The organism is Pedobacter sp. KBW01 (genome assembly GCF_003852395.1).
Classification (GTDB): domain Bacteria; phylum Bacteroidota; class Bacteroidia; order Sphingobacteriales; family Sphingobacteriaceae; genus Pedobacter.
Genome location: NZ_QAJQ01000014.1, coordinates 143,850 through 326,274, shown reverse-complemented (window position 1 = coordinate 326,274; position 182,425 = coordinate 143,850). Strand labels below are relative to the sequence as shown.

The window sequence follows — 182,425 nt, the reverse complement described above, 5'->3', positions numbered from 1 at the left end:
ACTTTTAGCGAAATCCCCAATAATGGTCAAATCTATAAGATTCAAGGGCATTTAAAGCAAGGTAGGCTCAAAGTCGAGCAGCAGCCTTCGGGAATTATATTCACCCTATCAAAAAGCGATCAGCTTTATCACTCATTAAGCGAAATCAAAAGCTCACTATTGCAGACAGCTAAAAAACAGGATTCCTCCCAACAGATAACTTCTGAAAATCACAACATTAAAAGATAACCTATGAAAACTCTATTTCAACAAAGTCAACTGCCTTTAGAGCAGTTAAGTAAGCTTGGCATCTATCATCAGGACCAGCTTTTGCTTAATCCAGAAGAAATCAGTGCGCTTTTATCCGGACGACGTACTCAGCTTATTAGTCTTCATCACCTAAAAGGGGAAAAATTTGATATTGAAAGATTGGATGCACGCCTTTCCCTTCACCGGGATGAGCATAACAGTGTGGAACTGTTAATCCATCCTATATATCATGCTCCAAGAAAACATCCCTTGTTAACCGAGCTTGAAATGCACGGGCTTATCCAGGGCCAGAAAGACTTTATCGCCAAGAGTATTCAAATCGAAGAAGGCATCTCGGCTATGTACAATATCGAATATGATCCAGTTACTAACGATTTCATTGGCTACAGTGTTCCTGAGGTGCATTCACCAGATCTGGTAAACGGGATAATGCTCGATGCAGAGCAAAAGGAAGCATTTAAAAAAGGTATGCTGATTGAACTTCGTGATGGAACTAGATTTCAGCACCGTGTTACCCAGCCTAAGGGACTACTTGCAGATCGCAAGGAATTAATACTCTCTGTGCTTGTGGATGGTGGAATTTCCTATTTGTTAATTAAAGATATTCAGCCGTTAAATAGTACTTCTCAACAGCTGGATCATCATACTCCGGCTTTTACTAAGGCGTTTGCTGATATGCAGGGGACATCGTTAAGTGCTATTGAGGAACGCAAGTTACCACAAAGAGCTTTCATAGAGCCTCCCGCTTATAGCGGCATAGCTAGATAATGTTAAATAATTAATCATCAATCTTAAAACTTACCACAATGAATGACAATAATTTGCAATACCTACAAAAAATGCTTGATCACCTTGGCTTTGGAACCCGCCTTAACTCAGTATTAGAAAGCGCCATATATAAAAAGCCAGAGGCCTTCACTATCGGCCTTAATCAGAAATATATACCTGCTGAATTCCGGTCTGACCCTTCTAAAGGGATTGATATGATGCATTTCGATCTTCAGTTTAATAAATCAAGGGAAACTGACGCCTACTTTTTAAACGGGTTTGAAGCGAGCCTTAAACGCTACAATACTGATCAATCTGTGTCCAAGATCTTTGATATAGAAAAACATCACCGGATGACGGCGCTCCAATCGTATAAACTCTTATGCGGATTGTCTTTACAAAAGGATATTTTTTTGCGTGATCTTACCCATAGTACTGGAGATACCTTGGAGCGTATCCCTGTTTGGTTTTCGCTGGATTTACAGGTGACTAATGAACGTGGCAACCATCCTTTGAATAGGTTTTATCCTGGCTACGGCTTTGACCTTGAAGCAACAGTAGACCGCTATAATTTTAAGGGACTAGAAGACAAGCAGAAACGGGAGTCGGTTATCAGGGCATTAAAATATGGTAATTTAATTGAGCTGCCATTAGAACTTGAAGGGAAAACGCAGCCTGTATATCTCTGTGCAAATCCTGAAATGAAAACCTTAAATATATATTCTAAAGAAATGCAGCCCATAAAGGCTGAACAGATATTTTCCCCCACTACTGCTAGTGTTGTACAAATTGCTGCACCGGATGTGAGCGCTAGAGTTCAAAAAGCCGAGTCTATCAATGAGGAAACTAAATCGCCAAAAATTGGCCGCTAATAAGCAATAAAGACTTTGTATTTAGTTTAGCTCAGCTGTGCGGGATATACTCCCTGGCGCAGTATATTTTCGTCTTTCACTCATCCACTCCTTTATTTTTGGGAAAATGAAAAGAATTGCAAAGGCAAGTACCGACATCACCAATTGGAGCACAAGGTTTATTTTGGTTACCGGACTTGCGTCTACTTCACCCATTACAACCCATAATCGATAAATACTCCTTAAAATAATGAGCACCAAAAGGTATTTGCTCCATTCAAACCGGCGTTTGATGAGGATAAAAAGCACATACCTCATTATAAAAATAGCGATGAGCACCACAAATTCTTGCGTGCTCTCATAATCGTAGAAAAATAGATTGATTATCCCGATTAAAAAAGTAATTAAAATAAGATTGGAAGACAGTGAGTATTTGTTCTTCCAGAGTTTAAGATTAACCAACTTATAAATATTTATGCTATAGACTAAGCAAATGTCTTGATAATTTTTAACAAGCACCAATTTTTTATTTAATAGAATGGTAAATATTTTGACAATTATCAATGTAAATGAAAAACGAGATCTGATTATGATCTCGTTCTTTAAAATTTTGCTAAAAAAGTGCTTTGCTAGCTTACTTTTTAATATCGCGTTCTTTAATTTTTATTGCCGGATTACCCTGATAAATGGCATAAGCGGATAAATCCTTTGTAGCTACGCTACCCATTGTTAAAACAGCATGGCTGTGCAGCGTTACCCCCGGACAAACTTTAGCTGCGGCTCCAACCCAGGTGCCTTCCGCTAAAATGATAGGCGCTACCATCAAGTCAAAATTTGTACTGCTATAGTTATGGTTACCGGTAATAAGCACAGCCCGCTGTGATATACAGCAGTTTTTGCCTATAATAACCCGGTCTAAATTTTCAATATAACAATCGGCAAGCCAGCTATAATCGCCAATTTCAAGTTTCCAAGGATATTTAATATGAATACCCGGTTTAATGCGTACTTCTTCGCCTATTTTAGCACCGAACAGCCGTAACAAGACCACAAGTATTGAACTAACAGGTATAACACGGCTTTTAAAAAACAGAATATCCGTAAAATACCACAACAATTGCTTTAAGGTATTTGCACCTACCTTAAAATCACCGGTATCGAAATTTTTGTGAAGCTGAGTTTTTAGCAAAATATAGGTTTTAACGGTATAAATTAATGCCCGGCTACAACTGGTTTATTGTTCTTTTTAATCCAGAAATATAACATGGTAAATACGCAGATATATACAATGATATTAAAAACTTCGTGGTGATAAGTAAAGTTATGCCGCTGCGATTTAAAGAAACCTAGTAGCACTCCAAGGCCGGCTATCCTCAACACGTTTAGTATATAGATGGCAATAAGACCAATCACTAGCATCTTAAGGGTTGATTTCCACGAAGCTGGAAAGGCCAGTACAAATGCCGACAAGAAACTCATTACGCCCAAACCCAAACAAGAATAATTTACCCTTAAGTATGGCCCTGCAACTACCATTACATCCATTTCGTTATGGATAGCATAAAAACCGAAGAGTTTAATAATCCAAACTGCTGGTATAATCAATGCCGATTTTAAACCTTGAATGTAGTTAAAATGTGCTGAAATATAAGCATTGTAATACTTCGATCCCGGGGTCATCACGCTGTTCATAAACAGGTTGCCCTGGCTAAACACGATATAGAGCACAAACAATGCAATTACAAATTTAATAGCCTTTTTATTAGCCTGTTTTTTAGCTTCTTCCTGAGTCATAATTATCGGCAGTTTATATTTTTATTTGTTTTTTGTAAAGCTTTAATCTTTTTATCTACCAGTTGTCTAAACCAGAAACTCTGCAGATAATGAAATTTAATTCCTGTGGCACCTTCAAATATACCCAGTTTAAAAAACATTCGGTAGCCAAAATAAAGATAAGGCCGAAAGCCAAGTGGGAGTTTCCACCATAAGCGTTTTAGCCAGGCCCTCTTTTCATCCGGGCTCCCCATTAAGTTTGGCTTAATGCTCTGAATCCTTAATTTTTGTATCCTTTCTATTTCTTCCTGAGCAATCAAATCGCTATAGCGTTCGTGTTTGGTTTTCCAGAAAGAAATATCATTTTCTTTCAGATTTTCTTCCAATATCCAACCTTTTTTCCATACTTCGGTTTTGCCGGGTACTATAAAGCGGTGGTCCATATTTTCGTTAAGGTCAGAAAAACCAACCCCTGTTCTAAACATTTTTAACAGATAAAAAGGGTAGAAGGTCCCAAACCTGATCCAACGTCCCTGAAAAAAGTTTTTCCGGTTAAAATAAATGCCATTAATACCCGTATGCTGGTCATCATTAAAATTGGCGAGCATTTCAAAAAGTTCAGAGGTAACAATCTGGTCTGCATCCAGGCCAATGGTCCAGGGTGTGGTAATTTGGAAGTTTTTTAAGGCAAAATCCCACTGTTTGGGATGGTTTTCAAATGGGTTTTGTAATATCTCTGCACCATAAGCTGCAGCAATTTCAAGCGTTTTATCAGCACTGTAGCTATCTAAAATATAGGTTTTGGCATTTAGGTTTTTAATAGATTCCAGCAATCTGGGTAAATGAATTTCTTCATTAAAAGTGAGTATGATGAAACTGAAATTTTTGTTCATGTATTGGGTTATTTCAACCAGGGATTGAAATATAGTTTATATGGTTTTATAAAATTCGAGATACCGCTTGGCTAACACATCCTCATTAAAATCCTCTCTAATGATTAATGGAGCAGTGTGGCCGATGTGTTGCCTTTTATCAGGATTTTGGTAAGCAGAAATAATGTTGTTTTTTATCGCTATAGTTTCCAGGCTGGTCACCCAGCCAAGCGCCTTATCTTTAACGTAATCAGCAAGGCCAACATGTTCGCTAATAAGCACTGGCGTACCAACACTCAGGCTTTCTATTACCACATTGGCAAAGTTCTCGTTGTAAGAAGTAAGCAAAAGCAAATCATGCGCTGCCATCATCGTGTACTTGTCCTCGTTGCTTACCTGGCCAACCCAATCAATACTATTGCTTAGTTTTAGCTTATTGGCCAAAAGCTTTAAGCTTTCTAAGTATCGTTCTTCACCAGAGCCGGCAATAGTTAATTTCCAGGAGATATCAACGGTTGCTAAGGCATTAAACAAAAGTTCAAGTCCTTTCTTTTCCTCAATACGCGAAAGAAAAATAAGCTTAAAAGAGTCCCCTTCTTGATACTTTCTACCTAATACTTTCGAGGGTAAACTCACCAAATTCGGAATCACCCTGATACTCTTCGGCCTTACAATTTTTAAAATATCTGCTTTTTCCAGTTCGCTGGTAGCATGGATATGGCAGTATTTTAGCAGGTTTTTGCCTAGTAATTTATGAATCAGTTTTTTTGATATTGAATTGCGGTTACCAAGCGTGTAAGAGGTAAGCATTCCGCGGGGAGATAGCACCACAGGAATATTATACAACCTTGCAATAAGGCAACTCAGAACCGAAACTAAATTCCACCAGGCATGTATGTGTACAACATGCCTCTCCTCTGGTAGGATGCCTTCAAGTCGGGGTGGTCCTTTAAGTATTTGATTGGCTGTATTTAATTTGTTACCCTCAATGCTAGGTTTGTCGTCCTCAGTGTAACGAAGGATCTCTTTCCTCAATCTCCACAACAATCCCGGAGAAAAATGACTGTGGTCTTTAGTCCATCGGTTAAAGTATGTAACCGGAACTCCTTCAACCAAAACCGGAACTCCAGTTTTTACATCTAGTTCCTTTTTACCATTGGCCGTAGTGGTAATCACCTCTACTTCGATGCACTTGTCATCCCGAGTACCTGGTTTGTCACCATGAACACTTGATTTGTCATACTGAGTGCAACGAAGGATCCCTTTCTTTAAAACCGCTAAATGCTTATCGCCCGACAGGACCTCACACAACTTCCCAACACTTTGTATAGGCCCACCGTAAATATAGGCAGGTTTATAAGAAGCTGTAATGTGGATGATTTTCAATGATGAAGCGATATTAATCAAATGTTGGTTTTAATACCTTTATAGTCCTGAGCAGATGGAATAGAAACCACATAATCACATATCCCCAAAAAATATTATTAAACATAAATTCGAAGTTATTACCTCGCCATAGTCCTTGAAAAATACTATTAAACATAATTACGCAGCCCAGCTCATAACTACCAAATATCTCTTCTGCTTTGTCAGATAGGTGCTGCACCAATATGCCATAGAGCAACATAAAAAAGAAAATCCCTGCAATGCCAAAACTTAAATAAGCATCTACTACAGGGCGTGTTTTTGCTGAAACACTCGACATTTTGTGTGCTACCCCGGCATCATAAACGCGCTGCATAGAAACCATTTCCATATTGGGCTTTCCAGACCAGAAAACCCGTGGTATTAACCCTTCCAAAGAATTTTCTACAATTTCCCAATCGTAATAAGAATGGTGAACAGGTACATAATCTACAAACTGTGTAAACATTTCTATTTCACTCAGCCTTCTAGTAAGGAAGCCCCAATTGGTATCCTCAATTTGTTCTTCGTTTTCTGAACTAAGGTTTTGAAAAGCCTGATTTTGCGCTTCCTCTGCACTTACTTCTCCACTCCAGCTTTGCCGAACAGTATTATTATAGGTTGGTAGGAAGTAAAGTAATACGTAAGCAATAGGAAGGGCAAGGTAAAGTATAGGCTTTTTATAGTAAGGAAAGAATACACAAGCAATAACAATGATATTGATAATAATAGGCTCTTTGTAACCTGATAAGGAGGCATGAATAAAATTCAGGATGAAAATAGTGGCTCCTATTCCGAGATATTTAATGTTTTTTGTGTTGAATCCTTTAACAAACAATACTGCTGCACACGATATACCGATTATGGTAAGGGGGATGGCAATTTGGCTAAGGCCAGGGAAACGTTGTGCTAGCGATCCAATTCCAAATACAATGATGCTAAGCCAGATCAGAAAATCATCATCATCAAAGGTTTTAATGCTCTTAATGCTAATATTATTCTTTTGAACTAGTAGTATGCCTGTTACCAATGCGGTATGGGCCAATAAGCTCATCCGCTGGCAACTGGCAATCAATGCTGTTTGCTCACTTTCTTTAAATTCTGCCCCATAATTAACTTCGGTTAAATACCGGTAACCCAAATGATCCATAAAGTAAAATACAGAAGTAACACACATAAAACCTGCAAAAATAAGTTGTAGGAGAAATATTGGACGCATTATCTGCTTATGGATAGGTAAATCGGTTTTAATAATTGCAGCTGGAGATAATATGGTGGTATAAAAAATAAAGAGTGAACCAAACCAGGCGACAAAATAAGATATAATAGGGCTATTAATCAATAAGTATGCGATCAGAACCGGAAGATATAATGTGAGAATGAGTTTAGTAGGATTGTTATTTTGCATGCTTATTTTTGATAGTGTCAACAATCACTGCCACCTGTTTTTCGAACGACCAATCTTTAATGATTTGTTGTGATAGATTTCCAATTTTTGCTATTTTATCCTTATTTTCAGTTAGTGTACTAAGTTTTTGTTTAAGATCAGCTAAATCCCCCGATTTAAAAACCGCTCCATTTACTCCAGTTTTAACCAAATCTATAGAACAACCAACTTTATCCGATACCAATACCGCTTTGCCAGCTGCCATGGCTTCATTAACCGCTAATCCCCAGGTTTCACCCGGTCCTTGCGAAGGTAGACAGAATAAATCACAGGCCTGATATACAACTGGCATTGCTGTTTGATTCTGAAAATCCATAAAATGAATTCGCCTTTTGAGGCCGTCTCCGGTACTCTTTCCTAGTTTGTCATCTTGAGTTCCCACTGGTTTGTCATTCTGAGCGGAGTCGAAGAACCCAACACCCAACTCCAAACTACCTCTATTGTCATCCAGCTTTCCCTCTGGTTTGTCCTCATGAGCGTAGTCGAAGGATACTTTCTCCACCAACCCTTCAACTTTCTCTTTTAACCCTTCCTCCAAAACACCATTTCCAACAAAAAGCAAATGTGTGTTTTTCAGATCAAGATTGATAAAAGCGTCCAACAAAAGTTCAGGATTTTTTTTTGGTTCTAATTTTCCTGCAAAGAGTATTAAAATTTCATTATGAGTTATGCCAAGCTTATCTCTTAATAATCTAGATTCTATACTTCTATCTTCTGCAAATCTTTCATTATCGATCGCGTGCGGTGCTAAAATTAACTGTTGGTCTTTTAATCCAACTTTTTTAAAGTAAGCTTTATTCGCTTCACCCACATAAAATGCAAAATCGATATGGCGATACACCCATTTTAAAAATATATTTCTCACCCACCTTTTGATGCTATTCTGTTGATCCAAAAGTGTAGAATCGCCCCTGAAATAAATCGGTACGCGGGTATAGTAATATCTGATCAATTTTAGATTACTTTGATACGCCCAACCAAAAATTAGTATTTTGGTAGGTGCATAATCGTTGATTTCTTTCTCCATATTTGGATTGATAATCCCCGTGAAGTGGTGTGTCCCTTTATCCTTTGCCGTATTCTCTAAAAATTGGTAATCATATCCCGTTAGAAGCGGAATGTCCCATTGAATTTCTCTTTTAAAACCAGTATCAAATGTTTTAGATGCACGATTACCAGCAGTGTAAAATACCTTGAGCTTAATTTTTTTAGCTAAAAGTTGAAATACAGGTGAGTAATACTGTATTGGGTGACTAACTATAATAGCTAACTTTTCTATTTTGTGCATTCTATTGCTATAGCCTCGTTAAAACGATCGGCTTCTTCGACAAATTTAAAATGTTCATCTTTGCAATCGTTAAAAAGGCAGACTTTACAGTTTTTAAATCCGCTTTTTTCCAGTTCATACATTAGCGATTTTTCATCCCACATCCATAAATGTTTAGAGTTACCAGCATAGTCTTTAATTACACCAGTAAAGCCTTTGCTTCTTCTTTCTTTACCCAATAGTGTTCTGCGCATAAATTCAGATGCTGGATTTTCTACGGAATTGTAGTCCTTTAAATACTTTTCTATCGCAAATTTCAAATCTGGCAACACGCACCTAAAAATCCCTCCTGGTTTTAAAATACGATATGTGTTTTTTAGTGCCGCCTGAAAATCTTGGTAAGGCAAATGTTCGAGAACATGCGAGCAATAAACCCCATCACAGGTATTTTCTTGCTCGGGCAAACCCTTCACAATATCTCCATAGAGCACATTTTTAGGAAATGGTTGACTGTTTTTTTTGTAAATTTTGCCTATTAGCCAAGTTCTCTCAAATCTCAGAGTAGGTGAAGCATCGTAATTTTTCCAGTTTTTAGGAGAGCTAAAGCCACATCCATATTGTACATATAACGACATATTTAAATTTACTTCTTAAGTGGTTTTGCTAAAATATTTCCCGATAATAATTGATTGAGATTGTTAATCGCAATTTGCTTGGTTCTTTTGATTAAATAAAATTGGTAACCTAATGGTTTCAACAAATTGAATATGTAATTGGGCTCAAGCCCCGTTTTTAAATGATAATCCTGATCGTATTCAAAAACAAGATAAGGTAAGTTTTTGGTAATCGACTGCATTAATCCTGCAATTACTAGTGCTTCATAACCTTCTACGTCAATTTTGATAAAGTTGATTTTTTCATCAATTAAAAATTCATCGCCAATTTTACAATCGACAGTCACATCTCCATTTTTTTCGAATAGATTAAATGATCCAGGGTTATTACTGGTAGCATCCGCTGTAATTTGAAATGTTTCGTTTTTATTGCTCAGCGCAATGTTTTGTGGGTTAATTTGAGGAAAATTATTTAATCTGATATTACGAATTAATGCGCTGTAATTAAATGATATAGGCTCAAATGCAGTTACCTTGCCTGATTGTCCAACCAGTTCTGCAAAATACAAAGTATGAAATCCGATGTTTGCGCCAATATCAAGCACGTGATCGTTTTTAGCAATGTACTTATCGAAAACTTGTTTCAGCGAGGCTTCATAATCACCAATGTATACAATTTTGGCACCAATCCATGTTGTTGGATCACATTCAATTTTGAAATTCCCAATCATTGGTTTTACGATAACTTTTGCTTTGGAAAATCTGTTGTTTTTAAACAAAAAATGAAAAATGCGATCTTGCCCTTTAAAAAATGGCCTTTTGAGAATGGTTTTATATAATGATTGAAGTATCATTTCGTTAGTTGTTTTTCAAATCCAATACTTCATCAAATACATCTACCTGTTTTTTGGTCAAGGATTTTGGAGTATACTTTTCAAATTCTTTCCAATTTGTATCTGGAGATTTTTTCTCGATTACCTGTTCCAAATATTGTTCAAAAATATATTTTGCTTTCGGAGAAGATTGGTCAAGTGTAATTAAATTTCCTGCATTACAATCTTTAATAGCAATTGCGGCCTCACTTTGTGGGTGAAAAAGCGCAAGTAAAGGTTTTTTTGCCATGATATATGGGTAAAGCTTGGAGGCCGTATACGATGCATCATTTGAACCGATAATGAGCAAGCCATCCGCTTCCTGCAAATTTCTAATGCTTTGGTAAAAACCTATCCGATCAGTATATTCCGTTACTTTTTCGCCCAGACCCATTTCTTTTGCGGTAGGTGCAATGGTTGGAATACCAGTTCCATTTGCAGCATAACTCGTGCCGATAAAATGTAAATGGATAAGAGAAAAAATTATCGGATTGGTTTCTTTAAAAGCTAAAAATTCTTCAAACAATAATTTAATAGCCGAATGGATATCGTACCCGCCCCGACCAATATAAATGAGGTTAATTTGATTGGTATCTGTTGGATAAACCAATTGAAGTTTCGACTTTTTTTTCTCGGCAATCTCAAAATCCAGCTCAAAAGCACCAAATGTAATTACCTTGGAAGGTTTATTTTTTAACCAAGGATATCTGTTTTTTAGTGTTTCAATATAGGCGCCAGATACGCTGATGATGCCATCTACACCTTTCATGGCAATGGGTTCCAAATATTTGTTTAACCGATAAGAAAACCAATATTTTGGCGGTTGTTGCGATTTTGGTTTATTTAAATAATAAGTAGAATGCCAGGGATCTTGCATGTCAATTACGTAAGGAATACCAAATTTTCTTTTCCAATAACTACCCAAAATACATATTGGGAACTGCGTGGTAGAAAAATAGATCAGATCATATTTTTCAGCAGCGAGCAATTGGTTTACCTTTTTTCGGTAAAAGAAAAGAGAACGTAAAGCGAGGCTTCCAAGACCAAACTTAGCCGTCCATTTTTTTGTAAGGGCTTTTACCTTATGTATCTTAATATTCGAAGGAATGGAACTGAGTAAGAGGGGATCATTTACAATATCAACATATTTTTCATGAACCGTTACAATTTCTGCTTTCCAACCAAACTCATGGTAGTAGCACAAACTGGTTCTTATGCGTTGCATGTCTGCTGCATTAACAGGAGGGAAGTGTGGCGAAATAATAAGTAGCTTTCTCAATTTGATTTAAATAGCCTATTAAAGTATGGCTGTAACTTAAACTCGAATAAATAGATGGCAATGCCCGTACTTATCAATATCAGTGGCAACTTAATGGCAAAGGAAATAGTCGGAATGCCAACAAACAGAACAATTATAGGGTAATGTACGAGGTAAAGGCTATAGGAAAACTTACCAATATGGGCCAAGGGCTTGATTATTTTTGAATAAATATACTTAAATAGCTTACCAAAGAAATTAAACATGATCAACATAAAGATGGGAAGAAAGATGTAGCAGGCCTTGATGAATGGGCTGTACTGCTTATCATAGCTTAAAGTAATTGCCGATCCCAAAAATATGATAGCATAAACCCATAAAAGCAGATTGTTTTTGGTCTCAACCGGTTGCTCTTTTTTTCTGATCAAGTATAAAAAAAATGGCCAGCTCACAATTGCAAACAAGGTGTATTTTACCGGATCAAGATGATCGAAGAACAGGTGTAATCTTGAAAGCAATGGCAAAGAGAAGAGAGACAATATGGCGAGATGGGAACTGCTATATAGCTGCCGAAACTTAACGATATAGAAACCAATTAGCCATATAAATGATAGCGCAAAAAGAATAAAAAAATGAGTCAAAACTTTTGGGTAGACATAGGGCTGAACATTTAAATAAATACAGATCAAACCTAATATAGCCCATAAATACAGCATATTGTTATTTAGCTTCTTGTTCCTGATACAAAATAGTCCAAAATAGAGGTAAAAGAAAACTTCGAAAGATAGGCTCCAAATTACAGGATTGCTTTGGTAAAGAGTTATGGAGGTGTCTAATGTTGCAATTGGCAAAGCGTTGGCTATGAAATGCATTAGCGAAAAAGGAGTTTTAAAAATTATTTTTTCAATTAAAGCTGTCAATATCACACAGCATATTAATATAGGGTACAGGCGTAAAACCCTATTTTTGATAAATTCTATTTTCGTTTTTGGTCGATTTTCAAACGATAGGTGGATTACAATCCCCGATAGAATAAAAAAAACGATTACCGATTCGGTGCCCCAATTAGTGAATAGATTCGTGAAATGGTTTTTGTATCTAGCCATTTCGGGCACAAGAGAAAAAAGATGGCAAATAAAGACTGCAATCGCCGCTAGTGCGCGCATTGCTTCTAAATTATTATTCTTGGTATTGATAGCTCAAGTTTGTTTAATGGTAAAGTGTATAGAACAGTTAGAGTGAATGCCAGCTATTGTAATGTTTGTTCAACAATAGCCAGAAACTTTTTCTGCTCTATGTTCCAGTTTAGGTTGAACTTTGCACTGTTGCTGGCTTCGAGTTGCTGGTTTTTAAGCAGGGTATCGTCATCAATATAGCTTTTAAGAACCTGAGCTAGGTGCTGCGGGTCACCTTTTTTATAAGAGAAGCCTGTTTTTGGGTGCTCGCGAATAAAACTTTCTTGTGCACTGGTATCAGAAACAACTAGGGCCAAACCTGCTTGCAGATACGAGAACAGTTTATTGCTCAGTGCCAAATCGTTATTTATAGAAAAACTGGGCTCTGTAGCCAAACCAATGTGAAACTGGCTGGCAAAACTAAACAAGTCATCCGGAGCAATTGGCTCGTAAAAGAAGATTTGGGGTGCTTTGCTGAAATTAACGGCTGATATGATTTGATCCAGTTCTGTTTTAACCTGTATGCTTAACGAACCCAATAAATGAAGCTCAACCTTTTCGTTCTCTAATAGTTTTAAGACATAAATTACATCTTGCAATCCTCTTGATAGGCCAATATGCTGCGAGAACCAGAATAGCTTTAAAGTATTGTAGTCTTTGTTTTGTCTAGCAATATCGATTTCTTGTACGGGAAAAACATTAAGTATCGTACTAAAAGATAGTTTTGGGAAAATAGACTGGTAGCGTTCATTAATCAGTGGACTGCTTGTTGTAAGGTAATCTGCTTTGGGAAAGTACGCTTCTTCGACATATTTAATGAGGCGAAAATTAAAATCCGCATTGTTTGTTTTTGCCTCATAGCGATGCAAATCTTCTGCATCGAAACCACATTTGGCCTTGTATTTTGAAGCTGCTTTTACAGCCGCGGGCAAGGCGGCCAGGTTGTGGGCAATATAGAGATCTGCCTGTATGCTTTTGGCTTTTTTAATTAGTCTGTAAGTACCCCTTGATAAGGCAAAGATCGATGTAATTGCATTGATGCCAATCAACTTCGCTATTTTTTTTGCTGCCTTATGAATGACTTTTGATAACCAATAGCTAAACTTCTGCTCAACTGGATCGCCATTTACACGGATGGCCTGCCATTTTTTTGAAGCCAGGAGCTCTCGGTCTAGTGCGGTGCCCCAAGCGTTCCAATACTGATAGATAACCGTTACGGTATAGCCTGCTTCGGCTAGTGCATCGGCTTCTTTTACCAGTCTGGGGTTTAAAGAAGGTTGGCCAGAAGTAATGAGCAATATTTTTTTCAACCTAGTTGTGGTCAAATAAAGTTAGGTATTCGTTGGCAATAACGGTTACATCGAACCTGCTTTCTGCATTTTCTCTGCAATGGCTTCTGTCAATAAGTTTTACTTGGTCTAACGTCTGTATCATTTCGTCCTTATTGTTTACCACGTAGCCATTAACCGAATCAATAATTACCTCTGGAGTTGCGCCGGCATTAAATGCAATAACCGGGGTGCCGCAAGCCATAGCTTCGGCCATTACCATACCAAAGGCTTCTCTTACATTAATGGGGAACAACATGGCCTTGGCACTGCCGAGGTATTCGTTTTTTTGTTCGTCGTTTACCGCACCCACATAGCTGATTTGCTCGTTGTCTATAAACGGTTTAATCTCCTTGTCGAAATATTCTTTTTCGCTTTCCAAGGCCGAAATATTGCCGGCAATGATTAGTTTTTGATTGGTTGCTTTGGCTACCTGGATGGCAATATGGCAACCTTTTACGCGGTCGAGCCTGCTTAAAAAGATGAGCGGTGCATCTGGGCCAACATTTTTTGCAAGCTTGTATTTTGAAAAATCAATGGCATTGTAAACCCTTGTCCAATGCCCAATGCTTTTTACACTAGCCACACAATCATAACTTGGCGCAGTAAACCTTAGGTTTTGATTGGCAAATTTGTTGATCCAATAGATGTTTTTGGCATCAACGGTTCGGCCATAAGTCATGATTTTTTTTACCGACGCATTTAGTATAGGTATAAGGTAAGCCAGGCGACCGAAATTATGGATCAGATCGAAGTCTTTTCTCTTTTTGTACAGAAATTTCCAAGCAAAAAGGAGCTCCTTGATTTTTTGAAACTTAGACCTTTTAAGATCGTTAATACCAAAAGATTGAGCAGTTCCAGAAATTTTTGAACCAGGCCCTGCCAATAAATAAACAGTATGCCCCATTTTTTGGTATTCTTCGGCAAACATGTAGACCAAACGTTCGTGCCCTCCATAAAGAGGGGGAGGCACTGCAATTCCGGGGTCCATAATCAACAAAATCTTCATGCTATATTTTTATTTTGCCCTTTTAAAAAAATCGTTGCCTTCCTTTTGTAGTTCATCATCAATTTGGCAACTTTCCAACCAAAAAGCTCATTGACCAACTTTAACGAGCCTGGCAAGGGAATTTTGATGTTGGGTTTAAGCAATCCCTTTATTTTATGTTTGGCTCTTTTGATCAGGTCGCTATTAAATGGGTAGTTATCATAAATAAACAGCTGTAAAAAATTTGCACAGCACTGTAGGGCATCTTCTCTTCTGGTTTTTGCCAAGAGGTAATCGGTACTGAGGTCTATAGCCATAAATGCAGATTGCTGTGCCATCCTGTCTTTTCGGGCAGAAAGTGTATGGCCGTGTCCGGATCTGTAGTACAAGATCGATTCGGAACTAAAAATGATACGCTCTGCAGCGAGCACTATTCTTGTAAAGAATTCGAGATCGTTGATTAACGAGAGCTTTTCGTTCCAGCCACCTGTTTTTTCTATAATAGATTTAGGGATGAGCCAGAGTGCACATTGCATCATCGCCGCTCCGTTTATCCAGCTTGTGCAGATCCAATCGATAGGATTCATATCCTGCCAGCAGGCTTCTGGATTTAATTTAAAGATCGAAATGTCGTTGTTGTAAAAGCGACCCCATTTGGCAGAAGCAATGCAGCCAGGGTTTTGGAGAAGCAATTCGACCTGCGCTGCAATCATATTTAGCGAAAGCATATCGTCGGCGTCAAAAAACTTAATGTACAATCCTTTGGATTTTGAAAACCCATGGTTATTGGCTGCACATTGACCTTTGTTTTCTTGTTGCAACACGATTATTTTTTCGCTTTCATATTTTTTTGCAATAGCCAAGCTATTGTCAGTACTTCCATCGTCTACTATAATCAGCTCCCAATTTTGATAGGTTTGGTTTACAATACATAAAATGGCTTTTTCTATGTATTGCGCAGCGTTGTAAAGAGGAATAATTATCGAAACTAAAGGCTTATCCATTACTTTTTCTGAGTGCTGGTTTAAAAAGCCTGATCAGTTTCTCCCTCAGCCAAAAGGCAGCATAGGTATCGAGCATACCCAACAGCCTAAAGAGTCTGCCTCTGTTTAATTTTAAGTTTTTGTTAAGCTGCTTTGCCAATTTCACGGCTTTGCTAACATAAGGCCAATCATTAACCGCTGCAAGTGTTGTGGCGGCCTGAAGCAACATATTGCTTAATTCTATGGGATAAATATCTCCAAATTGATCTACAGTTTTTTTGAGCACATAATAACTCGCCTCTGCACATTTCAATTGATTAGATACTGACATGCTTTGCTGGTATTGATAATTGATGCAAGTAATGGTATTGAGGTAATCGAATTTTAAACCATTTGCAGCCAACCTGATGTGAAAAGCCTTGTCTTCGTTGTAAAGTACGTTCTTATCAGTGTCAAATCCACCAGCCTCTAGAAAAGACAGACGTTCGTAGAGCCCGAAGTTTACAATTTTGTGTTCTATTGCATATTTTAGGCTGTTTTGGCGCATCTCTTCTCTGTTGTGATTAGCCGAGTCTAGCTGTTGCTTAGAATCGAAATTGATGTAATTGAAATTTAAGATCAATACCTTAAAATCATTCTGGTTATTAGTGAGCCAATGCTGCATTTCAGCAGTAAAATTGGGCAACAGCTCATCATCGGCATCGTGAAAATGGATCCAATCGGCAGTAGTTATTTCGGCAAGCCTGTTTTTGCCAGAAGAACAGCCCCTATTCACATCACCGTTAATTACAGTTGCACCTAAAGCTCTAGCTATTTCTTCGGTATTATCTGTACTGCAATCATTGTACACTAAAATTTCGTGAAACGGAATAGTTTGGTCGTGAGCTGATTTTAGCAGACAGGGCAGATAATTGGCCGCGTTATAAGCCGGAATGCATAAAGCTATAGTTGGTTTATCCTTCATTTTTTACAAGCTTCTTCTTTGCCCAGTTAACGGCTGGAAATTCAATAAAACGATAAGAAAGCTTAGCCAAAGCCGATGCTGCTGGAATGCCAATAAAAACAAGGACAAGTAACTGTGTCCAATTGCTCATTTGTGGATTTAGCTTTAACAAAGCCCATAGTATTATCCAAATAACAAGTTCGTGCAGGAGGTAAAGCGAATAGCTGATCTCACCCAATTGCTTAAACAGCCTTGTTCTAAATAGGGCAAGCATAATACTGGGCAATGTAAGTTTTGGGTTTATAATTGAAGATAAGAGCCCAAAAAAGAACAAAAACCAAATGAAAGCTCCAACACCTCCCTTATAAGAAAATAGGGTTGAATACATGAATAATGCAACAGGTACCAGCCATACTGCCAAACCAAATAATTTTTCTTTGGTCCTTATTACATAATCAAAAACATAATAGCAAAAAATGCCAACCCAAAACAATGAGAATTTGCTCAATAAAAACGATCCGTCCCATTCGCCATATCTCGAAGCTAACCTGATAAGTATTATTGATAAAATTAAAACAAACAAAGGGCCTACTAGTTTTATCTTGTTTGTAATGCCAAAAAGAAATGGCGCGATAAGATAAAACTGCCACTCTAATGAAATAGACCATGCCGGATTTAATATAGCACCAGAAGAATTCTTTAACAATGTAGGAGGAATTATGCCATGCAGCATAGTAATATGTAATCCAATATGCTTGTATAAGTCATTCTCATCATAATTTTTGGGCATAATTCCCAATAGACCAAGTAGGAGTGCCACAATCAAACAAATAATGTACATTGGATAAATGCGCATGAATCTTCTGAATAAGTAGGTGCTGAATTTTTCATGCTTACTCTCAATGAGCATGCAGATGGTGAAACCAGAAACAATGATAAAAACATCGACAGCAGTTTCGCCGTTGAATATATTTTTTATAGCTTGTTGCTGAAAAAAAGTATCGAAAAATCCGGTAATGGCTATGATATGAAAAACGAAAACCCACAACGATAAAAAACCTCTTAGGCCTTCTATTTCTATTATCTTGTGTTTCACTTGGCGTATTTTTTCTTGATCCTGTTCATCAGGTAGGCGCTTAGTTTTTTCAGGCTGATCTGGTCTAAAAGCTGGTCCATATAACCTCTTTTTGTTGTAGGGAGATAAGCCGAAGCCAAATAATTGTTGAGTTTGGAAACCGAAAATTTCTCGATCACTTCTTGGTAAACTTGCAGATTTAAAGGAATGATTTTGCTCCCAGCTAAATTTTTTATGGTTTGATGAGCCTCATTTACCAATTCATCATATTCATTTGCATCGATGTTGCTCATTTTTTCAATGAGCTGGGCTAATGCTTTGCTGTCGTTGATGCCAAAGGTGAAGCCGTTTTTACTGTGAACAATCAATTCTGATGCACCAGCACCAACAGAGCATAATACTGGCGTTCCGTTAGCCATGTATTCGAGCACCGTAAAATTGAACATATCCCAAGTAGAGGGAACTATTGCATATTTGGCTTTCTCCTGTAGTGTGCTTAGTTCTTCGGTTGGTAAAGGTGCATTTAGCCTGATTTGTTTCCCCCAAATCATTGGATAATCTTGAGACAGCTGATTTGCTTTCGATCGGCCTGCGCGGTATACGGTATCTCTTCCTATCCAACGAAACTCCAGTTCTGGACACTGTAATTCTTGAAGAGATTTGCAAAGTACATCTGGCCCTTTCCATTGTTGTACCCGGCCACAGATCATGGCAAAATCTTCTTTTTGGCTAACTGGTCGCTGAGTGAGTTTCATTTCAAATACAGGAGGAATGTATTCGATTTTTGTAGCTGGAAGTATAGGTCGCCAAAATTCTGCATTTTGCTTGCTGTGCGAAATTAGGCAACTTGCCTTGGCAAGCAATAAGGTCTCGGTGCTTCTGCAAAAATCACCAAAAATTGCCTGCTCCAATTCAGGTTCATTGATCTCTATTTGACCCGAACTGCCATGTAGCCTAACAACCAAGGGAGTGGCATGATGTATTGCCCAGGGAATATAGCCCATGGCAAAATCTGTGCATTCTACAATATCATAGCCTTTTCCTTCTGCTGCCTGTTCCCACATTGCCCATGCTGCGGCAATATTAGACTTGTATTCTGGTATAAAACTGAATTTGTCGAACTTTTGGAGGTAGCTGTTGTATAAGTCAGGCGATAGGTATTCTACTTTAACATTGTCAGCCAAATCGAATTTGTCTGTTTTTTGTAGATAGCCGCTTCCTACAATTACTTTCATGGCCGAACAATGAGGAGCAAGCGCCTTAATGTACTGTATATAGTAAGTAGAGATACCCCCACCGCTATGTGGATAGTATTCGGGAAGAACAAATAAGACTTTTGGTTGCTCTTTGGCCATTACAATTGATTAAAGAAAGACTGGTTGATTTGCTGTACCGATCTGGTGCTTTGTAAAAAATCTCGATAAGCAGTTATTTTTTGCAGGTGTTCGGCTTTATCCCACCCATAAAACAATTGAAGGCTAGATTTGAACAGCGAATCGGGTTTGAGTTCTGTAAACAAGCTTTTGATCTCTTCTGGAAAACAGGAAGGCAACTGGCCAACAGGTAGGCAGCCGGCATAGGCGCATTCGTGAAACTTGTAAAATTCTATCCTGCACCTCGAAGCACATAAAAGCATATATTTAAAATTGGCCAAATAGCTGATAAAGTTATCGCCTACAAATTGATGGCTGTAAGGCCGATCGGTAACATCAGGGTAGCCAGGATGTTTTAAAAAATCAAAGAAAGGCCTTAGAACCGATCTTCTGGTTTTTTTCAATATAGCCGAACGATAGGGGTATACCTCGTAGTTGATGGCCCCAGAGATAATTAGTTTGCTTTTTCTTTTGGCTAGATCTTCTAAGCCTATTTCTCTGCTCGAGTCGTATACATAAGGAGTATAGATAACGGGCTTTTCGCTTAATTTCGAAATAAAATAACCAAGCTCCTTTGGCTCGTAAACAGAAAATAGTCTTAGGTTTTTAAGCTGTACAATTTTGGCCAGCCATTGGTAATAAAAATGGGTATGATGTTCAAAATACGGATCAACGATTTTGGCAACGAACAAAACCTGTGGATTTGCTACAACAAGCTTGTGGACCACTTCACATTCTGCAGCCGAAATGCGGTTGTCTATTACATAGACACGGCTCTGTTCAAGCTCATTTAGGCCCGCTACCGTTAGGCATGGCCATTGCATCGAGGTGGCATAGGCGGGCCCTGCATCATTGCAGATCAGCTTTTCGTATGGCAACTCATCAGAAATGATATAACTAATCTGCATTTACTAATTTTAAGAATAGTTTTTTGATAAAATGTAGGTTTATTCGTTGAAATGGCGTTTTGCGGATGGCAAGCCAGGCATATTTTAATGAAATGCCAAAAGGAGAATTTAATTTGAGCAATGAACGCATCAAATCATTGAGGTCTGCCCGTTCTCTTTCGCTAAGCATTTTTTTAGATACCGCACCCTTGCAGATAGGCAAGTGGCTTCTCCATTTTTTTACTATTTTGATTTGGTTATCTATCCAGGTTTTGTTGTTTCCTCCAAAACTCGAATGTGCAATCAGGATATCGTAAACCACAACTACTTTGCCTAGTTGGCCCATTGCCAAACTAAAGTCCACATCATATCCATGAAAGCCTTCCAATAGCGCCTCATCAAAATTGGCTTTTTCCCAATATTTTTTTGTAGTGCCCAACAACATGCCATCAAGTGTGGCAACTTCGCTTCTTTTTTCTTCGAGCGGATTGATGTAGTAATGCTGATCAGATCCGTCACTTAGTTTTTGTACCTGGTTAATGCGGTTGCTTTCTAGCACCGGCGAATAAACGCCTGATGGATAGATGGTTTTAACCGTATTTCCCAATATGCCAAGCAAGGCAATGTCGGGTTCTTTTAAATGGCCCAATAAGTACTGATCCCAATTGGGTGTTAAAAATTCAATGTCTTCATGTACAAAACAAAGAACATCGAATTTGCTTTTTCTTGCACCTAAATTATAGGCTTGGCAAATGCTGTAGTTATTGCTGCTGTTGTCAATTACGATTAACTCATATTCACAGCTTGTTGTAGCCAGTAAGCTGTTTTGAAGAAGCGCCAATTTGGCCTTGCTAATCGAACATGTAATAACCGAAATCAAAATGGTTTAGCGCTAAATCGTATGGTTTCGATCTGGAAGTACAATCTTGTTTAAGTGAGGCGCAGTATTTGTAAAATTGAGATACCTGAAAAGCTTTTGAACGTACCTTGCCTCTAGCACATAAAATTTAGATTGTACATATTTGAAGTAGGAAACAGTATGCTCAAAATCGTGAAGTTTGGCGATGAGCAGGTTGTCTTGTTTCCATTTCTCTATAAATTTTTCATTATGCGTTTTGGTTTCGGGCTGGATCCGTACAACACCGAGTGGAAATTTAACGTGTTTAAGCTTTTTATTTGGAATGAGCCTAAACCAAAGTTCTGAGTCAACTGCGCAATAGAGCTGTTCTAGAATGGGAAGATGGACTCTGGATCGCCAAAAACAGGAATGCTGCATAATAATGCCTCCTACAAACAAATACCTTTTGTTTACCCAATTGGCTTTTTGATAAACGAGGGTATTATGTTCTTCATTTAAAATGAGGCCGTCGCCATAAACCACTTCTGTTTGTTTTGAAAACGACTTTGCAAGTGCATGAAAAGCACCTTCGGTATAAAGATCATCACTGTTGATCCAGCCAAATATTTCGCCAGAAGCTAAGCTGAAGCCTTTATTAATGGCATGGCCCTGACCTCTGTCTTTTTTTGATTCGTAATAGCTGAGCCAAGGTGCATATTTTTCCAAAATTTCGAGGGTATTATCTGTACTTCCGCCATCCATCACAATGTATTCTAAGTTTGGATAGTTCTGTAAAAGTACGGCCCTGATGGTTTCTTCGATGTATTGGCCATGATTGTAGGAAGGGGTTACGATGGTGATTTTTGGCCAATCTTTTTTATTGCCGTATACCGCCGTATCAGTCTGCATATTCCAAGGCCAACCCTTTTTGTCGCTTGCAGGAAGCTTGTCTAATAATCCAGATTCAAGAAAATCGACCTTGTTTAAAGGATAAACTATACCTTCTTTTACAAAGTCGTTTCTGTATTCGAGTAAATCAGGAGCTTTAATGTCTTTTGCCAAGATAGGGAAGATTAAAATTGAAAAATCATAACCAGTTTTTGCGAATAGAAGCGGTTTTTAACAGAACCTGCTCTAATTTCTGAATGGCGTTTTTAATCGTAAATGCATTAGGATTAGAAAAGGATGCCTGATCTGTGGTAGGTTCCAATGCCGAAATCATCAGCTTGCTTAACGATTTATGATCTAAAGGATCAAAATAAGTGGCGTAACTACCTAACAATTCTCTATGCCCAGGCAAATCACTAACCAAAACCTGGCAGTTCAAATTTGCAGCTTCCAAAGGAGGCATGTTAGAAGGCCCCAAAAAGGTTGGCATTACCAATGCCACGGCATTTTTATAAAGTGTATAAAGTTCTGTATTTGAGATAAATCCAAGGTTTTTAACGCGCTCTTCTAAATGCCTAGATTGAATATAGTTTTTGATGTACTTCAAATTACCCTTATCCGAACCGGTAAATGCCAAAAGGGTATCAGGGTGGACGGTCAGCAAAGTTTCGAAAGCATCTATTAAAAGCGTATGGTTTTTATGTGCCCAAAATTGGGCCGGATAGATAAAGAATTTTTTATTGTTGAGGCCGAAATTTTGCAGAATGGTTTCCTGTGCCTGCTGTTCAACCTGTTCTGTTATTACTTTGCCAGGAAAGATAGGCATAACTTCTATCCTCGCTGGATTGATAGTTGTATAATTGGCAAGTTCTTGCTTTCCGGCTTCGGTTTCTGTAAGAATAAACAAAGCTTTGGGCAAAATATCCTGATAATAGCCACACCTGTTTTTAAAATCGGCAACAAACTCTGGGAACATGTAAGTAGACAGGTGGCCAATGTCCCAATGGATGGTGATGAAGGGGAAATTAAATGCATGTCGCTCAGGGCTGGTATAAAGCAAGACCTTGATTTCATTAGCTTCTAAGGTCTTTACAATGTTTGCATTTCTTGCTTCGGCATGTTGCAGTTCCAATTTATTGAGCCAGGTTTTAAAAATGCCACTTTTTTTAAGCAACAGAATTTTTGCTTTTCTAAAAATGTCGGCCGAACTACGCTTTTGGAAAGGATGGAAGGACAGCATCTGGTGTTTTGTAGCCAACTGTTTACCTTCGTAATTGATAAAAACAATTGCTATTTCATCGTTAAAATGATGGTTGTCTATAGCTTCAATCAATTGTGTAATATACGAATAGCCTCCACCTGCATTTGGATTGTAGTCGGCATTAATCGGTATTCCTATTTTTAATTTATGCATTATAAATCAGGTCGTTAGCAGAACTTCTGTTGATTTGAGTTTCTATTGCCTTTATTTCTTCAAAGATATCTTTGTCGCTTTCATGAAATGCAGCTATGTCTAAAAAAGGAATAGTTACATTGTAATTTGCAATGTAGTTGTGCAAATGCGCTATAATATGCTTGTCTTGTATTTTGCTTGAAAGGATAAACCGTCCTGTATGATCGTAAAAAATGAGATGGTTATAATTAAGCCCTTCAAGCATCTCAAAAATATGGAGTGTATCATCACCAACATTTTTTAAGTGTTGTTCAGAATACTCAAAAAATAAAACGGGGTTTTGATTTGCTATAAATTCCATCGAGCCCATTAAAACCTTTACATCAAACCCGTCAGTATCAATCTTTAAAAGCTTGCTGGTTAGAAACCAATTCGGATTTTTGTTTACAAGCTCATCCAACGTTTCTATTTGTATATTGCTCTGTTTTACTGTGGTATCAATTTTTAATGAACCATGTGTTTGGATCGTTTTGGCTTGAATATCAGTTGTTTTTTCGCCCAGAAATTTATTTATGCTTTTTACGCCCTCAAACTGCTCAATGTTTTTGGCTAACATATCATAATAGGTGTTGTCGCCCTCAATACAAATTATTGGAACATCAATTACACTTTTGATCATAGCTACAGTATCTCCAATATTTGCACCGATGTCGATAATACTTAGATCAGGATATTTCGATTGGATTGTTTGCGCTAAGCGAGGCAAATTCTTGTCATAGTTTCTGTTCAGAAATTTCGAATTATAAATATGCCCATAGTTCATTAACAAGAAGAAATTGCCAACTTTACGTTTAATAATTTTGTTGGGATCTGTTTTGTCAATTGGGGTAATATGAAGTCCCACCCAATTCAATAACTTTTTGGCTAACGATTTTAAAGTGCTCATTTTTTGCTTTGAAAAAAAGGAGAGTATTTTCTTTATTATTCGCTTAGTAAGTCTCCAAAGGACTGAATTTGATTGAAGCGGTTTTCCATAATAGTCTCCATGTCCACTATAGCCTAATTCCATGGCTTTCATTACATGGTTTATTGTCTCGAGCTTAATTTTTTCGCTTGAAGGATAGGCTTCCAATAGGGGAGGAACAATATTAGAAGTATTGTGCGTGGCGTTGCCTAAAAAAATATGTTGCGAGGCAGATGGATTTGGATAAAGCACAAGCCAATTGTTTAAAGTGCTTACCGCAAGCCATTGGATATCCCATGTATTAATTTCCTTGTTGATCTGTGCCAACAGCATGTCTTCCATTTTGGCATTGCCATGCAGATTGAATTGATCTAACAGGTTGTTTTTTTTCAGTTGCTCGTATAAGGTAGTTGCATCATACTCGTATTTGGCCCACCTGTCTGCCCATGTTGCCCAGCCCCAACAATCGGTCAAAGGAACAAAAAAAGCACTGGGATATTTGTTGCCACAGGCAAAAAAGTTACAAGCCCCAATTTGCCCTACTTGTTTGTCATCCTTGTATTTTTCTAGCGAATCGTTCATGTAGCTCAGAAAATAAGGAGAGAGCTTGAGGTCGTCTTCTAATACAATGACTCTGCCATGCTCGTTAACAAGTTGGGTAACCCCATTGATGATAGACTTGGCCAAACCAATGTTGATTTCCGATTCTACTATGATGTTTTGTCCGCACCAGTTGCTGCTCTTAATCAGTTCTCTAGTCTCTTTTACTTTTTCGAGTTGTGCCGGCGTAGCATCTTCCTTCGGACCATCGGCATAGATATAAAGCTTAGTGTCTTTTGCTAAAATATTTTTAGCCAGCGATTCTAATAAGATTGCTGTATTTTCTGGTCTATTATATACAAAAAGGATGATAGGTGCTAAAGTCATTTGATTTCTATTAATTGCCAGTTGCTCATCGTAATGCCAACAGGTTCTTCTTTTTTCTCTCTAAAGCCAGTCCAGTATTTGGGTGCCAATACGGTTGGATTGTTTGTATTAAGATAGGCGCCCCACCAGCTAAAACTGCTATTAGACAAGATGCAGCAGTTTGCATGGATAAGAAACTGGAAATCTATGATTTCTGAATGATTGGATATATATTTCGGTTCAATGTCGGCGAAATTTACTTGCACAAACTCGGGATCGTCAGAAATAAATACGAAATAGGCATTTGTTAAGGCAACCTTCGAAATCGCTTCTTTGTAATAATCAAGAGGCAGTGCCATATCAAGCTCTATGTAATCTGTTCTGCGGATGTGAATGGTTACAATAGCCGAATCTGGAGGGAGTTGCTTAAAGATTTCAGTAAAAGACTGCCTAAAAGAGGGTTTAATGGCAAGTAAGGATTTGATTTCCTCGCTGGCACTAATAAAAAAAGATTCCGATTGGAAAAAACCACGGATTAAGGTTTTGTTGTCAATATTGAACTCTGTTTCGCGACCAGTAGTTGAGATCTTTTTGAGATTCAGAAACCAGCTAAGGTTGTTATAGAAGATTTTTCTTAAATAAAAACTGAAAAAGTTCTTAAAACCTTTGATGCGAAATATATTCCTATCCAACCAAATAAAGCGGTCGTTTTTGATTTCGAAATAGCGATCTATTAAAATAGGCTCTATGCTTTTGTCAAGATAGAAAGAAACCCCGAGCTTTTTGGCCCAAGCATAAATAAACGCATACTGAAAAAGTTGATTTCCTAACCTGCCCTCTAGTTTTACCGCAATCAAATTATTGGAATATTATCGTCTAAACTGTATGTAGCCTTTGCTTTACGGATGCTATGTTGATCTTTTTTATGGCAATCAGGTTTTCGTAAGGATAGTAGGCTTTTAGTTCGGCAGGTTCTAGCTGCAGTATTTTTTCATTAAGGTCAAACCATTCATATCCCTTGCTTACCATAAAGTTATACAAGTCTCTACAAGAATACCCAGCCCTAAAGGCATTCTCTTCTGTAAATTCTATTAAAAAGCTGGCGTTAAAGCTATCGTCGTTAAAAAATGATTCCATCCCCTTTAGCACATTGAGCTCCCAGCCTTCAACATCGATTTTAATGAGCGCTATATTTTTTGGTTCCAGGTTGTGCTGCTGCACAAAATCTGGAATTGTAACCACATCTACTTCAATTTTTTGTTCTAAGGTAATTTCTTTAATTGGGGCAAAAGAGTTCCAGGCATCATAGCCACTTTCCGAAACATTGAGGTACAGTTTTTCGTTGCTGTCTGATACGCCCAAGTTAAATGAACTGATGATAGCTTCAAAGTTGTTTAGCCTGATGTTCTCGTTTAAACGGTCGAAAGTAATAGGCGTGGGTTCAAATGCATAGGCCTTGCCACCATTTCCGATTGCTTTTGCGGCAATGAGCGAGTGCAATCCAATATTGGCCCCAATATCGAAAAAGACATCACCAGGCTTTAGAAATTGCTGGATGAATAGTTCCTCTTTCTTTTCAAACCCATCATAGATAAATTTCGACAGGTGACTGTCTTTATAAAGATTGATTTTTATCCCATCGGCAAGCGTATGTGTAAAAAAGGCGAGCTGTTTGGGAAAGTGCTTCAGCCATTCCTTTTCTGCCGGCCCCCTCCTCAATAAAATATACTTGTGGAAAAGATTAATGACCTTTTGTACAATGAAAATATCAAATTTTGCCATGATTTATGTTCCAGTTTATCTTTGGTGCAAGTACTCCAGGTCTTTCGTCTGAATATAGGTTGTTTACGCCTCCGATATTAATGATGTTTAAGTGAAGCTGATGTGTTTTGAACGACAGCCATTTGATGTTGTGTATACCTATTGTTGGGTAAATAAAATACTCTCCGATGTTTAAAAGGTCTTTTGGTATTTGTGCAGAGAGTATGTATTCTCCTGGTTCAAAAGCCAGCATCTCTTCGCAATCATCATCATGAAAAGTCCTGAAAACACAGAGATCGGTAGAAGGGCTTACTATTTCGAAGCCAATCCTTAAACCCAGTACTTTTTCAAATATCTTAAAGCCAAATTGTACGTTTACGTCTTTGCTAGAAAGGAAATCGCTCGAGTTTTCGAAATGAGCTTCCATCTTAAACACGTTTAGCTGTACATTTTCGTCGCTTTCATTTTCATTGAAAACAATTTCTAGATTTTTATGTGCAGTTGCCGTACTCTCGGCCAAGTAGCTGTCTATAGCTTTCTTGGTACTTGAGTAAAGCTCGAGCATGCCGTTTTTCAGGTAGATAGAACTGCTGCAAAGCTGGTTGATCATGCTCATGTTGTGGCTAACAAAAAGTACGGTTCTGCCTTCGCCCTTGCTTACTTCGCCCATTTTGCCCAGACATTTTTTCTGAAACTCTGCATCGCCAACTGCCAAAACCTCGTCAACAATCAGTATTTCGCTTTCTAGGTGGGCTGCTACGGCAAAGGCCAATCTTACATACATGCCCGAACTGTATCTTTTAACCGGAGTATCTAAATACCTTTCTATGCCGGCAAAATCTACTATTTCATCAAGTTTGCGGGTGATTTCCTTTTTGCGCATGCCCAAAATAGCACCATTTAAAAAGATATTCTCTCTGCCGCTCAGTTCGGGGTGGAAGCCAGTACCCACCTCTAAAAGGCTTGCAATACGGCCTTGTCCAGATATTTTTCCTGTAGTTGGTGCGGTTATTTTGCTCAGTATCTTTAATAAAGTACTTTTGCCTGCTCCATTTCTGCCAATTACCCCAACAGCTTTGCCTTGTTCGATCTCAAAATTAATGTCTCTTAAGCTCCAAACTATATCGCTCGTGCTTTTCGAGTTTTGCGCATTGGTTTCTCCGATCTTTAAGAAAGGGTCTTCCTTGCCACGTATGCGTGCAAACCAGCGTTCTAAATCGCGGCTAACAGTTCCGGTACCAATTTGGCCTAATTGATAAGCCTTACTTAGGTTTTCTACTTTTATTGCGTTAAACATGTTAATGTTTTAAACTGTATCTACAAAGTTTTTTTCTACTTTATTAAACACAACAATGCCAAATAGGAGGATAACTACAGTTAGCAAGGCCGTATAGCCCAACGATTCGAGACTAAAGGACCCTTTGCCAAGAAAACCGTAACGAAAGGTTTCGATGAGGGTTGTCATGGGGTTGAGTTTGATGATCCAGCTGTATTTCGGGTAACGTTTTACCGCTGCAGAAAGCGGATAGATAACAGTAGTGCCATACATTAACAGTTGTACCCCAAATGTAACCAAGAAGGACAGGTCTCTGTATTTAGTGGTCATGGCGCTGATAATCATGCCCAGACCCAAACCCAATAATGCCATTAAAATAATCAGCACAGGGAACAAAAGAACAGCCCAGGTGAGCTGAAAATGGGTCCCTCTGATAAAATAGAAGTAGGCCATAAACAAAAGGAACAGCAATAGCTGTACGCCAAAGCGCACCAAATTGCTAACCACTATACTTAAGGGCATAATTAGCCTTGGAAAATAAACTTTGCCAAAAATGGGCGCATTATCCTTAAATACCGTTGATGTTTTTGTAAGGCAATCTGCAAAGTAATTCCAAGCGGTAATACCTGCCATGTAAAACAAAGGGCCAGGCAAGTTGTCTGTTGAAATACCAGCCAAATTTTCGAAAACAAAAGTGAAAACAATGGTAGTAAACAACGGCTGGATAAAAAACCATAATGGTCCGAGTATGGTCTGCTTATAAAACGAAACAAAATCTCGTCGTACCAAGAGGATCAATAGGTCGCGATATGCCCATAATTCGCCTAACTTGAGATCTAATAAACTATGACTGGGGTTTATTTCCCATTTAAGTTCTTGTTTGTTCATGTTAAATGAATTGGATTTGCCGAATGATATTGCCGAAGGCTATTGATTACTTCTTCTTGTTGCTGGTTGGTAGTACCTAAGCCACTTGGCAGGTAAAATCCATTTCTGGCTAATTTTTCTGCAACGGGATAGCTTTCATTTTTAAATAGGCCCATGTTTTTAAATACGGGCTGTTCGTGCATGCACCAAAAGAAAGGACGGGTTCCTATCTTGTTTTCGGTTAAGTAAGCCACCATTTGTTCCTTTTCGGCTAAACTTGATGCTACTAACCCAAATACCCAATAAATGTTTTCACTGTTGTCGTCTTTTTCTTTGGGCAACTGATAGCCTCTGGTTTTCAAGAAAGAAAGCCCATCTTGATAAAACGAAGCCATTTTTCTTTTCTTTTCTATAAAGCCGTCTATTTGCTCGAGCTGCGCAAGGCCAAGCGCGGCCTGAAGATTAGTCATGCGGTAATTCCAGCCAATTTCATGATGAACAAAACGAGGCCCGTCAGGTTCAAAACAAAGGTTGCGTAGTTTTTTGCATCGGTTGGCCAATTCTTCGTCATCGGTCAGCAACATGCCTCCCTCGCCGGTTGTGATGTGCTTGTTTGGATAGAAACTGAAAATACTAATGTCGCCAAAACTGCCGCACATTTTGTTTTTGTAGGTTTGGCCATGCATTTCGGCCGCATCTTCAATTACCTTTAGGTTGTATTTTTTTGCCAAATCAAGTATAGGATCTACATCCACCGGCAGGCCATAAATATGAACTATCAGAATGGCTTTAGTGCGAGGGGTGATCTTGGCTTCAATTTGTGCTACATCCATATTCCAGGTTAAAGGGTCGCTATCTACCAACACCGGCAAGGCACCTGCAGTAACTACAGACTGTGCAGGAGAAATGATGGTAAAACTGGGCATGATTACTTCGTCGCCCGGGCCAATGTTTAGCGCTTTAACAGCAATGTCTAGGGCGGCAGAGCCGTTGCTAACAGCTACGCCATGTGCACAACCGATGTATTGGCTAAACTGCTGTTCAAATTGGGTTATAAATGGCCCTTCGCTACTGATCCATCCTGTTTCAATGCAAGCAGTTAAATACTTAAGCTCATTGCCTTTAAGAAGCGGCGTGTTAACTGGAATTGGGTTCATTTTATTTTTTTCTCAATATGTAGCAAACACCCCAGGTATTTTGAGAAGGAGAGGCCTTGCTTAAGAATTCTTCGGTGTGTATAATTTCAAAACCTGTAGCATAAGCCAACAGTTCTAGTTCTGGCTGGCTAAAGTGGCGCATTGGGTGTTGTTCACTTATGCTTGTTTGTTGTCCGTTACCAAGGTCCTCTACAACAATGTCGTAATTTACTTCAACAATGTTCAGTTCGGGATAAATTACCGGATCGGCATGTCTTGTTGCCAAAATGTTTTCATCTCGAAGCGTTTTAGTGCGTTTTTCGGGTACTTGAAAGTGTACGGCAGCGCTATGCCAAACGTCGAAAATAAACAAGCCTCCGGTATTTAAATGACGATGCACGTTATTAAAGGTATTGATCAAACTCTGATTGTTGGTGAGGTAGCTGATAACATGAAAAAGCGATAGTGCAACATCAAATGATTGGCCTATTTCAAAATCGGCAATGTTAGCTACTTTAAAATCTACATGAGCCGCTTTTGAGCGATTGGCAATTTCAACCATTTCGGCGCTGCGCTCTAAGCCAACAATTTGATAGCCTTTTGCTGATAACAGATTTGCATGTTTGCCCGTTCCGGAGCCCAGCTCAATAATGGATTTGCTTTGGGGCCTATACTGTTCTATCAGGCTAACAAGGTAATTTGTTTCAGCCAGATAATCTTTGTCTCGATACAAAAGATCGTAGTATTTGCTATAGAGTTTAAAGTTTGCGTCCAAATTTTGTGAGGTTAGAGTTTTCGTTTATCCTCGAACATGTATTCAATAGATTTAAGCCGATTGTTTGAGCGTTAAAACCTGATTTTGTCTTTGTCGCCATCATAAGGACCCTGCTTTATTTCGATGATTTCGCTGTCCTCGATCATTTCGAAGCCGTGGCCTCCGGCAGCCAAAAGCACAACATCACCAGTTTCGAGAATGCTGCTTTCGAGAAATACCTTTTCCTGGTCATAAAAATCGACCCTTAATTTGCCCGATTTAATGTATAATACCTCTTGGGTTAGGGTAACTTTTCTTTCGTTGATGTTGTGGATATGAGGCTCTATTACATAGCCTTTAGGGCGGTTCATGTAGCCTAATTGCTGAGAAAAATCATTAGGGGTAAAAAAGGAAATACCTTCTTTCTTATAACTGGCTTTTATTATTATTGCCAATAGCAAATTTTGGCTCTCAATTTTTTCAATCATGGATTAAATACTTTATGAACAATAAAAATGATCAACTTTTCAAACTGGTGATTCGAAAACCTTATTTAATAATATTAAATATTTGTATTCCAAATGAATTGATATACAATAAATTTTGTATATCATTCTGTTCGCAATTACATTTAATTAATCGTAGTGTTTATAATGGTATTCTTGAATGATTGGAGATAGTTAGCATATCCAAATGCATGGATACATTTTTCCTGAAGATTTTTTTTCTCTTGTTGCGTCTGAGCATGCCCGAGAAGTGGAGATATACTGGCTAATATCTCCTGTTGATCATCGGGATCAACAAGTACACCCAATGCTCCCCCGCGAAGTGCATCTACACTGCCATCTTTATTGCCTGCAATTACCCTCAGGCCGCTTGCAAGGGCTTCGATAAATACAATACCAAAACCTTCTTTTTTACTGGGGAGTATAAAAAGATCAGATAATAAAAAGTGTTCAGTAAGTTCGGCTTCGTCAATAAAGCCGATCATTTTGATGTGATTTTGAAGATTATTTTTGCTAATTAAATCATCCAATCGTTTCTTTTCTACTGCATCCCATTTGCCCGCTAATAGATAAACCAGATTTGGATAGCTTTCCAGTAATTTCGGTAATAATTCAATGGTATGGTCGTATCCTTTATATTTTTCCGAAGAAGATAAGCGGGAGAGAGAGAACAAAATTAAATGTTTATTGCTTAAATGATATCGGTCTAACAAATTTTGTGGTTTTTCAAACTCGGTCGACAGGTGATAGAAAGGATCGAGGCAATTGTTTAATACTTCAATTCGCTCGGTTGGAATATGATGCATATCCATTACTTTCTGTGCAGTAAATTCACTTACACAAATAATTTTGTCAAGTTGGTTCAGCATTTTTAGCTTGGCATCCGATAATTTCTTCCAGATTTCGATGCCATGGGCCAACAGGTAAATTTTTTTATGAGGGTGTATTTTTTTAATGAAGTAAACATTATTAATGAGATGGATGTGGCTCAGTATAATCACATCAGTTTTTAATCCAGCTAAAAAAGATTGAATTACAAAACGTTCCTTCTTTCCTTCAAACCCTCTGAACTGGTTTTTGCTCAAGTACCTCGAATCGCGGTCTGTATTTTTATCATACATCGAATACACTGTCGACTGTACTATTCCTTCTTCACTTAAATCGTATAAAACTCGACTCAAACTGCGGCATACCTTCTCAATTCCACCAGTTAAACTAAATGTTTTTAGCGTTAAAAATAAAACTTTAACTGGCATGGTAGGTTCTGTATAAGGCCAATGCTGAGCTCCAGTGTAATTTATTATCGCCAAAGTTTTGCATTAGCGATTTTGCTCTTTTATTGCTGTAACGGGATGAATCGGCAATATCACTATTTTTTCTCATCCACTCCTGAAAAGGGAAAGTAAAGCCCATTTTTGACCTTTTCCAGGTTTCAATCGGTAAATCTTCCTTGTAAGCCTCAACCAGTAATTTCTTTTTCTGTTCGTAACTAAACTTGATTTCGTTAGAGATAGAAAGCACCAGCTTAACAAAGTTGATGTCGAGAAATGGCACACGGACTTCAACACCATGGCTCATGCTCATAAAATCGGTATCCTTTAACAACTGGTTTTGCATATACATGTTAAACTCAAACCAGCTTGCCCGTGTTTCGTTACTTGTTTTTTTAATTCCGGGTTGAATTGGGATTTCCTCCAGGCAATCGATAACAGTTTTCATATCAATGTCTAACAAATCGGCAATCACATCGGGCGAATAAACGCCCCTCAAACAAAGGTATTCACCAATAGGGGAGTTAAGGCTAAGGTAATACAAACGTTTAAACTTGGTATTGTTAGAGAAACGCATACTCCTTAAAACACTTTTGCTTAACCAGTTTAAATTCTGTATTTTATGGATACGATCAAAAGAGGGGTAGCCACCAAAAAGCTCGTCGGCACCTAAACCCGATAATACTACTTTTATACCATTTTCTTTGGCCGCCTTGCACACAAACCAGGTATTAATCCCATCATTGGTGGGCTGGTCCATACTGCTTAAAACAGTTTCGAAATTTTGCACAAAATCGCGGTAGGTAATTAAACGTTCAATTTTATGTGCATCTATTTTTTGTAATAAACCGCTGCGTTGCTTCTGCTCAGAAAAATCTATTTCGTTAAAATTGGCCGAAATGCAGGATAGCTTTTTGCTATCGAACTGGTTGGCCAAAATGGTAATGATACTGGAATCTAGCCCGCCGCTAAATAACACGGCAATATCCACATCCGAAATCATTTGTTGTCTGATCGAGTTACTGAGTTGCTCGCGGATTTGCTCAACAGCATAATCTTCATTGCGGATATGAGCAGTATGCTCAAACTCGTGATAAGATTGAACGAAATGCTTGGCATTTCTGATGTTGTACTTCAGGAATGAGCCTTTACCCAAACTGCAAACGTCTTTTATGGTGGTATAAGGCTCTGGTATATGTCCGAATGCCAGATAATAAATTCTCCAGTTGCTGTTTTCCTGGTAAATACCGGCATGTTTAAAGGCCTTAACCTCCGAAGCAAAGGTTAGCGTTTCTTTATCAAAGTGGTAATATAAAGGTTTAATACCGTTTTGATCCCTAACCAGGTAGATACATTGCTGCCGTTTATCAAAAATGCAAAAGGCGAAAATGCCATCCAGCTTACCAAATGCAGCTTCCCGCCAGTGTTGATAAGCATATAATATTACCTCTGTATCGGTTTGTGTTTTAAATATATAGCCTAGGTTAATAAGCTCGGTACGGATTTGCTTGTAATTATAAATCTCGCCGTTATAAGTAATTACAATATCCTCTTTGTGGCTTACCATGGGCTGATGTCCACTGCTGCTAAGGTCTAAAATGGCTAAGCGGCGGTTGCCTAAGCATATCGATTCCCTTTCAGCTTGATAAATGCCATGATCATCCGGGCCACCATGTTGCATACTATCACACATGGCCTTTACTTGCTCACTAACTTTTTCTAAAGAATTTTTGCTATTAATAATGCCCGCTATGCGACACATAACTTTTTACTTGATCAATTTGGGGCTATCTAATCCAGTCCAGATACAGCTTCGCCCCCTCAGTCACATTTTATATTTTAAAATGACTGATTATTTTGTTTTTATGAATGAAGCTGAGCATCAAAGCTTCAGCGGTTTTTTGCTAAATGTTATTTATTCCCCCATCATCCCTCTCACATCATCCATCCTTAAATCGGTTCTACAAATGCTACCGAGGTATTAATGTTGATAGCATACCCCATATTTTGTAAACGCAATACAATACGTTGTTTATTTTGTATCGATACCAGTTCTGCAATTATCCCTTTAAATGGGCCAGCTTTAATCAATACCCTTTCACCAGGTTTAATATCATAGTCAATTACCTCCAGATCGGCATCGGTGGCCAGTAAAAGCTTCAGATCGTTAATTTGTTGATCAGGGATGGGTGCGATTTGGCCGGAGAAATAAATAAATCTCGCAATGCCATTGGTCATCAATACTTCAGCATATTCTTTAGCCGAAATATACACAAACAGATAAGATTTGATTAAAGGCTCTTCTACTATTTTTTTACGGTCGCTCCATTGTTTAACCGTCTTTTTAAGCGGTAGATAAGCTAAAATGGCCTTCCGGTTCAATTCATCGTAAGCCTTTTTTTCTGCCCTCGAACGCGTATAAACCGGATACCATCTATAATTTTGATCTATCATTTACCCTTATCCATTATTACCGAAACTGCAATTAAGCCCCATCATCCATTTTCCCTCTTCCATCCTCCCAACAGTTAACCGATTTGAACAATTAACCAGTTAACCATCTAACCGTTCTTCTTCCAAAACTCCCACCAGCTGCGTTCATCATCATAATATCCGCTCTTACCATAACCGGTATAATTAGAGTAATAATAAGTGCCGGTATTGCTGTGCGCGTAATTGGTAGTATAAATGTTGGCGTGTAATTTTTCATCGCCGAAAGAGTTTAAAATAATGGCAATGTTATTCAGTCCATATTCCTTTGATAAACGGTCAGGAATGGTTGCTGCCCTGAATTTAGATACGCCAGAGCGAATAATAAACAGGTTAATATCAGCCTTTCTAATCAATGGAACTGAATCCGAAACCAATCCAACTGGTGCCGTATCAATAATAATGTATTCGTATGTCTCCCTTAATTTTTCGATTAGCGTGGCCATCGCTTTATGGTGCAAAAGTTCTGAAGGGTTGGGCGGTACAGGACCTGAAGTAATGTAATCAATGTTGTGCCTTTCGTCTGTAAATATAATATCGCTTAAACCAGCCTGATTAGACAAATAACTACTCAACCCAATTTTATTGTTAGAACCAAAGGCGTGGTGCAACTTCGATTTGCGTAAATCTGCCGCAATTAAAATCACCTTTTTGTCTATGATAGATAAGGTTCCGGCCAGGTTCAAACTCACAAACGATTTTCCTTCTCCCGAAACTTCTGAAGTGATACAGATTACTTTCGTATCCTGATCACTAGCCATAAAGCTCAGGTTGGTCCTAACAGACCTGACTGATTCTGCAAATATAGATTTTGGCCTTTCGATGGAGAGTACACTCTCGCCAAGCTCAACTTTTTTAGGGTATTTTAAAATTACCCCAATAATGGGGGTAGCAGTCAGGCCTTCAATCGTCTCGATATCGTATAGGTAAGGATTAAGTATCCTAACCAACAAAATTAAACCAAGGCCCGAAAATAGCCCCATAAACAGATAAGAAGAGTAAATTTTCTTCGGAACAGGAGAGATGGGAAAAAATGAAGGTTGCGCCGCACTAATAATCGTTGCTCCCGAAATTACCGCTGCCGAGCTAATCTGGGCAGAAAGTTTGCGCTCAAATAACATCGAAAACATACGCTGGTTAATATCAAAATTGCTTTGCAACTTGGCAAAATCGTTTTGCTTGGCAGGTATGCCACCCAAAGCCTGGTTGGCCTGGCCAATTTGTCCGTTAATAAAATTAATGGTCTTTTGGTTACGCTCATGCAATAGCCTGATATTGGTTACAATAGCTTGCTTAACTTCGTTAATTTGGCGGTTAATGTCCTGGATGGGTTGCGCATCAGCATTAAAATTTTGTAGTTTACTCTCCCTGTTTATAATCAAACCGTTAAGCTGGCTAATTAAGCCGGTTAAAAGGGTACTGTTGGTACCCTCCAGGTTCAGGTTAAGCTGTATGCGGTCTTTATTGTTTTTAACCTGGCTTTCTAACTGCTGTATGCCCAGTTCCTGCAATTGTAATTCTGCAATCTGGTTTTGCAGGTTAGAAAGTTTAGAATTACTGAGTTGCTTGTCTGTATTGGGATCGATAAGCTTATTGTTACTTTGAAAACTCGACAGTTTATTGCCCGATTTGTTAACTTGTTCATCCAAAAAGGCAATCTGGCTATCTAAATAATCGATCGTTTGTTTGGCCGATCTCTTCTTTAGTGTGGCATCGTTCTTTACATACTGTTTAATAATTTCATTCAACACATCGGCCGAAAATACAGGGTTACTATCGGTATGCGTAACCCCCATAATATTGGTATTTTTTTCCTGTTCAAAAACATTTAATCCTCCGGCTGCTCTGCCATAAAGATCGCGTATGCCGTTAAATTTAAAACTGTAGTTACCCGTTGCCGGGATTTCAGTTTTAACCGTAAATACCATGTTGCCGGCATTTATAGCCTGCCCATACTGGTACTTTTGGGTACTTTTGTGGTTGTCTTCGCTGCTCGAAAGTTCAAACCTTCGGCTATCAATGGGCTTTACGGCATAAGTAGCCCTGCTGAAATTAACCGAATCCTGCGTCAAAATATCAACCTGAAAAGGTTGCTTAGGGTAAAGTTCGGTTACACGTACCCTGCCTTCCAGGTAATAGCTGATTTTATAGTCTAGATTCTTTAATGCATTTAAAATCACATCTTCCGAGCGCATGATAATGCCTTCAGTTTGGATCTGGTTCTGGTTAAAAGGCCGGTAATTTATCGGTGCATTTGGAAGCGACATCTGTTGCTGCTGGTCTCCATCCAGCTTTAACGATGCCGAAGTAATATAAATAGGGGTAATGCTCCTTACGTAAAGCCAGGCCAATACAAAGCTAATCAGCACTGTTCCGGCAACCCAGTACCACCTGCTTAAAAAAATCAAGACAATTTTCCAGTAGTTAATCGTCTGACTGGCTAATTTTCTATTTTCGATGGGTGTAGAATTATCCATTAGCGCGTAAGGGTAAAGATTAACACAGCCAGATTCACAACTACAAGCAAGGGCTGTACAACATTGTTAATGCTGGTTAGTTTTTCGCTAAGCGCCGAACTCTTGGTTTGCTGTAGCACAATAATATCATTGTTTTGAAGAATCAGCTTTTTGCTGGCCAGACTATTAATGTCGTTCAGGTTAACATAGATAATTTCCGGGTGACTCCTGTCGCCACGGATAATTTTAAGCGTTTTCGGGTCTGCTGTTTTATTAATGCCACCAGCCTCGCCAATAATATCAATTAAGGTGGTGTTTTCGCGTTCCAGTAAAAAATTACCTTGCCGGCCAAATTCACCCAATAAAGTTACTTTAAGGTTGATTACGCTTAACTCAATAATCGGATCGCGTAACAGTTGTTTGGCGTATAAATCCTGTATTTTAATGGCTGCCTCTCTGCGGCTCAACCCCAACACTTCTACTTTACCGATAGCTGGAAGATTAACTTTACCATCAATATCCACAGGATAGGAAAGTACATTATTTATATTACCGGATGCTATATTCTGATTATTGCTGGTGGTACTACCAGCCTGCGACGAAGAAGCACCAAACTCCTTATTCTGTACATTTCTAACAGCCAATTGATCGTTAACCTTTATTTTATAATAGGCATCGCTAATACCCTGATCATTTACCACATATACCTGTTTAATGGTATCGGTAACAATATCACTTGGGGCATTAAATAGACTACGCTCCTTTCTGGCTGCACAACTGGCAAAAATGGCACAAACAGATAAAATACAAAGGAATTTTAAAATTGCTTTTGTCAGAATCATAATCTTGAAACGGGATGAGTAGTGATTGCCATAAGCAATACACTTAAAATATGGGTTAAAGATGCTTAAAAAAAAATTAAATAGGAAAGCATGTGCCGCTAAATCTGTTCAGCGTTTAACTAAAAAGCTTTTGCTCTTTTTAATGTCAATATCGCTGTGTGTAATTAACCTGTCTCATTAACAGGTGTTTTACTGGAATAATAGTTTCAAAATACCAGGTAAAAATAGAGTTGACATAGTCAAATCCTCTTTTTTACATTGATAATAATCAACCTGAAAGCGTGTTGTTGTATGTTTATAGCTACGTTTTTGAGTTAGGTTTGCTCATATCTTATAGCCATGATAAAGCGCTCAACCTTATTATTATGTTTTTTAACATTTGGAATCTTTCAGGCTTTAGCCGATACGGGTTGTGCTTACAACGGGAATGTGTATACCAGGTCACCATATTTCAATAATATTTTCGATTTTAATATATATTGGTCGGTTCCGTTGCAGGATAATTGTCCCCTTGGTTCACTTCAAACAACCCAATATGCAAATATTTCTATTATCTCTGGAACTACTTGCAACGTTGGCTTTTTTCAGGCAGGAGTCGAAGTTACTTATCAGGTCGATTTTTGTCCTCTGGATGATTTGATTTGGATAATGATATTCCCAGCATGCTTTTGGAGTTATAGAATTGCCAGAGATAGAAAAACAACTTCTTTACTTAATTAACCTAATTACTATTTTTATTCAGATTAGTGGCCTAGGATCATGTTTTATTAAAGGTTACGGGTGGCTCAGGCGATGGCTACTGAATATGCGTTACTTTTCAACAAGCCCTACAGATTGCCCAATAGACGGCTATGTTCCTTTATTGCTTATTTGCTTTTCTTTCTTATCTGTTTTTTGGATAAGGAATAGAGTAGATGTTGCGATAATATAATTGGCATCCAGAATTAATTGTTACAATTTATTGGATTTAAATAGCTTCTCTGTATATAGGATATATAGTGTTGATTTTAAGTATTTTTTAATTAGTTGTTTGTGCTTGGTACTACTTATATTTAGTTTGTAAAATATCATTTTTGTAGTGTTTTGTTTGCATTTAAGTATTCTTTAATTTATTATAATGATCTTTGTGCTGTATGGTGGCAAAGGTGTTTAAGGTTCTAATCTCGCTTTCTTTTTTAATTTCTATTTCTAATGCATGTTTAGCACAAACGGGTTGCTTAGTGCTTAATTTCGATACCTATAGTAAGGTATTTAATAACCACGAAACTACAACGCAGTTTTATACGGGAAACGGAAATAACTTTGTTTGGTGGGAAGGTGTATGTGGGCCACATACTTATATCGCCACTTCGGGACCTTCCTTAGGTACCTGCACACTAAATGGATCAACCAGAACAGGAGAAATCTATGCCATTTCTGATACTTTTGCTGCTCCATGTGGTGTGCCACTGGATGATTATACTATTTTGATATTATTCTGTGCAGCACTTTTAGGATATTATCTCATAACAAAACAATGGCTAGTCAAGTTATAACTTGAAATAAGCCAGAGCGCACTATATCATGAAATTTATTTAAGACTGGCTGTTTAATCTGCAATTCGTCTTTAATATGATATTCTCCAATATCCATTTTGAAAACATTTTCTGAGCTAATGGGATACTAAAGGATAATTCAAATTATTTTGTTATTGACTTTAATCAAACGTTTGCGTTGAGCCTAACCTAGGCTTCAGTTAGCTATTTGTGCACTTAAATGGTATAGGCATAGTTTTATTCGTTTTCTTTAAAATCTCTATTGTCATATTAATCTGGATTTACACTTTGTTCATTTTGTTCGTTGTTCAAAATATTTAATTTTGTAGTTGTAATTAGACTGCTTTTTTGATTTTTTGTTAAACTTCATTTTTTCAACTAGGCTTATTTATTTAATGTTATAGTTTGTTATTTTTTGAAAAAGGTTGTTTTTGCATTTGTTTTTTTTGTCTGTTCCCTCAATTCATTTGCTGGAGATCCCGGACCCAATTATGCATGTTGGGAATATGGGAATAATAATTTCTACACGCATTATTGGAAAGATGATACTTACTCAAATTGGGGCTCAACCCAATATCACTATTATGATAACGCTTCGGGGGTAATTATAGGTACTTATAACAATTCTCCTAATTGTGGTGAAATTAATCCAAATAATCCTGGTGGAGTTATTGTATGGTCTCAGGGTGGAGGGAGTTGCTTTATTAATATAAACGGTAGTATATATCAGGGTAATTTGGGTACTATAGATTATAGTAATTATAATCAATGTAATGTACCTCTTGATGATTCAATTATTTACTTATTAACAGTCGCTACCATATTTGGGTTCGGAGCGATACGGTTAAATTATTTCCGTTTTAGCTAATTTTTCTAAAACTAGCCTCTACTTTTTTCCGTATATGGCTCCATTAAACCAAGCATTTAATGGTAAAGTATCTCCTGGCTATTTTCATAGCCTGTTTTATAATTTGTTCTTGTAAAGCCCAAACAGGTTGCCGTACCGGTGATTATATTTATATCACTGCAAATGGTACCTATAATGATGGTGGTTCTACAATAATTAAGTACAATTCTACAGATAGGATCGCGAAAAGAAATTATGCAGAAGATCCCGTGTGCGGTATAGATAGAAACACTGCTGATGGCTATCCCATTGTACCAGGCACACCTACAAACCCCGATTCAAAGTGTGTATCAGATATTAATCTCACTGATGAAGGGAAATTGGTTTATTATAATAATGCCGACAACACCTGTGTTTCTGTACCAATTGATAGATATATTCATGTGCTTTTAGTTTTGGCAGGTATTATAGGTGGTTATTATATTTCGAAGTTTAGCATAATTTTATGTTAAATATTTATTCCTTCTAGTTGTGGGGCTGTTCGTGTCATATAGTGGCTTTTAATGAACAAAACGAACGATAAATTTTATTGCTTCGATGGCTAGGTTTGTGATGTACTCTCACACAACCAGGCATGAAGTTTTTATTAATAATAGTAGTCATTATATCTATATGTACTTCGAGAAGAGTATTTGCTGCAGAGGGGTGTCTTGTTGGTAGCACAGTTTATCCTGATTTTGCTGGATATAATTCTGTGAGTCTTATCCCACTCGCATTAGGAACAAAAACTTTTTATGTAACATCTCCATACTCAACAATAGAGCAGACCTGTCCGGGGTGGGTTAACATAAACAGTAGTGGAGGGACTTGTTTATACGGAAGTCCAACCTTAGGGCTTGTACTGGGTGGATATCAGGTAACTGTATGCGTAGCATGTCCAACAGGTACTTTAGTGGATTATACCTATATAAACTGCAACCTAGACGATCATTCCTGGCTTTTCGGTGCTGCCGCTGGGCTCTTCGGCATATTCATCATTCGAAAAAGGACCAAGCCTTAAACCATATGCTTGCAGGCATAAATCAGTGCTGCGTATAACAGCTTAATTTTTATCTTTACCCAGTCTTCAGCTTATGATTAAAATAGGCCGAAAACTTACTGGTAAAACATGAAAATATCCCTCATTACGGTAGTTTACAATGGCGAAACATTTTTACAGGAGTGTTTTAACTCCGTTTGGGGCCAAACTTACCCCGATGTAGAGTATTTAGTAATAGATGGCGGATCCAAAGACAAAACGCTTGGCATAATAGCCAAAAACCAGGCGCGTATCAATTATTTCGTTTCAGAAAAAGATCATGGACTATACGATGCCATTAACAAAGGGATAGAAAAATCTACCGGCGATATTATTGGTATTTTAAACGCTGATGATATGTTCTCTAGCCCTGATGTACTAACTGCTGTGGCTAAAACCTTTCAAAGCCAGCCTGAAATAGATGGCCTGTATGGCGATTTAAATTATATACACCCGGCTAGCGGCAAAATTGTGCGGAAATGGAAATCACGAAATACCACTTTTAAAGATTTGCAGCAGGGATGGATGCCTGCCCACCCAACACTTTACATAAAGAAAGCATTATTCGAAAAACATGGGGGCTATGCTTTAGATCTGGGCACTACTGCAGATTACGATTTAATGTTGAGGTTGCTTTACACGCATCAAATTAAGACTGCATATTTGCCTATGTTAATGGTTAATATGCGCGTTGGAGGGTTGAGTAACAAGTCAGTATATAGCCGCTGGTTGGCCATGGTCAACGATTATAAATCGCTCAGAAGAAATAAATTACCATATCCGTTTTGGGTATTGTTAAAGAAAAAGTTAAGTAAGCTAAAACAGTTTTAAAAAATAAAATGCCGATTTAAGAGATTAAATTAAGTTGAAATAGACGATTCATATACGTTTTCATTGAAAAGGGTTGATTAATGTCATATTAATATTGAATCAGTTAGTGTGATTAATCCTACAATTTTTATATATTTGTTAACAATCCATCCCGCTTTGTTTAACGATATACTGCATTCGAACCCAACCTATTTTTATGGCGCCATATTTATTCTGGCCTTTTCTGCTGTAATTTTAAGTGTACCCAGTGTAATATACACCTCGTTAAAATATGGCTTATTCGATAAGAATGACCTATACCGCAAAAACCACAAACGAAATATTTCTCGACTCGGAGGCCTTGCCATAGTAGGTAGTTTCACCGTTAGCATTTTGCTTTTTTCATCCATTATTAATTTTAAAGAAGCTAATTTTGTAATTGCATCCTGTATTATTCTTGCGGCGTTGGGTTTAAAAGATGATGTGTACGGTACCAATACCAGTACCAAGTTTATTTTACAGATTGTAGTAGCTTTTATTCTGGTGTTTTTCGGTGCATTCAGGTTAACAAGTTTGTATGGTGTGCTTAATATTGGCGATATGCCACCCCTATGGGGAAGCCTGTTCTCTATTGCCCTGATTATTTTTTTAAATAATGCTTTTAATTTAATAGATGGTATTGACGGGTTGGCCGGTGGCATAGGGATATTAGCCAGTTTGGTTTTTGGTATTTTGTTCGCCAGCATGGGGCAAATTCCTTATGCTTTTATAGCCTTTGCGCTGGCAGGAGCTATTGGAGGTTTTCTAAAATATAACTGGTTTCCTGCCAAAATTTTTATGGGCGATACCGGCGCTCTGATTATCGGACTAATTTCTGCAGCGCTGGCAATCAAATTCATTGAGCTTAATAAGTTCACTGGTAAAAACCATCCGGCCTTTTATTCTGCACCAGCCATTGCGGTAGCCATATTAATTGTGCCTATATTCGATTCGTTAAGGGTATTTTGTATTCGTATTTTAAAGGGAACTTCGCCCTTTAAAGGAGATCGCAACCACATTCACCACCGTTTAGAAAGGCTTGGCTTAAAACCAAACTGGATAGTGCTTGCTTCATTAGCGCTCAATGTGGTTATTCTGGTGGCTACCATCTCGCTGCAGCGATTGGGTAATTTCGTGTTAATTTTTCTTATTATAGGCATCTGCGCGATCTTTAACGGAGTACTTTCGCTTAGTTTACATAGAAAGTCAAAAGGCTAATAGTTCCGTAGCTATCGTCTAAAACGCCCTTTCATCATTCCATTTCCATCTTATCATATCACGCTATTCAATTCATAAATTAATACTAATTTTGCGCTCTAATTTTTTAATAACATGAGGCTGGCAATAAATGGTTTTGGTAGAATAGGAAGAACATTTTTACGTTTGGCGTTAGCCGAAGGCTTTGAGGTAGTAGCAATTAACGATCTGGCAGATGCCAAAACAATGGCGCACCTGTTTAAATATGATACCGTTCATGGCGTTTTTGCAGGTAACGTTTCAGCTAAACCCGATGCCTTGGTAATCGACACGCTTTCTATTCCTGTTTTTGCAATGAAGGATGCCGATGAGTTGCCATGGTCGGCATTAAGGGTCGATTTGGTTGTTGATTGTACCGGTAGGAATTTAACCCGTACACTCGCCCAAAAACACATTGCTTCAGGTGCTAAACAAGTATTGATTTCTGCTCCGGCAGCCGACGATATCCCAATGGTGGTGTTAGGTGTTAATGATGATCAGATTGATTTGAGTAGCAAAATACTTTCTAACGCAAGTTGTACGACCAATAACATTGCGCCCATGATCAAAATCCTGAACGATAACTGGGGAGTAGAAGAGGGTTACATTACTACAATCCACTCTATGACCGGAGATCAAAACCTGCACGACGCCAACCACAAGGATTTAAGAAGGGCGAGAGCCGCCTCATCTTCTATCATTCCTACTACAACAGGTGCAGCTAAAGCCATTACCCATATTTTTCCCGAACTGGATGGCCGTTTGGGAGGTGCAGGAATCAGGGTTCCGGTTTTAAACGGGTCGCTTACCGATTTTACTTGTCTTTTAAAGAAGAAAACTAGCATTACGGAAATTAATACAGCATTTAAAAATGCTGCCGATAACGAGCTTAAGGGTTTAGTCCAATATACCGAAGATCCGATTGTTTCGATTGATATTATCGACAATCCCCATTCCTGCGTATTTGATTCGCTGCTTACCTCTATCGTTGGTGATATGGTTAAAGTGGTGGGCTGGTACGATAACGAATATGGCTACAGTAGCCGCTTAATTGATGTGGTTAAGAAAATAGATTTATTGCCGAAAGCCTGATTTAATGCACTTTTTGCTATTGTTACCTTCGGGTATTGCTGAACCGTTGATAAAGCATAGATAGAGCGTAGTTAGAGTATTGTTCCATCACTAAGCTTATCTGGCTGTCGATTTTAATGCCCAGTATACCAATACAGGCTGGAAAAACAGACGTACGAATCTTTTTGAATCCGTATTGAGCCCAAAAGCACTTCGCTGGTTTGTAAACTGGGAAATATTTCCCGGAAATACGGCTATAAACAGTCCGGCTGCAATTTTGCCTATAGCGCTTTGGTATCTTTTTGGGGCCAGCACCAATGCTGCACCCAGGCCAATTTCTACCAAACCAGAGTAAACCACGGTATCATCTTTTTTTAATGGTACCCAATCGGGCACCTGTGCCTGGAAAGGCTTCTGTGCAAAGGTTAAATGGCCAATTCCAGCCGTAATTAAACCTGAACCCAATAGTATTTTTGCTGCTTTTTTGATGTGTTTCTCTTTCACAACGCCATAAATTAGTTAACGGATAATATATACTCAACAACAGGCCTTGTAATCTGTTTTGATTTATGCGTATTATCATCAAATAGGTCGTAATTTCAATATATCCAATTAATTACATTGCTGTAAATGTTAAATCTATAATTTGGTAGTTTAGTTCCTACTATTAAATTTTGCTGCAGATAATTCTTTTTGACCAATGATGCCAACCCTGAACAGACGCTTTACCGATGTTGCAATTTTAACACTTGTATTTCTGGTCACGGCTTTTAATGTCAATGCACAACGAAAAAAAGAGAAAGAACGGCCGAACATCATCGTAATCTTAACCGACGATATGGGCTTTAGCGATGTAGGGGCCTTTGGGGGTAAATTTGTACCAACACCCAATATAGACCGTATCGCTACCAACGGTTTAAAGCTTAGCCAATATTACAGTGCAGCGCCAATATGTTCGCCATCGCGCGCAGGGATGCTCACTGGCATGTATCCGGGCAGGTGGAATTTTTGTACTTATCTTGATAATAAAAAGCACAATAAGGCTGCAGAACAAGCCGATTTTCTTGATCCAAAAGCGCCCAGCATAGCAAGGATTTTTAAAGAGGCAGGTTATGCGACCGGGCATTTTGGCAAATGGCACTTGGGTGGTGGTCGTGATGTTAAAAACGCACCAGGTTTTGAACAGTATGGCTACGATGCACATGCCAGCACCTACGAAAGCCCCGATCCCGACCCGGCAATTACAGCAACCAATTGGATCTGGTCTGATAAGGATAGCATTAAACGTTACGACCGGACTAAATATTTTGTAGATAAAACCCTTGCTTTTTTTAAAGCGCATCCAAACCAGCCTTGTTTTGTGAACCTTTGGCCCGATGATATGCATACACCCTGGGTGCCCAGAAAAGAAACCGAATATACCGGCCAATACCCAATGAACCCAGAAGAAGAAGCCGCTTTTAAGCTGGTGTTAAAAGAATACGATAAACAAATCGGCCGCCTTCTGGATGGTTTGAAAGCACTCGGTGCAGATCAAAATACCATTATAATTTTCACCAGTGATAATGGACCCTTGCCCAGTTTCAGGGGGAGCCGGGTAGAAGGCCTAAGAGGATCTAAACTCTCATTGTATGAAGGAGGTATCAGGATGCCTTTCCTCATCAGCTGGCCCGGGCACATTAATAAAGGTAAAACAGACGACCTTTCTTTAGTCACCGCTACAGATCTTTTACCCTCACTGGCCAAAATGGCTGGTATTAGCTTGCCTCTAAGTTATAAAGGAGATGGTATCGATCGGAGCCACGTTTTCATGGGGCAACCTTCATTAAGAAATAAAGAGATGTTTTGGGAATACGGTCGGAATGATATTGCCTATAAATATCCCCGCCCGGTTGATAAAAGCCCAAACCTGGCGATCAGGGAAGGAGAGTGGAAATTGCTGATGAACAGTAATGGTACCGACATGCAGTTGTACAATATCACTAAAGATAAAAAAGAGGCTCTTAACCTCGCCATAAGCGAACCTAAAATAGCCAGCCAGTTAAAAAATAAATTACTAAACTGGTGGAAAACTCTTCCAGTATTACGGGCCGATTAATGTCTGGAAGTTGAAAAAAATAACCTGGCTTCTGCCAATGTTAGCCTCATATTATTTTAATCACAAAAGGAATTGGCTACGAAAATGTTAAAACTTTATGGACGATATTATAACCGCGTTTCAATTGCTTTATTAACTTTGCAAACCTGTGCGGCGCAGCCTGTGGCAATATATGGGTAGTTCGCGCTAAATTGTTGCTAATAAATATGGTCAAATTTATTCTTCCCGAAGAAGTTCTGCCTTTAAGAAGCCTCGTTTTACGCAATGGCAAGCCATTACAAGAGTGTGTTTTTGAAGGCGATGATGCCTACGATACCTTTCATCTTGGTTTTTGGCTGGATGGGGAAATTAAGTCTGTAGCCACTTTTATGCACAACGATTTTTTCCCCGAAGAAGGCGAAGGATATCAGTTACGGGGTATGGCTACGCATCCCGATGAGGGAGGCAGGGGATATGGGGCTGCGCTGGTTAACTTTGCCATCAAGTATTTAAGAGAATATAATACCAGTTATCTGTGGTGTAACGCACGCTCTACGGCAGCAGCCTTTTACAAAAAAATTGGCTTCACCACCGAATCGCCAGAATTTGATATCCCGGGTATCGGTTTCCATTACGAAATGAAATTAAACTTAAATCAAAATAATTAAACATGAACACCATTGACCAGTTTGACTTTAAAGATAAAAAAGCATTAATCAGGGTAGATTTTAACGTGCCTTTGGATGATGAATTTAAAATTACCGACGACAAAAGGATCAGGGCTGCTTTACCAACCATTAGCAAAATATTAAAAGATGGTGGTGCAGTTATTTTAATGTCGCATTTAGGCCGTCCGAAAGACGGGCCTACTGATAAATTTTCTTTAAAACATATCCTTGCTGATCTTTCTGCTTTAACAGGTGTTGAGGTTAAGTTTGCTGATGATTGCATTGGCGAGAGTGCTGCTACTCAGGCTGCTGCTTTAAAATCAGGTGAGATTTTATTGTTAGAAAACTTGCGTTTCTATAAAGAAGAAGAAAAAGGTGATGTGGCCTTTGCCGAAAAATTATCAAAACTTGGCGATGTTTATGTAAATGATGCTTTTGGAACTGCACACCGTGCACACGCTTCAACATCGATTATTGCGCAGTTTTTCCCTGATGCAAAGTACTTCGGTTATTTAATGGCTTCTGAAGTAGAAAATGCTGAAAAAATCCTGAACCACGCCGAAAGACCTTTTACTGCCATTATGGGCGGAGCCAAAGTATCTGATAAAATTCTTTTAATCGAGAAATTGTTGGAGAAAGTAGATAACCTGATTATTGGTGGTGGTATGGCTTATACTTTCGCTAAAGCACAAGGTGGTGAAATTGGTACCTCTTTATTGGAGGCTGATAAACAAGAGCTTTCTTTAGAGCTAATTGAAAAAGCAAAAGCTAAAGGTGTAAACCTGATTTTGCCTGTCGATACCGTAATCGCAGATAAATTTGCAAACGATGCAGCTAAGAAAGATGTGGCTGCCGGAGAAATTCCTGCAGATTGGATGGGATTGGATATTGGACCAAAATCTGCTGAATTATTCCAGGAGGTGATTAAAAACTCTAAAACTTTATTGTGGAATGGCCCAATGGGTGTTTTCGAAATGGAAAGTTTCCAGGTAGGTACCAAAGCCGTTGCTGATGCGGTTGTGGCAGCAACTAAAGATAATGGCGCATTTTCATTAATCGGAGGTGGCGATTCGGCTGCGGCAATTGCTAAATTCGGTATGGAAGATGAAGTTAGCTATGTTTCTACAGGTGGCGGTGCTTTATTAGAGTATATGGAAGGGAAAGAATTGCCAGGTGTGAAAGCCATTAATGGATAATCCATACACAACAGTATAAATCAGGCCCTTGCAGATCAGTTTGCAAGGGCCTTGTTTTTTAACATATTGTTTGCTGAGGAATGATTAAGTCTGGCAATTTATTGGCACAGCCGAATAGGAAACACTTAAAAAAACTTAGATTTTAGACTACGCTTTATATACGTTAATTGTCGGGAATGAAGCATTTCTGCTTATTTCCAAAGAATTAGGAGCTGATTTTAGAAAGCGATATGGAGATATGACTGATAGCCTAATTTTGATGAACCCTTTTAAGAGATTGAAAGAAAATATTAACAGGCTATAATTTGTTTTTATGAAATTGTATCTAATTTGTACCTTGAATTTTGTAGCTATCTACTGATCAATGTCATTTTCTGTTTCGGGAAATGGCCGGATTCAGTAGGTAATAACAATCCTGATATTGCTGGTGGCAATATTATATTATCTTTTATTTTGTAACGAGAAAAAATGACACGAATCTCAGTCTTCCTTTTCACTATTCTTATGGGAATAGGGTTTGAAGGTTTTGCGCAAACCGGCAAAAACACATTATGGTATAAACAACCAGCAGCTAACTGGTATGAAGCGCTGCCATTAGGAAACGGTAGGTTGGGGGCTATGGTTTTCGGGAATCCAGAGCACGAAGTTTTGCAATTGAATGAAGAGAGCGTTTGGGCCGGTGCAAAAGTGAATGCCAATAATCCAAAAGCTCTGCAATACCTCCCGGAAATTCAAAAAGCCATTTTCGATAATAGGTTCAAGCAGGCAGATAGTTTATCCGGGTTGTATATGCTGGGAACACCAGCCCGCATTCGTTCCTATCAACCTTTGGGGAATTTAGAGATGGATTTTAAATGGGAGGCCAAACCAGAAAACTATACCCGTTCTTTAAATATCCAAACGGGAATGTCTACTACCGAGTATAGCATCAATGGAAATAAAATCCTTCAACAGGTTTTGGTATCGGCCCCGGATAATTGTATTTATTATCGAATTGCCGGTAATAAAAACGCTCTTATCAATACGGCCATTTCTTTGAGCAGGGAGAAAGATGTGGTCGTAAAAGCCTTTCCGGATGGCCATATAGAAATGCAAGGCCAGATTATCGATGAGGTGAATGCTAAAGGCGGAGGAAACGGACCCGCAGGGGCGCATATGAAATTTGCTGCTGAGGCCAGAGTGAAATTGAATAAGGGAACCTTTGAGGTGCAAGGGAATAAGTTGGTAGTCCATAATGCAGAGTCAATAGAAATTGTGTTGACAGGGGCAACCGATTATTTGTTGGCCAAGCTGGATTTCGATCGATCCATCAGTCCCATTGTATCCTGCAAAACTATTCTCAATAAGTTAAAGCAGACTAGTGGCGCTGAACTTATAAAGAGGCATATCTCCGAACACCGCGCAATGTTCGACCGGGTGAGTTTGGATTTTGGTACAGATTCGTTGGCAAACTATCCAACGGACCTACGTTTAAAGCGGATGAAAGAGGGAAAGACCGATAATGGATTGATCGCTTTGTATTTTCAATATGGGCGCTATTTATTGATGGGGTCCTCACGAAAACCAGGTGTATTGCCAGCCAATTTACAAGGTATCTGGAACAAAGACCTCGATGCACCCTGGAATTCCGATTTTCACACCAATATCAATTTACAAATGAACTATTGGCCGGCAGAAATTTGCAACCTTCCTGAAACAAGTGAAATACTGGCTAATTTCATCAGGCAAGTTTCTATTCCCGGATCGGTCACTGCAAAAGAAACTTATGGTACCAAGGGATGGACAATGCATCACCTTACCGATGTGTTTGGCCGGACGAGTGTTTGTGATGGTACATGGGGAATGACACCCACCAATGGAGCCTGGATTAGTTTTCCTGTTTATGAGCATTATCTGTTCACAGGCGATAAAGAGTACCTGCGAACTACCGCTTACCCGATGCTAAAAGGCGTGTGTGAATTTCTAATGGGCTTTCTCATTCCATCACCGGAAGGTTACCTGGTAACCAATCCTTCCACTTCACCTGAAAATAAGTTCAAAGTCCCCAATAGCAAGGAAACATCTACCCTTACTTATGCTGCCACAATTGATATTCAGACAGTGAATGCGGCTTTTGATTATTGTGCGGAGGCAGCGGCTGTACTGGGTGTAGATGCCGATTTTATTGCAACACTCAGGGCAGCACAGAAGAAGCTTCCTCCGGTAAAAATTGCCTCTGGTGGAAACATTCAGGAATGGATTAAGGATTATGAAGAAACTGAAATTGGTCATCGCCATATATCTCACCTGTTGGGTTTGTATCCATTGACTCAAATCAATCCCGAAACGCCGGAACTTTTTGAAGCGGCTAAAAAAACCATTGCCCGTCGTTTGTCTCAAAGGGGGGGCGGAACAGGTTGGAGCCGTGCGTGGATCATTAATTTTTATGCCCGTTTGCTTGATGGTGATAAAGCCTATGAAAGCCTTAATATATTATTGAGTAAATCTACACTCAACAATTTGTTTGATACGCATCCACCTTTTCAGATAGATGGAAATTTTGGAGGAACAGCAGGTATTGCGGAAATGCTTTTGCAAAGTACCAACGGTATCATCCGTTTATTGCCTGCCTTGCCCACTGCCATGCCTGATGGTCAAGTAAAAGGTCTTGTGGCCCGTGGAGGTTTTGAAGTTGGAATGGACTGGAAAAATGGAGGGTTGGTAAATGTAACCATCTTATCGAGACTGGGTAATTCTTTAAAGGTGAATTATAAAGGCAAAACTGTCGAATTGAAAACCGTTAAAGGCGGGAAGTACACCTTATCAAAAGAGTTGAATCTTATAAAAACTCCAGACAAGGGAAATTAATATGATGGTTAAAAAATAAAGCATAATTATTTCTAATTATAAACAAGGCCCTTGCAGATGAATATCATTTTGCAAGGGCCTTGTTTTTTACCCTATTGTTTGATAGGGCATGACCAAGTTTGGTGATTTATTGGTGCCTCGGAATACGAAACACTCAAAGCACTAGATTTTCGACTACGCTTTATGTACGTTAATTGTAGAGAACGAAGCATTTTTACTCATTTCGAAAGAATTAGTAACTGATTTTAGAAAACGATATGGAGATAGGGTTGCTTTATATTATGACTGATAGCCTAATTTTGATGAACTCGTTTAGGAGACTGAAAGAAAATATTAACATGTAATTTAAATTACAGTATTGAATAGAATACCGATTCTGCGGTACAGTATTTAAACGAGGCGAGTTGGGGGGGTATATGTTAGCTTTAGATTTATAAATGTGAAAGAAACTATTTCTGAACTAGATTCTCCAAAAGGATGAATGGGTTTCGATGTTGTGCTAACTGGTGTTCACGACAGCCAGTTTGGTGCTACTTATGGTTTTGGTAGGGTTGAGCATGCCTATCAATTAACGATGCCCTGAGTGAGACTTGCAAATAAAAATGGCCGCCTTTTTCCGGCAGCCATTTTGAATTAGCATCGAAAAGGGATTAAAAATTACTTGCAGTAGTGGTATCCCACCACAGGCGCGAAGCAATATCGTCTTTACCCGAGCTTAAAAAAGTAGCAGCTTCTGCAACAGCCGAAGCATTTCCGGTTCTTTCTGCAGGCACAAATACCAGTCGCTTAATCCACTGGTCGGCGGTTATTACACCCCAATCCGGACTACTGTCATTTTTAGCAACGTGTGGGATTTTTGGATAGCCTGTTCTTCTAAAATCTACCCAGGCCTCCAAGGTATTGGTAAATGTAGCCAGGTATTTTTGGGTAATAATTTTTTCCAGTTTCAATTCATTCGAATCACCTGCATTCCAGGCCACTGTAATGGTAGAAAGTGGTGTGAAATTATTCCGGCTATCTTTCGGATCGGTATAGCTGATGGGTTTGCTGGTTGCATCAGCCAGATAGGTATCAACACCTGCTGCACCCCAATCTGCAAATGAAAGGCGTACTCCATTTTCGTAATTTGTTTTAGCATCACCTGCATTTGCCCATCCCCTTAACGCAGCTTCGGCTTTTAAAAAGGCTACTTCCGCTGCGGTAAATCCTCTTCTGTTTTGCGCCGATTTGAAATCGGTGCTCACGGTAGAATAAGAAACCCGGTCATCTTTAGCATTGATGTAAGCGCCACCGCGAATACCTTTGTATTTGTAGGCTGGATGATCAGTTACTAAACTGGCATCACTTACTTCACTAAAATATTTGGCTATACGGCCATCTTTTAAACCTACCATAAACGATTCCATGTTTGCGCCCATCCGGGTATCGTTCCAGTCAAAGCAAATCATTGAAACAGGCATTACCTCACCATTTAACGAAATCAGGAAATTTTCCGCATTGGTGGTAATTAATCCAACAGGATCGGCCAGGGCTTTTTCTCCCTGTGTTTTAGCAATGGTAGGGCTAACTTTTACCAAACGCATAGCTAAACGCAGGCGTACTGAGTTAAGCAATTTTAACCACGAAGCGATGTTGCCTTTATAACTTGGGTCGAATTTGGTAAAGCCGGTGTAGGATGTGTTGGCTTTGAGATTGGTTTCAATCTGATCTAACTGCGTAAACAGGTTGTTGTATAAATCCGATTCTTTGTCGTATTTAATCGAACCTAAGCCCGCCGAACCGTAGTTTGAATAGATTACCGGACCATAAATAGCAGTTAATTTTGAGATGGCCAATACCCTAACCAATTTTGCCCAGTCGCCAAATAAGGGTAGTTTTTTCTCTTCAGCTAATTGTATTACCTGTTTTGAAGGCGACATTACACTGCCATATATACGATTCCAATAGGCATCAATCCAGCGCAGGTAATAAGTAGTGTTGTTTACATTGGCTACAAAAGGTGTTGGTGTACCCATATATCCCATCCAGTTATCATAACACAGATCCTCTTCAATCTGGTGTCCCATCAGGTTAAACATCATCCCTGAGAAAGAAGAACCAACCAGGTTGAAATCCTGCTCTAACATTTTATCTGATATCTGATTCGGATTGGTATTTATCTCTTCGAAATTCTTGGTGCAGGAGTTGAGTAGGATCAAAGCAAGCACCATTAAACATAATTTTTTCATTATTTAAGATATTAGAAGTTTAACTTAAGATTTAGCCCGTAAGAACGTGTGCCAGGTATGGCGAATACATCATTAGCCTGCATACTGTTATTGGTACTCATTGCCTGCTCCGGATCGAATGGAGATTTTTTGTAGAAGAAAAACAGGTTACGTCCGATTAACGATACGGAAGCCGATTTAATGGCTGAGCCTTTAACCGGTAAATTGTACGATAGCGCCACTTGTGCTAAACGAACATTGGTACGCGAGAATACATAAGGCTCCATAATGCCATTTCTATCACCTATTGTAGAGTAATAAAGTGCCGGGTCAATTGTGGTTTGGGCAGTATTGCCTTGTATAGCGTTGATTGGAATAGTTCCTGCATCACGTGCTTCACCGGTTCTTTTGCTTACACCATACGAATCGAGAAAAGCTTCGGTTTTAGAGAAAGCCACACCGCCAAATTTAGCAGTTACCAAAGCGCTTAAGCTTAGTTTTTTGTAAGTGAAGGTATTGTTCCAGCCGGCAATAAAGTTAGGATTTAAATTACCAACATACTCTTGAGTTGCAGCTTTGGTTGGTTTTCCTGCAGCATCTAATATAATCTGACCTGCAGCATTACGTGCAAATTTGAAAATATATAAGTCGTTGAAAGAGCCGCCTGCTTTAATGATTGAGTTAAAGCCCTCGCTGTCGCTACCTACCTGGTAACCTGGGTTGTCGGCAATCAACTCAACAATTTTATTTCTGTTCCGCGATAAATTTACAGTTGTATTCCATTTAAAATCTCCATTTCTTACAGGATCCCCACCTAGTGTCAACTCAAAACCCTGGTTGGTAACCTTACCCGCATTTACATAGTAAAAGGTATAACCAGAACCTGAAGGGGCTGGTAATGATAAAAATTGATTGGTACTGGTGTTTTTGTAATACGTAAAATCCAGGGTTAATCTATCATTTAAAAAGCGGCTTTCTAAACCAATCTCATTACTGGTTATTTTTTCAGGTACCAATGTCGCAAAAGGTGTTTGCGTATTTCTGGTAATACCACCAATGCCGTTTGGTCCACCAGCACCACCTATGGTGTTGCCTGGGTTTACAATATTAAATGGTACTTCGTTTCCAACCCTCGAGGTTGATGCCCGGAGTTTTAAATAATTAATTCCGTTTGGCATGGTTACCATTTGGCTTATTATGGCAGATAATCCTCCCGAATAATAAAAATAAGAGTCGTTTCCGGTAGTCGCCAGTGTAGAGGCCCAGTCGTTACGGCCCGACAGATCTAGATAAAGCATATCCTTGAAGCCTAATGAAGCATTGGCAAATAGACCTTGTTTCTGAATCCTGCTGTAGGTTTGGTTAATAACTAAATTGTAGGGAAGGTTGGCGAAACTAAAAAAATTCGGGTACTGAAGTGGTACAGTTCCATTTGCAAACATCATCCCGTCGTTAAAAGTATAATCCTGGATACTCCCTCCAAATACGCTATTCAAACTGAATTTACCAAAGGTATTATCATAGCTTAAAATAGCATCTCCATATAAGGCTTTATCATTATACTTGGCATAATTCCAGGTACCGTTAGAGCTTACGCTTACCGAGTTACCCCCTGCAGCATAACGGTAATCCAATAGCCTATCGTTGTAATCAATGTTACCACGTACATCAAATTTAAAATGCGGTAAAAATGCATACGATGCTTTTGCCGTTGCAATTACCCTGTTGCTGGTAGAAAGTTTAGGGTCGTTGTTTAATTCCCAGTAAGGATTGTTTTGTTTTTCTTCTGTAGAATACCAGTTTTGAATATACAGATTTCGGGTAGCACTGAAAGTTTGATAGTTGTTTTTAAAATCATCAAAATTTCTTTCCCTTGCAAATAAATATAAACCGGTTAAGGGGTTATTGTAATAACCTGCCCCAGGACGGTTTTTTGATTTCTCGTAAGAGAATCTCACATTTCCACTTAAGGTAAGTTTATCATCAAATAACTTGGTTTCCTGACTTAAAGTTACATTATGCTTGTTGTAAGTGCTGGTTGGTACAATACCCGATGCATTATTGTTTCCATATGAAAAGTAAGTAGTTGTTCTTTCGTTTCCGCCAGATACTGATATTGAATTAATGGTATTTACACCAGTCTGGAAAAAATCATCAATATAATTACTTTGGTAATTACCTTTTGTTTTAGACCAGCTGTAATCGCTGCCGGCTATCGCACCGTAATCAAACTGAAACTCAGGTAATGTTGCTGCATTGCTGAAATTTAAGGTTGAATTTAAAGCAATAGCAATTTTACCGTTCTGGCCTTTTTTGGTGTTGATTAGCACTACGCCGTTAGCGCCCTGGCTACCATATAAAATAGCACCATTGGCTCCCCTTAAAATAGTAACCGACTCAAAATCGTCCTGGTTTAATGCCGAAAGACCATCGCCTCCATCTGTACCGCCGTATGATCCCGGCTGCCCACCTTTATTATTTACCACTGGAACCCCGTCAATTACAAAAAGTGCTTCGCTATTTCCGGTAATTGATTTTGAACCCCTTAATACTGTCTTTGTAGAACCGCCCACACCAGAGTTACTGATTCCGATATCAATACCGGCAGCTTTACCGCTTAAAGCCTCCATAAAGTTCGGAGCACCAGCCTTGGTAAGTTCTGTGCCCGCTAGTTGTTGTGCCGCAAAGGTTAAAGCTCTTTTTTCGCGTTTTACGCCTAAGGCGGTAACCACTACTTCGGTTAAGTTTGCATTGCTCGAAGGTTTTAGTTTTATGGTTACGTTAGTCAGGTTGCTGATATTTACTTCCTGGGTTTCCATGCTGATATAGGAAACAACCAATGTTGTAACATTATCAGGAACGTTTAAAGTAAATTTTCCATCAGGACCAGTAACGGTTTTAGCACTGGCACCTTTAGCAGCAACTGTTGCTCCCGGAAGTGGCAAGCCCGATTCATCAACCACTAACCCGGTAATCGTCTTAGCCATTTTCTCACTTACATTAATGGAGTGTTTTACTACCTCTAAGGGTTTGGGGAATAGGTTTTTGTTTGTTGTGCCACTTTCAGCTTTAGCCGCATGCTGTAAGCCAACTGCTGTAACGGCAAGGATTGCCAGTTTCCGGAGGCCCCGGCTTGTGCTAGAAAAAGTTAATTCCAGGGCACAGCTTGTGAAATGAATGTTCCTCATTTTCATACATTTTTCTGTTTAGTTTAGGTTAATGCCAAATAAATTTTCGATTACCTTCCAGCATTTCCGCAACAAGCTGCCATTTTACACTCCTAAGCAAGACGTAGCACTTTACTTGCTTTTATTACACAACATATCGTGGTTCATGTTATATAATATTTGGTTAGTTCTTTTGTTTAGGGTGTTGTAATGATTTTGATCTAATACTTGTTCGTTGTTTGTTTGGTTTTGCGATATTTAATTTGGTTAGTGTAAATTAGTAAAAAACCTGATACATTGTAACAAGTGTAAAGAAAAATATTTTTTAACCCCGATCTCTACCGATTTATCAAACACAGTTTACATAGAATCGCCTTGTGCTGAATGTCCATACCTCACAGATTTGTGCGTAAAAGAAATAAGTTCTACCTTACTTAAATTATCTTAATATAGAACCAATAGCAGTGCACTAAAACAAGCATTGCTTTATAAATGAATTACACTTATGAGAAAAAAAATCTGTTTGTTTGGTTTAGGCTGCCTCTTGATTGCAGGTTTACCAGAAAAAACATTTGCTTCAAGGTCAACTAATGCCAATTACAATCATTTCGCTGCTGAGCCTGCTGCACTGATTGGCCGCTGGGATATAACCGTTGATCAGAATGGCAAGCCCGCACCAGCCTGGCTGGAAGTGAAATTATCAGGCTATAAAACACTGGTTGGCTATTTTGTTTCTACAGCAGGAAGTGCGCGTCCGGTATCAGAAGTTAAGTTTGATGGAAAAACTTTCAGGTTCGAAATTCCACCACAATGGGAGAGTGGTACAGCGAATTTAGTGATGGAAGGAGAATTAACCGATGCTGGAATTCAGGGAACAATGACTGAATGCAACGGTACAAAATATAGCTGGAAAGGTGTTAAAGCCCCTTACCTGAAAAGAGCAGCAGCGCCCGCATGGGGCAAGGCTGTAAATCTGTTTAACGGTAAAGATTTAACTGGATGGAAAGCAAGTGGGCAAAACCAGTGGGTAGTGAAAGATGGCATTTTAACCAGTCCGAAAGCAGGTTCTAACCTGATTACAGAACAGAAGTATAACGATTTTAAGCTTCATGTCGAATTCAGATATCCTAAAGGCGGAAATAGCGGTGTATATTTAAGAGGTCGCTATGAAGTGCAAATTGAAGACAGCAAAAAAGACGCGCATCCAAACAGCGTATTGTTCGGTGGTGTTTATGGGTTTTTAACGGCCAACGAAATGGCTACTTTGGGCCCTGATGAATGGCAAAGTTACGATATTACCTTGGTAGGCCGTCTGGTTACCGTAGTAGCCAATGGTAAAACCATCATCAGTAATCAGGAAATTCCTGGTATTACCGGTGGTGCATTGGATAGTAATGAGGGAGAGCCCGGACCAATTTACCTGCAGGGTGACCACATGCCGATTGAATATCGGAAAATTGTAATTACACAGGCAAAATAATTATCTAAATTTCATAATGTCAGATGGTGGCACCTGACATTATGAACCTTCAATTACAGCATAATAAATTACTTGATCACCTTTTGCTGTTAAATCCCAAAAAGAAAGCATCAAATTATAAATCGTACTCCTTTAAATTGCTGATTATTTATAGCAATTTTTATTATTTTTGCTATAAATAATTAGCAAAATGGAGAATCTTCAAATTAAATCCAACGTAGTCATCACTGAGCAATCTATGAATATCATACGTCCTTTGGCAAAATCAATTGACTGGAATGATAGATTAATTGCCGTCTTAGGAGCTAGGGGAACGGGAAAGACGACTTTGTTATTGCAAAGACTTAAGGCCGAATATGGAACTAGTAAAGAAGCCTTATATATAACAATGGATGATATCTATTTTACTGGACACCTTCTTTCTGACCTTGCTATGGAATTCAGGCAACAAGGCGGGAAAATATTATTTATCGATGAAGTACATAAATACCCCAACTGGGCCAGAGAAATTAAAAACATTTATGACTTTTATAAAGATATTAAAATTGTATTCACGGGGTCTTCCATCATTGATATTAATCGCCAAAATGCAGACTTAAGCAGACGCGCGGTGCAGTATGAAATGACTGGCTTATCATACAGGGAATATTTACAATTCATTGGGGTTGGAGAATTTGACGCATTCCGGTTAGAGGATATTTTGGAACACCATGTGGAAATTGCTAATTCCTTGAGCTTAAAATTCAAACCGCTGCAGTATTTTAACGAATATTTGCGACATGGATATTATCCATTTTTCATAGAAAACATCAATACCTATGCCATACGTGTAGAACGTGTCGTACGTTTAATCATCGAAGAGGATCTTCAGTTTGTCGCAGGATTTAATCCGCATCATTCCAGAAAAATCTATCAGTTGATGTCTATTTTGGCTACTAATGTCCCATTCAAACCCAATATCACTAAATTGAGTGAGAAAACTGGAATACATAGAAACATGATCGTAGAATACTTGTACTATCTTAATAATGCCAGATTAATTAATTCTCTTGCTGCAAATGGAAAAAGTATTAGTATCCTGCAAAAACCTGATAAGATATTTTTGGAAAATACCAATTTGCTTTTCGCACTTGCTCCTGAAAATGTTGATACAGGATCACTGAGAGAGTCATTCTTTATGAACCAGTTTAGTAATACTGAACATAATATTAGTTTGCCATTAAAAGGAGATTTTTTAATAGACGACATTTATACTTTTGAGGTGGGGGGAACAGGTAAAACCAATAAACAGATTGAAGGCATTAATAAGGCGTATCTGGCATTGGATAACCTTGAGAGTGGGATTAATAATAAAATTCCGCTTTGGCTGTTTGGCTTTTTATACTAAACCTGGTTGAAAGATAAAGACAGAAGGCTAGCCAATGTGATAGCAGTTTTATTAGAGTTTCAAACCACCGATCGGTTATTTAAGGGGGCTAGAAAACATCGGCTCAAGGTTTAATGTCAAAATTGGATTAACTATTGAGAGAATGGTGAACCGGTAGATATCGAGTACCTGTTTGCGGCGTGTTTTGATTAATAATTGACCTCAGGAAATGTTTGTTTCTCCAAAACCATTGTGGCCAATTACAGCGTGCGGTTTGAGTAGGTACAGCTGTACTCATGCTTCTACTTAAAACCGATAAAGTCGTGATGCTTATACACATGAGCTAATCGTAGGTGATTAAATAATACCTTGCCGAATGGCAAGGGTAACCAAAGAAGTCGCATTAGGCATTCCCGATTTGTCCATCATGTTCTTGCGGTGGTTAATGACCGTAAACTCACTTATGTTCAATTTGGAAGCAATCAATTTGCTACTCATTCCTTCAGACATGCATAACAGGATTTCAGTTTCCCGTCGTGAAAACAGATGCGGAGGGATTTTCTCTTTAACAGTGCTTGTGTTTTTAGGCTTTGAAAACTGGTTCATGCATTGAATCTTCTGATGTGCATCGATTCTAAATAAGATACCAAAGCTAAAACAAGTACTCCTCCCTCCAGTAGCCAAAAAGCCTCTACGGTGTAAAAAGGTTTCGCATAGGCCTTGCTGTGTTTTTAGTATTCTTTTTTCAGTAGACAATGGGCTGAATATGTGTTGTGAATCCATTTTATTATGATCCTGAATGCTGGAAACTAATGATTCTAACTCAATTAAACGAAGTTGTTGCCATTGCATGGGGTCCAGCAGATAGAAGTTTCCCAGTGTTGCTCTTTTCAGGACAAATGCCTTTTTCTTTTGATCGAAGAGATAAATGATTGGTAACATTGATCTAATATTTTGATTTCCTCTTGAAATCTCTTCAATATGGTAGTTGTCTAGAGGTAGCAGTACCTCTATATCAGCTATGTCCCCGGATTCATAAAACCAGGTTGGTAAATCATTTCCCCTTGGTTGGTCTTTATTCATTTTGTTACCCTTAATGAATTTGGCGAGAACTAAAATCTGTTTGTTACAGGACTGATTAACAATGTATCTAATATACAGTTCGCTAGCTGGTTCGTCAATACCAATTTTTGGGTACATTATGCACAAATAGTTTACACATTTTCTTGATTTCTTTTCAAAATTTTGAAAGCAGGATTTAATCCTTGGGCTAGGTAGAAACGCGATGTTTTAATGTAGGACTTAGAATTGGTCACCAGAATCGAGTCGCGAGATGACAACGCTTTTTTTATTTGGAAGATAATGATTCTATCCAAGGAATGCGGTTGAGGTCTGATTTCTTTCTGCCAGACTTTTCCATGCCTTTTAGGATCTCATTAGGTTGAAGTTGTTCTTGTTTTTCCAAAATGGCCTGCGACGATTAATCACCTAAAATGGCTATAAATAGCTATTTTATAAAATATGAACTCGGGTTATCTTGTATTATTCGTTTTCCAATATCTAATACTAGATTTTAACAACCTAAACCGTGCAATCATGGCATTGAAACTTTTACAGAGAGGAAATAGTGGCCAAGGCGTAAAGGATTGGCAGTTTTTTTTATCAGGTCAAAATTTGTTTTCTGATGTTGCTGATGGAATATTTGGTGAAAGTACGTTGAAGGCAACGTTAGCATTTCAGAAGCTAAATGGGATTAAACAAGATGGAATAGTAGGGAATAATACTTTTGGTGCAGCTATGCTCAAAGGCTTCAATAAGGTTCAGGATGACCGGAATACAAAAGAAAGCAACAATTGGCCACCTAAACCAGATTTTTCTTCCATTAATAGCAATTCAATCAGGCAACAAATGTTTGGAAGAATGGAGTTTGTCTCACAACCGCAGGTGGAGAATCCTGAGCATATCAAAATTACAAATAACTGGATAGAGAATATAGTCACAGTAAGTATCCCGCAATTAAAGGGAATACTTAAAAAGCCGGAAATCCAATTTCATAAAGCGGCAAAAGACCAACTTATTGGTCTCTGGGCGAGATGGGAGCATGACGGGATGTTAGGTCTTGTGAAATCATGGCAGGGATCATTCGAACCACGGTTCGAGAGAAACAGTAGGACCGTTCTGAGTAATCATGCCTTCGGCACCGCTTTCGATATTAACGAAGAATGGAATCAGTTTCATACTCTACCTTCACTCGTTGGAAACGAAGGAAGTGTACGAGAGCTTGTTCCCGCTGCTAATGAATTTGGTTTTTTCTGGGGAGGACATTTTAAAAGGCCTGACGGAATGCACTTTGAGGTTTCAAAAATATTTTAACAATTTATCTTATTTCAAACTACGCCAATATGAAAAGATATAATCAACCTATTGAGTTAATCATAGATTACCAGTCTGATCCTTTGATGAAAGAAGTGCCGGATATAGTGGCCAGTCTAAAAGGCGCTGGTATTCCAGTTGCTAAATGTGAAACTTTATTTAATCAAGTCATTGATTCAAAGTCGATTCCGGCAATTACTTCTCAGTTGACAAAAGTTACCGTTAAAACCGAGGTAAGTGATCTAGAAGTACATCCATGGGATCTGGCGCATGCCGCTTTAAATTCAGGTAACAATGTTAAGTATATAGAACCAGATTTATGGCAGGAGTATACTGTAGATGATAAGATGCAAGATGGTTTCAATTCCGTTTCAGCCAAATCATTCGGTACCGAGGCAAAAGGAGATAATGTTGATCCAGACTGGCCACCTAAACAAAATTTGGTCTGGCATCTTGATAATGAGCATTCACAACTAGGTGCTGCCAGAAGCGAGGTGGCCGATCTTGATGACTATGTTATTCGGATAGGACATCTTGATACCGGTTATACTAATCATTTTGCGATTCCACAGAAAATAAGAGATAACCCACATCAGCGGAATTTTATAGCAGGTGAGCAATCTGATAAGGCATTGGATCCAGGAAGTGAAGGTATTCTGAAGCAGCCCTTTCATGGTACAGGAACAGGGGGCATATTAGCAGGCGATAAAATAAAATTAACAACTGCCAGCGGAGAGTTTAATGATTATCTTGGAGCAGCTTATTTTGCCGAAGTAATCAGCTGCAGAATTTCCAAATCGGTGGTGCTATTTAAAACAAGTGCTTTTGCACTGGCACTTAATTACCTCACAGATCTTGTTAATAGTGGTACTCAGGTTCATGTAGTTTCTATGAGTATGGGAGGTGCGCCATCCCGGGCATGGGCCGATGCGGTAAATGCGGCTTATAATGCGGGGATAACGATTGTCACCGCTTCAGGGAATAACTTTGCAGGCTTGCCTACCCGACATTTGGTTTATCCGGCACGTTTTCAGCGTGTAATAGCTGCATGTGGAGTAACCTATGACCAGGCACCTTACTACACAAGTCTTATTAATGAAATGCAAGGCAATTATGGTCCTTCCAAGGACATGCAAAAAGCACTGGCGGCTTACACGCCTAATATGCCCTGGGCTAATTTTATTTCAGGTACTGTGCAGTTTAATGGAGCAGGGACATCTTCCGCAACACCCCAAATTGCGGCTGCAGCTGCGATTTATTATAAGAAGAACCACAAGGAATTAGATGCAGCAGCACCCTGGCAACGTGTTGAGGCCATTAGAAACGCATTGTTCAGCACTGCAAAAAAGATCATTAAACCTGGGTTTGGAGATTATTCGCAATATTTCGGAAATGGAATCGTACAAGCCCTTGATGCACTGAAAATACCTGTAAAGTTGGATATTGCACAAACTCCGGAAGATAAAACTCCATGGTTTCCAATTTTAGACACTCTAATGAAGAAATTACCCGATGAAAAGGAGCAGTCGAGAATAGACATGTTTAATACTGAGTTATGGCAATTGTTGTATGGTTATCCCGAACTTGCTATTAAAATCGGCGGCAACCAGGTAGACTTTGACCAGATCAGTGCGCTAAATTGGGATTCATTTGCAAATGCAGTAATTGAACATCCTGCTGCATCAAAAACTTTAAAAGCTTTTTTAAAGAACAGATTTAAATAACCCCATAAAGACTTAGAGATGGTAAAAAAGATAATAGTTACCTTAAAAGGTACTCTTAATAAGAAATATGGCGCCAATGTAACCCAGCTTAACACAATATTCAGCAACCTTATTGGCGCAGATGCCCTTAGGGGCATATCAACTGTAATTCTTTACATTGATGATCTGGTAACTGCAAAAAAATATGGGTATCCTCTACCCACAGTATTTGATGAAGTTGCCTGCAAAAATATTGTAGATCAGATTTATTGGAAAGAAAGTCCGGAATATCTGGCTATTTTTGGAGCTCAGGATATATTTCCTTTTCAGCAACTGGTTAACCAGCTTCACCAATCAGGAGCTTCAGGAAGTGATCCTGATGAATTTATCTCATCAGATCTTCCTTATGCCTGCGATTCCCCATTCAGTACCAACTGTAATACTTTCACCAATCCCACACGTGTAATTGGAAGAATTCCTGACTTGCCTTCAAATGACTTGGAAGAAGGTAACGGAGATATTGAATACGTTAGGACGATCATTGACCAGATCATAGCTGCAGTCCCCGCTAACCGGAGTGCAATAACAGATTATTTCTCTAGTTCTGCCAACGTTTGGACAGGATCAACACAGATAAGTCTTAGAAATATTTTTGGGAACTCCTTTCATATGAAAAACAGTCCTCCTGATATAACTGGAGGATACAGCACAACAGAATTAGGCCCCCTTCCTCACTTCTTTAACCTTCATGGAGCGCTCAGCAGAACGAGTTTCTATGGGCAAATCGGGAGTAGCTATCCTGAGGCGCTGCGTCCCTCTGACCTATCGGGAAAGGTAAGCCAGGGAGCCTTTGTAGCTGCAGAATGTTGCTATGGAGCCCAATTGTTAGCATCTGGAGCAGGCATGAGCATTGCCAGTACTTATTTGCTGAATAGAGCAGCAGTGTTTATGGGGAGTTCCACTATTGCCTATGGTCCCGCAGTAGGCCAAGGGCTTGCAGATTTGATTTGCCAGTATTTCAGTATCAATATTCTGAATGGTTCTTCTAGTGGTAGTGCTCTCCTGTCTGCGCGCCAGAGGTTTCTCAGTGTGAGTGGACCGATACTAGACTTTCATGAATTGAAGACGCTAGCACAGTTCCATATTTTGGGAGATCCTTCTGTACATCCGGTACAATCCGCTGAGCCTAAGGAAATGATGAGTACAATTAAAGATAGGCGATTTACATTGCAGGCAAAAGGTATAAATCTTGGTCTAACTATTCCCAATACCGAAAAGATCAGCGATTCGGGATCTGTAAATCCAATGGTGGACTTTCCAGCACTTAAAAATTTGGTTCAATTTGGAGTGGCTGAATCTAAAACAGTTTTTGAAGTTGATGAAGCATTTGGCGACAATTTTGCGGCTACTCACATCTTCAAATTGAGCAAGCAGGGTAACCAAAAAATCCGTTATCACGTGTTCCAAAAAGGTCGTATCTTTGATAGTGGTATTTGCGATCTGAAGGTGCTGGTCGTAAAGGAACGTGATAATCAATTCATGGGCTACCGGGAATATTTAAGTAGATAATTGATGAAACTTACTGGAAAGATCGTTGTAAAGCCGTTTGCCTTGGGCTCAAAAAGTGCTCATGATGCAGTGTATCTGGAAACTACGACAGGAGATTACCTAATTCAGCGAGAGCAGGATAATCCATTTGAAAGCTCAGATTTGAAAGCACTTTCCGGTAAAAATGTAGCTGCGGAAGGAGAACTTGACAATTATCTTTTCATCGCAAAAAATATAACGGAAATGGACTAAAGTCAAGATTCAAGGCCTTTATCAACTTTTGTTTTATTTCGTAAAACGCATACAAGAGATTGAAAATGGCTATAAATAGCTATTTTCAATGGCGACAACTATCATGATATTGTAGATGAGATGGTAAAAGAAATAGTCTCATTAAAACACAATATTATGGCAAATCCACAAAAAAATTACTTGTCACACATGAGTCGTCAGATTGGTTACCGAGCAACCTGGGATCCTGGAAGACCATTGAAAATTGGCTTTATTGGTAAATTGGATTCTTCTGGAGTTCTGGCTATCTATAGCTCACTTGAAAATGAAGGAATTCCAATGGATATTTTTGTAGATGATAGTACAGCGGATATGGATTTCACATCAAGTGATTCCGTTACTATTTCAATGAAAGTTTCGGGTTCTGCACCGGTTTTAGGAAGTGCACTTACCCTATCAGAGGCAGGGGTTAATTTTGAATTTAAAAATGATGAAGGTATTGTATTTCAGACAACTGGTAACAAGACTTCTCAGTTAATTAATCTTGGCAAAATAACAAAACTGATTCTTGAAAAGTATGAGGATGGGAGTTGGGATGAAGACTGGGTAGTGGTTACTGAATTAGTAAGTGCAGATTCTGCTACGATTATTATTTCCAATAGTAGCGGCGCAAATCTAGATTTAAAAGCAAATGCTGGTATTGGTGCATCAGGTATAAAGATAACGGATGCTGCTTTGGACTTTTCAGTAGCGAGACAACATGGAAGTACTTTAAAATATATTGCACAAAATGGACTTACGCCTCTATATAAAATAATGGGAATAAGAGATCCATTTATCGGTTCGGTGAGTGTAGAGCCAAAAGATATTGGCGAAAAAATTGTGCTGACTCGGGAAAGCTTTAGAGAATTAAATTTTAATCCAGACAAACCCTCTGAAATCGAATCAGAACGAAACTAAATCTGAGAAGAATCTGTTAAATATACTATAATAGCTACCTGTTGTGCATTTAGGATAAACTAAAAAATAATTTATCCTAAATGCACAACAAGTAATAGCTATATCTAGCTATTGTAGGTCTAGAAGCTGAGAATTAATTTTATGGAAGGGAAGAAACAAATCATGTTTAAAAACCGGAGTATTTCAGAACGAAGAATAAATGATAAGAATTGAACTGAATTTATTCTGACTATCGCTTTCGTGGTGCGTTACGCGCTAGTGGACAGAATATTATGACTGATATCCGAGTATAAATAATTGTATCATAAAACCAAAACTCTATGGTCGGTAAAATTAACCTTCGTTATTTCTGGACAAGCTGCTGGCTTTTATTAGGCACACTTTTAGGGGGAGGCTTTGTATTATGGCTTTCATTAACAAGTGGCTTGAATATTGGACTGATGTTGCTATGGTCGATTGCTTATTTGGCAATAGGAGGTCTTTTAGGCTTTATTTTTAGCGTCCCTAAATTAATATCCGATGTACCGTCAGTGACGGGGATAACAGCATTAAGTCCAGAGCAATCGGTCAGGGTGAAATATCAGGAGAATACCAACCTCACTCAAATTTCGGACTGGCTGACCAAAGTATTGATTGGTGCCAGCCTTGTTCAACTTAAAGAAATTCCTAAATTTGTTTATAAAGTAGCCCAGATCATGGGTAGCGGGGCCCAATCAATAGTTAGTAAAGTTGATCTCTCTCAACACAACACGGTATGCTGCGCGGCAATAATTATTTACTTTATTACCTGGGGCTTCATCAGTGGCTATCTAGCTATGAAACTAGTGTTAACTGAACAATTTATGGATGCCGGCAGCGGGCAAACAAAGTAAATATTTCGTTTCAGCATATGGGTATTTCGATCTTAACTGGATTGTGGACGGGGACGATAGTGTTGCAATAAAATCGATTGACACTTCTCTTTCAACCAGTACTGATCGCGATGGTCTAGGTGTCCTCAGATGGTACCACCTGATATCCAGATACAAAAGGACTCATCACTTTAGAAAATCTCTAAACCAGTATTGAGCAGGATCATGTATGCTGTTAAGTAACAAACCAAAAATGCAGCCGATAAGGCAAAATAACGTGTTACCCTATGGCTCCCTTTCTTAAAAGGTAATAAAAATAGGAGATTGAAAAGCTCTGCCAGTAGCGCACATATAAAATTAAGGCATACCATTACCGCACTAAAGGCTACCACAAAGATAGCTGGCTGGATAATGATGCCCGATGGTAAGCCGTACAGTGCACCCATGATAAAACTTACCAAAAGAATAACAGCTGCATATTTAGTGCCCGATTTAAACTGTAGCAGAAAATACCGCCCTAATTTGAGGCGCGGGGTTTTCTCTATCGCTGATTTTTCCTCTTGTTCACTAACGGGTACACTGATCTGTTCATCTTGCAGTGCTTCTTTAAGCTTTCGCTTTTTACCTCTTTTTTGTTTTTTAAAACGGGGCCACCAGATGATAAAGCCAGTGATAAAAAGTGCCAGAGGCATTAATCCGGCAATAATAGCAATAACCTGCGTTGGCCGGCCACCGAAACTGCCGTAATGGATCGGTGTTAACCAGCTGAGGTAAGCATTGCCAACATTGGGGAAATCGCTGGGGCTATTCAGTAAAGTTTTGGCAGTGTACTGATCAACAACCAGCATTTCTCTCTTCCCAACTTTGGGCAGGTTTCCGCTTAGCATATCCAAACGATAAGTACCGGTTTTATCAGCAGGAAAAGCAATGCCTCCAATATGGGCATTGGGCATTTTTTGTTTAGCTGCTGCCGTAATAGCACTAAGTGGTAGCGGCACAGCTTGCGCATGCCAGGCCGATTTAGCTCCCAATAACTGGGCAACGCCTTGAGGCGATTTTCCGCTCAATAAAAAAAGGAATGGGATAACCAGGGTAGAAAAGGTAATGCAAAAACCGGTTAAACTTAGTATGGCGACAATAGGTGAGGAATAAAAACCCAGCGAATTGTGCCAGTCGTAATTTTGGCGTTTAAACGAACCGCTAAACTTAACAGTGAGTACTGTCTTAAGTTGTTTCCATTTCTTTGGGATCCATAAACGTAAACCCGAAATGGTTAAGATTAAAAGACAAAGCGAAGCTAACCCGCAGATATAGCGGCCCGCAACAGGAATGAGCAATGTCCGGTGCAGCTCTGTAACTACGTGGATAAAGGAACTGGTGTGTATTCTTTTGCCACTTATTTTTCCGGTATATGGATTAATAAAGGTTTCTTCTTCGCTTTTTAAATTCAAAACACTGTAAGCTTCATTGGGGTTTTTGAAGTTATTCAGCATTAGGTAGTCGATCTTTAGCCTGGGGTAGTTTTTTTTAATGAGCGGCACAATCTCTTCAACCGGCATTTTTTGCTTTTGTGCAGCTACCTCAAAAAGGCTAGGGTTTAATGCCCGGTCAATCTCATCCTGAAAAACAAGAATGCTTCCTGTAACACCTACAAATGCCACAATTGCCCCAGCAATAATACCCAAATACAGGTGCCATTTACCGAACCATCTTTTTTGGTGTTTTGCCCAACTGATTTTTTTAGAATTGCCTGCTGATTTCATTTAACGGAGATATACCCTTGAAAGGGAACGTATTTCAGAATTTGTTTGTGCTACAAAGAAATAGTTTTAATCCCGTTTATGCAAATTATTTTTAATGAGTCTAAATAAGTAGAGTTCGAATTTGGCTATCAGACTATATAATCGGATATGATTTTAAAATCTAATATGTGCACGGATTCGCGCACACATTAGATTTAAGATATATTATTTAGTTTCGGCTACATTTAACCGGTCAAAAGGACTTAGGTTGTAAGTAAAATTGCCATTGCTGTCGGTGCCGCCAATGCCCTTAACTTCTGCTTTTAGTTCATACTTTGCATTTGGTTTGTAATGGTCGAGCTGCAGGTGGTACAAAAAGCTTTTAACCTTATGCGTGCCCCTGAATTTATCCGCAATTCCTGTATGTTCATCACGGGCAATTACTTTTCCGTTTTCGAGTAGTTCTACCTTTTTGATTTCCATAAAATTAATGCCCTTGGTGTAAAAGAATCCTGCTGTAATGCGGCCATTGGCATAAGTTTTTTTGGTTACATCCCAGCTAAGTGTCCGAAATTCGTTACCAATCGCTTTGGCTTCCCAGGTTCCCGAAATGTAGCCACCAGGTTTGTAATAATCGATTTTGAGTAAATCCAGACGTTTTAAATTATCTGATAAACGCTTTTTAAAACCAGCCAGATCTCTGTTTCCTTTAGGTATCCAGCCTGTTTCGGCCAGTGCAAGTAAACGTGGAAAATTCTGCACGTTCATGTCTTTCAGGTCCTGGGTTATGGCCGTCCATTGGTTGGCCTGCACGCCTAAAATAAATTTCCCTTCATCCTGGCTTAAACCGGTTTCCGGTTCATAGTTGTATATCTTTTCCAGTGAATTGATGTTTCCATAAGCCAGATCGCTCATGGTGCCATCATTACGGTCGGCCTGGGTAATATCGAAATAAAAAGGATCAGTAGGAGTGGCAACCACATAAAATCCGTTTTTTGCAGCATCGGCTATGGCCTCATCGCCAAGCCAAGACATAATTGCTGTTTCTTTAGTCAGGTTTTTAGCATCACTTAAAATATCGTTCCAACCAATTGGTTTTTTGCCCTTACTTTTAATAATGGTCGAAATGCGCTTCACAAAATAGCTCTGCAGTTCATTGGTGTTTTTTAGCGATCCAGTTTTCATGAATTCCTGTACGTGCGGTTCTTTTTCCCAAAGCACATGTCTTACTTCGTCGCCACCGAAATGGATATAATCTGCAGGGAAAAGATCAGCCAGTTCGGTAAATACATTGTCTAAAAATTCGTAAACCTTTTCTTTGGTTGGATCGAGGGTGTTTGGGGTAAACTGGTTACCCCAGTGCGACCATGAATCCAAAAATGGAAAAACAAAATCAGGTTTGCGGTTCTGGTTTACGCCCAGTTCGGGGTAAGCCAATACGGTTGGCCATGAGTGGCCGGGTACATCAATTTCAGGAATAATGGTAATGTTGCGTTCAGCTGCATATTTAACTAAATCGCGAATTTGATCCTGCGTATAAAAACCACTTCTTTCTGCAGGTTGATTGGTGCTTTTATCAAATATGGTCGTTTTGGTACTGGTAAGCAGGGGGTATTTTTTAATTTCTATCCGCCAGCCCTGATCATCAGTTAAGTGCAGGTGTAGTACATTTAATTTATACAACGCCATTACATCTATATATTTCTTCATTACATCTACGCCATAGAAAGTACGGCTAACATCCTGCATATATCCTCGCCAGCCATAGCGTGGTTTGTCAATAATTTCACCGCAAGGAATGCTCCACGAAGTTTTTCCGTTTGTTTTACCTTCAATTTGTGTTGGTAACAATTGCCTGATGGTTTGAGTGGCGTTAAAAATACCAGCACTTGTTTTGGCATAAACGCTTATGGCGGTTGGAGTGATTCCGATTCGGTACCCCTCCTCGCCCAGACTATTCAAAGTGTCTGATACCATGAAGAGGATGCCTTGACTTTGATTCTGCAAGGGTAAAGTTTTAGCTTTTATGCCGGTACTGCCTGTCAGTAGCATAGCAAATAGGCTTATTGGTGCCTGAGCTTGCCCCTGGTAATAAATAGGAGTGGTAGGTTTAAATTCAAACTTGCCTGCATAAGGAGTAACAGATAGCGGTTTAGGAATAATGCTGTTTAAAGAGAGGTTGGTTGTTTGTGCAAAACTGATAGATGTGCTCAAAGTCAGCACAAGCATCATTTTTAGAATTTGGCTTTTCATTTTGGGTGTTTAAGGGTGAGTTTCCATCCAAATTAGAGATAAACAAATGATAAAGAAAATACAAATAACGCTCAAACGTTTGCGTAATCGTATCGTTATCAGGGCTGCTTTGGGATGTGGGAGGTTTTCCTAGAAAAGGATATAAAATGTACCACAAAAAGAAAGGCATAGCGGGGTTTTATATCCTATAAATGAGCGTATTTAGGTAAAATCTTCAAAATATTGGGTAAAAATGGGCAGGCGTGACACTTTTGAATATTTAATTTTTAATCGCCTTATTATCAGTATGTAGTAGGTTTTTGAATATGCCAATCTATATATTCTGGTTATATTGCGAACTCCAAATTGTAACAAAAACGATGTGGAAAACTTTTTTGTGGTAAAAAGTGGTAAAAAGTGGTAGAACTCTTTACTTTTACACTAGATAAAAAGTGTAGATACCACTATGACCCAACTTTTAGGAGAATTTGATTGTAAACTTGACGCAAAGGGCCGCCTTATGGTACCTGCTGCGCTTAAGAAACAATTGCCTAATGCTGAGAATGATGGGCTCATAATTAACCGTGGTTTTGAAAAAAATCTGGTAATCTATCCTAAAAATGTTTGGGACGCCGTTGTGGCCGACCTTGCTAAGCTTAATATTTACGATCAGGAAAACCGTGCTTTTGTTAGGGCCTTTACCCGTGGGGCAACCGAGCTTTCGCTTGATGCTGCCGGCCGGGTGTTGCTGCCGAAATCTTTGGTAGAGTATGCCGGTATTGGTAGTGATCTGGTTTTGGCTTGCCAGTTAGATCGTATCGAGGTTTGGGATAAAAAATCTTACGAAGATATTTTTGATGATGTTCCGGCCAATTTTGCTAGTCTGGCTCAAAAAGTAATGGGTGATAAGAAAGGAGGTGCTGATGGAGAATAATTACCATGTTCCGGTAATGTTACAGCCTTGTATCGATGGCTTGAATATTAAGCCTGATGGGGTTTATGTAGATGTTACTTTTGGTGGTGGCGGCCATTCGCGCGAGATTTTAAAACATCTTGGTCCGAAAGGGATTTTGATTGCTTTTGATCAGGATCCTGATGCTCAGGCTAATATTCCTGCTGATGATCGCTTTGTGTTTATCGATCAGAATTTTGGTTTCCTGAAAAATAACCTGCGTTTAAAAGGTTTCAGGCAGGTGGATGGTATTCTGGCTGATTTGGGTGTTTCCTCTCATCAGTTTGATGTACCTGAGCGTGGTTTTTCAATCCGTCATAATGCCGACCTGGATATGCGTATGGATCAGCACCGTAATTTAACTGCTGCTGAAATCCTGAATACCTATACTGAAGATAAGCTGCATAAAATTTTTGGAATCTACGGCGAGGTGAAAAATGCGAAGTCTTTGGCTCGGGCTATTGTAACTGCGCGTTTGGAGGTTTCTTTTACTGATATCGATAGTTTAAAATCGGCTATTTCGGCTTATATCCCAAAGGGAAAAGAAAATAAATACCTGGCGCAGGTTTTTCAGGCTTTGCGCATTGAGGTGAATGCTGAAATACAAGTGCTTGAAGATTTTTTACAACAGGCGGCTGAGGTATTAAAGCCAGGTGGTCATCTGGTAGTGATGTCTTATCACTCGTTAGAAGACAGGCCGGTTAAAAACTTCATGGCAAAAGGAAAGTTTCAGGGAGAGGTGGAGAAAGATTTCTTTGGGAACCAGCAAAAGCCATTTAATGTAATTACACGTAAAGCGATTATTGCCACTGATGAGGAGATTGCCAGGAACAATCGTGCCCGCAGTGCGAAACTAAGAATTGCAGAAAAAATATGAACAGGTTTAGAGAGGAGATAGAAGAAGAGGAAGTTGGGCCTGAGCCGGAATTAAAAGCTGCGCCCAAAAGGCCGAAAACTGCAGAGGAGAAAATGGATAGCAACTCCTTCATTAGTAAGCTTTTTAATGATGGATTAGTAAGTAAAGAGGCGGCAACTGATGCTTTGCCTTATTTGTGTTTTTTGGCCTTTTTGGGGATGATTTATATTGCCAATAGCCACTTTGCGGTAAACAATGTGCGCCGCATTGATAAGTTAAATAAAGAAGTAAAAGAATTGCGATGGGAGTATAAATCGCTAAAGGCCGATCTGATGTTTAAAAGTAAACTAACAGAGGTTGCTAAAAAGGTTGATACCCTTGGGATAAAAGAACTGATTGAACCACCAAAAAAAATAGTTGTTAAAAGCGATGAATATTAGAGCAAACATCTTGCTTCGTGTATATCTGGCATTTGGCTTAATTGTGCTTTTTGCTTTTGCGGTGTTTTTACGCCTCGGTCAGGTGCAGTTTGTACAGGGGAAAAAATGGAAAGCTATGGCGGATAGTCTTTCTACACGATATGTGAGTGTTGAGGCTACGCGCGGTAATATTTATTCTAATGATGGCAGTTTGCTGGCTACTTCGATACCAGAGTACGAGCTGCGCATGGATATGTTTGCCGGTGGTATTGCTGATGATAAAGTGTTTAATGAAAAAGTAGACTCGCTGGGTTATAGATTATCCCAGATTTTTCAGGATAAAACCGCAAAAGAATATGCCCGTTACCTGCGTAAAGGTCGTCAGGATAGCGCGCGTTATTTATTAATTCACCGTAAAGTGGGGTATGCTGATCTTAAAACGATCAGGAGTTTTCCGCTTTATAATATAGGTAAGTTCAGTGGTGGCTTAATCGCGGTACAGCAGAATAAGCGTATTCTTCCTTTTCAGGCTCTCGCTGCCCGTACAATCGGTTATAAAAACGAAAATGTGGCTAACGGGGTAGGTTTGGAAGGTGCATATAAAGAATATATCAACGGTGAAACCGGAAAAAGGCTGATGCAACGCATTGCCGGTGGGGTTTATATTCCGGTGAATGAAGAAGCAGAAGTTGCGCCAAAAGATGGTGCCGATATTATCTCGACCATCGATGTAAATATGCAGGATTTGGCGCAAAGTGCCTTAGAAAAGCAATTAATTAAATCGCAGGCTGATCATGGTACCGTGATTTTAATGGAAGTGGCCACTGGTGAAATCAGGGCGGTAGCCAATTTCTCTAAAGTAGAAGAAGGTGTTTATAAAGAGAAATTTAATTATGCCATTGCAGGTAACCAGGATCCAGGCTCGACTTTTAAGCTGGCTTCTTACATGGCGCTTTTAGAAGATAAACTGATTGATACCAATACCATGATTGGAACCGGGTACTATCAGATTCCTGGAAAGCTGATTACAGATTCGCATCCTAAAATTGAAACAGTTACCGCAAAAAAAGCATTCGAAACCTCTTCGAATGCCGCGATTGCAAAATTGATCAATATGCATTATGGTAGCGATCCGATGAAATTTACCGATCATTTATATGACTGGCATTTGAACAAAAAAATGGACTTGCAAATCCCGGGAGAGGCAGCACCGGTGATTAAAAATATAAAAGCAAACAGAAGCTGGAACAAAAACATGACCCTTCCTCAAATGGCTTATGGTTATGAAATGAATTTGACACCGTTAAAGATGCTGACCCTGTATAATGCAGTGGCTAACAATGGCAAAATGGTAGAGCCGATTTTTGTGAAAGAGATCAGAAGGCTGGGTAATCCGATTGAACAGTTTAAGGCCCGGGTAGTTAATGATAAAATCTGTTCGGATGTTACCTTGAGCAAGATCAGGAAAATGCTTGAAGGTGTGGTAACCGAAGGTAGTGGAAAACAGGTTGTTTACAATCCCCTATATCCGATTGCCGGTAAAACGGGTACTGCTCAGGTGGCAGATGCGAATAAAGGTTATAAAGGCAAAAAACAATATCAGGCTTCTTTTGTGGGATATTTTCCAGCTGATAAACCTAAATATTCTTTAATCGTAGTAATCAACGATCCAAAAGGAGCTTATTATGGTGCTACGGTTTCAGGGCCAGTGTTCAGGGAAATTTCTGACCGCATTTACGCCAGCGATATGCAGATGTACAACGATATGCCAACACGTTTGGTGGGCAACACGGGTACTCCGCCAACAAAAGCCGGTCAAAGCAAGGCTACGCAAAAAGTATATAAGGCATTCGGATTTAAGCCGCTTTTCGCGTCAAAATCTGAATACTATAATATAATAGATACCAGTGCTGGAACCATTTTCCAGGAAAACAACGAGCGTAAAGGTATTATGCCAAACGTAGCGGGAATGGGACTTAAAGATGCCTTGTATTTGTTGGGAAATGCAGGCTTAAAAACCAAAGTTTTTGGCTCAGGCAAGGTAACCGGTCAGTCGATAGCTGCAGGTACCAAAATTGGTAAGGGAATAGGAGTACAGATAGAATTGAATTAAGGAGGAAGGTTGAGGGTAGAAGGCCTTGATACTCGCTTGGAAATACTTGATACTAAGAATAAATAAAATGCAATTACAAGATTTACTTTACGGTGTAACGATTAAAGAATTGGTTGGCAAAACCGATAGAGAAATCAATGCGCTGAATTTCGATTCGCGTAAGGTAGGTAAAGATGATGTTTTCTTTGCCGTAGTAGGGACATTGGCCGATGGACATCAGTTTATCGATCAAACTATTGCGCAGGGAGCTACAGTGATTGTTTGCGAAAACCTGCCCGAGAATCCAAATGCAGAAGTTAGCTACATTAAAGTCGAAAATACTTCGGTTGCTTTGGGTATTATGGCAGGCAATTATTTTGGTAATCCTTCGGCCGATTTAAAACTGATTGGTATTACTGGTACAAACGGAAAAACAACCATTGCCACAATTTTATTCAAGTTATTTAAAGCCTTAGGTTATAAAACAGGGTTAATATCAACTGTAGAAAATTACATCAACGATACTGTGGTGGTTGCTACGCATACTACACCAAATCCTATTGCGCTGAATCAGCTTTTAAGGGATATGGTAAATGCAGGCTGCGATTATTGTTTCATGGAGGTAAGCTCGCACGCAGTGGCACAGCACCGTATTGAAGGCTTGAGCTTTGCTGGTGGCGTATTTTCGAACATCACACACGATCACTTAGACTTTCACAAAACTTTTGATAGTTACCTGAAAGCTAAAAAGGCATTTTTTGATGGTTTGCCTAAATCAGCCTTTGCACTGACCAATACCGACGATAAAAATGGTATGGTGATGTTGCAAAATACAAAGGCACATAAAAAAACTTATGCGCTTAAGCAGCTTGCAGATTTTAAAGCCAAAATTATTGAAAACCAGTTCAGTGGTTTACACCTGGATATCGATAACGAAGATGTTTATTTTAAACTCGTGGGCTCTTTTAATGCCTATAACTTGTTAGCCGTATACGGTACAGCTATTTTGTTAGAGCAGGATAAATTAAAGGTATTAACGCTTTTAAGCACTTTGTCTGGAGCAGAAGGCCGTTTCGATTATATCACTTCGCCTGATAAAATTATCGGTATTGTAGATTATGCACATACGCCCGATGCTGTTCAGAATGTGCTGAGCACCATTGCCAATATTCGTAAAGGTACCGAACAGGTAATTACAGTAATAGGTTGTGGCGGAGACCGCGATAAAACCAAACGCCCTATTATGGCTCAGGTAGCCTGCGATTGGAGCGACAAAGTAATCCTAACCTCTGATAACCCACGGACAGAAGATCCGCAGACAATTATCAGTGAGATGGAAGCTGGGGTTTCGCCAAGCAATAAACGTAAAACCTTATCCATTTTGGATAGAAAAGAAGCGATTAAAACTGCTTGTCATTTGGCTCAGCCAGGAGATATCATTTTGATTGCCGGAAAAGGACATGAAAAATACCAGGAGATTAATGGTGTAAGAAATCATTTTGATGATAAAGAGATTTTACTTGAACAATTAAACCCGATCAGCTAATGTTATATTTATTATTCGAATACCTGCATAAGCATTACGACATTCCCGGATTGAGGCTGTTTCAGTACATCACTTTCCGTGCTTCTGTATCGATCATTTTATCGTTAATCATTACAACAGTATATGGTCGCAGATTGATCGATTACCTGCACAAAAAACAAGTAGGCGAAACCGTAAGGAATTTAGGTCTGGAAGGTCAGATGCAAAAACAAGGTACGCCAACAATGGGCGGTATTATCATTTTGCTGGGTATTTTGATTCCAACCTTACTTTTTGCCAATATTTCCAATATCTACGTCATCCTCATGATCATTACCACCATCTGGATGGGTGCAATTGGCTTTTTGGACGATTATATCAAGGTTTTCAAAAAGAATAAGGAAGGTTTAGCTGGCCGTTTCAAAGTTGTAGGTCAGGTTGGTTTAGGGCTGATTGTTGGAACAACAATGTATTTCCACCCAAATATCGTGGTGCGCGAAACTGTTCAGGATAATGTTAAAAATACTTCTTCTGTACCGATGGTGTTGCGTCAGAAAGGTGAAACATTTTACTACACGCAGGATGTAAAATCGACTAAAACCAATATGCCTTTTTATAAGAACAATGAGTTCGATTATGCAAAGGTACTGAAGTTTTTAGGTGGCGATTATCAGAAATATGCTTTTATCATTTTTCTGGCCTTTACGGTATTTATTATCACTGCGGTTTCAAACGGGGCAAACATTACCGATGGTATCGACGGCCTGGCAACAGGAACATCAGCCGTAATCGGGATTACCCTGGGTATTTTGGCCTACATATCGGGTAATACCATCATGGCCGATTACCTCAATATTATGTACATCCCTAACTCTGGAGAGTTGATGATTTTTGCCGGAGCGTTTGTGGGAGCATGTGTGGGTTTCCTTTGGTACAATTCTTACCCGGCTCAGATTTTTATGGGCGATACAGGAAGTTTAGCCATTGGTGGTATCATAGCAGCTTTTGCACTGATGATCCGTAAAGAGCTTTTGATTCCGATTTTATGTGGAATATTTCTGGTAGAGCTGGTATCGGTAATTATGCAGGTATCCTACTTCAAATACACCAAAAAGAAATTTGGAGAAGGGCGCCGGATTTTCCTGATGTCGCCTTTGCACCACCATTACCAGAAGAAAGGATATCATGAAGCAAAAATTGTTACCCGCTTCTGGATTATTGGAATTATGCTGGCCATTATGACAATCGTGACGTTGAAATTAAGATAATAAAAAGGTAAAACATAGAAAGGTTGAAGGCAGGAAGGTCGATCAATCGCAATAAAGAAATAAAGTAAAAGGTATATGGTATTCAGGTTTCGATACCTAATACTCACCACCAGCGACTAAATACTTAATACAAAAAAATAAAAAAATGAGCACAAGTAATATCACATCAAGCAATACTCCCTCAGCAATGACCGGGCAGGGCCGTGTGGTTATTCTTGGCGCTGGCGAAAGTGGCGTTGGTGCAGCAAAATTGGCGCAAGCCAAAGGTTTCGAAGTATTTGTTTCAGACTTTGGTGTAATTGCAGATAAGTATAAAGCGGCTTTAGAGAAGCTTGGTGTCCCCTTTGAATCTGAAAAGCATACAGAAGAGCTGATTCTAAATGCAAGAGAAGTAATTAAAAGTCCGGGTATTCCACCAAGTGCCCCAATTATTAAAAAACTGGTGGCTAAAAGAATTCCGGTGATTTCGGAAATTGAGTTTGCCAAACGCTATACCAATGCTAAAACCATTTGTATTACAGGGTCGAACGGAAAATCGACTACTAGTTTATTAACCTATCACATTTTAAAAAATGCAGGTTTAAATGTGGGGCTGGCAGGTAATATCGGACAAAGCTTTGCCGCACAGGTAGCAACCGAAGATTACGAATATTATGTTTTGGAGATCTCAAGCTTTATGCTCGATGATATGTTTGAATTTAAGGCTGATATCGCTGTTTTATTGAATATCACACCCGATCATTTAGACCGTTACGATTATAAATTGGAAAATTATGCAGCATCGAAAATGCGCATTATCCAAAATCAAACAGCAGCAGATGTTTTTATTTACTGTGCTGATGACCAGGAAAGCTTAAAAGCTATGGCTATTGCCAAACCCCTTGCCAAAACTTACCCTTTTTCAATTGTTAAACCAGTTGAAACAGGAGCTTATTTAGAAGAAACAACAATACATATCCTTACTGAACCAAATAATCAATTAACCATGTCTATTTCAGATTTAGCCTTACAGGGCAAGCACAACGTTTATAATTCTATGGCTTCTGGCATTGTAGCCAAAGTTCTGGAATTGAGAAATGATTCTATCCGCGAAAGCATGGGTAATTTCAAAAACATTGAACATCGCTTAGAGCATGTAGCCAAAATTTCTGGAATTGATTTTATCAACGATAGTAAAGCCACCAATGTAAACTCTACTTGGTATGCCTTAGAAAGCATGACCAGCGATGTAGTGTTGATTATGGGCGGTGTTGATAAGGGGAACGATTATAACATGCTTAAAGATTTGGTTAAAAGTAAAGTTAAGGCTATTGTTTGCTTGGGTAAGGACAACAAACGTATCCACGATGCTTTTGAGGACGACGTAGATGTAATTGTAAATACGTTTTCGGCTGATGAGGCTGCCCAGATTGCTTTTCACCTGGCTAAACGCGGCGATACCGTTTTGCTTTCGCCAGCTTGTGCAAGTTTCGATTTATTTAAAAATTATGAAGACCGCGGTAACCAGTTTAAAGCGGCAGTTAGAGAATTATAATAGGAGGCTCAATATATGTTGCAGGCACTACTTAACAAAACAAAAGGCGACAGGTGGATCTGGTTGATCATCATCCTGCTTTCGCTTATATCGGTAATGGCGGTGTACAGTGCAACAGGAACTTTGGCGTATAAAAAAGGCGAAGCCGTAGAAAAGCTTTTGTTAACCAAACACCTGATTTTTGTATTGATGGGTATTGGTATGATTTACATTGCCCACCTGCTCGATTATCGCTACTATGCAGGTATTTCGAAGGTGTTGATGATTGTAACCATCCCCTTGCTGTTTTATACATTGATATTCGGAACCAACTTAAACGATGCATCTCGCTGGGTAAAAATACCGGTAATTGGATTAACGTTTCAAACTTCCGATTTAGCCAAGCTTGCATTAATTACATTTTTGGCGCGGATGCTCACCAAAAAGCAAGAGAATATTAAAGACGTAAAAGAATCATTTATACCAATTATGGGTTCGGTTTGTGTGGTGTTTGTTTTAATTGCACTGGCCAACCTCTCTACAGCTTTAATGCTGTTTGGTGTAAGTATTTTGCTGTTAATTATTGGAAGGATCAGTATTAAACAGATTGCAATTGTTTGTGCAGGTGGTTTTGTGCTCCTGCTGTTTGTGTTCTTTTTAGGGCCAAGGCGTAAAACATACATGTCGCGTATCAATACGTTTATGCATCCCGAAATGCAGCATTCAGATAAAACTTTCCAGGCAGATCAGGCAAAAATTGCCCTGGCTACTGGTGGTATTTTTGGTAAAGGACCAGGTAATAGTACGCAGCGCAACTTCCTGCCACACCCGTATTCCGATTTTATTTTCGCCATTATTATTGAAGAATGGGGAACACTGGGAGGAATTGTTATTATGATACTATACCTGGTGCTTTTATACCGATGTATCAAGATCGTAACGCGGGCACCCAAGGCATTTGGGGCGCTGCTGGCAGCGGGACTAAGTTTTAGTCTTACTATTCAGGCTTTTGCCAATATGGCTGTAGCGGTAGGTTTAGGCCCGGTAACCGGGGTTCCACTTCCACTGGTAAGTATGGGAGGTACCTCAATGATTTTTACCAGTGTGGCCTTTGGTATTATTTTGAGTGTAAGCCGTGATGTGGAAGAAAACGCAAAAATTACTTCGAAAGAAGAAAAAATAAATAATAAAATAATCGTTGGAGAAATTCCGGCGATGGCTTAACAAAATAATTGAGTTAGTGAATGATTGAATTAGAGAATGTCGCTTTTGCAGATAAACATTTATTTATTCAAAATTCATTCATTTAATAATTAATGATAAAAATGAATAATTCCCCAAAAATTATCATATCAGGTGGTGGCACCGGCGGGCACATTTTTCCCGCCGTAGCCATAGCCAATGCGCTTAAACGCTTGGTGCCTGCCTGTGAAATTTTATTTGTGGGTGCAATAGGCCGGATGGAAATGGAAAAAGTTCCCGCGGCCGGATATAAGATTATTGGTTTAAATATTAGTGGAATGCAACGTGGTTCGATTGTGAAAAATTTGGCACTTCCATTTAAGGTAATTGGTAGCGTACGCAAGGCGATACAGATTATTAACGATTTTAAACCCGATGCGGTTGTAGGTGTGGGTGGCTATGCTTCCGGGCCTTTGTTGTATGCCGCATCTTTGAAAGGAATTCCATACCTGATACAGGAACAGAATTCTTATGCTGGTATTACCAATAAATGGCTGGGTAAAAAAGCATCTAAAATTTGTGTGGCTTTCGATCAGATGGATCAGTTTTTTCCGGCCGATCGGATTTTGAAAACCGGTAATCCTGTTCGTCAGGAAGTGGTAGATATTAAAGGGAAACACCACGCAGGTGCCGAACTGTTAAAGCTCGATCCTTTGAAGAAGACCATTATGGTTACTGGGGGAAGTTTGGGAGCTGGTACATTGAACAAAGCCATTGAAAAACATTTGCCCGAAATAATTGCGCATGATGTGCAGGTGATCTGGCAAACAGGCAAATATTATTACAAAGGAGTTATCGAAAGATTGGGAGTGGATTATCACCCAAATGTTCGCATTCTGGAGTTTTTAAATAAAATGGACCTGGCTTATGCTGCCGCCGATGTCATTATCTCGCGGGCAGGAGCAGGAACCATTGCAGAGCTTTGCCTCATTGCCAAACCAGTAATTTTGGTGCCTTCGCCAAATGTGGCAGAAGACCACCAGACCAAAAATGCAATGGCACTGGTAAAAAATGGAGCAGCGATATTAATTAACGATCGCGCTGCAGAAGATACCCTGGTGAAAGAGGCCTTAGCCTTGCTAAATAATAAAGCGCAAAGTGAGCAACTCTCGGCAAACCTGGCTAAAATGGCGTTGCCAAAGGCTGACGAGATTATTGCAGGAGAAGTATTGAAATTGATTAAGTAGCGATATGAAAATAAAGATGTTAGATAGAAGGAATTAGATTTGAGATAGACGTTATGTCGCATTCTCAGATCTCAGATCTCAAATCTTCATCTATCATCTCAAATCTAAAATAAAATGGAATTAAGTAAAATAAATAGGGTTTTCTTCGTAGGTATCGGTGGTATCGGCATGAGCGCGCTTGCCCGTTATTTTGCTAAACGCGGACAAGTGGTTTGTGGTTACGATAAAACCAGAACTAAGCTGACCGAAACATTAGAACAGGAAGGTATTTTGATAACCTATCTGGACGAAGCTGCTTCATTGCCTTGTGCATTTTTAGATAACCAGGATGATACTTTAGTCGTTTATACGCCTGCTATACCAAAAGATTCGAAGATTTTAAATCACTTTATTCACAAGGGATTTAGTCTTAAAAAACGGTCTGAAGTATTGGGTATTATCAGTAAAGGCATGTTTTGCATTGCAGTAGCTGGTACACATGGTAAAACCACAACCTCATCTATTGTAGCACATATATTAAAGGATACCGGTTACGATTGTACAGCCTTTTTAGGTGGTATAACCAGTAACTACAACAGTAATGTGCTTTTTGGAAACAACAATGTGGTAGTGGTAGAAGCTGATGAGTATGATCGTTCGTTTCTAACCTTACACCCCGATGTAGCGGTGGTAACCTCGATGGATGCTGACCATTTGGATATTTACGGTGATAAAAGCCATTTAGAGGAATCCTTCCGCTTGTTTGCTGCACAGTTAAAAGATGGCGGTACGCTTTACGCGCACGAAGGCTTGCCTTTGGCAAATAACACGAGTTATGCCGCTAGTGCAACAGCAAACGCACGGGCTGAAAACCTAAGGGTACAAGGCTCCAAATTTGTGTTCGATTATACCGATGCTACGCAAAGTATAAAAGATATTAGCTTAATGCTGCCTGGTAAGCACAATGTAGAGAATACTACTGTGGCTATTGCAATAGCTCTGGCTTTGGGTATCGAGGCAGATAAAGTAAAACAAGCGGTTGCAAATTTTAAAGGAGTTAAACGCCGTTTCGAGTATATCGTAAACAATGGTGATCAGATTTATATCGACGATTATGCACATCATCCTGAAGAACTGAAAGCCTGCTTTGATGCGGTAAGACAGCTCTATCCGGATAAAAAACTGACGGTAATTTTTCAACCACACCTGTTTACCCGTACCAGAGATTTTGCCGATGAATTTGCAAAAGTTTTGAGCACAGCCGATGAATTGCTGTTGCTGGAAATTTATCCAGCCAGAGAATTGCCGTTGGCGGGTATAAACGCGCAGTTTTTGCTCGATAAAATCACTTTAAGTGATAAGAAAATATGTGGAAAAGATTTTGTGGTTCAGTACGTTAAGGACACAAAACCTGAATTAATTTTAACTGTAGGTGCCGGTGATATTGATACCATTATTGAACCTTTAAAAAATACTTTGAACAATGCTTAAGCGGATAAACTGGAGCGCAATTTTTACTGGCTTTGCCTGGCTAATCAGTCTGGCAGGGGTGGTTGTGCTTTTGGGTTTTATTAACGTTAAAAAGCAAACCGTTAAATGTACTGATGTTAAAATTATTATCCCTGGTGCCGATAATTTTATCGAACGCGAAGAAATTGACGAAATTTTAAAGCAGGATCAGGGTGTATTATTGGGCAGAAACCTGGAGAATATTAATATCCACCAGATTGAAAAGAAATTGCAATCAAACCCTTATATCGGCTTTGCCAAGGTGTATGTAGATATGGATGGGGTGTTGCACATCGAAGTAAAACAACGCCAGCCTATTGTGCGTATTTTAAACGAGAACGGGCAGGATTTTTACATTGACAATGACGGATTGAAAATGCCGATTTCGTCGAATTTTACAGCGAATGTATTGGTGGCAACAGGGCATATTTCAGAAGTTTTTGGAAGTCGGGTGGATACTTTGCATACGCAGCTGGGCCGCGATTTATACAAAACTGCCCAGTACATTAAAAAAGATACGCTTTGGGATTCGCAGATTGAACAGATCGTAGTTGATCAGAAAAACGACATTACACTGATCCCAAGGGTAGGTAACCAGCGTATTATTTTGGGTAATGCCGATTCGCTTGAAAAGAAGATGAAAAACCTGTTGCTGTTCTATAAAAAGGCAATGCCGCAGGTAGGTTGGGATACTTATAAAACCATAAATATCAAGTACACCAATCAGATTGTATGCGAAAAAAGAGATTCGACAGAGTTAGGTAAAAAAGGCAAAACATTTTCTGCAGCCGATAGTTTGAGGATACAGCGCAGTGTGGCAGATTCGCTAATCAAAAGTACAATTGGTGAGGCAATGGATGATAGGCCCGAAGCAGATGAGGCTGAAAAAGAAGAGCCTAAAAAGGTGGTAGTAGCAAAGCCCGAGCCTAAGAAACCAGAACCGAAAAAAGTGGAGCCTAAAAAGGTAGAAGCCAAAAAAACGGAAACAGCTAAAAAAGAAGAAAAAAAGCCGGCAGTAACATCGGCCACTAAACCAAAGGAAATAAAACCTGCGGATAAAAAAGAAAAACCGAAGCAAACGGTAACAACACAGCCAAAGCCGGCAAAATCTGAGGCAGATTTAAAAAAACAGAGAGAGGCGAGAGAGAAAGAAATCAGAGCCCTGGAAAAACAGTATAAAACTCAGCAAAATTAACGAATATGGACAAGGCAAAATTTACCAGTCAGTCGCCCATTGTAGTAGGATTGGATATCGGTACTACAAAAATTTGTGTTATCGTTGGTCGTAGAACACAGCACGGTAAGATAGAGATCTTAGGAATTGGAAAAGCAGAATCGGCAGGAGTAACACGTGGAGTAGTTTCTAATATCCAAAAAACCGTACAGGGCATTGCTCAAGCAGTTGAAGTAGCAAGCGGACAATCCAATGTAGAAATACAGGTGGTAAATGTGGGTATTGCTGGTCAGCACATTAAGAGCTTACAGCACCGAGGAATTTTAACAAGAAGAGAATTAAACAACGAAATCGGCAAAAAAGATATCGACAAGCTAATTGATGATATGTTTAAGCTGGTAATGCCTCCGGGTGAGGAGATCATTCATGTATTGCCGCAAGAATTTACCATCGATAACGAACCTGGTATCAAAGATCCGATTGGTATGGCAGGAGTGCGTTTGGAAGCCAACTTCCACATTATCTCCGGTCAGGTTACCGCAGTTAAAAATATCATTAAATGTGTAAACAATGCAGGGCTGCAAACTCAGGATCTAATTCTTGAGCCATTGGCTTCGTCTGAATCGGTGTTGAGCGAGGAAGAAAAAGAAGCTGGTATTGCCCTGGTTGATATTGGTGGTGGTACTACCGATATCGCTATTTTCCACGAAGGTATTATCCGCCATACAGCGGTTATCCCATTTGGCGGTAATAGTGTTACTGAGGATATCAGAGAAGGCTGTTCGGTAATGCGCAACCAGGCTGAGTTGTTGAAAACACGTTTCGGTTCGGCATTGGCTGAAGAGAATAAGGAAAATGAAATCATTTGTGTTCCGGGTTTACGTGGCCGCGAACCAAAAGAAATTTCAGTTAAAAACCTGGCCTATGTTATTCAGGCCCGTATGGAAGAGATTATCGAGCACGTGTATTACGAGATCAAATCTTCGGGTTATGAGAAAAAACTGATCGGTGGTATTGTAATTACTGGTGGTGGTGCTTTGCTGAAACACTTATCGCAAGCTGTAGAATATGTAACCGGTTTAGATTGCCGCATTGGTTATCCTAATGAGCACTTATCTAAATACGAAGATATGCCTAAAGCCATCTATGATGACTTAAAGAGCCCGATGTATGCAACCAGTGTTGGTTTGTTAATTAAAGGAATTCAGAAAGCTGAAGAACTGATTGAAGAAATGAAACAACCTGGAGTTTTTGTTGAGAAACCAAAAGCAGCTAAGGAAAAAGAAAAACGCGGACCAGGTTTATTCGATAAATTATTGGCAAAAACAAGAACTTTCATTCAGGATGATATGAATGTGAGCGATGAAGATTACTTGAAAAGCTAATTATTTTTCAACAAAGAAAGAGTTTTCCACATTCTTAACACTTGTGGAAAACGTCTGTTGAAAAAGTGTTAATATTACATTGAGTAATGAACAGAATTTAAAAATTTTTAAACAACTGATTCATAAAGATATGCAGTTCGAAATGTTAAAAGATAAGTCTTCAATCATCAAGGTAATTGGTGTTGGGGGCGGTGGCGGCAACGCGGTGAACCATATGTACCTGTCGGGTATTACTGGTGTGGATTTTATTATTTGTAATACAGATGCCCAGGCTTTGGAATCTAGCCCTATACCTAACAAGGTACAATTAGGTGCAAGTTTAACCGAAGGAATGGGTGCTGGTTCTATTCCCGAGGTTGGTAAAAACTCGGCAATAGAAAATATAGATGATATTAAGGCAATGTTGGGTAGTACCACTAAAATGCTTTTTATTACGGCAGGAATGGGTGGTGGTACCGGAACAGGTGCATCGCCAATTATCGCAAAAGCTGCAAAAGAACTTGACATTTTAACCGTGGCCATTATTACAACGCCTTTTTCTTTCGAAGGGAAAAGACGTAGGTTACAGGCCGACGAAGGGATGGAAGAACTGAAGAAATACGTAGATTCTTATCTTGTAATTTCTAACGACCGCCTACGTGAGATTTTCGGAAACTTAACCTTGGGCTCAGCTTTCGGTCAGGCCGATGATATCTTAACCACCGCCGCCAAAGGTATTGCCGAAATCATTACAGTACCAGGTTATATCAACGTGGATTTTAAAGATGTGCGTACCGTAATGAAAGATAGCGGTGTAGCCATTATGGGTAGCTTTGCTGCCGAAGGCGAAGATCGTGCATTACAAGCGGTTGAAGGTGCTTTAGCTTCTCCATTATTAAAAGACAATGAAATTGAAGGTGCCCGTTACATTTTATTGAATATCAGTTCTGGCCTGCGTGAGGTAACCATGGATGAAGTTTCGATTATTACCGATTACATTCAGGAAAAAGCAGGTTTATCTGCCGATTTAATCTGGGGTAACTGTACCGACGAATCTTTGAGCGATAAACTTTCAGTTACCATTATTGCTACAGGTTTCCAAACTTCAGAAGAACGCGTACACGAAGAAAAAAATAAAAAGAAAATATCACTTTTAACACCAGAAGAAGCTCCGCTAGTTCGTCCCGTTGAACCAGTAAATTCTTTTATTCAGCCTAAAGCAGCTCCATCATACGAGCCGGTTTTAAAAGCTAAAGAAGAGATTTCGCAAGTAGATCTGTTTGGTGGTATGTTTAATAAAGCTGAAACTCAGAAAGTTCAGGAGCCAGAAAACAATGTGGTTCGCCATACCTTGATTGAAGAAGAGCCACATGCCGTTGAGGAGACTCAGGAAACAGGCTTTGAATTTGAAGTGAAGTTGGCAGAAACCAATTTTGTTTTCGAAACACCAGTTGCAGAAGTTGCTCAAATGCATGCGCCTGAACCAGAGCCAGAAATGCCGGTTATTGGTTTAGATGATGATAAGAACGACGAATCAATGGAAGAGCAATTGAAAAAATCGAAAGAACGTATTTTACGTTTAAAAGATTTGAGTATGAAGTTGCGTACTACAAATGGTTTGCAAGAACTGGAAAACGAACCTGCTTACAAGCGTAAACAAATGCAGTTACAGCAAGTTCAGCATTCATCAGAATCGCAGGTTAGCCGTTTTACGCTAAGCAACGATCAGGATGGAGGTACAGAAATCAGACCTAACAATTCTTTTCTGCACGACAACGTTGACTAAATCGACCCAAATAATACCTTTAAAAGCCCCGAAATAAAAACCGGGGCTTTTTTGGCATAAAATTAGCATAGTGAAAATGTTAATTGACAGCCAAAGGATGAATATGGTTGATTTTAAGATGAATAAAGCTTAAATTCGCAAAATTTTTATAATAAAAAAACAGATAATACATTGGATATATTTGATAAAATAGCAAAACACATGGGGCCGCTAGGTCAACACCAAAAATGGTCTCATGGGTATTTCTCATTTCCAAAATTAGAGGGAGAAATTGCACCACACATGCAGTTCCGTGGAAAAGAGCACTTGGTTTGGAGTTTAAATAACTATTTAGGTTTAGCCAATCACCCCGAAGTTAGAAAAGCAGATGAAGAAGCTGCTGCAAAATTTGGTATGGCTTACCCAATGGGTGCCCGTATGATGAGCGGTAACTCAAACTATCATGAGCAGTTAGAGCAGGAACTTGCAGAATTTGTTGGTAAGCCCGATGCATTTTTATTAAACTATGGTTACCAGGGAATGGTATCTATTATCGATACTTTAGTAGATAGAAATGATGTTGTAGTGTACGATGCCGAATCGCATGCTTGTATTGTAGATGGTTTGCGTTTGCACATGGGTAAACGTTTTGTTTACAAACACAACGATATAGAAAGTGCCCGTAAACAATTAGAACGTGCTACCAAATTGGTTGAAGAAACTGGTGGTGGAATTTTGTTAATTACCGAAGGTGTTTTCGGAATGAGCGGTGCACAGGGTAAGTTAAAAGAAATTGTAGATCTTAAAAAAGATTTCAACTTCCGTATCCTGGTTGATGATGCACATGGTTTTGGTACCATGGGTAAAACTGGTGCAGGTACACATGAAGCACAGGATTGTATAGAAGGTATTGATGTATACTTTGGTACTTTCGCTAAATCAATGGCTGGTATAGGTGCTTTTGTAGCTTCTACTGAGCAAATTACCAATTTCTTGAGGTATAACATGCGTTCTCAGACTTTTGCTAAAGCATTACCAATGCCAATGGTTATCGGTTTGTTAAAACGCTTAGAACTGTTAAAAAGCAAGCCAGAATTAAAAGATAAACTTTGGGAAATAGCCATGACCCTGCAAAAAGGTCTGCGCGAACGTGGTTTTGATTTAGGTGTAACCGATTCAGTTGTAACTCCGGTATTCTTAAAAGGAGAACTAACAGATGCTACTGCAATCACATACGATTTGCGCGAAAATTATAGCATTTTCTGTTCTATCGTGGTATATCCGGTAATCCCTAAAGGAATGATCGAACTGCGCTTAATTCCTACAGCTGTACATACTTTAGAAGATGTTCAGCGTACTTTAGATGCATTTAGCGAAGTAGCCCAGAAATTAGAAAGTGGTTATTATAAAGAAAACCAGTTTGCTACTGCTTAAGTAGGAAATAAATATAAAGAAGCCGGTTATTGATAAAATAACCGGCTTCTTGCATTTTAAACTTCTCTAAGACTTAATAAAATCTAAAATATCTTTATTGATGGTTTCTGCTTCGGTAGTTGGCATGCCATGTGGAAAACCCGGGTAGGCAATCAGTTTTCCGTTTTGCAATAGTGCCGCTGCTTTTGGTGCCTGATGAAAAGGAACAATCTGGTCGTCTTCGCCATGTAGTACCAATACAGGTACTTTTATGCTTTTAAGGTCTTCAGTTAAATCGGTTTCAGAAAAGGCTTTAATACCTTCATAATGCGCTTTAACCGAGCCCATCATACCCTGGCGCCACCAGTTGTTTTTAACGCCGACACTTGATTTTGAGCCTTCACGGTTGTAACCGTAAAATGCATCTGTAAAATCATGATAATATTGTGCCCTGTTAAAACCTGTTCCCTGACGTATTTCGTCAAAAATTGCTAAAGGTACTCCTTCAGGGTTGTTCTCGCTCTGGATCATAACCGGCGTAATGGCACTAATCAATACTGCCTTTGCAACCCGGTCGCCATTTTTGGCTACATATCTGGCTACTTCGCCACCACCCGTAGAGTGGCCAATATGTATCGCATCTTTTAAATCTAACGCGGCAGTTAATTCGGCAACATCAGCAGCATAGGTTTCGATGTTATGCCCTTCCGAAGCCTGGCTAGATCGGCCATGTCCGCGACGGTCGTGAGCAATTACGCGATAGCCCTGGTTAACAAAGAACATCATTTGTGTATCCCAGTCATCTCCAGATAACGGCCATCCGTGATGAAATACGATAGGTTGTCCCGAACCCCAATCCTTATAATAGATTTCGGTTCCGTCTTTTACTTTAATTGTACTCATAGCTTTAAGAATTTTATGAATGTTTGTAGGCAGTAATTGCAATTTACGTTACATTCTTTAATTAATTGTTAACCATTTGTTTATTTGTTAGCTGGTTCATTTGTTTATTGGTCATTCGTTCAATGGTTCTTTGATTATTATTCGCGGATTCCAGGTTATTGGTCATTGTTTATTGAACCATGGGCTGTTTATTAACTGCCTTTTCAATTTTGGATAATTTTGTAGTTTAATTTTTAGTTTGCCAGACAGATCATTCGTGCTGTATATGTATAAATAAAATTACATGGAGGCACACAAAGCCTTTTTTAAGGGCTGTATTTGTGTTTCGGTTTGTATTTTGCTGATAAACAGCTGCTTGTTTATTTTTTTTAATATTATATATGTTCATAATTACCGTTAATGTGGAAAAAAAAGGCCTTTAGAGGCCGTTTTTTATCATAGCAAAAATTTTTTTATTACACTAAACCGTTTAAATTAGAGTTAGATAATTAAAAATCAAACCTTTAAAATTATAGGAGCCATAAAAAATGAAAAAATTTGAAGAAGTAAAAAGTTTAGTTGCAGCTTTAGAAGCTGATGCAGACAAGTTTTATAACAAAGGCAACAGCGCCGCCGGAACCCGCATACGTAAAGGTATGCAAGATCTTAAAAACTTAGCTCAGGCCATTCGTTTAGAAGTACAGGATACCAAAAACAAAGCTTAAGCCATCAAAAATATTTAAACAAAGGCCTCTTGAAATTTTCAGGGGCCTTTGTTGTTTATGTGCTTTTATCTGGTTACAAATATGCTTCTCCTTTGTAAAAATAATAAGACGATTTGTTAAGCTTTATGCTATTCTGCTAATAAGTCTTATTTGTTTTCTATTTTTGTCACCACTATAATTTCTTTACAAGTCGTAACATTTATCGCGTAAAGACTTGGCCGCTCCCCTTTTTTTGCCGTGAATACCGGGTAGTTATTTAAGAAATTACTCCTCTGGTTATTTAATAACCTCCTGAGGTAGAAATCTAATCAATATTGTTTGTTGTGAGTAATCAGGCTGAGGATGGATAAGCACGAGTAATTTAGGATATAAGATGCCGGGATATTTAAAATACAATTGTTCTAATAAGGAAGATATTAATCGCGTGCTGAAGATCATGTCGAGTGTGTATCCCGTTAGTAAAGAGTTGGTTAAAGAATTTGAAATGCATGTTCAGGCGCTAAGTATCAAAAAAGATCAGATCCTTTTTAACGAAAATGAAGTATGCGAGTACATCTATTTTATCAAAAAAGGGGCATTGATGGGCTGTACTACCCACAAACGACAGCAGATCACAACTTATATATCCATAGAGAATGAGTTTGTAAGTTCTATATCGGGGCTGCACGGGTTAGCCCATTCGCAAGAATATGTTATTGCGGTTGAAGATACCGATCTGCTAGCCATTCACAACAATGAAATAAACAGGCTGTTTCTGCAATATTTTGAACTGAATTATATTTTTAGGGTAATTTTAGAGAAATATTATAAACATGCGCAGCAACGGGCACATATTATAAGGGTTGGGAATGCAAAAGAACGATATCAGTATTTTGCCAAAACTAATCCCGGTTATTTAGATCGTTTACCTTCGGAGCTAATTGCCTCTTTGCTTAATGTAAAGCCGTCGACACTTTTAGGGGTTAAGAAAAGTTTTACAGTGCAGGAAGAAAGGAATAAAGAGCTCGAAATGTGGGAGGAAAAATTACGAACGCATATGGATACTCATCAATCTTTTAGGGATAAAGCCATCAGGCTGCAATCATTGGCGCAAGAAATAGGTTTAAGCAGTCATAAACTCTCTATCGTACTCAATAATTACATTAACAAGAGTTTTATCGATTACATCAATCAATACCGAATCAACTGGATTAAAGAAAGCCTGCGTAACCCCGAAATAGTTCAAAATTTTACTTTAGAGGCATTGGCCTATAGTGCAGGTTTTTCATCGCGCAGCGCGTTTTACAATGCTTTTAAGAAGCTGGTTGGCGTGAGCCCTGTCGAATATGCCAAAAATGGCTGTCCATAAAAACGTTAACTTAACGTTTCTGTTACGAAAATACACTTTTAAGCAACTTTTTAAGATATACTTGTGTTGATTTATAATACAGGACAAACTTGTTTTGTTAAACATGTAGAAAAGGTACTGTTTTGGGTATTTTTGTAGTATAAACAAGATAGACTATATGGTATTTAGTGTTTTTTTTGACTCAAAATTTGATTGAAACTATGGTAAGAGCAATGCGTGCAGCAGATTGGGATGTAGTGAGTACAATTTATCAGGAAGGAATCAAAACAGGTATAGCAAGTTTTAGAACTCCGGAAATGTCGTGGAAAGACTGGGACTCATCACATAGTAAAGTGTGTAGGTTTGTGGCCTGCAAAGAAAAAGAAATTATAGGTTGGATTGCTTTATTGCCTGTATCAGTTAAATACGATCGAGTAGGTGTAGCTGAAATTGAAGTTTATGTAAAACAGGGACATAAAGACAAAGGGATTGGTTTTTTGTTGCTCGATACCTTAATTAAAGAGAGCGAGAAGGTGGGCGTTTGGATGTTGCAGGCTGGAATTTTTCTGCAAAATGCAGCAGTATTAAAAATTCACGAAAAGGCGGGCTTCAGGGTTGTGGGCTATCGCGAAAAGATTGGTAAAGTAAACGGAATATGGCAGGATAATTTGCTCATGGAACGAAGAAATATGTTAATTGCCTAGAAAGAAAAAATCCCTTTGAATTAGAAATAACTCAAAGGGATTTTTTACTTATGAATCTTGTCGTATGGATATTTATCTATCCAGGCAAAACCTATTTTAAGCTACAACACTTAATTTTTCGATTTCTTTTACAATTAACTGTTCAAGTTGCGAAGAAGCTTTAAGTAATGGTAATCTAACTGTATCTCCGCACACACCAATATGTTTTAATGCTGCCTTAATACCTGCAGGGTTTCCTTCAGCGAAAGCCAAACGGGTAAACTCGATCAGGTTTAAGTGGGCTGGGGTAGCACCTTTAAAATCGCCTACCAAACATTGTTTCACCATATCAGAAAGCTGTTTAGGCAAAGCATTTCCAATTACAGAAATAATACCGGAAGCACCCAACGCAATCATTGGTAAAGTAATCGGATCATCACCAGAGATCAAAAGAAAGTCTGTTGGTTTATCTCTCATAATCTGGTTAAACTGATCAAAACTGCCTGAAGCTTCTTTAGTGGCAATGATATTTTTAAAATCGTGCGCCAGTCTGCAGGTGGTTTCCGGACTCATGTTGCTCATGGTACGCCCCGGAACGTTATACAAAATCAAATCTAAAGGAGATACTTCAGCCAGATATTTGTAGTGCTGATAAATACCTTCTTGCGTAGGTTTGTTGTAATATGGACTAACCGATAAAATGGCACTATAACCGGCTGTATCGAAAGCTTTCATATCTTCAGCTACAGCCAAAGTGTTGTTACCGCCAATTCCGGCAACTAATGGTAATCTGTTATCGTTAATTTCAGCAGTATAGGCCCACACCTTCTTCTTCTCGTCCTTGGTCATAGTGGCGGTTTCGCCGGTTGTACCTAAAGAAACGAGGTAATCTATCCCTCCGTCTACCAAATGATTAATCAGGTTTTTTAAACCATTATAATCAACTGATCCATCTGTGTTGAAAGGTGTAACCAACGCTACACCAGTACCCTGAAATTTGTTCATTTTTAATTAATAATTATTGAATTTTGAGTGAGGAATTGAATGAATGCTTATAATCAATCATTCATAATTTCAATCACTCCCTCATTTATTTTATCATTTCTAATAGTTCTGCATCGCTGATGATAGGTACATTGAGCTTATTTGCCTTTTCCAGCTTTGAAGGCCCCATGTTGTCGCCAGCTACCAGATAATTTAATTTGCCCGAAATACCGCTTAAAATCTTGCCTCCATTGGCTTCAATCATATCTTTTAGCTCATCGCGGCTATAGTTTTCAAAAACGCCCGAAATTACGAATGTTTTTCCAATAAGTCGGTCACTATCAAGTGTAATTACTTTTTCTTCAATTTCAAACTGCAATCCGGCTAATTTTAATAATTCTACCTGCTGTAAATGCTCCGATTTTCCAAAATACTCAACAATGCTCTCTGCAATGCGCTGCCCGATTTCGTCAATGGCGATTAATTCTTCTACAGTAGCCTTCGATAGGTTATCGATATTTTTAACGCCGGCGGCTAATTTTTTCGCTACCGTTTCGCCCACATACCGGATCCCTAGACCAAACAGGACTTTCTCGAAAGGCATTTCTTTCGATTTTTCGATACCGGCAATCATGTTGTCAATAGAGCGTTCGCCAAAACGATCAAGGGTTTTTAACTGTTCTGATTTTTGGTGAAGCGTATATAAATCACTAATGTGGTTTATCAGGCCATTTTTGTAAAAGGTTTCAATCGTTTCATCACCAAGGCCATCTATGTTCATCGCTTTGCGCGAGATGAAATGTTGTATTTTTCCTACAATTTGTGGCGGACAACCTTCATCGTTAGGGCAATAATGAACCGCTTCACCTTCTTTTCTGATCAGTTCGGTACCACACTCAGGGCAATTGTGTAAATAATTAACTTTAGTAGAATCCGCTAAGCGTTTATCCAGATTAACCTTAATAATTTTAGGAATAATCTCACCGCCTTTTTCTACAAATACAGTATCACCAAGATGTAGGTCTAAACGTTCAATCTCGTTGGCATTGTGCAGGGTGGCGCGTTTAACGGTTGTTCCGGCCAGTAAAACAGGTTTTAAATTCGCTACCGGAGTTACTGCACCCGTTCTCCCCACCTGGTAGGTTACTTTTTCTAAAATGGTTTCAACCTCGGCTGCTTTGTATTTGTACGAAATGGCCCAGCGCGGTGATTTGGCGGTAAAGCCAAGTTCCTGTTGCTGGGCAAAACTGTTCACCTTAATTACAATCCCATCAATGTCGTAGCTGAGTTTAAAACGTTCTTCTTCCCAATGGTGAATAAAATCAAGCACTGCATCGATGTTAGCAACCAATCTGTTGTGCTCGCAAACATGGAAACCCCATTCTTTTACTGCATTCAGGCTATCCCAATGGTTTTTGAATTCATTTTTATCGGTATATAAGAAGTAAATAAAACCATCCAGAGGGCGTTTGGCTACTTCTTTACTGTCCTGCATTTTGATTGTACCTGATGCAAAATTTCGAGGGTTAGCATAAGGGATTTCTCCCAATTCTTCGCGGGTAGCGTTTAAGCGTAAAAAAGCTGCTTTGTGCATAAAAATTTCACCACGAATTTCGAAATGCTCGGGTGCTACAGCCTGTTTAAGCTGATGTGGAATGGTGTGGATGGTTTTAACGTTAGCCGTTACCTCATCTCCTTTGGTACCATCACCACGGGTTACCGCTCTAACCAGTTTACCATTTTCGTAAGTCAGGCTGATGGATAAGCCATCAAATTTTAGTTCGCAAACATACTCGAAATTATCGCCAATGGCTTTACGGATGCGTTCGTCAAAGTCGCGTAGGTCCTGCTCGTTATAGGTATTTCCCAGCGAGAGCATGGGGTATTTATGGTTAACGGTAATGAAATTTTTGGTCACATCGCCGCCAACACGCTGTGTAGGAGAGTTGGGGTCAGCAAACCCGGGGTTTGCATGTTCCAGATCCTGAAGATGTTTTAGTTTTTTATCGAACTCGTAATCGCCAATGGTAGGCATGGCCAGTACGTAGTAATTATAATTGTGCTGGTTGAGCTCGGCAACCAGGGCATCCATTTCTTCTTGTATCGCTGTTAAGGGCATTTACAAATATAAAAAAAGGATGAAAGGGTTTTGTAATTTGCAAACAAAAAGCTTTGGTGTACAAAGAGAATATTGCTGATTCTAGATCCAATTTAGATGCGAGAGGGGAGGAGTATTATTTTAGCCTTTGAGCTTCTCCTCAATCTCCTCAAAAATTACCATAAAATCCTTTTGTAATACTTCTTTAAAAACCACCAGTTCAAAAGTAAGCTGCTGCAACTGCTTTTCACTCAGGGTTTCGGGCCAAAGGCGCATGCAGATCCGGTTTAAGGCATAACTGATGTTATCTATTTTTTGGTAGCTAAGCAAGTATTTGCTACTGATAAAGCTGTCGAGAAATTTGAAAAATACGCTTTGATCCTTTAAACCACAATGTTCCAGAAAATCAGTCAGTGATTCTTTTTTAATGGCAATCAGGTGGTCGTAAAATTGGTTCACCTGGATCAGGTTACATTCAATCAATAAATGATCCAGTAGCAATTCAAGTCCAATATGTGCCAAAAAGGAGGGGCGTATCGGGGTGTTTTCAACAATGGGTTTAATCAGCTGCTTCAGTATAGCTGTTTTTTCAAAGAAGAAAGCAGAAGAGTGGAAATGCAAATCGACAGCTAAATGTCTTTTCCAGCCGGTTAAGAGGTTTTCTTCGTCAGGGTTGCCCTTAAATAGAAATTCATTTTTCTGAGGATACAGATTGGCATCCTTCAATGCATTTTTAATTAAATCGGGTAAAACAGTTCCCATTACCACATTGGCATCCTGATTTGACCTGTCGAAATAGTAATGGGATAAAAAGTTCATATTGCAAGGTAATATTTTCTAACTTGTTGTAAAACCCGAATTAGAAATATTGACCCTAAATCTATATTGTTTTGGAGTCTAATTATGCATAGCTTTAAGTGTTCTTAAACTGATGCATCATGCCTAATGCTAAAACTTACAGGATCTTATCGCTCGATGGCGGTGGTTCCTGGGCACTTATCCAGGTGAAATGTTTGCGTAAGCTGTTCGCCGAAACTTTTAACAATCCCGACCCAACAGGACATGAAGTATTGGCAGAATTCGATCTGGTATCGGCCAATAGCGGAGGCAGTTTGGTAGCGGCAGCAATGGCAGAGAACCTTCGGCTTTCAGAAATAGAAAAAATATTTGATGATGCAAAGCTGAGAAACAGGGTGTTTTCGAAACTTAGCTTTTTTGAGAGGAGTTTATTAACCAGTGTAGCAAGAATATTTAAGATTGGTGCTAAATACGCTACTAAACGAAAACACATTGCTTTAAAAGAGATTTTACCCGGCATTGCGCAAATCGACATGATGGATATTCCGGCGCATATTGCAGTAAATGGAGCAATTAAAACCCAGTTTTTGATTATTGGTTACGATTATTACCGCAACAGGGCTGAGCTCTTTAGATCCGATTGCGATAGTATGGCCTCTACAGCTGTTATTGAACGAAGGCTTAAAAATATGCCTCAGCAGGCAGAAAGCCCTGCAGACTGCATTGTCAGTTTAGTTGATGCCATACACGCTTCGAGTACTGCACCCGTTAACTATTTTAACGAACCAGCTACATTTCTGGTTAATAATAAACCTAAGTATTACTGGGATGGCGGTGTTACGGGCAATAATAATCCGGTTTTAGTGGCGGTTACTGAAGCGATTTGTAACAAGACGCAATATCAGATTGAGAACGTTCAGGTGCTTTCTATCGGTACCGGAACAGTATCACAACTGCAATATGATGAAGAGATCCCTGTAAAGTATGACGAGCTTAAAGCCAAACATGAATCGCCGGGTCTGATTAAAGATGTTCAGAAAATGGGCACAAGTATTTTAAACGATCCGCCCGATACGGCTGCTTTTGTCGCTTACATGATCCTGAACCCATCAATGCCAGCGCAACCGGTCGATTTTATCCGCATGAATCCTGCTTTAAGGCCAGTACTGATTGATGATTCGGCGGGTAAACATTGGGATTTACCGGCAGGAATTGATAAAGATGAGTACGCAAAGCTGAATGCGATGGATATGGATGCGGTTGCAGATGATGAAGTTGCTCTGATTAAAAAGCTATGCAACAACTGGTTGAATGGTGAAGGTGTTCCGAACCAATCTATTCGCAGTAATTCCAGTCTCAATTGTCTCATTGGTCATCCGGATTTTGAAGCAGCAAAGACCGATTTTAAGAACTGGTTTACAAAACCAACTAATTTGCTTTAAACTAAGCTAAAATTTTATCTTTGCACGCACAATTATTAAAGTGTTTGTACAATGACGAATTTTGTTGAAGAGTTAAGGTGGCGTGGCATGCTACATGATATTATGCCGAATACTGAAGAAAAGTTAAACGAAGGTATGACTTCTGGTTATATTGGTTTTGACCCTACTGCAGATTCATTGCATGTTGGTCACTTAACGCAAATCATGACCCTTATTCATTTTCAAAACGCTGGCCATAAGCCATTTGCTTTGGTTGGTGGTGCTACGGGTATGGTGGGCGATCCATCTGGAAAATCTGACGAGCGTAATCTTCAAACGCCTGAAATGATTGAGCATAACCTAAAAGGAATGAAAAAGCAGCTGGCTAAATTCCTGAAATTTGAAGAAGGTGGAAATGGCGCTGTAATGGTTAACAATGCCGATTGGTTTAAGGACATGAACCTTTTTACCTTTATCAGGGACGTTGGTAAACACATTACTGTAAACTACATGATGGCCAAAGATAGCGTTAAACGCCGTTTGGAAGGCGATTCTGGTTTATCTTTTACCGAATTCTGCTACCAGTTAATTCAAGGTTATGATTTTTACCATTTATGGAAAAACGAAAACTGTCTGGTACAAATGGGGGGATCCGATCAGTGGGGAAATATTGTTACCGGTACAGAATTAATCAGAAGAAAAGATGCCGGAACTGCTTATGCCATTACCACACAGTTGATTAAAAAAGCTGATGGTACGAAATTCGGTAAAACCGAGAGTGGTGCAGTTTGGCTAGACCCAGAGAAAACTTCTCCGTATAAATTTTACCAGTTTTGGTTAAACGCATCAGATGATGATGTGAAAAAATGGATCCGCATTTTTACGCTTAAAAACCAGACTGAAATTGAAGCTTTGGAAAAAGAACACGATGCAGCTCCGCATTTGCGTATTCTTCAAAAAGCTTTGGCAGAAGATATTACAGTTAAAACCCACTCGGTTGAGGCTTTGGACGCGGCCATTAAAACATCTGAGTTTTTATTTGGTAATGGATCTTTAGAATTTCTAAAAAGCCTTTCAGAAAAACAGGTTTTAGAAATGTTTGAGGGAATACCGCAGTTTAACATTTCGAAATCAGAGTTAAGTGTTGGTATTGATGCCGCTACTTTGCTTGCAGAAAAGGCTGCAGTTTTCCCATCTAAAGGTGAAACCAAAAAGCTGATTCAGGGTGGTGGTGTTTCTGTTAACAAAGAAAAAGTAGCGGACGTGATGCAGGTTTTCAATGCAGAACACCTGATTAACGATAAATTTATTGTAGTTCAGAAAGGAAGAAGAAACTATTTCCTTTTGATTGCACAATAAGACTAAAGGAAAACTACTGCTTCATCGTTGTCGTTTGTAACGGGGATGGGAGAGAAGAGCGATTTATCGCTCAAGATATTTTTCAAGCATTCTAAAAAGAAAGCCGCTTTACAAAAGCGGCTTTCTTTTTTATGGCCTTATCTGGTTACATAAAACTTATTAAAGCATTTATAACATTTGTATCGTTTAATGGATACCCAAGGCATTAATGTTTTAAAGAGAAAACCTCGCGGCACTCTGTAAGTCTCGAAATTTTTGCATTTCGGACATGGCGGACAGCCTGTAACAACAGTTAGGTCCTTGGGTGATGTCATGATAAGTATAGTTTGTTTGGGATAATCAAACTTACGCAATATCTTGATGAGAATGGTATCAATGAACGACCATTTTGTTCATTTAATCGACTAATTATTTGCTAATTTCTATTCTTTTAGGTCTTCTGGTTATAAATAGGCTGGATTTTTAATTGAAAAAATGTTTTAACTCGCCATTTACTAATTTGGAATTACCCGTTCAAATGGATTTTCGAACAAGGCTCCCATTTTATAATCTGCGATCTCTGCAGGTGTAAGCAAGCAGGTAGCAAGCGATTCTTTCAACGCATTACTATCCATTTCCTGACCAATAAAAACCAACTCATTTTTGCGATCGCCAAAGTCGCTGTCCCATTCTGCATGTAATTCTGCTTGGTTCTCCATGTAATCAGGATATTGCGTCCTCTCATTTTTGCTCATGCTGGCCCACCAAACCCCAGCTAAATCAATGCGTAAAGAGCCGCCAGCCTGCGAAAAATTAATGGCCTGCTCTGGCATTGCGGCAAGGTAAAATATACCTTTTGATCTGATAATATGTTGTGGAAATTCGTGGTTTATATAATCCCACAACCTTTGCGGGTGAAAAGGTTTTTTTGAGCGGAAAACTGTTGAACTGATCCCATATTGCTCGGTTTCTGGCTGATGAATTTCTTCAAGTTCTTTTTTCCAGCCTGCACCCTCAGCAGCCAATTCAAAGTCGAATAAACCGGTATTTAAAATTAAAGCCGGATCAAGACTGCCAAAAAGAGTTTCGTAAATTTTAGCACCAGGGTTTAATTTGGCAATTAAAGCTTTTAAAACCTTTATATCAATTTCACTAACCAAATCTACTTTGTTCAGTAAAATTACATTGGCGAATTCAATCTGATCGGTAAGCAAATTTACTATGGTACGTTTATCTGCATCATCAGTCATGTTACGGTCGGCGAGTTTCTCGGCAGAACCGAAATCTTTGTAGAAGTTGTACGCGTCTACAACAGTAACCATGGTATCTAAGCGGCTAAACCGGCTTAAATCAATACCCGAAGCTTGATCTATAAAAGAAAAAGTCTGCGCAACGGGAATGGGTTCTGAAATCCCCGTGCTTTCGATCAATAGGTAATCGAAGCGGTTTTCTTTAGCCAGTTTTTCTACCTCTACCATCAGGTCTTCGCGCAGGGTGCAGCAAATACAGCCATTGCTCATTTCTACCAGTCTCTCTTCAGTTTTAGATAAGGTATGCTGGTTTTTAACCAAGGCAGCATCAATGTTCACTTCGCTCATATCATTTACAATTACGGCCACCTTTAAATCCTGCTTGTTTTGAAGTATGGCATTGAGCAAGGTGGTTTTTCCGCTGCCTAAAAAACCGCTTAGTACGGTTACTGGTAATTTCTTTATCATGTTAATGCAATTATGTTGCAAATATAGTGTTGAATATTTCAAATGCAACTTTATTGCTTTTATATTTGTCGGGTAAATTTAAAATGAATGAAACAGCGGAGCTATAAAATTAACCTCGACAGATTGGGCATAACCGCCTCTACACTTTGTGCCATACATTGCGCAGCACTGCCCTTTGTAATTACTGTTTTACCCATGTGGGGGATGGGCTTTTTGGCCAATAAAGCAGTTGAAATTACCATGATTGCCGTTTCGTTAATATTGGGCGTGTGGAGTTTGAGCTCGGGCTACCGCAGGCAACACCAGCGTATTGCGCCCATATTGGTACTTATTCTGGGTTTTATCTGTATTGCTATTGGACATTTTTCGGGAGTGGAAGCACTGGAACCTGTGTTGATCCCATTGGGTGGCTTTACTATTGCAGCAGCACATTACTTTAACCTTCGGTTACTCAAAACCTGTCCCATAAATCATAACCATTAATTCTTTTCCTTATTATCATATGTTTAAGCACCCTAAAATCCTCTTCATTCCCGCACTGTTATTTATTTCAGTGTTGAATCCATCCTGTAAGCACGGTACTAACGATGCCCAGGCGCTGTACAGGCGTTATGCCATCAAAAATCTGGTGATAAAAAACGTAGAAAAAGCTGTACACCATGATTAACATCAAATCGCTGATCCATGTTTATGAGCAGGGACGAAGAATTGTTTTTCCTGATTGGGAAATTGCCGATATGGAACAGTGGCTTTTGCTCGGTGCATCAGGAAGCGGAAAAAGTACTTTGCTGAATATCATTTCCGGATTGCTCAAACCCAGTCATGGGCAGGTTGCTATTCAGGGTACTAATTTGTACACCTTACCGGCGCGCAGTATGGATCAGTTCAGGGGAAAAAATATTGGTATTGTTTTTCAAAGGCCGCACCTTATCCAATCACTAAATGTGCTCGATAATCTCGAACTGGCGGCAGTAATGGCACGAGTACCAATTGATACAGCGCATAATTTATCGCTGTTAAACGAACTCGGTATTGCAGATAAGGCGCAAAACTATCCCGACCAGTTAAGCGAGGGCCAATTACAAAGGGTATCGGTGGCACGGGCGCTGGTTAATAAACCCGAGTTGCTGATTGCCGATGAACCTACTTCGAGCCTCGACGACAGGAATGCGGCACAGGTAATTGAAATGCTTACCATGCAGGCTAAAGCTAATGGTGCTGCTCTGATTATTGCCACACACGATCAGCGGGTGCGTAACTACATCACTAAAACCTATTTATTGTAATGAATATCTTTAAAATAAGCAGTCAAAATCTGTACAGAAATAAGCTAACCACGCTTTTAAATATTATTCTGGTTGCCTTTGGTGTGGGTATTTTAACGATACTTTTTTTAGCTGCCAACCAGATTGGTAATAAGCTCGAAAAAAATGCAAAAGATATTGATTTGGTGGTAGGGGCAAAAGGAAGTCCCTTGCAATTGATTATGAGCAGCATTTATCACATCGATTTTCCTACAGGAAACATTCCGGCGGCAGATGCCTACCGCTTAATGAAAAACCCGATGGTAAAAAGAGCAGTTCCGCTGGCGCTTGGGGATAATTACAACGGGTACCGCATTGTAGGTACCGATACCACTTTTAATGGATTATACGGCTTATCTGTACAAAAAGGCAGTTTCTGGAAAAAAGATTTAGAGGTTACCATAGGGAGCACGGTGGCATTAGCTTCAAAACTGCGTATTGGTGATACCTTTTTCGGTGCACACGGACTTACTGGTAGCAGCGATATACATAAACAACATGCCTATGTGGTAAAAGGTATTTTAAAGCCGCAGGGCAATATAACCGATAACCTGATCCTCACCAATATTGGTAGTGTTTATAAAATGCACGAAGCGCCAGTGGAGAAACATGAGCACCATTTGGCCGGAGAGAACAAGGAAATTAACGATAAACAAATTACTGCTATTTTAATCCAATACCGTTCGCCGATGTCGGTTATTGTTTTTCCGCGGATGGTGAACCAAAGTACCAATATGCAGGCTGCATCGCCAGCCATGGAAAGTGCAAGACTGTTTTCTTTAATTGGTGTTGGAGTAGATACTTTAAAGTGGTTTGCTGTTTTGATTATGGGCATCGCAGCGCTGAGTATTTTTATCAGTTTGTATAATGCCATGAAAGAACGCAAATACGATTTGGCTGTAATGCGCTGTTTAGGTGCATCCAAATTTCGCTTGTTTTTGCTGGTGTTGCTAGATGGTATGCTGGTTACGGGTATTGGAACCTGCTTTGGCCTGTTAATTGGTCATGCTGCGCTCGAATTGATCGGCGCCTATCAGGAATCTTCGCAAGCCAGGCTAAGTGGAATGGTTATCGTGCCACAGGAGATGTATTTAATTGTTACGGGCTTTTTTACCGGCGCACTGGCTTCGGTGATACCGGCTTTGCAGATCTACAAAGTAGATATTGCTGAAACGCTTACCAAAGCCCATTAGGTTATGAAAAGATTAATTGGTTTGGTTGTTTTATGTTTAGGTTTCCAGATTTTGGCTGCGCAGGTTCGGGTACACACCGATATGCGCACGCCAACCTGGAATTTGATTGGTTTACGCTACGATGCAGAAATTGCACTCGGAAAATGGGGCAGCGTTTTTCCTCCTGCATTAAAACGCCTAAATAATAAGGTAATTGAACTGCCCGGATATATCATTCCTACAAAAGTGGGGCAGCGGTTTAGCGAATTTATGTTTTCTATTGTACCCATCGCATCCTGTCCTTATTGCGGTTCGGGCGATATTCCATCCATGGTACAGGTTAAAATGTTAAGCCCTATTGCCATTACAGAAAAACCTGTAAAGCTACGCGGCCTATTTATGATTAACGATTCGGGAGATGACAGAAGTGAGTTTTTCCTGTTAAACGCTAAACAGTTATAATATGAAAATAAGGAAGTATGGTATTTGGCTTTTTTTGCTTTTAGTTTCTTTTGGCTCGTACGCTCAGGTTCAGGTGCATACCGATATGCGTACGGCCAACTGGAACCTGATTGGCTTAAAATGCGATAAGCAGGTAAAACCTTTGGTTTGGCAGGCTGTTTTTCCACCAGCATTAAAAGCAATAAACCATAAAGTAATTGAGTTGCCGGGTTATATTATTCCAACCAGGGTGGGCAATACCTTTACAGAATTTATGCTCTCTGTTGTACCCATTGCATCATGCCCTTATTGTGGTACGGGTGATATTCCATCAATGGTGGAGGTTAAAATGTTAAAACCCATCAAATGGACAGATACCCCTGTTTTAATTAAAGGAAAATTCGAAATCAACGATTCTGGCGATAGCCGGTCTACCTTTTTTCTGCTAGAAGCTGTACAAAAATGAAAAATTTATTGCCGATCACCTTTCTGTTTCTTACTGTTTTTACAGCCAACGCACAGACCCAACACAAACCCGGCGATCAGTTGCGGTCGTTGAACTGGGATGTAATTGCCTCAGTTAAATTCGAACTGACTGAGAAGAATGAACTGTTGCCCTTATTTTCAGAATCGATAAAACGTTTTGAGAACAGGGAATTTGAGTTAAAAGGCTATTTGATTCCCATTAAAAGCGGATCAAAACAACAGCAGTTCCTTTTGGCAACATTACCCATTAACCAATGTTATTTTTGCGGGCAGAATGGTATTCCGGTAATGATTATGATCGAAATGGAGCAGGCTATACCTTATAATGAAAAGCCCATTAAGGTAAAAGGTATTTTGAAATTAGAACAGAAAGATGCCAGCTATGCACCACCAATCACCATCAAAAATGCCAAACTCATTAATTAATTGCTTATTTTTGTACTGCTATGGAAAACAACACAGAGCGTTTCGAAAAACTTTTGGTTAAAAACGGTTTAAAAAGAACTGCACCGCGCTTGCAGGTGCTCGAGATTTTGAGCAGCCGCGATTCTGCAACTTCGCAGCCTTACTTAGAGCAGGTAATGGGCAAAGATGCGGACCGTGTTACGCTTTACCGGGTTTTGCAGGCTTTCGAAGAAAAAGGGATTATCCATAAAGTGCTCGATCAGCAGGGAACGGCTAACTACGCCATATGTTCAGAAGGTTGCAGTGCGCACGATCACCATGATGAACACGTACATTTTAACTGCGACAACTGCCATAAAATTTATTGTTTAGATAGCGTTAAAATCCCTGCATTGAAGGTGCCGGCCGGATTTAAAGTGGAGCATCTTAACCTGATTGCTACAGGACTTTGCGCCAACTGCTCTGATAAAGTAAATTAATTTACTGCACCAAAAGGTTACATCCCCTGATATCGGCATGGTCGAACCTACCCAGTACCTCAAAACTCTGGTCCGGATTTATTTTGCCCAGATCTTGCGTTGCAATAAAACAACAGGAGTTGAGATTAGCCAGATCGATTACATTAATGCCACCGGTACGGCCTTCAGCTACCAAGCTTAAAGGATCATTGGTATCGCGGATTAAGACCTGCATCCAGTTCGGACAGTTAAATACCCCATCGCCTAAAGAATAGGCCTGCGAAAGCAACTCGGTCATTCCGTATTCGCTGTGAATCGATTTTACGCCAAAGCCTTTGGTTAACTGCTCGTGTAATTCTTCGCGTACCATTTCTTTGCGTTTCCCTTTCATGCCGCCAGTTTCCATTACAATCAGCTCCGGGAAATCGATATCATGCTGTTCTATAAAATCGAGGAGGGCATAGGTTACACCGATCAAAACTGTTTTCTGTTTTTTCGATTTCAGATCGAGCAGGGTTTGCAGCAGATCATCGTGGTTGTATAAAAAATAACCACTTTGAGCATGCCCACTTTTTTCAATCAGATCGTTAACCATGTAAATTAAAGATGAACCTGCTCTTTGTTGATAGGAAGGTAACAATGCCAGGAAACAATATTCGGAAACATTGCCATAAAACCGGGCAAAGGCCTGCAGGTAACTTTGCTCATATAATTTAACATCCGTAACGTGGTGGCTGCTTTGTACCATGCCGGTTGTGCCCGAACTGCTAAAGGTAATTTCGGTAGGTTCGGTGTTACTTAAAATAGAATGACTTTTAAAAAAACTGATGGGCAGAAAAGGAACCTGCTCAATTGTTTTCACCTGTTCAACATCAACACGTAAATGGTGGATGTACTCCCCATATACTTTACAGTTTTGGGCCTGAAACCTGAAAATGTTTAAGGCGAGCGTTTTAAACCCGTCGGCGTTTTTTACGGAAAATATATCTTCAGCTGTTAAATTCACGCTGCAAAAGTACAAAGCATTATGCTATTTTCTCGTCAGTTTTTTTGGCTAGCATGGCCATGCGAAACTGGTATCCACAATAACCGCTAATTCCTGCAACCAGGCCACTTAAAATGCCCGTAACCAATAATAATAGCCACCAGATTTTAATTCCGGTCATTACCGCAACCCGGCTGGCAAGCAAATTGTCGTTGGGCAGACTTTTAAATAAAGCATAGCCAATCCATAACAGAAAAATAGCGAGAAATGATTGCCAGAAAGCTATTTTTCCCGTTTTACCGATAATGCCACAGGTGGCAAAAGAAATAACAATAATTACCCACCATGGAGCGATCATTTGCAAGAAAAAACAGATAATTACGATGACTATGAAAACCATTTTCGATTATTTAGAAATTTTTAAACGAGAGATAACTGTGCCCGATTTATCATCGGCGCTTTGCATGTAAAACAGATCATAAAGCTGGCCATTTGCCCAGGTATCGATCATGTTATCATAAAATTTGCTACCAGGGTTGCCTGACTGTCCGCCCGGGTAAACGCCATGCCCTTTGGGTTTTTTGCCCAGTTCTATTACCATACGCCATGAAGGACCATTGGTTTCAGACAAAGCATTGATGGTGCTTTTACCTCCACCTATTTGTAAAACTTTTGAACCAAAACCTGGTATTTTAGCCAAATGAGGCACATTGCTTTGTTTTACATTGGCCCAGTTCCAGTCTTTGTTTATTGGCCCAAACCTTCTTTCCAAACTATCGCAGCTGTATTTAAACGCTTCGTTTACCAAATCAGTGAGGGTTTCTTTTTTGCTGGTGTGAATGTTATCATACCAAGGGGCATTAGGTTCTTTTAAAATCATTTCCACGGTACGATCTCTGGATGGATAGCGCATAGGAATACCTTTTACCTCAAATTCATCAGCCCAAATATCAAAAGTTAGGCGCTTGGTCCATATTTCGAACACACTTGCAGCAATCTGATTGGCATCGTACCGTTTGTTCCATTTGCTTACATAGCTTAATGCTTCTTTTTGCGTAGCGTTTAATTGCTCGTTATTCAGTAGTGGAAGTAAGGCTGGTGCCAGGTTCTGAGCCAAAATACTATAATTATCAGTCTGCATCAGGCGAATACTGTCCATAGTTGCCTTGCTCATTGCACCCAGACGGTCGTTAATTCTTTTGCCACGTTCGTAAGGAGAAAATTCCCAGTTAATGTAGTAAGGATAGGTGGTATCGGTAGAAGATTGGTTGGCCGAACTTACAAAGCCACGTGGTGGGTTTTTTACCGTTGGGTTTTGTGCTGCTGGAATCCAGCCTTGCCAGTCGTAGGCCGGATCGGTACCATCTAAAATAAATTTGCCCTGATCTTTCCATTTTAGGGGGAACTTTCCGTTCGGTGTAATGGCGATATCATTATCTATACTGGCGAAAACAAAATTCTGTGCAGGTGCAGTATAAAAAGTTAGTGCTTTACGGTAATCAGCATAGTTTTTGCCCCGGTTCAGGTAATAAAAAGTCATCAATTCGTTCGATTGGTCGTGGGCAATCCACCTTAAAGCATCGCCAACAGGTACGTTGTTTGCCCGGCTGTATTTCGGTTTCTGGAAATAAACTACCGGACCATGGTGCGTATAAAAAATGGTATCTATTTCGTCCTTTGCACCACGGATTTTTATTACTTCAAGTTGTTTAGTGGTCGCTTTCCATTGATTGTTGTACCAGTATTCGTTGTGACTACTGTCTTTAAATTTAATCTGATAAAAATCGAGTACATCAGCAGCGACATTGGTTACTCCCCAGGCTATTTTCTGGTTAAAGCCAATAATTACCCCTGGCGCGCCCGGTAAAGAAACCCCATACGTATTTACCCCTGGTGCATGTAACTGAATCTGATACCAGATAGAAGGCAGGGTCAGGTCGAGATGTGGATCGTTTGCAAGGATTGGATAGCCAGAAGCTGTTTTTGAGCCAGATAAAGCCCAGTTATTGCTGCCAATACCTTCCCTTTTTTCAGTTGTTTTTACCTCACCTGTTTGAGCCTGGGTAAAACTTTCGGGTGTTTTAGGGATAGGAAGGGGCGAGAAATCCCACTTTGTACCTACGGGGATAATCGGATCTTCGCGGAAAGGATAATCAGGGAAAAGATTTTTGGTTACCTCCGGACCAAACTTTTTAAGGATGTTGGTCATGTAAAACTCGTCAGATCCCATTGCCAAAACTGCCGACATCTGTTTTAACAATAAGGCACATTTAACCGGGGTCCATTCTTCAGGTTTAAAATCGAGTATTTTATATTCTATTGGATAGTTGGCTTTAGAAAGGGTTTTAATGTAAGCATTAATGCCTTCAGTGTAGGCTAAAATCATTTCTTTAGCCTTTGGATCGGCCATCATGCCTTTCAAAGAGTTATTCGCGCCATAAACCATGCCCATACGGCGTTGGTAACGGTCTACTTCGATGGCTTTATCGCCTACTACTTCACTGATTCTTCCGGCAGCAAAACGGGTTTGAAAATCCATCTGCCAAAGGCGGTGCATGGCCGTTACATAGCCTTGGGCTAGGTAAAGATCATGATCGTTTTGCGCAAAAATGTGCGGAATCATGCGGTCATCGAAAACGATTTCTATTTTATCTATAGCGCCTTTAATTTTTGCTTTATGGTTAAACATAAAATGATTGTTCTCTGCATTTTGCCAAAAACCCATAAAAGGATTTAGGAATTTGAGTAAAGGAGGCGTATTTCCTAATTTGGTGTTAAATAAAAAAGCTAATGCTATTGGGATTATGACACAGATAAGGGCTTTAATTTTATTCATAATGGTTAGCTAACAAGTCAGTTCACTAAGATAGGGCAAAATGACGGTTTATGTTTAATGCAAATTACAACAAACTGGATATCAATCAAAATTATATTTTGAATTGAAATTATTATGCTAACATAATTTGTTTAATTCAAAAAAAGAATTTAAGTTTATGTAACTAATAATACAAACAACCAAATTAACAATCGTTTATGAGCAGAATTTTTACACAGACCTTTTATGTGTTATTATTTGTGTTTGCCTGTAATATGGCAGCACAGGCACAGAGCATTACGGTGAGTGGAACCGTAAAAGACAAGCAATCGAAAGAAGGATTAGCTGGCGTAAGTTTAACTATCAAAGGCCAGACGGGGGGTACGGCCTCTACAAGCAACGGTAGCTTTACCTTTACTACCACGGCAAAAGTTCCTTTCACATTAGTGGCTTCTTATGTAGGTTATGGTACGGTAGAACAGCAAATTACCGGAAGCACTACCAGTATCAATTTTGAACTCGAAACGGCGGTTGTACTTGGTGGCGACGTGGTGGTTTCGGCCTCGCGTACACCTGAGCGTATTTTAGAGTCGCCGGTTTCTATCGAACGTATGAGCGCTGCAACGATCAAAGAAATTGCTGCTCCATCGTTTTACGATGCCCTAAACAATATGAAAGGGGTAGAGAGTAGTATGCAGAGTTTGACCTTTAAATCCATTAATACACGTGGTTTTAATTCGAACGGTAATACGCGTTTTAACCAATATATTGATGGAATGGATAATCAGGCACCGGGACTTAATTTTTCGGTTGGTAATATCGTAGGTATAACCGAACTTGATGTAGATAATGTAGAGCTTTTACCTGGTGCTTCATCGGCACTTTATGGTGCGGGTGGTATTAATGGTACCTTATTAATGACTTCGAAAGATCCTTTTAAATATCCGGGAGCAAGTTTTCAATATAAAACAGGTGTAAACCATGTTAACGACGATAATAGTAGTGTACAACCGTTTAATCAACTGGATGTAAGGATGGCTAAATCGTGGAACAATAAATTTGGCGTAAAAGCAGCCTTCTCATTTTTACAGGCAAAAGATTGGTTCGGTAATAACTATTCAAATTTTGACCGTATTTCCAGAACTGCTAAATCAGGCGACCGAAATAGCGATACCAATTATGATGGTATAAATGTTTATGGTGATGAGGTAAGCCAAAATATGCGAAATGTTGCTTTGAGTGTACAAAATGCGACAATTGCAGGGATCAATACTAATACAGGTGGTTTAATCCCTAATATTAAATCAGCTATGGACGGTGCTTTCGGTGCGGCTATTCCAACCCCCATACAACAAGCTGGTTTTCTTGCGGGCCTGCCTGCAGCATTACGTCCTGCGGTACAAAATTATTTCCCTTTCTATGTAGGTTTAAAGGCTAATTTAATTCCTGATCAAAATGTATCGAGAACAGGTTATAATGAAGAAAACCTGGTTGATTATGATACCAAATCGTTAAAAGTATCTGGCGGATTGTACTATAATATCAGTAATACCGTACAAGCTGTTGCGCAGGCAAACTGGGGTACAGGAACTTCGGTATATACAGGATCTGACCGCTATTCATTGCGTAATTTCAACATCGGCCAATACAAACTGGAAATAAAAGGCGAAGACTTTTTCGTTAAAGCTTACACTACTCAGGAGCGTTCTGGTGATTCTTATATTTCTTCTATTTTAGGTAGTTACATTAACGAACTTTCAAAACCATCTACAACCTGGTTTCCGCAATATATTGGCAATTATGTAGGGGCAAGGGCTGCTGGTCAGGGCGATGCTGCTGCGCACGCACTAGCCAGAACTGCTGCTAACCAGGGCCGTTTTGAACCAGGATCGGCTCAGTTTATTCAGGCGAAAGATCAGATTATGAATACCACGATCAGTGCTTCTGACCCATCAAAAGGTATTTATGGTGCAAAATTCGATGATAAATCAAACCTATATCACTATGAAGGAATGTACAACTTTACCAACCTTTTTGATAAAGTGGTGGAGTTCCAGGTAGGTGCATCTTATCGTCTTTATGATTTGAATTCGGCAGGAACAATTTTTAACGATTTATTAAACTCTATCGATATTAAAGAATATGGTGCGTTTGGGCAGATCGGTAAGAAGTTTTTTAACGATAAAGTTAAATTTACTTTTGCTGGCCGTTACGATAAGAGCCAGAACTTTGAAGGCAGGTTTACACCAAGGATTACCGGAGTATTCACCGTGGCCAAAAACAACAATATCAGGGTTTCTTACCAAACTGGTTACCGCAACCCAACCACACAAAATCAGTATATCGACCTTTCAGTTGGTGGTGGTTCACAGCGTTTAATTGGTGGTTTACCCGAAATTATGTTCAGTAAATACCATTTAGATACTAACAAGCCGTATACCGACGTGAGTTATCGCGCATTTTTAGCCTCTGCTGCAGCTACAGGAACACCAAACCCTGCGCTTTTGCAACAATATAATTTCGATGCAAAAGGTGTTCGCCCTGAGAGTGTACAATCTTATGAGCTAGGTTACAAAGGCTTATTGCTTCCAAACTTATTGGTTGACGCTTATGGTTATTACAATATCTATAAAGATTTTATCACTGCGGTTGATGTTTATCAGAACGTAGGCGGAACCTTTGTTAAATTTGGTGTGCCTGTTAATGCCGAAGGAGAAGTAACTTCTTATGGTGGTGCTTTAGGTCTTGATTATTTGGTTGGCAAATGGAATGTGAGTGGTAACGTTTCTTACAACCAGATTGGAGATTTGCCAGTTAATTACATCAACGATTTCAATACCCCTAAAATCCGTTATAACCTGGGTTTGGGTAATAAAGAGATTATTAAAAACTTCGGTTTTAATGTTTCTTACCGCTGGCAAGACCAGTTTTACTGGAATTCATCTTTTGCCTCAGGTCAGGTACCTGCATACAGTTCTTTGGATGCGCAGGTTAGCTTAAGGATACCTTCAGTAAACTCAGTAGTTAAACTGGGTGGTTCGAACGTATTGAATAAATATTATATTACTTCTTACGGTAACCCAATGGCGGGAGCAATCTATTATTTAGGATTGACCTTTAATCCATAGATATCTTATTGAGTTTTGAGTGGCCCTCTGCGCAAAAGCGCAGTGGGCTTTTTTTTTACCTGCTAAGGCTTATTATTAGATTTCTTACCACGTATTCGATGAAGGTTAGTGTAAATAATACACTTTAATCAACAAGCCTTGAAAAAAAGCTGTACCCCTTTTAATAAAATATTTGTATTATAGTACTTTCTTAAGCACTGTCCCGGTTTAAGAGCTATTAATTTGAAATTATAGATATATAAGGATGGAAGCGCAAAACGACAAACCTAATGAAATAAGTGAGCTGATTGAAAAGGAGCAGGAAATACAGCATCTTAACAATCCAGTTGATATATCGGTAAAGCCAATTGTAAAACAATACCTTGGTGCGGTTAAAAAAGTAAAGAAAGAAGGCAATCGTTTTTATTTCTCCGATGGCGATGCCCGTGTAGAAGTGAGGGTGGTAAGTGATGATATTATCAGGGTAAGACTGGCTCCACATGGTGTTTTTCTTGATGATTTTTCTTATGCTGTACCAGAAGTAGACCAAAAGGTTTCTGTTTTTAAAATGCAGGAACACGAAGACCATTATACCATCTCTACCTATGCAGTAACCTGTAAAATAGATAAGGCAAACTTTCATATCTCCTTTTCGGATAATATTACCAATGTAGTGATGGTTGATGAGGCCAACTCCATGCACTGGGAAGAAAATGTAGATTTTGGTGGTTACTATATTTATGCGACCAAAAAATGCCACCCTGAAGAGAATTTCTTCGGTTTAGGCGATAAATCAGGGAATTTTAACCTGCGTGGCCGCCGTTTCGAAAATTGGAATACCGATGCCTACTCTTTCGGCTGGAACCAGGACCCGCTATACCGTACCATACCATTTTATATTGGCTTACACAACCAGGCTGCTTACGGTATTTTTTTCGATAATACCTTTAAATCGTATTTCGATTTTGGATCCGAAGATGTAAATAAGACCAGTTTCTGGGCCGATGGTGGTGAGTTGCAATATTATTACATTCACGGGCCACACATTATGGATGTGGTTAAACGTTATGCTACTTTAACCGGTACGCATCCAATGCCTCCAAAGTGGACACTGGGCTATCAGCAATGCCGCTGGAGTTATTATCCGGAAACTAAGGTTAAAGAAATAGCTAAACAATTCAGAGAGCGTAAAATTCCTTGCGATGCCATTTATCTCGATATTGATTATATGGATGGTTATCGCTGCTTTACCTGGAACAAAAAATACTTTCCAGACCCCAGGCGGATGATTAAAGAACTTTCTGATGATGGTTTTAAAACCGTTGTAATGATTGATCCGGGAATTAAGGTTGATGACGACTACTGGGTGTTTAAAGAAGGTAAAGAGAAAAGATTTTTCTGTCGCCGTAGCGACGATTATTATATGGAAGGGCACGTTTGGCCAGGCCGCTGCCAGTTTCCAGATTTTACTAACCCAAAGGTGCGTACCTGGTGGGGTAATTTATACAAAGAACTGGTTGATATGGGCGTGGCCGGTTTCTGGAATGATATGAATGAGCCGGCAGTATTTGGTTCAGGTACCTTCCCGAATGATGTGCGCCACAATTACGATGGTTACCGTGGTTCGCACCGCAAAGCACACAACGTTTACGGCATGCAAATGGTTCGTTCTACTTACGAAGGACTGAAAAAACTAATGCGCAACAAGCGTCCGTTTACCATTACAAGGGCAGGTTATTCGGGTATGCAACGCTATGCCAGTGTTTGGACGGGCGATAATATTGCCACCTGGGAGCACTTAAAGATCGGAAACATCCAGTGCCAGCGTTTATCAGTTTCTGGTGTTCCTTTTTGTGGAACAGATATTGGCGGATTTAGCGGCGAACCAGATGGAGAATTATTCACCCGCTGGATTCAGCTGGGTACATTCTCACCATTTATGAGGGCACACTCTGCAGGCGATACTGCTGAGCGTGAACCCTGGAGTTTTGGCGAGTTTTTCGAAAATATTAACCGCAAGTTTATTGAGCTAAGGTATCGTTTAATGCCTTATCTGTACTCGGTTTTCTGGGAACATCACCGTTATGGTTTCCCGATTTTGAGGCCATTGGTAATGCTTGAACAGGAGAATATCAGTAACAGTTTCCGCCAGGATGAGTTTTGCTACGGCGATAAACTTCTAATCTGTCCGGTGCTGGAGCAGGGAGCCATTTCGCGCAAAGTTTATCTGCCTAAAGGTACCTGGTATAATTTCTGGACCAACGAGATTTTAGAAGGCGGTAACGAATATACCGTGGATGCCAAGATCGACAGTATGCCGATGTTTGTACGTGCAGGTTCTGTTTTGCCTGAATATCCGGTTATGCAGTATGTAGATGAAAAATCGATTACCGAAGTGGTATTGAATATCTACCATAGCGATTATGAAGTAAACTCGTACATGTACGAAGATCATGGCGACACTTTTGCATATGAACAGGATATTTACCTGGAGAAGAAATTTACGGTAAAGGGCGATAGCCAGACCATTAAAGTAAATCAACGCATTGAAGGCTTGTATACACCTAATTATGAGTTTTATGTTTGCAATGTTATTGGCGTAAAATTCCAGGTGAAAAAGATCATCATCGATAATAAAGAGGTGAAAGATTTTTACACCGACGATAAGCATGTATTGCATTTCAAATGCAATAAAAATTTCTCTGAAATTCAGATTTTAAGTCTGTAAATCTTTTAGCCCCAAATGCTGTTTAGTATTTGGGGCTTAATTTATCTAGCCAAAAAATATCTATGCCAACAGCCAAAAAAGTTACTGCAAAAAAAGCAGCTTTAACAAAAACCGACCACAAGAAAACGGTTTGGGTACACAGTTTATTTACCGATTACGACATTGATCTTTTTCTGGTTGGAAAGCATTTCAGGCTTTATGAAAAAATGGGATCGCACCTTGTCAGTGTTGATGGCATAGCCGGAACTTATTTTTCGGTATGGGCGCCCAATGCCATTAACGTAGCTGTGGTAGGTAATTTCAATGACTGGAACAATACTTCGCATGAATTAAACAAGCGATGGGATAAATCTGGTGTCTGGGAGGGTTTTATCCCTGGTATCGCCAAAGGCGAGGTTTACAAATATTTTGTAAAGGGTTTTGATGAATCCGAACATTTAAAGGGAGATCCCTACGCCCGTAGGTGGGAACACCCACCGCAAACGGCTTCCATTGTTTGGGATACCGATTACACGTGGAAAGATAAAACCTGGTTAAATAAAAGGGCCAAACTAAATACTTTAGATCAGCCAATATCCGTGTACGAAATACATTTGGGCTCCTGGGAGCGAGATCCGGATAATCCAGAGCGTGTTTTAACCTGCCGGGAAGTAGCTGGCAGATTGGTGCCTTATGTTAAAGAAATGGGCTTTACCCATGTAGAGCTGATGCCGGTAATGGAATTTCCATTTTTTCCAAGCTGGGGTTACCAGATTACAGGTTATTTTGGGGCAAGCTCGCGCTATGGTTCGCCACAGGATTTAATGTACCTCATTGATGAGCTGCATAAAGCGAATATTGCTGTGATATTGGATTGGGTACCTTCTCATTTTCCGGGCGACAGGCACGGTTTATATGAGTTTGATGGTACGCATCTGTACGAGCATGCCGATATGCGAAAAGGTTTCCACCCTGACTGGAAATCGTATATTTTTAATTACGATAGAAACGAGGTACGCTCTTTCCTGATCAGCAATGCGATGTTCTGGTTAGATCAATATCATGCTGATGGTTTAAGGGTGGATGCTGTGGCATCTATGCTTTATTTTAACTTTTCGAGAGAAGAGGGCGATGCTGCTACAAACGAGTATGGCGGAAGCGAAAACTTAGGTGCGATACAATTTTTACAGGATCTGAATGTGGCGGTTTATGGTAACTTTGAAGGTGTACATACGATTGCCGAAGAAAGCAGCACTTACCCTGGAGTAACCCATCCGGTACATACCGGCGGACTTGGCTTTGGCATGAAATGGATGATGGGCTGGATGAATGATACGTTAAAATACTTCAAGGTAGATACGTTAGGAAGAAAGCACCACCATAATCAGTTGAGCTTTAGCATGACTTATGCCTTTACCGAAAATTTTATGCTGCCTTTTTCGCACGATGAGGTGGTACACGGTAAATCGCCTATGTTGTATAAAATGCCGGGCGATGACTGGCAGAAATTTGCCAATTTAAGGGCGCTGTATGGTTATATGTTTACTCATCCGGGTGCGAAACTGCTTTTTATGGGCAACGAGTTTGGTCAAACCAATGAGTGGAATTTTACCCAGTCGCTCGATTGGCATTTACTGCAATACGCCCCGCACAAAGGAATGCAGGAAACTGTTAAGGCCTTAAATTTCCTGTACAGAACAGAACCCGCGCTATATCATTTTAATTTTAGTTACGAAGGTTTTGAGTGGCTCGATGCAGATAATGCAAACGAATCGGTATTTGTGTATATGCGCAAGGGACCCAAAGCAAAAGATACACTGGTAATTGCCATAAACTTAACTCCTGTCGTTAGAGAACACTATCGGATTGGCGTACCATTTAAAACCAAATGGACCGAAATTTTTAATACCGATGATATTGTTTACTACGGTAGTGGCATTAACAATAAGGGCGCAATTATACCTGGCACAGAAGGTTATCATAACCAAAAATATGCTATTGATGTAAACCTGCCTCCTTTAGCAGTAGTTGTTTTTAAAAGTAAATAAAGGCAGTTTTATGCTTTGAATTGAATTTATATTACGCTAAAACTGCATAATAAAACCTGGTTTTGGCGTGATATAGGTTTTTATATTGCGCCAAAACTTATTTAATTGACTACAAAATACCCTTAAATAAGAAAAGCCTCTCATTGCTGAAAGGCTTTCTTAAACTCTGGAGTGGAAGCATCCAGAGCGGCTGCAAAGGTACAATAATCTTGTGCACTTGCAAGTATTATTTTTTATTCTTTCATTTTTAGAGCTTTAACTTTATCCCGGCATTAAAAGTTCTTCCCTCTGTGTGTGTCCAGATGTCATCGAAAGTGGGATTAAGGTGCGATCCGTTTACTACACTTTTATATTTGCTTTGCCTGGTATCGGTAAAGTTCTCTGCATTAACAAAAACCGAAATCTTGCCAAAAACCTTTTCGGCCATAAAGCCAAACTCCCAAAAAGCACTGGTTTGCTGGTTGTTGTAAAGGTATTGCCTATCGGTAAAATACCCTTCAAGTCCCATTTTAAAGTTTCTTTCCTTCTCGTAAAGCAGGGCAAGGTTTAATTTGTTTTTAGGTAATAACCTGATGGTTTGTATAACCGGGAGATAATTTGCTTTGGCAGAAGTAAAAGTATAACCAGCAAAAAGCTTAAAATATTCTTTGAAAATTATTTTTGCATTGGTTTCGAAACCTTTGCTTTGTACTGGCAGACTGGTGTTTTCGAAGTGAAAACTGCCAGCTACATCCTGGAGTAAAATAGTCGAATTGTTAATCCGGGTATAAAAAAACATCTGGTTCAGGCTAACCATCCAGTCGTCGCCTATATTGGTTTTATAATTAACATCGGCTGTACCACCGTAGCTCCGTTCGGCCTTTACCTGGTTTAAGGGAAGCAAGTTTTGATATTGGAAGGTTTCGGTTTGTTCAGTAAACAAAGTGGGGGTTTTATAACCCAGTCCACCACCAATGCGCGAGCTCCACTTATCATTGAACTTATACAATGCTGAGATTCTTGGTAGAGCAAAAGCTTCTTTTTTATTGTAATTCGCATTAAAGTAATTTACAAAATCGATCCGCATGCCACTTTCAAGCTTAAATTTTTGGGTAATATCCCAGGTTTGCTGTGCATAAAGTCCTGCCGTTTTTGTGGTGAAGTTTTTGGCAAGGCTTACAGCCTGGTTCTGCTCTGTAAAATCATCGTATACTAAGTTGGCCCCGAAAATTAAACTCTGGTTTTTGATATTCTTCAAATAACTGATATCGGTATAAGCATTGTAATTAATACCATCGAAACGGTAATCAGGGATGGCGATACCACGCTTAAAGTAATTGAAACTGGTTTTGATTTTTAACAGGTCCTTTTCGGTTGTTTTATAGCTAAAATCGAGCGTGGAAGTATTCCGGATACTGTTGTTGGTTTCAAAATAGCGGTGACTGGCATCGGCGTTATTGTTGACTACAAATATATCGCCACCAGTACGGTCGCTTTTGGTAAAAGCATTGCCGATTACCAAAGTTGCACGCTCGCTTGGGTAGAAAAACAGTTTAGGGTGAATGGTGAAATCTTTTGTTTTAGGCAGTTCGGTAAAATCATCATCATCTACATCGTAAGCTTTTTGAAAATTAGCCAACGCCAAAAGGCTATAACCGAATTTTTTATTGCGCTGCATACCAAAACCACCAATATTGGTTTGGCCCACATTCGATTGGTTAACAATAAAGTTAAATTCTGCCTTTTCTTTTGGGGTTCTCGAAATAAAATTCACTACCCCCGCTATTGCACCTGCTCCGTATAGAGTAGAAGAGGGGCCTTTAATAATTTCTACTTGACTTAAATCCAAAGGTGGAATTTCCAAAATACTTAATCCGCTGGCAAAATTGCCGAAACTGGCATAGCCATCTTTCAGCAACTGGGTATAACGGCCGTCAAGTCCCTGAATCCTGATGCTGGCATTGGCGCTCGTTGCCGATGTTTGCTGTACCGAAATACCAGTACTTTCGTGTAAGATCATCGAAACATTAGCAGGCCTCATATTGCTTTTCTCATCAATTTCTTCCAGTTCGATGGTTTCGACCCGGGTAGGGGTATTTTGAATGCTGCGACTGGTTCTTGTTGAAGAAACAATTACTTCTTCCAGTTCATCTTCGGATGCTGCTAAAAAGATTTCGAGCGGGCTTGTTTGTTTTAGCGGGAAGTTTAAGGTAATCAATTGTTCTTCATAACCTACATTTCTGACAATTAAAATCTGTTTGCCATTAGGGATGTTGCTTAAGCTGGCCGTTCCGTTTTCGGCTGTTTTGGCTATAATGCCGCTACCTTTTACAAGAATGGTAACGCCTTGCAGGGGCGAAGCGTTTTCTTTGTCTTTAACGGTTACTTTAAAATTATCCTGTGCGTAGGCATTTGTTATACACAGCATAGTGCATAGCAGTATTATTATTTTTTGCATGTATTTTTTAATGGGTTATTGAATAAACAGATTGTAAAGTTTACAATCGAGGGTTATCGGTTAGCCGATTACTATTTTATTCAATTTCGGCGGTTGCCAGATATTTTGGATGTATGCAGAAATAAAACGGTTACTGTAATGAATTTTTTGTTTTACAGCTACTTCATACCCTAAGAAAACAAAATCTGAAAAAATGAGGCTGCTTATCGTTGGTTGCCCGCAGCAATTGCAGGTACACATTGGCGAACAGTCGTCTTTGTGGGTACTGTTTGCTGGTTCGGTCGACTTTACAATGGCAATATTTAGTTGATTATCGCAAGTAAATTCCGGTACATCTTCGCAGGTAATGCAAGAGATGAGCAGAATGCTTAAACTTAAGAAGTAGGCTAATATTCTCATTGTAGTTTGCAAATGTACAAATCATGTTTTAGTTTTTGTGGTTTGTTGATGAAAGTCAATAAAACAGCGGTTTATAGTAAAAAGCACTACAGTATCCTGAATGAACCGGACCGTGATAAATCAACTAAGTTTAGTAACCGATTTTTTTTGCGCTAAAACCTCCGGATTGTTTACGCTTAACATTATAGTTTAAATAAGCTGGGTAGTTACTACCACGGACCGCACAAAATACCTATAAGTTACTCCCTCAGGATTTTCCTTACAGATGATTAAGTAGCGAGAGAATGGGTATTGTTATGGATAAACTGTATAACCCTCTGAGCGTTTTAGCGCCAGATCTTTTTAAAGGCGTATGAGTTAACTTACATTCTTATGGATATATGTCAAAATTGTGCCTGAAAAGTAAAAATTAAGCTTAGTTGTTGATTTTAATCAGTAAATCCGACGCTCCAATGTAGTTTATTTTTGTCGTTTAGTTTAATTCGCTATAATTAGAGGTCTAAAGTCTATTCCAGTAATTATATGCTCGAAACACGCAAAGTATTTTTGATAAATAACATGTTAAATTACCTCAGCAATTTAAATCCGGTAACCCCGGGTTTTATTCAGGAAGTGAAAAAGCATGCTGAACCAATTTTGATCAAAAAGAATAAATATATCCTGTCGCCAATTGATAATAATGATTATGTGTTTTTTGTAGCCTCTGGGTTGGTTAGGGGATTTGTTAAAGATGAAGGTAAAGAAATTACTACCTGGGTAAGCTTGGGGAATGAGTTTATTGGTGCTATTCAGCATCCTGATGAGCAGAATCAACAACCTTCTATTGAGTACCTGCAGGCATTAGAAAAAACAGAAGTTGTAGCCATGTCAAATGCTTTTATCAATAAGTTATACGAAAGCCATATCGAAACCAATATTATTGGCAGAAAGATTCTGGCCCTTCAGTATTATGCAGCTTCCGAACGTGCAATATTAGCGCGTATCCCTTCAGCAGAGCGGCGTTATGAAAAATTTCTGGAACTAAACGTTTTCGAGATTAACAAAGTTCCCCTACGCTGTGTGGCTAGCTACCTGGGTATGCGTTTAGAAACGTTGAGCCGTATACGCAGCAGATTAGTTAAAGAACTGGTTTAAGTTTTTAACTACCTGTTTCCTGTTAATTCATAATAAGTTACGGTATTTTATTGTGTTTGATACTTTATGTTTACATAGCATTATACACATTTTACAAATTGCTGTACAAGATAGTATCAAGGGTTGAATGTGTAAGAATTCTGGCTATATTTGGGTAAGTAAAAATTAAATCAACGGGACGATTTAGATTACACTCATAAGCCTCTCTTTTAAGAGAGGCTTATTTTGTTTCAGCTGGTCCCGAATTTCTATTGTGCCTTGGCGATTAATATTTACATTGATTTCGGGAAGGACTCATTACTTCTTTCCATAATATCATTAAATTGCCCCTGTTTAGTTTTAGTACTGAGCATTATCCGATAAACGCCCGTCATGAAAATATTAGATCAGTTACTCCCTGCTAGTCCCATTAAGCAAAAATGGGCTGCAATAGCTTATACCGTTATCATTGCCGCTGTATTAACGCTGGTAGGTATTTATGGCATTGGTGTATACGGGATCGCATTATTTATATTTACCCCGGTTTTTATCGGAGGGGGAGCCACCTTACTTTATGGCCGAAAGAATGAAATAAGCCAGAAACAGGCAGTTAAGCTTGGTTTTACTACCCTGGCTATTTTTACTGCTGTGCTGCTGGTATTTGCCATAGAGGGCATTATCTGTATTTTTATGGCAGCTCCATTTGCTTTGCTGCTTACCTGGCTGGGTAGTAAACTTGCTCATTCAATGGTAGAAAAGAAAGCCGGTAATGCTCCAACTGTTATGGCATTGTATATTTTAATGATCCCCACCACTGCGTTTATAGAAAAACGAAGCGCACCCGAACTTACCGCTGTAGTAACTACGATAGAAATAAATTCCAGTCCAGAAAAAGTTTGGGAAAATGTAATTGCTTTTCCACAGCTTAAAGCGCCTAAAGAGTTTCTCTTTAAAACAGGCATTGCCTATCCCATTAATGCCCGGATAGATGGTGCCGGGGTTGGTGCAGTGCGACATTGTAATTTTACTACTGGTAGTTTTGTAGAACCTGTAACTGTTTGGGATAAACCAAAGCTTTTAAAGTTCGATGTGCTGGAACAGCCTGCGCCGATGAAAGAAATCAGTTTTTGGGATATTGATGCTCCCCATCTGCACGATTATTTCGTATCTAAACGTGGCCAATTTAAGTTAACCGCACTGCCAAATGGTAGAACACTTTTGGCTGGTACAACCTGGTATTATCATAACATTAAGCCGGTTTTTTACTGGCAGCTCTGGAGCAATTACATTATTCATAAAATACACACCAGGGTTTTGATGCATATTAAAGAAAATTCAGAAAAATAACCACACTAGTTGCTTGCTTCATTTCTTTTGAGAATTATCAAAGAAAAAAGTATTTCTTCATGAAATCTTAATCTTTCTGCCGTAATATTGTAAGCATAAGGGGTGAGAGCCTTATATCAACTTCATAAGTTGAGAGCGTTAATTTAGATAGGGGATGTAGCCAGTGGTTACATCCTTTTTTGTTATGGTTTAGATCTTTACGCAATCGCAAGGCTTTCTAATTGCTCTTCTTCCAGTTTTTTTAATAGCCCGGGTACTTCGTTCCAATGGTTTATCCGTTGGTGGTGATCTTTCTCTACATTATGAAATGCAGTAAACATAAGTGCTTTCCCTTTGCAGAAATCTAGGTTTTTGCAATGATCGTCTATTAAATAATCGGTGTCGATAATGCTTTTATCACCACAAAAGATAATGTTTCTCCAGCTAATAAAAGGGAAGTGTTCGGTGAGCCATTCGCGTTTTTCAAACAACGATAAAGGGAATTCCATTGCGGCCGAAACGATATACACTTCATAATCTTCCATTAGTTTTTTTACAGTTTCAACGGCGCCATCCATCAGGGGCAGGTTTCTGAAAAAGCCCGCTTTATTGCAAATTTGCATTACCGTTTCCCTGTCGGGGAAAAGTTCTTCTTCCGATTTACCTTTTATATCATCCCTGGTAAGTACAATACCAGTTTGTGCCGCATACGATTGTAATATGTGGTCTTCTATATCGGCGAGTACGCCATCCATATCAATGCCTATTGTTCTTTTCATGGTTTGCTATATTTTGCAACAAAAATATTAAATATTGCAATATATTGCAAATTTGTTTCGCTTTAAAATTTTATATTTGCAGTATATTGCAGTAATATGGTAAAAGAAGAACGCTTACAGATTATTATCGATACGCTTGAAAAAGACAATAAAGTACGCCTGGATCAGCTGAGTAGTTTGCTCAAGGTATCAGAAGATACAGTAAGGCGCGACATTAAAGAACTCGATACACAAGGTTTGCTCAGGGCGGTGCGGGGAGGGGCAATTGCACGCTCGCCTATTCCGCAGCATTACAGAGAAAGGGAAAAGTACAATCAACAGCACAAGCAAATCATTGCAGCCAAAGCTTTACAATTTTTAAAAGATGGTCAGGTAGTTTTTTTTGATGGTGGTACCTCAGTTGTAGCGCTGGCAGCCGCTTTGCCAAAAGATTTAAAAATTACCATTATTACCAATAGTTTTCCGGTGGCCAATATTTTAGAAGATCACCCCTGTGCCGAAGTAATATTTGCGGGAGGAAAATTGCATAAAACTGCATTTACGACTATGGGGCAGGAAACCATCGATACCTTCAGGAAAATACGTGCTGATATTTGCATGCTCGGAATTTGCAGTTTACACCATAGCATGGGGATTACCTCTATCATATATGAAGATGCACAGCTAAACAATACCATGATTAACCAGGCGCAGAAAACCATTGCACTTTCGGCCCTCGAAAAGATTAATACCGTAGAGCCTTATTATGTATGTCCTGTTACCGATGTTGATGTAATTATAACTGAAACCGAGCCAGCTAATGCTGCTTTGGATGCCTACAGGCATTTGGGGATTGAGGTGGTGTAGTTAGTCATCGTCCGCGTTTGTAACGCGGATGAAAGAGCTATACATTTGTAATGTGTGGCGATACAATCGCCAGTCTCACTTATCCTCGTTGCAAACGAGGACAATAAAGAGTGTATCACCTTAAATCTGCGGGAGAAAAAATGGCGATTAAGAATGTTCTGTATGTGTTTGGCAATATCAAGAAAACGAAACTGTTGTATTTTGTATTTCCTCTGTTTTTGAGTTGTAAAACAAAACAAGTTTTACTCCCGCCTATGGTGATTTCAGAATATGAATTCACGAACTTCTGCGAGCTGCCTAAAATGGAAAAAGAGCTTGTTTATACCAGCGCAATTTACAGAGGGGTAGAAGAGTACTGGGCTTTGACATCAAGAGATAAAAATTGTATAGATTTACGTGTAGAACTGGAAATACCAGAGAGCTTAGTTATTTACCCTAAATTTGAAAAACTACTTAAAGATGTACAGGATAAATACTGGCAAAAATATTTAATAATTGATGCCATAGGAGAATATGAAGTTGGGAATGAACACGGTTATGGGCATTTAGGTACTAATAAAGCGAAGTTTACAGTTAAAAAGTTGATTAATGTACAATTGATTGATAGAAAAAGGAAATCCCTTTATTGAGGTCCGTGTTTGAAACGCGGATGGAAGAGCTATACGTTTGTAATGTGTGGGCGATACAACTGCCAGTCTCACTTATCTTCGTTACAAACGAGGACAATAAAGGATTTGCTGCATTTAAATTAGATATAAGAATATTAACGCCCTGTACTTTAATCATGAAGCGCTGCTTAAATATATTAACGCTATTTTTAATAATATCGGGCTGCATTAATAAGCAGCCCCAAAAAGTTAAAGTAAGCTCAGGAAAGGCTAATCTAAACTGTAACTGCGAAAAGGATTCGATATTGTCTCATATTATTTCTTGTGAACCTAAAACTTTAACCAATGGGTCAAAACTATACTGGAGTTATAATTGCGATTCTTCCTGGATAACATTCGAAGGTAAGAACAGGACAAAAAGAATCATTTTCACTTTGGGTGATGGATTAGTACAGCTTACTAATCGACTTGGTCATACCGGTTTTAAAGAATTTAAAACGACTTTCCTTTACACAAACAGAGTTATCTCAGGTTGTTGCGATCCTGACAACTATTATCTTTACAGCAAAGCCACAGGTAAATTATTAAAAGTAATAGATGGAGTCATTTATGTTCCTGACAGCAGCCGAATACCTTTTGTAGTCTCTATTGCCAATTATGATTACGATCACGGCTCGAAATTTAGCTATAATTCATTAACGCTCTATAATATCGACAGTCAAAAATCTTATAAGATTGCTATAAAAAAGGGTGAAATTGAAAAAGGAATGAAAAATAATAAATATTTGTTCCCTGAATATATTTTTGATACATCACTATTTGACAGTCGAATACTTATTGTCAAGTACTTTACAGAAAAATATAGTAAAGGGGTGAAGCTAAAATATAAAACCATCAAGATTGACTTAAAAGCGTATAGCTAATGGTTTAAATTTATCATAAAAAATATTGTGTTTAGCTGATCATTTAGATTTTTTAGGGATCATGTCACTTATAGGTACTTATAAACATAAATTGCTGGGTTTTGTAGAATGCCCATCTACCTATAATTTTGTCAACTTTAATGAGAAGACTAGAAGAATTGCAGTGTATAGAGCTATACATTTGCAATGTGTGGGCGATACAATCGTCAGTCTCACTTATCATCGTTACAAACGAGGACAATAAAGGATAAAGAAAGAATAATGCAAGATGCTTTTGTTTGAAAGTAAGTAATTCAACATGGAGATAATATATTTTCAGAGTAATACCTATGGTGCTCCTCAGGGGAAATGTTTGCGCTATAGAAAGGTGGTTGTTGATTGCGAGGAAGATGATTTGGCTTTGGTAGAAAATGATATGGTTTGCTATAAAGGTAAATGGGGGATGTTGGATGGCGATGGTAAATTGATCATTCCGGCAGAGTATGATTTTATCGATTGCATCTGTAGTGAGACTCAATTTAAAGTTGCTTTAGGAGATTTGGTGATTGACCTTTGTAAAAGTCAGATCGGTGGTGAAATAACTTATATTGCTAAAGGGGCAAAATGGGGTATTATAAACGAAAACAATGAAATATTGGTTCCGATTCAGTATGATTGGGTTGAGGAGCTTGCTTTAAATAATTATGCTGTAAATATAGGTTGTACGTTAGAATATAACGACAACTATCAGGAAGAGTATTGGTTTGCCCAAAATGGCAAATGGGGTGTCGTAGATGCTAATCATAAAATTATTGTTCCTATTGAGTATGATTCATATTATAATACAGCAAAGAAATACGAAGATTTAATCTTTGTTCAAAAAGGAAGACCTTATTTTGATGAACAGGAGCCATACGATGTCTTTGATTATGGCGGTAATCTGCTTTATAGTAACATACAAGGTTTTGTGGTTAGGATATTCGGTAGTCCGTAACTTAATAAATATTGATATTTGATATCTGAGAATGTTAAAAATGCTTAATAAACAACTTAGATTCTAATTAGTAAGTTCATAAATAAGCTAATATCTATGTAATAGTTTAAAATTATAAAGGGATACGCACAATCGTACTTGGAACATATATCTTTTAGCAAATAACTTATAATTATAAGCTCAGAACATATATCATTTAAAAAATAACCTATAATTATAGGCTCGGAGCATATATCGTTTAGCAAATAACCTATAATTATAAGCTCGGAGCATATATCATTTAAAAAATAACTTATAATTATAAGTCCGGAGCATATATTGTTTAGCAAATAACCTATAATTATAAGCTCTGAGCATATATCGTTTAGCAAATAACCTATAATTATAAGCTCTGAGCACATATCGTTTAGAAAATAACCTATAATTATTGATTCGGAGTAAAGTAGGTTGTTTAGTTAATCGACTTCGTTTGTAACGCGGATGGAAGAGATATACCTTTGTAATGTATACCGTGCAATTAGCGCTCTTATCTTATTTCCTTAGTAAACACGGTTTTTGATGTCGCTGCGGGTAAGGAACAAAAACCCCGTATAAAAGAAAAGAGATACTCCATCCAGACGTATCTCTTTTTTCTAACCAAATATAAACCTGTTATGAGCCAGGCTTTGTCTTTAACCTTCTTTCTAAACCGGGGTTTATCCAGAAAGTGATTTATCTTTTTTTATTGATAACAAACATCGTTCCGTTTATTATGATACAAATATAGTAAAAAAATTGATAGTGTAAAAAATACACTAAGAAAATTTTAAGTATTTTTTTTGTCATTTTTTATTTCCTGTTCCTTTTCTGGAGGCTTTTAGGATTTAAAATGATCGTACCACAAAGATAAGGCAAAAATTTGTTAACTAATTGTTAAATATTGACAATTTATAGTACGATTTAGTCAAACGTTTGTTTAGTTTTTGCTAAAAAATATGTTTTACTGAAATTTTGTATAGATTTTTGTGTTTTTTGAGATGTTTAGCTGGATTATTTGCTTTTAAATTAAATAAAGTTGAATTTTTGATTGATTTTAAAATAAAATTTATAGGTGAAAATGCTGTTTAAAACAAAAAGGTAGCATTAAATTAATAATGCTACCTTTTTAGTAGTATAATGATGCGCTTAGCGCTATTTTTTATTATAAACTAGCGTAATATTCTACGAATTTAGCTAATGCTGAAGAATATCCCCACTCGTTATCGTACCAAGATACCACTTTTACGAAATTATCGTTCAAAGAGATACCAGCTTTTGCGTCGAAAATAGAAGCGTGGTCATCACCAATAAAGTCAGAAGAAACAACTTCATCCTCAGTATAACCTAGCACGCCTTTTAAATCGCCTTCAGAAGCAGCTTTCATTGCAGCTTTAATTTGCTCGTAAGTAGCTGGTTTTTCTAAACGAGCAGTTAAGTCTACTACAGAAACATCAGCAACAGGAACGCGGAAAGACATACCAGTTAATTTTCCTTTTAATTCAGGAAGTACCATACCTACAGCTTTAGCAGCACCGGTTGATGAAGGGATGATGTTAGAGAAACCACCACGGCCACCTCTCCAGTCTTTAGCTGATGGGCTATCAACAGTTTTTTGAGTTGCAGTTACAGCGTGGATTGTGCTCATTAAACCTTCAACAATACCGAAGTTATCGTTTAATACTTTAGCAATTGGCGCTAAACAGTTAGTAGTACATGATGCATTAGAAACGATAGTCTGATCTGCAGTTAATTTATCGTGGTTAACACCCATTACGTAAGTAGGGATATCGCTATCTTTAGCAGGAGCAGAGAAAACTACTTTTTTAGCACCTGCGGCAATGTGTTTCTCAGCATCAGCACGGGTTAAGAATAAGCCGGTTGATTCGATTACCACTTCAACACCTACAGCATCCCATTTCAAGTCAGCAGGGTTTCTTTCTGAAGTAACACGGATAGTTTTACCATTAACTACAAGGTTACCGTCAACAACTTCAATTGTGCCATCAAATTTACCGTGAGTAGTATCATATTTTAACATGTAAGCCATGTAATCCGGATCAATTAAGTCGTTAATGGCTACAATATCTAATCCTCTTTTTAATGCGGCTCTGAAAACCAGTCGGCCAATACGGCCAAAGCCGTTTATTCCAATTTTGCTCATTGTTTTTGTTAATTAATGTAATGTTTTAATAAATTCTGTATTGGTTCTTTAATAATGCTTTTAATTTCAAGGTTGTATTTGCCTGCTACCAGTCTTAAGCGATCTTCGAGCTCGGCAGCTACTTTGCCTACAATATGCAGCTCCTTGTTTGGGTATTTCTCAACTGTAGGTAAAATATAGGTCTCAATGTATTTTTCAAATCCTTCATCAATCAGCTTACGAATGTATTCGTGTTTGCTGTTTTGGGTTACGAAATCGAAAAACGAAGTTAAGAAAATATTCGCCTGCGGCTTATTGTAAATGCGTTCTAAAATTTGAGGGCGGTCCAGACTGTGTGTTAACAAGAATTTGGTTTCAATGTCTTTAGGTAGTTTATGGCTTAAAAATTCTCTGAGTATCATTTTTCCAAAGTAATTTGAAGAGCCTTCATCACCTAATATATAACCCAATCCAAAGTTATTGTTGAGTGGCTTTTTCCCGTCAAAATAGGCGCAGTGTGCACCGCTGCCCAGCATACCTACAATGCCTGGTTTGTCATAACAAGCCGCTTTGGCTGCGCCAAACATATCATTTTCGACCACAACTTTACTGTATTTAAAAAATGAAGAAAGGGTTTTTGCCAGTTCTTCTTTCCTGTCAGCTGATGAGGCGCCTGCGGCAAAGAAATAAATTTTTTTTATGTTCTCTGCATTGTTAACCAGGACTACCTTTTTGTTTAGGATCTGTAAAATAGTTTTCGGATCAACAAAGCATGGGTTTAAGCCTGTAGTATTGCAATGTGCCACCACCTGGCCATTTTGGGTGATTTTCCAAAACGCCGTTTTCGATCCACTGTAAACAACCGCTATCATATTATATAGAAAGTACTTCGGTCATTTCCAATAAATCGGGTTCAAGTTTAAAGGAATGCGCGGTTAAAGCGTCCTTAATGCTGGTTAATTTAATTTCGTTACCTTTTAAGCCTACCATTTGTTCAGTTTGGCCTGCAATTAACGCATTTACTGCGGCAAAACCTAACCTGCTGCCTAAAATACGGTCAAAACTGCTCGGGCTACCACCGCGTTGAAGGTGACCAAGTATGGTAACTTTGGTGTCGTAATGATCAAAAGTTTCCTTTACTTTTTTTGCTATATCATAAGCACCGCCTTGTTTGTGCCCTTCGGCAACAATTACAATGCTTGATGATTTTTTAGTTGCTGCACCTAAAGCAAGTTTATCGATCAGTTCGTTTACACTGGTTTCCTTTTCAGGTAGTAATACCGCCTCGGCACCACTCGCAATCGAACTTCTTAAAGCTATACATCCCGAATCGCGACCCATTACCTCAATAAAGAACAAACGGTCGTGCGCATCGGCAGTATCTCTGATTTTATCTATCGCTTCAATTACAGTATTAATTGCTGTATCGTAACCCAGGGTAAAATCTGATCCGGCAAGATCATTATCAATTGTGCCGGGAATACCGATTACTTTAACACCAAAATTTTCCGAAAAACGCTTGGCCCCGGTAAAAGTTCCGTCGCCACCAATCACCACCAGGGCATCGATATCGTTTTTCTTTAAATTGTTGTACGCAATCTGCTGACCTTCGTCTGTTTTAAACTCTAAGCAGCGTGCGGTTTTCAATATGGTTCCGCCCAGGTGTAGTATATTACTCACCGAACGGGCATCCATTGGTTTTATGTTGTCGGTAATTAAACCCTGATACCCTTGCATTACACCATACATATTTATGCCATGGTAAATTCCGGTACGAACAACAGCTCTGATCGCAGCATTCATTCCGGGGGCATCGCCACCAGAAGTTAATACGGCTATATTTTTAATATTTGGCTCCATCTTATAATATACGAATATAGTGTGTAATTTTTACACTAAGTAATTTTTTTTATTTTTTTTACTTAATATTGAAAGTCATACCTTTATCTGCTTAAAATAACTAATTTTTACTTTGGAACAAATTTTACCTCATTTAGATTCTGTATTCTCGATAGATTGCGTTTTGTTTGGATTTGATGGTAAGGAGTTAAAAATCCTGCTAATCGAAAGGAATGAAGAACCGTTTAAAGATTGGTGGGCCTTGCCTGGTAACATTGTTGGTCCAGACGAGAGTTTAGATCAGTCTGCCTCTCGGATTTTATACGAACTTACGGGGTTGCGCGGCATTTACATGGAGCAGTATTATGCTTTTGGAGATCCGTACAGGCACCCTCAAGGTAGGGTAATTACCCTGGCTTATTATGCATTGATCAGGTTAGGTGGCGATAAAGAGTTACGGCCGATTAGCACTTATGCCAAACGTGCCAATTGGTTGCCCATTACCGATCTGCCTAAACTGGCTTTCGACCACCAGAAGATATACGATAAAGGTTTAGAAAAAATTAAGCGCCGGATTAAACACCAGCCGATTGCTTTTGAACTTTTGCCCGAAAAATTTACGCTTACCCAGCTACAGCATGTATATGAACTGGTTCTGGGAAAAAAATTGGATAAACGGAATTTCAGGAAGAAGATTGTAAGCTTCGGTGTATTGAAAGAATTGGATGAGAAACAAAAAGGCGTTTCTTACCGTGCAGCTACTTTATACCGTTTCGATAAACGAAAATACGCTAAACTTTTTGGTAAGGAGATTTCGTTCTAGCGAAAGAGCGAGGAGCGGAGGGCGTTGAGCAGAGAGACCAAAGCTTAAAGCGAAAATACTAAAACACAAATAATATTTATAAAAAAGAAAACCCGGATTTGAAATTCAAATCCGGGTTTTTTGTTCTTTGTGTTTCAGTACTGGCAACTCCAAACTGAAAACTCCCAACTATGCTTTAGGCGCTAGCTCTAAGTGATAATGTACTAAATCATCTATAGGTGAGCGGATAATTTTACCCACGCCCATTTCGTAACGGTCGGCAACAATACTTAAAATATCGCGGAAACTATAGCCTACAGAACCCACGCAATTTAATTTGTGGTCCTTGTAGTTTGGATAGTGGATAACCAAAGCTTCGAAAAATGCAGTAAATGCATAATCGATAGTGCTGAAAGCATAATCTTCGTAGTTATCTTTAAAATCATATAAGAATTTACTAAAGCTGGCACAAAAACGATTTGGCAAAGGCTTGTTGTAAATGTTGTCGAAAATATCTTCGTTGGTTAATGCGTAGTTATCGTAAAAAGCTTCACGTAATCCTTTTGGCATGTAACCTTTCATGTAATCGCTTAAAATACGTTTACCAATGTACGAACCGCTACCTTCATCACCAAGGAAATAACCCAAAGAATCGATGTTCATGGTAATTTCGTTTCCATCATATAGGCATGAGTTTGTACCTGTACCTAAAATAGCTGCAAATCCTGGCTCGTTTCCAAGAAGCGCTCTGCAAGAGGCAAGTAAATCATGACCTACAAAAATGGTAGCATTGGTAAAAATCTGTTGCATGGCATCGGCCACAATTTTTACATTTGCCGGTGTAGAACAGCCCGCGCCGTAATAATAAACTGCTGTTAGTTTTTCTCTTTCCAAGTGGTCTGGAAGAGTCTCATTCAAAGACTTTACAATGTACTCTCCTTTGGAAAAATATGGATTGTAACCTTCAGTGTTAAAGTAAATTTTTCTGCCGGCCTCGTTAATCAGACACCAATTTGTTTTGGTCGATCCGCCGTCTGCAATTACTATCATTTTTATTTATTTTTGGTTTTAGCACGATAAAAGTATAAAAAGTCTTATATTTTGTATCCTTTTTTTTAATAATTTTTTAACAATTTGTTGTTGCTGAAAATTAAGTGTGTAAAAAATACACTATATAGAGCGTTTAATGGCCGAAAAACCTTAAAATTATACCAGAAAGGGCATTGGTCTTTTTTTTTAACATCAAGAATTTTTTACAATCGAATAGCGAAATGAACAACAGATTTTTAGATTTCAGAAGTGATACGGTTACCAAACCAACAGCCGGAATGCTGGAAGCCATGATGACTGCAAAAGTGGGAGATGACGTTTTTGGTGAAGACGAAACGGTGCATGCATTGGAGACAAAACTGGCTTTGGCTTTTAATATGGAAGCAGGATTATTTTGCCCTTCGGGAACCATGACCAACCAGATCGCCATTAAGTGTTTTACCCAGCCGATGGATGAGGTAATCTGTGATCAGACTGCACATGTTTACCGTTACGAAATTGGTGGCATTGCTTTCCACTCTGGTGCATCGGTAAGGTTGTTGCATGGCGAGCGTGGTATTTTAACACCCGAGCTCATTGAACCTGAAATTAATGATGACAACATTCATTATCCCAATTCGAGTTTGGTGGTTTTAGAAAATACGGTAAATAAAGGCGGTGGTAGTTGCTATACCTTATCGCAGATTGCGCCAATTCACCATTTATGCAATATAAAAGGTTTAAAGCTGCATTTAGATGGCGCCCGCATCTTTAATGCCTTAGCGGCAACCGGCGATCATGCAAGCGCATATGGTAAATACTTTGATGGCATTTCGGTGTGCCTCTCAAAAGGTTTAGGCGCTCCGGTAGGTTCGGTGCTGTTGGGAACCAAACAAATGATTAATAAAGCCCGAAAAATCAGGAAAGCTTTTGGTGGCGGTATGCGTCAGGCAGGCTTTTTAGCTGCAGCGGGTATTTATGCACTCGATCATCATGTCGCCAGGTTAAAAGATGATCATGCGCATGCAAAGGCTTTAGCTGTGGCCCTGGCCCGTACAGCTTATGTAAAAGCGATTATGCCGGTTGAAACCAATATTGTCGTTTTTGAGGTTGAAAAAGGTACTGCAGAGAAAATTGTGCACCAGTTAAAGGAAAAAGGATTGCATTGCAACACCACCAGTGCAAGCACAGTGCGGTTGGTTACGCATTTAGACCTTACTCCTGCAATGATAGATCAGGCTATTGAAATAATTTTGCACCTTTAAGCAGAAACTCATATTTTACCTTTTATAATCAAATATTAAAGTACTACATGAAGACAATAAGGTTTATGGCAATGCTTTTGTTGGTTGTATTTTCAGCTAAGGTTAAGGCACAAGAGCGTGCTCAGGCAAATTTTTTAGTTCGTAGTGCAAAATATGATTTCTCAAAAATATGGGTTAGGGATTGCATTGCTGATTTATATTTCGAAAATGAAAATAAAAACCAAAAAATTAAAACTCCCGAACCTCTTGGCTTTATTGGCGATAATTATCAGCGATTTTATATTCATTTGATTTCTGTTGTTAAGGATTTGGAAAATCCGAATGAATACTTTGCTTATGGAAAAACTAAGGTGAAAAATAATATATGTGCCTTTCAGGGAAAAATTAAGATTACCAGTGCACAGTTCGGTAAAGAAAGCGATAATCCTAAATTTAAGCAAGGTACTATCATTGCAGATATTTTGTTTTTTGAAGATCAAAGTAACATTTCCTCAGGTGTACTAAAAGGGAAAATAAAGACAAATTTTGTTTTAGATACAAAAGGGAATATGTTCTATGATTCTGTAAATGCTGTAGCCGATGGTTTTTCAAATAATACATTCGAAGGAATATGGACGAGTTATAAAACCAACGTTGCTAAAAAATGTAACTGGGGTGATTTTAGAATCCCAAACTCAGGCGATCTTGATATTGGTGCAGCTGAATTTAGTGTAAACGATAAATATCTTAAGAATGGTTGGGAAAGTTATAGATTAGCCTATGGTGGTAACAATAACACCGACGCATACAAAATAGCCAATAGAAAAGAATCTGAAAAGTGGTGGAAATAAAATATTATGCCTAACAACTCCAAACTAATAACTCCAATCTCCAAATTGCTAATCGCCAACCGTGGCGAAATAGCTTTACGTATTATGCGCTCAGCAAAAGAAATGGGGATTAAAACGGTTGCTGTTTTTTCTGAAGCTGATCGCAATGCGTTGCATGTACGTTATGCCGATGAGGCGGTTTTTATCGGACCAGCGCCTTCCAATCAAAGTTATCTGGTAGGGGAGAAAATTATAGAGGCTTGTAAACTTACAGGTGCACAGGCCATTCATCCGGGTTATGGTTTTTTATCCGAGAATGCAGGTTTTGCGCAAATGGTTGCCGATGCAGGTTTAATTCTGGTTGGTCCTTCGCCGCAGGCTATGGAAACCATGGGCAATAAACTATCTGCAAAGGCTGCAGCATTAAAATATAACATCCCAATGGTTCCGGGCACGGAAGAAGCCATACAGGATGTAAACGAAGCCAAACAGCGCGCCATTGAAGTGGGTTTTCCGATTTTGATCAAAGCAGCTGCCGGTGGTGGTGGTAAGGGCATGCGTATTGTAGAACAAGCTGCCGATTTTGAAGAACAGATGCAACTGGCGGTAAGTGAAGCAACCTCTGCCTTTGGCGATGGAGCGGTTTTTATAGAACGTTATGTTACTTCGCCCCGTCACATCGAAATACAGGTGCTGGGCGATACACATGGCAATATTGTTCATCTTTTTGAACGCGAATGCTCCGTGCAACGCCGTCACCAGAAAGTGGTAGAAGAAGCGCCTTCATCTGTGCTCACCGAAGAAATCAGGCAGCGGATGGGGAAATGTGCGGTAGATGTAGCTCGTTCGGTAAACTATACCGGTGCCGGAACAGTTGAATTTATCCTTGATGAAAACCTCGATTTTTTCTTCCTCGAAATGAATACCCGTTTGCAGGTAGAGCATCCGGTAACCGAACTGATTACGGGGATCGATCTGGTAAAAGAGCAGATTAAAATTGCTTGCGGCGAAAAATTAAGTTTTAATCAGGACGATCTAAAAATCAATGGGCACGCCATCGAACTTCGGGTTTATGCAGAAGATCCGGCTAATAATTTCCTTCCTGATATTGGTAAACTTCAAACCTACGTAACCCCGCAGGGAAATGGTGTAAGGGTGGATGATGGCTTTGAACAAGGAATGGATATACCCATTTATTACGACCCGATGATTGCCAAACTGATTACTTATGGCAAGGATAGGGAAGAAGCAATGGAGCGTATGGTGCGGGCAATTGAAGAATATGATATTACGGGGATAGAAACTACTTTAGGTTTTGGTAAATTTGTAATGCAGCACGAAGCTTTTAAAACCGGAAATTTTGATACGCATTTTGTCGCAAAATATTTTAAACCTGAAAGTTTAAAGGTACAAGACGAAACTGAAGCCTTAATTGCTGCGGTTATTGCTGCCAGGCTGTTCCAGAAAAAGGATGTGCAGGTTAGCGATACAACAAAGCAAAATACTTCGGACTGGAGGAAAAACAGGTTGAAATATTAATACATTTTACTATTGCGCTGACCGTCATTCCCAACTTGATCCGATAGCTATCGGATGGGAATCTTAAACCAATAGCTTTAAGGTTCCCGCCTGCGCGGGAATGACGTTTCGAAGAAAAAAATAAACACCAATGTTCACAGGAATTATAGAAACCCTTGGCGAAGTTACCGCCATCAAAAACGATCATACCAACATCCATTTCACCATTTCATCGACCATTAGTCATGAGCTGAAAATAGACCAAAGCGTTGCACACAACGGCGTGTGTTTAACAGTCGTGGCTTTAAATGATGGTACACATACCGTTACAGCAATAGATGAAACACTGAATAAAACCAATTTGGATGCATTAAAAGTGGGCAGCAAGGTAAACCTGGAGCGCTGCATGCAAATGAACGCTCGTTTAGATGGTCACATTGTTCAGGGCCATGTAGACCAAACTGCAGTTTGCGTTAAGCGCGAAGAATTGGATGGAAGCTGGGAATACCGCTTTAAATACGACGCATCTGCAGGTAATGTAACTGTAGAAAAAGGTTCGGCCTGTGTAAATGGCATCAGCTTAACTGTGGTAAATTCTGCTGCCGACGAATTTTCTGTTTTCATTATTCCTTACACTTTCGAACATACCAATTTACAGGAAGTAAATGTAGGCGATACGGTAAACCTCGAGTTCGATATTATTGGCAAATACGTGGCGCGACTGATGAGCCGGTAATTTTAATATTTACTGCATGACAATAATTGGAACGATTTGGCTTGTTGCTGCCGTCATTTTTTTTGGATTTATGATTGCACTGTATTTCGGGATTAAAATCGAAAGAAAAAAAGCGGAAGAAATTCAAAAAGTATACGATAAAATAAATGCAGTAAATAGTACAATTAAGCATCTGGGTAAAATAGGGGCAACAACCAATGCTCCCGTGGTGTCAGCAACCTCTTCAACATTTTTATCTTTAAAAGTGCTAATGGGTATAGAGCGGTTTTCAAGCAGTGAACATGATTATTGGATCGAGTTTCATTTAGAAAAACTAACCGAAATGGAGCTTAATTTTAGGCTGGAAAAAGTTGAGGTTTATTTAGATGACGTTAAGTTTGACTCCAACTTATCTGTGCTTTATGAGAAAGTACCCGAATATTTATCGCCACCTTATGGAAATAGGTATTATAATACACAATATTTCAACAATTACTTTCTTGGTGTAAACGCACAACGTTTCTTTATTTTTAAAAGTAAAATTACCCTTGATCAAAATAATCCTGTTTTCAAGGATTCAGATTTTATCAAAATTTACGTTTCCTACAATAAAATAAATCCTGATTCAGGTAAGTACGAAGAATTTTCAGAAACTGTTTTTACAGAATCATTTAAGAAAATGAAATTTCAGGATATAATTTCCATCGATGAGCAATTAGATTGGATCGATGATTAATTATTTGTTTATGAGTATTTTGTGTATTTTTTAACGTTGCTGTAACGCTTAACTTTTCATAACAGTGCAGGATAGTTGAGCGGATAATATTGCTGATTATTACTGTGAAACACAAAAAACCTAACACTAACCATTTATGAACAAAATCTTACGCGCGCCGGGCGCACTATGTACTCTCGCATTGCTATTCTCGATCGTTACTCACGCAGTAGCGCAGAAAATTTCTGTAAAGGATTTAACCGTTGAGCATTTAGTAAATCCTTTTAGTATAGATAATCCCAAACCACGCTTTAGCTGGAAACTGGTATCTGCAATTAAAGGCACCAAACAAAATAATTACGAAATCAGATTGGGAACCTCAGCCACAATCGAGAATAAAGCGTTGTGGAAAGCAAATGTAAGCAATGATCAATCGGTGTTGGTTAGTTACGATGGACCACAATTATCATCCAAAACCAGGTATTACTGGCAGGTTAGGGTAAAAGATAACCATGGTAATACTTCGGCCTGGTCTCCGGTTCAGTACTTTCAAACCGGTTTAAAACCCGAAGACTGGAGTGCCAAATGGATCGCTGTTGATGGAAAAGATACCGCTCTGGCCAGCCCCATGTTCAGAAAAGAAATCAACCTGAAAAAAGATGTCCGCTCGGCAATGGCCTACATTACCGCAAAGGGTCTATATCAGGCCGAGCTAAATGGTAAGCGCATCAGTAATGCTTATTTCGCCCCCGGTTGGACGAGCTACAAAAATCATATTCAATACCAGGCTTACGAGCTCGGCACATCACTTAAGAAAGGTGCCAACGTAATTGGTGTATCATTGGGTGATGGCTGGTACAAAGGCCGTATTGGCTTTGGCTGGCAAAAACAATTCTACGGCGATACACGGGCACTATTGCTACAGCTAGATGTAGTGTATACCGATGGAACCAAAGAAACCATTGTTACCGATAATAGCTGGAAAAGCAATTACGGACCAATACGCGCTGCAAATATTTATGATGGCGAAAATTACGATGCCAGGTTAGAGATTGCAGGCTGGAACAATATCGGCTATAAAGAAACGGCAGACTGGAAGCCTGTGCGCACGCTCGAAAACGGACCAGAAAAACTGGTAGGCATGAGCGGGCCACAGGTAACCAAACACGAAGAATTTAAAGCCCTAAAGATTTTTAAAACGCCACTTGGCGAAACCGTTGTAGATTTTGGACAGAATCTGGTAGGTTGGGTAATGCTGAAAGCCAAAGGGCCTGCAGGCACTAAAATTACCATTAGCCATGCCGAAGTTTTAACCAAAGCAGGTAATTTTTATACCACTAATCTGCGTACAGCCAAACAACAAAATAATTATACTTTAAAGGGTGGCGATGAACAGGTTTTTGAGCCACATTTCACTTTTCAGGGTTTTAGGTATGCTAAAATAGATGGCTATCCCGGCGAGTTAAAGCTTGACGATTTGACGGCTGTTGCGGTTTACTCAGATATGCAAACCAGCGGTAAGTTTAGCACCTCTAACCCTTTGTTAAATCAGTTGCAGCATAACATCAGCTGGGGACAGAAAGGGAACTTTGTAGATGTACCTACCGATTGTCCGCAACGCGACGAACGCCTCGGCTGGACGGGCGATGCCCAGGCTTTTGCCAATACTGCGGCTTACAACATGGATGTTTCAGGCTTTTTTACCAAATGGTTAAAAGATGTAGCTGCCGATCAGTTGCCGAGTGGCAGTGTACCTTTTGTGGTGCCCAATGTACTCAACAGCACCGATGCGGGTTCGGCGGGCTGGGCAGATGTGGCTACCATCATTCCCTGGGATCTGTATGTTGTTTACGCAGATAAAGGTTTGCTCGAAACACAGTATGGAAGCATGAAAAAATGGGTCGATTATATTTCATCAGTAGCTAAAAATAATTTGTGGAACAGTGGTTTCCACTTTGGAGACTGGTTATTTTACCGTCCTAACGATGATAACGATGGTCGTGCCGCCGTAACCGATAAGTACATGATTGCGCAAACATTTTATGCCCACTCTACACAATTGCTCATTAATGCCGCAAAAGTTTTAGGTAAAACAGACGATGTAACGAAATACAGCGATTTGCTGGCTAAGATAAAAGCAGCCTACCTGGCCGAAAATATGACCGCTAATGGTAAACTGATCTCGAATACACAAACGGCTTACGTTTTGGCGTTGCAATTTGATATGCTGCCCGAAAACCTGCGTGCGCAAGCTGCACAACGCCTGGTAGATAATGTGCGTGATTATGGTAACCACCTTACCACCGGTTTTTTGGGTACACCATATCTCTGCCATGTATTAAGCCGCTTCGGGCACGAAAATGTAGCCTACGATTTGTTGATGCAGGAAAAATATCCATCGTGGCTTTACCCTGTTAAAATGGGCGCTACTACCATTTGGGAACGTTGGGATGGTATTAAACAAGATGGTTCTTTCCAAACGGCCGATATGAATTCTTTTAACCACTATGCTTATGGCGCAATTGGCGATTGGATGTACAAAAATATTACGGGTATTAATCCGGTTGTAGCCCAGCCAGGTTACAAAGCAATTTTAATTGCGCCTAGGCCTGGAGGTAATTTAACCAGCGCATCAGCTGAACTCGAAACGGTTTACGGAACTGTAAAGTCTTCATGGATTTTAAGCGATGGTGTTTTTAAGCTTGATGTAGTGGTGCCTGCCAATGCCACAGCTACGGTGGTATTACCGAAAACCGACAAAAAAGAAGAAATCGGATCGGGAAGCTATCATTTTGAAACCAAATATTAATCGCTTAATATTGCAGCACGGTTAAAAGGAGGCTGTACCATTTATTTTGTTTTGTCATCCTGAGCCTGTCGAAGGACTATAGTTTACTTGTAGGCTAAAGCGTTTCGACAGGTTCAACGTGACAGATCTAAATGATTCGCTTCCTTAACCGATGACTTAAAAAATAAATGTACAGTAAAGAAGAATCAGCGAGGTTACGTCAACAGTTTTGGATTAGTTTCGGGCAATACATGAAACCCGTGCCCTCGGCTAGCGGATCAACCGTAAACTGGACCAATTACAAAACAGGAGTTAAAAATATCTTCTTTAAAATGGATGTCGATAAAAAAAAGGCTTTTATTAGCATCCAGCTGTCACATCCCGATGCAGATATCAGGCATTTAATATTTGAGCAGTTCGAAGAGTTTAAGCTTATGTTTAGCAATCAGGTAGGCGAAGAGTGGGAATGGATTAAGGATGCAACCGATGATTTTGGTAAAACTGTAAGCCTGATTTCGATATCCATTAGTGGTGTAAGTATTTTTAACCAACAGCACTGGCCTGAACTGATTTCCTTTTTCAAGCCCCGAATTATTGCACTCGATGATTTTTGGGACAATGTAAAGCCTGTATTCGAAAACCTGGTTTAATCGGCCAGGTTCAGTTGTGCTACCCTGTCTTTTGCAAACTTAATTTCTTCCTTATCATCTGTTACATTGGGCTTGCTCTTAAGGTACAGATTATAGTACTTTAAAGCATTTTCCGCATTTTTTAGTCTGGTGTCGTAAAATACAGCGAGGCGGTAATAGAGGGTAGAAGTGGCATTAAACTGCAGGCCTTTTTTGTAAGCCGCGTTAGCCAGGCTAAGCTGATTATTTTCTTCGTAAACCAGTCCCAGCAACGAATAATAGCTCGATGTATTGGGCGAAATCGCCTCATCTATCGTTTTTTTTGTGTAAATGGCAGCTTGTGGATAATTTTTCAAAGCCCGGTAACTCAATGCGGTATAATACAAAGTCGCTTCGTTTTGCATAGCCACTTTCTCCAGCATTTTAAACAGATCAATCGCTTTCTGGTATTTTTTGGTGTAATAGTAAGCTTTTGCCACATCTTTTACCACGCCGGCATCGGCTCCGTCTTTTAATAGTTTTTCGCCCGAGCCAATTACTTCATTGTATTTCTTTAACTGGTTGGCAACCGGAAGTTTCTCTTTTTGTAAAATCAGGTTATCAGTATCGGCTTTGCTGGCAATATCGAGTACCTGGTAGGCTTTTTCGTGATCCTGTTTTACGGAATAAATGTTGGCGAGGTCTATGGCAACATCGCCTTCTGTAGGGTTAATTTTATTGGCTTTTAATAAATATAACAGCTTAAGCGAATCGGTAGGAATGTTATAGAGATTGGCCAGTAGTTTATACACATTAAAATTATTGCTGTCTATTTTTGCGATTTCACCATAATATAACCGGGCCTTTTCGGTATTGCCGCGTTTGGCATTAATGCTGCCTAAACTAAACAGGATAGGGAGGCTTTGCGGCTGAAGGGTATAAGCTTTACTGTAAAATTTTTCGGCTTCTACATTATTCCCGGCCATTAAAAAGCAATAACCCATTTGGCTAAGTACTTTAATGTCGTTCACATTTTCGCCATAAACCTCTTTCAGGTATTGTGCCGCGTCGGCATAGCGCTGGGTTTGGTAAAAATCGAAAAGTTTTTCTTTATCTACCACTACATTTTGACTGTACGCTGCATTAGCAAAACAGAATAATACAAATGATATAAACAGCTGTCTCATAATAAGGAATTATAAAACTAATTTATTAGTTGTTTTTGTTAATTCCAAATTTGTTTTTAAACATGAGCATATTTATCGCTGCCGAAAACCTTAAATAAAAACAAAATAAACCTTAAGGGGTTTATAAGGAATAGTTTAACTAAAATAAGAACCTATGAACACTTTAAAGAAGTTTGAATTAATGGAAAAGATTGTGCGTGAATTGGAAGATCTACAAAATTCTCAGCAGGCCCTTATTCAAAAAATCGGTAAAATTGAAGTAGATAACATCGAACTTGGCGATAGCCGTCTGGAAAAAGATTTACCCGATATTCACCAAAATTTAGGTGATAACTTAGATACTATTTCGGGAATTTTAGATTACTTTGCAGGTAAAACACAAACCTTTGGTGATAAAAACAATGTGGATGCCTTAAAAGAACAGGAAGCCATAAACAATGCCACCAGCTAAATTTAATCGCATATGAAATTTTTATCTTTAACCGTTGCTTTCTTACTTGTTGGCCTGTTAGCCAGTGCACAAGTATTACCTTCATTCCAGCTGGGCATTAAAGCTGGTGCAAATTTTTCGAAATTTGATAGTGAAAACACTTTTAACAGTGAAAACCGTGCAGGTTTTTACGGTGGGCTATGGGCCAGGGTAGGAGCTGCCGGCATTTACTTTCAACCAGAACTCTACGTTTCTGGCAAGAAAACAAATTTGGTAAGCAATGCGGGCGAGGTAAATAAAGTAACCTTTACAAGTTTAGATGTGCCTTTACTGGTAGGTACCAAGTTTGGTGCTGCAGGAGTAGGTTTACGTTTAAACACCGGACCTATGTTTTCGTTAATTTTAGATGAAAACCAAAGCTTTAGTCAGGCAGCTGGTAGCGTTTTCAAAGCCGATTTTAAAAATCAGGCTGTGGCATGGCAGTTTGGAGCAGGTTTAGACCTTAAAAAGTTAAGTTTCGATGCGCGTTATGAACTTGGCTTGTCTAAAATCAACAAATCGGGCTATCCGGGTACTAAGTTAAACTTATTTACAGTTGGCTTAGGGTACAGGATTTTGTAGATAAATGATTTCAGTCGCTATAGAAATGCGATGCTGAAAGGCTCGGCTAATGGCCGGGAGGAAGTCCGGAATAATGTTAACAATTATACAAAAGGCAGGTCGAATTTAGAATCATCTGCCTTTTGTTATTTCAATCGGGCATTAATAGTGAGCTCAGGGCATGAATGAGGAAACTTTAATTATTACCGAAATTTAATTCATAAAGCTTGATATTTAAAGGATATATTTGTTATATTAAATACAGAAAAGGCCGCTAAAATTTAAAGAAATGGACTTAAGGTTAATTGAAAGGTACAAAGCTTTGGATATAGCTAAGGTTATAGACCATGAGAAATTCAACAATATTTCAATAGTCCACCATTCTACTGTTTTGGAGGGCTCTACACTAACGGAAGTTGAAACCCAGGTTTTGATAGACGAGGGATTAACTCCAAAAGGGAAGCCCCTTACGCATAGTTTAATGGTTACCGATCACTTTTCTGCCCTGCAATTTGCATTAAAAGAAGCCAATAATAAAAGGCCGGTTACAGTATCATTCATTCAGGAGTTAAATGCGATGCTTATTCGCAATACAGGGTTGGTTTATAATACCATTTTTGGCACTGTTGATGCAACAAAGGGAGAGTTTAGAAAAGGAAATGTTACTGCTGGAGGCACCTACTTTCCAAATTATGATAAAGTTGTTTACCTTACTGAAAACCTTGCTGATGTAATCTATAAAGCAATGCAGGCTGATTTGTCAGTATCAGAGCAGATTCAATTATCATTTGATGCACACTATAACCTGGTTAGTATACATCCATTCTACGATGGCAACGGACGGACTTCGAGGCTGCTCATGAATTATATACAGGCCTATTACAAGTTACCTCTTGCCATTGTTCACCAGCAATCAAAAGTTGATTATATAGAAGCTTTAAAAGAAACCAGAGCAAAAGAAGATATCAATATTTTCAGGGATTTCATGAGCAGGGAATATACTTTGCTTTTGAAAGATGAAATTAAAAAGTTTGAGGAAACTACCAAACCAAAACAAGGTAAAGGCTTTCATCTGCTGTTTTAAATCTAATTTATACAGAAGATAGTGTCACTATCTGACTATATATTTAACCTTAACGTTTTCTCAATCTCCTTTTTCCAGCTCTACCTCAGTAAGCTCATAAGCAAACGATCCTTTTTTGGGTACAATAGGTGTTGCCCTGCCAATGCTGAGCGCTTTAATAAAAGAAGCCCCAAAATAAAAGATCAGCGATGAATAAAACACAAAAAGCATAATTACAATAATAGAGCCGGCTGAGCCGTAAATGTTGCTGATATTGCTAAGTGGCAATAAAATCCTTAAAATATACTTACCCGCTGTAAATAAACATCCGGTTAACAGGCCGCCCGAAATTGCTGCACGCCAGGTTGGCCTGCCGTTGGTTAAAAACCTGAACAGCATAGTGAACCAGGTAGTTACAATAATTACAAAAACCAACTGGTTAATGATAGAAGTTAAAATCAGACTGAAAGAAGGTGAATTTGTTTTTAAATAGGCACCAATAAAAGCTTGCACACTATCAGCCAATAAGCCGATAAAAAACAATATACCCGCCAGCAAGATAATAATAACCGATACGGCCCGCGATTTAAGGGTGTAAATGAGTCCCTTTTTATCTTTCTTGCCGATGTTCCAGATTTGCTCTAAAGAGTTTTTAATTACATTGAAAAGGGTTGTAGCTACAAACAGAAAAAATATAAAACTGAAGAGTGTAACATACCATGCCTGATCAATGCCCCTGATATTCCTTAACGTTGTTCTGATCTGTGCGATGCTCTCATTATCGAGAATATTGGCCAGCCGCTCGAACAAATGGGTTACAAACAGCCTTCTATCGGTAAACATCCCAAATAACCTGATGAGGATAATAAGGATGGGGGGCAAAGCGAAATTGGTGAAAAAAGCAGTAGCACCTGCTAAGCGTAGTGGATCATTTTGCTGAAATAAACTAAATGCTTTTCTTATGGTAGAGAAAAAAAACTTCAGGTCTTCTGTTATTGATGGCATCGCTACTGCATTAAACTAAAAGGCGCGAAATTAACAAAAATACTTTGTCACCGCCCTTTGTATCGTTAAAGTTTCTAATTTGTTTTGGTGAAAACAAGTAGTGTTTTATCGCCATTTAACAGATAGAGCTTGTTATCAGTTACTTTTGCATTATTTACCTGGTTTAGCGCATGCAGATAAGCACGTTCTGCCGCATCAGTTTCCTGACAAAACATTTTGGTGCCAAAAACATTTTTTACGGAGATTTTATTGTCTGCAATCTCGGCTTTACCACCATAGTTATTACAAAATGATTTTCCGCTCAATTTTAGGCTATCGGCAATGTTTAAGGTTGCCTTAGCTGATGTAGGGAGTACTAAACCCGGCAGTTCTGTGAGTTCCCATTTGGTGTTTGTAAATTTCGCCGGATCTATTTTTTCGTTACACGAACTAAATAGAAATAATAGCAGGCCAATAAAGATTAAGTTTTTCATGTTCTTAGTTTTTAATGATTCGCTTTTTTGCATCAAAAACTAAACCAATTGTTCTGCTGCGGGGTTTTTCATTTCCATCCAATGGTGTTTTATGTCTTGATAATCGAAAAGTGAAATGCGTTTCAGCCCAACTTTTTGCAGTACGTGGATAGAACCCGAATTATTGATATCGGCAATACCGATAATTTCTGCTAGTTTTAAGGTATCAAAAGCATAATCTTTTGCTGCAATGGCCGATTCGGTAGCGTAGCCTTTTCCCCAGTATTTTTTACTAAACCGATAACCTAAATCGTGGTAATTAATTCGGTTATTGGTTGTTTCGGTAATTAATTTTAAACCAGCCCAACCCACAAAATTATTGGTTTCCTTTTCAATCACAGCCCAGCGGCCAATGCCGTTTTCTATATATTGCCTGCGAATAAATTCGATATTGGCCTGGCTTTCTTCAATAGCGCTATAGGGTTTATTCCCCAAATAACGGTGCACTTCGGGGTCACTATCCATTTCAAACATGCCGGCTGCATCAGCAGATAACAACTCTCTTAAAATCAATCGTTCCGTTTCTACAAAAATTTTCATTGAATAATAAAGTACCTAATTTTTAAGCTAATGTATAAAATCTATTTAATTCCATCTTCATAAATTGGCCCGTAAATACTGGGAACTTTATGGCCGGTAGCGCGCAGATAAATAATCATTTCGCCACGATGATGGTAGATGTGGTTCATTAAAAAACTGCGAACTACTTTGATACGCTCCATTGGGGGCAGTACGGTTTTGCCCCTTGCTGTCATTTTCCAGTCTTCAAGCATGCTTTCGTCGGTAGCCGATTCAATACTTTCTTTTGCCCGGTTAAATGCGCGCTCAAATTTTGCTATTATATTTTCTATATCGTTTAGAGCTACCTCATCGCGCTGGTAAGCATCCATATTAAATTCGCTACCATGAAAAGTACCCGGGTACCAGTCGTAAATTTCGGCGATGTGTGAGGCCAGTTGCGCTGTAGTCCACGAATGTGGTGAGGGTTTATAATCTAAAATAGCATTCGGTATTGCTTTTAGCAATTTACGGGTGCTTTCTGCCTCAAGAAGAAATTCGCCCAATAGTGATTTTACCAGCATAATTTTATTTTTTGAGAATCCCGGAGCGGATGGTACTTAATAAAATCAGTTTAAATCATTTTTGTTTTAAAAAAAGGATATTGTTGTTAATATCTGGTAAAATTCAAATTAGCTGTTGCTGGAATGTAAATACCCACATAGGTTGATAAGACAAGCCCATGTGGGTATAGCCATTTGATTAAGCCACCTGGGCAGATAATGGCGTGCCAGGCTTTCTTTTCAAAATGAGTGCGGCTATTAACGATACAATAATACCAACTGGTAAAATTTCCAGATAGGTAAACAATACTACCATGATCGGGTTTTTATACAATTGCTGATTGTAGGCCAGTTCTTTGGCTTGTTTTGCCAGCTCAGCTACGGATGCACCACTATCTTTAGCTTCTTTCAGCATATGGGCTACGTACTTATCCATAAAATCGGGTATGAAAACATAATAATCAATCAGCCAGGTTATTACATATATGGTTGAGGCAATTAAACTGATGTAAAGACCGATTTTAAATGCTTTGCCAAAGGTAATTGAACCATTGTTGTATTTATCACGGTAGTTTTTTATACCTACAAAAATAAAGGAGAATGCCAGCACCATTGAGGCATAGCCCAAAAGCATGCTGTGTTCAAAGTTAGCGTCGCTGTTACATCTGGCCATCGAGATTACCATCAGCACGGATACAATTACGCCGGCAATTAATCCGAATACAATTACATTCTTTTTCATCTTTTTTAGTTTAAGGGTTTACACAACAAAATTGGTTCGATTATTCTTTTTGGCCCTCATACTTTAGGGTGATTTTGAAAAGAAGCAGTTATTTAATACTAAAGTAGTAATGCGATTAGGGAATAAGGCTTAATCTTTTGGCAGTTTCTATTGCTTGCGTTCGGCGTTTAACTTCGAGTTTTTCGAAAAGCCTTGCATTATGTGTTTTTATCGTATTTAAAGAAACAAATAACTTTACTGCAATTTCCTGGTTACTTAATCCGGCCGACATGAGTTGCAAAACTTCCAGCTCTCTTTTACTAATGTTGAGTTTGGTCAGTTCCTTTTCATTGAGGATAAATGTTTCAGGCCTGGGGGTAAAAACCTCTTTTTCGATGAGTATGGTTTTAGGTTTAGTTAATTTTAGTGCCAGCCAAATGCCCAGTGCCGTAAAAAGAACTGCTATTGCTCCCGCATAAATTTCGAAAGCATGGTTAATGATTATGAAACGAAGTTCGAGCCATTTAAGCAGAAAAAGTAATGCTGCAAGGAAAACACCGTATAGGATGGTGCTTTTATTTTTAGCTAAAAAGTTAACAGCGTTTGGCATGGGGAATGATTCTTCAGTTCAAAAATAAGGAATAAACCCGGAAATTAGGAGGCCTGATCTACCCGAATTGCAGGCCAGGCATTCTCTCTGATATGAATAGTTAATTTTTAGTTAAAGTGGTAATTTTCTGGTGACTTTGATAAATAAAACGCCTGAAAGATTTTAAATTCGCGAAAAACAAATTAAATAGCAATATCCTATGAAAATTACGCTTTATGCACTCTTACTTTCCGTTGTTCTGTTTGGCTGTGGGGTAGGAAATTCCGAAAAAACCTACAAAGCAAGACCAGTTGCTGCCAACGATGATTTTAATGTTTTTCCTAAATCGAAGAAAAACGTACTTACTATTGTAAAAACAGATTCGGGCGCCTTGGCCTATGCGGATCGCTTTGCCATTAATTATAAAGATACCACCATTACCATTGATGATGCACCTAATGCGGCTTCAAAGAAATTTTTGAGTGCCTCATTTATCAATACCCAAAAAACTGCCGTGTTGGTACAGGTTGCAAACGAAAGCGGTAAAAAAGCACCTTTTTATATCATTTACTTAAATGATGGCAATACAGAAGTAGTGAGTTTAAATAAACCATCTAAAGGTGCTGAAGATAAAAAATATACCAATGGTCTTGAAGAACTTACGCGTACCAGTTTGCTTATCAACAACGATTACTTTATTAACACGGTTAATTCGAAAGTTTACCCGGTTAAAAGGCAAAACGATGCGGAACGCATTCAAGGTAAATTTTTCATGTATTCAAGTGATAAAACCACACTAGTTTTTTTAACAAAAGATGCTTTATATCAGGCGAATGTAGCTAATGGCGAAACTTTTACACTGCCTTTACCAGCCTCACTTATCGGAGAACCGGAAACATTGGTGGGCAATATTCAAAGAGACTACACTTGGGTACCTAGTGCGAATGGAACACCTTTTTTAAAGAAAAATGCCGATGATAACCGTATTGTAGATATTAAAGAGTTTAAGCATTAAACTTAGATACGATAATCTTATTAAAAGGCAGCTATATTTTTGTAGCTGCCTTTTGCATTTTACGGTATTGATTGTTGGCTTGCTTAAGAATTAGAAGAAAGGGCAGAAAGATCCATTGTCCTAAAAGTTAAGTTTACCCTTGGCCGGGTTATTTTCTTGGTTGGTGGGAGCCGGTGTAGCCAATTCGTTTGTGTCTCATCCTTCATCACCAGCAAACTGCCATGCTCTAAAAACAGGGTAACTGTTTCTTTGCTTTGTTTGTGTTTAAAAAGGAAGCGCCTTTCTGCACCAAAACTTAAAGAGGCAATGGCCGAATCTTTAGCCAGGGCTTTTTCATCATCACTATGGTAGGCCATGCCCTCCTCGCCGTTGTGATACAGGTTAAGCAGGCAAGAATTATAGCTATGACCTGTTTGCGTTTCGGCCAATGTTTTTAACTCCAGCAACTCCGGCGTCCAGGGGAGGGCCAGTTTAGAACGATTAGAATAGGTATAAGAATAAGCTTCGTTGCCATACCAGGCTACTTTTCTTTTGGTAATGATGTGCTTGCCCATAATAAAGGCTTCGTCGTTTTTCCATTCGATGGTGTTCATCAGTACGTCGAAATAATGATCAGCCTCTTGCCGGCTAAATAATTTACCATAATAGTTTACGGTTCCCCCGTAAGGAAGCAGGTTTTGGTCAATGTTGAGTTCGGTGCTGAATAAATCCATAATTGATTATTTAAACTGTACATCCATCTTTGCTGCTTCCCAGCCAATCATGGCGGTTTTTCTGTTCAGTCCCCAGTGGTAGCCACCCAAAGCGCCACTCGATTGAATTACGCGATGGCAGGGGATAAGGAAAGCTACCGGATTATCGCCAATGGCTGTGCCTACCGCCCGCGATGCATTTGGGTTTTGCAGTTGCTTGGCGAGCTTACCATAAGTGGCCAGCTTTCCCATTGGGATTTTTAGCAACGCTTCCCAAACTTTTAACTGAAATTCGGTTCCTTTTAAATGTAGTTTAACCTGATTCAACTTGCTCCAGTCGTGGTTGAAAATATATAAGGCATTCTGCTGCTGCATATCAAATATCTGCTGGTAGCTTGCGGCAGGAAACTTACCTTGTAGATTAACCAGGGCCGCCGATTGATCATCGTAAAAAGCCATATGGCAGATTCCTTTAGGCGTGGCGGCTACAATAATATTCCCAAAAGGACTTTCAGCAAAGCTGTAATTGATCTGAAGGTTTTCTCCACCATTTTTATATTCGCCGGGTGTCATGCCTTCAATGTTCACAAACAGATCGTGTAAACGGCTGGTTCCTGATAAACCTGTTGCCAAAGCGGTATCAAATAAACTCTGGTTTTCTTTTAGCATTTCTTTAGCGTGGCCAATGCTAATGTATTGTAAAAAACGTTTTGGGGTAGTGCCTGCCCACTCGCTAAATAAACGCTGAAAATGAAAAGGACTTAAATTTACATTTTCAGCAATTTCTTCTAAGCTGGGCTGATTTTTATAATTGTCCTTAATATAACCTATGGCTTCTGCTATCCTATTGTAATTGATTTCTTCTTGTGCTTTCATGGTTTTGAATAATTATATCCAAAAGTACCTGGTAAAGAAAGGGCAAACTACCCGAAACTTGCTAAGTTTAATTTAATGATAATTGCAAAGATGGCGCTTTCTTTTAATTATTCTATTGGTTACCGTAACCAGTTTACGGGTTTAAAAGTTTTTTGGTGAGTGAAACAGCCAATGGAGATTGATTTGAAATAAGTAAAAAATATTTGTTCTGCCATTGTTGTGTTTTAATGGCTTGCTTACTGGTCGGCATATCCCAGGGCGGATAAAGGCGGATTCCTCTTTTACCTGTTACTTTATTATGTGTTATTATCTTCTGTTGTATTAATATTGCTTTTGGGAAAATAAACTGCCCGCTCAAGTCTTCGTTTTCTACTGAAATAATCAACAAATCGAAATCATCTGAAGCATTAAATGGAGCGGTAATGCTTTTTTCATCCCGTTTCCAGATACTCACAAACTGCCCGGTTTTTGTAGGGGTAATTTTAGCTTCGCGGTACTTAACCTTTAACTGGTTTAACCCGAAAGTTGAAGCGCAATATACTTTGCTCTCTGCTTCCTGGCGGTAGTTACTGATTTGGTAACCTAGGGGACTGTATGCCCTTTTTATTGCGGCTAACAGTGCTGGAGGAAGGATGGTTAAATTCCCTTTACACGCATAATTAATGCACATCGATTTTTTATTGTTCTTCAATAATTGATTCCCCGTTTGAACAATCACCTGAGGTCCATTGCCATGTTTCATGCAGCCTGATTTTGCCATTTGGCAGGTACTCAGGTTTAGAATTGCAGATTCCGGTCATTAATGTACCGGCATCATTTACCTGATGATAACGCATATCAATATTTCCATTTTCATCAACCAGGCCAATTAAATGGCCGTATTTAATTTTCCCGCCAAAATATTCGGCGCTAAGCAAATGGCCGTTCTGTTTATATTTAAAAACAGTTTGATCTGATGTTTCTCCGTTCTCAGTATTGCTAACCGCCCTGAAAATTCTGTCGTTGTAGTTTATCATAAAGCCATAAAACTAGCAATCTCTTGAGCAATAAAAAAAAATATTTATATCATCAGGCCAGCCAAATTTTTTCTCCTCTTTTTACACAAAAAAATAAAAACTTTATTTGTAATCTTTAAACGCATATTTTCCGTGTATAAACGTTTATAATCGACTATAAATATTTAGATTCCGACTGAAGTCTCCTCCTGTATGCAATTTTGTGTTGTCGGTTGCCGCGGTGGCAGCTGTTCGTTAAAAGATTAGAAACTTAAATTTTACTGAACTGGCTATTAAAGACACGGGTGCAAAAAAAGCATTTTAATGATGGCGTTCGCTATAGCATCATGTAGGTAATACATAATGCTATTTTATTACAGTTTTACAGATAAACCCGTATAAAAATTAATGCCAGCTGCCGGGTTAAAATATCTGCCGTTCGCAGCATTTAAGTCGTTGCCTAAACTGTAATTTACATTGAGGAGGTTATTTACTCCGCCGAACAATTCTAAATGAGTTTTAGCTATCCTTAAGTTTCTGATACCTGCTTTGGCTTCTACCAGATGATACCGTTTGGCAAATACCGTATTGGCATCGTTTAATGGGATGCTGGAGGTGTAATTATGTTGCACAAAGAGGTAAAAATCTTTTGGAAAGTTAAATTCGAGACTATTTACCACAGTGTGTGCTGGTACCCCTGTGAGTTTATTGCCGCTGTAAACCGAAGTGCCGTTGATAAAATTTTCAAACCTGAAATGGCTGTAGGTGTAATTGCTTCTCAACTGTAAACCGGTCAGGAAAGAATGCTGGTTTTTAACGATCCAGATGGTTGTTTCGAGCTCAAGCCCCTGTTGTTTAGTGCCGCCTGCGTTAATAAAATATTCTGCATCATTCTGATTTAGCCTTCTAACAATTGCATCTTGTAAACGATAGCCGAAAATATTACTATTAATATAAATACGGTTGTTTTTTGTTTTGTAACGGAGGCCAAGCTCATAGTTCCAGCCTCGTTCGGCCTGCAAGTCGTTATTGATATTATTGTCTGAGGAACGTACTTCAGCAATAGTAGGCGGAGAATAGCCTCTGCTGACAGAAGCCCTGGCCGAGAGGTTTTGGCTGATCAGATAAGATAATGCCACTTTAGGCATAAACTGTGGGGCAAATTTCCGACTTTTAGTAGCGATGGTTAAAGGGAAATAACTTTCATAGTTGTAATTGAAGAAATTTAAACTGGAAGCAAGCTCAACTAATAATTTATTGTTGAAATCGAAATTTAAGCGGAGGTAAGCAAAGTCCTGATTCGCTTTTAGGCGATCGGAAGCTAGCATGGCTGCTGGTTCCCCGGCATTATTGTTGAAGTTTTTAATTTGGCTTTTTGTTCCAGAACTTTCTACACCTATTTGTACACCAAATTTGAAGCCTTCCTTTTCTGCATCATAAGCTAAAAATGTCCTCAGCCCAAGGGTGCTTTCATAACGTTGCTCGTAGTTGGTAATAAAAGGATTTTTAAAATCAGTATAGGTGGTGAATAATGCAATTACGTGTTTTAAATGCGAATTAATTTGATAGGAATTAGAAAGTCCTCCAAAAGCAGTTTTGTTATAAATAGCTGCTTGCTGTGTAATAGCGCCGGGTAGAGTAGGGGTTGCCGGCCTGGCCAGTTTAGGGTCCTGTTCCAATTGCGCGGAAGTTAAGCCTCCCGGTGTTTTGTAATTAAGATCGCTGTAAAAAATAAATGCTTTTAAACTACCAAAAGGGTTATAATTCCACTGTTGTTGCATTTGAATATACTTGCGGTTTAATGCACTATTCTGACGAAAACCTGTGCTTTTTTGATATCCTTCGCTAATACTAAAACTGTAATTTTTAAACTGTCGTTTAATTGAAGCTGTTTGGTGAAAAAGGCCGTAAGATCCTGCTTGTACAACGGCATAGATTTCGTTACTATTAATGTTTGAAGGGGTAATCAGTATAGCGCCTCCCGTACTTGCACCAAATATGCTGGCCTCCGGACCTTTGTAAATTTCCAGATTACCTACTGCAACTACATCGAGTGCATTTAAATAAGTATTGCCGCCTGCATCGGTTAATGGAAAATCGTCTACATAAATTTTGATATTGCGAATCCCAAATGGTGAGCGAAGTAAACTTCCTCGGAGCGACAGGCGGTAACTACCAGGCGAGCGTTCTTCCATGCGTACACCAGTAACCGTGTTTAAGGTGCTTACCAGCGAATTGCCAGACTGGTTTTTAATCTGGTTGCTATCAACAAGGCTTACGGCTGATACAGATCGTAGTAAAGGTTGGTGGTTGTAATATCCTTTAACAGTTATTTCTTCTAACTTTTTGGTTGAATCGGGTTTTAGGGTTTGCGCAAGGCTGGTAAAAGAAATTAAACTTAGCAATAAGATAAGGTTCGGTTTCAATGAAATTGGTGCTTGAAGGTTTAGCCATACATTGGCCAATAAATTTACAGGTTATTCTATCAAAATATAAGTTTATCAGGTATTTTGTGACTGGAACAAGTTTAAAGTGATCAATAAACAATAAAGGAAAGTACCATTAGGCACTTTCCCTGAGAGCGTATATATTTATTTAGATATGGTTTATGTGGATGGCTAACTAATCTGATTACTGAATTGATCTGATTGAAAGATCGTTAGCTGGTATTTTGAATTTTACAATAGTGATCTAAGAGGTTATGTAAATGATTAGTTAAACTAAATTAGAGCATTGTAACCAAATATTTAGTTAATGAAATGTTAAAATGTTTTCTGTAGCTTAAATTGTTGAAATATAACAGATTACTTAACCAGGTTTTCGAGTAATTTTTTTTCAATCTCTTTGTTGTTGAGCAATAAGGCTGAAAACTGAGGATCGGATTTTACCAGAAGGAATTTTCCGGTAGGGAGGATAATGGCCGAAGTGCCGCAGGTAGTTACCTCATTAAAAAACATCTTTTTTAGAAATCCTGAATCAGTTTCTATTTCCAACCCTTTTGATTTTACCTGACTGAAGTTTTTGCCAACCTGGCGATATTGGTATATGGCAACTTTTGGACGGGCCTGTGCTTTTTCGATAATATTTTTCTGAAATGTCCATCTCACATTGTTCAAAAAATCGGCATTCTGATAATTTAAATCTCTCCAGCAATCATCGTTATTAAAATCGTACTTAATGATAATGGTATCTTTTAGGACAACGCGCTGGTTTTCTTTGAGATAAAGATGTAACGAATCTACCTGGGTATCGGTTAACGATCCGGCTTCGTAACGTTTGCTTTCATCTACATACAATTTAGGCGAGCAGCTGTAAATAAACAGCGAAAGTAGGAGCAAAGCGAAAAACAATGCACTAAATTTTTGATTTTTTTTCATTTGTGTGTGTTAATCTAAAATTCTATAGCCTATTGCTACCAATTGAGTATGAGATTCCGGATAGATTAAATTTATAACTAAAACATTAAGTGCTTGCTATCGCCATAAAATTTTTACACTAACCTTTTTATGTTTTTTCGTCGCTTTTTTCATTTTCGATTAGGTAGCCTTTAACTTAAAATAAGATTAGTACCCTTAATTAACTATATTGATCTTTTGACGCGGAATCTTTTTTTTATTTAAAAAGAGCAAATACTAACACAATTATATGCTTTTTTGAGGTCATAAATAACAATACGGTGTTCCTTAATTCAGCTGATTATTTTATCTTTAGGCGATTTTAAAAAGATTGGTTTACAAATCTGTCAAACCAGTCGGATATTTAACCTTAATAAGCAAAATCAATATAAACATGTCAAATACATCAAAAATTATCTACACCAAAACCGATGAGGCGCCAATGTTGGCAACCTACTCACTTTTACCTATTGTACAAGCTTTTACCGCATCAGCAGGTATTGATGTAGAAACCAGAGATATTTCTTTAGCAGGAAGAATTTTGGCGAACTTTCCTGAGTATTTAAAAGACGACCAAAAAATTGGTGATGCTTTAGCAGAGCTTGGTGCATTGGCAACCACTCCGGAAGCAAATATTATTAAATTACCAAATATTTCTGCCTCTATCCCACAATTAGTAGGTGCTATTACTGAGTTACAGGCACAAGGTTTTGCCTTGCCAAACTATCCTGATAATGCACAGAGCGAAGAAGAAAAAGCAATTAAAGCTAAATATGCAAAAGTTTTAGGTTCGGCCGTTAACCCGGTTTTACGCGAAGGCAACTCTGATCGTAGAGCACCTAAGGCAGTTAAAAACTATGCAAAGCAAAACCCTCATTCGATGGGTAAATGGTCGGCCGATTCTAAAACAAGAGTAGCCAGCATGACTGAAGGTGATTTTTACGGCTCAGAAAAATCGGTAACAATCGAAGCTGCCAGCCAGTTTAAAATTGAATTTGTAGGCGCTGATGGGGCGGTTACCGAATTAAAAGGTTTATCGCCATTAAAAGCTGGTGAGGTGATTGATAGCTCTGCTTTGAGTTTATCAGCCTTGAAAGCTTTTGTAGCCAAAGAAATTGCCGAAGCTAAAGCTGCTGGTGTGTTATTATCGGCTCACTTAAAGGCAACCATGATGAAGGTTTCTGACCCGATTATTTTTGGCGCCATTGTTGAAGTTTACTTTGCCGATGTTTTTGCTAAATATGCTGATTTATTTAAAGAACTTAACGTTGATACTCGCAACGGTTTAGGCGATGTATATGCCAAAATTGCTGGTAATGCTAAACAGGCTGAAGTAGAAGCTGCATTGACGCAAGCGATTGAAAATGGTCCGGCTTTAGCCATGGTAAACTCTGATAAAGGCATTACCAACCTACACGTACCGAGTGATGTAATTGTGGATGCTTCGATGCCAGCCATGATCCGTACTTCGGGCCAGATGTGGAATAAAGAAGGCAAATCGCAAGATACTATTGCTTTAATTCCAGATCGTTGTTATGCAGGTGTTTATACTGCAACAATTGATGACTGTAAAGCGCATGGTGCTTTTGATGTAACTACTATGGGGTCGGTACCTAATGTTGGTTTAATGGCACAAAAAGCAGAAGAATACGGATCTCACGATAAAACTTTCCAGGCTACTGCAAGCGGAATAATCCGTGTAACTGATGCCGATGGTAAAGTATTTTTCGATCAGCAGGTAGAAAAAGGCGATATCTTCCGCATGTGCCAGACTAAAGATGCCCCAATTCAAGACTGGGTTAAATTAGCGGTTACGCGGGCCCGTTTATCTGAAACACCAGCTGTTTTCTGGTTAGATGAAAAAAGAGCACACGACAGGGAGATTATTGCTAAAGTAAATACCTATTTAAAAAACTACGATACCACTGGTTTGGATATCCGCATTTTAGCGCCGGTTGAAGCTACTAAATTTACTTTAGAGCGTATCCGCAAAGGTGAAGACACCATTTCGGTTACTGGTAACGTATTGCGCGATTATTTAACTGATCTTTTCCCGATTTTAGAACTGGGTACTTCGGCCAAAATGCTTTCTATCGTTCCGTTAATGAATGGTGGTGGTTTATTCGAAACCGGTGCCGGTGGTTCTGCTCCTAAACACATTGAGCAGTTTATTGAAGAAGGTTACCTGCGCTGGGATTCGTTGGGTGAATTTTTAGCGCTTCAGGCTTCTTTAGAGCACTTATCGCAAACGCAAAATAATACGAAAGCACAAATCTTAGCTGATGCTTTGGATGAAGCAAATGCTAAATTCCTGGCAACTGATAAATCACCTGGTAGAAAACTGGGTACCATTGATAACCGTGGTTCGCATTTCTATTTAGCTTTATATTGGGCTGAAGCTTTGGCTGCGCAAACTAAAGATGCTGATTTGCAAGCCAGATTTGCACCATTGGCAAAAGCCTTAACTGAAAACGAAGCTAAAATCAACGAAGAGTTGATCGGCTCGCAAGGCAAACCACAAAACATTGGCGGTTACTATAACCCGAATGATGAACTGGCCAGCAAAGCCATGCGTCCTAGCGAAACATTAAATGCTGCTTTAGCATCGTTATAGGCATTATTAACATTTAGAAGAAGCGCCCCGATATTATTATTGGGGCGCTTTTGTTTTAAAGCTGCAGTAATAAAGTATCTCAGCTTTACCCAAATAATTTTAAGATTGTGCTTGCATTAACAAACCTTATTCCTATCATTTTGTTATATTCATATTAAATTATAGGAGACCCATCACATGGCAAATAATAAACCTTCACGCGATAAACTGCATAGTACTACCGAGCATGGTGGAATTAACAGGGAGAACTTATCATATAACGAAAGCAAGCAGAGTTATGAGCTTGATGTAAAAGGTACAGATGAAGATTACGATCACCCGATGGGTTATGAAACAGTAGCGGCCGGTGCCCGTGATGATGATTCTACCTACGATGAGGCCAATCCTTATGTAGGTGATGAATATGCACGCGATGAAGAAATTGCCAACGATGATCTGGAAGAACTGGGTATGCACGTAGATGAAGGACAAAGCGTAAAGCTAAGCCCTGAAGATAAAATTCTTGCCCGTACACCAGAAGATAGCCGCGATGATTTGGATGAGGAAGGTTATCCGGTTAACGATATGCCTCAAAAATAGTCAATAGCACACCATCGTGAGTATGGTGATTTGACGAAACAATCATATAAATGGAAAAGCAGGGTTACTTCAGTGTAGTCCTGCTTTTTGTTTGAATACAAACCTATTGAATGAATTGTTCGATATGTTGTTTCCAGATGTTCCTATTGTTGACTACAAATTTTTCAATTGCACCGTCTTTTAACGTAAGCTGCAACCCATTTTTAACTATTCCCAGCGGACTAAAAAATGAAACTTCATTTATATTATCGATTTGAATAGAAAGGGTATGGTTCTGGATATTTAAACTATGGGATTTAAATACTAAACGATCGTTTAGCAAGTACAACTTTCCTCCTACAGCCTCCCGTTTTATAAAATGATTTGAAGCACCTGCGTAAACGATATCAGTTTCGTTAACTCCCTCTAATTTTGTCTGATCATTTACTTTTTTCGATTTTGAAAAAAAGTAAAGCATTAATCCCATGAACAATCCGAATATTAGTCCACTAATGGGGGCCATTATTAATGCGGCATGTAAGTCGTAAAGGAAGGTTGATGCAATGCCAAAAAAGAAGCAAAAAAACAGACCAGCCAATAAGCCTATCTTTATAAAAGCTTTGGTGTCAGGTTTTTTTTCGTAATTCATGTTAAGGGTTAATATCTAAATTAAACCTCCTGCGCAACTCATCTAGTTTTGGATTTTTATTGACCAGGTAATCGTATTTTTCGCGGTTACCGTACAACCTGTTTTCCAGTTTGCGTTCTACTTGTTTGTATGTAACCAAAATCCCGAAATTTCTAAGCTCGTTTCTTAAATAATTTAAAAGTTCAACAGATTCCTGCTGGATCAGGTGCTCCTGGGTTTTACTTTCTACTGAGATTTCAATCAGCTCAGGCTTTAAAAGTACCGGAGCAAAATTATTCAGAATCGTAAACAGGTTAATTTTATCGGCGGCTTTAAGAATCTGTATGTAATTGTTCCATACTTCCAGCAAACGGTCGTAGCTAAACATTTCCCGTGCTTCGCCGGTTATGGCTTTTGGCTTACCATCATCGTCTGCATCTGCTATACGTTCAAAATCATTTAAAGAGGGAATTAAGGTACCGGCCGCGCTGGGCTTCGGAATATTAATGCTGATGGAAGTAGCCGTAGGCATGCTAGTTGCCCTTGGTGTTTCGCTGGGTTTATTTAAAGGTATGCTGGCTGGAACTTCAGCCTTAGGGATATTTACCGTTGCCGGAGCAGCACTTTCACTTACAGTTTTCGGCTGTATGCTTTCTGCTTGTGCCGCTTTTTCAGCTACGACATTAGTTTTTTTTTTATCCTGATCTTGGTCAGTTGCTGTGTTACTAGGGTTTAAGGGTTGTTGTGCTAAATTGACGACCGACCGGATATGGCACATTTTAATTAATGCCAGCTCTACCTGTAAACGTTGGTTTTTAGAGTTTTTATAATTTAAATCGCAGGTATTGGCCAGATTTAAAGCTGTTAACAGAAACGACAATTCTGTTTGCCTGCACTGATCTAAGTATTTTTGTTTGATGTTTTCGCTAACCTCTAAAAGTTTAATGGTAGCATTATCTTTACCCACTAGCAAATTACGGAAATGGCTGGCTAAACCGTTGATAAAATTATTGCCATCGAAACCATTGTTCAATATTTCATCAAACAAAAGCAGTGTTTGGCTAACTTCGGCAGCGGTTAAAAAAGAGGTAAGTTTAAAAAAGTAATCGTAATCTAAAATGTTAAGGTTGTCGATTACCGCTTTATAAGTGATGTTCTTATTGGCATAACTGGCAATCTGATCGAACATCGAAAGGGCATCACGTAAACCACCATCAGCTTTTTGTGCAATAATATGTAAACCATCACTTTCAAAAGCAATGTTTTCGCGATTTGCAATGGTTGATAAGTGATTGGCAATATCTTCTACCTGGATCCTATTGAAATCGAAAATCTGACAACGTGATAAAATAGTTGGCAGGATTTTGTGTTTCTCGGTAGTAGCCAGAATAAAAATAGCATACGAAGGCGGTTCCTCCAAAGTTTTCAGAAAGGCATTAAATGCACTTTGCGATAACATGTGAACCTCATCAATGATATAGATCTTATATTTTCCGGCTTGTGGCGGTATGCGCACCTGCTCAATTAAACTACGGATATCATCAACCGAGTTGTTTGATGCCGCATCGAGCTCATGCACATTAAAAGAATGTCCGTTCTGGAAAGAAAGGCAGTTGTCGCAAGTACCACAGGCTTCCATTTCCGCTGTAGGGTTAGTACAGTTAATGGTTTTGGCGAGAATACGTGCACAAGTGGTTTTACCCACACCACGCGGACCGCAAAATAAAAATGCCTGTGCCAGTTGGTTGTTTTTGATGGCGTTTTTTAAAGTACCCGTAATGTGCTGCTGGCCAACTACGGTTTCGAACGTGGCTGGGCGGTATTTACGGGCAGAAACGATAAAATTTTCCATCGGCACGAAAATAGGAATTTTTTATGAGTTGAAATGTGGGCTAACTGGAATGTGGAAAAGTTATAAAACGTAAGATTGGAATAAGATAAAAGCTGAATGACCAAATTAAACTGTTATTGGTGATAATTGTAAAATAGTTTATAGCTTTCTTCGAACGACTCAAAACTGCCAAAAACCTGCGCTATGGCTTTTTCTGTGTCGTAGCCCTGGTTGGTAAGCCTGATGATTTTTTTTAAAATCTCGGTTCTTTTACCTTTAACGAAAAAATAAATAATACTATAAGCAGTGTTGTAATTATCGCGAACCTCGTGCCCATAAAATGAACCGCCATAAATATTGAAAAACTTTTTTAACCGCTCGCTGTCTTTTAAATCTATACCTGCTTTTATGCTTTTAATACGCATGCTCTGTGGGTAAGCATATAAATTGCCTTCGCTGTCAAAATCGAGTGTTTCGAAAAATTCGGCAAGTCCTTCGTTTAACCATCTGGGCGATTTTTTAAAATTAAACTGAAAAATACTGTGGCTGGCTTCGTGCAGGGCAACCGATATAAAATCACGGTTCTTGTAAACAAAGGCCTCATTAATGGCATCGATATAAAAGCCATCGCTGCTGGCAGGTACATTGTATTTTTTCTGTTCTAAGCGGTAATCTTTACTCTTTCCATAGAGGTTTATTTTTACCGGCGCAGTAGTGTTCTCGTGGGTTTCGAAAATTTCATTGCAGAACATGCGCTCGTAGGCAATCAGCTTCTCTATTTTCTTTTGCTCGGTATCGCTTATTTTGCAGTTTACCTGGTTAATCTCTATATATTGGGCAAAGGAGGCGAGACTGATCAAATTAACCAATAAAAATAGAAAACGTTTTTTCATGTTGCAATATACCTTCTTTAAACAGCGTTTTTGATTTATTTCATAATCGCTTTCAGTTCGTGCCTGTATTCAGATGCACTTTTACCCGTAAATTCTTTAAACAACTTATTAAAGTGACTAAAATTGTTAAAACCACTTTCGTAGGCAATATTGGCTATGCTTACCGGTTTTTCTGCCAATAACTTGGAAGCGTGCACCACACGGTACTCGTTTACAAAATGGGTAAAAGTTTTTTTTGTAATTTTTTTAAAATACCGGCAAAATGACGGGACAGTCATGCTCGACATTTCTGCAATATCGTGCAAACTGATGGGTTCCTGAAAATGGTCTTTCACAAAGTTGAAGATCATGTTAATGCGGTCGTTATCCTGTACCTGCATTTCCATCGAAAAGCCCCGGGCATTTAAAATTTTATAGTCCTTTGCGTTTTCGAGCACTTTTAATACATATAATAAGGATAGCAAGCGTTCAAAAGGAGGCTGGTCATCCATCATTTCTATTTTATCGCCCACAAGGGCTTTGGTTTCATTACCAAATGCAATACCACCCTTTGCTTTATCAAATAATTCCTGAATACCTTTAGTTTCCTGAAGGCCTAAAAAACCGGAGCCCAAAAACTCGGGCTTCATCTGGATTACGGTTTCGTTTTTATTGCCTGTATTGGTATCGGTGAAACCGCAATGAGGCAAATTACTGCCAATTAAAATCAAATCACCTTCGGTGTAGTAAGAAACATGACTGCCGATTTGCCTTTTGCCCGTACCACCGTTTACAAAAACCATTTCAATTTCGGGATGATAGTGCCACAAATGGGCCATGTTGTTTTCATTAGCGATGTATTTCGAGTAATAAAAAGAACTCCCGAAAGAAGGTTCGACAACTTCAAAACTTGGTTTCATGCTGATCAATTTTATTTACTAAAATACATCAAAAATATGCTGAATTATGTGTTTTACGAAAATATGACTGAATTGGGGGTAATATAGCATAGATATAGGCCAATATGCAATCGTCTAAACATTAATGCTATATCTACCTTAGTACCATCATATAGTAATTAACTCTTTAAAATATTTGGTTATGAAAAAGTTCTTAAAAATCGGTTTAATAGCAGCGTTATTTTTTACTGCTACGGGTGTACACGCTAACGATGATGATTTTACTTTAAAAGTAAAAGGTGAAAAGGAAAAGTTTATCCGTTTTTCTGCAGACAAAGCAGAAGATCTAAATTTATCATTGGTAGGTGCCGATGATGAAGTATTGTTCGAAGAAAGCATTCATGCTTCTGCAACAACAAGTAAAGTATATGATTTAAATGCACTTCCTGATGGGAAATATGTGCTAAAAGTAGAATCGGAATCTAAACTTGCAAAATATAATGTAGTAATTGAAAATGGTGAGGCAATTGTTTCTGAGCCAAAAATTGCAAATGTATTTAAACCGGTTTATACTAAAACAGACGATCTAGTTACGCTTAGCTTAAACAACCTGGATAAAAGCCCAATCGAAGTAAAAGTTTACAACGAATACAACGACGAGGTTTATGCAGAATCATTTAAAGATAAAGCTCAGTTAACTAAAAAGTTCAATATCAGCAAAACAGATTCAAGATCGTTAACTTTCGTAGTAAAGTTTAAAGATGAGAGTTTTGTTAAAACGATCGAAACTTACTAAAAACTAACAGCTAATTGATTAGGGAGATTGTCGGATAGATAATCTCCTTTTTTTTAGCCCGGCCTTTTCCAGGACCCTTTGTCATCAAGAATTTTTAAGTAACTCTTATAGGGCTCCTTGGTGTGATAAAGTTGATACAGCTGATCGGTTAGGGCTGTGAGAAAGTTGAAGAAAATGGAGAAGTCTTCTTGCGAGTTGTAAAGCCCACCCCACTCATTCAATATTAAACTTAATATTCTTTCATCTCTGGTGGTGATCGAAAATTCAAGATTAGGTGAATCAGCATCCGTTTTTTTGTAATAGTCGTGCTGTAGTCCACCCAATTGTCCTATTTCCCTCACAGGTACCTGAATGGAATGTATTTCAGAAAACAGGACGGTTCCAAAACTAGCACTATTAAAGCCTTCTTTGCTTAGAGAAATAGTTTCTGTCGACTGTCTTTCGGAGGCTGCTTTAAACAATTTGTAAATGGCTATTAATGTTAATGGTAAGTAAATTAGCAATAGCCAAGCTGGGAAAATCGGGTGCGAATTTGGTAATAAAACTAGAGTGGTACCAGTTAGTGTAACAGTGAGCAAGGCAGCAAAAAACCAAAGCAGTATAGCTGGAGTTTTTTTGCTGTTGTTAAAACGGAAACGATAGTTTTTCATAAAATAAAATTCGACATAATTTTTTGATTCCTTTATCCGAATTAACGTATGACAGTTTTATTTAGCCTGCATCTTTAGATTTAATAGCATTTGATGAAGGCCTGAAAGGTGTCTTATTACCCATCTTCAATAGTTTCTTTACATATTACTTCGTAAAATAAGATGATTTTTCGCGGTGCTATAGGGGCACATTCATACAGTACCTCATATATTCTGATTAATCGTTTGATTTTAAGAAATATATTGTTACTTTTGCATCCCCGTAATATACCTCGGGATTAAAAAAATTAAAAACATAATTTATAACAATGAATCAGTACGAAACTGTTATCGTTCTAACCCCGTTGTTATCTGAAGAAGCTGCGAAAGAGGCATTAGCTAAATTCAAAGCGATTCTTACTGATAACGGTGCCGAAATTATCCAGGAGGATAATTGGGGTTTGAGAAAATTAGCGTATCCAATTGACAAAAAGTCAAATGGTTTCTTCAACTTAACTGAATACAAAGCTTCAGGTGATTTGATCGCAAAATTAGAGCTTCAATTAAAACGCGATGAGCGTGTGTTACGTTTCTTAACTATCCGTTTAGACAAACACGCTGTTGCTTACAATGAGAAAAAGCGTAGTGGTGCTTTTAACAAAAAAACTAAGGAGGTTGCAGCGTAATGGCAAGAGAACAAATTCAATACGTAACTGCCCCTAAAGTAGAGGATAACCGTAAAAAATATTGCCGTTTCAAGAAAAACGGAATTAAATATATCGATTACAAGGATGCAAACTTCTTGTTGAAATTCATTAACGATCAAGGTAAATTATTACCACGCCGTTTAACTGGTACTTCGTTAAAATTCCAACGTAAAGTGGCTCAGGCTGTAAAACGTGCCCGTCACATCGGTTTGTTACCTTTCGTTGCTGATCAATTAAAATAGGAGGCTAGAGATATGGAAATTATTTTAAAACAAGATATTAAAGGCCTTGGTGAGAAAGATGATGTAGTTACAGTAAAGCCAGGTTTTGGCCGTAACTATTTAATCCCTCAAGGATTTGCTGCATTGGCTACTTCTTCTGCTAAAAAAGTATTAGCAGAAAACTTAAAGCAAGCTGCTTTTAAACAAGATAAAATTAAGAAAGATGCTGAAGGTGTTGCTGAGCGTTTAACTGCTGTTAAACTTTCAATCGGTGCTAAAGCTGGCGAAAGCGGAAAAATCTTCGGAGCGGTTAACACCATCCAGATTGCTGAAGCATTAAAAGCTCAAGGCTTTGATGTAGACCGTCGTCGTATTACTTTCGAAACTGAACCTAAATTTGTTGGCGAATATGTTGCTAACTTAAACTTACACAAAGAAGTTAAAGTTCAAGTTCCTTTCGAAGTAGTTGCTGAATAAGCATTCTTTAAAGAATCATAAAAAAAAGGCTTTTGNNCAAAAGCCTTTTTTTTATGAATAGATGTGAGATTTGAGGAATGCCAACGCGTGCTAAATCTTTAATCTCAAATCTCAGATTTTCCTATCCCTTCGGGGTTGTTGGCCTTATTTCTACCTTACTTGGCAAGGTTCTGGCTGGCATGGACAATAAATCTACCAGGAGCTTGCCCATATCTTCAGGCTGTATTTTCCAGGAATCGGCCTCCGCATCGGGGTTGTGGTCGTTAAAATGACTGGCTACCGAACCCGGCATAATGGTGCTTACCTTAACGCCGTATTTTCTTAAATCTAACATTACTGCCTGTGTAAAGCCGGTTAAACCAAATTTACTGGCATTGTAAGCCGAACCGCCTGCAAAGAAGTTAGTGCCTGCCAAACTCGAAATGGTGAAAATATGCCCCTGTGTTTTTTTGATTTCCTCTACACTGGCTTTAATACTGTAAAAAACACCGGTTAAGTTGGTATCAATAATTTCGTTCCATAAATTGATGTCCAGTTCATCAATGGGAGCGAAGTGTCCCACACCTGCGTTGGCAATCAGTACATCCAGCCGCCCCCATTTCTGAATAATCAGGCTTACTGCTTCCTGTTGCGATTTAAAGTCTTTAACATCGGCTTCAATAGCCAATATATCGCCATGAGCTACTAAACTGGATGCCGCCTTATTGGCTGCGTCAATTGTTCTGCTGGTTATGGCTACTTTATAACCGTCTTTTAAAAGGGCTTCGGCAATACCGAGCCCAATTCCTTTACTTCCTCCTGTAATTAATGCAACTTTCATGTTCTCTTAACGTATATCTCTCAAAAATGTTTACTTAGATTTTGTGGTGGCAGGTATCGGGAGCTGTATGATTTCGATATCTTTAAAATCAACTGGTTGCCCTTCGCTTTGCAGGGCGATAAAACCTGATTTAAGTGCTTTACCGTCTATCTTAATTTTGGGGTCGAAGCGGTTAGCTACGCCTCCGCCAATCTGGGGTTTGCTGTATTGCAGAACGGTATCGCCGTTAATGATGTGGGTAACCAGCGAATCGCCCAATACAATCAGCTCTGCCGATACCCACTGGTCGCCATCGTAAGTTTTTGATCTCGAATCTAAACAATGACCAGCGAACATTTTGCCGTTATAAAAAATTTCAGTGCCTGGTGAACACATGTTGCCGGTAGGGCGTGGCCTGCCATCGCTCAAACCACCTAAAAACTGCATTTCAATTGAAATTGGCCAATCCTGTTCTTTAGGCATTGTTTTTGGATCCTGCGAATGGAACATCACACCGCTATTGCGCAAGGTATAACTGGGTGCACCTTTTTGCAGCTCACCAACCATGCGGTATTTTAATTTTAAATGATAGTATGAAAAAGGTGTTTTATAGTAAAGGTGGCCAAACTGATCGTTAAAATCGCCGTACTGATCGTAACGCACTTTAATAATGCCATCTTCTACGCGGAAAGTATTCCCGAAGTTTACATTGTAATCATGGTGGTGGATTTTAACGTTCCAGTCTTTAATGTCTTTCCCATTGAAAAGTGAAGTCCACTTGCCATTGCTGGTGCTTGTGTTTTTTGTGGTGCTGCAACCCCATAAAAGAGTCAGCATAAAAAAAAGGTATCCGAGTTTCTTCATCTGTGTAAATTTGAATCCAAAATACATAAAATCGGGTCATTTAATTTTATTCCAGTATTTAATTTACAAATGAGAAGATGATTAATAAATCTTTCCGCTTACATTTTCCTTTTCCATACCTTTAATTACCTTTGCGCTATGGCGAAAACCCGGACAACCAAAACGAAAAGTAAAGCAAAACACCCGCTTTTAAAGAAGATTACCAACATTGCATCGAAGGTGTTTTTATACTTTTTGCTGGTTTCTGTTCTTTGGGTCATTGCACTTCGCTTTATTAACCCACCCATCACCTTGCTGATGGTTTTACGCAACATTGAGCGTAAAGCTGATGGAAAGCCTTTTAAAACCGAAAAAAAATGGGTTGATTTCGATGAGATTTCGGATAATATGAAACGTGCAGCGGTATCGGCCGAAGATCAGTTATTTTTAAAACATATCGGCTTTGATATGAAAGCAATCGAAAAAGCTTTTGCCAGTAATGCAAAAGGTAAAAAAGTAAAAGGAGGGAGTACCATTTCGCAACAGACAGCTAAAAATGTATTCCTGTGGCCAGGTCGTTCTTGGATTAGAAAAGGGTTTGAAGCTTATTTTACACTATTAATTGAATTGTTCTGGAGCAAAGAACGCATCTTAGAGGTTTACCTCAATGTAATCGAAATGGGTGATGGCGTTTACGGCGCTGAGGCTGCTGCACAAGAATATTATGGCAAATCGTGCACTAAATTAACCAAAAAACAAGCTGCCTTGATTGCTGCATGCTTTCCTAACCCTTTGCGTTGGACACCCAAAAATGCAACTCCTTACATCAGGCATCGCCAGTATCTGATATTAAGAAATATGAATAGGCTGGGGCCGCTTGATTTCTAAAATGTAAGATGTGAAATATAATATGGATAATCGAAATGCAGTTTTCTTCCATCATCCATTATACATCATTTAATCATGATCCTTATTCCATCGGATTTTGATGCCGCCTTTTTCATCGTCTACTGCTTTTAGGTGCAGCACTATACCGCGCATACGGGCTTCTCTTTTTTCCTGTCTGGTTAGGTTTTCATCTCCTTTAGGGTTTCTAAGCGGAATATCCATGGCTACATTTGTTCCCGAACCTAAAGCATATGTTCCTTTTACGTTAAAGTTTAATGCACTCGAGCTTATCTGCATTGGGCTGATTTCTACTTTATCGCCGTTGATGTTTAAGGTGCCATCCAGGTTTTTAATTTCTACATTAGATAAATTACGGTTGGCAAAGGCGAATTTGCCTACTTTGACCATCGGCTCGAAATTAACGAGCGCAGCATTATTGAGGTTAAAAACGACCTTACCATTGATAGAGCGGGGCAATATTTTGCCGGTATGCGATATGCGGCCGGAGATATTTACCAAAGAAGATAAGTAGCCTTTAAGGTTTTTATTCGTAATGGTGTTTTGCCCGAAATTATCAAAAGAGTAAAAGAAATCTTTAACACTTACATGGCTGATTTTGGAGTTAATTTTAAAGCTGTTTGAAGCTGCCTGCTGAATGATATTCCCATCCAAGGATAATTGACCTCCGGCATGAGCCACACTGATTTTATTGAAGAAAATGCCACCTCCCCGAAGCGATATGTCGGCATCGAGGTTTTTAGCCATAAACTTCTCATAAATAGCCTTATTAACCGTTAAGCGGATATTCATTTGCGAGAGCTCTAAAACATTACTCAACTCTTTAGAAACCACCTGTTTATTTCCGCTGGATTTTGTTTTTTTAGTTGTTCTGGGGCCCAAAAAAGGTAAAAACTCTTTTAAATATAGCTGTGGACTGGTCATCTTCAGGTTAACCAGTATTTTTTCGGGAGCGGTATAATACAAGTTAGCAAAATTAGCAATATTGCAGTTTACGTTGAGCTCGCTTTTGCCTAGCTGGAAGTGTCCGTTTTGTATAGATAAGTTGTTTTGGTTGAAATCGATATCTAATGCACTTTTTATCAGATGCAGGTTCCGTGGTATGTAAAGGATATCGGCATTAGCAATCCTGATTTTACCTGAAACCACTGGTTTGGTGAATTTGAAATTATCGATATCGGCTTGGCAATAAAGTTTTAAATCTGCTGTTCCGTTTTTAAATTCAAAGTCGTTTGTGCCTAATGAATTATTGAGGTTAGAAAGCGGAAACTGCGAAGTAACCAAGCCCGTGGCAATGGGGCGTGATAGATTATTAACCGTAAAAGTGTCGATTTTTAATGGTGCGTTGAAATATTTTGCAGTGAGTTTATGGAACTTGATGGAAGAGTTATCATCGCCAATAATGCCGCCAACTGTATCTCGATTGGTAAACGAACCATCAAAATTACAGGCTGTTAATCTACCTGCTGGGATTGAAACCACATTATCCCTTACGGTTATACCAACCTTAATCAGCGGGTCGCCATACTTTCCAGATCCATCATCAATAATATTCCCCCTGATGTTGATTGGTTTTTCAATGCCAAATTTTAACAATTTTGAAGAAATATTGGGTGCAAGAAGCAGGGCTACATCTCTGAATAAAATATCGTCAACGGCAATGCTAATGGCAAAAGCCGATTTATCCAGTTCTATTTTAGCACCGATTTTGAAGGGATGTCCGCCAATATTTAATATTTCAGGATCTAAAATTACCGCATCCAATGCTTTGCTGTAATGTGCAGAGAGTGTGCCATCTAAAGTTTTGTCTTTTAAAAAACTTCCTTTCCGGGTATTGAAAGCAAAGCTGTTTACCTTGGTTTTTAGCTTAATTTTGCCAGTCCAGCCGCTATCGGGGTATTCCATCCGGCCTTGTATCTGATCGATATTAAAGTTGAAGAGCTTGTGCCGCTTTTTGTTATCGAGTACCAGACTTACCCTATTAAAATCAATTTTCTTGACTTCAAGCGCCGATGATTTAGTGGATGTTTTTTTCTCGGCAGAAGGTTTACTTTTAAAAATACTGGTATTGCTGTAACCTGCAGAATCGGTATAGATATAAATAGCTGCATTGTTAATGGCAATCTGCTTAATGTTTACGTTGCCAACAATAAGCGAAAGTACATTTAGCGATACGTCAATATCCTGTGCTTTTAAAAGGTCGTGTTTGTGTTGTACCCATAAGCTATCTCTCAACAACACACCATTTAACGATACCGAAACTCCTGGAAAACTTTTCAGGAGGGTAGGCTCCATGCTGGTAGCCGTTATTTCGCCGTTTAAATTTTTGTTTAGTTGCGATAGGATAGAAGTAAGCACTTCTTTTTTATTGCGGCTAATGTAAAATGCACCAGCCAGCCAGGTTAAAATAACCAGCACAACCAGAGCAGCTAATATCTTTAAGGAAATTTTGAGCCAGCGTTTCATACACATTATTTTGATTTAACCAATATAATGCTTTTTGGCTGCTAATTGTTTGCCTGTAAACTAAAATTAACTAAAAATAGAGTTACAGGTTTTAAGAATTTTGATTAGCATTTGGGTTTATTCTCCCATTAGTTGTACTTATAAAAAGGTATATTAAGTACAGCATACCGCTATAGCTTTAAATATGTTTAAAGCAAGTGTGCAAAAACTGTAGAGTGCCAGCTATTTTTAAAGGGAACTTCCCATTTGCTCTCCAAATCTGCCAGTGTTTGCACCATGTTGTTAAAAACAATCGTTTCTGGTGTAATCTGCTTAATGTTTACCAATGTTTCGAAATCTTCCTTGCCCTGAACTTTCACCTCATCGTCAATGCGGTAAGCAATATTGAAACGATTAAAAAGATCAACGTGGTATTCGCTTTCGATCTCCTTAATTAACCTAACCGAGCTATCGATAGAGCATCCGGTAACACCGGCCTGGCTTTCATCAACAGTGAGGATAATAAAAAAGCCATAACGAATTTCTGCCTTTGCCAGCAATTCATTACCATGTGCTTTCCATTGGTTGGTAAAAGCTGCTAATTTATTCAGGATCTGGTTTTCTTCAATTGAAGAAAACTTGCGATCGCTTTGGTATATCCAAACTCTTGATTGTGGAGAAAAACTCATATACAAATTTATGATTTTAATTAATTTGGTGTGTTTAAAACGCTAGCCATATGAAAAAGTTTACACTTTGCTTGAAAATGTCGCTTGTTTCGGCGCTTTGTGTGTTTTTTTATGCTTTTTCCAATCCCGATCCCTTAGAACAATGTGCTGGTTTTCTACAAAAAACCTTCTCCGACCATTACGATGTTGCACAGGAAAGTAACCAGATTAAGCGTTATGAACTAAATGTTACTAACAATGGCTTTTGTCGTTACAAGCGATACTTTAATAACGGAAAAACGGAGTATTTCGCATTTAAGTTATCGAAATTTAAAGATATGGATTATTATGGTAATACCGTATCGGGTAAACTCTATCTATATACCAAGGGTGATGATGTAATTGTACAGACCTATAAAGATAAAGGGGGAGATGTAGATTCGATGGCAACACAAATTATTATCCCGCTCAAAAATATGGAGGCTGAAGATTTAAACCAGATTCGTGATAATTTAGAGCAGATTGTTAAAATACCGGCGCAGCCAGCTAAGGATGCGGTGAAGCTTGGGGATTAGTATTTATCATTTCTGCACAGCGAGATCGTTCTGCATAAGCTTTAAGATTCCCAGTCAAGCTGGGAATGACGACCCGTCATATAATTCTGCTGCCAGGATATTCCTTTCAATAAAAAGTAAGTCTTAGCGGTGTGCCAAGACTTACTTTTCTTTAATGAATTATATGGTTAATTCAAAGGTTAGAGGCCATTCGCTCTTGCGGTAATTTCTGCAATATCCAATACCTTAACTTCCTGTTCTTTATCTTTCAACTTAATCCCATCGCTTAACATGGTCATGCAAAAAGGGCAGCCTGCAGCTATCACCTGAGGATTGGTTTGTAAGGCTTCGTCAACACGTTCTACGTTAATATCTTTATTGCCTTTTTCGGGTTCTTTAAACATTTGTGCTCCGCCGGCTCCGCAACATAAACCATTGCTTTTGCAGCGTTTCATTTCTACCAGCTGGGCATCTAAAACTTCGAGTGCTTTTCGTGGCGCTTCATAAATGCCATTGGCACGGCCCAGGTAACAAGGATCGTGGTAGGTAATTTTTTTACCCTTAAAACTTTCGCCACCTTCAGCTTTCAGTTTCCCTTCGCTAATTAAATCCTGAATCAACTGTGTATGGTGGATAACCTCGTAGGTTCCGCCCAGGCCTGGATATTCGTTTTTGATAGTATTAAAGCAGTGCGGACAGCCAGTTACGATTTTTTTAATATTGTAGGCATTCAAAACCTCAATATTGGTCATGGCCTGCATCTGGAATAAAAACTCGTTACCTGCACGCTTTGCCGGATCGCCTGTACAGCTTTCTTCGGTGCCTAAAACAGCGTATTTAATGCCCACATGATGTAAGATTTTGCAGATATCGCGGGTTATTTTTTGCGCCCGTTCATCGTAGCTTCCGGCACATCCAACCCAAAATAGTATTTCCGGTTCTTCGCCAGCAGCCATTAATTCGGCCATTGTAGGTACTTTAAATTCCATGTTTACTCGTATTTTAAAGGTTAACCGTTTAAATTGTTAACTGTTTAATTGTATTGTTAAATTGCTCATTCGTTTTGAATATTCCTCGACTCAGGACTTTAGACTAAGAGCCTTCTGCCCAGTTAAAACGGTCGGCTGGAGAGTATTTCCATGGCGCCTGGTTGTTTTCAATGTTACCCATCATGGCATTGATACTTGCAGGTGCCTGCGATTCTTCCATTACTGCAAAACGACGCAACTCTACAATAATCTGTAAAGGATCGATATTAACAGGGCAAGCTTCGGTACAAGCGTTGCAACTGGTACAGGCCCAGATCTCTTCTCTGCTAATGTAATCATCTAACAAAGATTTACCATCCTGATGTTCTGCGCCATGTTTATCGATGTTTTGGCCAACTTCCGTAATCCGGTCGCGGGTATCCATCATAATCTTACGTGGTGATAAAAGCTTGCCTGTAATATTTGCCGGACAAACTGAAGTACACCTTCCACATTCAGTGCAAGTATAGGCATTCATTAAGTTTACCCAGGTCAAATCTGTCACATCTTTTGCCCCAAATTTACCAGGTTCGCTTTCTGCTGGTACAAAAGACGGATCGAGCATGGCTTTAACCTCATTAGTTACTGATGCCATGTTGGTAAACTCACCCTTAGGCTCAAGATTAGAAAAATAGGTGTTTGGAAAAGCAAAAATGATATGGAAATGCTTTGAATATGGTAGGTAGTTTAAGAAAGCTAAAATACCGATAATGTGGAACCACCAGCAGCTGCGTTCAATAATCACCAAAGCGCTTTCGGTTGATGGTAATAAATTTATCAAATACTGGCTAACCGGAAATGCACCTGCTTGTACGTAATGACCTGCGCCGATGCTTTGTAATTTTGCATCAGCAGCATTCATCAGCAGGAAAGCAGTCATTAATAATATTTCGGTAATGAGGATATAGTTGGCATCAGATTTTGGCCAGCTTTTCATTTCTACCCCGCTGAAACGCTTTAATTTTAAGATGTTTCTGCGGATCAGGAAGATGGCACACGATACCCAAACGGTAAAAGCCAGGATTTCAAACGAGGCAATTAAAAAGTTATATAAACCGCCAAGGCCGTTAAAAATGCGGTGTGTGCCGAAAATTCCATCGATCATGATTTCGAGCACCTCGATGTTGATGATGACAAAGCCAATGTATACGAAGAAATGGAGGAATGCCGGAATGGGGCGTACCACCATTTTAGACTGACCAAATGCCACACGTAACATCGTTATCAAGCGCTTTGCAGGCTGATCGTTGCGATTAACCGCTTTCCCCAACCGGATATTACGGATAATTTTACGGAGGTTAACTGTAAACAGCGCAATTGCTGCAAGTGTAAGTACTAGAAAAAGGATCTGTGCTACCATGCAATATTAGATTGTTAACGCTAAATTAGGATATTAATCTAAATAAATTACTATGCATGCATAAAAAAATAGATAAAATTGTTTGTTTGTATTCATTCTAAGCAGGTATTAGGGCCTTTTTTCAAATGCACAAAAAATTAATTCACTGATAATCAGTTGAGCAGTGAAATAATAGAAAAAAAGTTTTGCTTTTGAAAAAAGAACACTACATTTGCAATCCCAAACGGATGGTGCCATAGCTCAGTCGGTAGAGCAAAGGACTGAAAATCCTTGTGTCCCTGGTTCGAATCCAGGTGGCACCACTTCCAAAAGCCTTTCAGAAATGAAAGGCTTTTTTGGTTTTAAAGCTTTTAATAAAAAGTTTTACGTAACAATATAAATAATCAATCGTTTGCGCTTTATTTAGTTTTGGTTTAGTAGTTGGTGTAGGCTAAATTAGTTGCAACCACCTCATTTAGGGTGCCTATCAATGTCATCTAAAACAATCATGTTGAACTATAGAGCCAAAAACAGCCGCAAGCACGCATTTCAGAAATTTTTTAATGGTATATTAGGTAAAATGATTTTAACTGGTTTACCTCTCTCATTTTTAAGCAGTTTGCCTTGCCTTGTTTCTGCTCAGCAAAAGCCAAATGTTGTGCTTATTTACATAGATGATTTGGGCTACGGAGATTTAAGTTGTTACGGGGCTACAAAAATTGCTACACCAAATGTCGATCTTATTGCCAAAAGAGGCTTGAAATTTACAAATGGGCATACTACATCTGCTACCTGTACACCGTCGCGGTACGCATTAATGAGTGGCGAATATCCCTGGCGCGAAAAAGGCCGTAATATTTTGCCTGGTGATGCGGCACTAATCCTTTCGACCAATAAAACCAGTTTACCTAAAGTATTTAAAGCAGCAGGGTATCAAACGGCAATTGTGGGTAAATGGCATTTAGGTCTTGGTGATAAAGTAAGTAAAGACTGGAATGGTGATATCAGCCCAGGACCTAACGAAATTGGTTTTGATTATTCTTTTATTTTTCCAGCTACTGCAGATCGGGTGCCAACTGTATTTATGGAAAACCATAGTGTAATTGGTTTAGAAAAAGGTGATTCGATTGAGGTTGATTATGGTAAAAAGGTTGGCGATGAACCAACCGGAAAAGAGCATCCCGAGTTGTTAAAACTCCCCTCCTCAGTAGGACATAATAATACAATAGTTAACGGCATTGGTCGTATTGGTTATATGAAAGGAGGCAAAAAAGCGAGGTGGACAGATGAAGAACTTGCCCCAACTTTTCTGACCAAAGCGATGCAGTTCATTGAAAAAAATCAGAAAAAACCTTTCTTTTTGTATTATGCGCTAAATGATATCCATGTTCCGCGTATGCCTGCTACCATGTTTAAAGGAAAGAGCGAGATGGGATACAGAGGCGATGCCATACTGGAAATGGATTGGGCGGTAGGTGAAATTACCAAGCAGTTAGATGAATTGGGTTTAACCAAAAACACCATTATTATTTTTAGTAGCGATAACGGGCCTGTATTGGATGATGGTTATGCAGACGAAGCTATTGCTAAACAAAACGGGCATTTGCCTGCGGGACCATTAAGAGGAGCTAAAACGAGTGTTTATGAAGGTGGTACGAGAGTTCCGTTTATTGTTTCATGGCCAGAAAAAATTAAACCCGGGCAGTCTGATGCACTGGTTAACCAGATAGATTTGCTGGCCTCTTTTGCAGGCTATTTTAAGGTACCCATTAAAAATGGGGAGGCTGGCGATAGTGAAAATCAATTTGCTGCATTTACGGGAGCAGATCGGGTAGGGCGGAAAATGATGATAGAAGAGGGATACAATAATCTGGCTGTAGTAAAAGGCAATTGGAAATATATTGCCCCATTTGGCAAAAATGGCGATCAGTTGTTCGATTTAAAGGCTGATATTGGGGAAAAAAATAATGTTGTGGCTAAATTTCCAGAAAAGGTGAGTGAACTAAAGTCTTTACTTGCTACAGAGACAAGTAAAAAATAGCCTAAAAGATATTGAAGTGAGTAGACCAGATATTTTCTTGAAAAATAATTTTTATGCATCTGCTTGCTTATCAGAAAGATCTGCGTTTTTTGTCGGTTAAACGGTTTTTTAAAGCAGAAAAACTCAAATTATTTTTTGCATTTGTGAAAAAGAACACTACATTTGCATTCCCAAACGGAGGGTGCCATAGCTCAGTCGGTAGAGCAAAGGACTGAAAATCCTTGTGTCCCTGGTTCGAATCCAGGTGGCACCACTTCCAAAAGCCTTTCAGAAATGAGAGGCTTTTTTATTATACGGTTATTTTGCTACTATTAGTATTTATTTGGATCAAGCGGAAAAGGGATCAAGCGGAAAAGTTGGGGGTAAAGGAATAATTTATTTCTTTTGTAGCTTTAACACAAATTGAACTTTCCCTGGCTGTTGCCGAACAAACCCTAATTAGTTTTTTGTTGACACAAGGCATCCTAGATTATTTCGAACTTACTAAAGCCGATAAAGCAATAAAGGAATTGCATATTTATCTTGAAGAGAAGAATATAGCACCCGATTGTAATGTTGTGAATTTAGGCTTTTAACAAGGGATAAACACAAATATTGACCAATATCTGTGTTTATCCTTTTTATCTGTGGTTAATGTTTTCTCGTTAGCCAACGCAACGAAGCATTACTGGCCAATTAGGTTTCCACATGGTATTCACTTTCTGACATGCCTTTTACCTTTTTTAAAGCCGCAGGCCAGGTTTCATTAAAATAATCCTTCCATTCGTCGATAATGTTCATATCAATAGTGAGTTCTGTGAGCCCGTCTTTTTCTTTTAAGGTATAATTCTCCAGCGATTCACCCCAATCATGCACTACTTCTTTACCGTCTTTTATCTCGCCCACGTGCTTGATGGACATAAATTGATTGGGGATGTTCTCTGCAATAACCGCCACCATTCCTTGTCCTTTACCATCCCCAAATACTGCTCTGCTTCCTTTTTTCCAGTCGGTTTCTACTGACGATCCTTCAGCAAAAACCGAAGTCCATTTAGGATAGCTTTCCACACCGAACAGTATATCCCAAACTTTTTCGGCACTGGCATTAATTGTGGTTTTAAATTCAATCTTTTCCATGGTTTTATATTTTATTTACTGGTTTCCATTAAGTTTATCCAGGCATTTACAGCTTTTGTGAGTGCTTCAGTATGCTGCTCTACATCGGCCATCGTGTAAAATTTGGCGTAAGCCTTTCCTTTGGTTTGTTCTTCTAAAAAGCCAAAATCATTGTTCAGTAACGAGGCCTTATGAAAAACTACAACTACATAGTTTTTTATTTTGGGGTTTAAGGTGGCCATATCCTCTTTATACTTAAAGCTTGGTCCACCCCATTTAATATCGCTTTCTATTTTTGGGCTGGCAGCTGTAATTATTTCGATTACCTTTTCCATTTCCTTTTTTAAAGGATGATCCAGCGTATCCATAAACGCCTTAACTTTTACAATACTCATAATAAACAATTTATACTACAAAGTTGTTTAGTATTTAGTTGCTTTTTGCGGTGCAAAGGCGACAATTTAAGGGGGTGGAAGGACTTAACTTTCCATTTATTTTTTGAGCCGATTCATTTTAGGTGCCCACATTTTATAGCAGTCAACCAATCAGCAGGCTTATTAAAACAAGCATCAATATTTAACATATTTTCACTATAATAATCTCATAAATAAGTAATTTAATCGGTAGATTTACGTAATTCAACGATACATCTGCGTAGCTGCACAATATTTTGAATTAAATTTAGTTGTTGGTTGGTGGGTTTTCAGTTAACAGTTCTCAATAGGGAGTTTTTTTAGGGCTGTTTTCGGGGCTAACCATAAACCAATAAAAACAACTTTATTACAACACGTTACGTATATACAACACCATGTTACCAACTTCCATGAAAAATAATAAATTTAACAGGCTGTTAATAATTGGCTTTTTGAGCCTTATGGTAGTTACTGCCTGTAAAAAAAGCAGTATTGTACCCGATGAGCCCGTTACGCCGACTACAGTTACACCTGCAGGAACCCGTGAAGAGCTGACTAAAGATTCGATCTTTTTGTATTCCAAAGAACTATACTATTGGAATACATCGTTACCTACTTATGAGGTTTTTAATCCGCGTAGCTTTGGCTCAAATGAGGCCGAGCTTTATGCCCTGACCCAATACTCTAACGATCCGACAACCGGAAAGCCTTATGAATATGTGAGTAGTTCGGCAGAGCCCAAATATTCGTTTTTTGATTATACCGCGGCCACTTCCGGAAAAACAGGTGCTTTAAAGGCTGATGTAAATGGTTCGGCCAACGATTATGGCTTTTCAATAAATTACAGTACTACTGATGATTTAAGGGTAAAATATGTATACCCCAATTCTCCGGCTGCACAGCAGGGCTTAACCCGTGGCTGCAGGATAACGAGCGTAAATGGCCGTACCAGTCTCAGTTACAGCACTGCCAATGTAAGTTTTCTGTACAATGCTATTTTGGGCACAAATGCGAGTGTGAGTCTCGTTTTTACCGATTTAAATAATAACACCAAAAGCGTGGTCGTATCCAGCGCTTCCTATACAGTTAATCCAATCTTGTATACCCACGTATACACTGTTGGAACAAAAAAAGTAGGTTATATTGTTTTTAACAGCTTTACCAATAATGCAACCGCAGGTTTAAACAGTGCTTTTGCTAATTTTGCCACACAGGGTGTAAGTGAGCTTGTTGTCGATTTACGTTATAATGGTGGAGGATATGTATCCACCGCCACCCAAATCATCAATCTGGCAGCACCTATTGCTCAAAATGGTAGCATCATGTTTACCTCTTATTACAACAGTTACTTACAAAATATTACTACTGCCCAGCGTAAAGCTTCTATTTTGGCTCACCAGCCTTTATTAGATGATGCAGGTAAATTGCAGACTTTTACTACAGGGGTTAATGGAAAATATGCCACCTATGCCGATTTAAATTATTCGTCAACCTCTGCCGATAATATAGAGCGTTTTGCAAAATCGGGTAACCTGGCTTTAAGCCGGATTTATTTTATCGTAACAGGGGCTACCGCTTCGGCGAGTGAGTTAACCATTAATAGTTTAAAGCCTGTAATGGATGTAAAACTGATTGGCAAAACTACTTATGGTAAGCCTGTAGGCTTTTTCCCGATCAGGATTGATAAACTCGATATGTATATTCCGGAGTTTGAAACCAAAAACCAGGCAGGTGCCGGAGGATATTATTCGGGATTAACAGTTGATAAAGATGCCTATGAAGATTATAAAAAAGATTGGGGCGATGAAACCGAAACTTATTTATATTATGCATTGGCTTATGCCAATACCGGTGCTTTTCCGCTTACTGCGCCAAAAACGGCAAGTTTAAAAACAAGTACTTTACCGCTTTCTTCAAGCTTATCAACAGAAGAAATTAAATCGGTTGATGCCCATTTAGACCCGAACGGATTTAAAGGAATGATAATGACCCCACATGGGAAAATGTAACAGCCTGAGTTAATCAATAAAAAAGCGCGGTTGCCTATCAAGGTAACCGCGCTTTTTTTGTGCGAGCTAAGTGCTACAACAATATTTTACTGCTGATATCTTTATTGATGGTAATGTAGCCAGGATATTTGAAAGGCGTATTACCCAGCATAAAAGTAGGTTTAATTTTAATGGTTAATAAACCCAGTTTTTCATCTTTAGCCGATGAACCTTTTTGAGCAGCTTTTACAATATCGTTAAATACATTGCCGTTGGATACCAGACCATAAATATTGCTCACCAATTGCACCGGCACGGTTACAGTTTGACCTTGTGCAATGCTTACACTTTGGTTAACCAAGCCTTCGGCCAAATCGGTATTGTTTACCAGTATTTTATATTCGAACTGGTTTATAGCTGCCACATTGCTTGAAGGATTGCTGATTTCTAAATTGAGGTTAGCTTTTAATGGAATATCCTTGCGCAATAAGCCCAGTGCTACACCCGGTAGGCTGGTAAGGCTAAAACTTTGCTGATCCATTAATTTCTTTACATCGGTGCCTGCAATAGATACCTGCTGAACCCCGGTAATTTTATAAGTACAGTTTTCCAGCGCTTTTATTTGCTGGGCCTGTTTGTTAATGCCGCAACCCAACGCAGTAGTTACAAGCAGGCAAATCATTAGTGTGTTTTTCATGTTAATCATAACGCCAAAATACTAAAACTATTTTAGTATGATATTGGTTAACTGTTTAAATTGGTAAAGAAGGGTGAGAACTACAATTATTAAGTTTCTGCGGATTTGGCAATTAACAAGGTTTTGAGTTATTTTGACAAGAAATTTAACAGCATGGCCATTACAATAAGGAAGATAGTAGCAGAAGATAATGAGGCTACTGCAGAAATGATCAGGACAATTTTACGCGAATTTAAAATAGACAAGCCTGGTACCGTTTATACCGACCCAACAACCGACCAGTTGTCTCGGTTATTTGAACAGGCTGGATCAGCTTACTGGATTGCCGAAGAGGATGGAGAGATTATAGGAGGTTGCGGCATTTATCCAACCGATGGCTTGCCTGAAGGTTGTGTAGAATTGGTTAAACTTTACACTGCTGCATCGGCAAGGGGAAAAGGAGTTGGCAGGATGCTGATGGAGAAAAGTATCGAATCGGCACAACACTTTGGTTATAACGAAGTATATCTCGAATCATTTCCGGAGCTTACAACAGCCATAAGCATGTATCAAAAAGCAGGTTTTGTTAAACTTCCTGCTCCTTTAGGCAATTCAGGGCACTTTGCCTGCAATGTGTGGATGTTGCTGGTATTGTAGGTTGGTTAATTGTTGAAACTGGTTAACCGTAAGTTTATCCAAACAATCCAACAATTAACCAATACACACCTTTAATTTTTGCCCACCCTGTTTTCCTCTTCGCTGGTACCTGTACTTCTGCTACGGGCAGTTTTTATTTTCATATTGCCGAACTTATAAGTGAAACTTAAGTTTACTCTACGGCTTTCCCATTCATTTCTCCAGTAAGTTTTAATGTTGTTGTATTCCAGGTTTGCCCTAAAAGAATTCGTATTAAAAATATCATTAACCTTTAAAGCAAGTGTTGCATTCTTTTTCCAGAATGTTTTTTTAGCACCAATATTTAACTGGTAACTACCTAAACTCTGAAACAAACCCGAAACCGAGGGCGAATCGTAATAGGCATAAGTAGTTAAGCTATAGTTTTTAGGTAAAGTAATGGTGTTATCCATCATTACCGACCAGTTCCACGAAAAAGCATTAAAGCCATTTCCCTGCACTGCCGATTGTGTGCGGTTAAATCCAGCCGAAACCTCGGTATTGTTGTTCCACCATTTGGTTATATCAACCGGACTACCCGTGGCCATGTAAAAATTGGTAGTGCGGTTCAGGTTTTCGGGTCTCGATATACTTTCTTTAGTAGCATCGTTCTGATACACCACTTCCCACATCGAACCATTGTTAACCGAATAGCTTAAAGTTAACACCCTGAAATTTTTGATCGAATAATTCAATTCGAAACTGTTTGCAAAAGAAGGTTGTAACAAAGGGTTCCCTTGTAATGCGGTGTAAGGATCGCTATAGAAAGTAAAGGGATTTAAGCTGCTGTACGAAGGGCGGTTAATGCTTTTTCGGTAAGCCGCGGTAAGCAGGTTGTTCGAATCAATTTTTAATGAAACAAAAACGGTTGGAAAAAGCTTCCAGTATTTTCTGTCGATTAGCGTATTGGTACCCGATGAGCTACCATTTCCCAGCGTTTGTTCGGCCCGAAGACCTGCCTTGATTTGTATATTTTTGAAACTCTGATCCAATGAAAGGTAGACGGCATTGATGTTTTCGTGATATAAAAACT

General features: G+C 39.0%; 161 protein-coding genes, 2 tRNA genes and 1 pseudogene (1 of these 164 running past the window's edge). 81 read left to right on the top strand and 83 right to left on the bottom strand.

Features of this window, described 5'->3' with window-relative positions:
* From DBR40_RS27030 to DBR40_RS16935, 3 genes and pseudogenes are all read left to right on the top strand, one after another.
* Nucleotides 1-228, top strand: a pseudogene (locus tag DBR40_RS27030) (hypothetical protein); the annotation flags it as partial.
* 3 nt (nt 229-231) lie between these two features.
* Nucleotides 232-1,017 (top strand): DUF4099 domain-containing protein, encoded by a 786-nt coding sequence (locus DBR40_RS16940; RefSeq protein WP_124560916.1) that lies wholly within the window; start codon nt 232-234, stop codon nt 1,015-1,017.
* A 38-nt stretch (nt 1,018-1,055) separates the two neighbouring features.
* Entirely contained in the window at nt 1,056-1,889 is an 834-nt protein-coding gene (locus DBR40_RS16935; protein ID WP_124560915.1) for a hypothetical protein, read from the top strand.
* Nucleotides 1,890-1,910: 21 nt separating this feature from the next.
* Here DBR40_RS16935 and DBR40_RS16930 read toward each other — a convergent pair whose 3' ends face one another.
* The 34 genes from DBR40_RS16930 to DBR40_RS16765 form a co-directional block, all read right to left on the bottom strand.
* Nucleotides 1,911-2,186: a hypothetical protein gene (locus tag DBR40_RS16930; RefSeq protein WP_124560914.1), complete on the bottom strand. Its 276-nt coding sequence runs from the start codon at nt 2,184-2,186 to the stop codon at nt 1,911-1,913.
* Between the two features lie 316 nt (nt 2,187-2,502).
* Complete coding sequence (locus DBR40_RS16925; RefSeq protein WP_124560913.1) at nt 2,503-3,057, bottom strand: WcaF family extracellular polysaccharide biosynthesis acetyltransferase; 555 nt, start codon at nt 3,055-3,057, stop codon at nt 2,503-2,505.
* Nucleotides 3,058-3,080: 23 nt separating this feature from the next.
* Complete coding sequence (gene xrtY / locus DBR40_RS16920) at nt 3,081-3,662, bottom strand: exosortase Y (RefSeq protein ID WP_124560912.1); 582 nt, start codon at nt 3,660-3,662, stop codon at nt 3,081-3,083.
* 2 nt (nt 3,663-3,664) lie between these two features.
* A complete protein-coding gene (locus DBR40_RS16915) occupies nt 3,665-4,534 on the bottom strand; it encodes a glycosyltransferase family 2 protein (RefSeq protein WP_124560911.1) in 870 nt (289 codons plus the stop codon).
* Nucleotides 4,535-4,570: 36 nt separating this feature from the next.
* Nucleotides 4,571-5,920 carry an XrtY-associated glycosyltransferase XYAG1 gene (locus tag DBR40_RS16910; protein WP_124560910.1) on the bottom strand — a complete coding sequence of 450 codons (1,350 nt, stop codon included), beginning with the start codon at nt 5,918-5,920 and terminating at the stop codon, nt 4,571-4,573.
* Entirely contained in the window at nt 5,913-7,325 is a 1,413-nt protein-coding gene (locus tag DBR40_RS16905) for an exosortase Y-associated Wzy-like protein (protein WP_124560909.1), read from the bottom strand. The genes DBR40_RS16910 and DBR40_RS16905 overlap by 8 nt, the downstream gene beginning before the upstream one ends.
* Nucleotides 7,315-8,652, bottom strand: a complete 1,338-nt coding sequence (locus DBR40_RS27025) for a glycosyltransferase family 4 protein (protein ID WP_124560908.1) — start codon at nt 8,650-8,652, stop codon at nt 7,315-7,317. Before DBR40_RS27025 ends, DBR40_RS16905 begins: the two co-directional genes overlap by 11 nt.
* A complete protein-coding gene (locus tag DBR40_RS16895; RefSeq protein ID WP_124560907.1) occupies nt 8,640-9,266 on the bottom strand; it encodes a class I SAM-dependent methyltransferase in 627 nt (208 codons plus the stop codon). The genes DBR40_RS27025 and DBR40_RS16895 overlap by 13 nt, the downstream gene beginning before the upstream one ends.
* Before the next feature lie 8 nt (nt 9,267-9,274).
* Nucleotides 9,275-10,024 carry an FkbM family methyltransferase gene (locus tag DBR40_RS16890; protein WP_158674069.1) on the bottom strand — a complete coding sequence of 250 codons (750 nt, stop codon included), beginning with the start codon at nt 10,022-10,024 and terminating at the stop codon, nt 9,275-9,277.
* Between the two features lie 79 nt (nt 10,025-10,103).
* Nucleotides 10,104-11,396: a glycosyltransferase gene (locus tag DBR40_RS16885; RefSeq protein WP_124560905.1), complete on the bottom strand. Its 1,293-nt coding sequence runs from the start codon at nt 11,394-11,396 to the stop codon at nt 10,104-10,106.
* A complete protein-coding gene (locus DBR40_RS27280; protein ID WP_410522638.1) occupies nt 11,393-12,571 on the bottom strand; it encodes an acyltransferase family protein in 1,179 nt (392 codons plus the stop codon). Before DBR40_RS27280 ends, DBR40_RS16885 begins: the two co-directional genes overlap by 4 nt.
* A 53-nt stretch (nt 12,572-12,624) precedes the next feature.
* Nucleotides 12,625-13,860 (bottom strand): hypothetical protein, encoded by a 1,236-nt coding sequence (locus tag DBR40_RS16875; RefSeq protein WP_124560903.1) that lies wholly within the window; start codon nt 13,858-13,860, stop codon nt 12,625-12,627.
* A gap of 1 nt (nt 13,861) precedes the next feature.
* Nucleotides 13,862-14,887, bottom strand: coding sequence for a glycosyltransferase (locus DBR40_RS16870; protein WP_124560902.1), 1,026 nt, complete (start codon nt 14,885-14,887; stop codon nt 13,862-13,864).
* Entirely contained in the window at nt 14,884-15,870 is a 987-nt protein-coding gene (locus tag DBR40_RS16865) for a glycosyltransferase family 2 protein (protein ID WP_124560901.1), read from the bottom strand. The genes DBR40_RS16870 and DBR40_RS16865 overlap by 4 nt, the downstream gene beginning before the upstream one ends.
* On the bottom strand, nt 15,863-16,813 hold the full coding sequence (locus DBR40_RS16860; RefSeq protein ID WP_124560900.1) for a glycosyltransferase family 2 protein: 951 nt from the start codon (nt 16,811-16,813) through the stop codon (nt 15,863-15,865). The genes DBR40_RS16865 and DBR40_RS16860 overlap by 8 nt, the downstream gene beginning before the upstream one ends.
* Nucleotides 16,803-17,888, bottom strand: coding sequence for an acyltransferase family protein (locus DBR40_RS16855; protein ID WP_158674068.1), 1,086 nt, complete (start codon nt 17,886-17,888; stop codon nt 16,803-16,805). Before DBR40_RS16855 ends, DBR40_RS16860 begins: the two co-directional genes overlap by 11 nt.
* The gene (locus DBR40_RS16850; protein ID WP_124560898.1) at nt 17,885-19,222 is read right to left on the bottom strand and encodes a glycosyltransferase family 4 protein; all 1,338 of its coding nucleotides are present in this window, start codon (nt 19,220-19,222) and stop codon (nt 17,885-17,887) included. The genes DBR40_RS16855 and DBR40_RS16850 overlap by 4 nt, the downstream gene beginning before the upstream one ends.
* Nucleotides 19,222-20,148, bottom strand: a complete 927-nt coding sequence (locus DBR40_RS16845) for a hypothetical protein (protein ID WP_124560897.1) — start codon at nt 20,146-20,148, stop codon at nt 19,222-19,224. The genes DBR40_RS16850 and DBR40_RS16845 overlap by 1 nt, the downstream gene beginning before the upstream one ends.
* Complete coding sequence (locus tag DBR40_RS16840; RefSeq protein WP_255420120.1) at nt 20,138-21,007, bottom strand: glycosyltransferase; 870 nt, start codon at nt 21,005-21,007, stop codon at nt 20,138-20,140. The genes DBR40_RS16845 and DBR40_RS16840 overlap by 11 nt, the downstream gene beginning before the upstream one ends.
* Before the next feature lie 12 nt (nt 21,008-21,019).
* Nucleotides 21,020-22,027: a glycosyltransferase family 2 protein gene (locus tag DBR40_RS16835; RefSeq protein WP_199748367.1), complete on the bottom strand. Its 1,008-nt coding sequence runs from the start codon at nt 22,025-22,027 to the stop codon at nt 21,020-21,022.
* A 25-nt stretch (nt 22,028-22,052) separates the two neighbouring features.
* Nucleotides 22,053-23,267, bottom strand: a complete 1,215-nt coding sequence (locus DBR40_RS16830; protein WP_124560895.1) for a glycosyltransferase — start codon at nt 23,265-23,267, stop codon at nt 22,053-22,055.
* Complete coding sequence (locus DBR40_RS16825; protein WP_124560894.1) at nt 23,260-25,137, bottom strand: FkbM family methyltransferase; 1,878 nt, start codon at nt 25,135-25,137, stop codon at nt 23,260-23,262. Before DBR40_RS16825 ends, DBR40_RS16830 begins: the two co-directional genes overlap by 8 nt.
* A complete protein-coding gene (locus DBR40_RS16820) occupies nt 25,134-25,973 on the bottom strand; it encodes an alpha-1,2-fucosyltransferase (RefSeq protein WP_124560893.1) in 840 nt (279 codons plus the stop codon). The genes DBR40_RS16825 and DBR40_RS16820 overlap by 4 nt, the downstream gene beginning before the upstream one ends.
* Before the next feature lie 19 nt (nt 25,974-25,992).
* Nucleotides 25,993-26,898 (bottom strand): FkbM family methyltransferase, encoded by a 906-nt coding sequence (locus tag DBR40_RS16815; protein WP_124560892.1) that lies wholly within the window; start codon nt 26,896-26,898, stop codon nt 25,993-25,995.
* Entirely contained in the window at nt 26,885-28,174 is a 1,290-nt protein-coding gene (locus tag DBR40_RS27020; protein ID WP_124560891.1) for an ABC transporter ATP-binding protein, read from the bottom strand. Before DBR40_RS27020 ends, DBR40_RS16815 begins: the two co-directional genes overlap by 14 nt.
* Nucleotides 28,175-28,183: 9 nt before the next feature.
* Nucleotides 28,184-29,041 carry an ABC transporter permease gene (locus DBR40_RS16805; RefSeq protein ID WP_124560890.1) on the bottom strand — a complete coding sequence of 286 codons (858 nt, stop codon included), beginning with the start codon at nt 29,039-29,041 and terminating at the stop codon, nt 28,184-28,186.
* Nucleotides 29,038-30,177: a DegT/DnrJ/EryC1/StrS family aminotransferase gene (locus tag DBR40_RS16800; protein ID WP_124560889.1), complete on the bottom strand. Its 1,140-nt coding sequence runs from the start codon at nt 30,175-30,177 to the stop codon at nt 29,038-29,040. The genes DBR40_RS16805 and DBR40_RS16800 overlap by 4 nt, the downstream gene beginning before the upstream one ends.
* Before the next feature lies 1 nt (nt 30,178).
* On the bottom strand, nt 30,179-30,931 hold the full coding sequence (locus DBR40_RS16795; RefSeq protein ID WP_124560888.1) for a class I SAM-dependent DNA methyltransferase: 753 nt from the start codon (nt 30,929-30,931) through the stop codon (nt 30,179-30,181).
* Between the two features lie 71 nt (nt 30,932-31,002).
* Nucleotides 31,003-31,365 (bottom strand): hypothetical protein, encoded by a 363-nt coding sequence (locus DBR40_RS16790; RefSeq protein WP_199748366.1) that lies wholly within the window; start codon nt 31,363-31,365, stop codon nt 31,003-31,005.
* A gap of 176 nt (nt 31,366-31,541) precedes the next feature.
* A complete protein-coding gene (locus DBR40_RS16785) occupies nt 31,542-32,672 on the bottom strand; it encodes a glycosyltransferase family 4 protein (RefSeq protein WP_124560886.1) in 1,131 nt (376 codons plus the stop codon).
* The gene (gene asnB / locus DBR40_RS16780; protein ID WP_124560885.1) at nt 32,662-34,449 is read right to left on the bottom strand and encodes an asparagine synthase (glutamine-hydrolyzing); all 1,788 of its coding nucleotides are present in this window, start codon (nt 34,447-34,449) and stop codon (nt 32,662-32,664) included. The genes DBR40_RS16785 and asnB overlap by 11 nt, the downstream gene beginning before the upstream one ends.
* A gap of 188 nt (nt 34,450-34,637) precedes the next feature.
* Complete coding sequence (locus tag DBR40_RS16775) at nt 34,638-35,141, bottom strand: UpxY family transcription antiterminator (RefSeq protein ID WP_124560884.1); 504 nt, start codon at nt 35,139-35,141, stop codon at nt 34,638-34,640.
* Between the two features lie 107 nt (nt 35,142-35,248).
* Complete coding sequence (locus tag DBR40_RS16770) at nt 35,249-37,654, bottom strand: GumC family protein (protein ID WP_124560883.1); 2,406 nt, start codon at nt 37,652-37,654, stop codon at nt 35,249-35,251.
* Complete coding sequence (locus DBR40_RS16765) at nt 37,654-38,475, bottom strand: polysaccharide biosynthesis/export family protein (RefSeq protein WP_124560882.1); 822 nt, start codon at nt 38,473-38,475, stop codon at nt 37,654-37,656. Before DBR40_RS16765 ends, DBR40_RS16770 begins: the two co-directional genes overlap by 1 nt.
* Before the next feature lie 1,220 nt (nt 38,476-39,695).
* On the opposite strand from DBR40_RS16765, the gene DBR40_RS16760 reads away from it, so the two are divergent.
* The 6 genes from DBR40_RS16760 (at nt 39,696) to gap (DBR40_RS16735) (ending at nt 45,112) form a co-directional block, all read left to right on the top strand.
* Nucleotides 39,696-40,010, top strand: a complete 315-nt coding sequence (locus DBR40_RS16760) for a hypothetical protein (protein WP_124560881.1) — start codon at nt 39,696-39,698, stop codon at nt 40,008-40,010.
* A 927-nt stretch (nt 40,011-40,937) separates the two neighbouring features.
* On the top strand, nt 40,938-41,369 hold the full coding sequence (locus DBR40_RS16755) for a hypothetical protein (RefSeq protein ID WP_124560880.1): 432 nt from the start codon (nt 40,938-40,940) through the stop codon (nt 41,367-41,369).
* 122 nt (nt 41,370-41,491) lie between these two features.
* The gene (locus DBR40_RS16750) at nt 41,492-41,917 is read left to right on the top strand and encodes a hypothetical protein (protein ID WP_124560879.1); all 426 of its coding nucleotides are present in this window, start codon (nt 41,492-41,494) and stop codon (nt 41,915-41,917) included.
* A gap of 108 nt (nt 41,918-42,025) precedes the next feature.
* On the top strand, nt 42,026-42,766 hold the full coding sequence (locus DBR40_RS16745) for a glycosyltransferase family 2 protein (protein ID WP_124560878.1): 741 nt from the start codon (nt 42,026-42,028) through the stop codon (nt 42,764-42,766).
* Nucleotides 42,767-42,922: 156 nt separating this feature from the next.
* A complete protein-coding gene (locus tag DBR40_RS16740) occupies nt 42,923-44,002 on the top strand; it encodes an MraY family glycosyltransferase (RefSeq protein WP_233603917.1) in 1,080 nt (359 codons plus the stop codon).
* Between the two features lie 114 nt (nt 44,003-44,116).
* Nucleotides 44,117-45,112, top strand: a complete 996-nt coding sequence (gene gap, locus DBR40_RS16735) for a type I glyceraldehyde-3-phosphate dehydrogenase (RefSeq protein WP_124560877.1) — start codon at nt 44,117-44,119, stop codon at nt 45,110-45,112.
* Between the two features lie 96 nt (nt 45,113-45,208).
* Here gap (DBR40_RS16735) and DBR40_RS16730 read toward each other — a convergent pair whose 3' ends face one another.
* Nucleotides 45,209-45,595, bottom strand: a complete 387-nt coding sequence (locus tag DBR40_RS16730) for a hypothetical protein (RefSeq protein WP_124560876.1) — start codon at nt 45,593-45,595, stop codon at nt 45,209-45,211.
* Between the two features lie 196 nt (nt 45,596-45,791).
* Here DBR40_RS16730 and DBR40_RS16725 point away from each other — a divergent pair, with 196 nt between their 5' ends.
* From DBR40_RS16725 to DBR40_RS16710, 4 genes are all read left to right on the top strand, one after another.
* Nucleotides 45,792-47,189, top strand: coding sequence for a sulfatase (locus DBR40_RS16725; RefSeq protein ID WP_233603916.1), 1,398 nt, complete (start codon nt 45,792-45,794; stop codon nt 47,187-47,189).
* A 206-nt stretch (nt 47,190-47,395) separates the two neighbouring features.
* Nucleotides 47,396-47,836, top strand: a complete 441-nt coding sequence (locus tag DBR40_RS16720; protein ID WP_124560875.1) for a GNAT family N-acetyltransferase — start codon at nt 47,396-47,398, stop codon at nt 47,834-47,836.
* A gap of 2 nt (nt 47,837-47,838) precedes the next feature.
* Nucleotides 47,839-49,032, top strand: coding sequence for a phosphoglycerate kinase (locus tag DBR40_RS16715; protein WP_124560874.1), 1,194 nt, complete (start codon nt 47,839-47,841; stop codon nt 49,030-49,032).
* Between the two features lie 504 nt (nt 49,033-49,536).
* Nucleotides 49,537-51,879 (top strand): glycosyl hydrolase family 95 catalytic domain-containing protein, encoded by a 2,343-nt coding sequence (locus DBR40_RS16710; protein ID WP_233603915.1) that lies wholly within the window; start codon nt 49,537-49,539, stop codon nt 51,877-51,879.
* A gap of 650 nt (nt 51,880-52,529) precedes the next feature.
* Here the strand turns inward: DBR40_RS16710 and DBR40_RS16705 are convergent.
* Together DBR40_RS16705 and DBR40_RS16700 are read right to left on the bottom strand one after the other, a co-directional pair.
* A complete protein-coding gene (locus tag DBR40_RS16705; protein WP_124560872.1) occupies nt 52,530-54,107 on the bottom strand; it encodes a SusD/RagB family nutrient-binding outer membrane lipoprotein in 1,578 nt (525 codons plus the stop codon).
* 11 nt (nt 54,108-54,118) lie between these two features.
* On the bottom strand, nt 54,119-57,280 hold the full coding sequence (locus DBR40_RS16700) for a SusC/RagA family TonB-linked outer membrane protein (protein WP_199748365.1): 3,162 nt from the start codon (nt 57,278-57,280) through the stop codon (nt 54,119-54,121).
* Between the two features lie 478 nt (nt 57,281-57,758).
* On the opposite strand from DBR40_RS16700, the gene DBR40_RS16695 reads away from it, so the two are divergent.
* Both DBR40_RS16695 and DBR40_RS16690 read left to right on the top strand, forming a co-directional pair.
* Nucleotides 57,759-58,733, top strand: a complete 975-nt coding sequence (locus tag DBR40_RS16695; protein ID WP_124560871.1) for a DUF1080 domain-containing protein — start codon at nt 57,759-57,761, stop codon at nt 58,731-58,733.
* A gap of 190 nt (nt 58,734-58,923) precedes the next feature.
* A complete protein-coding gene (locus DBR40_RS16690; RefSeq protein WP_124560870.1) occupies nt 58,924-60,120 on the top strand; it encodes an ATP-binding protein in 1,197 nt (398 codons plus the stop codon).
* Between the two features lie 336 nt (nt 60,121-60,456).
* Here DBR40_RS16690 and DBR40_RS16685 read toward each other — a convergent pair whose 3' ends face one another.
* The gene (locus tag DBR40_RS16685; protein ID WP_124560869.1) at nt 60,457-61,299 is read right to left on the bottom strand and encodes a response regulator transcription factor; all 843 of its coding nucleotides are present in this window, start codon (nt 61,297-61,299) and stop codon (nt 60,457-60,459) included.
* Between the two features lie 396 nt (nt 61,300-61,695).
* On the opposite strand from DBR40_RS16685, the gene DBR40_RS16680 reads away from it, so the two are divergent.
* The 6 genes from DBR40_RS16680 to DBR40_RS16655 all read left to right on the top strand — a co-directional run bounded on the left by DBR40_RS16680 (nt 61,696) and on the right by DBR40_RS16655 (nt 67,786).
* Complete coding sequence (locus tag DBR40_RS16680) at nt 61,696-62,472, top strand: M15 family metallopeptidase (protein WP_158674066.1); 777 nt, start codon at nt 61,696-61,698, stop codon at nt 62,470-62,472.
* A 29-nt stretch (nt 62,473-62,501) separates the two neighbouring features.
* Nucleotides 62,502-64,196, top strand: coding sequence for a S8/S53 family peptidase (locus DBR40_RS16675; RefSeq protein WP_124560867.1), 1,695 nt, complete (start codon nt 62,502-62,504; stop codon nt 64,194-64,196).
* 18 nt (nt 64,197-64,214) lie between these two features.
* Entirely contained in the window at nt 64,215-65,744 is a 1,530-nt protein-coding gene (locus DBR40_RS16670; RefSeq protein ID WP_124560866.1) for a C25 family cysteine peptidase, read from the top strand.
* A 3-nt stretch (nt 65,745-65,747) separates the two neighbouring features.
* The gene (locus DBR40_RS16665; protein ID WP_124560865.1) at nt 65,748-65,975 is read left to right on the top strand and encodes a hypothetical protein; all 228 of its coding nucleotides are present in this window, start codon (nt 65,748-65,750) and stop codon (nt 65,973-65,975) included.
* 156 nt (nt 65,976-66,131) lie between these two features.
* Entirely contained in the window at nt 66,132-66,914 is a 783-nt protein-coding gene (locus DBR40_RS16660) for a hypothetical protein (RefSeq protein WP_124560864.1), read from the top strand.
* Nucleotides 66,915-67,234: 320 nt separating this feature from the next.
* Complete coding sequence (locus tag DBR40_RS16655) at nt 67,235-67,786, top strand: hypothetical protein (protein ID WP_124560863.1); 552 nt, start codon at nt 67,235-67,237, stop codon at nt 67,784-67,786.
* A gap of 170 nt (nt 67,787-67,956) precedes the next feature.
* Here the strand turns inward: DBR40_RS16655 and DBR40_RS16650 are convergent, their stop codons facing one another.
* A complete protein-coding gene (locus DBR40_RS16650) occupies nt 67,957-69,528 on the bottom strand; it encodes a PepSY-associated TM helix domain-containing protein (protein ID WP_124560862.1) in 1,572 nt (523 codons plus the stop codon).
* A gap of 204 nt (nt 69,529-69,732) precedes the next feature.
* Nucleotides 69,733-71,760 (bottom strand): beta-N-acetylhexosaminidase, encoded by a 2,028-nt coding sequence (locus tag DBR40_RS16645; RefSeq protein WP_199748364.1) that lies wholly within the window; start codon nt 71,758-71,760, stop codon nt 69,733-69,735.
* Nucleotides 71,761-72,205: 445 nt separating this feature from the next.
* Here DBR40_RS16645 and mraZ point away from each other — a divergent pair, with 445 nt between their 5' ends.
* The 14 genes from mraZ (at nt 72,206) to DBR40_RS16575 (ending at nt 90,018) form a co-directional block, all read left to right on the top strand.
* Entirely contained in the window at nt 72,206-72,673 is a 468-nt protein-coding gene (gene mraZ / locus DBR40_RS16640; protein WP_124560861.1) for a division/cell wall cluster transcriptional repressor MraZ, read from the top strand.
* Nucleotides 72,663-73,568: a 16S rRNA (cytosine(1402)-N(4))-methyltransferase RsmH gene (gene rsmH / locus DBR40_RS16635; RefSeq protein ID WP_124560925.1), complete on the top strand. Its 906-nt coding sequence runs from the start codon at nt 72,663-72,665 to the stop codon at nt 73,566-73,568. The genes mraZ and rsmH overlap by 11 nt, the downstream gene beginning before the upstream one ends.
* Entirely contained in the window at nt 73,565-73,987 is a 423-nt protein-coding gene (locus DBR40_RS16630) for an FtsL-like putative cell division protein (protein ID WP_124560860.1), read from the top strand. Before rsmH ends, DBR40_RS16630 begins: the two co-directional genes overlap by 4 nt.
* Entirely contained in the window at nt 73,977-76,079 is a 2,103-nt protein-coding gene (locus DBR40_RS16625; protein ID WP_124560859.1) for a penicillin-binding protein, read from the top strand. Before DBR40_RS16630 ends, DBR40_RS16625 begins: the two co-directional genes overlap by 11 nt.
* Before the next feature lie 67 nt (nt 76,080-76,146).
* The gene (locus DBR40_RS16620) at nt 76,147-77,604 is read left to right on the top strand and encodes a UDP-N-acetylmuramoyl-L-alanyl-D-glutamate--2,6-diaminopimelate ligase (protein WP_124560858.1); all 1,458 of its coding nucleotides are present in this window, start codon (nt 76,147-76,149) and stop codon (nt 77,602-77,604) included.
* Nucleotides 77,604-78,851, top strand: coding sequence for a phospho-N-acetylmuramoyl-pentapeptide-transferase (mraY, locus tag DBR40_RS16615; protein ID WP_124560857.1), 1,248 nt, complete (start codon nt 77,604-77,606; stop codon nt 78,849-78,851). Before DBR40_RS16620 ends, mraY begins: the two co-directional genes overlap by 1 nt.
* A gap of 145 nt (nt 78,852-78,996) precedes the next feature.
* A complete protein-coding gene (gene murD / locus DBR40_RS16610) occupies nt 78,997-80,385 on the top strand; it encodes a UDP-N-acetylmuramoyl-L-alanine--D-glutamate ligase (protein ID WP_124560856.1) in 1,389 nt (462 codons plus the stop codon).
* Between the two features lie 15 nt (nt 80,386-80,400).
* Nucleotides 80,401-81,588 (top strand): FtsW/RodA/SpoVE family cell cycle protein, encoded by a 1,188-nt coding sequence (locus DBR40_RS16605; protein WP_199748363.1) that lies wholly within the window; start codon nt 80,401-80,403, stop codon nt 81,586-81,588.
* Nucleotides 81,589-81,689: 101 nt separating this feature from the next.
* Nucleotides 81,690-82,793 carry an undecaprenyldiphospho-muramoylpentapeptide beta-N-acetylglucosaminyltransferase gene (gene murG / locus DBR40_RS16600; protein ID WP_124560855.1) on the top strand — a complete coding sequence of 368 codons (1,104 nt, stop codon included), beginning with the start codon at nt 81,690-81,692 and terminating at the stop codon, nt 82,791-82,793.
* Nucleotides 82,794-82,907: 114 nt separating this feature from the next.
* Nucleotides 82,908-84,263, top strand: coding sequence for a UDP-N-acetylmuramate--L-alanine ligase (murC, locus tag DBR40_RS16595; protein ID WP_124560854.1), 1,356 nt, complete (start codon nt 82,908-82,910; stop codon nt 84,261-84,263).
* The gene (locus DBR40_RS16590; protein WP_124560853.1) at nt 84,256-85,476 is read left to right on the top strand and encodes a cell division protein FtsQ/DivIB; all 1,221 of its coding nucleotides are present in this window, start codon (nt 84,256-84,258) and stop codon (nt 85,474-85,476) included. Before murC ends, DBR40_RS16590 begins: the two co-directional genes overlap by 8 nt.
* Before the next feature lie 5 nt (nt 85,477-85,481).
* Nucleotides 85,482-86,840, top strand: coding sequence for a cell division protein FtsA (gene ftsA, locus DBR40_RS16585; protein WP_039473398.1), 1,359 nt, complete (start codon nt 85,482-85,484; stop codon nt 86,838-86,840).
* 130 nt (nt 86,841-86,970) lie between these two features.
* Nucleotides 86,971-88,605, top strand: a complete 1,635-nt coding sequence (gene ftsZ / locus DBR40_RS16580) for a cell division protein FtsZ (protein WP_124560923.1) — start codon at nt 86,971-86,973, stop codon at nt 88,603-88,605.
* Between the two features lie 171 nt (nt 88,606-88,776).
* Nucleotides 88,777-90,018, top strand: a complete 1,242-nt coding sequence (locus tag DBR40_RS16575; RefSeq protein ID WP_124560852.1) for an aminotransferase class I/II-fold pyridoxal phosphate-dependent enzyme — start codon at nt 88,777-88,779, stop codon at nt 90,016-90,018.
* A 66-nt stretch (nt 90,019-90,084) separates the two neighbouring features.
* Here DBR40_RS16575 and DBR40_RS16570 read toward each other — a convergent pair whose 3' ends face one another.
* A complete protein-coding gene (locus DBR40_RS16570; RefSeq protein WP_124560851.1) occupies nt 90,085-90,900 on the bottom strand; it encodes an alpha/beta fold hydrolase in 816 nt (271 codons plus the stop codon).
* Nucleotides 90,901-91,427: 527 nt separating this feature from the next.
* Here DBR40_RS16570 and DBR40_RS16565 point away from each other — a divergent pair.
* The 3 genes from DBR40_RS16565 (at nt 91,428) to DBR40_RS16555 (ending at nt 93,635) form a co-directional block, all read left to right on the top strand.
* Entirely contained in the window at nt 91,428-91,604 is a 177-nt protein-coding gene (locus DBR40_RS16565) for a hypothetical protein (RefSeq protein WP_056871440.1), read from the top strand.
* A gap of 373 nt (nt 91,605-91,977) precedes the next feature.
* A complete protein-coding gene (locus tag DBR40_RS16560; RefSeq protein ID WP_124560850.1) occupies nt 91,978-92,952 on the top strand; it encodes a helix-turn-helix domain-containing protein in 975 nt (324 codons plus the stop codon).
* Nucleotides 92,953-93,152: 200 nt separating this feature from the next.
* Nucleotides 93,153-93,635: a GNAT family N-acetyltransferase gene (locus DBR40_RS16555; RefSeq protein WP_124560849.1), complete on the top strand. Its 483-nt coding sequence runs from the start codon at nt 93,153-93,155 to the stop codon at nt 93,633-93,635.
* Between the two features lie 96 nt (nt 93,636-93,731).
* Here DBR40_RS16555 and dapA read toward each other — a convergent pair whose 3' ends face one another.
* The 3 genes from dapA to DBR40_RS16540 form a co-directional block, all read right to left on the bottom strand.
* Nucleotides 93,732-94,619, bottom strand: coding sequence for a 4-hydroxy-tetrahydrodipicolinate synthase (gene dapA, locus DBR40_RS16550; RefSeq protein ID WP_124560848.1), 888 nt, complete (start codon nt 94,617-94,619; stop codon nt 93,732-93,734).
* Nucleotides 94,620-94,704: 85 nt separating this feature from the next.
* On the bottom strand, nt 94,705-96,717 hold the full coding sequence (ligA, locus tag DBR40_RS16545) for an NAD-dependent DNA ligase LigA (RefSeq protein WP_124560847.1): 2,013 nt from the start codon (nt 96,715-96,717) through the stop codon (nt 94,705-94,707).
* 120 nt (nt 96,718-96,837) lie between these two features.
* On the bottom strand, nt 96,838-97,515 hold the full coding sequence (locus DBR40_RS16540) for a hypothetical protein (RefSeq protein ID WP_124560846.1): 678 nt from the start codon (nt 97,513-97,515) through the stop codon (nt 96,838-96,840).
* A 119-nt stretch (nt 97,516-97,634) separates the two neighbouring features.
* Here DBR40_RS16540 and DBR40_RS16535 point away from each other — a divergent pair, with 119 nt between their 5' ends.
* Nucleotides 97,635-98,936 carry a patatin-like phospholipase family protein gene (locus DBR40_RS16535; protein WP_124560845.1) on the top strand — a complete coding sequence of 434 codons (1,302 nt, stop codon included), beginning with the start codon at nt 97,635-97,637 and terminating at the stop codon, nt 98,934-98,936.
* 51 nt (nt 98,937-98,987) lie between these two features.
* Nucleotides 98,988-100,274, top strand: coding sequence for a tyrosine--tRNA ligase (gene tyrS, locus DBR40_RS16530; protein ID WP_124560844.1), 1,287 nt, complete (start codon nt 98,988-98,990; stop codon nt 100,272-100,274).
* A gap of 494 nt (nt 100,275-100,768) precedes the next feature.
* Here tyrS and DBR40_RS16525 read toward each other — a convergent pair whose 3' ends face one another.
* Nucleotides 100,769-101,971 (bottom strand): GTP-binding protein, encoded by a 1,203-nt coding sequence (locus DBR40_RS16525; protein ID WP_124560843.1) that lies wholly within the window; start codon nt 101,969-101,971, stop codon nt 100,769-100,771.
* 87 nt (nt 101,972-102,058) lie between these two features.
* Here DBR40_RS16525 and DBR40_RS16520 point away from each other — a divergent pair, with 87 nt between their 5' ends.
* The 7 genes from DBR40_RS16520 to DBR40_RS16490 all read left to right on the top strand — a co-directional run bounded on the left by DBR40_RS16520 (nt 102,059) and on the right by DBR40_RS16490 (nt 106,258).
* Complete coding sequence (locus tag DBR40_RS16520) at nt 102,059-102,454, top strand: MerC domain-containing protein (protein WP_124560842.1); 396 nt, start codon at nt 102,059-102,061, stop codon at nt 102,452-102,454.
* A 176-nt stretch (nt 102,455-102,630) separates the two neighbouring features.
* Nucleotides 102,631-103,257 carry an ABC transporter ATP-binding protein gene (locus tag DBR40_RS16515; RefSeq protein WP_124560841.1) on the top strand — a complete coding sequence of 209 codons (627 nt, stop codon included), beginning with the start codon at nt 102,631-102,633 and terminating at the stop codon, nt 103,255-103,257.
* Nucleotides 103,257-104,468 carry an ABC transporter permease gene (locus DBR40_RS16510; protein ID WP_124560840.1) on the top strand — a complete coding sequence of 404 codons (1,212 nt, stop codon included), beginning with the start codon at nt 103,257-103,259 and terminating at the stop codon, nt 104,466-104,468. The genes DBR40_RS16515 and DBR40_RS16510 overlap by 1 nt, the downstream gene beginning before the upstream one ends.
* Before the next feature lie 3 nt (nt 104,469-104,471).
* On the top strand, nt 104,472-104,909 hold the full coding sequence (locus DBR40_RS16505; RefSeq protein WP_124560839.1) for a hypothetical protein: 438 nt from the start codon (nt 104,472-104,474) through the stop codon (nt 104,907-104,909).
* Nucleotide 104,910: 1 nt separating this feature from the next.
* Nucleotides 104,911-105,354: a hypothetical protein gene (locus DBR40_RS16500; RefSeq protein ID WP_124560838.1), complete on the top strand. Its 444-nt coding sequence runs from the start codon at nt 104,911-104,913 to the stop codon at nt 105,352-105,354.
* On the top strand, nt 105,351-105,800 hold the full coding sequence (locus DBR40_RS16495) for a hypothetical protein (RefSeq protein WP_233603914.1): 450 nt from the start codon (nt 105,351-105,353) through the stop codon (nt 105,798-105,800). The genes DBR40_RS16500 and DBR40_RS16495 overlap by 4 nt, the downstream gene beginning before the upstream one ends.
* A 20-nt stretch (nt 105,801-105,820) precedes the next feature.
* The gene (locus tag DBR40_RS16490; RefSeq protein ID WP_124560837.1) at nt 105,821-106,258 is read left to right on the top strand and encodes a Fur family transcriptional regulator; all 438 of its coding nucleotides are present in this window, start codon (nt 105,821-105,823) and stop codon (nt 106,256-106,258) included.
* A 1-nt stretch (nt 106,259) separates the two neighbouring features.
* Here DBR40_RS16490 and DBR40_RS16485 read toward each other — a convergent pair whose 3' ends face one another.
* From DBR40_RS16485 to DBR40_RS16475, 3 genes are read right to left on the bottom strand one after another with little or no spacing between them, the layout of a single operon-like run.
* On the bottom strand, nt 106,260-107,243 hold the full coding sequence (locus DBR40_RS16485) for an acyl transferase (RefSeq protein ID WP_199748362.1): 984 nt from the start codon (nt 107,241-107,243) through the stop codon (nt 106,260-106,262).
* A 19-nt stretch (nt 107,244-107,262) separates the two neighbouring features.
* Nucleotides 107,263-107,622 (bottom strand): hypothetical protein, encoded by a 360-nt coding sequence (locus tag DBR40_RS16480; protein ID WP_124560835.1) that lies wholly within the window; start codon nt 107,620-107,622, stop codon nt 107,263-107,265.
* 6 nt (nt 107,623-107,628) lie between these two features.
* Nucleotides 107,629-110,058 (bottom strand): penicillin acylase family protein, encoded by a 2,430-nt coding sequence (locus DBR40_RS16475; RefSeq protein WP_124560834.1) that lies wholly within the window; start codon nt 110,056-110,058, stop codon nt 107,629-107,631.
* A 197-nt stretch (nt 110,059-110,255) separates the two neighbouring features.
* On the opposite strand from DBR40_RS16475, the gene DBR40_RS16470 reads away from it, so the two are divergent.
* The 3 genes from DBR40_RS16470 to glgB all read left to right on the top strand — a co-directional run bounded on the left by DBR40_RS16470 (nt 110,256) and on the right by glgB (nt 117,899).
* Complete coding sequence (locus DBR40_RS16470) at nt 110,256-113,165, top strand: TonB-dependent receptor (protein ID WP_124560833.1); 2,910 nt, start codon at nt 110,256-110,258, stop codon at nt 113,163-113,165.
* Nucleotides 113,166-113,409: 244 nt separating this feature from the next.
* On the top strand, nt 113,410-115,872 hold the full coding sequence (locus tag DBR40_RS16465) for a glycoside hydrolase family 31 protein (RefSeq protein ID WP_124560832.1): 2,463 nt from the start codon (nt 113,410-113,412) through the stop codon (nt 115,870-115,872).
* Nucleotides 115,873-115,934: 62 nt separating this feature from the next.
* A complete protein-coding gene (glgB, locus tag DBR40_RS16460) occupies nt 115,935-117,899 on the top strand; it encodes a 1,4-alpha-glucan branching protein GlgB (protein WP_124560831.1) in 1,965 nt (654 codons plus the stop codon).
* A gap of 247 nt (nt 117,900-118,146) precedes the next feature.
* Here glgB and DBR40_RS16455 read toward each other — a convergent pair whose 3' ends face one another.
* Nucleotides 118,147-120,306: a TonB-dependent receptor gene (locus DBR40_RS16455; RefSeq protein WP_233603913.1), complete on the bottom strand. Its 2,160-nt coding sequence runs from the start codon at nt 120,304-120,306 to the stop codon at nt 118,147-118,149.
* A gap of 90 nt (nt 120,307-120,396) precedes the next feature.
* The gene (locus tag DBR40_RS27015) at nt 120,397-120,735 is read right to left on the bottom strand and encodes a hypothetical protein (RefSeq protein WP_124560829.1); all 339 of its coding nucleotides are present in this window, start codon (nt 120,733-120,735) and stop codon (nt 120,397-120,399) included.
* A 558-nt stretch (nt 120,736-121,293) separates the two neighbouring features.
* On the opposite strand from DBR40_RS27015, the gene DBR40_RS16445 reads away from it, so the two are divergent.
* Nucleotides 121,294-121,869: a Crp/Fnr family transcriptional regulator gene (locus tag DBR40_RS16445; RefSeq protein WP_158674065.1), complete on the top strand. Its 576-nt coding sequence runs from the start codon at nt 121,294-121,296 to the stop codon at nt 121,867-121,869.
* A gap of 372 nt (nt 121,870-122,241) precedes the next feature.
* Nucleotides 122,242-123,195 (top strand): hypothetical protein, encoded by a 954-nt coding sequence (locus DBR40_RS16440; RefSeq protein WP_124560827.1) that lies wholly within the window; start codon nt 122,242-122,244, stop codon nt 123,193-123,195.
* Between the two features lie 197 nt (nt 123,196-123,392).
* Here the strand turns inward: DBR40_RS16440 and DBR40_RS16435 are convergent, their stop codons facing one another.
* The gene (locus tag DBR40_RS16435) at nt 123,393-123,953 is read right to left on the bottom strand and encodes a 5' nucleotidase, NT5C type (protein ID WP_124560826.1); all 561 of its coding nucleotides are present in this window, start codon (nt 123,951-123,953) and stop codon (nt 123,393-123,395) included.
* 96 nt (nt 123,954-124,049) lie between these two features.
* Between DBR40_RS16435 and DBR40_RS16430 the strand changes: the two genes are divergently transcribed.
* The 4 genes from DBR40_RS16430 to DBR40_RS16415 all read left to right on the top strand — a co-directional run bounded on the left by DBR40_RS16430 (nt 124,050) and on the right by DBR40_RS16415 (nt 127,303).
* A complete protein-coding gene (locus DBR40_RS16430) occupies nt 124,050-124,799 on the top strand; it encodes a DeoR/GlpR family DNA-binding transcription regulator (protein WP_124560825.1) in 750 nt (249 codons plus the stop codon).
* 140 nt (nt 124,800-124,939) lie between these two features.
* Nucleotides 124,940-125,428 carry a hypothetical protein gene (locus tag DBR40_RS16425; RefSeq protein ID WP_148090180.1) on the top strand — a complete coding sequence of 163 codons (489 nt, stop codon included), beginning with the start codon at nt 124,940-124,942 and terminating at the stop codon, nt 125,426-125,428.
* 20 nt (nt 125,429-125,448) lie between these two features.
* A complete protein-coding gene (locus DBR40_RS16420) occupies nt 125,449-126,330 on the top strand; it encodes a hypothetical protein (protein WP_124560823.1) in 882 nt (293 codons plus the stop codon).
* Between the two features lie 298 nt (nt 126,331-126,628).
* Nucleotides 126,629-127,303, top strand: coding sequence for a WG repeat-containing protein (locus DBR40_RS16415; RefSeq protein WP_124560822.1), 675 nt, complete (start codon nt 126,629-126,631; stop codon nt 127,301-127,303).
* Between the two features lie 1,180 nt (nt 127,304-128,483).
* On the opposite strand, the gene gap (DBR40_RS16410) is transcribed toward DBR40_RS16415, so the two are convergent.
* From gap (DBR40_RS16410) to pfkA, 3 genes are read right to left on the bottom strand one after another with little or no spacing between them, the layout of a single operon-like run.
* Nucleotides 128,484-129,482, bottom strand: a complete 999-nt coding sequence (gene gap / locus DBR40_RS16410; protein ID WP_124560821.1) for a type I glyceraldehyde-3-phosphate dehydrogenase — start codon at nt 129,480-129,482, stop codon at nt 128,484-128,486.
* An 8-nt stretch (nt 129,483-129,490) separates the two neighbouring features.
* Entirely contained in the window at nt 129,491-130,333 is an 843-nt protein-coding gene (locus DBR40_RS16405) for a hypothetical protein (RefSeq protein ID WP_124560820.1), read from the bottom strand.
* Between the two features lies 1 nt (nt 130,334).
* The gene (pfkA, locus tag DBR40_RS16400; RefSeq protein WP_124560819.1) at nt 130,335-131,321 is read right to left on the bottom strand and encodes a 6-phosphofructokinase; all 987 of its coding nucleotides are present in this window, start codon (nt 131,319-131,321) and stop codon (nt 130,335-130,337) included.
* Nucleotides 131,322-131,433: 112 nt separating this feature from the next.
* Here pfkA and DBR40_RS16395 point away from each other — a divergent pair, with 112 nt between their 5' ends.
* Complete coding sequence (locus tag DBR40_RS16395; protein ID WP_052266252.1) at nt 131,434-132,123, top strand: NUDIX hydrolase; 690 nt, start codon at nt 131,434-131,436, stop codon at nt 132,121-132,123.
* A 168-nt stretch (nt 132,124-132,291) separates the two neighbouring features.
* Here DBR40_RS16395 and DBR40_RS16390 read toward each other — a convergent pair whose 3' ends face one another.
* Nucleotides 132,292-133,152 (bottom strand): N-acetylglucosamine kinase, encoded by an 861-nt coding sequence (locus tag DBR40_RS16390; RefSeq protein ID WP_124560818.1) that lies wholly within the window; start codon nt 133,150-133,152, stop codon nt 132,292-132,294.
* A gap of 221 nt (nt 133,153-133,373) precedes the next feature.
* Here DBR40_RS16390 and DBR40_RS16385 point away from each other — a divergent pair, with 221 nt between their 5' ends.
* The 7 genes from DBR40_RS16385 to DBR40_RS16355 all read left to right on the top strand — a co-directional run bounded on the left by DBR40_RS16385 (nt 133,374) and on the right by DBR40_RS16355 (nt 141,591).
* Complete coding sequence (locus DBR40_RS16385) at nt 133,374-134,396, top strand: threonine aldolase family protein (protein ID WP_124560817.1); 1,023 nt, start codon at nt 133,374-133,376, stop codon at nt 134,394-134,396.
* Between the two features lie 47 nt (nt 134,397-134,443).
* Nucleotides 134,444-135,226, top strand: coding sequence for a hypothetical protein (locus tag DBR40_RS16380; protein ID WP_124560816.1), 783 nt, complete (start codon nt 134,444-134,446; stop codon nt 135,224-135,226).
* Nucleotides 135,227-135,232: 6 nt separating this feature from the next.
* Nucleotides 135,233-136,744, top strand: coding sequence for an acetyl-CoA carboxylase biotin carboxylase subunit (gene accC, locus DBR40_RS16375; RefSeq protein ID WP_124560815.1), 1,512 nt, complete (start codon nt 135,233-135,235; stop codon nt 136,742-136,744).
* 130 nt (nt 136,745-136,874) lie between these two features.
* Nucleotides 136,875-137,459, top strand: coding sequence for a riboflavin synthase (locus DBR40_RS16370; RefSeq protein ID WP_124560814.1), 585 nt, complete (start codon nt 136,875-136,877; stop codon nt 137,457-137,459).
* 16 nt (nt 137,460-137,475) lie between these two features.
* Nucleotides 137,476-138,174, top strand: coding sequence for a hypothetical protein (locus DBR40_RS16365; RefSeq protein WP_124560813.1), 699 nt, complete (start codon nt 137,476-137,478; stop codon nt 138,172-138,174).
* A gap of 136 nt (nt 138,175-138,310) precedes the next feature.
* Nucleotides 138,311-140,962 (top strand): glycoside hydrolase family 78 protein, encoded by a 2,652-nt coding sequence (locus DBR40_RS16360; RefSeq protein WP_124560812.1) that lies wholly within the window; start codon nt 138,311-138,313, stop codon nt 140,960-140,962.
* 167 nt (nt 140,963-141,129) lie between these two features.
* On the top strand, nt 141,130-141,591 hold the full coding sequence (locus tag DBR40_RS16355; protein ID WP_124560811.1) for a DUF4268 domain-containing protein: 462 nt from the start codon (nt 141,130-141,132) through the stop codon (nt 141,589-141,591).
* On the opposite strand, the gene DBR40_RS16350 is transcribed toward DBR40_RS16355, so the two are convergent.
* A complete protein-coding gene (locus DBR40_RS16350; protein ID WP_124560810.1) occupies nt 141,588-142,736 on the bottom strand; it encodes a tetratricopeptide repeat protein in 1,149 nt (382 codons plus the stop codon). The two genes, DBR40_RS16355 and DBR40_RS16350, sit on opposite strands and share 4 nt — an antisense overlap.
* A 154-nt stretch (nt 142,737-142,890) precedes the next feature.
* Here DBR40_RS16350 and DBR40_RS16345 point away from each other — a divergent pair, with 154 nt between their 5' ends.
* From DBR40_RS16345 to DBR40_RS16335, 3 genes are all read left to right on the top strand, one after another.
* Nucleotides 142,891-143,187, top strand: coding sequence for a hypothetical protein (locus DBR40_RS16345; protein WP_124560809.1), 297 nt, complete (start codon nt 142,891-142,893; stop codon nt 143,185-143,187).
* Between the two features lie 12 nt (nt 143,188-143,199).
* Complete coding sequence (locus DBR40_RS16340; protein WP_124560808.1) at nt 143,200-143,787, top strand: porin family protein; 588 nt, start codon at nt 143,200-143,202, stop codon at nt 143,785-143,787.
* Nucleotides 143,788-144,055: 268 nt separating this feature from the next.
* Complete coding sequence (locus DBR40_RS16335; protein WP_124560807.1) at nt 144,056-144,850, top strand: Fic family protein; 795 nt, start codon at nt 144,056-144,058, stop codon at nt 144,848-144,850.
* A 60-nt stretch (nt 144,851-144,910) separates the two neighbouring features.
* Here the strand turns inward: DBR40_RS16335 and DBR40_RS16330 are convergent, their stop codons facing one another.
* From DBR40_RS16330 to DBR40_RS16305, 6 genes are all read right to left on the bottom strand, one after another.
* Nucleotides 144,911-145,834, bottom strand: a complete 924-nt coding sequence (locus tag DBR40_RS16330; protein ID WP_124560806.1) for a YihY/virulence factor BrkB family protein — start codon at nt 145,832-145,834, stop codon at nt 144,911-144,913.
* Between the two features lie 74 nt (nt 145,835-145,908).
* Nucleotides 145,909-146,307 (bottom strand): META domain-containing protein, encoded by a 399-nt coding sequence (locus DBR40_RS16325; RefSeq protein ID WP_158674064.1) that lies wholly within the window; start codon nt 146,305-146,307, stop codon nt 145,909-145,911.
* A 39-nt stretch (nt 146,308-146,346) separates the two neighbouring features.
* Nucleotides 146,347-146,886 (bottom strand): GNAT family N-acetyltransferase, encoded by a 540-nt coding sequence (locus DBR40_RS16320; protein ID WP_124560804.1) that lies wholly within the window; start codon nt 146,884-146,886, stop codon nt 146,347-146,349.
* A 41-nt stretch (nt 146,887-146,927) separates the two neighbouring features.
* Entirely contained in the window at nt 146,928-147,428 is a 501-nt protein-coding gene (locus tag DBR40_RS16315; RefSeq protein WP_124560803.1) for a DinB family protein, read from the bottom strand.
* A 178-nt stretch (nt 147,429-147,606) separates the two neighbouring features.
* Nucleotides 147,607-148,149 carry a DUF4199 domain-containing protein gene (locus DBR40_RS16310; RefSeq protein ID WP_124560802.1) on the bottom strand — a complete coding sequence of 181 codons (543 nt, stop codon included), beginning with the start codon at nt 148,147-148,149 and terminating at the stop codon, nt 147,607-147,609.
* A gap of 115 nt (nt 148,150-148,264) precedes the next feature.
* Complete coding sequence (locus tag DBR40_RS16305; RefSeq protein ID WP_124560801.1) at nt 148,265-148,738, bottom strand: response regulator transcription factor; 474 nt, start codon at nt 148,736-148,738, stop codon at nt 148,265-148,267.
* Between the two features lie 199 nt (nt 148,739-148,937).
* Between DBR40_RS16305 and DBR40_RS16300 the strand changes: the two genes are divergently transcribed.
* On the top strand, nt 148,938-149,732 hold the full coding sequence (locus tag DBR40_RS16300) for a hypothetical protein (RefSeq protein ID WP_124560800.1): 795 nt from the start codon (nt 148,938-148,940) through the stop codon (nt 149,730-149,732).
* Nucleotides 149,733-149,815: 83 nt separating this feature from the next.
* Here DBR40_RS16300 and DBR40_RS16295 read toward each other — a convergent pair whose 3' ends face one another.
* From DBR40_RS16295 to DBR40_RS16270, 6 genes are all read right to left on the bottom strand, one after another.
* On the bottom strand, nt 149,816-150,445 hold the full coding sequence (locus DBR40_RS16295) for an alpha-ketoglutarate-dependent dioxygenase AlkB family protein (RefSeq protein WP_124560799.1): 630 nt from the start codon (nt 150,443-150,445) through the stop codon (nt 149,816-149,818).
* A 6-nt stretch (nt 150,446-150,451) separates the two neighbouring features.
* On the bottom strand, nt 150,452-151,300 hold the full coding sequence (locus DBR40_RS16290) for a methylated-DNA--[protein]-cysteine S-methyltransferase (RefSeq protein WP_124560798.1): 849 nt from the start codon (nt 151,298-151,300) through the stop codon (nt 150,452-150,454).
* 133 nt (nt 151,301-151,433) lie between these two features.
* Nucleotides 151,434-151,991: a MepB family protein gene (locus DBR40_RS16285; RefSeq protein WP_199748361.1), complete on the bottom strand. Its 558-nt coding sequence runs from the start codon at nt 151,989-151,991 to the stop codon at nt 151,434-151,436.
* Nucleotides 151,978-152,316, bottom strand: a complete 339-nt coding sequence (locus DBR40_RS16280; RefSeq protein WP_124560797.1) for a n-acetylglutamate synthase — start codon at nt 152,314-152,316, stop codon at nt 151,978-151,980. Before DBR40_RS16280 ends, DBR40_RS16285 begins: the two co-directional genes overlap by 14 nt.
* A 353-nt stretch (nt 152,317-152,669) precedes the next feature.
* Nucleotides 152,670-154,721 (bottom strand): TonB-dependent receptor, encoded by a 2,052-nt coding sequence (locus tag DBR40_RS16275; RefSeq protein ID WP_124560796.1) that lies wholly within the window; start codon nt 154,719-154,721, stop codon nt 152,670-152,672.
* A 378-nt stretch (nt 154,722-155,099) separates the two neighbouring features.
* The gene (locus DBR40_RS16270) at nt 155,100-155,672 is read right to left on the bottom strand and encodes a hypothetical protein (protein ID WP_124560795.1); all 573 of its coding nucleotides are present in this window, start codon (nt 155,670-155,672) and stop codon (nt 155,100-155,102) included.
* A gap of 412 nt (nt 155,673-156,084) precedes the next feature.
* Between DBR40_RS16270 and DBR40_RS16265 the strand changes: the two genes are divergently transcribed.
* On the top strand, nt 156,085-158,304 hold the full coding sequence (locus DBR40_RS16265; protein ID WP_124560794.1) for an NADP-dependent isocitrate dehydrogenase: 2,220 nt from the start codon (nt 156,085-156,087) through the stop codon (nt 158,302-158,304).
* Between the two features lie 177 nt (nt 158,305-158,481).
* Nucleotides 158,482-158,883 (top strand): hypothetical protein, encoded by a 402-nt coding sequence (locus tag DBR40_RS16260; protein WP_124560793.1) that lies wholly within the window; start codon nt 158,482-158,484, stop codon nt 158,881-158,883.
* A gap of 103 nt (nt 158,884-158,986) precedes the next feature.
* Here DBR40_RS16260 and DBR40_RS16255 read toward each other — a convergent pair whose 3' ends face one another.
* The 4 genes from DBR40_RS16255 to DBR40_RS16240 form a co-directional block, all read right to left on the bottom strand.
* Nucleotides 158,987-159,511 carry a hypothetical protein gene (locus DBR40_RS16255; RefSeq protein ID WP_124560792.1) on the bottom strand — a complete coding sequence of 175 codons (525 nt, stop codon included), beginning with the start codon at nt 159,509-159,511 and terminating at the stop codon, nt 158,987-158,989.
* Nucleotide 159,512: 1 nt separating this feature from the next.
* On the bottom strand, nt 159,513-161,342 hold the full coding sequence (locus tag DBR40_RS16250) for a DNA polymerase III subunit gamma/tau (RefSeq protein WP_124560791.1): 1,830 nt from the start codon (nt 161,340-161,342) through the stop codon (nt 159,513-159,515).
* A 113-nt stretch (nt 161,343-161,455) separates the two neighbouring features.
* Nucleotides 161,456-162,214 carry a DUF1570 domain-containing protein gene (locus tag DBR40_RS16245; protein ID WP_124560790.1) on the bottom strand — a complete coding sequence of 253 codons (759 nt, stop codon included), beginning with the start codon at nt 162,212-162,214 and terminating at the stop codon, nt 161,456-161,458.
* Between the two features lie 35 nt (nt 162,215-162,249).
* On the bottom strand, nt 162,250-163,113 hold the full coding sequence (locus DBR40_RS16240; protein ID WP_233603912.1) for an AraC family transcriptional regulator: 864 nt from the start codon (nt 163,111-163,113) through the stop codon (nt 162,250-162,252).
* 181 nt (nt 163,114-163,294) lie between these two features.
* Between DBR40_RS16240 and DBR40_RS16235 the strand changes: the two genes are divergently transcribed.
* Nucleotides 163,295-163,888: a hypothetical protein gene (locus DBR40_RS16235; protein WP_124560788.1), complete on the top strand. Its 594-nt coding sequence runs from the start codon at nt 163,295-163,297 to the stop codon at nt 163,886-163,888.
* Between the two features lie 53 nt (nt 163,889-163,941).
* Here the strand turns inward: DBR40_RS16235 and DBR40_RS16230 are convergent, their stop codons facing one another.
* Nucleotides 163,942-164,538 (bottom strand): hypothetical protein, encoded by a 597-nt coding sequence (locus tag DBR40_RS16230; protein WP_124560787.1) that lies wholly within the window; start codon nt 164,536-164,538, stop codon nt 163,942-163,944.
* A 308-nt stretch (nt 164,539-164,846) separates the two neighbouring features.
* On the opposite strand from DBR40_RS16230, the gene rpsF reads away from it, so the two are divergent.
* The 3 genes from rpsF to rplI are packed head-to-tail and all read left to right on the top strand — an operon-like array spanning nt 164,847 to nt 165,922.
* Nucleotides 164,847-165,203, top strand: a complete 357-nt coding sequence (rpsF, locus tag DBR40_RS16225) for a 30S ribosomal protein S6 (protein WP_124560786.1) — start codon at nt 164,847-164,849, stop codon at nt 165,201-165,203.
* The gene (rpsR, locus tag DBR40_RS16220) at nt 165,203-165,466 is read left to right on the top strand and encodes a 30S ribosomal protein S18 (protein ID WP_010599582.1); all 264 of its coding nucleotides are present in this window, start codon (nt 165,203-165,205) and stop codon (nt 165,464-165,466) included. Before rpsF ends, rpsR begins: the two co-directional genes overlap by 1 nt.
* 12 nt (nt 165,467-165,478) lie before the next feature.
* Nucleotides 165,479-165,922 carry a 50S ribosomal protein L9 gene (rplI, locus tag DBR40_RS16215; RefSeq protein ID WP_039478206.1) on the top strand — a complete coding sequence of 148 codons (444 nt, stop codon included), beginning with the start codon at nt 165,479-165,481 and terminating at the stop codon, nt 165,920-165,922.
* A 121-nt stretch (nt 165,923-166,043) separates the two neighbouring features.
* On the opposite strand, the gene DBR40_RS16210 is transcribed toward rplI, so the two are convergent.
* Complete coding sequence (locus DBR40_RS16210) at nt 166,044-166,742, bottom strand: SDR family oxidoreductase (protein ID WP_124560785.1); 699 nt, start codon at nt 166,740-166,742, stop codon at nt 166,044-166,046.
* Nucleotides 166,743-166,772: 30 nt separating this feature from the next.
* The gene (locus tag DBR40_RS16205; RefSeq protein WP_124560784.1) at nt 166,773-167,585 is read right to left on the bottom strand and encodes a DUF1080 domain-containing protein; all 813 of its coding nucleotides are present in this window, start codon (nt 167,583-167,585) and stop codon (nt 166,773-166,775) included.
* Between the two features lie 138 nt (nt 167,586-167,723).
* On the opposite strand from DBR40_RS16205, the gene mtgA reads away from it, so the two are divergent.
* Nucleotides 167,724-168,452 (top strand): monofunctional biosynthetic peptidoglycan transglycosylase, encoded by a 729-nt coding sequence (mtgA, locus tag DBR40_RS16200; protein ID WP_124560783.1) that lies wholly within the window; start codon nt 167,724-167,726, stop codon nt 168,450-168,452.
* 69 nt (nt 168,453-168,521) lie between these two features.
* Here mtgA and DBR40_RS16195 read toward each other — a convergent pair whose 3' ends face one another.
* Together DBR40_RS16195 and DBR40_RS16190 are read right to left on the bottom strand one after the other, a co-directional pair.
* Nucleotides 168,522-170,936, bottom strand: coding sequence for an AsmA family protein (locus tag DBR40_RS16195; protein WP_158674063.1), 2,415 nt, complete (start codon nt 170,934-170,936; stop codon nt 168,522-168,524).
* 188 nt (nt 170,937-171,124) lie between these two features.
* On the bottom strand, nt 171,125-171,604 hold the full coding sequence (locus DBR40_RS16190) for an ABC transporter ATPase (RefSeq protein WP_124560781.1): 480 nt from the start codon (nt 171,602-171,604) through the stop codon (nt 171,125-171,127).
* A 50-nt stretch (nt 171,605-171,654) separates the two neighbouring features.
* Here DBR40_RS16190 and DBR40_RS16185 point away from each other — a divergent pair, with 50 nt between their 5' ends.
* Entirely contained in the window at nt 171,655-172,158 is a 504-nt protein-coding gene (locus DBR40_RS16185; RefSeq protein WP_124560780.1) for a hypothetical protein, read from the top strand.
* A gap of 179 nt (nt 172,159-172,337) precedes the next feature.
* Here DBR40_RS16185 and DBR40_RS16180 read toward each other — a convergent pair whose 3' ends face one another.
* Entirely contained in the window at nt 172,338-173,126 is a 789-nt protein-coding gene (locus DBR40_RS16180; protein WP_124560779.1) for a (Fe-S)-binding protein, read from the bottom strand.
* 103 nt (nt 173,127-173,229) lie between these two features.
* Nucleotides 173,230-174,525, bottom strand: a complete 1,296-nt coding sequence (locus DBR40_RS16175) for a (Fe-S)-binding protein (RefSeq protein ID WP_124560778.1) — start codon at nt 174,523-174,525, stop codon at nt 173,230-173,232.
* Between the two features lie 229 nt (nt 174,526-174,754).
* Between DBR40_RS16175 and DBR40_RS16170 the strand changes: the two genes are divergently transcribed.
* The 3 genes from DBR40_RS16170 to DBR40_RS16160 all read left to right on the top strand — a co-directional run bounded on the left by DBR40_RS16170 (nt 174,755) and on the right by DBR40_RS16160 (nt 176,798).
* A tRNA-Phe gene (locus DBR40_RS16170) sits at nt 174,755-174,827 on the top strand.
* 185 nt (nt 174,828-175,012) lie between these two features.
* Nucleotides 175,013-176,545 (top strand): sulfatase family protein, encoded by a 1,533-nt coding sequence (locus DBR40_RS16165; protein WP_233603911.1) that lies wholly within the window; start codon nt 175,013-175,015, stop codon nt 176,543-176,545.
* 180 nt (nt 176,546-176,725) lie between these two features.
* Nucleotides 176,726-176,798: transfer RNA gene (locus DBR40_RS16160), tRNA-Phe, on the top strand.
* A gap of 422 nt (nt 176,799-177,220) precedes the next feature.
* On the opposite strand, the gene DBR40_RS16155 is transcribed toward DBR40_RS16160, so the two are convergent.
* The gene (locus DBR40_RS16155) at nt 177,221-177,661 is read right to left on the bottom strand and encodes an SRPBCC domain-containing protein (protein WP_124560777.1); all 441 of its coding nucleotides are present in this window, start codon (nt 177,659-177,661) and stop codon (nt 177,221-177,223) included.
* Nucleotides 177,662-177,672: 11 nt separating this feature from the next.
* Nucleotides 177,673-178,035 (bottom strand): DUF1801 domain-containing protein, encoded by a 363-nt coding sequence (locus DBR40_RS16150; protein ID WP_233603910.1) that lies wholly within the window; start codon nt 178,033-178,035, stop codon nt 177,673-177,675.
* Between the two features lie 428 nt (nt 178,036-178,463).
* On the opposite strand from DBR40_RS16150, the gene DBR40_RS16145 reads away from it, so the two are divergent.
* Complete coding sequence (locus DBR40_RS16145; protein WP_158674062.1) at nt 178,464-180,062, top strand: S41 family peptidase; 1,599 nt, start codon at nt 178,464-178,466, stop codon at nt 180,060-180,062.
* 73 nt (nt 180,063-180,135) lie between these two features.
* Here the strand turns inward: DBR40_RS16145 and DBR40_RS16140 are convergent, their stop codons facing one another.
* Nucleotides 180,136-180,738 carry a hypothetical protein gene (locus tag DBR40_RS16140; protein WP_124560775.1) on the bottom strand — a complete coding sequence of 201 codons (603 nt, stop codon included), beginning with the start codon at nt 180,736-180,738 and terminating at the stop codon, nt 180,136-180,138.
* A gap of 153 nt (nt 180,739-180,891) precedes the next feature.
* Here DBR40_RS16140 and DBR40_RS16135 point away from each other — a divergent pair, with 153 nt between their 5' ends.
* Nucleotides 180,892-181,374 (top strand): GNAT family N-acetyltransferase, encoded by a 483-nt coding sequence (locus DBR40_RS16135; RefSeq protein WP_124560774.1) that lies wholly within the window; start codon nt 180,892-180,894, stop codon nt 181,372-181,374.
* A 71-nt stretch (nt 181,375-181,445) separates the two neighbouring features.
* On the opposite strand, the gene DBR40_RS16130 is transcribed toward DBR40_RS16135, so the two are convergent.
* Nucleotides 181,446-182,425, bottom strand: partial view of an outer membrane beta-barrel family protein gene (locus DBR40_RS16130; protein WP_124560773.1) — the end only. The gene runs 1,435 nt beyond the window's last position; 980 of the gene's 2,415 nt are visible here — the last part of the coding sequence; its start codon lies beyond the right edge, outside the window; it ends in the stop codon at nt 181,446-181,448.

Bases quoted from the DNA above. Each gene is read 5' to 3' on its own strand.
- DBR40_RS16340 (WP_124560808.1), top strand. From the start codon at position 143,200: ATGAAATTTTTATCTTTAACCGTTGCTTTCTTACTTGTTGGCCTGTTA.
- DBR40_RS16430 (WP_124560825.1), top strand. From the start codon at position 124,050: ATGGTAAAAGAAGAACGCTTACAGATTATTATCGATACGCTTGAAAAA.
- DBR40_RS16500 (WP_124560838.1), top strand. From the start codon at position 104,911: ATGAAAATAAGGAAGTATGGTATTTGGCTTTTTTTGCTTTTAGTTTCT.
- DBR40_RS16180 (WP_124560779.1), bottom strand. From the start codon at position 173,126: ATGGAATTTAAAGTACCTACAATGGCCGAATTAATGGCTGCTGGCGAA.
- DBR40_RS16465 (WP_124560832.1), top strand. From the start codon at position 113,410: ATGGAAGCGCAAAACGACAAACCTAATGAAATAAGTGAGCTGATTGAA.
- DBR40_RS16495 (WP_233603914.1), top strand. From the start codon at position 105,351: ATGAAAAATTTATTGCCGATCACCTTTCTGTTTCTTACTGTTTTTACA.
- DBR40_RS16295 (WP_124560799.1), bottom strand. From the start codon at position 150,445: ATGGATTTATTCAGCACCGAACTCAACATTGACCAAAACCTGCTTCCT.
- DBR40_RS16690 (WP_124560870.1), top strand. From the start codon at position 58,924: ATGGAGAATCTTCAAATTAAATCCAACGTAGTCATCACTGAGCAATCT.
- DBR40_RS16370 (WP_124560814.1), top strand. From the start codon at position 136,875: ATGTTCACAGGAATTATAGAAACCCTTGGCGAAGTTACCGCCATCAAA.
- DBR40_RS16775 (WP_124560884.1), bottom strand. From the start codon at position 35,141: ATGATAGATCAAAATTATAGATGGTATCCGGTTTATACGCGTTCGAGG.
- DBR40_RS16390 (WP_124560818.1), bottom strand. From the start codon at position 133,152: ATGATAGTAATTGCAGACGGCGGATCGACCAAAACAAATTGGTGTCTG.
- DBR40_RS16255 (WP_124560792.1), bottom strand. From the start codon at position 159,511: ATGAATTACGAAAAAAAACCTGACACCAAAGCTTTTATAAAGATAGGC.
- DBR40_RS16165 (WP_233603911.1), top strand. From the start codon at position 175,013: ATGTTGAACTATAGAGCCAAAAACAGCCGCAAGCACGCATTTCAGAAA.
- DBR40_RS16445 (WP_158674065.1), top strand. From the start codon at position 121,294: ATGTTAAATTACCTCAGCAATTTAAATCCGGTAACCCCGGGTTTTATT.
- DBR40_RS16420 (WP_124560823.1), top strand. From the start codon at position 125,449: ATGGAAGAGCTATACGTTTGTAATGTGTGGGCGATACAACTGCCAGTC.
- DBR40_RS16725 (WP_233603916.1), top strand. From the start codon at position 45,792: ATGATGCCAACCCTGAACAGACGCTTTACCGATGTTGCAATTTTAACA.
- DBR40_RS16625 (WP_124560859.1), top strand. From the start codon at position 73,977: ATGAATATTAGAGCAAACATCTTGCTTCGTGTATATCTGGCATTTGGC.
- DBR40_RS16765 (WP_124560882.1), bottom strand. From the start codon at position 38,475: ATGATTCTGACAAAAGCAATTTTAAAATTCCTTTGTATTTTATCTGTT.
- DBR40_RS16680 (WP_158674066.1), top strand. From the start codon at position 61,696: ATGGCATTGAAACTTTTACAGAGAGGAAATAGTGGCCAAGGCGTAAAG.
- gap (WP_124560877.1), top strand. From the start codon at position 44,117: ATGAGGCTGGCAATAAATGGTTTTGGTAGAATAGGAAGAACATTTTTA.
- DBR40_RS16535 (WP_124560845.1), top strand. From the start codon at position 97,635: ATGCCTAATGCTAAAACTTACAGGATCTTATCGCTCGATGGCGGTGGT.
- DBR40_RS16150 (WP_233603910.1), bottom strand. From the start codon at position 178,035: ATGAGTATTGTAAAAGTTAAGGCGTTTATGGATACGCTGGATCATCCT.
- DBR40_RS16645 (WP_199748364.1), bottom strand. From the start codon at position 71,760: ATGAAAAGCCAAATTCTAAAAATGATGCTTGTGCTGACTTTGAGCACA.
- DBR40_RS16265 (WP_124560794.1), top strand. From the start codon at position 156,085: ATGTCAAATACATCAAAAATTATCTACACCAAAACCGATGAGGCGCCA.
- DBR40_RS16870 (WP_124560902.1), bottom strand. From the start codon at position 14,887: ATGAAGATTTTGTTGATTATGGACCCCGGAATTGCAGTGCCTCCCCCT.
- DBR40_RS16620 (WP_124560858.1), top strand. From the start codon at position 76,147: ATGCAATTACAAGATTTACTTTACGGTGTAACGATTAAAGAATTGGTT.
- gap (WP_124560821.1), bottom strand. From the start codon at position 129,482: ATGAGCAAAATTGGAATAAACGGCTTTGGCCGTATTGGCCGACTGGTT.
- DBR40_RS16345 (WP_124560809.1), top strand. From the start codon at position 142,891: ATGAACACTTTAAAGAAGTTTGAATTAATGGAAAAGATTGTGCGTGAA.
- DBR40_RS16650 (WP_124560862.1), bottom strand. From the start codon at position 69,528: ATGAAATCAGCAGGCAATTCTAAAAAAATCAGTTGGGCAAAACACCAA.
- DBR40_RS16815 (WP_124560892.1), bottom strand. From the start codon at position 26,898: ATGGCAAAATTTGATATTTTCATTGTACAAAAGGTCATTAATCTTTTC.
- murG (WP_124560855.1), top strand. From the start codon at position 81,690: ATGAATAATTCCCCAAAAATTATCATATCAGGTGGTGGCACCGGCGGG.
- DBR40_RS16915 (WP_124560911.1), bottom strand. From the start codon at position 4,534: ATGAACAAAAATTTCAGTTTCATCATACTCACTTTTAATGAAGAAATT.
- DBR40_RS16710 (WP_233603915.1), top strand. From the start codon at position 49,537: ATGGGAATAGGGTTTGAAGGTTTTGCGCAAACCGGCAAAAACACATTA.
- DBR40_RS16235 (WP_124560788.1), top strand. From the start codon at position 163,295: ATGAAAAAGTTCTTAAAAATCGGTTTAATAGCAGCGTTATTTTTTACT.
- DBR40_RS16865 (WP_124560901.1), bottom strand. From the start codon at position 15,870: ATGGATAAGCCTTTAGTTTCGATAATTATTCCTCTTTACAACGCTGCG.
- DBR40_RS16175 (WP_124560778.1), bottom strand. From the start codon at position 174,525: ATGGTAGCACAGATCCTTTTTCTAGTACTTACACTTGCAGCAATTGCG.
- DBR40_RS16310 (WP_124560802.1), bottom strand. From the start codon at position 148,149: ATGAAAAAGAATGTAATTGTATTCGGATTAATTGCCGGCGTAATTGTA.
- DBR40_RS16155 (WP_124560777.1), bottom strand. From the start codon at position 177,661: ATGGAAAAGATTGAATTTAAAACCACAATTAATGCCAGTGCCGAAAAA.
- DBR40_RS16940 (WP_124560916.1), top strand. From the start codon at position 232: ATGAAAACTCTATTTCAACAAAGTCAACTGCCTTTAGAGCAGTTAAGT.
- glgB (WP_124560831.1), top strand. From the start codon at position 115,935: ATGCCAACAGCCAAAAAAGTTACTGCAAAAAAAGCAGCTTTAACAAAA.
- dapA (WP_124560848.1), bottom strand. From the start codon at position 94,619: ATGAACAAATTTCAGGGTACTGGTGTAGCGTTGGTTACACCTTTCAAC.
- DBR40_RS16315 (WP_124560803.1), bottom strand. From the start codon at position 147,428: ATGCTGGTAAAATCACTATTGGGCGAATTTCTTCTTGAGGCAGAAAGC.
- DBR40_RS16605 (WP_199748363.1), top strand. From the start codon at position 80,401: ATGTTGCAGGCACTACTTAACAAAACAAAAGGCGACAGGTGGATCTGG.
- DBR40_RS16305 (WP_124560801.1), bottom strand. From the start codon at position 148,738: ATGCCAAACGCTGTTAACTTTTTAGCTAAAAATAAAAGCACCATCCTA.
- DBR40_RS16850 (WP_124560898.1), bottom strand. From the start codon at position 19,222: ATGGCCAAAGAGCAACCAAAAGTCTTATTTGTTCTTCCCGAATACTAT.
- DBR40_RS16135 (WP_124560774.1), top strand. From the start codon at position 180,892: ATGGCCATTACAATAAGGAAGATAGTAGCAGAAGATAATGAGGCTACT.
- DBR40_RS16555 (WP_124560849.1), top strand. From the start codon at position 93,153: ATGGTAAGAGCAATGCGTGCAGCAGATTGGGATGTAGTGAGTACAATT.
- DBR40_RS16360 (WP_124560812.1), top strand. From the start codon at position 138,311: ATGAACAAAATCTTACGCGCGCCGGGCGCACTATGTACTCTCGCATTG.
- DBR40_RS16825 (WP_124560894.1), bottom strand. From the start codon at position 25,137: ATGACTTTAGCACCTATCATCCTTTTTGTATATAATAGACCAGAAAAT.
- DBR40_RS16440 (WP_124560827.1), top strand. From the start codon at position 122,242: ATGAAAATATTAGATCAGTTACTCCCTGCTAGTCCCATTAAGCAAAAA.
- rpsR (WP_010599582.1), top strand. From the start codon at position 165,203: ATGGCAAGAGAACAAATTCAATACGTAACTGCCCCTAAAGTAGAGGAT.
- DBR40_RS16330 (WP_124560806.1), bottom strand. From the start codon at position 145,834: ATGCCATCAATAACAGAAGACCTGAAGTTTTTTTTCTCTACCATAAGA.
- DBR40_RS16665 (WP_124560865.1), top strand. From the start codon at position 65,748: ATGAAACTTACTGGAAAGATCGTTGTAAAGCCGTTTGCCTTGGGCTCA.
- mtgA (WP_124560783.1), top strand. From the start codon at position 167,724: ATGGCGAAAACCCGGACAACCAAAACGAAAAGTAAAGCAAAACACCCG.
- xrtY (WP_124560912.1), bottom strand. From the start codon at position 3,662: ATGACTCAGGAAGAAGCTAAAAAACAGGCTAATAAAAAGGCTATTAAA.
- murC (WP_124560854.1), top strand. From the start codon at position 82,908: ATGGAATTAAGTAAAATAAATAGGGTTTTCTTCGTAGGTATCGGTGGT.
- DBR40_RS16785 (WP_124560886.1), bottom strand. From the start codon at position 32,672: ATGCCAGTTAAAGTTTTATTTTTAACGCTAAAAACATTTAGTTTAACT.
- DBR40_RS16705 (WP_124560872.1), bottom strand. From the start codon at position 54,107: ATGAAAAAATTATGTTTAATGGTGCTTGCTTTGATCCTACTCAACTCC.
- DBR40_RS16670 (WP_124560866.1), top strand. From the start codon at position 64,215: ATGGTAAAAAAGATAATAGTTACCTTAAAAGGTACTCTTAATAAGAAA.
- ftsA (WP_039473398.1), top strand. From the start codon at position 85,482: ATGGACAAGGCAAAATTTACCAGTCAGTCGCCCATTGTAGTAGGATTG.
- DBR40_RS16685 (WP_124560869.1), bottom strand. From the start codon at position 61,299: ATGTACCCAAAAATTGGTATTGACGAACCAGCTAGCGAACTGTATATT.
- DBR40_RS16190 (WP_124560781.1), bottom strand. From the start codon at position 171,604: ATGAGTTTTTCTCCACAATCAAGAGTTTGGATATACCAAAGCGATCGC.
- DBR40_RS16505 (WP_124560839.1), top strand. From the start codon at position 104,472: ATGAAAAGATTAATTGGTTTGGTTGTTTTATGTTTAGGTTTCCAGATT.
- DBR40_RS16210 (WP_124560785.1), bottom strand. From the start codon at position 166,742: ATGAAAGTTGCATTAATTACAGGAGGAAGTAAAGGAATTGGGCTCGGT.
- pfkA (WP_124560819.1), bottom strand. From the start codon at position 131,321: ATGGAGCCAAATATTAAAAATATAGCCGTATTAACTTCTGGTGGCGAT.
- DBR40_RS16385 (WP_124560817.1), top strand. From the start codon at position 133,374: ATGAACAACAGATTTTTAGATTTCAGAAGTGATACGGTTACCAAACCA.
- asnB (WP_124560885.1), bottom strand. From the start codon at position 34,449: ATGTGTCGCATAGCGGGCATTATTAATAGCAAAAATTCTTTAGAAAAA.
- DBR40_RS16700 (WP_199748365.1), bottom strand. From the start codon at position 57,280: ATGAAAATGAGGAACATTCATTTCACAAGCTGTGCCCTGGAATTAACT.
- DBR40_RS16655 (WP_124560863.1), top strand. From the start codon at position 67,235: ATGGTCGGTAAAATTAACCTTCGTTATTTCTGGACAAGCTGCTGGCTT.
- DBR40_RS16565 (WP_056871440.1), top strand. From the start codon at position 91,428: ATGAAAAAATTTGAAGAAGTAAAAAGTTTAGTTGCAGCTTTAGAAGCT.
- DBR40_RS16750 (WP_124560879.1), top strand. From the start codon at position 41,492: ATGAAGTTTTTATTAATAATAGTAGTCATTATATCTATATGTACTTCG.
- DBR40_RS16675 (WP_124560867.1), top strand. From the start codon at position 62,502: ATGAAAAGATATAATCAACCTATTGAGTTAATCATAGATTACCAGTCT.
- DBR40_RS27025 (WP_124560908.1), bottom strand. From the start codon at position 8,652: ATGCACAAAATAGAAAAGTTAGCTATTATAGTTAGTCACCCAATACAG.
- DBR40_RS16425 (WP_148090180.1), top strand. From the start codon at position 124,940: ATGGCGATTAAGAATGTTCTGTATGTGTTTGGCAATATCAAGAAAACG.
- DBR40_RS27015 (WP_124560829.1), bottom strand. From the start codon at position 120,735: ATGAGAATATTAGCCTACTTCTTAAGTTTAAGCATTCTGCTCATCTCT.
- tyrS (WP_124560844.1), top strand. From the start codon at position 98,988: ATGACGAATTTTGTTGAAGAGTTAAGGTGGCGTGGCATGCTACATGAT.
- DBR40_RS16660 (WP_124560864.1), top strand. From the start codon at position 66,132: ATGGCAAATCCACAAAAAAATTACTTGTCACACATGAGTCGTCAGATT.
- DBR40_RS16195 (WP_158674063.1), bottom strand. From the start codon at position 170,936: ATGAAACGCTGGCTCAAAATTTCCTTAAAGATATTAGCTGCTCTGGTT.
- DBR40_RS16590 (WP_124560853.1), top strand. From the start codon at position 84,256: ATGCTTAAGCGGATAAACTGGAGCGCAATTTTTACTGGCTTTGCCTGG.
- DBR40_RS16480 (WP_124560835.1), bottom strand. From the start codon at position 107,622: ATGGTTTTCATAGTCATCGTAATTATCTGTTTTTTCTTGCAAATGATC.
- DBR40_RS16475 (WP_124560834.1), bottom strand. From the start codon at position 110,058: ATGAATAAAATTAAAGCCCTTATCTGTGTCATAATCCCAATAGCATTA.
- DBR40_RS16630 (WP_124560860.1), top strand. From the start codon at position 73,565: ATGAACAGGTTTAGAGAGGAGATAGAAGAAGAGGAAGTTGGGCCTGAG.
- DBR40_RS16845 (WP_124560897.1), bottom strand. From the start codon at position 20,148: ATGCAGATTAGTTATATCATTTCTGATGAGTTGCCATACGAAAAGCTG.
- DBR40_RS16320 (WP_124560804.1), bottom strand. From the start codon at position 146,886: ATGAAAATTTTTGTAGAAACGGAACGATTGATTTTAAGAGAGTTGTTA.
- DBR40_RS16415 (WP_124560822.1), top strand. From the start codon at position 126,629: ATGGAGATAATATATTTTCAGAGTAATACCTATGGTGCTCCTCAGGGG.
- DBR40_RS16770 (WP_124560883.1), bottom strand. From the start codon at position 37,654: ATGGATAATTCTACACCCATCGAAAATAGAAAATTAGCCAGTCAGACG.
- DBR40_RS16435 (WP_124560826.1), bottom strand. From the start codon at position 123,953: ATGAAAAGAACAATAGGCATTGATATGGATGGCGTACTCGCCGATATA.
- DBR40_RS16230 (WP_124560787.1), bottom strand. From the start codon at position 164,538: ATGAAAAACTATCGTTTCCGTTTTAACAACAGCAAAAAAACTCCAGCT.
- DBR40_RS16510 (WP_124560840.1), top strand. From the start codon at position 103,257: ATGAATATCTTTAAAATAAGCAGTCAAAATCTGTACAGAAATAAGCTA.
- DBR40_RS16205 (WP_124560784.1), bottom strand. From the start codon at position 167,585: ATGAAGAAACTCGGATACCTTTTTTTTATGCTGACTCTTTTATGGGGT.
- DBR40_RS16260 (WP_124560793.1), top strand. From the start codon at position 158,482: ATGGCAAATAATAAACCTTCACGCGATAAACTGCATAGTACTACCGAG.
- DBR40_RS16800 (WP_124560889.1), bottom strand. From the start codon at position 30,177: ATGAACCCAATTCCAGTTAACACGCCGCTTCTTAAAGGCAATGAGCTT.
- DBR40_RS16455 (WP_233603913.1), bottom strand. From the start codon at position 120,306: ATGCTGTGTATAACAAATGCCTACGCACAGGATAATTTTAAAGTAACC.
- DBR40_RS16270 (WP_124560795.1), bottom strand. From the start codon at position 155,672: ATGAAAAAAAATCAAAAATTTAGTGCATTGTTTTTCGCTTTGCTCCTA.
- DBR40_RS16490 (WP_124560837.1), top strand. From the start codon at position 105,821: ATGGAAAACAACACAGAGCGTTTCGAAAAACTTTTGGTTAAAAACGGT.
- DBR40_RS16830 (WP_124560895.1), bottom strand. From the start codon at position 23,267: ATGCATAAATTAAAAATAGGAATACCGATTAATGCCGACTACAATCCA.
- DBR40_RS16300 (WP_124560800.1), top strand. From the start codon at position 148,938: ATGAAAATTACGCTTTATGCACTCTTACTTTCCGTTGTTCTGTTTGGC.
- DBR40_RS16720 (WP_124560875.1), top strand. From the start codon at position 47,396: ATGGTCAAATTTATTCTTCCCGAAGAAGTTCTGCCTTTAAGAAGCCTC.
- DBR40_RS16365 (WP_124560813.1), top strand. From the start codon at position 137,476: ATGACAATAATTGGAACGATTTGGCTTGTTGCTGCCGTCATTTTTTTT.
- DBR40_RS16350 (WP_124560810.1), bottom strand. From the start codon at position 142,736: ATGAGACAGCTGTTTATATCATTTGTATTATTCTGTTTTGCTAATGCA.
- DBR40_RS16935 (WP_124560915.1), top strand. From the start codon at position 1,056: ATGAATGACAATAATTTGCAATACCTACAAAAAATGCTTGATCACCTT.
- DBR40_RS16325 (WP_158674064.1), bottom strand. From the start codon at position 146,307: ATGAAAAACTTAATCTTTATTGGCCTGCTATTATTTCTATTTAGTTCG.
- DBR40_RS16145 (WP_158674062.1), top strand. From the start codon at position 178,464: ATGAAAAATAATAAATTTAACAGGCTGTTAATAATTGGCTTTTTGAGC.
- rsmH (WP_124560925.1), top strand. From the start codon at position 72,663: ATGGAGAATAATTACCATGTTCCGGTAATGTTACAGCCTTGTATCGAT.
- DBR40_RS16520 (WP_124560842.1), top strand. From the start codon at position 102,059: ATGAAACAGCGGAGCTATAAAATTAACCTCGACAGATTGGGCATAACC.
- DBR40_RS16895 (WP_124560907.1), bottom strand. From the start codon at position 9,266: ATGTCGTTATATGTACAATATGGATGTGGCTTTAGCTCTCCTAAAAAC.
- DBR40_RS16470 (WP_124560833.1), top strand. From the start codon at position 110,256: ATGAGCAGAATTTTTACACAGACCTTTTATGTGTTATTATTTGTGTTT.
- DBR40_RS16185 (WP_124560780.1), top strand. From the start codon at position 171,655: ATGAAAAAGTTTACACTTTGCTTGAAAATGTCGCTTGTTTCGGCGCTT.
- accC (WP_124560815.1), top strand. From the start codon at position 135,233: ATGCCTAACAACTCCAAACTAATAACTCCAATCTCCAAATTGCTAATC.
- mraY (WP_124560857.1), top strand. From the start codon at position 77,604: ATGTTATATTTATTATTCGAATACCTGCATAAGCATTACGACATTCCC.
- DBR40_RS16290 (WP_124560798.1), bottom strand. From the start codon at position 151,300: ATGAAAGCACAAGAAGAAATCAATTACAATAGGATAGCAGAAGCCATA.
- rplI (WP_039478206.1), top strand. From the start codon at position 165,479: ATGGAAATTATTTTAAAACAAGATATTAAAGGCCTTGGTGAGAAAGAT.
- ftsZ (WP_124560923.1), top strand. From the start codon at position 86,971: ATGCAGTTCGAAATGTTAAAAGATAAGTCTTCAATCATCAAGGTAATT.
- DBR40_RS16140 (WP_124560775.1), bottom strand. From the start codon at position 180,738: ATGAAAAACACACTAATGATTTGCCTGCTTGTAACTACTGCGTTGGGT.
- DBR40_RS16540 (WP_124560846.1), bottom strand. From the start codon at position 97,515: ATGAACTTTTTATCCCATTACTATTTCGACAGGTCAAATCAGGATGCC.
- ligA (WP_124560847.1), bottom strand. From the start codon at position 96,717: ATGCCCTTAACAGCGATACAAGAAGAAATGGATGCCCTGGTTGCCGAG.
- DBR40_RS16745 (WP_124560878.1), top strand. From the start codon at position 42,026: ATGAAAATATCCCTCATTACGGTAGTTTACAATGGCGAAACATTTTTA.
- DBR40_RS16405 (WP_124560820.1), bottom strand. From the start codon at position 130,333: ATGATAGCGGTTGTTTACAGTGGATCGAAAACGGCGTTTTGGAAAATC.
- DBR40_RS27020 (WP_124560891.1), bottom strand. From the start codon at position 28,174: ATGTTTAACGCAATAAAAGTAGAAAACCTAAGTAAGGCTTATCAATTA.
- DBR40_RS16715 (WP_124560874.1), top strand. From the start codon at position 47,839: ATGAACACCATTGACCAGTTTGACTTTAAAGATAAAAAAGCATTAATC.
- DBR40_RS16525 (WP_124560843.1), bottom strand. From the start codon at position 101,971: ATGATAAAGAAATTACCAGTAACCGTACTAAGCGGTTTTTTAGGCAGC.
- DBR40_RS16280 (WP_124560797.1), bottom strand. From the start codon at position 152,316: ATGATAAACTACAACGACAGAATTTTCAGGGCGGTTAGCAATACTGAG.
- DBR40_RS16335 (WP_124560807.1), top strand. From the start codon at position 144,056: ATGGACTTAAGGTTAATTGAAAGGTACAAAGCTTTGGATATAGCTAAG.
- DBR40_RS16805 (WP_124560890.1), bottom strand. From the start codon at position 29,041: ATGAACAAACAAGAACTTAAATGGGAAATAAACCCCAGTCATAGTTTA.
- DBR40_RS16755 (WP_124560880.1), top strand. From the start codon at position 40,938: ATGGTAAAGTATCTCCTGGCTATTTTCATAGCCTGTTTTATAATTTGT.
- DBR40_RS16905 (WP_124560909.1), bottom strand. From the start codon at position 7,325: ATGCAAAATAACAATCCTACTAAACTCATTCTCACATTATATCTTCCG.
- DBR40_RS16245 (WP_124560790.1), bottom strand. From the start codon at position 162,214: ATGAAAAAACGTTTTCTATTTTTATTGGTTAATTTGATCAGTCTCGCC.
- DBR40_RS16695 (WP_124560871.1), top strand. From the start codon at position 57,759: ATGAGAAAAAAAATCTGTTTGTTTGGTTTAGGCTGCCTCTTGATTGCA.
- DBR40_RS16355 (WP_124560811.1), top strand. From the start codon at position 141,130: ATGTACAGTAAAGAAGAATCAGCGAGGTTACGTCAACAGTTTTGGATT.
- DBR40_RS16930 (WP_124560914.1), bottom strand. From the start codon at position 2,186: ATGAGGTATGTGCTTTTTATCCTCATCAAACGCCGGTTTGAATGGAGC.
- DBR40_RS16515 (WP_124560841.1), top strand. From the start codon at position 102,631: ATGATTAACATCAAATCGCTGATCCATGTTTATGAGCAGGGACGAAGA.
- DBR40_RS16560 (WP_124560850.1), top strand. From the start codon at position 91,978: ATGCCGGGATATTTAAAATACAATTGTTCTAATAAGGAAGATATTAAT.
- DBR40_RS16860 (WP_124560900.1), bottom strand. From the start codon at position 16,813: ATGAAGGATAAACCAACTATAGCTTTATGCATTCCGGCTTATAACGCG.
- murD (WP_124560856.1), top strand. From the start codon at position 78,997: ATGAGCACAAGTAATATCACATCAAGCAATACTCCCTCAGCAATGACC.
- DBR40_RS16240 (WP_233603912.1), bottom strand. From the start codon at position 163,113: ATGAAACCAAGTTTTGAAGTTGTCGAACCTTCTTTCGGGAGTTCTTTT.
- DBR40_RS16570 (WP_124560851.1), bottom strand. From the start codon at position 90,900: ATGAGTACAATTAAAGTAAAAGACGGAACCGAAATCTATTATAAGGAT.
- mraZ (WP_124560861.1), top strand. From the start codon at position 72,206: ATGACCCAACTTTTAGGAGAATTTGATTGTAAACTTGACGCAAAGGGC.
- DBR40_RS16380 (WP_124560816.1), top strand. From the start codon at position 134,444: ATGAAGACAATAAGGTTTATGGCAATGCTTTTGTTGGTTGTATTTTCA.
- rpsF (WP_124560786.1), top strand. From the start codon at position 164,847: ATGAATCAGTACGAAACTGTTATCGTTCTAACCCCGTTGTTATCTGAA.
- DBR40_RS16250 (WP_124560791.1), bottom strand. From the start codon at position 161,342: ATGGAAAATTTTATCGTTTCTGCCCGTAAATACCGCCCAGCCACGTTC.